Below are 184,823 nucleotides of genomic sequence, written 5' to 3' on the forward strand. Positions count from 1 at the left end.
CCCGGGCCTTGCCGACCAGGGAGAGGTTCAGCGGTTCCAGGTACTCCGGGAAGATGGTGACGACGTCGAGCCTCATGCGCCGTTCCCGCCCTCGGCACCCGCCGGCCCGGCGTCCCGGCTGCCGGCGATCTCGGCGCCCGCCTCGTCGAGCAGTCCGGGCGGCGGGTCGACCACGGCGCGCTGCTCCCCGAGGTCCACCTCCGGGACGAGCTCGGAGACGAAGGGGATCAGCACTTCACTGCCGTCGGGCCGCTCCACCACCAACAGGTCCTGGTACGGGAGATGGGAGATCTCGGTGATCCGGCCGACGGGGGTGCCGTCGGTGGTGACCACGTCGAGGTCCATCAGCTGGTGGTCGTAGTACTCGTCGGGGTCCGCCGGGACCTCCTCCGGGTCGACCTCGGCGATCAGCAGGGTGTTGCGGAGCGCCTCGGCGCCGGTGCGGTCCCGTACGCCCGCGAAGCGGAGCAGCAGCCGGCCGCTGTGCACCCGGCCGGTCTCGATGGTGAGCGGCCCGGCGGAGGCCGGTTCCGTGGCGAGGACGGCGCCGGGGGCGAGCCGGAGTTCCGGTTCGTCCGTGCGCACCTCGACGGTGACCTCGCCCTTGATGCCGTGGGCGCGGCCGATCCGCGCGACTACCAGCTGCACTGCGCCTCTCTTTTGCGGCGGGGCCACCGCGCTGCCGCGGTGGCCGCTCGCGCCGCCGTCTTCTCCGGTGGATGGCCGGGGGGCCGGACCGCGGTGCACGCGGCACGGTCCCGTCGCCTGGTCTCCGGCCCGCGCCGGTGCTGTGCGTGTCAGCGAACCTGGTCCACGTCGACGAGGTCGACGCGGATACCGCGGCCGCCGAGGGCGCCCACGACGGTCCGCAGGGCGCGGGCGGTACGGCCGTTCCGGCCGATGACCTTGCCGAGGTCCTCGGGATGCACCCGGACCTCCAGCACCCGGCCCCGGCGCAGATTGCGCGAGGCGACCTGCACGTCGTCGGGGTTGTCGACGATGCCCTTCACGAGGTGCTCGAGGGCCTCCTCGAGCATCATCAGGCCTCGGTGGACTCGGCCGACTTGGCGTCCGCCGGAGCGGCAGCCTCGTCCGCCTTCTTGTCGGACTTCTTGGCCTTCGGGGTGATCGCCTCACCCTTGGGCTCGTCACCGGCGTCCTTGGCGGCGGCCTCGAAGAGGGCGCGCTTGTCGGCCTTGGGCTCGGGGACCTGCATCGGCTCGGGGGCCGGGAGGCCCTTGAACTTCTGCCAGTCGCCGGTGACCCGGAGGATGGCCGCGACCGGCTCGGTCGGCTGCGCGCCGACGCTCAGCCAGTACTGGACGCGCTCGGAGTCGACCTCGATGCGGGAGGGGTTCTGCACCGGGTGGTACAGACCGATCTCCTCGATCGCCCGGCCGTCACGGCGGGTGCGGGAGTCGGCGACGATGATGCGGTAGTGAGGCGACCGGATCTTGCCCAGGCGCTTCAGCTTGATCTTGACTGCCACGGGAGTGGTGTCTCCTGCTCTATGACGTGTTTGAGCATCACGGCCTCCCACGTGGGGTTGCGGGATTCCGAGCGCTCGATGGACGCGTCAGCCGAGGGAGAGAGGGGTCCGGACCGGCTGCCGAGTACTCAACGGCCCATTCTGCCATATCGCGGAGGCGCCGCCGTACGCCCCCGGGCACACCCGCGCGCACCCCGGAGGCCGTCGGCCGGCGGGGCGGGAACGGTCAGGGACGGGGCGGGTACGGCGGCGTCAGGCCGCGGCGGCCGCCTCGGGGATTCTGAACGGCTTGCCGCAGCCGCCACAGACGATCGGGGCCTGGGCCAGCACGGACGGGACGACCCGGACGTTCCGCCCGCAGTCGCACACCGCCTTGACCCGGACTCCGCCCCCGGACGAGCCGTGCCGGGCCGCGGGACCGCGGAAACTGCGGCCGGCGTCCCCCGCCGTGGCGGCGGAGTGCGCCTTCAGCGCGCGGTTCAGCCGCTCGATGGTGGGCCGGTACCGCCGTTTCGCCTCGGGGCTGAGGACGACCAGCGAGAAGCCGCTGCTGGGATGCGGTTCCTCGGAGTGGTCGAGTCCGAGCTCCTCGGCCACCGCCAGGAATCTGCGGTTGTGGTAGCGGCCGGCCCGCGAGGTGTCGCGGATACCGCGGGCGGCGGCGATGCCGTGGACTGCTTCGTGGAGCAGTCGTTCGAAGGAGAGCTCCGCGCCACAGGCGGACGAGGACTCTCCGATGAGGGATTCGGGCGCGGCGAGATCCGGCAGCTCGGGGTGGTGCCGTTGAATGTCGGCCCACGCCTGCGCCAGCTCCGCGGCGAGAACAGGTGGTGTCGTGCTCACGTCGTGAACAACGAGCCGGGGTGCCCCGGTGTTCCGATACCGGGCATCCCAAATATTTTGCACGTACCAGTCAGTACAGCGCCGTTGCGGAGCGACGAGGGCGGGTGCCCCGATCTGCGGAGAAGTCGTGCGGCTCGCAACAACCCGGTACCAAACCTACCCATGCGTAACCCGGCACGCCGTCCGCTCCGTACGCGCCCTCCGGTAGCGGCTGCCCCCGGGCGGCGCCCTCAACGGTCCGCCGGGCCCAAGCGTCGCGCCACCGGTTCCGGCACGACCCCGTCCGCCGCCGGCCGGCCCCGGCGGCGCCCGCGAGCGTACCGGGGCGGCCGCCCGCCACGGTACCGGCCCCCGCCGGCCTCCGCTCCGCCACCCCGGCGCGGCCGCGATGCCGTGCGGTGCCGCGCCCGGAGCGGAAGCGCCCGTCCGTGCCATGGCGGACTCGATACGGCAGTGGCACTCTGAGAAAGGAATCGGTGGTCCCCGGAGACGCCGCGAACGGCCGGCAGCGGCGTGCGCCGGGAGAAGCCACGGCAGCATCGCCGCGCATCCCCGCGGCCCCATGGACACATGGCCCCATGGAACCGTGCAGCGGAGCGGAGCTCTCCAACGAGGGGACGAGTGCGGCTCGACCGGGGGCGGGCAACCACAGGACGGAACTCTCGGCGGATTGGGGCGCTTCGATGACACCCACGCTCGTACAGCGGCACCACCTCTCCCCCACTCCCGCGCCCGCGGGTGCGCGCCTCCGTGCGCGGGACTGGGCCGAGATCCAGGAACGGATGCTGGTGCCGCTCTACGAGGCCGTCCACCAGCGGCTGGAGACGGGGGCCGGGGACCGGGTGCTGGGCATGCGCTGCGGTTCCGGGCTGGCCCTGCTGATGGCGGCAGCCCGCGGAGCCGCCGTGACGGGCACCGACCCGGATCCGCACCGGCTCGCGCTGGCCCGTGAGCGGCTGGCGCCGGATTCGGCGGAGCACCCGCCGGACGGTGCGGCGCGCCTGTACGAGGGCGGGCCGGAGGCGATCGAGGAGGACGGGCGGCCGTTCACCCTGGTGACCGTCTTCGACCCGCAGTCCTGCGCCGACGAGGATCTGGGACCCGCCCTGTCCTCCGCGATCGCGCTCGCCGAGCGCGGCAGTCCGGTGGTGCTCACGGGCTGGGGGCCGCCCGAGCGCTGCGCGACCTCCTCCGTCCTGCGGGTGGCGACCCGGCTGGCCGGCCGCCCGCCCGCACTCGGCCCCGGCTACGGGGACGCCCCGGGCCGGCGGCGGTCGTACGGGCGCGACGCCCTGGAGGAGTCGGCGCACCGGGCCGGGCTGCGGCCGGACGGTTCGGGGCGCGTCTCCTGCCCCTTCGGCTACGCCGACCTGGACAGCGCCGTACGCGGACTCCTCTCCACCGGGCTGTTCGACGAGGCCGTGGCGGCCACGGACGGCGATCAGGTCGCGAAGGAGCTGGCGGAGGCCCTGCACGAGCACCGCCGGCCGGACGGAACGATCTGGATGCCGAACGTCTTCCGCTACCTCGTCGCGCGGATCTGAGGGGAGGGGCGCCCGCGCCCCGATCCCGGCGGCGCGGCGCCCGCGGGCCCGTCAGCGCATGAACTTCTTGAACTCGTCGGGCAGTTCGAAGTCCTGCTGCTCCTGGCTGCCCTGCGGCAGGCCCAGCGGGTTCGCCGCCTGCTGCTCGCGGCGCGCCGCGGCGGCCTGCTCCTCGGCCTTCCGCTTCATCGGGTTGCCGCTGCGGCGCTTGCCCTTGGCCTGCTTCTGCTGCTTCTTCTTCCGGCCGGCGCCGCCGCCCGTGCCCGGCATCCCGGGCATCCCCGGCATGCCGCCGCCCTGGGCCATCCGGGACATCATCTTCCGGGCCTCGAAGAACCGCTCCACCAGGTTCTTCACGGCGCTGACCTCGACGCCGGATCCCCTGGCGATACGGGCCCGGCGGGAGCCGTTGATGATGGTCGGGTCCTGGCGCTCGCCCGGCGTCATCGACTTGATGATCGCGGCGGTGCGGTCCACGTCCCGCTCGTCGAGGTTGTTGATCTGCTCGCGCATCTCGCCCATGCCCGGCAGCATGCCGAGCAGCTTGGAGATGGAGCCCATCTTCCGGACCTGCTCCATCTGGGACAGGAAGTCGTCGAGGGTGAACTCCTTGGGCCCCTTGGCCAGTTTGCCGGCCATCTTCTCGGCCTCGGCCTGGCTGAAGGTCTGCTCGGCCTTCTCGATCAGGCTGAGGACGTCGCCCATGCCGAGGATGCGGGACGCCATGCGGTCCGGGTGGAAGGCGTCGAAGTCGTCGAGCTTCTCGCCGTTGGAGGCGAACATGATCTGGCGGCCGGTGACATGCGCGATGGAGAGCGCCGCGCCGCCGCGCGCGTCTCCGTCGAGCTTGGAGAGCACCACGCCGTCGAAGCCCACACCGTCACGGAACGCCTCGGCGGTGTTCACCGCGTCCTGGCCGATCATCGCGTCGACGACGAAGAGGATCTCGTCCGGGGTGACGGCGTCGCGGATGTCGGCGGCCTGCCGCATCAGCTCCTCGTCGATGCCGAGGCGGCCGGCGGTGTCGACGATCACCACGTCGTGCAGCTTGGCCCTGGCGAACTCGACGGAGTCCCGGGCCACCTTCACCGGGTCGCCGACGCCGTTGCCCGGCTCCGGCGCGTAGACGGCGACGCCCGCGCGCTCGGCCACGACGGAGAGCTGGTTGACGGCGTTCGGGCGCTGGAGGTCACAGGCCACCAGCAGCGGGGTGTGCCCCTGGCCCTTCAGCCAGCGGCCGAGCTTGCCCGCGAGCGTGGTCTTGCCCGCGCCCTGCAGACCGGCGAGCATGATCACGGTGGGCGGGGTCTTGGCGAAACGCAGGCGGCGGGTCTCGCCGCCGAGGATGCCGACGAGCTCCTCGTTGACGATCTTGATGACCTGCTGGGCGGGGTTGAGGGCCTGCGAGACCTCCGCGCCCAGCGCCCGCTCCTTGACCTGCTTGATGAAGGCCCGTACCACGGGCAGCGCGACATCGGCCTCCAGCAGCGCGATGCGGATCTCGCGGGCGGTGACGTCGATGTCCGCCTCGGACAGGCGGCCCTTGCCCCGGAGGTTCTTGAACGTCGCTGCGAGGCGGTCGGAAAGAGTGTCGAACACGGCGGTCGCGAATCCTCGGATCGGTGGGGCGGGCAACTGACCCCCAGGGTATCCGCCCGTTCCCGCTGCGGTCTCCCCCGCTTTCAGTCCAGGGCGTTCTGCACGGCGCGGGCCACCTCCGCGGCCCGGCTCCCGGACAGCGGAGCGCCGTCCGTGCCGGTGAGGTAGAAGGCGTCGACCGCGTTGGATCCCAGGGTGCTGACGTGCGCGCTGCGCAGCCGCACCTTCGCGTCCTCCAGGGCCCGCCCGATGCGGTGCAGCAGGCCGGGGGCGTCCTGGGCGCGCACCTCCAGGACGGTCGCGTGCCGGGAGGCCGCCGGGGCCACCGTCACCCGGGGCGGCGGGGGCCGCACCCCGTGGCGCCGGGGGTGGGCGGCCTCGCGCTCGGCGAGGCGGGCGGCGATGCCGAGGGATCCGTCCAGGGCGCGCAGCAGGTCGGCGCGGAGCCGGGCCGCGTCCGGCAGGGAACCGTACTCGGCGGCCACCCGCCAGCTCAGCAGCAGGACGGGGCCGTCCGCGCCCGCACGGGCGCACTCCGCCGCCGGCTCCAGGAGCCGCAGGTCGGCGGAGCGCACCGTGAGCCGGTGCAGGGCCAGTACGCCCGCCGCCGCCGGCAGCAGGCCGGCGCGTTCGGGTACGGCGATGTGCAGTTCCACCCCGACGGGTTCCGGCTCACCGCCGGGGACGGCCGGGGCCCCCTCCGGTACACCGGGGCTCAGCGTGAGTACCGGGCCTCCGGCGCTCAGTGCTTCCGCGGCGAGCCGCCGCTGCACCGGCGTCGTCCCCGCGGACGTGCCCCCGTCGTCCCGGTGCCGGGGCGGTTCGCCCGCGAGGACGGCCGTCGCACGGCGGACGAGGTCGGCGACCAGCGACGCGCGCCACGCGCTCCACGCGGCCGGACCGGTGGCGAGGGCGTCGGCCTCGGTGAGGGCGTGCAGCAGGCCGAGCGTCTCCGGGCTGCCGACCGCGTCCGCGACCGCCTGGACGGTGGCCGGATCGTCGAGGTCGCGGCGGGTCGCCGTCTCGGCGAGCAGCAGATGGTGGCGGACCAGCGTGGCGACGGTCCCGGTGTCCGCCGTGCCGAAGCCGATCCTGGCGGCGACGTCCCGGGCGATGACCTCGCCGGTGACGGAGTGGTCGCCGGGCCAGCCCTTGCCGATGTCGTGCAGCAGGGCCGCGACCAGCAGCAGGTCCGGGCGGCCGACCCGGCGGCTGAGGGCGCCGGCCCGCACGGCCGTCTCGACGCAGTGCCGGTCGACGGTCCAGCGGTGCACCGCGTTGCGCTGCGGCCGGCAGCGGACCCGCTCCCAGTCGGGCAGCAGCCGCGTGATCAGGCCCTCGGCTTCCAGGGCCTCCCACACCCCCACGGTGGGCGGGCCGCCGCCGAGGAGGGTGACGAACTGCTCGCGGGCCTCGGCGGGCCAGGGCACGGGCAAGGGGCCGGCCGCGGCGGCCAGGCGCCGGACGGCGTGCGGTGAGAGGGGCAGCCCGGCCTGGGCCGCGGCGGCCGCCGCGCGCAGCGGCAGCACCGGGTCCTGCCGGGGGCGGGCGGCACGGGCGAGCACCGCCTCGCCGTCCTGTACGACGACGCCCTCGGCGAGCGGGGTGCGTTCGGCGGCGTCCCCGGACGTTCCGGGGGCGCGGCCGCGGCCCGGCCGGCCGCCGGGGAGCAGTCCGCGCAGCCGGCCGCGGGCCGAGCGGGCCCGCAGCACGCGGCCGACCTCCCGCCAGGTCACCTCGTCGGCGTAGGCCACGGTGCGCGCGGCCTCGTAGACCCGGCGGAGCAGGGCGTCCGCGTCCGCCAGCCCCAGGCCGGCGGCGACCTGGTCCTGCTCCTGGAGGGCGAGCCGGTCGGTGGCACGGCCGGTGGCCAGGTGCAGGGTGTCGCGGGTGTCGAGCAGCCGGGTCCGGGCCTCGGCCAGTCCCTCGCGCGGGGCGTCGGCCAGCCAGGAGGCGGCGACGGCGCGCAGCGCGGTCAGGTCGCGGAGGCCGCCGTGCGCCTCCTTCAGGTCGGGCTCCAGCAGGAACTGCAGTTCACCGTGGCGCCGGGTGCGTTCCTCGCCCAGGGCGCGCAGCTCGGGCAGGCGCTTCGGGGCCTGGTTGCGCCAGTCGGCGAGGACGGCCGTGCGGAGCGCGGTGGTGAGCGAGGGGTCCCCGGCGATGTGCCGGGCGTCCAGCAGTCCGAGCTGGACCCTGAGATCCCCGTGGGCGGTGGTGCGGGCCTGGGCGGGGGTGCGCACGGAGTGGTCGAGGGCGAGCCCGAGGTCCCAGACCGGGTACCAGATGCCGTCGGCGAGGGCTGCCACGGCTGCGGGGTCGGCCGTCTCGTCGTGCAGCAGCAGCAGGTCGAGGTCGCTGCGGGGAGAGAGCTCGCCCCGTCCGTAGCCGCCGACGGCCACCAGGGCGGCGCCGCGCCGGGGAACGCGACGCGGTGCGTGCGCTTGCCCGGTGGGCGGATCCGGGTCCGGGTCCGGGCCCGGGTCGGCCGGTCTGCTGCTCCGGCCGGTGGCGCCGGTGACGCCCGCGGTGAACAGCGCGGCCAGCCAGTCGTCGGTGAGCCGGGCCAGGGCTGTCCGGCGGCCGGGCCCGGCCGGTGCCTCCTGCCGGAGCAGCCGGGTGCGCGCCGCCGCGTAGCCGCCGGGTGGCGGGCCGCCCGCGTCCGCTGTGATGTCGACGCCGTCCGTCACCGGTTCCCCTTGCTGTCGTGCCCTGTGCGGGCCGGTCGTGCGGTGCCGGGTGCCGGGCGGGCCCGCGTCCGTCTCGCGGACCCGCCCGGGGCCTGGCCTAGAGCGCGTCCGGGCCACGCTCTCCGGTGCGCACCCGGACCGCGGTCTCGACGGGGACGCACCACACCTTGCCGTCGCCGATCTTGCCGGTGCGGGAGGCCTTGACGATGACGTCGATCAACTGTTCGGCGTCGCCGTCCTCGACCAGCACCTCGATCCGGACCTTGGGCACCAGGTCGACGGTGTACTCGGCACCGCGGTACACCTCGGTGTGGCCGCGCTGCCGGCCGTAGCCACTGGCCTCGGTGACCGTCAGGCCCTGGACGCCGAAGGCCTGGAGGGCCTCCTTGATCTCGTCCAGCCGGTGCGGCTTCACGACCGCCGTGATGAGCTTCATGCGTCCACCTTCTTGTTCCGCGGCGCCGCCGCGCCCGTCTCCGTGAGGCCCGGCACCGTACTACGGCCGGTGGGCGTGCCCCCCACGGTGCTGAAGTCGTAGCCCGTCTCGGCGTGGAACGCCTGGTCGAGCCCGGAGGTCTCGTCGTCCTCGCTCGCCCGGAAGCCGACCGTCATGTCGACGATCTTCGCCAGCAGCCAGGAGACGACGAAGGAGAAGGCCATGACCGAGAAGGCGCCGATGGCCTGCTTGCCGAGCTGGCTCATGCCGCCCACACCGTCGATGGCGAGGACGCCGACCAGCAGGGTGCCGATGACGCCGCCGACCAGGTGGACACCGACGACGTCGAGGGAGTCGTCGTAGCCCAGCTTGTACTTGAGGCTGACGGCCCACGAGCAGGCGGCACCGGCCACGACCCCGATGAGGATGGCGCCGAGCGCGTTGACGTGGGCGCCGGAGGGCGTGATGGCGACCAGGCCCGCGACCGCTCCGGAGGCGGCGCCCAGCGTGGTGAAGGCGCCGTGCCGGATCCGCTCGTAGGCGAGCCAGCCGAGCATCGCGGCACCGGTGGCGACCTGGGTGTTGAGGGCCATGGTGGCGGCGGTGCCGTTGGCGGCCAGGGCCGAGCCGGCGTTGAAGCCGAACCAGCCGAACCAGAGCAGGGCCGCGCCCAGCATCACCAGGGGCAGGTTGTGCGGCCGCATCGGGTCCTTCTTGAAGCCGATGCGCTTGCCCACCACCAGGACGGCGGCCAGGGCGCCGATGCCCGCGTTGATGTGGACGGCGGTTCCGCCGGCGAAGTCGATGACCTCCAGCTGGAACAGCCAGCCGTCGGCCTGCCACACCCAGTGCGCGACCGGGAAGTAGACCACGGTCACCCAGAGGGCGATGAACAGCGACCAGGCGCTGAACTTCACCCGGTCCGCGAGGGCACCGCTCATCAGGGCGGGGGTGAGCACGGCGAACATCAGCTGGAAGAGGGCGAAGGCGAAGACAGGGATGCCTTCGTCGCCGCCGGTGAGCGTCTCGGTGCTGATACCGGAGAGGCCGATGTGGTCGAGGTTGCCCAGCAGGCCGCTGCCGATGTCGTCACCGAAGGTGAGCGAGTAGCCGTACAGCACCCAGAGGACGCTGACGATGCCGAGCGAGACGAAGGACATCATGAGCATGTTGAGGGCGCTCTTGACCCGCACCATGCCCCCGTAGAAGAAAGCCAGGCCCGGTGTCATCAGCATCACGAGCGCGGCACTGATCAATACGAATGTGGTATCTGCGCCATTCAATGTCGATCTCCTAGAAGCGACGGCCCGTGCGGGATGGAACACGGGTGGGCCGGTTTTCGCCTAGAGATTGGCGCAGCGCCGTTTCCGCCGATGCCGCACGGTGTTTCGGCGCCGTGACGAAGGCCGTGCGCGTGTTACGCGCGGATGAACCGGGGGACGCCGCCGGGGGTGCGGGACGGGCTCGGGCGTCCGCCCCGGGGATGGCCGGAACCCGGCGGTCTGGCCCCCGGGGCGGGCCCGCCGCGGGGGTCAGACCGCCTGCGGAGCCCCGGCGGAATCGGGCAGTTCGACGGCCAGCCGGTCGGTGACCCGGAGGACTTCCGCCACGGAGCCGAATTCACGGGCGGCGTGGTCGACGGTCTTCCGGAGCCGGGTGTGCACGCGCTCGGAGCGGACCCGCCGGGCGACTCCCAGCGCCCGTTCGGCGAGCACCGCCGATTGTTCCGGCTCTCTTTTGAGCAGATGAACGGTGGCCATGCCAATCAGATTGAGCGCATAGGAGCGCCGGTGTTCTGTGTCCTGACCGAAAAGCTCCACGGCTCGCTCCATCAGGGGTTCGGCCAGTGAGGCGTAGGCCGGACTGCGGCCGGCCGCATAGGCCAGATCACGGTAGGAGTGGGCGTTCTCACCGTTCAGTTCGGCCTCGGAGAAGAAGCGGATCCAGTCCGGATCGCCGTCACCCGGGGCCGCCTCGGCGAAGGTCTCCTCGGCCATCCGCACGGCGCGTTTGCACTTGGCGGGGGCTCCCATGTTGGCGTAGGCGCGGGCCTCCATCGCATACAGCATGGCCTGGGTCCGCGCGGTGGAGCAGTCCCGGCTGCCGTACTGCGCGAGATGGACCAGTTCCAGCCCGTCGTCCGGCCGTCCCAGATGGATCATCTGCCGACCCATATTGGCGAGGATGTACGACCCCAGGGGCTTGTCGCCCGCCTCCTTGGCGGCGTGCAGCGCCAGCACGAAGTACTTCTGGGCGGTGGGCTGGAGACCGATGTCATAGCTCATCCAGCCCGCCAGTTCGGCGAGTTCGGCCGCGACACCGAACAGTCTGCGGGCGACGGGCGCCGGATGCGGTTCGTGCAGGAGATCGGTGACCTCGTGCAGCTGGCCGACGACCGCCTTGCGGCGCAGTCCGCCACCGCACTGCGCGTCCCACTGCCGGAACATCCTGGTCGCGGTCTCCAGCAGGTCCAGCTCCGGCCCGGACAGCCCGGCCGGGGCCCGTCCGGAGCGGTCCGCCACCGGCACCGCCGCCTCGGCCGGCCGGCCGGCCGGGGCGGGCACCAGCCAGCGCTGCAGCGGCTCGACGAGGGAGGGGCCCGCGGCCAGCGTCAGGGAGCTGCCGAGGAACCCCCGCCGGGCCAGCATGAGATCACTGCGGGAGAACTCGCTGATCAGCGCGGCCGTGCGGGGCCCGCTCCAGGGCAGGTCCACCACTGATTCCGACGGGGAGGGATGCGGGGTGCGCAGCCCCAGATCCTCGGCCGAGACCACGCAGCCGAAGCGCTCGGAGAACAGCTCGGAGAGGATGCGCGGAATGGGCTCGCGCGGCTGCTCCCCGTCCAGCCAACGGCGCACCCGGGAGGTGTCGGTGCTGATGTGGTGGGCGCCCAGCTGCCGGGCCCTTCGGTTCACCTGGCGGGCGAGTTCGCCCTTGGACCAGCCGCTGCGCAGGAACCACGACCCCAGTGGCTCATTGGGGCTCTTGCCGGCCCGCGTGTCGCTGCCACCGGTGTCCAACTGGAATGCCCCCGTTCTGCCGCTGCCGTGCGAGCGCCGGTCCCGGGAAGCCGCGCGGCCGGCTGTCACCGGCATACCCCAGTACCGACGGATTCAGACGGGATCGGACAGCTTTGGGCGGCTCCCGATCCTTCCGAAGCCGATTGAGCGATCAGAAGATCCCCCGACACGGCGAAAGCCGATGAAACCCGATGGAAGCCGGCCATACCAGCAACCTCCGCCCCATCCACCCGGTCCAGCCCCCGGAAGACCGTGCACACCGACAGTAATCCTACGATCACCTGTGTGACGAGCTGATGCCGGGAAACGCCACCATTCGCCACCCCTTCGAATGAACATCTGTCGCCACCTTCGCGATTCACTTGACAGCGGCAATTCGACAGGGAGGACGGGCAGCCGACCGGGGCCCGCACCTGGCCGGCCGCCACCCGCCGCACGTCACCGAGCCGTATACAGCGCCGACCGCCGCAGCAGACGGCCGTCGAGCGCCTCCTCTGCGTAACCCCTGATTCGAGCGACCCGTTGGAGAGGGCATGGGCTTCACGATCGGCGGCATCCGGGACCTGCGGCCGGGCGCACGGCGCCGCGGCCGCGCGCCGGAGTGCACGGTGGTGGCGGAGTACACCGGCCTCTACGGCTGGGACGTGGTCCCCGGGGCACGCGCCAGGACCGTCCCCGGCGACACCGGCGTCCACTGCTCCTGCGGTGCGCCACGCTGCGCGTCCCCGGGAGCGCACCCCCTCGGCCGCGCCCCGCTGGTACCGGCGGGCTCGACGCTCCGCGAGGTGGCCGGCGCCTGGGAGGGGATGGCCGGTGCGGCCGTACTGCTGCCGGTGGGCCGCTCGTTCGACGTCATCGAGGTCGCCGAGACGGCCGGCCGGCAGGCACTGCTCCGGATGGAGCGGATGGGGCTGCCGCTCGGTCCCGTCGCCGTCACCCCGCACGCCCGGGCCCAGTTCCTCGTGGCGCCGGGCGCCTCCGCCGAACTGCCCGATCTGCTCTACCGCATGGGGTGGGACGGTGCCCGGCTGGATTTGCGCTGCGTGCCCCCGGGGGGCCACATCACCGCGCCACCCTCCGATCTCGCGGGGCTCGGCCCCGTCCGCTGGCTGCGGCCACCGGAGCTCGACACGGCTGTCCGCCCGCCGCACGCCCGGCTCCTGCTGGGCATCCTCGCCTACGTCTGCCACCGCTCGGCCGTCCGCTGAGCCCCGCGGGGCCGGCCCCGGCCGGCGGAACGGGACCGGGCCGCCCTCCCGCCGGGGAGACGGCGCCTTCGCCGTACCCGGCCGGAGAGCGGCCCGTTGCGCCACCCGGGGGCTCGGTCAGTCCCCGATGAGCGCGTCGACGAAGGCCTCCGGCTCGAAGGGCGCCAGGTCGTCGGCCCCTTCCCCGAGGCCCACGAGCTTCACCGGCACTCCCAGCTCGCGCTGCACGGCGACGACGATGCCGCCCTTGGCGGTGCCGTCCAGCTTGGTCAGCACGATCCCCGTGATGTCCACGACCTCGGAGAAGACCCGCGCCTGCACCAGGCCGTTCTGGCCCGTCGTGGCGTCCAGGACCAGCAGCACCTCGTCCAGCGGTCCGTGCTTCTCCACGACCCGTTTGACCTTGCCCAGCTCGTCCATGAGCCCGGCCTTGGTGTGCAGCCGGCCGGCGGTGTCGATGAGGACCACGTCCGCCCCCTCGGCGATGCCCTCCTTGACCGCGTCGAAGGCGACGGACGCCGGGTCGCCGCTCTCGGGTCCGCGCACCGTGCGGGCACCGACCCGCTCGCCCCAGGTCTGCAGCTGGTCGGCGGCGGCGGCCCGGAAGGTGTCGGCCGCGCCGAGCACCACGCTGCGCCCGTCCGCCACCAGGACCCGTGCGAGCTTGCCCGTGGTGGTGGTCTTGCCGGTGCCGTTGACGCCGACGACCATCACGACGGCCGGGGTCTCCAGGCCGCCGTCGGTCTTCACGGACCGGTCGGCCTCCGTGCCGATCAGGGTGAGCAGTTCCTCGCGCAGCAGCGCACGCAGTTCCTCGGGGGTGCGGGTGCCGAGGACCTTCACCCGCTCCCGGAGCCGCTCCACGAGCTCCTGGGTGGGAGCGACGCCGACATCAGCGGTGAGCAGGGTGTCCTCGATCTCCTCCCAGGTGTCCTCGTCGAGGTGCTCCCGGGAGAGCAGGGTGAGCAGGCCCTTGCCCAGGGAGTTCTGCGAGCGGGAGAGCCGGGCGCGCAGCCGTACGAGCCGGCCGGCGGTCGGAGCCGGCACCTCGACGGGCGGGGCCTCCGGCACGGGAGCGGGCGCCGGGGCCTCGGCGACGGTGGCGCCGGCCCCCGGAAGCCCGACCTCTTCGATGGTCCGGCGCTCTTCGGCGGCGGGAGGCCCGGCCTCCTCACCGACACGCGGTTCGGCGGGCGGGGCCGTGATGGTCGGCGCACTCGGCGGCGGGGGAGGCAGCCGCTTCTTCCGGCGGCCGGTCACCACCAGACCGGTGATCGCGCCGATCGCGACCAGGGCGATGACTACAGCAAGGATGACGAATTCCATAACTCCCCCAGTATCGGCCACCGTCCCCTCTCCCGTCCCCGCCGGTCACCGCGCGTCGGCCGCACCCTCCCGGGCCCCGTGTGCGGAGCGCCGGGAGGGAACGCAGCGGAGACAGACCGTTCGAGACCCGTCAGCCCATCTCCTCCAGGGACTTGCCCCTGGTCTCGGGCACCCACTTGAGGACGAACGGAACCGACAGCACGGCGAACACCGTGTAGATCACGTACGCGCCGGAGAGGTTCCAGTCGGACAGGCTCGGGAAGCTCACGGTGATCAGCCAGTTGGCGATCCACTGGGCCGAGGCGGCGATACCGAGCGCCGCGGCACGGATCCGGTTGGGGAACATCTCGCCGAGCAGCACCCAGACCACCACGCCCCAGGACAGGGCGAAGAAGAGCACGAAGGAGTGGGCGGCGACGAGCGCCACCGTGCCCTGCGCGTCCGGCATGGAGATGTCCGCGCCGGTTCCCGTCTTGTGCGAGAACGCCCACGCCGCGAGGCCCAGGGAGAGCGCCATGCCGGCGGATCCCACGAGCAGCAGCGGCTTCCGGCCGAAGCGGTCGACGAAGACCATCGCGATCACCGTGCCGATGATGTTGATGATCGATGTGGTGAAGGAGTACAGGAACGAGCTGGTCGGGTCGATGCCCACGGACTGCCAGAGCGAGGCCGAGTAGTAGAAGATCACGTTGATGCCGACGAGCTGCTGGAAGACCGACAGCCCGATCCCGACCCAGACGATCGGCAGCAGCTTGAAGCGGCCGCCCAGCAGGTCCCTGAAAGTGGACTTGCGGTCGGTGCGCATCGCCTCGTCGATCTCGGAGATCCGCAGGTCGAGGTCGATGTCTGCGCCCTCCACCTCCCGCAGGACCTTTCTGGCCCGCTCCGTCCTGCCCATGGCGACGAGGAAGCGGGGGGACTCCGGGATCGCGAAGGTCAGCAGTCCGTAGAGAACAGCGGGGACGACTTCGGCACCGAGCATCCACTGCCAGGCTTCCAGGCCGGCCAGGCCGCCGCGCTGCTCACCGTCGGCGAAGGCGAGGATGCCGAAGTTCACGAGCTGCGAGGCGGCGATTCCGATGACGATCGCGGCCTGCTGGAAGGAGCCCAGCCGGCCCCGGTAGGCGGGCGGGGCGACCTCGGCGATATAGGCCGGGCCGATGACCGAGGCCATGCCGATGGCCACACCTCCGAGCACCCGCCAGAAGGCGAGGTCCCAGATCGTGAAGGGCAGAGCCGAGCCGATCGCGCTGGCCGTGAAGAACAGGGCGGCGGTCCGCATCACCCGGATCCGGCCGATGCGGTCCGCGATCCGGCCGGCGGCCGCGGCGCCGATGGCACAGCCGATCAGGGCGGCGGCGATCACCTGGGCCAGCAGTTCCGAGCCGACGCCGAACCGGTCGCGGATCGCCACGACCGTGCCGTTGATGACGGAGCTGTCGTAGCCGAAGAGGAAACCGCCCATCGCGGCGGAGGCCGTGATGAAGATGACATGGCCTATGTGTTCCGGGTGGGCTCTGCGGCCTTCGACGATCTGTGGGGTGGACACGTTCTCTCCTGAGCCCGGCGGCGACCCGGGCGTAGGGGGCGGGCCCTCCGGTGGCGCGACACCACGGAGGACAGCACTTGAAGGAAAAATGAACTCAGCCGAGACTATGTGTTCAAGTCCTGAAGTCAAATGGAGTGCCGTTCAGCGGCTTCCCCGCCCGCCCGGAGGCCATGCATGCGCCTCCCGGCCCGAGGACGGACCCGTCCGGCACCGGCCGGAGAGGCGTCAGCGCAGCCGCTGACTGATGACCTTGGAGACCCCGTCGCCCTGCATGGAGACGCCGTAGAGGGCGTCGGCGACCTCCATGGTCCGCTTCTGGTGGGTGATCACGATCAGCTGGGAGCTCTCCTGCAGCTCCTCCATGATCCGGATCAGCCGCTGCAGGTTGGTGTCGTCGAGCGCCGCCTCCACCTCGTCCATGACGTAGAACGGGCTGGGCCGTGCCTTGAAGATGGAGACCAGCATCGCCACGGCGGTCAGCGAGCGTTCACCTCCCGACAGCAGGGAGAGCCGCTTGACCTTCTTACCGGGTGGCCGCGCCTCGACGTCCACGCCGGTCGTCAGCATGTTCTCCGGGTCCGTGAGCAGCAGCCGGCCCTCTCCGCCCGGGAAGAGCCGGGAGAAGACCCCCTCGAACTCGCGGGCGGTGTCGCGGAAGGCCTCGGTGAACACCTGCTCGACTCGCTCATCGACTTCCTTCACGACCTGAAGGAGGTCCGCCCGGGTCTTCTTCAGGTCGTCGAGCTGCTCGGTGAGGAATTTATGCCGTTCCTCCAGCGCGGCGAACTCCTCGAGTGCGAGCGGATTCACCTTGCCGAGCTGCTGGTACGCCCGCTCCGCCGCCTTCAGCCGCTTCTCCTGGGCCGCCCGCGCATAGGGCACCGGACGGTTGCGCGGATCCTCCGGGTCCTCCGGGAGCGTCTCGCCCTCCGCTGGCGGCGAGGGCGGCACGAGCTGGTCCGGCCCGTACTCCGCGATCAGCACATCCGGCTCGACCCCGAGCTCGTCCAGCGACCGGGTCTCCAGCTGCTCGATCCGCAGCCGTTTCTCGGCGCCCAGCACCTCGCCGCGGTGCACGGAGTCGGTCAGCTTGTCCAGTTCGTTCTTGAGGTCCCGGCCCCGGTGGCGCTCGGCGGCCAGGTCCGCCTCACGGCCGGCCTTGGCCCGCTCGGCCGCGCCCCGCTCCTCCTCGGCCCGTACGAGCGACACCTCGACATGGGCCAGCAGTTGCCGCGCACCGTCCGCCACCGCGGCCGCGACCTCCGCCTCGCGCCGCAACCGGGCCCGCAGCCGCTCCGCCCGGGCCCGGGCCTCCCGCTCGGCGCGCGCCCCCCGGTCCAGCGCGTCGGCCCGCCCCGCGAGTCCCTTGACGCGCTCCTCATGGGTACGGACCTGGAGCCGGGCCTCCATCTCGGTCTGCCGGGCGTTCGCACCGTCGGCGGCCAGCCGGTCCCGGGCGGAGGTGTCCGGCTCCTCCTCGGCCCCGTCCGCGAGCGCGGCCTCCTCGGCGGTGAGCAGCCGCTCGGTGAGTTCCTCGGCCTCCCCGGTGGCGCGCCGCAGCGCGTCCTCGGCGCGTTCGACGGCCGCCGAGGCCCGCTCCGCCTCACCCGACGCGGCCCGGGCCTGACCCGCCAGCCGGCCCAGGGACTGCGCGACCGCGGACTTCTCCCGATCGGCGGCGCTCCGCCGGGCCGCCAGTTCCTCGACGAGGGCGGCGCAGGCGGTGCGCCGTTCTCCCGCCCGCCGCTGCTCCCCGGCCAGTTCCTCGCACCGCACGGCCAACTCGGTCAGTTCCGCCGCCGCCTCGTCGACCGACGCCTGCACCTCCAGCAGGCTCGGCGCGCCGGCCGAGCCGCCCTGGGCGAGATGGGTGCCGAGCAGATCTCCCTCGGCGGTGACCGCTGTCAGCCCCGGCTCCGCCGCGACCAGGTCCTCCGCGTCCTCCAGTGTGCCGACCACCACGACCCCGTGCAGCAGCCGGCGCACGGCGGGCAGCAGTGCGGGCGGCCCGCTCACGAGACCGGCGGCGTACCGCTGCCCGGCGGTGAGCGTCCCGTCCGCCGGAGGGTCGGGCTCGGCCCCGGCGCCGGCCGGCAGCAGGGCCGCGCGGCCGGCGTCCGTCTTGCGCAGCAGGCGCAGCGCGTCCGCCGCCGTCGACGGGCCGTCGACGGCCACGGCGTCGGCCGCGGCGCCCAGCGCCGCGGCCACCGGAATCTCGTAGCCGGGCTCGACGGTGAGGAGTTCGGCGGCGGGACCGAGCAGACCCGCCAGCCGATCGCCCGCGGCGAGCAGGGCCCCGGTGCCGTCCTTGCGGCGCAGCCCCATGGCGAGGGCCTCGTGCCGCGCCGCCGTCGCGGCCCGCTTCCGTTCGGCGGCGGTGACGGCCTCCCGAGCGCCGTTCAGCGCCGTCTCCGCGGCGGCCAGCTCGCGTTTCGCGGCTTCGTGGCGGCCGGCCAGCTCGGCGTCGTCCGCGTCGAGACCCTCCACCTCGGCGCGGAGCTGTTCGTACTCCTCCTGGGCGGCGGCGGCCCGCCGCAGGGCCTCGTCCCGGGACTCGGCCAGCCGCCCGATCTCCGCCTGGGCGGCAGCCGCCCGGCTCCGGGCCGCGTTGACCTGCCCGTGGAGCCGGGCCAGGCCCTCCCGCCGGTCGGCGATGGCGCGGGCCGCGTCCTTGAGCCGGCGCTCCTCGCGCGCCAGTTCGCGCTCCAGGTCGGCCCGGTGGGCGACGGTGTCCTCCAGCGCCCGCTCCGCGGCCTCCAGCGCGGCCTCCAACTCCGCCTCCTGCTCGCGGATCCGGGCCGCCTCCCGTTCCATGTCCTCCGGGTCCCGGCCGCGCCGCTCCTCCGCGGGGACGGCGGCGGCGCTCTTGACCCGGGCGTCGGCGAGGCTGACGGTGCCGCGCACCCGCTCGGCGAGCTGGGACAGCTCGTACCAGTTCTGCTGCGCCCGCTGCAGCCTGGGGGCCAGGCGCCGCACCTGGTCCTCCAGCGCGGCCTCGCGCCGCTGCGCCGCGCGCAGCTCGGCCTCGGCCGCGTCCTTGCGCTGTTTGAGAGCCGCCTCGTCGGCGACCTCGGCGCGCAGCGCCTCGCGCAGGGTGACCAGGTCGTCGGCGAGCAGGCGGAGCCGGGCGTCCCGCAGATCCGCCTGGATGACGGCGGCGCGCCGGGCCACGGCCGCCTGCCGGCCGAGGGGTTTGAGCTGCCGGCGCAACTCGTCGGTGAGGTCCTGGACCCGGGCGAGGTTGGCCTGCATCGCGTCCAGTTTCCGCAGCGCTTTCTCCTTGCGCTTGCGGTGCTTGAGAACTCCGGCCGCTTCCTCGATGAACGCCCGGCGGCCCATCGGATCGGCATGCAGAACGGAGTCCAACTGCCCCTGTCCGACGATCACATGCATTTCCCGGCCGATACCGGAGTCGGACAGCAATTCCTGGATGTCGAGCAGCCTGCAGGTGTCCCCGTTGATCTGGTATTCGCTGCCGCCGTTGCGGAACATGATCCGCGTGATCGTCACCTCGGCGTAGTCGATGGGAAGGGCGCCGTCGGCGTTGTCGATCGTGAGGGACACCTCGGCACGGCCCAGCGGGGGGCGGCCGGTGGTGCCGGCAAAGATCACGTCCTCCATCTTTCCGCCGCGCAGCGACTTCGCGCCCTGTTCTCCCATCACCCAGGACAGGGCGTCCACGACATTGGACTTTCCGGAGCCGTTCGGGCCCACCACACAGGTGATGCCCGGCTCGAAACGGAGTGTCGTGGCCGACGCGAAGGATTTGAACCCGCGCAGGGTCAGACTCTTGAGGTGCACGCCGCTGGACTCTACCTTCCGAGGGGCGTACGTCACCCGTTCCCGTACGCCCCGGTTCGCGGCCCCGGCGCGCTCCTTTCGGTTTCACCCGGGAGCGCTCCGGGCACACCAGGGAGAAGGAGAAGGGGCGGAAAAGAAGAAGGGACGCCGAAGCGTCCCTTGCAGATTCTCAGTGGTGTCCGGCCGCCGGACCGGCCGGAAGCCCGGCGTCAGGTGAGAGCGGGCTCCGCCTTGGATACGTCGAAGCTTTCGAGCAGCGAGTCACCGTGATGAGCGGCGGCGGACAGTGCGTCGTTCTCGGCCTGCATCCGTACGATCTCGGATTCCAGGTCCTGAACGCGCTGCTGCAGCCGTCGCATCTCGGCGATGAGTCGCGGGTCGGAACCGCCGACGTAACCGAGAAGCGCCTTTGCCATGATGGATGGTCCTCCACACTGAGTGACCGACCGATGCGGTGTGGGTCGTGAGCTAGTCGCACCCGCGTGGCCTGCCACCACCGTCATTCCCGGTGCTGAACAGGTGGGGTGCGCGGGGATTCAAGCGTCTCACCAAATGGTTTGACGGTCAACACGATCACACCCCGTATCGCCGGGCGTCCCGGGGGCGCGCCGTGCTGACATGCGGCGCTGCTCTCTCCGGACGGCCCGCGGGGGCGGAGATCATCCTTATGGCCGCAGCCTTGCATGGCGGCGCGTTCTTGGCAACCACCAGGTCACCGCAGTCTCTCACCGTGATCGCCGGGCCCCTTCCGGCAGCGGCCGCGCGGCGCGGGCCGGTGAGTCAGCGAATGTCGAAGTCCGCGTAACCACCCCGGAATGTGTCCCATATCTCGGTGACACCGTCCACCCGGCCGGGCGTGTCCCCGGCGCGCAGCCAGTCGAGCAGACGTTCGCAATGGTCTCTGGGGCCCTCGGCGACGACCTGTACCCGGCCGTCGCCGAGATTCGAGGCGAAACCGGTGAGGCGCCCGATCTCCAGGGCCCTGGCCCGGGTGAACCAGCGGAAACCGACACCCTGGACGCGGCCGCGGACCCACGCGGTGAGACGGACGTCTTCCTCCATGAACGCACGCTAACCCGGCCGATGCCGGGAGGGCACATCCCGTCCCCGCGCCATGGCGTACAGTCGCCGGTCAACGAAATCTCGCTCGTACGGGTGAGATGGGTGACGCGTACAGCGGAGGGGTGGGTCATGGTCCGCCAGCGACGCAGCGAGCGCGCGGCCCCGGAACCCGGTTCCGGCGCGGTGCCCGGGCCCGCGATCCGGCCGGGGCGGAGCCGGGCTCCGGTCCGGACAGGGCTGCTGGGGGTGTCGACGGCCGTCGCGCTCGGAGTGGTCTCCGTGACCTCCGGGCTCCTGCCCGGCGGGAGCACCTACGTGTTCCGGGGCGCGCAGGAGCCGGCCGGCCCGGTGCGGTCAGGGGCTCCCGCACATCCGGAACCGGAGAAGGCGGCTCCCGCGGACCCGCCGGGGCCGGGCCGGGAGACCGCCGGGCCGGGCTCCGGAGGCACACGGTCCCCCGCGGCCGGAGCCGCCCCCGATTCCGGCCGACCGCCGGGCGAGCCCTCGTCCCGCCGGCCGTCCGCGGCTCCGGCTGCCTCCCCGGGAGGCGGGACCGCCCCGCCCCGGACGGCCGGCGGCGCACCGGCCGAGGCGGACGTCCGGCGGGACGCCGACGCCGGGTCCGGCCCGGAGCGGGCGGCCGAGGCCAGGGTTCTCGCCCTGGTGAACCGGGAACGGCGGAAGGCCGGCTGCTCCCCCGTGGCCGCCGATCCCGTACTGGCCGATCTGGCCCGGGCGTTCAGCCGGGACATGGCCGAGCGGGACTTCTTCGCGAACACCGACCCGGACGGCGCCACTCCGTGGGACCGTGCCGGGAAGCTCGGGATCACCGGGCTGGGCGGCGAGAACATCGCCCGCGGGCAGACGACCGCGGAGGCCGTGATGGACGCCTGGATGGACACCCCCCGCCACCGGGCGAACATGCTCAACTGCGACTACCGGACTCTCGGCGTCGGCGCGCACTTCGGGGACGGCGGCCCCTGGTGGACCCAGGACTTCGGCTACTGACGGCTTCCGGCGCGGGCCGCGCCGCGGGCCGGCGGGCGCTGGCAGCGCGGGCAGTAGTAGCTGGACCGGTTCATCCAGGGGCGGCGGCGCATCGGGGTGCCGCAGCGGCGGCAGGGCTCGTCCTCGCGGCCGTAGGCGTCCAGGGAGCGGTGGAAGTAACCCGACTCGCCGTTCACGTTGACGTAGAGGCTGTCGAAGCTGGTGCCGCCTGCCGCGAGCGCCGCGTGCATGACGTCCCGCACGTGGCCGAGGAGTTCGGTGCTCCGGTAGCGGGTGAGGGTGTGTGTGGGGCGGTCGTAGTGCAGCCGCGCGCGCCACAGCGCCTCATCGGCGTAGATGTTGCCGACCCCGCTGATCAGGGTCTGGTCGAGCAGGGCCCGCTTGACGGTCGTCCGGCGGCGGCGGAGCGCGGCGTGGAAGGCCGCCTCGTCGAACGCAGGGTCGAGCGGGTCGCGCGCGATGTGGGCGATGGCGTCCGGCAGCCCTTCGGGGTCGCCGGGCACCCAGGGGTGCAGGGAGAGGCCGCCGAAGGTGCGCTGGTCGACGAAGCGCAGTTCGGTGCCGAGGGCGTCGGCGAAGCGGATGCGGACCCGCAGATGTGTCTCGTCCGGAGCCGCGGCGGGCTGGACGAGCAGCTGGCCGCTCATGCCGAGATGGCCGAGGAGCGAGGTACCGGCCGAGGGGGCGTCCGGGGCCTGGGCGGGCACGGCGTCCAGCGGCAGCCAGAGGTACTTGCCACGGCGGTACGCCGGCCCGAACCGGCTGCCCCGCAAGCGGGCGGCGAAGTCCTCCGCCCCGGGGATGTGGCGGCGCACGGCCCTCGGGTGGAGCACGTCGACGGCGGCCACGGTCCGGCCGCTCACCCAGCGTTCCAGGCCGCGCCGGACCACCTCGACCTCGGGCAGCTCGGGCACGGGTTCTCCTCCTCCGCGCACCGGCGGGGGCTCGATCGGCCCGGGCGGTGCGCGGTCTGCGGTCTGCGGGTTGCGGTCTGCGGAGGGTGCGGCGCCCGGTACCGGCGGGCACGGCGCGGGCCCACCGGCGCCTGCCGGTGGGCCCGTACCGTTCGCTTCCCGCGGCCGTCGCCGCGGGCGTGCGGGATGGTTCAGCGGGCGGCGCGCCCGGCGCCCTCCGCGGCACCGTCCGCCGGGGAGCCGCCGCCGTCGGGGGCGACGGCACCGCCGTCCGCCCCGGCGGCGGCACGGGCGCCCGCGACCTCGGACGCCGTGGCCGCCGCCGCGGTCTCGGCGGCCTCCGCGGCCTCGCTGATCGCCCGCCAGGCGGCCTCGGCCGCCTGCTGCTCCGCTTCCTTCTTGCTGCGGCCGGTGCCGGTGCCGTACGCGACACCACCGACGCGGGCAGCAGCCGTGAAGGTCTTCTCGTGGTCCGGTCCGGTCTCGCTGACCAGATACTCCGGGACGCCCAGGCCCTCGGTCGCCGTCAGTTCCTGAAGGCTGGTCTTCCAGTCCAGGCCGGCGCCCAGATTCGAGGACTTCTCGATCAGCGGATCGAAGAGCCGGTGCACCAGCTCCGCGGCCGCGTCGAGTCCCTGGTCGAGATAGACCGCGCCGATCACCGCTTCCAGGGTGTCGGCGAGGATGGATGCCTTGTCCCGCCCCCCGGTGCCCTCCTCACCCCGGCCGAGCCGGATGAACGAGCCCAGGTCGAGGCCGCGGCTGACCTCCGCCAGCGCGCGTGAGTTGACCACCGCGGCCCGGAGCTTGGCCAGCTGGCCCTCCGGCAGATCCGGGTGGATGCGGTACAGCGTGTCGGTGACCACCAGGCCGAGCACGGAGTCCCCGAGGAACTCCAGCCGCTCGTTGGTGGGCAGACCGCCGTTCTCGTACGCGAACGAGCGGTGCGTCAGCGCACGCACCAGAAGGGCGGACTCGAGCCGGTAGCCGAGCCGCCCTTCCAGCAGCGTGTGCGACGAGGCCGTGTCCGCCTGAGCCGATTCGCCCCCGCGTTTGCGGGGGGATGCGCCGGCGTCCGACATAGAGCCTCTCACCCGCCGATCAGACGTCGAGGACCTGACGACGGTTGTAGGTCCCGCAGCTGGGGCACGCGATGTGCTGCAGCTTGGGCTCATGGCAGCGCTCGCACGACACCAGGGTGGGGACCGCAGCCTTCCACTGCGACCGGCGGTGGCGCGTGTTGCTGCGCGACATCTTCCGCTTCGGAACAGCCACGGCTACTTCTCCTGCTTCTCGTCGGCGCCCGCTTCGGCGCCGTTCACGTTGTCCTTCCCGCCGCCCTTGACGGTGTCGGCGAGTCCCTGCAATGCCGCCCAACGGATGTCGACGGCGTCGTGGTGGTGGTCCGGGTCGTCCTCGAGCCGCGCTCCGCACTGGGGGCACAGACCGGGGCAGTCCTCCCGGCACACCGGCTGCAGCGGCAGTGCGAGCACCACCGCGTCCCGCAGCACGGGTTCGAGGTCGATCAGTCCGTCCTCGACGAAGAACGTCTCCTCCTCGGCGTCGTCCTCCGGCGCCGCCTCCTGGCGGATCCGGCTGTCGGCGTCGGGGTAGGAGAACATTTCCTGGAAATCCGTCTCGAGCTCGCGCTCGACCGGCTCCAGACACCTTACGCACTCCCCCGAGAGCGGCGCACGGGCGGTACCGGTGACCAGTACCCCCTCCATCACCGACTCCAGACGGAGATCGAGCTCCACCGTCGCCCCGGCGGGCACCCCGATCACCTCGATGCCGAGATCCGCGGGCGCTTCGACGGAGCGGGAGAGCCGCTGCATCGCACCGGGACGGCGGCCCAGCTCATGCGTGTCGAACACGAGCGGGTTGCGGTGGTCGGGGCGGGCGTTCAGGGCTTCCTGCTTTCCACGGTGGCGGTACGGGGCGGCCCGCCGCGGATGTGCGGGCAGCCGGGATCGCGGACGTACGCGACCGAACAGCCAGGATACTGGACGGCTCGCCGCAGACCCAATCGGCACCGGACGGGCCGGAGGGCGGCGGGCCGGGCGGGAAGGCCCGGCGGCGGGTCAGCGGCCCTGCTCGTACTGCCGCAGCCGGTCGAGGTCGATCATGCTGGTGTCGAAGAGGCTGGTCTCGTCGAGCGCGGTGGGGTCCTGCTGGGGAACGCCCTGCTGGTACTGCTGCCCGTAGTCCGGGGAGCCGCCGTAGCCCTGCTGCCCGCCGTACGGGGCTTGCGCGTACGGGTCCTGCTGCGGGTAGCCGTAGGCGTCGCCCGGGGCGGGCTGCTGCGGCTGCTCCTGCTGGTAACCACCCTGGTAGCCGTACGGATCCTGCTGGTATCCGGCGGCGGGGGCGTAGTAGTCGCCCTGTGCGGGGAGCGCCGGCCCCTGCGCGGGCCCGCCGGCGGGCTGCCCGTCCGGCTGGGGGCCGGCCAGGCCCGCCAGGTAGTCGGCGTCGCTGGTCCGCTGGTGGTCGACACCGTCCTGAGCGGCCATGTGGGCGCCCAGGTCGTCGATGGCCTGCCGGCCCTGCAGCTTCTGCCGGCCCCGGCCGACCGCTTCGAGGGTCTTGGCGAGAACGGCCTCGAAGGCGCCGAACTTGGCGTCGACATAGGCGTCGGCGCGGTCCCGCAGCGTGTCCGGGTCGGCGCTGCGCTCCGGGGCCTCCTCGTCCGCGTAGCCCTGCTCGTCGAGGCCCGGGCCGCGGCCGAGGAGCTTCTCACGGCCCCGGTCGACGGATCCCAGGGTCTTGGTGAGGACGACCTCGAAGTTCGCGAGCTTGCTGTCGACGTAGTCGTCGGCCTCGGCACGGATCTCCTCGGCCTCGCGGCGCGCCTCGCCGAGGATGCGGTCGGCCTCGCTCCGCGCCTGCTGGGCGATCTCGGTGCCGGAGACCAGCGACGCGCGCTCGGCGTGCGCGGACTCGATGACGCGCTCGGCCTCGCGCCGGGCCTCCTCGACCACCTGTTCGCGGCCGCCCAGTACCTCCTGCGCCCGGGCCAGGGAACCGGGGAGGGCCTCGCGGATCTCCTCCAGCAGGGCGAGCAGTTCGGTGCGGTTGACCACACAGGACGCCGACATGGGCATGGACCGGGCGCCTCTGACGGTGTCGACGACCTCGTCGAGCTTCTTCTGCACGTCCATGGATGCTCGCAACTCTCTGGACCGGGGCGGTTCGTGGACGGGACGACTGTACGTCCATCCGGCCGCCCGCCGACAGCGGCGCAGGCCGCCCGGCCCGTCAGCGCCGGCCCAGCCGCTCGGTGAGAGCCGTCAGCACGATGGGCGGCACCAGGTGCGAGACGTCGCCGCCCCAGGCCGCGACCTCCTTGACCAGGCTGGAGGAGAGGAAGCTGTAGGTGGGGTTGGTGGGGACGAAGAGCGTCTCGACCCCGGAGAGCCCGTGGTTCATCTGGGCCATCTGGAGTTCGTAGTCGAAGTCGCTGACCGCGCGCAGGCCCTTGACGATCGCGGGGATGTCGCGCTGCTTGCAGAAGTCGACGAGCAGGCCGTGGAAGGACTCCACCTCGACGTTGCCGTACTCGGCGGTGGTCCGGCGGAGCAGGTCCAGCCGCTCCTCGATGGTGAAGACGCCCTTCTTGGACTTATTGATCATCACGGCGACATGAACGACGTCGTACAGCTTGGACGCCCGGCCGATGATGTCGAGATGCCCGTTGGTGACGGGGTCGAAGGACCCCGGACAGACGGCACGGCGCAACACAGGTCCCTCACTCTCCGGTCCGGTCATGACTCGCACGCCGACGGCAGGTCCGCGGGTACGTCCGTGCGTGTCGGGGCGGCGCGACCGTACCAAAGGGTTCCCTCTCCGTAGCGGCGTGCCCGCAGCGCCGCGAACCCCTCCGGCCAGTCGAAATCCCCGCCCCTGGTGCTTCGTTCCACGGTGACCAGGGCTTCTTCGGCGAGCCACCCCCCGGCGCGGAGTGTGAGCAGGATCTCCCGGAGACCGTCGTCGGTGACGGCGTAGGGCGGGTCCAGGAAGAGCACGTCGTACGGCTGCCCCGGCGGCGGTCCGGCCGCGATCTGCTCCGCTCGGGCAGCGCGGATCTCGGCCCCCGGCAAGCCGACCGTGCGGGCGTTCTCCCGGATCGTGCGCGCGGCCCGCGGGTCGGACTCCACGAGCAGGACGTGGGCGGCGCCGCGGGAGAGTGCCTCCAGGCCGACGGCGCCGGAGCCGCCGTAGAGGTCGAGCACACGGAGCCCGTCGAGGCCGCCCAGCAGCGACTGCCAGGTGGAGAAGAGCCCTTCGCGCGCCCGGTCGGAGGTGGGGCGGGTGCCGGTGCCCGGCGGTACGGCCAGGCGGCGGCCGCCGGCTGCTCCGGCGATCACGCGGGTCATCGTGGGGCCCTTCGCGGTGGGCCGGGGCGGCGGCCACGGCCGGCCGCCGCCCCGGCGCGCTGGTTTGGTCCCACGATAGGGCGTCAGCCCCGCGGGGCCTCCTCCGCCTCCGGCGCGGCGGGCGCACCGGCGCCGACCAGGGCCGGGGAGGCGTACCGGGACCAGGACAGGCAGCCGTCGGGCGGGCAGTGGTCGGGGCGGCGCGGGTCGTGGCCCAGCTCGCGGAGCTTGGTCCGCACCGAGTCGGGGGTGCGGCCGAAGCGGGCGGCTATCCGGGCGATGGTCTCGCCGGCGTGGAAGCGCCGGGTGAGGTCCTCCTCGTGCCGGGGCACCCAGGGGGCACCGTGACCGGGGAAGAGTTCGCGCAGCACGTCGCGGTCGGGGATCGGTTCGGCCACGTCGGCGACGAGCGCCAGGGCGCGCAGTGCCCGGTTGAGCGCGATGCGCAGCGCCGGGACGTCGGTGAGGGGCAGGGTGAGCGCGCCGGAGGCGAGGAGCGTCTCCGGCGCGTCCTCCTGCCAGCCGGTGAGGGTAAGGGTCACGGTGGAGTCGTCGTCGCTGGCGAGCTCGATGCGGAAGGTCTTGTCACCGAGCGGCAGTTCGTTGAGATGCCGGAATGCCATGAATACAGCCCCCAGGGATCCAATCCGCCGATCCCCGTCGGGATCGGTCCGGACTGGGTCCATTCTCCCATCGGACACTGACAACGGGGCCCGGGGCGGCGGCCGTTCACCGGGGCCGCCGCACCTCCCCGGGGTTGTTCCGGCCGGCTCTCCCCGGGCTCGCCCGGGCCCCGCTCAGCCCTTGTCCAGGAACTGCTCGCGTTCGGCGTCCAGCAGGGCGTCGAGAGCGGTCCTGAGCTCCGGGTGGCGCTCCAGCTCCGGGTCGGCGGCGACGAGCGCGGAGGCCTCCTCCCGGGCCTGCGCGATGACGTCCTCGTCCTCGATGACGGCCAGCATCCGCAGACTGGACCGGACCCCCGACTGGGCCTGTCCCAGCACATCGCCCTCCCGGCGCTGCTCCAGGTCGATCCGGGAGAGTTCGAAGCCGTCGAGGGTGGCCGCGACCGCGCTCAGCCGGGCCCGGGCGGGGGCGGCCTCGGGCATCTCGGTGACCAGGAGGCAGAGGCCGGGGGCGCTGCCGCGGCCCACACGGCCGCGGAGCTGGTGCAGTTGGGAGACGCCGAACCGGTCCGCGTCCATGATGACCATCACCGTGGCGTTGGGGACGTTCACGCCGACCTCGACGACCGTGGTGGCCACCAGGACGTCCACCTCCCCCGCGGAGAAGCGGCGCATCACGTCGTCCTTCGCCTCGGGCGGCATCCGGCCGTGCAGGACCTCCACCCGCAGCCCGGCGAGCGGTCCGCTTCCGAGCTGTTCGGCGATGTCCAGGACGGCGAGCGGGGGGCGGCGCTCCGCGTCCTCCCCGGGGGCGGCCTCGCGCCGCGCGGCGGCGGGGCCGTCCTCCTCGTCCCCGATGCGGGGGCAGACCACGTACGCCTGGTGTCCCGCCTCCGCCTCCTCGCGCAGCCGCTCCCAGGCCCGGGCGAGGAAGTGCGGCTTCTCCCCGGCGGGGACGACGTGGCTGGCGATCGGGGACCGGCCCGCCGGCAGCTGGTCGAGGACCGAGGTCTCCAGATCGCCGAAGACGGTCATGGCGACGGTGCGGGGGATGGGCGTGGCCGTCATGACGAGCAGATGGGGGGGCTGCTTGCCCTTGGAGCGCAGGGCGTCGCGCTGTTCGACACCGAAGCGGTGCTGCTCGTCCACCACGACGAGCCCCAGATCGTGGAACTGCACCTTGTCCTCGATCAGGGCGTGGGTGCCGATGACGAGGCCGGCCTCGCCGGTGGCCAGGTCCAGCAGCGCGGCGCGGCGGGCGGCGGCGCCCATGGAGCCGGTGAGCAGGACGACCTTGGTGGCGTGCTCGGCCGCCCCGAGCATCCCGCCCTCCGCCAGCCCGCCCATCATCTCCGTGATGGAACGGTGGTGCTGCTGGGCCAGCACCTCGGTCGGTGCGAGCAGCGCGGCCTGCCCGCCGGTGTCGACGACGGCCAGCATGGCGCGCAGCGCCACCAGCGTCTTGCCCGAGCCCACCTCGCCCTGCAGCAGCCGGTGCATGGGGTGTTCGGCGGCCAGATCGGCGAAGATCTCCGCGGAGACCCGCAGCTGGCCCTCGGTGAGGGTGAACGGCAGCCGGGCGTCGAAGGCCGCCAGGAGGCCGTCCCGGCGGGGTACCCGGGGGGCGGCGGGCAGCTGGGACTCCGCGTGCCGGCGGCGGGCCAGCGCGGTCTGCAGCACGAAGGCCTCGTCCCACTTGAGGCGTTCCCGGGCGCGGGCGATGTCCGCCTTGGTGCCGGGCCGGTGCACCTGGCGGAAGGCGTCGGGGAGCGGTGCGAGGCCGCGCTCGCGGCGCAGATCCTCCGGCAGCGGATCGACGATCCGGTCCCAGCCGGTGGCCTCCAGGGAGTCGAGCAGGGTGCCGACGGACTGGGAGATCTTCCAGGACTCCATCTTGGCGCAGGCCGGGTAGAGCGGGATCAGCTCGTTGGCCCACGCCTCGGCGTCCCGCAGGTCGCTGTCCCGGTCCAGCAGCTGGTACGCCGGGTGGGCCAGCTGGCGGGCGCGGTTGAAGACGCCGACCTTGCCGGAGAACATGCCGCGCCGGCCGGGCACCAGCTCCCGCTGGTGGTGCCGGGCGGGCCGGCCGAAGAACACCAGCCGGAGCCGGCCGCTGCCGTCGGTGAGCGTGACCTCCAGGCGCACGCCCTTGCCCTTGTTGAACGTCAGCAGCCGGGCGTCGGCGACCTCGGCGACGACCGTGACGTGCTCGTCGAGCGGGAGGTCGGCGAGGCGCGTGAGCTCTCCCCGCTCGGCGTACCGGCGGGGGTAGTGGTGCAGCAGGTCGCCGACCGTGCGCAGGTCCAGCTGCTCGGCCAACACCTTCGCGGTGTTGCCGCCGAGCGTCTTCCTCAGGGGTTCGTCCAGGGCGGGCACGCCGTCCATTGCACACCATGGGTACGACAGACGGGGACAGCCGCAGCCGTCCTCCGCCGCGGACGGCCGGCCACCGGCGGCCGGAGCCGGAGCCGGAGCCGGAGCCGGAGCCGGGGCCGGGGGGTCACTCCACGCCGATGATCAGGGGTACGCGGGGCTGGCCGCCCCGGTGCACGACGGTGTCGACGGCCAGGTGCTCCCGGCGGACCCGGTCCTCCAGACGGCCGGCCAGCGCGTCGGGGGCCTCCGCGCCGAGCACCAGGGTGACCAGTTCGCCGCCCGCGGCCAGCATCCGTTCCAGGACGGCCTCCGCCGTCGCGGCGAGGTCCTGCCCGATCACGGCGACATCGCCGTCGATGAGTCCCAGCACGTCGCCGGCCTGGCAGACGCCGGCCATCGTCCAGGACCGGTGCTCGGCCACCGCGAGTTCGGCGTGCCGGGTGGCTCCGGCGGCGGAGGTCATCGCCACGACGTCCTCGTCGAAGCGGCGGTCCGGCCCGTGCACGGCGAGGGCCGCGATGCCCTGGACCGGCGAGCGGGTCGGGATGACGGCGACCCGTATCCCCTCCGCCCGCGCCTGCTCGGCGGCCGCGGCGGCCGTGTGCCGCAGGGCCGTGTCGTTGGGCAGGAGCACGACCTCGCGGGCGTGCGCCCGGCGGAGGGCCTCCACCAGTTCGCCGGCGGCGGGCGGCTCTCCGGGGCGCACGGTGACCACCGTCGCGCCCGCCTCGCGGCAGAGCTCCGCCAGCCCGTCGCCGGGGACCACCATGACGACGGCCCGCTGGGCGCGCGGCGGCTGCTCGGCGCGGTGGGCGTCCGATCCGAAGTGGGTGATGCGGATCCGGTACGGCCGCCCGGCCTCGATCCCGGCCTCGACGGCGGCTCCGGCGTCGTCGACGTGCACATGGACGTTCCACAGTCCGTCTCCGCCGACCACGACCAGGGAGTCGCCGAGCGGATCCAGCCGTGCCCGCAGGGTCTCCACGGCCCGGTCGCCGGCCTCCAGGAGGTACATGACCTCGAAGGCCGGCCCCTCACCGGTGCAAACGGCGGTCCGCGCGTCCGTCCCGGCACCGGTGTCGCCGGGGACCCCGGCAGCGCCGGGGGCGGGCCCCCGGACGGCAGGACCGCCGTCCGCCGCGCCTCCGGTGTACGGGCCGCCGGACGGGGCGCCCGTCCCCGGCTGCCCGGCCGGCGGGCCCGGGGCGCGGCCGGCCCGGTCCCGGCTTTCCGCACGGGAACTCCCGGGACTCTCACCCGTGACGGCCTCCATCAGGGCGCCGAGGACGGTCACCAGCCCGCAACCGCCCGCGTCCACCACACCGGCACGGCCCAGCACTTCCAACTGCCCCGGGGTCTCCTCCAGCGCCGCACGTGCCCCCTCGTAGGCCGCCCGCACCACCTCGGCCGCTCCTCCCCCGGCGCGCTCGGCGGCGTCCGCCGCGGCCGCGGCCACGGTCAGCATCGTTCCCTCGACGGGGTGGGCGACGGCCCGGTACGCCGCCTCGCCGGCCTGCCGCAGCGCCCGGCGCAGCCGTTCGCCGCCGGCCCGGCCGGCCGGCTCACGGCCCGCCTGCCCGGCGGCCTCCCCCGGCGCGGCAAGGACCTCGGCCAGTCCGCGCAGCATCTGGGACAGGATGGTGCCGGAGTTGCCGCGGGCGCCGATCAGCGCGCCGTGCGTCATGGCGCGCAGCGCGTCGGGCAGCGCCGGCACCGCACCGCCGGACCCGGGCCCGTCCTCGCCGGTGTCCTGACCGGCGTCCGGGGGCACGGCCGGGGAGGCGGCCATCTCCGCGTGGGCGGCGAAGACCGCCTCGACCGCCTGGGCCGCGGATTCGACGGTGAAGTACAGATTGGTGCCGGTGTCCCCGTCGGCGACCGGGTAGACGTTGATCGCGTCAATGCTCTCCCGGGCCCTCCCCAGCGCCTCCAGAGCCAGTTCGCACCAGGTGCGGACCATGGCGGCGTCAAGGGTGTCGGGCACCGATGTCCTCCTCAGAGCGGGGCGGGGAGCCGTCGGCAGCGTAGCCGCGGAACGGGCTCCGCCCGGGAGGGGGCCCGGGCGCCCGTGGTAGTTTCGTTGTACGGGAGCGGTCGTTGTATGCTGCTCCGGTTGCCCGACCCGAGTCGGGACATTCCCCCCGGCGGCACCGGTCATCGACTTCGATCCCCGGTAAGCCGGGAATTCACCGTACGTGCATCTGAAGTCTTTGGAGTGACCCGTGGCTGCCAACTGCGACGTCTGCGGCAAGGGGCCGGGCTTCGGCAACAACATTTCGCACTCGCACCGCCGCACTCGCCGTCGTTGGAACCCCAACATCCAGACGGTGCGCGCTGTGGTCGGTCGGACGCCGAAGCGGCTCAACGTCTGCACCTCGTGCATCAAGGCCGGCAAGGTCTCGCGCTGACGTTTCCGTCGTAGCGCAGCCCTTGGCCGGTTGCCGAAGCCGGTCCGCCTCCGGGACGGACCGGCTTTTCGCATGCCCGGGGGCTTCGGCGGGCCGATTCACCGGAAACGCCAGCCGTGGTCCACGGGGCCGATCCCCGACCCCAGCGGGAAGCCGGCGGCGATCGCCCCGGTGAGGTATCTCTTGGCCGCGGCGACGGCCGCGGGGACCTCCGCTCCCTTCGCCAGCTCCGCCGCGACGGCGGCGGCGAGGGTGCATCCGGTGCCGTGGGTGTGCCGGTTGTCGTGCCGGGCGGCGCGCAGCCGGTGCTCCTCGCGGCCGTCGGTGAGCAGGTCCACCGCCTCGCCCGGCAGATGCCCGCCCTTGATCAGCGCCCAGCGCGGTCCGAGGGCGAGCACCGCGTCGGCGGCCCGCCGCAGATCGTCCTCGCGCTCCACGCGGACTCCGGTGAGCTGTTCGACCTCGGGCAGGTTCGGCGTGGCGACGGTCGCGGCCGGCAGCAGCCGGGTCCGTACGGATTCCAGCGCCGACGCGGCGAGCAGCGGGTCGCCGTGCTTGGAGACCCCGACCGGATCCACGACCACCGGTGCCCCGGTGCCCGCGAGGAGTTCCGCGACGGCCTCCACGAGTTCGGCCGAGGAGAGCATGCCGGTCTTCACGGCGTGCACCCCGATGTCGTCCACCACGCTGCGGTACTGGGCCCGTACCGCCTCCACGGGCAGGTCCCAGGCACCTTGCACCCCGCGCGAGTTCTGCGCCGTGACGGCCGTCACCACGCTCATGCCGTGGGTGCCGAGGGCCAGCATGGTCTTGAGGTCGGCCTGGATGCCCGCGCCGCCGCCGGAGTCGGACCCGGCGACGGTGAGTACGAGCGGGGGCGTCTGCGGGGCCGGGCGCGGCCGCGGTGTTGTCTCCACGATCAGCGAATCTACCCGGCGTCCCCCTGCTCGCCGAAGTGGTCCCAGCCCGCCTTCTCCCACGGCGCCCCGTCCACGGTGACCCGGGGCAGCGCCGAGCGGCCCAGCACCTCGCCGATCACCCGCCAGCGGGCGGGCAGTTTGGTCTCCGGCGGGAAAACGGCGGCGATGGCGTGGTCCTCCCCGCCGCTCAGCACCCAGTGCAGCGGGTCGACGCCCACGGCCTGCCCGATGTCGGACATCTGCGAGGGGATGTCGACGGCACCGGAGCGCACGTCGATCCGGACCCCGCTGGCCTCCGCGATGTGCCCGAGGTCGGCGATGAGGCCGTCGCTGACGTCGGTCATGGCCGTGGCGCCGAGCGCGGCCGCCGCGGGACCGGCGTGGTACGGGGGTTCGGGCCGCCGGTGCGCCTCGACGAAGGCACGCGGTGAGCGGAAGCCGCGGGAGAGCACGGCGTGCCCGGCGGCGGACCAGCCCAGCCAGCCGGTGACGGCCACGACGTCGCCGGGCCGGGCGCCGGAGCGCAGCACCGGCTCGGTGGTGCGGAGGTCGCCCAGGGCCGTGATGGAGACGGTGATCGTCTCACCGCGCACCACATCGCCGCCGACGACGGCGGCCCCCGCCACCTGGCACTCGTCGCGCAGCCCGTCCATCAGTTCGGCCGGCCAGGTCGCCGGCAGCTCCGCGGGGACGACGAGGCCGAGCAGGAGCGCCGTGGGCACCGCGCCCATGGCGGCGATGTCGGCCATGTTCTGCGCCGCGGCCTTGCGGCCGACGTCGTAGGCCGTGGACCAGTCGCGGCGGAAATGCCGCCCCTCCAGCAGGATGTCCGTGCTGGCGACGACCCGCCCGTCCGGTGCCGCGACGACCGCCGCGTCGTCGCCGGGCCCCAGCCGCACGGCCGGGGTGGTGGTGAGCCGCGAGGTCAGCTCCCTGATGAGGCCGAACTCGCCCAACTCCCCCACGGTGCCCTTCATCCCTGTGCCCCTATCTCCGCCGGCGGGCGCGACGGCCCCGGCCCGGTGCTCGGTCTCCCGTGCCGACCGCGGCGTCGGCAGTGTCGTTCCCTGGTGAGTCCCCCGTGTTCCGCCGGGCGGCGAGGGGCGCCACAGACCGTGCGGGGTCTCCCCGCGCCGCCCGGCGGCGCGGTACCGTGGCGTCCCTTCTTCCCACATGATCCTCGTAGCCGCCCTGGAGGTTCCGTGGTACAGGCGTACATCCTGATCCAGACCGAGGTCGGCAAGGCCTCGTCGGTCGCCGAACTGGTCTCCAAACTTCCCGGAGTCATCCAGGCCGAGGACGTCACCGGTCCGTACGACGTCATCGTGCGCGCCCAGTCCGACACCGTCGACGAGCTGGGCCGCCTCGTGGTGGCCAAGGTGCAGCAGATCGACGGCATCACCCGCACCCTGACCTGTCCCGTCGTCCATTTCTGAGGCCCCGGGGCGCCCGGCATGCGCCCGGACCCGCTGGGTAGTCTCGATCGGGTGAACACCCTCCTCCGCCGTTTCCTCTGGCTGTCCGCCGTCATCTCCATGACCGCGGTGGGCTGTTCCACCGCCGACAGCGGCCGTCCGGTGCCCACTCCTTCGCCGCGGACGGCGAAGCTGTGCCGGGCCCTCTACCAGGAACTGCCGGAAAAGGTGGACGGACTGGAACGGAGCGACAGCGAGCCCCCCTCCGAGTTCGCCGCCGACTGGGGCGACCCCGCCGTGCAGTTGCGCTGCGGGGTGTCCCGCCCCGAGGTCCTCACACCGGGAACCGAGCATTACAACCCCACCGCCGAGGGGATGGAAGTGAACGGCGTGCTGTGGCTCGCCGAGAAACAGGAGAACGGTTACCGCTTCACCACCACGTTGCGCAAGGCCTACGTCGAGGTGACGGTTCCCCGGGAGTACCGGCCGGAGGTCAATCCGCTGACGGACCTCGCCGAGCCCATCGAGAAGACCGTTCCGGAGACGCTCTAGTGCCGTGAGAGTGCCGGTTCGCCGGGAGGCCCGGGGCCTCCGGTGCGCCGCGCCGCACGGCGGGGCACCCTCCGCGGACCGGACGTACCCGGGCGGTGCGGCAACGCGGCGGCTGGGGGTGCCGGCTTCCCGAAGGCCCCGGCGGGGGTGCCCCCCGTCCGAAGATCCCGGGGTGGTGCCGGACGTCGCGAGCCGGTGAACCTTCCCGGTCACAGCACTGGCGCTCCGCCGCGGCGCGCGGCTCAGCGCAGCCCGGTCGGCCGCCGCAGGGCGGCCTGGATCAGGCGGTCCACCAGCTCAGGATAGCTCACGCCGCTCTCCTGCCACATCCGCGGATACATGGAGATGGGGGTGAAGCCCGGCATGGTGTTGATCTCGTTGATCACGAACTCGCCGTTCTCCTGCAGGAAGAAGTCGGCCCGGACCAGGCCCTCGCAGGCCGCCGCGTCAAAGGCGAGGACGGCCAGCTCCCGCACCCGGGCGGTCTCCTCGGGGGTGAGCGGTGCGGGCACCACCCCGGCGGCCGAGTCGATGTACTTGGCCTCGAAGTCGTAGAAGTCGTGCGCGGTGACGGGCGGGATCTCGGCGGGCACGCTGGCGCGCGGGCCGTCCTCGAACTCCAGCACACCGCACTCGATCTCCCGGCCGCGGAGCAGCGACTCGACCAGGATCTTGGGGTCGTGCCGGCGGGCCTCGGCCACCGCCTCGTCCAGCTCCTCCGGGCCGCTCACACGGCTGATGCCCATCGAGGAGCCGGCTCGTGCGGGCTTGACGAAGACCGGCCAGCCGTGGTCGGCGGCGAATTCGATGATCTTCCGGCGTGCGGCGGCGCCGCGCTCCGCGCCGCTGCCCTGCTCCCACTCACGCGGCCGGACCACCGTGTACGGGCCGACCGGGAGGCCGAAGGAGGTGAAGACCCGCTTCATGTACTCCTTGTCCATGCCGACGGCGGACGCCAGCACCCCGGCGCCGACGTAGGGCACCCCGGAGAGCTCCAGCAGCCCCTGCAGGGTGCCGTCCTCACCGTACGGGCCGTGCAGCACGGGGAAGACGACGTCCACTTCGCCGAGCGACTTGGGCACCTGCCCGGGCTCGGTGTAGACGACCTCGCGTCCGGCCGGGTCCACCGGGAGCAGCACACCGCCCTCAGCGGACTCGGCGAGCTCATCGACACTCGGCAGGGTGCGGCCGCTGATCGCCATCCGCTCGGGGTCGTCCGCGGTCAGCGCCCAGCGGCCGTCCGTGGTGATGCCGATCGGCAGCACCTCGTACGCGCTCCGGTCGATGGCGCGCATCACGGCACCCGCGGTGACCACCGAGATGGCGTGCTCGGAGCTGCGGCCGCCGAACACGACGGCGACGCGCGGCTTCCGGCCGGCGGCGCGGGCCGGGACACGGGGGGAGGCGGGCACGGGGTTCTGGGTTGATGACTCGCTGCTCATATCGGCTTGAGACTACCCTGCGCACCCCGCGCCGCGGCAGCCACCGGTACCGCATCGGCGTGGACGGATTTCCGGGCCCCCGGATGGTCCGGACGTCAGGTGGTGCGGCGCGGACCGGGCATCCGTGTGCGGCGCGGACCGGGCATCCGCCGCGGGCTGAAGGGCGGTCAGTGGCGTTCCGCCTTGGCGCTGCGCGACATGAGGTCCTTGAGGGCCACCATCGGCGGCTTGCCGTCGTGGACGATCTCCACCACGGTCTCGGTCAGCGGCATGTCGACGCCGTGCCGCCGGGCCAGATCCAGCACGGACTCGCAGGACTTCACGCCCTCGGCGGTCTGCTTGGTGGCCGCGATGGTCTGTTCCAGCGTCATGCCGCGGCCCAGGTTGGTGCCGAAGGTGTGGTTGCGGGAGAGCGGCGAGGAGCACGTCGCGATGAGATCCCCCATACCGGCGAGCCCGGCGAAGGTGTGCGCGTCGGCCCCCATCGCGGCCCCGAGCCGGCTGGTCTCGGCCAGGCCGCGGGTCATCAGCGAGGCCTTGGTGTTGTCGCCCAGCCCCATGCCGTCCGCGATGCCCACGGCCAGCGCGATGACGTTCTTCACGGCGCCGCCCAGTTCACAGCCGACGACATCGGTGTTGGTGTACGGACGGAAGTACGGGGTGTGGCAGGCGGCCTGGAGCCGGCGGGCGACGGATTCATCGGCGCAGGCGACCACGGACGCGGCGGGCTGCCGGGCGGCGATCTCCAGGGCGAGGTTGGGCCCGGTGAGCACGGCGACGCGCTCCGCCGGAACACCGGCGACCTCCTCGATCACCTCGCTCATCCGCTTGGCCGTGCCGAGTTCCACGCCTTTCATCAGACTGACCAGTACGGTGTCGGACGGCAGCAGCGGCGCCCACCGGGCCAGATTGCCGCGCAGGGTCTGGGAGGGGACGGCCAGCACCGTGAACTCGGCGCCCCGGGCGGCCTCGGCGGGGTCCGTCGTGGCCCGCACGGTCGGTGGCAGCTCGACGCCGGGCAGATAGCCGGGGTTGGTCCGGCCGGAGTTGACGGCGTCGACGACCTCCGCGCGGCGGCCCCAGAGGGTCACCTCGCAGCCGGCGTCGCCGAGCACCATGGCGAAAGCGGTCCCCCATGATCCCGTTCCGTAGACCGCGCAGCGCGTCACGCGCCATCCCCCTGTCCGTGCCGTTCCTGCCGCCTCCCGCGCTGCTCTCCGCGGGCCCTGCTGTGATCGTAGAGCTGTTCCGGCGCGGGCTCGCCCCGCATCTCGGCGAGGAGTGCGGTGATCGAGGCCATGATGGTCTCGGTGGCGGCGCGCAGCACCTCGGCGGTCGGCTCCTGTCCGTAGTACGCGGAGAGGTCCACCGGCGGGCCCGCCTGGACCCGCAGCGTCTTGCGCGGGAAGAGCCGGACCTTTCCGGTCTTGGCGTACGGCGGCACGGCTTCGTTGGCACCCCACTGGGCCACCGGGATCACCGGTGCCTTGGTGAGCAGCGCGACACGTGCGGCACCGGTCTTGCCCTGCATCGGCCAGTGGTCGGGGTCACGGGTGAGGGTGCCCTCGGGGTAGAAGGCCACGCACTCCCCCCGGTTGACCGCGTCGACCGCGGCGCGGAAGGCGTTGGCGGCGTCGGTCGATTCGCGGTAGACCGGGATCTGGCCGGTGCCGCGCAGGATCATGCCGACGAACGGCACCCGGAAAAGCGGTGCCTTGGCGAGGAATCGCGGCACCCGTCCGGTGTTGTACTGGAAGTGCGCATAGGAGAGCGGGTCGAGGGCGGAATTGTGATTGATGGCGGTGATATATCCGCCGTCCGCCGGAAGGTGCTCCATTCCGTGCCAGTCCCGCTTGAAGAAGAGGAGCAGCGGCGGTTTCGCGATGGCCGCGGCCAAGCGGTACCAGAAGCCGATTCTGCGGCGGGACACTCGGACACCCTCCTCGTGGGACCTGTTCGGGCTGCGGGTGGGCAGCCGCACAAGTGTCGCCCCAGGGTCCCGCTCTGTCGAGCACACGGTATCCCCGGGCCCGGCCCCCGGTTCCGGTGGCGGGTGACAATACGGGGAACGGCGGGGCGGACGAGGGAGGTGGCACGGGCGTGGCCTGGTCGCTGGTGATACCGCTGAAGCCGCTGGCCGTGGCCAAGAGCAGGCTGGCCGACGCGGCGGGCGAGGAGCTGCGCCCGGGGCTGGCACTGGCCTTCGCGCAGGACACGGTCGCGGCCGCGGCGGGCACGCCGGGCGTCGGCGATGTGGTGGTCGTCACGGACGACCCGCTGGCCGGGGCGGAGCTGGCGGAACTGGGCGCCCGGGTGGTGCCGGACGTTCCGGGCGCCGGGCTGAACGCCGCGCTGGCGTACGGCGCGCGAGCCGCGCGGAACCGGCGACCGGGCGCCCCGGTGGCGGCGCTCAACGCCGACCTCCCCGCACTGCGCTCCGCGGAACTGGCGCGGGTCCTCTCGGCCGCCGCGGCTTTTCCGCGGGCATTCCTGGCGGATGCCGAGGGAGTGGGAACGACGTTTCTGTCGGCGTCTCCCGGAACGGAACTCGCCCCGGCTTTCGGCGGCTCCTCCCGGAATCGGCACCACCGGTCCGGGGCCGTGGAAATCGTCCTGCCCGGGATTGCCTCGGTCCGGCGGGACGTGGACACCGGAGAGGATCTGCGGGCGGCTCTGCGGCTCGGCGTCGGATTCCGTACGGCCGCTCTCGCCGGGAGCCGCTACGCTGCCGTCATGCAGGCCACCGCTTACACCTATGACGCCGCGACCCGCTGCGGAAGCGTACTGCTCGACGACGGCACGCCCGTGGAATTCGACGCGGCCGCCTTCGACGCCGGCGGGCTGCGGCTGCTGCGTCCGGGCCAGCGGGTGCGGATCGAACTGGCGGAGGACGACCCCGCGGCGGCGGACGGCCCCGGCGGGCGACCGCGGGTCTCCCTGGTGACCCTGCAGACGTTCTGAGGGTCCCGGCCGGTCCCGGACGTGCCGCGGGCCGGGCTCCCCGAGGAGCCCGGCCCAGCGTGGGGGTGGGACGGCTGCCGTGCGGCCCGCCTACTTCCTGCGGGCGGCCGTCTTCTTCGCGGCGGCGTTGCGGGCGGTGGCCTTGCGGGCCGGCGCCTTCTTGGCGGTGGTCTTCTTGGCCGGTGCCGTCTTGGACGACGCCTTCTTGGCGGTGGCCGACTTCTTCGCGGGGGCCTTCTTGGCCGCGGTGGTCTTGGCGGTGGCCGTCTTCTTCGCGGGCGCCGCCTTCTTGGCGGCGGTCTTGCGCGCGGTGGCGGTGGTCTTCTTCGCCGCCCCCTTCTTCGCGGCGGCCTTCTTCGCCGCGGCCTTGGTGGTGGCGCGGGCCGAAACCCCGCCCGTCAGGCTGCCCTTGGGCGCCTTCTTCACCGCCACCTCGCCTCCCTTGGGAAGCTTCTTGCTCCCGCTCACCAGGTCCTTGAAGCCCTGGCCGGCGCGGAAGCGGGGCACGGAGGTCTTCTTGACCCGGACCCGCTCACCGGTCTGCGGGTTGCGGGCGTACCGGGCCGGTCGGTCGACCTTTTCGAACGAGCCGAATCCGGTGACCGAGACCCGGTCTCCGGCGACCACCGCGCGGACGATCGCGTCCAGCACCGCATCCACGGCGTCGGCGGCGTTCTGCCGGCCACCGAGCTTGTCCGCGATCGCTTCTACGAGCTGCGCCTTGTTCACGTCTTCCCCTTCGGAGACATTGCCTGAACGAATCAGTTCGGGCGATTTCGCACGTTAGGCAGATATATACCGCAAATCAAAGACGAAACGGTCTAATCACCCTTGTGCCGCAATGGATCTCGACCGTTACGCAGGTGCGTCGGGGCGTAATCGGCTGTCGTCGAGGTCCTGCGTGAAGCGCTCCAGACGCCGGGCCGCGCCGGGGAGATCGTGTTTGGCGGCGGCCGTGATGGCAAGCAGCTTCCGGGAGAGCGCCAACCGCTCATCCTCCGGAACTTGGAGGGAGCGCACTCGCGCGTGCGCTTCCTTGAGGCGGCCCGCGACGAGCTCGTGAAGTGGGAGTTGAGGGTCGCGGTCCATGCACAGATTGTGCCATCTGCGGCGAGTTGTCGCCCCACCGGGCGTCAACCCTTTTCGGGAAGGAGCCTCGCACACGACGGCGCCCCCCGCCTGCGGGCGGGGGGCGCCGTGCTCCGTACGGCCGCCGGGGCCGCACCGGAGGAGTCCGAACAGAGCGGTCAGACCACGGTGGTGGTGGGTTTGAACACGGGCCGGGAGGTTTCGTAGGCGGCGATGTCCGCCTCGTTCTTCAGGGTGAGACTGATGTCGTCCAGCCCTTCCAGGAGCCGCCAGCGCGCGTTCTCGTCCAGGTCGAAGGAGGCGGTGAGGACGGTGCCGTCCGGGCGAGGGGCCCGGACTTCGCGGGCGACGAGGTCGACGGTGATCTCGGCGGCGGGGTCGGCCTCGGCCAGCTCCCACAGGGTGTCGACGGTCTCCTGCGGCAGGACGACGGTCAGCAGGCCGTTCTTGAGCGAGTTGCCGCGGAAGATGTCGGCGAACCGGGAGGAGATCACGGCTTTGAAACCGTAGTTCTGCAGGGCCCAGACGGCGTGTTCGCGGGAGGAGCCGGTGCCGAAGTCCGGGCCGGCGACGAGGACGCTCGCGCCCCGGTACTCCTCCTGGTTGAGCACGAAGGCGGGGTCCCTGCGCCAGGCCTCGAAGAGGCCGTCCTCGAAACCGTCGCGGGTGACCTTCTTCAGCCAGTGCGCCGGGATGATCTGGTCGGTGTCGACATTGCTGCGCCGCAGCGGCACGGCCCGGCCGGTGTGCGTGGTGAACGCTTCCATGGTGTCTCAGGCCTCCACGAGAGCCGGGATGTCGGACAGATCGGCCGGGGAGGCCAGATGCCCCAGGACCGCGGTGGCCGCGGCGATCTGCGGGGAGACCAGGTGGGTCCGCCCGCCCTTGCCCTGGCGCCCCTCGAAGTTGCGGTTGGAGGTGGACGCCGCCCGCTCACCGGGCTGGAGCTGGTCGGGGTTCATCCCCAGGCACATCGAACAGCCCGCGTGGCGCCACTCGGCGCCGGCGGTGGTGAAGACCCGGTCCAGCCCTTCCTCCACCGCCTGCAGGGCGACACGGACCGAGCCGGGGACGACCAGCATCCGCACTCCGTCGGCGACCCTGCGGCCCTGGAGGACCGCGGCGGCCGCGCGCAGGTCCTCGATCCGGCCGTTCGTGCACGAGCCGACGAAGACGGTGTCCACGTCCACCTCACGCAGGGGCTGCCCGGCGGTCAGGCCCATGTACTCCAGGGCTTTCTGCGCGGCGTGCCGCTCACTGGCGTCGGTGAAGGAGGCCGGGTCCGGTACCGAGGCCGACAGCGGAGCGCCCTGGCCGGGGTTGGTGCCCCAGGTGACGAACGGCGCCAGGGCGGAGGCGTCGATGACGACCTCGTGGTCGAAGACCGCGTCCTCGTCGGTGCGCAGGGTCTTCCAGTAGGAGACGGCCGCGTCCCAGTCCTCCCCCTGCGGGGCGTGGGGGCGGCCCTTGAGGTAGGCGAAGGTGGTGTCGTCCGGGGCGATCATGCCCGCGCGGGCACCGGCCTCGATCGACATGTTGCAGATCGTCATCCGGGCCTCCATCGACAGCTTCTCGATGGCCTCGCCCCGGTACTCGATCACATAGCCCTGGCCGCCACCGGTGCCGATCTTCGTGATCACGGCCAGGATGAGGTCCTTGGCCGTGACGTCCGCGGGCAGTTCGCCCTCGACGGTGACCGCCATGGTCCTGAACGGGGCCAGCGGCAGGGTCTGGGTGGCGAGGACGTGCTCGACCTGGCTGGTGCCGATGCCGAACGCCAGCGCCCCGAAGGCGCCGTGGGTGGAGGTGTGGCTGTCACCGCAGACCACCGTCATACCGGGCTGGGTCAGTCCCAGCTGCGGTCCCACCACGTGGACGACACCCTGCTCCACGTCGCCCAGCGGGTGCAGCCGCACCCCGAAGTCGGCGCAGTTCTTCCGCAGCGTCTCGAGCTGGACCCGCGAGACCGGGTCCGCGATCGGCTTGTCGATGTCGAGCGTGGGGGTGTTGTGGTCCTCGGTCGCGATGGTCAGGTCGAGGCGCCGCACCGGCCGGCCGTTCTTGCGCAGTCCGTCGAACGCCTGCGGGCTGGTCACCTCGTGCAGCAGGTGCAGATCGATGAAGAGAAGGTCGGGCTCGCCTTCCGCGCGCCGGACGACGTGGTCGTCCCAGACCTTCTCCGCGAGTGTCCGTCCCATCGCTTTCCCTCCGGCCGGCGGCTCTGCCGGCCCAACTCGGCTTGTCGTTCCGCCCCTGCGGTGATCCGCGGGGCGGGTGCGCGGACCCGTGCCACCGGGCGCTGTCCTGTCCGGAGCCGGGTGTCCGCCGGATGTCCAACCGCCGTTCCACCACGGGCCGCTCCTACAGATTGGCGGCTTCCGGGGAAAAGTGAACTTGCGTTTCATACTCTGAGACGCGAATATCGACGCATGGACAACTCTAGCGGCTCCAGCGGGGTCGGCGTTCTCGACAAGGCAGCTCTGGTTCTGAGCGCTCTGGAGTCCGGTCCGGCCACCCTCGCCGGGCTGGTCGCCGCGACCGGTCTCGCCCGCCCCACGGCCCACCGGCTGGCGGTGGCCCTGGAGCATCACCGGATCGTGGCGAGGGACATGCAGGGCCGGTTCATCCTCGGCCCGCGACTGGCCGAACTGGCCGCCGCGGCGGGCGAGGACCGGCTGCTGGCGACGGCCGGCCCCGTGCTCACGCATCTGCGGGACGTCACCGGGGAGAGCGCGCAGCTCTACCGGCGCCAGGGGGACATGCGCATCTGCGTCGCCGCGGCGGAACGGCTGTCCGGACTGCGGGACACCGTGCCGGTCGGCTCCACCCTGCCGATGAAGGCCGGCTCGGCGGCGCAGATCCTCATGGCCTGGGAGGAGCCGGAGCGGCTGCACCGCGGGCTGCAGGGCGCCCGGTTCACGGCCACCGCCCTCTCCGGGGTGCGGCGCCGGGGGTGGGCCCAGTCCATCGGCGAGCGCGAGCCGGGGGTGGCCTCCGTCTCCGCCCCGGTGCGCGGACCGTCGAACCGGGTGGTGGCGGCCGTATCGGTCTCCGGTCCGATCGAGCGGCTGACCCGCCACCCGGGACGGATGCACGCCCAGGCGGTCATCGACGCCGCGAGCCGGCTCACCGAGGCTCTGCGGCGCAACGGGGGCTGAACCCCGCCGGCGAGCGGGGAGGCCGGTACGGCGTCGGTGAGGGCCGTACCGGCGGGAGCCGGCGCCTCGCGGAGCCGCCGGGCGCGCGAGAAGGCCCCCCGCCGAAGCGGAGGGCCTTCTGCCGTACGTACCCCCGACCGGATTCGAACCGGCGCTACCGCCTTGAGAGGGCGGCGTGCTAGGCCGCTACACAACGGGGGCCTGCGGATGCTGCGTCCATCGCCGAGGCGTTCGCCGAGACGGGAGACACATGCGCATGACGCGCTGGGCTACCAGGACTCGAACCTAGACTAAATGAACCAGAATCACTCGTGCTGCCAATTACACCATAGCCCATGGTATAGACCAGTACCCCCGACCGGATTCGAACCGGCGCTACCGCCTTGAGAGGGCGGCGTGCTAGGCCGCTACACAACGGGGGCCCCAGCGATCCCGTGGCGCGCCCCCGCCAGAAATCACCTGGCGAGGTCGGCTGCGAGGATCTGTACCCCCGACCGGATTCGAACCGGCGCTACCGCCTTGAGAGGGCGGCGTGCTAGGCCGCTACACAACGGGGGCTAGTCACTGCACGCGCATGAGATGCGCAACTTGCACACAAGAGAGTTCTACGGGGATCTCCTGCTGGGCTACCAGGACTCGAACCTAGACTAAGTGAACCAGAATCACTCGTGCTGCCAATTACACCATAGCCCACCAAAACGCAACCCCTTGCCGGGGTTTTGTTCTGCCGCGCGGCCTCTCCGGTCCATCGGCCCGGGCGGGCTGCGCAGGAAGAACATTACCCGATCGTGGACAGCGCTCCAAAACGGGTATCTCCCGCCGCGCCGACCGCCGATGGGCCGCGACCGGTACGGCGCCGGGAGCGCACCGGGACGCCGCCCGGCCGCCGGGAGCCGCTCAGGAGGCGACGACACGCTCCAGCGCGGCAGTCAGCCGGCGCAGCGTCTCGTCGTGTCCCAGCAGCTCCATGGACTCGAAGAGCGGCGGTGACACCCGGCGGCCCGTGACGGCCACCCGCAGCGGCGTGAAGGCGTGCTTCGGCTTGATGCCGAGGCCGTCGACCAGCGCCGTGCGGAGCGCCGCCTGGATCGGCTCGGGGGTGAACTGCTTCAGGTCGCGGAGCACCTCGACGCTCGCCTCCAGCACCGGCCGCGCCTCGGGGGTGAGCACCTTGGCCGCGTCGGCCTCGTCCACCCGGAACTCGTCCGGGTCCACGAAGAGGAAGCCGAGCATCCCGGTGACCTCGCCCAGCACGACCATCCGCTCCTGGACGAGCGGCGCGGCGCGGGCCAGCAGTTCCAGCTGCTCGGCGGTCGGCTCCTCCTCCGGGAAGAGGAAGGGCAGCAGCCGGTCGGCGAACTCGTCGGCGCGGAGCGCGCGCAGATGCGTGGCGTTGATCGCTTCGCACTTCTTGAGGTCGAAGCGGGCCGGGTTGGCGTTGACGTCCCCGATGTCGAAGGCGGCGATCATCTCCTCCATGGAGAAGACGTCCCGGTCCTCGGCGAGCGACCAGCCCAGCAGCGAGAGGTAGTTGAGCAGTCCCTCGGGGAGGAAGCCGCGCTCGCGGTAGAGGTTGAGCGAGGACTGCGGGTCGCGCTTGGAGAGCTTCTTGTTGCCCTCCCCCATCACATACGGCAGATGCCCGAACCGCGGGACGGTGCCGTTGCCGACGCCGATGTCGGCCAGCGCCCGGTAGAGGGCGATCTGCCGCGGGGTGGAGGACAGGAGGTCCTCCCCGCGCAGCACGTGGGTGATCTCCATCAGCGCGTCGTCGACGGGGTTGACGAGCGTGTAGAGCGGGGCGCCGTTGGCCCGGACGATGCCGAAGTCCGGCACGTTCTCCGGGGTGAAGGTCAGCTCGCCGCGGACCAGGTCGGTGAAGGTGATCGGCTCGTCCGGCATCCGGAAGCGGAGCACCGGGGTGCGCTCCTCGGCCCGGTAGGCGGCGATCTCCTCCTGGCTGAGGGCACGGCACTTGCCGTCGTAGCCGGAGGGCCGGCCGGCGGCCCGGGCCTCGTTGCGGCGGGCGTCGAGCTCCTCGGTGGAGCAGTAGCACTTGTAGGCGTGGCCGGCCTCCTCCAGGCGGCGGGCGACATCGGCGTAGACGTCCATCCGCTGCGACTGCCGGTACGGGGCGTGCGGGCCGCCGGTCTCCGGGCCCTCGTCCCAGTCCAGGCCGAGCCAGCGCATCGCGTCCAGCAGCTGCTCGTAGGACTCCTCGGAGTCGCGGGCGGCGTCGGTGTCCTCGATGCGGAAGACCAGGGTGCCGCCGTGGTGCCGGGCGAAGGCCCAGTTGAAGAGGGCGGTGCGGACCAGGCCCACATGCGGGTTGCCGGTCGGCGAGGGGCAGAAACGGACGCGTACGGGGTACGGGAGGGGTGCGCTAGCCACGCTTGATCACCTTATTGGTGAGAGTGCCGATGCCTTCGATGGTGACGGCGACCTCGTCGCCGACGCTGAGGGGGCCGACCCCGGCCGGGGTGCCGGTGAGGACCACGTCGCCCGGGAGCAGGGTCATCGCCTCCGTGATGTGCGTGATGAGATCGGCGACGGACCGGACCATCTCGCCCGTGCGGCCCAGCTGGCGCTGCTCGCCGTTGACGGTGCACATGATGCCCAGGTCGGCGGGGTCGAGTTCGGTCTCCACCCAGGGGCCGAGGGGGCAGGAGCCGTCGAATCCCTTCGCCCGCGCCCACTGCTCCTCGGCGCGCTGGACGTCCCGGGCGGTGATGTCGTTGGCGCAGGTGTAGCCGAGGATGACGTCCTGGACCCGTTCCCGGGGAACCTCCCGGCACATCCGTCCGATGACCACGGCCAGTTCGGCCTCGTGGTGAACCTCCCCGGAGAAGGGGGGGTACGGGATGGGATCACCGGGGCCGGTCACGGAGGTCGAGGGCTTGAAGAAGGTGACCGGCACCCCGGGGACCCCGCCGCCCATCTCGGCGGCGTGCTCGGCGTAGTTGCGGCCGATCGCCACCACCTTGCTGGGGAGCACCGGGGGCAGCAGCCGCACCTGGGCCAGCGGCACCTTCCTCCCCGAACGCTCGAACTCGGCGAAGGGATGGCCCTTGATGATGTCGAGGACGGGGCCGTCCGGGTCGGACGGCTCCCCCTCCACGATGCCGAAGGCGACGTTGCCGTCGATGGAGAATCTGGCGATGCGCACGGGAAGCCGCTGCCCCTCACTCACTGGCCGGAGACTGACGCCCCAGGCTAACGCCCGCCCGGCGGCGGCGGGCTCACCGGAGAGACCGGGTCACGCGCGCGGTCGCGCCGGATCCCTCAGTCGTTCGGAGCGTCCACGAGGACGGTGCGGCGCGGGTTGGCGGTCCGGGCGGGGAGCTGGGACCGGGCGGCGCTCTCCGGCCGCGGCTCCTCGGTGACGGCGGGACGCGGTTCGTCGGCGTCCTCGAGGTGCGCCAGCGTGGTGCGTCGCGGGTTCGCTATGTTGCGGAACATCATGGTCGTCTTCACCGGTCGCTCTGTCCCTCGCACTTGTCGTTCCGGGCCTGGGTGTCAACAGGCAGGCTAGACGCGCGGTTCCCCTCTCCCGCGAAAACAAAGCCGGGAACGCCGTGTGATTTTCCTCACTTACACCGGAACAAGGGCGTCATATCGGACCGATGTCCGTCGATGACAAACCGGGACATCCATGGAGCGAAGCCCGCATTCCGCACCTCATCGGGGCTACCGGGACAGGGGCCGGTCTCGGGGGAATCGATGCGTATTGTCCGTTATCCACTCCATTGCTTTCCACGTCGGGTGACACTGCCCGCACATAGCGTCACCCGCCCGACGGAGCCCTTCTCCGCCCTTGTTGGAGATCCCTCTCTGTGCTGGAATCTCACGGACCGCCGCACCATCCAGCCGGCGCGCACACTGGCGCAGAGAAGCGCCGCGCGGCGGTGTCTCACCTGTCCGAACCACAACCGGGGGAGACGCGCCGGTCACTCACGACCACCATGGGGGCCCCGGTTCCCACGACTCGACACCGTTCCGCCGCTCACCCGGGGGAACGCCTGGTCCAGAGGTTGCGACGCTAGTGCAGGGACGTTTCAAGAGGGATAGCAGCGCTGCGGCGGACCCGGAGCTGCGTGGCGGGGCCGACCGCGGCCTCTCGTCCGAGCGCGCCCAGGGCCCCGGAGCCACACCCGGCGGCCAGGGTTCCGACCGGGGCGCCCCGACACAGGCGCAGGGCGGGGGCGACGGGTCCGGCACGCCGGATGTCGCCCACCCGAGCGCGGGCACACGACTCGCGCTGCGCAACTGGCGCATCAGCACCCGTCTGGTCTCCCTGCTGGCCCTGCCCGTGGTCGCGGCGACGACCCTGGGCGCGCTGCGGATCGACACCTCGATGGACGATCTCGACCAGCTGGAGAACATGCAGCTGCTGACCGAGATGACCAAGCAGGCCACCGAGCTGGCGTCCGCGCTCCAGGAGGAGCGCGACCACTCGGCCGGCCCGCTGGCGGCCGGGGACAAGAAGAACGACGACGTCGTCTACCCGCGGCAGCAGACCGACCGGGCCAAGCAGGCCTTCCGCGAGGCGACCCAGGAGATCGAGTCCTCGGACGACGACGCCCTGGTGGGCGTCAACTCCTCACTCGTCAACATCCTCAAGCAGCTGGAGCAGATCAAGCAGATCCGCTCCAACGCGTACGCGGACAGCGAGTACATCGCGCTGACCGTCTACCAGTACAACCAGCTCATCACTTCGCTGCTCTCCCTGTCGCAGGACATGGCGCAGGCGACGAGCAACACCGAGATGATCCGCGCCACCCGCGCGCTGGCCGCCTTCTCCTCCGCCAAGGAGTACGCGTCCATCCAGCGCGCGATGATCACGGCGGCCCTCGCCAACGAGCCCAAGCCGAAGCTCGTCGCGAGCGACCGGCTCTACGGTGAGAGCGCGCTGCTGAGCGAGGAGTCCACCCTCGCCCAGTTCAGCCAGATCTACGACGGCAAGCAGACCACCGAGGAACTCCTCCAGGCCCTGGAGGACGGCGGCAGCGCCAACATCATCCTCGCGGACAAGTACGCGGCCCGGATGCTCAAGCCGGACAGCCCGATCGCCAACGAGACCCGGTCGTACAAGGACTGGTACGACCAGGACACCGCCAAGATCGAAGAGATGTCCAAGATCGAGGCGACCCTGCTCTCCGAGATGGAGGACAAGGCGCGTCAGCTGCGGTCCGAGGCTCAGCGGGACGCCCTGATCAACGGTCTGGTCATCCTGCTGGTCCTCGGCGTCTCGCTGGTCGGCGCGTTCGTCGTGGCCCGCTCCATGGTCCGCTCGCTCCGCCGGCTGCAGGACACCGCCCAGGAGGTCTCGCAGAAGCGGCTGCCCGAGCTGGTCAAGCAGCTCTCCGAGGCCGACCCGCAGGACGTGGACACCTCCGTCGCCTCCGTCGGTGTGCACAGCAAGGACGAGATCGGCCGGGTGGCCGCGGCGTTCGACGACGTGCACCGCGAGGCGGTCCGCCTCGCCGCCGAGCAGGCGCTGCTGCGGGGCAACGTCAACGCGATGTTCACCAACCTCTCGCGCCGCAGCCAGGGCCTCATCCAGCGCCAGCTCTCGCTCATCTCCGAGCTGGAGAGCCGCGAGGCCGACCCCGACCAGCTGTCCTCGCTCTTCAAGCTGGACCACCTCGCGACCCGTATGCGCCGGAACGGCGAGAACCTCCTCGTCCTCGCGGGCGAGGAGCCGGGCCGCCGGTGGACCCGCCCCGTCCCGCTGGTCGACGTGCTCCGCGCCGCGGCCTCCGAGGTGGAGCAGTACGAGCGGATCGAACTGAGCTCCGTGCCCTCGACCGAGGTCGCGGGCCGGGTCGTCAACGACCTCGTACACCTCCTCGCCGAGCTGCTGGAGAACGCCACCTCGTTCTCCTCCCCGCAGACCAAGGTCAAGGTCACCGGTCACGCGCTGCCCGACGGCCGGGTGCTGGTCGAGATCCACGACACCGGTATCGGCCTCTCCCCCGAGGACCTCGCGGACATCAACGAGCGGCTGGCCAGCCCCCCGACCGTCGACGTCTCCGTCTCCCGCCGCATGGGCCTCTTCGTGGTCGGCCGCCTCTCCCAGCGGCACGGCATCCGCATCCAGCTCCGGCCCTCCGACTCGGGCGGCACCACCGCCCTCGTCATGCTGCCGGTCGACGTCGCCCAGAGCGGCCGCAAGACCCCCGGCGGCAAGCCGAACGCGGGCCCCGCCTCCCAGGGGCCCGGCGCCGGAGCCGGCGCCGGAGCCGGCGGTCCCCAGGGCAACCGGCTCGCCGGCATGGCGCCCCGCGGCCAGATGCCCGGCGGCGGCCGCCCCGCCCTTCCGGGGCGGGACGGTGCTCCGGCCGGCGCTCCCGGCGGACGTCCCGACAACGGCCCGCCGCCACAGCGCCCCCGGCAGGGCGGGGGCCCGGCCTACGGGGACCCCGCGCAGGGACAGGGCCGCGGCGGACCCGGCGGACCCAACGTGTTCGGGGCCCCGGCGCCGGGTGCCGGCGCCCCCGCGCGCCAGGCCGCTCCGGACGACCGCCCGCGCCGGCCCGCGCTCCCGCAGCAGGACAACGACCCCGGCGCCGCCCAGCCGCCCGTCGCGCCGCCCACCGGTGCGCCGCGGCAGGCACCGGGCCGCGGCCCCGCCCCCGCCGGGCAGGGTCCGCGGGCGCAGATTCCGCCGCGCGGTCCCGCCGGCGAGCTGCCGGGCGGACCCTCCAGCCCGCAGAACGAGCCGGGGACGGCCGAGCCCGCCGGGACGAGCTGGGGCGCGCGCAGGTCCTCCGGCGACGACTGGCCCGGGTCCCGGCCCGAGGCCGCACGCGGCCACGAGGACGCGGAGTCGACGGCGCAGTTCCCGCGCCCCGACTTCACCGGCCCGCCGCCCGGTGCGCAGCAGCAGCGGCCCCCGGCGCCGCAGCAATGGCAGGACACGGGCCAGTACCCGGCACCCCACGGCCAGGGCCGGCCCCCCGTCCGCAGCGACCGGGACCAGGGCGACACCGCGCAGTTCCCCCGCCCCGGGCACAACGCGCCGCAGCCCGGATCCCCGCAGCAGCCGCAGCGGGCCCCGCAGCAGCGGCGTGCGGAGCCGGAGGCGCTGCCCCCGGCCGCCGGGCCGGGTGACGGCCGGACGCCGCTCTTCGAGGCACTGGAGTCCGACTGGTTCCGCGGGATCCGCGGCGGGCAGCCGGGGCAGAACGGCGGGGAACCGCAGCCCCGCCAGGAACCGCAGCCCCGCCAGGAGCCGCAGCCCCGCCGCGAGCAGTCCGCTCCGGCCTCCCCCCCGCCGCCCCCACAGCGGCGGGAGCCGGCCCGCGCGGAGAACGCGGGCGGCAACGGCGCGGTATGGCGTTCGTCCCCGAACGACGAGCTGGGCCGGCAGGCCGAGCGCGTACGCCAGCCGGCCGCCGGCGGTCTCACCACCTCCGGGCTGCCGCGCCGGGTCCCGCGGGCGAACCTCGTGGCGGGCACGGCACAGCAGCCGGAGACGGTCCAGCCCGGCCCGCAGGTTTCCCGGGCACCCGCCGACGTGCGCGGGCGTCTCACCAACCTCCGCCGGGGTATCCAGCAGGGCCGCCAGGCCGGGCACAACCCCGGTCCCGGCGGGCACGGCATTGGTCCCACTTACCATCAGGAGCGTTAGTTGAGCCCGATGAGCCAGGCGGCGCAGAACCTGAACTGGTTGATCACCAATTTCGTGGACAACACCCCCGGGGTGTCCCACACCGTGGTGGTATCCGCCGACGGACTCCTCCTCGCGATGTCCGAAGGGTTCCCGCGCGACCGCGCCGACCAGCTGGCGGCCGTGGCCTCCGGCCTGACGTCGCTGACGGCCGGCGCCTCCCGCATCTTCGAGGGCGGCGCCGTCAACCAGACCGTGGTGGAGATGGAACGGGGGTTCCTCTTCATCATGTCCGTCTCCGACGGTTCCTCCCTGGCCGTCCTCGCCCACCCCGAGTGCGACATCGGCCTCGTGGGCTACGAGATGGCACTCCTGGTCGACCGCGCCGGAAACGTCCTCACCCCGGACCTCCGAGCGGAACTCCAGGGAAGTCTTCTCAACTGATCGCACGACCTAGGTACGACCAACCGACCGTCGGGCCGATCCCCCCTCGCACCACCGGCCTCCCCCCATCGGTCCCCGCCAGACGACAACCGTTGTCCAGCCCGGAGGAACCATGACACCGCCGCCCGCCTCGCCCGGCCCGTACGGCGCCGCACACCACGCGCCGTACGGGGACGACGGCGAACAGCCACTGGTGCGGCCGTACGCCATGACCGGTGGCCGGACCCGTCCGCGCTACCAGCTCGCCATCGAGGCGCTGGTCAGCACCACGGCCGACCCCTCCCAGCTGGGGACTCTGCTCCCCGAGCACGCGCGGATCTGCCACCTGTGCCGTGAGGTCAAATCGGTGGCCGAGATCTCGGCGCTCCTGGCCATACCCCTGGGGGTGGCCCGCATTCTGGTCGCCGACCTGGCCGAGGCCGGCATGGTGGCGATCCACCAGCCGGGCGGCAGCGGCGAGGCCGGCGGTACGCCGGATGTGACACTGCTCGAAAGGGTGCTCAGTGGACTTCGGAAGCTCTAGCGCCGCGCCGCGCGCCACCACCTCGGCGAAGATCGTGGTGGCGGGCGGCTTCGGCGTGGGCAAGACCACGTTCGTCGGCGCGGTGTCGGAGATCAATCCGCTGCGCACCGAGGCCGTGATGACCTCTGCCTCCGCGGGGATCGACGACCTCAGCCAGGTCCAGGACAAGACCACCACCACGGTGGCGATGGACTTCGGCCGTATCACCCTGGACCAGGACCTGATCCTGTACCTGTTCGGCACCCCCGGACAGGACCGCTTCTGGTTCATGTGGGACGACCTCGTCCGCGGCGCCATCGGCGCCGTCGTCCTCGTCGACACCCGCCGCCTCGCCGACTGCTTCCCCGCCGTCGACTACTTCGAGAACAGCGGCCTCCCCTTCGTCATCGCCCTCAACGGCTTCGACGGACACCAGCCCTACACCCCCGAGGAAGTCCGCGAAGCCCTCCAGATCGGCCCCGACGCACCCATCATCACCACCGACGCCCGCCACCGCGCCGACGCCAAGAGCGCCCTCATCACCCTCGTCGAACACGCCCTCATGGCCCGCCTGAAGTAGCTCTGCGCCATCAACTATCAGGACAGACAGGGAAGTTGGTAACGAGGCGGGCTGTGTCCTTTGACACGGCCCGCCTCCGTGTTCATAACGATTCCAAAGAGAATTACCCGGGCCGGTAAACCCGTTGCGTTCGAACAACTTCACAGCGCTCATAATTCGGATATACTTTGTCGACATTCGTCCTGAATGTCGCTTTTCCCGGCCGTTTCGAGACCGCGGAAAGCTCCTTCCCGGTGTTTGGAATGCGCACGCCTGACGTGCTGCAATTCCCTGAAACTCCTGCACAGGAGCTTGTCCAGGACAGACGGCACACCGCGAGGTGCCGGCGCCGAGAGGTTGTTGGTCGAGTGAGGCGAAGCAAGTCCGGCCCCGCGTCGCACGAGGCGTCGCGCGGCAACTTCACCCCGCCGTCGCGCACAGCGGCGCCACCGCCCGCGGAAGCGCCCGAACCGCCCCCGCCCTCCCGCGGCGGCCGGTTCTCCGTGCAGAACTGGCGGGTGCCCGCCAAGCTGAACGCGGTTCTGCTGATCCCCGTACTGGTCGGTCTGGTCCTGGGTGCGTTCCAGGTCAACGGCTCGATCGACACGCTGCAGGAGGCCAAGGAGGCCGAGCGCACCGCACGCCTCGTCCGGGCCGCCGCGACCTACGGTCATCTGCTGCTGGACGAACGCGACGTCACCGCAGCCCCGCTGCTCGCGGGTGACCGGGACAACAAGATCGTCACCGAGGCCCGCGCCGCCAGCGACGCGGCCCGCCAGGACTTCGAGGCCGCCGTCCAGGACATGCCCGACCGGCCGGGCCTCAACCGCCGGCTGGACGCCTACCGCGAGGTCGAGCCCCAGCTCGACAGCCTCCGTGAGAACGCCTACACCAGCAAGCTCCCGGGGGTGCAGACCGAGGAGAACTACGTCAGGGTCCAGCACGTCCTGATGGAGTTCGCCAACGAGCTCGGCCTGGGCACCGGCAACGTCACCAGCTACGGCCGCACGGTCTACGCGATCTCGCTGACCAAGGCCGCGCTCTCACTCGAGCGCTCCATCGGTATGCACCTGCTGGTCAAGCCGGGTCCCGACGCGGCGAGCCGCAGCGCCCAGCTCACCGCCTTCAGCTCGTACGCGTACCTGGAGAACATCGCCCTGGGCGAGTACGTGGGAGGCGGCACCCCGGAGGACCAGCAGCTCCTGGAGAGCGCGCTGCGGGACGCCCAGAAGAAGGGCAAGGAGAAGGTCGAGGAGGCCAAGCGGCAGGCGGACGCGGCCGGCGTCGTCTTCGTTCCGCCGCCCTCCTTCGACAAGATGGTCACCTCCATCGCGACCAACCGGAACGGCGACGAGCTCAAGGACTCCGGCATCACGCCGGAGACCTGGTTCGCCACCGCGACCGGCAAGTTCGACGCCTACCGCTCGGTGGAGAAGCAGCTTGTCGACGACGCGGTGACCGAGACCCGGAACATCTCCAGCGACGCCCAGCGGGAAGCGGTCATCACCGGCGCCCTGGTGGTCCTCGCCCTGCTGGCCGCCTTCATCCTGGCCGGTATGACCGCCCGCTCGATGAGCCGCTCCATGCAGCGACTGCGCACCGCCGCCTTCGACGTGGCCGAGCAGCGCCTGCCGAGCCTCGTCGACCAGCTCTCGCGGACCGACCCGGGCCGGGTCGACACCCGCGTCGAGCCCATCCCGATCACCAGCCGCGACGAGATCGGCGAGGTGGCCCGCGCGTTCGACCAGGTCCACCGCGAGGCGGTCCGGCTCGCCTCCGAGCAGGCCCTCCTCCGGGGCAACGTCAACGCGATCTTCACCAACCTCTCCCGCCGCAACCAGGGCCTCATCGAACGCCAGCTCACCCTGATCACCGACCTCGAGAACAACGAGGCGGACCCGGACCAGCTGGAGAACCTGTTCAAGATGGACCACCTCGCGACGCGTATGCGGCGCAACGGTGAGAACCTCCTGGTCCTCGCGGGCGAGGACCCCGGCCGCCGCTGGAACCAGCCGGTGCCGCTGGTCGACGTGCTCCGCGCCGCCGCCTCCGAGGTGGAGCAGTACGAGCGCATCGAGCTGAGCGGCGTCCCGGAGACCGAGATCCACGGCACCGCGGTCTCCGACCTCGTGCACCTCCTCGCCGAGCTGCTGGAGAACGCCACCTCGTTCTCCTCCCCGCAGACCAAGGTCCGGGTCACCGCGACCCGGCTCCCCGACGGCCGCATCATGGTCGAGATCCACGACAAGGGCATCGGCCTCACCGCCGAGGACTTCGCGGACATCAACCACAAGCTGGCCAACCCGCCCACCGTGGACGTGGCGGTGGCCCGGCGCATGGGTCTCTTCGTGGTCGGCCGCCTCGCGGACCGGCACGGCATCCGCGTCCAGCTCCGTCCCTCCGGGGAACAGGCCGGTACCACCTCACTGGTCATGCTGCCCGAGAACATCACCCACGGCGGTGGCGGCGATCCGGCCCCCGAGGACGACTTCACCGTCTCCCGGATCGTTCCGGAGCAGCCGCACTCCTACAACGGCGGCCAGGAGCACCAGCTCCCGATGCGGACGGCGGCCGAGCTCGGCTTCGACGAGTCCCGCTACGAGCGGGCACCCGACGACGCCCGGGAACTGGACCCCGTGGGCCGCTCGCGGATGCGCGAGGACCTCCGGGCCCAGCTGGAGGCCCAGGCCGCCGAGCAGCAGCCGGCGTACCAGGACGAGAGGGAGCCGCAGGGCTACCTGCAGGAGGAGGCCCCCCAGGAGCCGCAGGGCTACGAAGCGGAATATCCGCGGGCGGCCTATCCGGAGCAGAACTACGCCCCGCAGGACTACCAGAACTCGGGTTACCAGGACGCGGGTTACCAGCAGAACGGCTATCCTGATGCGGCCTACGGCGAAGCCGCCCCGGCTGACCAGCAGTCGTACTCGCCCTTCGGCACTCAGCCCGCCCAGCCCGCGCCGCCCGCGCAGAACCGGTGGACCGAGCCCTTCCGGCAGGAGGAGCGGTATGAACCGGATCACGGACCGGAATCGGAACCCTCCGGCGCTCCCGCTGACCGGCCGGAAAGCGTAGGCTTCGAACGTCCGGGCCCCTCCACGAGCGGCGCCCAGTCCCTGACCGGAGCGGGTCTCCCGCGCCGCGACAAGGTCTGGCAGCCGTCCGAGGAGCGGGAGCAGCAGCAGCCTCAGGAGACCTCCTCCACGGGCGACCCGGACTGGCGCTCGGCGAATGACGACCGCTGGCACCGGGCCGAGCGTCTCCGGGAGCCCAAGGCAGGCGGGGTGACCCCCTCCGGTCTCCCCCGCCGGGTACCCAAGGCCAACCTGGTCGAGGGCACCGCAGAACAGACCCCGCAGGGCGGCCCCTCGGTCTCCCGCGCCCCGGAGGACGTCCGCGGCAGGTTGAGCAACCTGCGGCGCGGCGTCCAGCGGGGACGTAACGCGGGAACGGACACAGGCCACCAGGGCTTCGGCCCCGGCGGCAGCAGCACCTACGATCAGGAGCGTTAGTGTGAGCCCGATGAGCCAGGCGGCGCAGAACCTGAACTGGTTGATCACCAACTTCGTGGACAACACCCCCGGGGTGTCCCACACCGTGGTGGTATCCGCCGACGGACTCCTCCTCGCGATGTCCGAAGGGTTCCCGCGCGACCGCGCCGACCAGCTGGCGGCCGTGGCCTCCGGCCTGACGTCGCTGACGGCCGGCGCCTCCCGCATCTTCGAGGGCGGCGCCGTCAACCAGACCGTGGTGGAGATGGAACGGGGGTTCCTCTTCATCATGTCCGTCTCCGACGGTTCCTCCCTGGCCGTCCTCGCCCACCCCGAGTGCGACATCGGCCTCGTGGGCTACGAGATGGCACTCCTGGTCGACCGCGCCGGAAACGTCCTCACCCCGGACCTCCGAGCGGAACTCCAGGGAAGTCTTCTCAACTGACCAAGACACCGTGCGTTTCGCGTCACCGCGCCATAAGGTGCGGTGACGCGAGACCTCGCAGCAACGGGGACCGGCAGAGCAGAGGCAGTTGGAGGAGGAAGACGTGGCAACGCCCCCGAGCGGGTACCCCTATGGCGGATATCAACCCCAGCCACAGGGCGAGCCCGGGCAGCGATACGACTACCCCTCCGTTCCCGGCCACCACCAGGAGCCGCCGCAGCAGCGCTCGCCCTACGAGCAGCAGCCGCAGCAGCAGCACCGGCAGGGCTCCCCCGCCGCCGGCAGCCGGAACCCCCTGGTCCGGCCGTATGCCATGACCGGTGGCCGGACCCGTCCGCGCTACCAGCTCGCCATCGAGGCGCTGGTGCACACCACGGCGTCCCCGGGCCAACTGCAGGGCCAGTTGCCGGAGCACCAGCGGATCTGCCATCTGTGCCGGGAGATCAAGTCGGTTGCCGAGGTCTCCGCGCTCCTCACCATTCCTCTCGGCGTCGCCCGAATCCTCGTCGCCGACTTGGCCGAGGCCGGGCTCGTCGCCATCCATCAGCCCGGCGGCGACGAGTCCGCCGGCGGCCAGCCAGACGTGACACTGCTCGAAAGGGTGCTCAGTGGACTTCGGAAGCTCTAGCGGCGCGGCACGCTCCACCACTTCCGCGAAGATTGTGGTGGCGGGCGGCTTCGGCGTGGGCAAGACCACGTTCGTCGGCGCGGTCTCGGAGATCAATCCGCTGCGCACCGAGGCCGTGATGACCTCTGCCTCCGCGGGGATCGACGACCTGACGCACGCGCCGGACAAGACCACGACGACCGTGGCGATGGACTTCGGCCGTATCACCCTGGACCAGGACCTGATCCTGTACCTGTTCGGCACCCCCGGACAGGACCGCTTCTGGTTCATGTGGGACGACCTCGTCCGCGGCGCCATCGGCGCCGTCGTCCTCGTCGACACCCGCCGCCTCGCCGACTGCTTCCCCGCCGTCGACTACTTCGAGAACAGCGGCCTCCCCTTCGTCATCGCCCTCAACGGCTTCGACGGACACCAGCCCTACACCCCCGAGGAAGTCCGCGAAGCCCTCCAGATCGGCCCCGACGCACCCATCATCACCACCGACGCCCGCCACCGCGGCGACGCCAAGAGCGCCCTCATCACCCTCGTCGAACACGCCCTCATGGCCCGCCTGCGCTGACTCCGGCCGCCGGCCGGGAGCACACGGCACGCCGCCGAGAGGTCCCCGTACCCCTTCAGGGGGGCGGGGACCTCTCGCGTCCGGTGGCGGGTCCCGGGTGCGGGGCGGACCGGGCCCGGTACGGCCGCGGGCCGGGCCGGGCCGGCGGAGCGGAGGGACACACACGGACGGCGGGCCCGGACCGGGAAAGATCCCGGTCCGGGCCCGCCGTGAACGCCGTGGGCCCGCTCGGTGGCGGTCGGCTGACCGGCCGCGCCGGCGCTCCGTCCCGGCCCGTCAGCCCTGCCAGCTGTGCGGTGCGCGGAAGCCGTGGCCGCGCTCCGGGCGGTGCCAGCGGGGAGCGCTGCGGTGCGGGCGGGCCGGGTGGTGGCGGCGCGGGCCGGGGTGGACCGGTGCGGTGGCCCGGGCGAGCAGGACGGCGGTGAGGGCGGCCAGCTCCTCGGGGCCGGCCTGGCCCTTCTCGACGCGCAGGAAGTCGGCTGCGTTCATCGGTGTTCTCTCCGTAACTGCCGTTACTGGGGCGGGTTGCCGTGCTTGCGGGAGGGCAGGTCGGCGTGCTTGGTCCGCAGCATGGCCAGGGACCGGATCAGCACCTCGCGGGTCTCGGCCGGGTCGATGACGTCGTCGACCAGGCCGCGCTCGGCGGCGTAGTAGGGGTGCATCAGCTCGGCCTTGTACTCCTTGACCATCGCGGCCCGCATGGCCTCGGGGTCCTCGGCGTCGGCGATCTGCTTGCGGAAGACGACGTTCGCGGCGCCCTCGGCACCCATCACGGCGATCTCGTTGGTGGGCCACGCGTAGGTCAGATCGGCTCCGATGGACTGGCTGTCCATCACGATGTACGCCCCGCCGTACGCCTTCCGCAGGATCACCGAGATCCGCGGAACGGTGGCATTGCAGTACGCGTAGAGCAGCTTGGCGCCGTGCCGGATGATGCCGCCGTGTTCCTGGGCGACGCCCGGGAGGAAGCCGGGCACGTCCAGCAGCGTGACCAGCGGGATGTTGAAGGCGTCGCACATCTGAACGAAGCGTGCGGCCTTCTCGCTGGCCTCGATGTCGAGCACGCCCGCGAGGGACTGCGGCTGGTTGGCGATGACGCCGACGACCTGGCCGTCGAGGCGGGCGAGCGCCACGATGACGTTGGTGGCCCAGCGCTCGTGCACCTCCAGCAGCTCGCCGTCGTCGACGAGTTCCTCGATGACCCTGCGCATGTCGTACGGGCGGTTGCCGTCGGCCGGGACCAGGTCGAGCAGGACCTCGCCGCGCCGGTCGGCCGGGTCGTCGGAGTGCGCCGCGGGCGGGTTCTCCCGGTTGTTCTGCGGCAGCAGCGACAGCAGATAGCGGACCTCGTGGAGACAGGTCTCCTCGTCGTCGTACGCGAAGTGGCACACCCCGGAGGTCTCGGCGTGCACATCGGCGCCGCCGAGTCCGTTCTGGCTGATCTCCTCACCGGTGACGGCGCGGACGACGTCCGGGCCGGTGATGAACATCTGCGAGGTCTCGCGGACCATGAAGACGAAGTCGGTGAGGGCGGGGCTGTAGGCCGCGCCGCCGGCGCAGGGGCCGAGCATCACCGAGATCTGCGGGATCACCCCGGAGGCCCGGGTGTTCCGCTGGAAGATGCCGCCGTAGCCGGCGAGGGCGCTGACGCCCTCCTGGATCCGGGCGCCGGCGCCGTCGTTGAGGGAGACCAGCGGCGCCCCCGCGGCGATGGCCATGTCCATGATCTTGTGAATCTTGGTGGCGTGGGCCTCGCCCAGCGCGCCGCCGAAGATGCGGAAGTCGTGGGCGTAGACGAAGACCGTCCGGCCCTCCACGGTGCCCCAGCCGGTGATGACACCGTCGGTGTACGGGCGCTTGGCCTCCAGGCCGAAGCCGGTGGCCCGGTGCCGGCGCAGCGGCTCCACCTCGCGGAAGGAGCCCTCGTCCAGGAGGAGGTCGATCCGCTCGCGGGCGGTCAGCTTGCCCTTGGCCTTCTGCGCCTCGGTGGCCCGGTCGCTCGGGCCGCGCCGGACCTGCTCGCGGATGGCACGCAACTCGGCCACCCGCCCACGGGCATCGCTCGCCTCGGGCGGCGTCTCGTCCAGAAGGGTCATGTATCGACCCTACGAAACGCGGCCCGGGAAACCGTGCGTAGATTCCGCACAGTCTCCGCCGCCAATTCCTGGCCGGCTTGGACAGAACCGGTCTTGTCACGCCGGCTCCCGACTACTGCCGCGACCCAGCGATGTGGAGTTCCCACAAAGAGACCTGCGCGGGACCGGCGGCGCCCGAGCGGCCGGGACCGGCCCCACGCAGTCCCCGCACCCGCCCCGGCCGGACTCCCCCGGCCGGGGCGCGGGTGTTCCGCCGCAGCGCTACAGCTCCTCCGCGGGCGCCACACCGGCCCGCAGCAGACCGTAGGTGTACGCGTCCTCCAGGGCCTGCCAGGAGGCCGCGATGACGTTGTCGGCGACGCCCACGGTGGACCACTCGCCCTCGCTGTCCTGGGTGGTGACCAGGACCCGGGTGGTGGACCCGGTGCCGTGCCTTCCCTCCAGGATCCGCACCTTGTAGTCGACGAGCTCCATCCCGGCCAGTTGCGGAAAGATCCGCTCCAGTCCCACCCGGAGCGCCCGGTCCAGGGCGTTGACCGGGCCGTTGCCCTCGGCGGTGGCGACGATCCGCTCCCCCTTGGCCCACAGCTTCACAGTGGCCTCGTTGGCGTGGGTGCCGTCCGGCCGGTCCTCGACGATGGCCCGCCAGGACTCGGTGCGGAAGTGGCGGCGGGCCCTGCCGTCGACCTCGGCCCGGAGCAGCAGCTCGAAGGAGGCGTCGGCCGCCTCGTAGGTGTAGCCCGCGAGTTCGCGCCCCTTGACGCGGTCCACGACCCGGGCGATCAGGTCCCGGTCGCCGCCGAGGTCGACGCCGAGCTCCTTGCCCTTGAGCTCGATGGAGGCGCGGCCGGCCATGTCGGAGACCAGCATCCGCATGGTGTTGCCGACCAGTTCGGGGTCGACGTGCTGGTAGAGGTCCGGATCCACCTTGATCGCCGAGGCGTGCAGCCCGGCCTTGTGCGCGAAGGCGGAGACCCCCACGTACGGCTGATGGGTGGAGGGGGTGAGGTTGACGACCTCCGCGATCGCGTGCGAGATGCGGGTCATCTCGGCCAGCGCCCCCGGGGGCAGCACCCGGCGGCCGTACTTGAGCTCCAGGGCCGCGACGACCGGGAAGAGGTTGGCGTTGCCGACCCGCTCGCCGTAGCCGTTGGCGGTGCACTGGACATGCGTGGCGCCCGCGTCCACGGCAGCCAGTGTGTTGGCCACCGCGCAGCCGGTGTCGTCCTGGGCGTGGATGCCCAGCCGCGCGCCGGTGTCGGCGAGGACGGTCGCCACGACGGCCTGGATCTGGGCGGGCAGCATCCCGCCATTGGTGTCGCAGAGGACGACCACATCGGCGCCGGCCTCGTGGGCCGTGCGGACGACCTGCTTGGCGTAGCCCGGGTTGGCGCGGTAGCCGTCGAAGAAGTGCTCGCAGTCGAGGAAGACCCTGCGGCCCTCGGCCCGCAGATGGGCCACGGTGTCCCGGATCATCGCCAGGTTCTCGTCGAGGCTGGTGCGCAGGGCCAGCTCGACGTGGCGGTCGTGGGACTTGGCCACCAGCGTGACCACCGGAGCGCCGGATTCCAGCAGCGCCCGGACCTGCGGGTCGTCCTCCGCCCGCACCCCCGCCTTGCGGGTGGCGCCGAACGCGACGAGCCGCGCGTGCCGGAAGTCGATCTCGGCGCGGGCGCGCTGGAAGAACTCCGTGTCCCGCGGGTTGGCGCCGGGCCAGCCGCCCTCGATGTACCCCACACCGAAGTCGTCCAGATGCCGCGCGATCTTCAGCTTGTCGGCGACGGTGAGATTGATGCCCTCGCGCTGCGCTCCGTCGCGCAGCGTGGTGTCGAAGACGTGGAAACTGTCGTCCCCCTGAGCGGGGCCGCTTGCGTCCGTCATGACTCTTCCGAACTCCTGTCGGGATCTCGGTCTACCTGGGACCCCCCTGCCCGGGGGCTGGGGGGAACCGGTTCCACCGTCCTCCGCTGATCCCCGCGCTCCGTGTACCGGCATGGGGTGGGCCGGAAAACGAAAAAACCTCTCGCGGGTGCGAGAGGTCTGCGCGCGGGTCCTGGGACACGGTGTCCGCTGCCGCGGTTCTGCTGCGGTTCAGCGGTCACTGGGGACCGGCGCGCCTGCTGCCAATAATCGTGGCGAACGAGAGCACGGGGGCAGTCTGGCACATCCGCGCCCCGGCGCTTCTTCCTGTCTCAGGATGCGGTCAGTTGTCCGGAAACCGCCGGTGGCACGGCATCCGTGCCACCGGCGGAGGGCCTGCGGTATCCCCTCGCGGGGGCCGGTGCCGGTCAGCAGATGCGGTGCATCCAGTGGTGGGGGTCGGGGGCGGCGCCGGTCTGGATGTCGAGGAGCGCCTTGCGGAGCTGGAGGGTCACCTCACCGGGTTCGCCGTCCCCGACGGTCCAGTTGCCGCGGGCCGACTTCACCGAACCGACCGGGGTGATGACGGCGGCGGTGCCGCAGGCGAACACCTCGGTGAGGGAGCCGTCGGCGTTGCCGCTCCGCCAGTCCTCCACGGAGATGCGCTCCTCGGCGACCTCGTATCCGAGGTCGGCGGCGATGCTCAGGAGGGACGCCCGGGTGATGCCGGGGAGCAGGGAGCCGGAGAGCTCGGGGGTGGTGATGCGCCGCTTGCCGTCCCGGCCGCCGTGGACGAAGTAGAGGTTCATGCCGCCCATCTCCTCGATCCAGCGGCGCTCGATGGCGTCCAGCCAGACGACCTGGTCGCAGCCCTGCTCGGCGGCCTGGGCCTGGGCGACGAGGGAGGCGGCGTAGTTGCCGCCGGCCTTGGCGGCACCGGTGCCGCCGGGGGCGGCCCGGACGTACTCCTCGGAGAGCCAGACGGAGACGGGCTTCACGCCGCCGGGGAAGTAGGCGCCGGCGGGCGAGGCGATGACCAGGAAGAGGTACTCGTTCGCCGGGCGGACCCCGAGGCCGACCTCGGTGGCGAACATGAACGGCCGGATGTAGAGGGACTGCTCGCCCGTGCCGGGGACCCACGCCCGGTCCTGGGTGATGAGGGCGTCGACGGCGGCGAGGAAGAGCTCGGTGGGGAGCTCCGGCATGGCGAGGCGGCGGGCGGAAGCGCGGAAGCGCTCGGCGTTGGCCTCGGGGCGGAAGGTGGCGACGGAGCCGTCGGGCTGCCGGTACGCCTTCAGCCCCTCGAAGATGGTCTGCGCGTAGTGCAGCGTCATATTGGCCGGGTCGAGGGACAGCGGCGCGTACGGGACGAGTTCGGCGTCGTGCCAGCCGCGGCCCTCCGTCCACTTGATCGTCACCATGTTGTCGGTGAAGTGGCGGCCGAAGCCGGGGGCGGCCAGGATCGCCTCCCGTTCCGCGGTGGGCAGCGGGTGCGCGGAGGGCTTGAGCTCGATCGTGGGCGTCGTCATGTCTGCTGTCCTTCACCGTGAGTCGTGGCGGACCGCGCACTCGCCACCGGCGTTTGCAGGACGTCCGAGTTTCTCGCGAAGCGGCCGCTTCACCCGATTATCGCCAAGGGGGCCGGGGAGAGGAAACCGGTCGTCCGGGACCGGCGGGCACCGCGGACCGGGATCGATGGTCGCACCCCTGCACCGCGCTTGTCAGCGGCCCCGCCGCCGCGGGACCACACCCGGCCGGCCGGCGGGCGCCGCCGGGGCGTGCCGCGGAAGCTCCCCGGCGCGCCCGCGGCCCCCCTTCCGGCGCGGGAACGGGCGCCGCGGACGGCGGAGTCGGGACCTCCCGGGCGGAAGGGGTCAGCCGGCGACCCGGCCGGCCAGGGCGTCGCCGATCTCGTCGGTGGTGCGGGACCGCCCGGGGCCACGGGCCGCGAGGTCCTCGGCCACGGCCGTCTCGATCCGGGCCGCCTCCGCGCCGTAGCCGAGGTGCTGCAGGAGCAGGGCGACGGAGAGGACGGTGGCCGTGGGGTCGGCCTTGCCCTGCCCGGCGATGTCGGGGGCCGAGCCGTGGACCGGCTCGAACATCGACGGGAACGCGCCGGTCGGGTTGATGTTGCCGGAGGCCGCCAGGCCGATGCCGCCGGTGACGGCCGCCGCGAGGTCGGTGAGGATGTCGCCGAACAGGTTGTCGGTGACGATCACGTCGAACCGCTCGGGCTGGGTGACGAAGAAGATCGTCGCCGCGTCGACATGCAGGTAGTCGGTGGTGACCTGCGGGTACTCCGCCCCGACGGCGTCGAAGACCCGCTTCCACAGATGGCCGGCGTGGACCAGCACGTTGTTCTTGTGGACGAGGGTGAGCTTCTTCCGCGGCCGGGCGGCGGCCCGCTCGAAGGCGTCGCGGACCACCCGCTCCACCCCGTACGCGGTGTTCAGGCTGACCTCGGTCGCCACCTCGGCCGGCGTGCCGGTGCGCAGGCTGCCGCCGTTGCCGGTGTAGGGGCCCTCGGTGCCCTCGCGGACGACGACGAAGTCGATGTCCGGGCGGCCGGCCAGGGGCGTGGCCGTGTTCGGGAAGAGCTTCGAGGGGCGGAGGTTGATGTGGTGGTCGAAGGCGAAGCGCAGCTTCAGCAGCAGCCCCCGCTCCAGTACGCCGGAGGGCACGGACGGGTCGCCGATGGCGCCGAGCAGGATGGCGTCGTGGCTCCTGAGCGCCTCCAGTTCGCCGTCCGGCAGCGTCTCGCCGGTGGCGTGCCAGCGCCGGGCGCCCAGGTCGTACTGACGGGACTCCAGCTTCACATCCTGGGGGAGCACCGCGGTCAGGACCTTCAGGCCCTGTGCCACGACCTCCCCGCCGATGCCGTCACCGGGGATCACTGCGAGATCGATGCTGCGAGACATGCCCGGCACCCTACTCCGCGTCCCAGCCCATGACATGGGGAGTCCACGATGCGGTCATCGTGTGGCGGGCGGACACGGGGTGCGGACCGTGTCCGTCAGTGGTCGTGGCCGGTGGCGCCACCGTTGTCCCGGCGGTCGAGGGCGCGCTGGAGGGCCGCGGCGGCCTCCTGCCGGGCGGTGCTGTCGGCGGTACGGGAAGCGGTGCGGCGGCGGGCTCGGGTCGCGGTCGCGTTCATGGGGGCACATCTCCAATGCGGGAGGGGAACGGAAGGCACGAAGGGGTGCGGGGAGCGCGGGGATCACCGGAGAGGGGCGGGGGGCAACGGCGTGCGGCAGGGATCGCCTGCGAGGCACGGCCCGCGTCCGCCGGTCGCTCGATCAGCGACAAGCTCGGCTTCCTACAACGCTAGGACAGCCGGGCCGCGCTGTCTCCACAATTACTCGGACTTCCTACTATCTGAGACGGCGAACTCCGCACCGCGACGGGCGGAAAGCCCTCGGCCGCCTTCCCCGGCCGGGCCCCGGCCGGTTCAGCCCGCGCCGGCGGCCGCCGCGCCGCTCCCCGTGCCCGCGGCCGGGGCCCGGGCGGCGATCCTCAGCTCTCTGCGCTCGGTGACGCCGTTCACGCTCACCGCCAGCACCACGGTGGCCGGGCGCAGCGCCGTGAACGTCCCGGTCACCGGGTCGTACGCGGCGGCGTGCCGCGGCCGGGCCCCGTCCGGGGATCCGATGCGCAGATTCGGGGAGCCGGTCCAGTCCGCGCTCACCGGGAAGCCCACCGGGACCTCCCGCGCCGCGCTCCCCTCCCCCTGCGTCACCGCGGCGGTGATCCGGGCCGTCTCCCCGGCGGGCAGCGCGGCCGGGCCGTCCAGGCGCAGGCCGTCGACGTGGGGACGGGTGCGGACGGAGATCCAGTCCGGTCCGCCCTCCCACGGCCGCTGCCGCGCCCGGGCCTGCTCCGCCTGCGTGACCCGGTCGACGCCCACGGTGGACCAGCCGCTGAACCCGCCCCGGCCGGGCGGAGCGGCGGGCGCCTTCCCGGAGTTGCCGTTCACGAGATACGGAACCCCGTCGACCCGGGAGGCGTGGAAGACACCGGCGTGGGCTCCGATGACGGCGGCCCCCTTGCCGCTGGTGCGGCGGAAGTCCGCCAGCCAGTGCTCCAGCAGGGCGGCCTCCTTGCGGTCGGCCAGCTCCGAGGCGCGCTGCGGGGTGGGGTCGCGCGGCGGTACGTGCTGGACGACGATCACGGAGCCGGTGCCCGGGTCGGCGGCCGCCCGTTCCAGCTCGGCGCGGAGGGCCCGCACCTGCGCGAGGCCGCCGCCGCGGACGGTCAGCCGGGAGGTGTCGAGGGTGATGAACCGGGTGCCCCGGTGGTCGAACACCCGGTGCCCGGGCCCGAACTCCTCCTCGAAGAGGTCGATGGAGCCGCCCATGACCTCGTGGTTGCCCGGCACATAGACCCAGGGCACCGCGCCGCCGAGCTCCTCCTCCAGGACCCGGCGGGCGAGGGCCAGATCCGGGGGCGAGCCCTCGTCCACCAAATCCCCGTTGACCAACAGCAGTCCGGGGCGGGACGCCCTGATCTCGCGGAGGGTGCGCCGGGTCTGCCGGACCAGCGGGCCGTCCGGTTCCCGGGCGGTGAACTGGGCGTCGGAGAGCACCGCGAACCGCCAGTCGCGGCGGCCGGTCTCCGCCGCGCCCGCGATGAGCCGATCCGGCACCGGCTCCGCCGCGGGGAGCTCGATGTCCGGCGGTACCCGGGCGGTCAGGCCGTCGATGACGATCTCCCCGGTGTACTGCTTCAGCGGGTCGGTCTCGGCCACGTAGAAGCGGCGCACCCGCAGCGGGTGGACGGTGCCCGGCGGCACCGCGAACTCCACCTCGCGCCAGCCGCTCCAGGTGATGAACGGTCCGCGGAGCACCAGGCTCGTGTCCTGCGCGTCGACCAGATGGAGCGAGGGCCAGGCCCCCTTGCCGTCCCCCTTGATCCACAGCCGGAAGGACTGCGGCTGCCCGGTGACGGGGATGCGCGCCGGCGGGTTGGCGTAGGCGGCACGGGTGGCGGTGGAGCGCGTGAAGTCGTAGCTCAGCCGCAGTCCGGTGCCCTCGCGCCCGCCGGGGTCGGGGGCGACCGATCCGGCGGCGCGGGCCTGGGAGAACGTCCAGTCGCCGGCGTCGTCGAAGCCCGCGATCCGCCGTTCCTCCAGGCCGACGGTGACCCCGATGACGGCCGTGCGGCCCCGCACCGTCGCCTCGATCCGGCCGGAACCGCCCCCCGCGCGGGCGGCCACGGTGAAGGAGCCGCGCCCGTCGGGGGTGACGGAGAACCGTGAACGGTCGTACTCCAGACGGACGTCGGCCGGTTCGACGGGGGCCTCGCTGCCGTGCGCGTCCAGGCCGGTGAGGCCGAAGGTGCCGGTCGCCGCGGAGTCCGCCAGACCGACCCGGGGGGTGGTGGGGACGATCCGCCGGAGGGGGCCGATCACCTCCAGCCCCACCGAGCCGCGCGCGCCGCCGAGCCGGGCCGACACCTCGGCGCGGCCGGGACGGCGGGCCGTGAACACCCCGTGCCCGTCGACCCGGCCCGCTCCGCCGGAGCGGACGTGCCAGTGCGGCCGGCCGGCCGCGGGTCCGTAGGTCTCGTCGTGGCCGGTGGCGCGCAGGGCGCGGGTGAGGCCGGGGAAGACGCGGTCCGGCCGGCCGCCGAGGACCGGGCCGGTGGTGGGCGCGGACTCCGGGGTGGTGGCCGTCTCCACCCGGAATCCGGTGGTCCGCCCGCTGCCGGCCGGCGCGGTGACGGCGAGACCGTTCGGCACCGGGCGTTCCGCGCCGTCCGAGGGGCTGTTCTCCACCCGCGGCCGGGCGGCCCCGGGTTGGCGCGCGAGCAGGGTGGAGGAGCCGCCGCCGTCGAGGTTGAGCGCGTTGTGGGCGCCCAGCTCCTTCATCATCAGGGCGAGTTCGGTGAGGGTGACACCGCCGCTGTCGGCCTGCCGGCCGTCCAGGGTGAGAACGTGGAGGGTGCTGCCGTCACGGGAGAAGCCGACGGCGGTGCGGGGGGCGGTGGCGTTGTTGGGCCTGCCCTCCCAGTTCTGCGGCTCGCCGTCGACCACCAGCAGGCCCCGGCTGCCGACGGCCGTGCGGGGGACCGGGCCGCCGTCCGTCCGGGGCGCGTACGCCACGTCGACGGGATCGCCGGGCCGCAGTGCGGCCAGGGCGTCCGCGCCGGCGTCCCGGCCCAGCAGGACGGTGGTGCCGTCCGGGACGGGACCGCTGCCGGGCCCGTCACCGGCCGAGCGGACCCGGCCGTCCACCAGGACCACCTCGGTGACCCGCTCCGCGCCGGGCACGGTGAGCGCCCGGTCGGCCCCGCCCCACTGCGGCGTGTAGAGGCCGATGCCGTCCTCCGGCACCCGGGCGGCGTTGTACGCCCCGAGGGCGCGGGAGCCGCCGGGGAGGGTGACCGTGCCGTCGAAGTACAGGCCGAGGATGCGGCCTGCGGCTCCCGGGCCGAACCCGGCCACCACGTGGTGGTCCGCGGTGCCGGAGTGGGTGAGCCGGCCCTCCCGGATGCCGGGGCCCAGCGGCGCCCCCGTCGCGTCGATGTCGAAGAAGTCCGCGTTGATCGCGGCGACGGTACGGCGGCCCGGGCCCGGGTCGTGCGCGGCGACCTGCTCGGAGACCGTGGCGCGCCGCGAGACCTCCCCCGGGGAGAGGTAGTCCACGCGGGCCCCTCCGGTGAGGTCGACGGTGAGCGCGTCGGCGCGCAGCCATTTCCCGGGCGTCAGCCGGTCGAACGAGGTCAGTTCGACCCCGGGTGCGACGGGCCGGGTGCTGCGGGCGGTCTCCACCGCCTCCACCGCCTCCGCGCCGGCCGCCTCACGGGCGCCGGCGGTGGCCGCCGCGCCACCGGACGGGCCGCGGGCGGGCGGCGGCGCGACCGGCCGGAGGACGCCTGCCGGGGACACGGGCCGGGGATCGGTGTCGGAAGCGGAAGCCGTGGTGGTGTCGGAAGCGGAAGCCGTGGTGGTGGCGGAAGCGGAAGCCGTGGCGGTGGCGGGCGGTACGCCGCCGAGGAGCAGCGCGGCGGTGGTGACGAGGACCGCGGCGGCACCCCGCCGCTCCCCCGGCCGGCGTCTGCGGCGGTGTCCCCCGGTGCGGAATGCGGCGAACGGCATGGATCCCCCTGCCCTGGACGGTCGTTCCCGGTTGTGGTGCCACGGAAGTGCGGTCGTTCGGTCACGCGGGGTGGTGCCGCTCTCCAGGCTGCCGCCGGAGGCGGCCGGTCCGCCAGACGCCGGATCGGGCGGATCGGCGAACAGCGGGTTGACGGATCCGCCGCGGACCGTGACCGGACGGCCGAGGGCCGCCGGGTGAGCCGGGCGGCGGGACAACCCCGTTCCAGCGCGCGGGAGTCCGGGCCGCGCGAAGCCGGACTCCGGCTGAGCCGCGGCCCTCCTCGGGAACGCCGGACCCGGCCCGCCGGTGATCCCGCCACCCGGCCACGGTCCGGGGCACGGCCGCGGGTCCGGGGGGAGCGGCGTCCGGGGCGCGGCCGCGGGCCCGGCTCGCGGTCAGGCTCCGTGATGTGGCCGCCGGAGGAGACCCGGGCAGTGGCCGCGCCGTCCGCGCCGGGGCCCCGCACACCCGGGCAGGGGATGTGCGGGGCCCCACGGCCGCTGCCGGGCGCTCAGCCCATGTGCGGGTACCGGTGGTCGACCGGCGGCACCAGGGTCTCCTTGATGGAGCGGGTCGAGGTCCAGCGCGTCAGGTTCTGCTTGGACCCGGCCTTGTCGTTGGTGCCGGAGGCCCGCCCGCCGCCGAAGGGCTGCTGGCCGACGACGGCACCGGTCGGCTTGTCGTTGATGTAGAAGTTGCCCGCCGCGAACCGCAGGGTCTCGCAGGCGGCGGCCGCCGCCGCGCGGTCCTGCGCGATCACGGCACCGGTCAGGCCGTACGGGGCGGCCGACTCCATCTGCTCCAGCATCGCCTCGTACTCCCCGTCCTCGTAGACGAAGACCCCGAGGATGGGGCCGAAGTACTCCTCGCGGAAGATCTCGTTCGAGGGATCGGTGGAGACCAGGACGGTCGGGCGGACGAAGTACCCCGTGCTGTCGTCGTACGTGCCGCCGGCCACGACCTCTATGGCCGGGTCCGCCTTCGCCCGCTCGATGGCCGCCTTGTTCTTGGCGAAGGCGCGCGCGTCGATGACGGCGGAGAGGAAATTCGACAGGTCCGCGGGGTGCCCCATGGGCAGGGCCTCCACCTCGGCCGTGAACTCCTCGCGCAGCCCGCCCTCCCACAGCGACCGCGGCACGTAGGCGCGGGAGGCGGCCGAGCACTTCTGCCCCTGGTACTCGAAGGCGCCGCGGATCATCGCGGTCCTCAGCACCGCCGGGTCGGCGGACGGGTGGGCGACGATGAAGTCCTTGCCGCCGGTCTCCCCGACCAGCCGCGGATAGGTCTTGTACCTCCCGATGTTCTCGCCGACCGTCTTCCACAGGTACTGGAAGGTCCTGGTGGAGCCGGTGAAGTGGATGCCCGCCAGGTCGGGGTGGGCCAGGGCCACCTCGGAGACGGCCAGGCCGTCGCCGGTGACGAGATTGATGACGCCCGGCGGCAGGCCGGCCTCCTCCAGCAGCCGCATCAGCAGCACGGCTGCGTGGGTCTGCGTCGGGGACGGCTTCCACACCACCACGTTGCCCATGAGGGCGGGGGCGGTGGGGAGGTTGCCCGCGATGGCGGTGAAGTTGAAGGGCGTGATCGCGTAGACGAAGCCCTCCAGCGGCCGGTGGTCGGTCCGGTTCCACACCCCGGGGGAGTTGGTCACGGGCTGCTCGGCCAGGATCTGGCGGGCGTAGTGCACATTGAAGCGCCAGAAGTCGATCAGCTCGCAGGGGGCGTCGATCTCCGCCTGCTGGACGGTCTTCGACTGGCCCAGCATCGTCGACGCGGCGATGGTCTCGCGCCAGGGGCCGGCCAGCAGCTCGGCGGCCCGGAGGAAGACCGCGGCCCGGTCGTCGAAGGGGAGGGAGCGCCAGGCGGGGGCGGCGGCCAGGGCGGCGTCCACCGCGTCGCGCGCGTCCTGGACGGTGGCGTGGGCGGCGGTGCCGAGCCGCGCCGCGTGGTCGTGCGGCTGGACGACGTCGAAGCGCTCGCCGCCGCCCATCCGCCGGACGCCGCCGATGGTCATCGGCAGGTCGGCCGGGTTGTCCGCCAGCTCCTTGAGTTTCGCCTCCAGCCGCGCGCGCTCGGGGCTGCCGGGTGCGTAGGTGTGCACCGGCTCGTTGACCGGCGCGGGGACCTGGGTCACAGCGTCCATGATGGCCGTTGTCTCCTTCGTTGCGGGATGTGCGGGAAGTGCGGGGTGTGCGGGGTGTGCGGGCGCGCCGGCCGGGGCCGGAGGCGGACGTCAGCCGCGGCCGGCCAGGGAACGCAGGAAGAAGGCCACGTTCGCCGGGCGTTCCGCCAGCCGGCGCATGAAGTAGCCGTACCAGTCGGTGCCGTAGGGGACGTAGACGCGCATCCGGTGCCCCTCGGCCGCCAGCCGCGCCTGCTCCGCCTCCCGGATGCCGTACAGCATCTGGAACTCGTACTCGCCGGGCTTGCGGCCGGCCCGGCGGGCCAGCTCCTGGCCGATGGCGACCATGCGCGGGTCGTGGGAGCCGATCATGGGGTATCCCTGCCCGGTCATGAGGATGCCCAGACAGCGGACGAACGCCCGGTCCACCTCGCGCCGCCGCTGGTGCGCCACGCTCGCGGGTTCCTTGTAGGCACCCTTCACCAGCCGTACCCGGGAGCCCTCGCCGGCCAGGGCACGGCAGTCGTCCTCGGTGCGGAAGAGGTACGACTGCAGCACGGCGCCGGTCTGCGGGAAGCGGACGCGCAGGTCGCGGAGGACCGCCAGGGTGGAGTCCGTGGTGGTGTGGTCCTCCATGTCCAGGGTGACGGTCGTCCCGGCCTCCGCCGCCGCCTCGACCACGGGGGTGACGTTCGCCAGGGCCAGGTCGTGGCCGCCGGGCAGCGCCTGGCCGAAGGCGGAGAGCTTCACGGACATCTCGGCCCGCTCCCCGAGGCCCAGCCCGGCCAGGGCCTCGCAGAGCACCAGATACGCGTCCCGGTTGCGCCGGGCCTCGGCCGGGTCGGTGATGTCCTCGCCGAGGTGGTCGAGGGTCACCTCCAGGCCGCGCCCGGTGAGGGAGCGGACGGCGCTCACCGCGTCGTCCAGCCGCTCCCCCGCGACGTAGCGGTCCACGACGGGGCGGGTGACCGGTGTGGAGGAGACGAGACGCCGGACGCGGGTACTGCGCGCGGCGGCGAGGAGCACGGGTCCCAGCACGGGGCACCTCCAAGGGGCGGGACGGCCGCCGGCGGGGGCTTCCGGCGGGCGGGGAGAACCTCCGTGCACCGTAAGGAACCGGCCGTCCGCCCGCCATCGACAGCTGTCACATCCCCGTGGTCGCGATCTCATACAAATGTATGAGAATGGAGGCCGGAACCGGGAAGGACGGCGGCATGCGCGGCGACTACCAACGGCTGGTGGACGAGATCTCGGCGGCGCTCGCGGCGCCCGCGACGCTGGAGGACCGCGACTTCCGCCTGATCGCCTTCGGCGTCCACGACGACGGGGAGAGCGGCGGGAACGGCGAGGGGGGCGAGGAGGGCGGCGCCGGTGCGGGCGCCCGCACCGGCGGCCCGGCGCTGGACCCGGTCCGCACCCGCTCGATCCTGCACCGCCGCTCCACCCCCGCGGTGCGGGCCTGGTTCGAGGCGTTCGGCATCGGCCGGGCGACGCGCCCGCTGCGCATCCCCCCGGACCCCTCGGCCGGGGTGCTCATCGGCCGGATCTGCCTCCCGGTACGCCACCGGGGTGTCGGGTACGGCTACGTGTGGCTGCTGGACGACGGCCATCTGGCGGATCTGGAAACCGGCGCCCGCGGCGGCCCGCCCGACCCCCGGATCGAGCGGGCCATGGAGACCGCCGCCCGGATCGGGGAACTGCTCGCCGCCGAGGCGCGGGCCGGAGCCGAACTCGGCGAGCTGCTGCAGGACCTCCTCACCGGCCCCGCCGTCGCCCGGGAGGCGGCACGCACGGAGCTCCGCGCCCGGCTGAGCGGTGCGGCGGACGGTCCGCTGGCGCTGGCCGCGGTCACGCCCTGGGCGCGGGACGTACGGGACGGGGAGGACGGGGGCCCGGTCCCGGCCCTGTCCGCGCTGCCGGGCGCGCTGGCCGTCTGCGCCGTACCGGACCAGGGCCTGGCCGTGCTCGTCCGGCCGCGCCCGGCGGACTCCCCCGAACCGGCGCTCGCCGCGGCGGAACGGCTGCTCCGCTCCCCCCGTGCGGCCGGCGCCGCGGCGGGCACGGGCGCGCCGCGGTACGGACTGGAGGACCTGGCCGGCGCCTGGCGGGAGGCGCTGGCCGCGGCCCGCGCGGCCCGCGCTGAGCCCCGGCTGGGCCCGGTCGCGCGCTGGGAGGCCATCGGCCCGTACCGGACCCTGACGGAGCTGCCCCCGGCCGCCCGGGCCGATCCGGCCGTCGCCCGGCTGCTCCGTCCCGAACACGCCGAACTCGCCCGGACCGCCGAGGTGTTCCTCGACTGCGCCGGGCAGGCGGGCCGCGCGGCGGCGGCCCTGGCGATCCACCGGCAGACGCTCTACTACCGGCTGTCGCGGGTGGCCGCGCTGACCGGGTTGGATCTCGCCGAGGGCGAGGACCGGCTGCTGCTGCACATGGCCCTCAAGCGCGCCCGGCTGTGACGGTTCCGCCGGACGGGCCGGGCCGGAACGGGGCGGTGCCGCCGGCGCCGAGCCGGGGCGCTGCCGCCCGGCTCGGCGCCCTGCCCTGTTCCCAGGGCCACGGCATGGGGAAGGCAAACCGGCACAAGAGGTACACCCAGGAAGTTCCGATGCACCCCGTGCCGCCGGATTCTCCCCGCTCCCACGCCTCCGGCCGTTGGCCCGAAGGAGTGACTGATGGTCTGCCGGGACGAGTTGTCCGAGCAGACGGTGGCCGTCCGCCCCGGCACGCCGTTCCCGCGGAGGAGGCCGTCGCGGCGCTCGGCACGGACGAGAAGCCGGGCTGGAGGAGCCGGGCTGGAGGAGCCGGAGGTCACGCGGCGGCGAGAGGTTCTCGGGCGAAAGGCTGCCGGAACGGGGTCAGGAGACTCGAGACCGGGGCTGCGGCCCCCGCCGGCACCCGGCTGCCGCGCGGACTCGAGTGGCGGCCGGTGGCACGTGGCGCGGCCGATCCGATCCTCACCGACGACACCTTCGCCTCGATCGTCAACGGCATCGAAGGGACGCGTCGCCTGCGGCAACGTCCGCACAGTGGTGTGGCTGCTGATCAGCACAGGGGGTGGCGGAGCTGGTCCGGTTCCCGCTGTCCGTCGCCTTCAACACCGCCCTGCCGCTGCCCCCGTCCCCCTGCGACCCCGGGCGGGCCGGCCCGGCACGCGTGGCCTCGACCGGGTGACGCCGGTGAAATGCGGCGGGCTCCCGGGCGGGTTAGCGTCGGACGGGAGGCCGGGGCTCGCCGGCGTTTCGGGCCCCGCGGGCCGCGCGCGTCCGTCCCCGGCGGGGACCCGGCCGCAGCGCCGCCGTACCGGCCGTTCCGGCCACGACCGCAGGGAGGCCGCACATGGCCGCACGGGTTGCCATCAACGGGCTCGGCCGCATCGGCCGGGCGACACTGAAGTCGGTACTGGCCGAGCCGGCCCTTGACGTGGTGGCCGTCAACGACATCGCGCCCGCCGACAACCTCGCCTACCTCCTCCGCCACGACACGGTCCACCGGCGGTTCGACGGGGACGTCACCGCCACGGACGCGGCGCTCTCCCTGGCCGGGCGCACCGTCCGGCTGCTGAACGAGAAGGACCCGGAGCGGCTCCCCTGGGGCGACCTGGACGTCGATCTGGTCTTCGAGTGCACCGGCCTCTTCCGTACCGGAGAGGACGTGCGCCGGCATCTCCGGGCCGGCGCTCGCCGGGCGATCCTCTCGGCCCCCGCCAAGGACGGGATGACCACAGTCGTCCACGGGGTGAACGACGAGGACGGCGCCGGAGCCGAGGTGCTGTCCTGCGCGAGCTGCACCACCAACTGCATCGCGCCCGTGATGGAGGTCCTCCAGCGCCGGATCGGGGTGCGCAAGGCGACCATGACCACGGCGCACGCCTATACCTCCAGCCAGAGCCTGGTCGACGGACCGGCGGGCAAGTGGCGGCGCGGACGGGCGGCGGCCGCCAACATCGTGCCGACCACCACCGGTGCCGCCCGGGCCGCCGCGCGAGCCCTCCCGTCCCTCCGGGACCGCTTCGACGGCGTCGCGCTCCGTGTTCCGGTGCCGGACGGATCGATCGCCGACATCGTCTGCGTGACCGCCCGGGACACCACCGTCGCCGAGGTCAACGGCATCTTCCGGCAGGAGGCCACGAGCGACCGCTACCGGGGCGTCCTCGGCGTCGTCGACGAGCCCCTGGTTTCCAGCGACATCGTGGCGGACCCGCGGGCGTCGGTCGTCGACCTCACCCTGACCACCGTCACCGACGGCGACCTGCTGAAGGTCATGGCCTGGTACGACAACGAGTGGGGCTACGCGCAGCAGATGGTGCGCCGGGCCCGGGCCATGGTGGGCGTGCCGGCCGCATCACCGCGATGAGCACCGCCGGTGACCGGGACGACGCCGCGGCCGGGAGCGCCGCCGGCGCGGGAGGCACCCGGTATGCGGCCGGGCCGCCGCCGGCGGTGCTCACCCTGACGATGAACCCCGCCGTCGATCTGTGCTGGGAAGTCGGCCACCTGTCGGACGTCGGCAAGAGCCGCGCCCGGGTCCGGTCCGTGACGGCCGGGGGCGGGGGGATCAACGTGGCCCGCGGTGTGGCCCGGCTCGGCGGACGGGCCACCGCCGTCCACACCGCCGGCGGGGAGGTGGGCCGCCGGCTGAACCGGCTGCTGGACCACGAGGGGATCGACCACGTCGCCGTGGGGATCGGCGGCGAGACCCGTGAGGCCCTGGTGGTCTTCGAGACCGGGGCGCGCCGCAGCCATCACCTGGTCCCGCCCGGACCGCGCCTCGACGGCGCCGAGGGGCGGCGCTGCCTGGAGGCGCTGGAGCGGGCCGCGGGCGACTGCCGGTATGTCGTGCTGAGCGGCAGTCTGCCCGGCGGTCTGCCCGCCGGCTTCTACGCGTCCGCCGCCCGCCGGGTCAAGGCCACCGGGGCCCGGGTGCTGCTGGACACCTCCGGGCCGGCGCTGTGCGAGGCGCTCGCGGAGGGCGTCTTCCTCCTCAGGTGCAACCGGTCGGAGGCCGCCGAGCTCACCGGGCGGACCGTCCGCGGTTTCGACGATGCCCGGGCTGTGAACAACCACCTGCTGGCCAGGGGAGCCGCCGAGATCGTCGTCACCACGCTCGGGGGACGGGGCGCGCTCTGCACCACCGGCCGGGGCCACACCGAGCTGCACGCGCCCCCGCTGCCCGGGGAACCGCTCAGCGACGCCGGGGCCGGGGACGGCATGGTGGCCGCGCTCACCGCCCGGCTGGCCGCCGGGGAGGACCCGGCCGACGCCTGCGCGCTCGGGGTGGCCGTCGCGGCCGCATCGGTGCTCACCCCCTGCGCCGAACCCTTCGACCGCCGGGTCGCCGAGTCCCTCCGTCCCGCGGTGGAGGTCAAGCGCTAGGGGACCGGCCGGGCCGGTGACACGGCCGGACACGCTCAGGCTCCGGCCTCCGGCGCCGCTCCCCGTACCGGTCGAGAACGCGGTAGGCCAGGAGTTTGACGGGGTCCAGCAGCAGGAACGCGGCGATGCCCCACCCCCAGGCGAGGGCGACGAGGCTCGGTCCAACGGGGGACATGAGGAACCCGGTGAAGGCGATGACGGTCGCGAGGACCTGGGTCCCCAGCACAGCGCCAATCAGGAGCCAGGACGGCCGGTGGGACCAGAACGGGCCGCGGGTGCGGACGAGGAAGACCATGAGGTGTCCGCTGACCGACAGCTTGAGGTACAGCAGTGTCCGCACGGTGGCGTCGGCGAGGCCAAGGGGGCCGTGCGCCACCCAGAGCAGCGCGAAGGAGGACGCGACGCCGAAGAGGCCCAGTGTGGCGGCGATCGTGAGGACCTCGGTGAGGTTCCAGCGCTCAGGCCGCGCGGAGGCCCGTACCCGGTCATAGGCGATGGAGAGGATGGCCGCGTCGTTGAGAACGGCCAGCAGCACCACCTGGACGGGCGTGACCGGGAAGAACGCGAAGACCAGGATGGTGAGGGTCACGAAGAGGACCACGCGGATGGTCTCGGTGATCCGGTAGACCGCGTAGTTCTTCATCCGCCGGAAGACCTCGCGGGACCGGTGGACCGCCTCCACGATCGTCGACAGGCCCGGGGCGAGGAAGACGATGTCGGCCGCCGCGCGCGCGGCATCGGTGGCGCCGGAGACCGCGATGCCCGCGTCCGCGCGGTGCAGGGCGGGAGCGTCGTTGACCCCGTCACCGGTCATGCCCACGATGTGACCGTGGTCCTGGAGGGCCTCGACGATGCGGTACTTGTCCTCCGGGACGACCTGTGCGAAGCCGTCGGCCTCCACCACGGTGCGGACGAGCTCTTCGCCCCGGAGGTCGTGAATCCGGCCGGCTTCGAGGACGCGGGTGCCCAGGCCCACCCGGCCGCTGATCTCACGGGCGATCTCCGCCCGGTCGCCGGTGACCATCTTGACCCCGACACCGAGCCGGGCGGCCTCCTCCAGCGTGGCGCGGGAGTCCGCACGCGGCGGATCCTGCAGGCCCATGACGCCGGTGACCCGCCACCCGCCGCCGTCCGACCGGGCGACGGCCAGCGCCCGGTGGCCCCGCTCGGCGAAGGACCGGGTCGCCTCCGCCACGCGGTCACCGGTCCGGCGATCGGCCCCGGCCAGTTCCAGGACGGCCTGCACCGCTCCCTTCGCGGCGGCGGTCTCCTCGCCCGAGGGGCCGCGTGCACGCGCCTGGGCGTACTTGCGGGCGGAGTCGAAGGGTGTGAAACCGGTGACCTGCCAGCCATCGAGGCGGCTGGCACCGGCCTTCTCCAGAACCGCCCGGTCGATCGGGTCCCCGCTGTCGCGCTCGGCGGTCAGCGCCGCGGCCAGGAGCACCTCGCCGTCGTCCGCTCCGTCCTCGATCACGACGATGCCGGCGACCTGAAGGTCGTTGCGGGTGATGGTGCCGGTCTTGTCGGCACACAGCACGTCCACCCCGGCCATCTCCTCGACGGCCGGGAGGCGGCTGACCACGGCCTCGTGCCGGGCGAGCTGGCGTGCTCCGACGGCCATGGTCACCGAGAGCACCGCGGGAAGGGCGACCGGGATGGAGGCGATGAGCACCACGAGCGCGAACTCCAGGGTGTCGGCCACCCCGGTCCCGCGCAGCAGGGAGACCACCACGATCACCGCGACCAGGGCGACGGCGAGCACGATGAGGTACTTGCCGATGGTGACGACCGCCCGCTGGAAGTGGCTCTCCGGCGCCGCCTCACCGGCGAGGCGGGCCGTCCGCCCGAACTCCGTCCCGCCGCCCGTGGCCAGCACGCGGATGACCGGCGCCCCCCGCGCAAGAGCCGAACCCGAGTACACCGCGTCGCCGGGCTCCTTGCCCACCGGCAGGGACTCCCCCGTCAGCGCCGACTCATCGGCCTCTCCGGTGCCGTCGACGACACGGCCGTCGGCGGGTACGACCTCGCCCCGCCCGGTCCGCACCAGATCGCCCGGCACCAGTTCCCCGGCGTCCACCGTCGTCCACGCCCCGTCCCGTCTGGCCTGCGCCTTCGTGGCCAGCCGCTGCTTCAGCGCGGCGATGGCGCTCTGCGCCTGGTGCTCCTCCCAGAAGCCCACCCCGCCATTGAGCAGCAGCAGCGCCAGGATGACGGCGAAATCCGTCCACCGGCCCGTGACCGCGGTCAGCAGCAGCGCGGTCTCGATCATCCACGGAATCGGGCCCCAGAAGTGCGACAGCAGTTCCCCGAGAACGCCGCGCTGCTCCTCCTCGATGGCGTTGGGCCCATAGCGTTCCCGCCGGTCCCGGGCCTCCTGCGAGGTCAGACCCTCCCCCGGGCCGCGGCTCTCGTCCACGCGCCGGTCCTCGTCGGTGCGCTGGTCCCGCACCCTCTGCCCGCCGTCTCCGTTCCCGGTCATCTCAGCGCACTGCCTCCCGGCCGTCGGTTCCCGCGCCGGCCGCGGCCGCGCGCCCGGGGCGAGAACCACATGGCCGGGGACGCGGCACGTGCGTACCGGGCACCGGGCACCGGGTCGGGCGCGGCAGCGGCCCCACGGGCACGGCGTCAACGGCACGCCCGCAGTGAGACCAGGACACCCCCGGCCCGGGGTGATCGCAAGCGGAGGGCCATCGGGGACCGAAACGGCAGGGCCCGGCCGCCCGCCGCAGCGAGGACCGGGCCCTGTGCCGCCCGGAGGACGAAAGTCCGTCAGTCCGCCAGATTGACGGCGCGCGCCGAGGTGGCGCCGATCTCCTCGGCGATCTCGGTCAGCACGGACTGCGGAACGTCGTCGTCCACCGTGAGGACGGCGAGCGCCTCACCGCCCTGGGCGGACCGCGAGACCTGCATACCGGCGATGTTCAGGCCGGCCTCGCCCAGGATGCGGCCGAGGGTGCCGACGACGCCGGGGCGGTCGGCGTACCGCAGGAAGAGCATGTGGTCGGCGAGCGCCACCTCGACATCGTGCTCACCGACCGCGACGATCTTCTGGAGGTGCTTGGGCCCCGCCAGGGTGCCGGAGACCGAGATCTCCTCGCCGTCGGTGAGGGTGCCGCGCACCGTGACCACATTGCGGTGGTCCGGGGACTCCGAGCCGGTGGTGAGCCGCACCTCGACACCGCGCTCCTGGGCGAACAGCGGGGCGTTGACGTAGGAGACCGTCTCGTCGACGACGTCCTCGAAGACACCCTTGACGGCGGAGAGTTCCAGCACCTTCACATCGTGCTGGGTGATCTCGCCGTACACCTCGACGTCGAGCCGGACGGCCACCTCGCCCGCCAGGGCGGTGAAGATCCGGCCCAGCCGCTCGGCCAGCGGCAGGCCCGGGCGGACGTCCTCGGCGATCACGCCGCCCTGGACGTTGACCGCGTCCGGGACCAGCTCGCCCGCGAGGGCCAGCCGCACCGAACGGGCCACCGAGATACCGGCCTTCTCCTGGGCCTCACCGGTGGAGGCGCCCAGGTGCGGGGTGGCGACGACATTGTCGAACTCGAAGAGCGGGGAGTCCGTGCAGGGCTCCTTGGCGAAGACGTCCAGGCCGGCGGCCGCGACCCGGCCCTCCTTGAGGGCGCTGGCCAGCGCGGCCTCGTCGACGATGCCGCCGCGGGCGGCGTTGACGATCCGCACCTCGGGCTTGACCTTGTGCAGCGCCTCGTCACCGATGAGCCCGAGCGTCTCGGGGGTCTTCGGCAGGTGGACGGTGATGAAGTCCGAGACCTCCAGCAGCTCGTCGAGCGTCAGCAGCTTGACGCCCATCTGCGCGGCGCGGGCCGGCTGGACGTAGGGGTCGTACGCGACGATCTTCATCCCGAAGGCCGACATCCGCTGGGCGACCAGCACGCCGATCCGGCCGAGGCCGACCACGCCGAGGGTCTTCTCGGAGAGCTCGACGCCGGTGTACTTGCTCCGCTTCCACTCGCCGTTCTTGAGGGCGGTGTTGGCCTGCGGGATGTTGCGCGCGGTGGCGACGATCAGGCCGCAGGCGAGTTCGGCGGCGGTGACGATGTTGGAGGTGGGGGCGTTGACGACCATGACGCCGGCCTTGGTGGCGGCGGACACGTCGACATTGTCCAGACCAACGCCCGCACGGGCGATGACCTTCAGTTTCCGCGCGGCGGCGATGGCCTCGGCGTCGACCTTGGTGGCGCTGCGGACGAGGATGGCGTCCACCTCGGCGATGGCGGGGATCAGCTCGCCGCGGTCGGCGCCGTTGCAGTGCCGGATCTCGAAGTCGGGTCCGAGGGCGTCGACCGTGGCCGGCGACAGCTCCTCAGCGATCAGTACGACAGGTTTCGGGCTCACGTGGTCCTCAGTCCTCACTAGTCCTTGACGGACGGCCGTCCCGGCGGCCGAAGGCGGTGAAGGGCAGCCGCGTGGAAGACGCACGACGCTGTGAGCCTGACGCGCTTGTTCTTGCAGTGTATCCGCGTGCGGGGATGCGCCCCGCGCCTCCACGAAAGATCCCCGGGAAGGAGTCTGCCTTCTCCGGAACGGTCGTGTGGCAGGTTTGGCGGCGTCCGTCCGGCGTATCGGGCCAGGAGGGCCGGACGGTTCCGGACGGGGTTCCGGACGGGACCGCGGTGACGGGCCCCGCCCGGAGCCGGTGCCGCCGGCGGGCGGGGCCACAGCTCGGGCCCGCCCGCCCGGAGGCACCGCGCCGGGACGGCGTCAGGCCTGCTCGTCGACCCAGCTCATCAGCTTGCGGAGCTCCTTGCCGGTGGTCTCCAGCTTGTGGCCGGCGTCGGCCTTCTTGTACTCGTTGTACTTCGGGAGACCGGAGTGGTACTCGTCCATCCACGTCTTGGCGAAGGTGCCGTCCTGGATCTCGGCCAGGACCTTCTTCATCTCGGCCTTGGTGTTGTCGTTGATGATGCGGGGGCCGGTGACGTAGTCCCCCCACTCGGCGGTCTCGGAGACCGACCAGCGCATCTTCTCCAGACCGCCCTCGTACATGAGGTCCACGATGAGCTTCAGCTCGTGCAGGCACTCGAAGTACGCGATCTCCGGCTGGTAGCCCGCCTCGACCAGGGTCTCGAAGCCCGCCTTGACCAGCGCGGAGGCGCCGCCGCAGAGGACGGCCTGCTCGCCGAAGAGGTCGGTCTCGGTCTCCTCGGTGAAGGTCGTCTTGATGACGCCGGCGCGGGTGCCGCCGATGCCCTTGGCGTAGGACAGGGCCAGCGCGAAGGCGTTGCCGGTGGCGTCCTGCTCGACGGCCGCGATGCACGGCACGCCGCGGCCCTCCTCGTACTGGCGGCGGACGAGGTGGCCGGGGCCCTTCGGGGCGACCATGCACACGTCGACACCGGCCGGGGGCTTGATGAAGCCGAAGCGGATGTTGAAACCGTGCCCGAAGAAGAGCGCGTCGCCGTCCTTGAGGTTGTCCTTGACGGACTCCTCGTAGACCTTGGACTGGATCGGGTCCGGGACCAGGATCATGATGACGTCGGCCTCGGCGGCGGCCTCCGCGGGGGTCACCACGCGCAGTCCCTGCTCCTCGGCCTTCGTCCGGGACTTCGAGCCCTCGGGAAGGCCGACGCGGACATCGACGCCCGAGTCGCGCAGCGACAGCGCGTGGGCGTGGCCCTGGCTGCCGTACCCCAGGACCGCGACCTTGCGGCCCTGGATGATGGAGAGGTCGGCGTCGTCGTCGTAGAACAGCTCGGCCACTTCGGGTATCTCCTTGATCGTCTTGCGTTCCCCCGCGCTCGCGGGGGAACCGCAGTGTGCGCCCCACCGTATGCCGGTGGGCGGCGGATGGTCGGGGGGTCTCGCTATGCGGATCGGTCCAGCGCGCGCAGCGACCGGTCGGTGATGGAGCGGGCGCCGCGGCCGATCGCGATGGTGCCGGACTGGACCAGTTCCTTGATGCCGTAGGGCTCCAGCATCTTGAGCATGGCCTCCAGCTTGTCACTGCTGCCGGTGGCCTCGATGGTGACCGCCTCCGGGGAGACGTCGACGGTCTTGGCGCGGAAGAGCTGGACGATCTCCACGATCTGGGAGCGGGTCTCGTTGTCGGCGCGGACCTTCACCAGAACGAGTTCCCGCTGAACGGCGGACCCGGGCTCCAGTTCGACGATCTTCAGCACATTGACGAGTTTGTTGAGCTGCTTGGTGACCTGCTCCAGCGGCAGCGACTCGACGTTCACCACGATGGTGATACGGGAGATGTCGGGGTGCTCGGTGACGCCGACGGCCAGGGAGTCGATGTTGAACCCGCGGCGGGAGAACAGCGCGGCGATCCGGGCCAGGATGCCGGGGGTGTTCTCCACCAGGACGGAGAGCGTGTGCTTGGTCATGGGGCTGGGTCTCTCTTCTTCTGTCGCGTCTCGCGTCCGGGGCTCAGTCGTCTTCGCTGTCGCCGAAGTCGGGGCGGACCCCGCGCGCCGCCATGACCTCGTCGTTCGAGGTGCCGGCCGCGACCATGGGCCAGACCATCGCGTCCTCGTGGACGATGAAGTCCACGACGACGGGGCGGTCGTTGATGGAGTTCGCCTTCTCGATGACCGCGTCGAGCTGCTCCGGGTCCTCGCAGCGCAGCCCGACACAGCCCATGGCCTCGGAGAGCTTCACGAAGTCGGGGACCCGGGTGCCCTGGGAGGCCGCCGGGCTCTCACCGGGCGGCACGGGACCGGAGTGCAGCACGGTGTTCGAGTAACGCTGGTTGTAGAAGAGGGTCTGCCACTGGCGGACCATCCCCAGGGCGCCGTTGTTGATGATCGCGACCTTGATCGGGATGTTGTTGAGCGCGCAGGTGGCCAGTTCCTGGTTGGTCATCTGGAAGCAGCCGTCGCCGTCGATCGCCCACACGGTGGCGTCGGGCCGCCCCGCCTTGGCTCCCATGGCGGCGGGGACGGCGTAGCCCATGGTTCCGGCGCCACCGGAGTTGAGCCAGGTGGACGGCCGCTCGTACTTGATGAAGTGGGACGCCCACATCTGGTGCTGGCCGACGCCCGCGGCGTAGACCGTGTTGTCGGGGGCGAGCTCGCCGATGCGCTGGATGACCTGCTGCGGCGAGAGGGTGCCGTCCTCGGGCAGGTCGTAGCCCAGCGGGTAGGTCTCGCGCCAGCGGTTGAGGCTGTCCCACCAGTCGCGGTAGTCGCCCTTGCGGCCCTCGTCGTGCTCGGCCTGGACCGCGACGACCAGGTCGGCGATGACCTCGCGGGCGTCACCGACGATCGGGACGTCCGCCGTCCGGTTCTTGCCGATCTCGGCCGGGTCGATGTCCGCGTGCACGACCTTGGCGAAGGGGGCGAAGGAGTCCAGCTTGCCGGTCACGCGGTCGTCGAAGCGGGCACCGAGGGCGACGATCAGGTCGGCCTTCTGCAGTGCGGTGACGGCGGTGACCGAGCCGTGCATGCCGGGCATGCCGACGTGGAGCGGGTGGCTGTCGGGGAACGAGCCGAGGGCCATCAGGGTGGTGGTGACCGGGGCGCCGGTGAGCTCGGCGAGCACCCGCAGCTCCGCGGTGGCCCGCGCCTTCATCACGCCGCCGCCGACGTACAGCACCGGGCGCCGGGCCTGGGTGATCAGCTTGGCCGCCTCCCGGATCTGCTTGGCGTGCGGCTTGGTGACGGGGCGGTAGCCGGGCAGGTCGACCGCCGGCGGCCAGGTGAAGGTGGTCCTGGCCTGCAGCGCGTCCTTGGCGATGTCGACCAGCACCGGGCCGGGCCGGCCGCTGGCCGCGATGTGGAACGCCTCGGCGATGGTGCGGGGGATCTCGGCGGCGTCGGTGACCAGGAAGTTGTGCTTGGTGATCGGCATGGTGATGCCGCAGATGTCCGCCTCCTGGAAGGCGTCCGTGCCGATCGCCCGGGAGGCGACCTGGCCGGTGATGGCGACCATGGGGACGGAGTCCATGTGGGCGTCCGCGATCGGCGTGACCAGGTTGGTCGCCCCCGGTCCGGAGGTGGCCATGCAGACTCCGACCTTGCCGGTGGCCTGTGCGTAGCCGGTGGCGGCGTGGCCGGCACCCTGCTCGTGGCGGACCAGCACATGACGGACCTTGGACGAATCCATCAGCGGGTCGTAGGCCGGCAGGATCGCACCGCCCGGAATGCCGAAGACGGTGTCGGCGCCGACTTCCTCAAGAGAGCGGATGAGGGACTGCGCGCCCGTGACGTCCCTCTCGACGGTGGCGGACCCGTGTCCGCCGCTACGGGCCCGTGGCTGAGGATGCGGGGGCCCGGATGCCTGCTCGGTCATCGGCATTCTCTTTCAGAGATGGTTCTGTGTGGGTTTGTGGTCACCAGTGCAACAAAAAACCCCCCGTGCCGTGAGGCAAGCGAGGGGAGCGCGCCGGTGTGTTCAGCAGGGCGTGAAAGGACCTGCTTCAGCCGACGCGCTGTCCAAGTACGAAAATTCGGGTGCGCATGGCTCCGACTTTCTCCCCGGCCCGGTAGGGGTGTCAAGCGGGTGGGACCGACGTCTCACTATTCGAGCGCAGCGCCGGACCGGGCAGGGCCGGTCCGGGAAGCGCCGCACCGGGCACCGTGCCACGGGCCGTCTCCCAGGTCTCACCGCCCAGGGCGTGCCGGGGCAGCGCCTCGCGGCCGTCCGGCACCAGGAGCGGTGGCGCGCTGCCGGCGAGCACGGCCTCCCGCAGGCCGCCCGCCTGCGGCACGGGGTAGCCGCCGCGACGGAGGGCCCGGCGCAGCCGGTGCTCGTCGAGCGGGCCGGAGAAGGCCATGCCCTGGCCGTGGGTGCAGCCCAGGGAACGCAGGGCCACCACCTGGTCGGGCCGGTCCACGCCGTCCGCAACGGTCTCCACCCCGAGGTCGGCGGCGATCCGCAGCAGCCCGGCGGTGATCTTGTGGACGCGGGCGGACTCCACCACGCTCTCGACCAGTCCGCGGTCGAGCCGGAGGATGTCCACCGGCAGCCGGCGCAGGGCGTCGATGGCCGCGTAACCGCTGCCGAAGGCGTCGAGAGCGATGCGCACACCGAGCCGGCGGAGTCCCGTGAGGCGGCGTTCCAGTTCGTCCAGCGGGGTCTTCGGGTCGCTTCCGGAGAGTTCCAGGACCAGCGCGCCCGAGGGCAGGCCGTGCCGGGCGAGAAGGGATTCCACGGTGCCCAGCGGCATGGTGCGGTCCATGAGACGGCGGGCGGACAGCCGGACGCACACCGGGACGGCGAATCCGTCGCGGTGCCGGGCGGCGGCCTGCTCCACCGCGTGCTCCAGCAGCCAGCGGCCCAGCTCGGCGCCGCGGTCGCCGCCCTTCCCGGCACCCGCCTCCGAGACCCGCAGGAACTCCGCGGGGGTGAAGAGGATGCCCTGGGCGGAGCGCCAGCGGGCCTGGGCGGCGAGGGCGGTGAGCCGGCCGCCGCCCAGCTCGACCACGGGCTGGTGGAGGAGGGCGAACTCGCCGTCGTCGAGCGCGGCGCGGAGCCGGCCGGCGAGTTCGGCCCGCCGGACCACCTCGGCCTGCATCTCCGGGGCGTACAGCTCGACCCGGTTCTTGCCGGCGGCCTTGGCGCGGTACATCGCGAGGTCGGCGTTGCGCATCAGCGCTCCGGGGGTGATCCCGGGATCGGCGAAGGCGACGCCGATGCTGGCGGCCACCCGCACCTCGGTTCCGGCGACCCGGTAGGGCTCGGAGAGGGCGACGCGGAGCCGGTCGGCGATCTCGTGGATGCGGAATTCGCAGTCGGCTCGGTCCCGGCAGCCGTCGCCGAGGATCAGTGCGGCGAACTCGTCACCGCCGAGCCGGGCGGCCGTGTCCCCGGCCCGCACGGACTCCCGGAGCCGGCGGGCGGCGTGGATGAGCAGTTCGTCCCCGGCCTGGTGGCCGATGGTGTCGTTGACCGCCTTGAATCCGTCGAGGTCGATGAAGAGGACGGCGGTGCCGGGATCGGTGCTGCGCCGGCCGCCGAGCGCGCGGCGGACCCGTTCGGTGAACAGGGCCCGGTTGGGGAGGTCGGTGAGCGGGTCGTGCTCGGCGCTGTGCCGCAACTGCGCCTGGAGACGGACGCGTTCGGTCACATCGCGGCTGTTGAAGATCAGCCCGTCCTCGTGGCGGTTGACGGTGGACTCGACGTTGAGCCAGGGACCGCCCACGGTCCGCGGCCCGCCGGCGCGGAAGCGGCACTCGATCCGGGTGGTGGGCTCGCTCTCCGGGGGCGCCGACAGCAGCCGGCCGACCTCCCGCATGACGCCGTCCGCGTCCTCGGGGTGGATCAGCGAGGAGAGCCGGGAGCCGACCAGTTCCTCCGGCTCGATGCCGTAGACGCCGGCGGCCGCGGGGCTGACGTAGCGCAGGGTGCCGCTGGGGGTGGCGATCATGATGACGTCGCTGGAGCCCTGCACCAGGGAGCGGAAGTGGCTCTCCTGGTAGGCCAGTTCCTGGGTGAGCGTGATGTTGTCCATCAGCATGATGCCCTGCCGCACGACGAGGGCGAGGACGACCGTGCAGGCCGTGAAGATCACGACCCGGTCGACGCGCCCGCCGTCGATGACGGTGTGCAGGATGCCCAGGGTGCAGACGGCCGCGGCGAGGTACGGCGTCAGAGCGGCCAGCGAACCGGCGATGGGCAGCCCGCCGGGGTACGGGACGGACCCGTCCCGCACGGCCGCGTGGGTCCGGCGCTCGCGCTCCTCCTCGGCCTTGTCCTGCCGGCCGACCCAGGGGGCATACGCGAGGAGCAGGGAACCGGCGAACCAGCCGGCGTCCAGCAACTGCCCGGAGCGGTACTCCTCGCGGAAGATGGGGGAGGTGAAGAGCGCGTCGCACAGCACCGTCAGCGCGAGGGCGGCGATGGCGGTGTTGATCGCGCTGCGGTTGGCGGAGGACCGCCGGAAGTGCAGCACCAGCACCATGCTCACCAGCGCGATGTCGAGCAGCGGGTAGGCGAGGGAGAGGGCGGTCTGCGCCACTCCCTCGCCCCGTCCGTCCGCCGTGTGCGCCAGCGCGAGGCTCCAGGAGAGCGTGAGCAGGGAGCCGCCGATGAGCCAGGCGTCCAGGCCCAGGCAGATCCAGCGCGCGCGGGTCACCGGCCGTTTGGCCAGGACCAGCAGGCCGATGATGGCGGGCGGCGCGAAGAGCAGGAAACAGAAGTCCGCGGCGGACGGCTCGGGCACCGGCCGGCGCAGCACCACCTCGTACCAGCCCCAGACGAAGTTCCCCGCTGCGGCCATCGAGGAGGAGAGCGCGAACAGCAGCCAGGCCGGGCGCTGGCAGGGGCGGACGCGGGCGTAGGCGAAGCAGGACACGGCGGCGGCGAGGGCCGCGGCACTGAGACCGAAGTCCCCCATGATCAGGGCGATGGTCCGGGAGCCCCAGCCGAGGGCCGCCCCCGCGGTGTACCCCGCACAGGCGGTGGCCAGCAGGAGCTGGGGGAGGAGGCTCCTCCGGAAGCCGGTGGCCGCGCGCCCCGGGACCACCGCCCCCTGGGCGCTCACCGGACCGCCCGCGGCGGTGCGGTGCGGCGTTGCCGTCTGCGCACGGGGGCCTGCGGTACCGGTCGCCGCCGGCGTCCGGTCCCCGCCTTCTCGCTCTTCCATCGGCCGCGCATCGCCGTCGCCCCCCTTGAGTCACGGTCCTTCGCCGTGCCGTCGTTCACTTCGCGGCACGGTCCCCGGTCGGGACGATACACCAGTCTCGTCACGCAGCGACATAGGTTACCTACGCAGCGTGACAGTTTGTCTCCTGTCAAGTACACTCCGCGCTCGAACAGAAGCACATCGTGTTCGGAAGGCGCCTCCCCCGGAGTTCGCCGGGCGGGCGCGGCTATCCCGCCTCCGCGACGACGTTCTCCAGCGGCTCGCCGGCGGCGAACCGCTCCAGCTGGTTCCGCAGCAGCCGCCGGGCACGGGGCAGGAAGGCGGACGTCGGTCCGCCGACGTGCGGGGTGATGAGCACCCCCGGAACCCGCCACAGGGGATGACCTGCGGGCAGCGGTTCGGGATCGGTGACGTCGAGGGCGGCGGACAGCCGGCCCGAGGCGGTCTCGGCCAGCAGCGCGCCGGTGTCGACGACCGGGCCCCGGCCGACGTTCACGAGCAGCGCGCCGTCCTTCATCCGGGCCAGGAAACCCGCGTCCGCCAGACCACGGGTCTCGTCGGTGAGCGGGGTGACGAGGACCACCACATCGGCCTCGGGGAGCAGTTCGGGCAGTTTCTCCATCGGATGCACGGGACCGCGCGTGGTGGTGCGGGCAGAGCGCGCGACGCGTGTCACCCGCGCACACTCAAAAGGCGTGAGCCGGTCCTCGACGGCGCTGCCGATGGACCCGTAGCCCACGATCAGCACGTGCTTGTCGGCGAGCGCCGGGCGGAAGCCGGTGCGCCACTCCCCCGCGTCCTGGGCGCGGACGAAGGAGGGGATGCCGCGGAGCGAGGCCAGGGTGAGCGTGAGGGCGAGTTCGGCCGTACTGGCCTCGTGCACCCCGCGGGCGTTGCACAGCAGGGTGCCGGGCGGCAGCCCGGGCAGGGCCGGCAGCACGTGGTCGGTGCCCGCGGTCAGGGTCTGGACGACGCGGAGGGAGGTCATCTCCTTCAGCGGCCGGACGCAGGTCTCCGGGCTCTTCATGTACGGGACCCCGTAGAAGACGCAGCGGGCGGGGTCTCCGGGAAAGCGGGCCCCGCCCTCCCAGTGGAGGTAGGTGAACGTCCCGGGGAGGCCGTCGATCTCGGCGGGCGGTACGGGCAGCCACACGTCGGAAGTCATGGCCAGGAGCCTAGGCGACGGCGCGGGGACGGCAGAGGTTACTGTGCTGCGGGGGCGGTCGGCCCCTGGCCACGGACACAGACCACGGCCCCTCCCCCGGCGGGGCGGGCCGTGCGGGGCCCAGGAGGGGTGCGGAACCAGGTGGAGCGCAGGACGATCGGCGCGGGGGCGCTCTCGGTGGGGTCCGTGGGGCTCGGCTGCATGCCGATGAGCTGGGGGTACACCAGCTCCCAGCAGAACGGGGAGAGTTCGCTGCGCGCCGCGCACGCCGCCCTGGACCGCGGCTGCACCGTCCTCGACACCGCCGACATGTACGGGCCCTTCACCAATGAGCTGCTGGTGGGGCGGGTGCTGAAGGAGCGGCGCGCGGACGCCTTCGTCTCCACCAAGTGCGGGCTGCTGGTGGGTGAGCAGCACGTCGTCGCCAACGGCCGCCCCGCGTACGTCAAGCGGGCGTGCGACGCCTCACTGCGGCGGCTGCAGACCGATGTGATCGACCTCTACCAACTGCACCGGGCGGATCCGGAGGTACCGGTCGAGGAAACCTGGGGGGCGATGGCCGAGCTGGTCTCCGCCGGCAAGGTCCGGGCGCTCGGGCTGTGCGCGGTGGGGGCGCGGGCCCCGCGGCGGCCGGAGTGGCGCGGGCAGCGGGGCCGCCGCCGGGAGCGCGGCGGCCCCGGCGTTCACGGGGTCCCGGCCGCGCCGGGTGCGACAGGGGCTCACGGGACGGCGGAGGCTCCCGGGATGCACGACGCGACGCTGCGGCAGTTGGAGCGGGTGCAGCAGGTCTTCCCGGTGAGCGCCGTCGAGGCCGAACTCTCGGTGTGGTCACGGGAGGCGCTGGCCGCGCTGCTGCCCTGGTGCGAGGCGCGGGGTGTCGGCTTCCTCGCGGCGATGCCGCTCGGCAACGGGTTCCTCACCGGCACCCTGACCCCCGGGGAGGGCTTCGAACCGGACGACGTACGGGCCCGGCACCCGCGGTTCACGGCGGAGATGATGGCCGCGAACCAGCCGATCGTGGCGGGACTGCGCCGGGTGGCCGCCCGGCACGGGGCCACCCCGGCCCAGGTGGCGCTGGCCTGGGTGCTGGCCCGCGGCCGCCATGTGGTGGCGCTGCCGGGCACCAAGCGGGAGCGCTGGGCGGTGGAGAACGCGGGGGCCTCCGGTCTCCTGCTGACCGAACGGGATCTGGCGGAGATAGCGGAGTTGCCGGCCGCGCAGGGGTCGTGGGAGGACTGACCGGCGGGGCCGTGGGGGACGGAGCGTCCGGCGCCGGGGCGTTACGGTCGGCACCGCGGCGTTATGGTCGGCACCGACGGGGAACCCCGGGGGGCGCCGGGGTGTTGAGGAGGTGTGCGGTGCGCCCGCCCGCCCCGGCCCCGCTGTACCGGATCCGACCGGAGAGGACCGCAAGCTGTGCGCCGACGCCCCGCTGTGACGACCGTTTCCGCCGCGCTGGCCGCGGCCGCGCTGGTGTTCACCGCCGGCTGCTCCTCCGGGGACGGCGGCTCCGGCGGCCGTACGGGCTCGCCGCCGGCCTCCCCGGGGGACCGGTCCGCCGGCCCCACCGCGTCCTCCTCCGCGGCGCCCGCGAAGGGTTCCGTGAAGGTGGTGGAGACCGTGGCGGAGGGCCTGGACACCCCGTGGGGCCTGGCCCCGCTGCCCGGCGGCGACCTGCTGGTCTCCTCCCGCGACACCGGCAAGATCCTCCGGATCGCGGCGGACGACGGGAAGAAGACCGAGATCGGCGCCGTCCCGGGAGTGTCCGCGGCGGGAGAGGGCGGGCTGCTCGGCATCGCCGTGCCGAAGGACGGGGAGATGGTGTACGCGTATCTCACCACCGCCTCGGACAACCGGATCGTGCGGATGCTCTACTCCCCGGATAAGCCGGAGGGACGTCAACTCGGCGCTCCGGACACGGTGTTCAAGGGCATCCCCAAGGGCGTGGTCCACAACGGCGGCCGGATCGCCTTCGGCCCGGACGGCATGCTCTGGGCGGGCACCGGGGAGAGCGGCGAGGAGGGCCTCGCGCAGGACAAGGACTCGCCCGGCGGCAAGATCCTGCGGATGACCCCCGACGGCGAGCCGGCGCGCGGCAATCCGGAGCCCGGATCGGCCGTGTACTCCTGGGGCCACCGCAATGTGCAGGGGCTGGCCTGGGACGCGGACGGCCGGCTGTGGGCCTCCGAGTTCGGGCAGCACACCTGGGACGAGCTGAACCTGATCGAGCCGGGGAGGAACTACGGCTGGCCCGAGGTGGAGGGCAAGGAGGGCGGGGAGCGCTTCACCCAGCCCGTCGAGCAGTGGCGGCCGGAGGAGGCCTCGCCGAGCGGGATCGCCGTGGCCAAGGGGTCGGTCTGGATGGCGAGCCTCCGCGGTGAGCGGCTCTGGCGGATCCCGCTGGACGGGACCCGCCCGGTGGCCGAGCCGCAGGACTTCCTGACCGGGGAGTACGGCCGGCTGCGGACCGTCGTCGCCACGGACGACGGTGACCTGTGGCTGGTGACCAGCGAGACCGACGGTCGCGGCTCCCCCGGGAAGGACGACGACCGGATCCTCCGGCTGAAGGTCTCCTGACGGTTCCCGGCCGTACCGCTCCGCCGCTCCCCGGACTCGCGGCACCGGGTCTCGGGCCGGGCCGGGGCCGGGCCGGGGCCGGGCGGCGGTGACGGCCGTACGGGCGGTAGATCGCGGACGGTGCGCGGCAGGGCTGGGTCGGTCCCTCCGGGGCAGGCTGCGGACGGAGACACTCCGAGCGGGACCGACGATGGGGAGGCGCTGATGTTCAACGCCCTCGAAGAACTCTTCACACCCGGCCGGGCGCACACCGAGGAGGAGCACAACCGCCTCGAACTGGTCGTCCAGGACACCGGGGACTCCGATCCCGGCCGGGGGCCGGTGGACCTTGCCTCCGGCCGGGTGCTGATCCGGCCGCCCCGGAGCGGTACGGCCTGAGCCACGCCCGCCCCCGTCGGCGGACGGGCTCCGGGCCGGGCTCCGCGAAGATCCGCATACGGTGCGCAAAGGCCGCCGCCTCGCCGCGCCCGGACACCCTCAGCTTCGAAGGGGCGCAGCGGATGGCGGCGGTGTCGGAACGCTGCCCGATCTTCGCCGGGTCCGGGGCCTCAGGACCCGCGGCCCGGCGGGCCCCCTCGGCGGGGTCCGCCGCCCGCGCCTAGGGCATCGTTCCGGGTGCCGCGGCCCGGGCGGCCGCGGAGGTCCTCCCGGCGGGCGCGGGAGCGGCCGTGTCGGCCGGGTGCCGCGGTCCGGGGATGGCGGGTGCCGGCGGGGTCTCGGGGGCGCCGGGCTCGCCGGGCTTCCCGGGCTCGTCCCCGCCGGGCCCGCCGGGGCGGTCCGGCCCGGCCGGACCGCCCGGCTCGTCCTCCGCGGGCTCCCCGCCGTCCGGCGCCTCGATGCTGATGCGGGGCAGGACGCGGTCCAGCCACCGCAGCAGCCACCAGTTGACGCCGCCGAGCAGATGCATGAGCGCCGGCACGAGCAGGGTGCGCAGGACGAAGGCGTCCAGGGCGACGGCCGCGGCGAGCCCGATGCCGAACATCGCGATGATCCGGTCGCCGGTGAGGACGAAGGCCCCGAAGACGGCGATCATGATGACGGCCGCGGAGTTGATCACCCGGCTGGTCTCGGCGAGGCCGACCCGGACCGAGCGGCGGTTGTCGCCGGTCCGCCGCCACTCCTCGTACATCCGGCTGACGAGGAAGACCTGGTAGTCCATGGAGAGTCCGAAGAGCACCGAGACCATGATCACCGGCAGGAAGGGCTCGATCGGCCCGCCGGCGCCGAGACCCAGCGGCTCGCTCCCCCAGCCCCACTGGAACACGGCGGTGACGATGCCCAGTGCGGAGGTGACGGCCATCACGTTCATCAGGGCCGCCTTCAGCGGTATGCCGATGCTGCGGAAGGCGAGGAGCAGCAGCAGGCTGCCGGAGGCGATGACGGTGCCGATGAAGAGCGGCAGCTTGGCCGTGATGACGGAGGCGAAGTCGTCGTAGCCGGCCGTGGGGCCGCCGACGTGGGTGCGCAGGCCGGTGCCCTCCTGCGCCTCGGGCAGGACGTCGCCGCGGAGCCGCTCGACGAGTTCGGAGGTGGCGGTGTCCTGCGGGGAGGTGTCGGGGACGACGGTGATGACGCCCGTGCCGCCGTCGCGGTCGGTGGTCGCGCCGGTGACGGCGGCGACGCCGTCGGTGGCCCGCAGTGCGCCGGGCAGCTTGTCGAAGGCGGCCCGGTCGGCCGGGCCGCCGATCTCGGAGACCAGGGTCAGCGGGCCGTTGGTGCCCGGGCCGAAACCGTCGGCGAGCAGGTCGTACGCCTGCCGGGTGGTGGAGCCCGCCGGGTGGTTGCCCTGGTCCGAGGTGCCGAGATGGAGTCCCAGCGCGGGCAGCGCCAGGACCGCCATGACGGCGACCGCCACGGCGCCGAGGATCCGCGGGTGCCGTTCGACGAAGGCGGACCAGCGGACGGCGAACCCGGTGCTCCGCTCCGGCTCGGGACCGTGCGCGGCGAGCCGGCGGCGCTCGCGGCGGCTCAGCGCACGGGGGCCGATCACCGTGAGCAGGGCGGGGAGCAGGGTGACCGAGGCGGCCACGGCCAGCAGGACGGTCAGCGACGCCGCGACCGCCACGCCGTTCAGGAAGTCCAGCCGTAGCACGAGCATGCCCAGCAGCGCGATGAAGACCGTGCCGCCCGCGAAGACGACCGCCCGCCCCGAGGTGGCCGTCGCGCGGACGGCGGCCTCGGTGACGGACAGCCCCTGCCGCAGGCCCCGGCGGTGCCGGGTGACGATGAACAGCGCGTAGTCGATGCCGACGCCCAGGCCGACCAGCATGCCCAGCATGGGGGCGAAGTCGGCGACCGGCATCAGATGGCCGAGGAGGCCGATGCCCAGATAGCCGGTGCCGACGCTGACGAGGGCGGTCGCCAGGGGCAGGGCCGTCGCGGCGAGCGAGCCGAAGGCCAGGAGGAGGACGACGGCGGCCACCACCAGCCCCGCGATCTCGGCGGTGTGGCCGAGGTTCTTGCCCGGCTGTCCGAGCGCGGAACCGCCCGCCTCGACCCGGAGGCCGTCGCCCTCGGCGGCCTGTGCGGTCTCCACCAGCTTGGCGGCCTGCGCCGTACCGGCGTCGCCGGGGGCGGCCTCGAAGCCGACGGTGGCGTAGGCGGTGCTGCCGTCGGCGCTGATCCGGCCGGTGCCGCCGGGTCCGTACGGGCCGGCGACCGAGGTGACCCCGGGGAGGTCCGCGATCTCGTCGAGGGTCCCGGTCATCCGGTCCTGGACGGCCTCCGCCCGTACGGTGCCGCGGTCGGTGTGCCAGACGACGGTGGCGCGGTCACCGCCCTGTCCCGGGAAGTTCTCCTCGATCAGGGCGGCGGCCCGCCCGGACTCGGTGCCCGGGACCTCGTAGTCGTCGGAGAAGGCGGCACCGGCCGCCGACGAGGCGACGGCCGTGCCGCCGAGGGCGAGAAGCCAGAGCAGGACGACGACGAGACGCCGGCGTATGCACCAGCGGGCCAGAGCGGCCATGGAAGGGAACTCCCTGGGTGCGAGGACAGCGCCTAGGGGGCGGTTACACCCCGAAAGCACCGGAAGTACGCATTCCACTATTGCGGCCCGGGGAGATCAACGGGGCTTCTGGTGCCGCACGTCACAGCACCGGACATGACCCGGCTCACAGCGCCGGTCCCGGGGCGGGGCCCGGGGACGGCCGTCCGGGGCCCCGCCCCGGGCTCCGGCAGGATCGGTGCCGGAGCCCGGGGCCGGACCGGGGCCGCCGCGGTGCGGAACCGCTCTCCCCGGGCTCTCCCCGGGCTCCCGCCGGGCTCCCGCCGGGCGGTACCGCTCAGCCGGAGACGCTCGGCCGCCCGTTCTCGATGTGGCCCATCAGCCGCCGGCGGAAACCGGGGACGGCCGGCGCGGTGACCTCCAGGTCGTACCACCCGTGGGCAGCGGCGGCCGAGTGCACCACGGTGCGGCGGCGGCCGGGCTTCACCGCGACCTCCCGGACCCGCCCGCGCCGGTCGTCCTCACCGGCGTAGCCCAGCGGGCGGACGGTGAACGTGATCGTCTCCTCCCCGGTGTTGATCAGCGTCAGACGGATCCGGCGGCCGTCCGCGCCGATCCGGGACTCGACCTCGGCACCGCCGGCCGCCGCCCCCGCGAACTCGCGGCGGAAGCCGTTCGGGCCGGTGACCGTGAACCGGTAGCGCTCGCCGGCCAGCGGCACGCTCCAGCGCTCCTCGCCCTTCACGTCCCGGTGCTGGGGAGCCGCGTACTCGCCCGCGTACGGGTAGAGCGCGAAGTGCGCGCTGGAGCGCCCGCTGTTCGACAGCAGCAGGCGGAAGACCCGGCCGTCGGCCCTCCCGTACGCGTCCGGCTGGTACGGCAGCGGACGGGCGGGCCGCCGCCCCGGCTCCTGCACCGGCATCTTCTGCTCCGCCGGCGGGGCCGGCCGCCAGCGGCCGGTGAACGGCGGGATCGGCCCCGGCTGCTCCACGCCGGGCTGCCGGCGCCCGCGCGTGAAGTCGAAGGCGGAGGTCAGGTCGCCGGTGACGGTGCGGCGCCACGGCGTGATGTTGGGTTCGGCGACGCCCGTCCACTGCTCCAGGAATCGGATCACCGAGGTGTGGTCGAAGACCTCGGAGCACACGTAGCCGCCCACGGACCACGGGGAGATCACCAGCATCGGGACCCGGATGCCGAGGCCGGTGGGCTTGCCCTGGTAGGTCTCGTCCGTGTTCCCCTCCGGCGGGACGGGCGGCGGGACGTGGTCGAAGAAGCCGTCGTTCTCGTCGTAGTTGATCAGTACGGCGGTGTGCCGCCACACCTCGGGGTGGGAGGCCAGGGCGTCGAGCACCTTGTACACGAGCGTGGCGCTGGCGACCGGCGAGGAGGCACCGGGGTGCTCGGAGTCCAGGGCGCTGGGCACCAGGTAGGACACCTTGGGCAGCCGGCCCGCCGCCACATCGGCGCGGAAGGTCTCGGCGAGGGTGCCGGTGGGCCGGCGGCGCAGCGCCCGTTCGAAGAGGCGCCGCTCCGCGGGGGTGAGGGCGGCGACACCCTCGTCGAGCGCGGCGAGCAGCCGCTCGCGCTCGGCGGTGTCCGTGGTGTCGCGGACCTTCGCGTAGAAGGCCTCCATGTAGGAGAAGTCGCCGGCCTTGGCGAGGGCCTTGCGGGCGATCGCCTTGAAGGAGGTGAAGAACTCCAGGTTGTTGTCGGTGAAGTTCTCCCACTCCTGGTAGGTCTGCCAGCTCACGCCGGCCTTTTCCAGCCGCTCCGCGTACGTCGTCCAGCCGTAGCCCGGGTGGGTGCCCTCGGCGTAGGCGTCGTTGCCGACGGCGCGCCGCCCGTCCGCCTCCGAGCCGGTCCACCCGCTGACGAGGTGGTTGCGGTTGGGACTGGTCGAGGTGTGGACCGAGGAGTGGTAGGCGTCGCAGATCGTGAACGTGTCCGCCAGTTCGTAGTGCAGCGGGATGTCACGGCGGTCGTAATAGGCCATGGTCGCCGCGGTCTTCGCGGTGACCCAGTTGTTCATCCAGCCGTTGTTCCAGGCCTTGGCGCCGCCGGACCAGCTGTGGTCGAGGTCGCCGATGTACTGGAGGTCCTTGCGCTGGGTCTCGGCCGCCTCCCGCACCGGGAACGGCAGGACCTCCCCGCGCAGCGGGTCGGGCTGCTCGAAGACGGATTTGCCCGAGGGCAGTTCCAGGGCGTTGCGGTCCCCGAAGCCCCGTACACCGCGCAGGGTTCCGAAGTAGTGGTCGAAGGACCGGTTCTCCTGCATCAGCACCACGACGTGCTTGATGGCGCGCATCCCCCCGGACGGGGGCTCCGCCGCCAGCGCCGTCTGCAGGGACGGCGGCAACAGCGATCCGGTTGCCGCGGCGCCGATCGCGCCACCGCCCACGGCCAGCAGCCGTCGCCTTGAGATGTCCGTGGCCATCTGAGCCTCCTGTGTCCGAAAGTCGTCGTCGGGAAGCTAATGAGGCTGCATGTCCGCAGGGGGGCGGGCCGCTGACATCACAGCGAACGTCCGGATTTCGACGGTCCCCCGCCGCTGTGCGGTTCACCGCGTCCCGTCCCGCCACGCCCGGCACCCGGCACCGTGAAGCGCCCGGACGCGCGCCGGGACGGGACACGAAACGGCCGGGGCCGGCTCCCGGGTGGGAGCCGGCCCCGGCCGTACGGGCCGTGCCGGGTCGGGTTGCGCCGGGCCGGGCCGGGTCGTGAGGGTCAGCCCTCGACGCCCAGCTTCTCCAGGATCAGTTCACGGACCCGCGCCGCGTCCGCCTGGCCCCGGGTGGCCTTCATGACCGCGCCGACCAGCGCGCCCGCCGCCGCGACCTTGCCGCCGCGGATCTTCTCCGCGATGGCCGCGTTGCCCGCGATGGCCTCGTCGACGGCCGCGCCGAGCGCGCCCTCGTCGGAGACGACCTTCAGGCCGCGCTTCTCGACGACCGTGTCCGGATCACCCTCGCCGGCCAGTACGCCCTCGATGACCTGGCGGGCCAGCTTGTCGTTGAGCGAGCCCTCCGCGACGAGCGCCGTGATCCGGGCGACCTGCTCCGGGGTGATCGGCAGCGCCGCCGGCTCGACGCCGTCCTCGTTGGCCCGGCGCGCCAGCTCGCCCATCCACCACTTGCGGGCCTGGTCGGCCGGGGCGCCCGCCTCGATCGTGGCCAGGATCGGGCCGATCGCGCCGGCGTTGAGCACCGACCGCATCTCGTGGTCGTTCAGACCCCACTCGGCCTTGAGCCGCTGCCGCCGCAGCCGCGGCAGCTCGGGCAGGCCGGCCCGCAGCTCCTCGATCCACTCCCTCGCCGGGGCGATCGGCACCAGGTCGGGCTCGGGGAAGTAGCGGTAGTCCTCCGCCTCCTCCTTCACCCGGCCGGGGGTCGTGGAGCCGTCGTCCTCGTGGAAGTGGCGGGTCTCCTGGACGATCGTGCCGCCGGCGGAGAGCACCGCGGCGTGCCGCTGGATCTCGAACCGGGCGGCACGCTCGACGCTGCGCAGCGAGTTGACGTTCTTCGTCTCGGAGCGGGTGCCGAAGGTCCCGGTGCCGTGCGGGCGCAGCGACAGGTTGACGTCGCAGCGCATCTGGCCCATCTCCATCCGGGCCTCGGAGACACCGAGGGCCCGGATCAGCTCGCGCAGCTCGGCGACGTACGCCTTGGCGACCTCGGGGGCCCGCGCGCCGGCGCCCTCGATCGGCTTGGTGACGATCTCGATCAGCGGGATACCGGCCCGGTTGTAGTCGAGGAGGGAGTGGACGGCTCCGTGGATGCGGCCGGTCGCACCGCCGACGTGGAGGGACTTGCCGGTGTCCTCCTCCATGTGGGCGCGCTCGATCTCCACCCGGAAGACCTCGCCGTCCTCCAGTTCGACGTCCAGATAGCCGTTGAAGGCGATCGGCTCGTCGTACTGGGAGGTCTGGAAGTTCTTCGGCATGTCCGGATAGAAGTAGTTCTTCCGGGCGAAGCGGCACCAGGGGGCGATCTCGCAGTGAAGCGCGAGGCCGATCCGGACGGCCGACTCGACACCCGTCGCGTTGACGACGGGCAGCGCGCCGGGCAGGCCGAGGCAGGTCGGGCAGGTCTGCGCGTTGGGCTCGGCGCCCAGGGCGGTGGAGCACCCGCAGAACATCTTGGTGGCGGTGCCGAGCTCGACATGGACCTCCAGGCCCATGACGGGGTCGTAGGACGCGAGGGCGTCCTCGTACGGCACCAGTTCAGTGACGGTCACGGACTCTTCCCTCTCAGCCCAGCAGGACGTCGTCGTCGCCCAGGCGGCGCAGCTCGCGGACGAGGACGGCCACACCGGTGACGATGGCGGCGGCGGAGACCACCGCGTCGGCCAGCATCAGCGTGTCGTTCTCGCTCCGGGCGGTCCTCACCTGCTTCAGCACGCTGACGGCGCCGAAGAGTGTGGTGCCGATGGACAGATAGGTGCCGGCCTTGGACTTCTTGAAGCCCTTGGCCTTGGCGAAACTGCTCATAGTGCGGGTGCCTCCTCCAGCAGCGGGTGCCCCCAGCGGGCGGTGAGCGCGGCCTCGACCGCGGCGCCGACCCGGTAGAGCCGGTCGTCGGCCATGGCGGGCGCGATGATCTGCAGCCCCACCGGGAGCCCGTCCTCCGGCGCCAGGCCGCAGGGCAGGGACATGGCGGCGTTGCCGGCCAGGTTCGTCGGGATGGTGCACAGGTCGGCGAGGTACATGGCCATCGGGTCGTCCGCCCGCTCGCCGATCGGGAAGGCGGTGGTCGGTGAGGTCGGCGAGACCAGCACGTCCACCTGCTCGAACGCCTTCTCGAAGTCCCGCGTGATGAGGGTGCGGACCTTCTGCGCGGAGCCGTAGTACGCGTCGTAGTAGCCGGAGCTGAGCGCGTAGGTGCCGAGCATGATGCGGCGCTTGACCTCGGCGCCGAAGCCCGCCTCGCGGGTCAGGGCGGTGACCTCCTCGGCGGAGCGGGTGCCGTCGTCGCCGACGCGCAGGCCGTAGCGCATCGCGTCGAAGCGGGCCAGGTTGGACGAGCACTCCGAGGGGGCGATCAGGTAGTACGCGGCGAGCGCCTTGTCGAAGGACGGGCAGGAGATCTCGGTGACCTCGGCGCCCAGCTCGCGCAGCAGCTCCACGGACTCGGTGAACCGCTGCATCACGCCGGCCTGGTAGCCCTCGCCGGCGAACTCCTTGACGACGCCGACCCGCAGGCCCTTCACCTCGGCGCTGCGGGCCGCCTCGACCACCGGCGGGACCGGCTTGTCGATGGAGGTCGAGTCGAACGGGTCGTGCCCGGCGATCACCTCGTGCAGCAGGGCCGCGTCCAGGACCGTGCGGGCGCAGGGGCCGCCCTGGTCGAGGGAGGAGGAGAAGGCCACCATGCCGTAGCGGGAGACGGCGCCGTAGGTCGGCTTGACCCCGACGGTGCCGGTCATGGCGGCGGGCTGGCGGATGGAGCCCCCGGTGTCCGTGCCGATCGCGAGCGGGGCCTCGTACGCGGCGAGGGCGGCCGCGGAGCCGCCGCCGGAGCCGCCGGGGATGCGGGTCAGGTCCCAGGGGTTGCCGGTGGGGCCGTAGGCGCTGTTCTCGGTGGAGGAGCCCATCGCGAACTCGTCCATGTTGGCCTTGCCGAGGATGACGACGTCCGCGTCCTTGAGACGCTTCACCAGCGTCGCGTCGTACGGCGGCAGCCAGCCCTCCAGGATCCGGGAGCCGACGGTGGTGGGGACGCCCTCGGTGGTGAAGATGTCCTTGAGTGCCAGCGGGACGCCGGCCAGCGGGCCGAGCGCCTCGCCGCGCCCCCGCTTCTCGTCGACGGCGCGGGCCTGGGCCAGCGCGCCCTCACGGTCGACGTGGAGGAAGGCGTTCACCTTCTCGTCGACGGCCTCGATCCGGGCCAGATGGGCCTCGGTCACCTCGACGGCGGTGAGGGTGCCGGAGGCGATGGCGGCCGCGGTCTGTGCCGCGGTCAGCCTGGTCGGGTCGGCCATGTCAGTCCTCCCCCAGGATCTGCGGCACCTTGAAACGCTGCTGCTCCTGCGCGGGGGCTCCGGAGAGCGCCTGCTCGGGGGTGAGTGACGGGCGGACCTCGTCGGCGCGCATGACGTTCGTCAGCGGCAGGGGGTGCGAGGTCGGCGGTACATCCTCGTCGGCCACATCGGAAACGCGGGCGACCGCGCCGATGATCACGTCGAGCTGTCCGGCGAAGTGGTCGAGCTCTTCGTCCTTCAGCTCAAGACGTGACAGCCGGGCGAGGTGGGCGACCTCCTCGCGCGTGATGCCAGGCATTCAGCGATCCTCAGGGGTTGGTGTGTGGGTTATCCGGCCAATCCTATGGCGGTCGGCGGGTCCGGGGCGAAACCCCTTGGCGCGGGCCGCCGTGCGGGGCCCGCGGTGCGGCCCCGGCAGGGCACGCGGGCCCTCGCCCCCGGGAGCCCGGACGGGCGCCGCAAGCCGGAACGGGCCACCGCCCTCCGGGGCGACGGGCGCGGGGAGGTGTGCCGCCGCCGGTGGTCCGGGACGGCGAAGCACCCGGCCCCGGCCGCGGGCACGGGGACGCGGCCCGGCGCCGGGGCCCGCGGTTCCCGGCGCCGCCGGGTCGGCGGCCCGTCCCTCAGGTGACCCGTTGCCCCGACGGCCGGTCGGCGCCCTCCGGTGGGGCGCTCCGGGTCGCGGAGCGGGGGCACTCCGTCCGTTCCGGAGTGGCGCCGGGAGCGGACGCCGCCGCCAGTTCGGGACGGACGGACTCCGGGCGGGCCGGGTCCGCCCGGCGGGAGTCGGAGCGCGCCGGGTCGGTACGGGCCGGATCGGGACGCGCCGGGTCCGGAAAGGCCGCGTCGGAGCCGGCCAGCGGCTCCGCGCGGGCCGGTTCCGCGCGGGCGGCCGGTTCCGCGCGGGCGGCCGGTTCCGCGCGGGCGGCCGGTTCCGCGCGGGCGGGCGGTTCCGCGCGGAGGGAGGACTCGGACCGCACCGGCAGCTCGGGGCGGACCGGCTCGGGACGGGCGGCCGGCTCGCCGCGGTGCCAGCCGCCCTCGCCCCGCAGCCGCAGCCAAGCCGTGGTCTCGTCCGGCGGCATCGCGGCGGCGACCAGCCACCCCTGGACGGCGTCGCAGCCGAGGTCCCGCAGCCGTTCCCACGTCTCGTCGTCCTCCACTCCCTCCGCGACGACGAGCAGCCCGAGGGAGTGGGCGAGGTCGACGGTGCAGCGGACGATCTCCGCGTCCTCGGTGTCGACGGCGAGCCGGGCGACGAAGGACCGGTCGATCTTGAGTTCGCTGACCGGCAGCCGGCGCAGGTGCACCAGTGAGGAGTAGCCGGTGCCGAAGTCGTCCAGGGACATCTTGACGCCGTGCCCGGTGAGTCCCGCGAGGGTGTCCGCCGCACGCTGCGGGTCCTCCAGCAGGACGTGCTCCGTGATCTCCAGCTGGAGCGCGGACGGGGGGACGCCGTGCCGGGCGAGCCGGGCGGCGACGGAGCCGGCGAAACCGGGGGTGTGCACGTCGCGCGGCGAGACGTTCACGGCGACCGGCACCATGAGGCCCTTCTCGCGCCAGGCGGCGACCTGGCGGAGGGCGGTCTCCAGGACGTACTCGGTCAGATGGGGCATCAGCCCGGAGGACTCGGCGATGGCGATGAACTCGTCGGGGCTGACCCGGCCGCGCTCCGGGTGCACCCAGCGCACCAGCGCCTCCAGGCCCCGCACCCGGCCGTCGAAGCCGACCTTCGGCTGGTAGTGCAGTTCGACGTCGCCCGCGTCCAGGGCGCGGCGCAGATCGCCGAGGAGGCCCAGCCGGTCGGGGGTGTTGCCGTCACGTTTTGCCTCGTAGACCTCGCAGCCGCTGCGGTCCCGCTTGGCCTGGTACATCGCCACGTCGGCGCGGCGCAGCAGGTCCTCGGCGTCCAGGGCGTGGTCGGGGAAGACGGCGACGCCGGCGCTGGCCTCCAGGACGAGGGTCAGCCCGTCGAGGTCGAGCGGCGAGCCGAGTTCCCCGACGAGCTGGCGGGCGGTGCGCTGGGCGCTGGTGGTGGAGTCGGCGACGGGCAGCAGGACGGCGAACTCGTCGCCGCCGAGGCGGGCGGCCTCGGCACCGGGCGGCAGGGCGAGCCTGAGCCGCTCGGCGATCTGCAGCAGCAGCCGGTCCCCCGCGAGGTGACCGAGGGTGTCGTTGACGGACCGGAACCGGTCGAGGTCGATCAGGACCAGCGCGGCACGGGCGCCGGCGCGCTCCGCGTCGTCCAGCGCGGACCAGGTGCGCTCCAGCAGCCACTGGCGGTTGGGCAGGCCGGTGAGCGGGTCGCGCAGCTGTTCCTCGGCGCGGGCGCGGGCGATCCACAGGGTGGAGTCGAGAGCGATCAGCGGCACGGAGAAGAGCGGCAGGAGGACGGGCATCTCAACGGCGACCACGCAGATCAGCGGGGCGATGCCGAGCAGGGCGACGCCGACGAGGGCCTGCCGGACGAGGGCCGTCCGGGCGGCACTGGGCAGGCCGCCGATGCGCGGGGCCGTGCAGTACCACAGCAGGACCCGGGTGACCAGGAGATAGCTCACGGCGGCCAGCAGGAGTTCGGGCAGGACGAGGACGTCCCACTCGGACGGTTTCCAGGGCCGCTCCACCGAGGGGAAGACCCCGAATCCGGCGAGCACCAGCGCGGCGGCCCCGATGCCGAGGATGTCGACGGAGCCGTGGAGCAGCCCCTGTCTCCAGCGCTGGTGCCGGGCGGCGCTGACCAGGACCACCACGGCGAGGCTGACCAGGACGGCCGGCACCCAGCCGTAGAGCAGCAGCACGGCGAGGGTGAGGGCGGCGCCGGAACCGGTGCCGCCCCACCAGCGGTCGCGGCCGAGCGCCACGAGATGGCCGACGATGATGCCGGTGAGAAGAGCCAGCGACCAGCCGGCGGCGCCGGAGGGGAAGAGCGCCCTCCCGCCCAGCAGCACCCGGCAGACGCCGGCGGCCAGCGCGCACGCGGCCACGGCGACCGTGGCCATCGGCAGCAGCGCGGGCGCGGTGACCCGGCGTCCCCCTGACGCCGCGTCAGCGCTGTCGGTCGGTTTCATTCCCGTCCTCTCACAGCCGGCGGTGCCCGTCCCGTCCGGGCCGGCCCGGGGTGGACCACGGCCGGGCGCCCGGTGGCACCGGGCCCGGTGCCGTCGCCTACGAGTTCCCACCGCACGGCCGCGCACGGCGGGCGCACACCCTCAACAGTAGGCTGCCCGGCCGCCGGACGGGCAGCGATCCGCAGGGGTTGCCCGAATGCGGACCAGGCACACCCAAGCGTCTGGTATGCGCCGAACGAGTGTCATGTGACGGCTACTCGGCGGACGTCTGTGCGACTTCACGAGCCTCCTCGGGACCTTGTTCGAGGAGAACGGCGAACCCCTCCTCGTCCAGCACGGGAACCTTGAGCTGGACCGCCTTGTCGTACTTGGAGCCGGGGTTGTCACCTACCACGACGAACGCCGTCTTCTTGGAAACGGAACCGGTGACCTTCGCCCCGCGGCTCTGCAACGCTTCTTTCGCGCCATCTCTGGTGTGCGTGGAGAGCGTGCCCGTGACGACAACGGTGAGTCCCTCCAGCGGACGGGGTCCCTCGTCCTGGCCGGATTCCTCCGCCATCCGCACCCCGGCGGCCCGCCACTTCTCCACGATCTCGCGGTGCCAGTCCTCGGCGAACCACTGCTTGAGCGACGCGGCTATGGTCGGCCCGACCCCCTCCACGGCCGCCAGCTCCTCCTCGTCCGCCTGGGCGATCCGGTCCAGCGAGCGAAACTCGCGGGCCAGCGCCTCGGCGGCGACGGGGCCCACATGGCGGATCGACAGGCCCGTGATGATCCGGGCCAGCGGACGCTCCTTGGCCGCGGCGATGTTCTCCAGCATGGCGAGGGTGTTCTTCTTCGGCTCGCCCTTCTGGTTGGCGAAGAAGGTGACGACCTTGGGCTCGCCGGTCTTCGGGTCCCGCTTGGGCAGCCCGGTGTCCGGGTCGAGGACGTGGGACGTGATGGGCAGCAGCTGCTCCACCGTCAGGTCGAAGAGGTCGCCCTCGTCGCGCAGCGGCGGCTCGGCCGGCTCCAGCGGCTGGGTGAGGGCGGTGGCCACCACATAGCCGAAGTTCTCGATGTCGAGCGCCTTACGGCCCGCCAGGTAGAACACGCGCTCGCGGAGCTGCGCGGGGCAGGCGCGGGCGTTGGGACAGCGGAGGTCGATGTCGCCCTCCTTCATGGGGCGCAGCGGCGTGCCGCAGTCGGGGCACTCGGCGGGCATCAGGAACTCCCGCTCGGTGCCGTCCCGCAGGTCCGTCACCGGGCCGAGGATCTCCGGGATGACGTCCCCGGCCTTGCGCAGCACCACCGTGTCCCCGATGAGCACGCCCTTGGCCTTGACCACCTCCTGGTTGTGCAGGGTGGCGAACTCGACCTCCGAGCCGGCGACGGTGACCGGCTCGACCACGGCGTACGGCGTGACCCGCCCCGTACGGCCGACACCGACCCGGATGTCCACCAGTGTGGTGTTCACCTCCTCGGGTGCGTACTTCCAGGCAATGGCCCAGCGCGGCGCGCGCGAGGTGGAGCCCAGCCGGCCCTGCAGGGGCACCTCGTCGACCTTGACGACGACGCCGTCGATCTCGTGCTCCACGGAGTGGCGGTTCTCGCCGTAGTACGCGATGAACTCGCGGACCCCGGCGAGGGAGTCCACCACCCTGGCGTGCGGGGTGGTGGGCAGGCCCCAGGCGCTCAGCAGGTCGTAGGCCTGCGACAGCCGGTCGATGGAGAAGCCCTCGCGGGCGCCGATGCCGTGCACCACCATGTGCAGCGGGCGGCTCGCGGTGATCTTCGGGTCCTTCTGGCGGAGCGAGCCGGCGGCGGCGTTCCGCGGGTTGGCGAACGGCGGCTTGCCGGCCTCCACCAGGCGGGCGTTGAGCTCGGTGAACCGCTCCATCGGGAAGAAGACCTCCCCGCGGATCTCCACCAGGGCGGGAACGTTCTCGCCGCTCAGCCGCTCGGGGACGTCCGCGATGGTGCGGACGTTGGGGGTGATGTCCTCGCCGGTGCGGCCGTCGCCGCGGGTGGCGGCCCGGGTGAGCCGGCCGTGCTCGTACGTGAGGTTGACCGCGAGGCCGTCGATCTTGAGCTCGCAGAGGAAGTGGTACTCCGTGCCGTCCAGCTCGCGGGCGATGCGGTCGCCCCAGGACTCCAGTTCCTCGTCGTCGAAGGCGTTGTCCAGGCTGAGCATCCGCTCGCGGTGCTCGACCTCGGTGAACTCCGTCTCGTACGCCCCGGCCACCTTCTGGGTGGGCGACTCGGGCGTGCGCAGCTCCGGGTACTCCTCCTCCAGCGCCTCCAGGGATCGCAGCAGCCGGTCGAACTCGGCGTCGCTGACGACCGGGGCGTCCTTCACGTAGTAGCGGAAGCGGTGCTCCTCGACCTCCTCCGCCAGCCGCTGATGCCGCTCCCGGGCCTCCGGGGGCACCGCCGATCCCGTCTCCGCGACCGCCTGCGCCGCCTGCTCCTCACCGGCCACCGTGCCGTCCTCCCGTCGCCGCCGTACGCCGCCCGCCCTGTGCGGTCGCCGTCTCCGTCCGCCGTGCCGTCATGCCGCCGTGCCGTGGTGCCGCCGGGCCGTCGTGCCGTCCATCCCCGTACCGCTCGGCCGTCGCCCGCACCCCGCCCCGGCCGTCACTCTGGGTTGTCCGCGAGCGACTGCGCCGCCCGGGCGCAGTGCGCCAGCGCCGAGCGCGCGTAGGCCGGTGAGGCACCGGCGAGACCGCACGACGGGGTGACCGCCACGGACGTGGCGAGACTCCCCGGCGACAGCCCCAGCCTGCGCCACAGCGTTCTGACACCCATGACACTAAGGGCGGGGTCTGACAACGCGGTGCCGGTGCCCGGCACGACTCCGGCGAAGAGCGCCGTCCCTCCCTCCACTGCTTCCCCGATCGCCTCCTCGTCACGCTCGGTGAGCAGGGAGAAGTCGAACGAGATTCCGGTCGCCCCCGCCCGCCGCAGCAGCGCGAACGGCACCTCGGGCGCGCAGGAGTGCACGATCACCGGCGCGCCACCGGCCGCCGCGAACACCTCGCGGAGCGCCCCCTCGACGACGCCCCGGTCCACGGCGTTGTAGGTGCGGTAACCGCTGGCCGACCGCACCCGGCCGCGCAGCACCGGGGTCAGCGACGGCTCGTCGAGTTGGAGGACGACCTCGGCGCCGGGCACCCGCCGCCGCACCTCCGCGAGATGGCCGCGCAGCCCCTCGGCGAGCGAGGCGGCCAGGTCGCGGCCGGCCCCGGCGTCGCTCAGCACCGCCTCGCCGCCGCGCAGTTCCAGTCCCGCCGCGAGCGTCCACGGGCCGACGGCCTGCACCTTCAGCGGCCCCTCGAACCCCTGGGTGAACTCCTCCAGCGCGTCGAGGTCCTCTCCCATCCAGGAGCGGGCGCGCCGGGTGTCGCGGCCCGGGCGGTCGCTCAGCCGCCAGCCGCTGGGCTCGACGTGCGCGTACAGCTCGGCCAGCAGCCCGATGGTGCGGCCCAGCATGTCGGCGCCCGGGCCGCGGGCGGGCAGCTCCGGCAGATGGGGGAACGCCTCCAGGGAACCCGTAACCGTCTTCGCCGCCTCGCGCGCGTCGCCGCCGGGCATGGACCCAACCCCGGTCGCGGCCGCCGTACCCCAGATGAACCTGCTCTTCTCGCTCACGCGGTGAAGCGTACGAGACGGGCCCTCGCGGGCCGGGGGAGCCCGGGGCGGGCGGCCCGGCCGCCGGCGCGGGCCGGGCGCTCGGTGACCGGGGCGCACCGGCCCGCACCCGCTGCTCCGCTCCCTGTGCCGGCACGGGAGGACGAGCCCTCCGGTGGTGGCCGGCGGAAAGCCGCGGCGCCGGAGCCGGTGCGGTCCTGGGAACTGTCCGGGAATCGGGCCGCTGCCCGGCCTGCGTGCCCCTCGCTCCTGTGCCGGTCTCCCGCCAGTACTCAGGAATCTCTCAGAACCTCCCGTGAACGTGACAGCCGGGCGCGCCAGTCTGTGCGGGTTCACCCGGCACGAGGCGTCCCCCCGGGACGGCACCGCGTGCTTCCCCCGAACGAAGCGGAGTGTTTCCGTATGGCTGTCACCACACCCCGGCTCCGGAGCAGGCCCGGTCCCGGTCCGCGGTCCGGCACGGCGAATCCGCGGTCCGGACGCCGCACCGTGGTCCGGTTGACCGGCCCGTGGGGCAACTTCCTGGAGGGGGCGGCGGCCGCTCTGTACGCGGTGGCGGCCATGGTGGCGGTGTCCGCGCTGGCGCTGACCCTGCTCGACGCGGGATCCGTCGGATCACTGTGGTCCTTGGCCTTGGCCGTGACAGCCATGGCTGTCGGCGGCTCGGTGAGCGTGCGTTCGGATGTCTCCACAGGCGCGGGCGCCGACGCGATGGGCGGTATGGCCGCGCTGTTCGGCGGCGGCGGTGGTGGCATGGGGCCTTCGGTGAGCGGTGCGGCCGGTGTCGTCCCGCTCGGAGTCACGCTGGCCGGCGCCGTCGTCCTGTGGACCGCGTTCTCCTGGCGGCTGCGGCACCGGCGGCAACTGCGGTTCACCGCCGGTGAGCTGGTCCTGCGGGCGGGAGGAACGGTGACCGCCGCGCTGCTCGCCCTCGTGATCGTGGCCGCCCTCGCCCGGGGATCGATCGACCTGCCCGCGTCGGCGACAACCTTGCTGACGGGGACCGGCGGAGGCGCGTCCGCCGGGGACACCGGTGCCGGGGGCGGTGGTCTCGGTGATCTCCTCGGTGGCGGGAGCGGTGGCCCGAGTGGTCTCCTGGGCGGAGCGGAACCGGCGATGACCTACCGCGTGAGCACGGGATCGGCCGGCATCGGGGCCTTGCTGTGGACGGCCGTCGTCATCGGCACAGGATGCCTGATCAGCCGCCGGGCGCGGCTGCCGCTGGGGGGGCCGCTGGACCGGCTGCGCACCGTCTGGGGCGGGAGCCTCTCAGCCCTCGTCCGCACGGCCCTCGTCCTCGCGGTCGTCCTCGCGGTCATCGGCGCGGTCGTCGGCGCGGTCGCCAGTGGCCGGGGCGGGTCGGCGGCGGGCGCCGCGCTGTTGCTCGCCCCGAACGCCCTGGCGGTGTTCCTCTCCCTCGGCGTCGGTTCCCCGTGGACGGCCGCAGTGCACCCGGTGCAGAGCGGTGGTGGCGGCAACCCCCTCGCCGAGGCTCTCCTGGGGGGCATGGGGGGTACGGGCGGCGGGCAGCCCGACCGTACCGAACATCTGAGGTCCCTGTCGGCGGGCGGATGGCCGCTGTGGTTCGCGGCCCTCGCCGTGACCGGCCTGATCCTGCTCGCCTGTGCCCACCGGGCCGCCCGGGCGGCGCACCGGGGCTCCGGCCCCTCGCTTCCGCCCTTCTCCCAGCGGGGGTTCTCCGGGCACCTCGGTATGGCCGGGCGGTTCGGGGCCGTCACCGCCGTCGTCCTGAGCACGGGCGCCTGGGTGGCGGGGGCGTCCGGGCACTTCGGCATCAGCGCGTTCGGCAGCGAGATGGGGGGAACGCAGGCCGGGTTGAGCGGCGGCGTGCTGCTGACGGTCGTGTTCGGGCTGCTCGCCGGCACTCTGGCCGGGTTCGCCGGAAGCCTTCTGGCCGCGGTGCGCGGCGACCGCGGGAAGCGGGAGGAAGTGACGGCCGGCCGTGGGTGACGGCGGAAACCCCTTAACGGCAGGGGGAGAGCGACAGGGGTGCGCCGTGACGGCAGGCTTTACACAGCCCAGACGGTCCGCTTTCGTACCCTGTCGGCAGGATCCGTGTTGTGCCGGCCACGCGGGCCGCGCGCCTTCCGCCCCGTCCCCGCGTCCGTCGGGCCGGGAGCGCGTTACCGGTCGTCTGGAGGCCCCGTTGACCCCTGCTGAGCACCCTGTCCGGTTCGGCGCCGGCGTCGGAAGCGCCCCCGGCGCGGCGGCCGCCACGGACGTGAACCTGCTGGTCGTGGAGGACGAGCCGACCGTGCGGGAACTGCTGTGCGCGGCGCTGCGGTACGCCGGTTTCACGGTCGCCGCGGCCGGGACGGGCCAGGAGGCCCTGGACCGTGCGCGGGAGGTGTCGCCGGATCTGGTCCTGCTCGACGTGATGCTCCCCGACCTGGACGGCTTCGAGGTGATCCGCCGGTTGCGCGAGGGGCACCGCCCGGCCGTGGCGCCCGGTAGCGGGCACGTCCCGGTCGTGTTCCTCACCGCCCGTGACGCGACCCGGGACAAGATCGAGGGCCTGGTGCTGGGCGGCGACGACTACGTGACCAAACCGTTCGACCTGCAGGAGCTGATCGCCCGTATCCGTGCCGTGCTGCGCCGCACCGGCGGCGACCCCACCGCCCTGCTGCGCGTGGCCGATCTGGAGCTCGACCCCGACGGTGTCCAGGCGGCCCGCGCGGGTGAGCCGCTGCGCCTGTCGCCCACCGAGTTCCGGCTGCTGCACTACCTGATGACCAACGCCGGGCGCACGGTCTCGAAGCCGCAGATCCTCCAGCGGGTGTGGGACTACGACTTCAGCGGCGACACCGGCATCGTCGACACCTACATCAGCTATCTGCGCCGCAAGATCGACAACGGCGGCCCGAAGCTCATCCACACCGTGCACGGCGTGGGCTATGTGCTGCGCGGGCCGAAGCCGTGACCGGATGCCGGCGTCGTCGCGTCCGTGCGCTGTGGGCACGGGCGTCCCTGCGCAGCCGTGTACTGGTGCCGGCCGTCGCCCTGCTGGCGGCCGGTTTCACGGCGTTCGCCCTGGTCACCGGAAACGCCCTGCGCGACTACATGGAGGACCGCGTCGACGCCCAGCTCCGCACCGCCGCAACGGTATTCGCCCTCGTGCCGCCCACCGTGGCCGAGCACGGAGCCGATCAGACGCCGTCGGCGAACCTCGCCGGCCTCGGCACGGACCTCCTCGGCAACCCCGTCATCACCTACGTCGCCGGGGACGGCACCATCGAGAGCAGCATCGACTCCCTCGCGGGGCACCGGGACGGGGACGCCCGGGGCCCGGCCCTCCCCCGGCTGGACACGGCCGCGGTAACCGCCCGCGGCGGCCGCCCGTTCACGGTGGGAAGCACGCAGGGCGGGACACGCTGGCGGGTGATCGCCGTGCCGCGGGCGGAGCGTGCCGCACTGCCGGGGACCGGGGTCGGGAAGCCGGCCGGCTCCGGCAGCGTGGTCGTGGCGACGTCGATGGACCAGGTGGACGGCACGGTGAGCCGAATGTGGCAGAACTACCGGACCACCGGCCTGGGTCTGCTCGCCGTCCTGGCCGTGGCCGGCTGGTTCGCTGTCCGGTCCGGACTGCGTCCGCTGTCCCGCGTGGAGCAGACCGCCGCCGAGATCGCGGGCGGTGACCTCTCCCGCCGGGTACCCGAACTGGCCGGCCCCAGGACGGAGCTGGGCCGCCTGGCGGCCGCGCTGAACGGCATGCTCGGCCAGCTGGAGACCGCGTTCGCCGCCCGCGCCGAGTCGGAGGCGCGGATGAGCCGTTTCGTCGCCGACGCCGGCCACGAGTTGCGCACCCCGCTCGCCGGCATCAAGGGCCTGACCGGCCTGCACCGCATGGGCGCGCTCACCGGACGCGAGGACATCGAGGCCACGATGTCCCGCATCGCCCGTGAGTCCGAGCGCCTGGCCCGGCTCATCGAGGACATGCTCCTGCTGGCCCGCCTCGACGAGAACGCGCTGCGGACCACGGGGAGCCCGGCCGGTACCCCCATGCCCGGAAGTCCTGCCGGTTCCCGCCCGCCCGGCATCCCGCCCGGCCTCGACCTCGCACCCGCCGACTTGCGCACCCTCGCCGCGGACGCCCTGCACGACGTACGCGCCCTGGACCCGGCCCGTGCCGTCACGCTCACCGGCCCGGGCGGCCACGGACCGCCCGCCCCCGCCCCGGCCCTCGCCGACGAGGCCCGGCTGCGCCAGGTCGTCACCAACCTGGTGGGCAACGCCGTCGCCCACACACCGCCCGGCACCTCTCTCCGGATCGGTGTCGGCACGGCCGGCGACCACGCCGTTCTGGAAGTCGCGGACGAGGGCCCGGGCCTCACCCCGGAAGAATGCGTCCACATCTTCGAGCGCTTCTACCGCGCCGACACCTCTCGCAACCGCGCCACCGGCGGCGCCGGCCTCGGCCTGTCCATCGTCCGTTCCCTGGTCACCGCCCACGCGGGACACGTCGAGGTCGACTCGGTCCCCGGCCGGGGCGCCACCTTCCGGGTCCTTCTCCCGCAACACAGCGACCGGCACGTGCCGTCGGGCACGACGGAATCCGGCGCTCCCCCGGGGACTGCCGCCCTCACCTGACCCGGACCTCTCATCGGGGCGGTCCCGGCGGTGTGCCATGACCTCCCCGTCGAGGGAAGCGAGGCCACGCCCGGCCGTACCGGACACCGCAGCGGCCCACTACGCCCACCGGGCCCGCGGCGCCGCCACGCCCTGAAGGGCAAGGTGGGGCCGGGCGTCAGGCCGCGAGCGCGGGGGCGTCCGACGAGGGCGGTCCGGCACCGGACTCCGCCCGGCCGCGCGGGCGTGCGGGCGTGCGGGCGTGCGGGCGTGCGGGCGTGCGGGCGTGTGGGTGTGCGGGCGCCGACGGCGGCGAAACACCTCGGCGCGGAACGCAGGGTGACGTGACGTCATCCCACCGCTGGGTCAGGCCGATCCGGGACCAGCGGAGAGCTGCTGCGCCGGCGCCCGGCGCTCAGTGGCCGGGGCGCACCGACAGGTCGGTGACCTCCGCGTCCCGGGGCAGGGTGAGCGCCGTGAGGACGGTGGTGGCGACCGACTCCGCCGCGATCCAGCGCCCCTGTTCGTACGTCTTCCCCTCGTGCTGGTGGACCTTCGCCTGCATGGGCGTGGCGGTGCGGCCCGGGTAGACGGAGGTGACGCGCACGCCGTTGCCGTGCTCCTCGGCGCGCAGGGAGTCGGCGAGCGCCTTCAGCCCGTGCTTGCTCGCCGCGTACGCGGACCAGTCCGGATTCGCGCGCAGCCCCGACCCCGAGTTGACGAAGACGACGTGACCGCGCGACAGCCGGAGCTGCGGCAGCAGCAGCCGGGTCAGCTCGGCGGGCGCGACGAGGTTGACGGCGAGCTGCCGGTTCCACGCCTTGGGGGTCAGCTCGCCGACCGTGCCGAGGTCCACCACCCCGGCGGAATGGACGATCGAGTCGAGCCGCTCCGGCACCTCCTGGTGGCTGAGCGCCCAGGACAGCTTCTCCGGTGCGGCGAGGTCACCGACGAGGGTCCGCGCCCCGGGGAACGCCCTCTCCAGTTCCCGGGCCCGTCCGGCGTCCCGCGCCAGCAGCCACAGCTCGTCCCCGCGCTCGTCCAGCCGCCGCGCGACGGCGGCCCCGATGCCCGATCCGGCCCCTGTGATCAGATGTGCAGTCATGGGCCCAGCTTGCCGCACGGGCGGCGGACGGCGGCGGACAGCCGCTCTCCGGCCGCCGGGGGCGCCGGGCCTTCACCGAGCAGCCGGGGCGCCGGTCCGCTGGGCCTGCGGGGAAGAAGGGACGCGGCCGGCTTGCTGTCACAGGACGAGAGCCGGGCGGGACAGCGGCTGGCTGGGCCCGCCCCACAACCCCACGGCCCGCAGCCCCACACCAAGGAGACACCGTGACCGCAGGACACCGCATCACGATCGAACAGGGCACCGAGCACGTCCGCGTCACGCACTCCGGGCAGGTGCTGGCCGAGAGCCGCCGCCCGTTGCTGCTCCGCGAGACCGGCTGCCCGGTCCGCTACTACCTCCCGCCGGAGGACGTCCGCACGGACCTCCTCACCCCGTCGGACACCAGCACGCACTGCCCCTTCAAGGGCGACGCCTCGTACTGGTCCCGCCCGGACGCCCCGGACCTGGTGTGGGCCTATCCGAACCCCAAGCCCGAAGTGGCGCGGATCAGGGACCACTTCTGCTTCTACGAGACCGAGGCCGTGACCGACCGCCCGGATTGCTGACCGTCAATGCGTGATGTCGTCGTGCTGGACGCGCCGGAGGCCGATTCCGGCGAGGTATCCGTAAAGGACATCGTGGCGGTACCGGAGCCCGGGCGAAGCACGCCGGACCGCGATAACCAGGTCGTCCGTGTCGGCGAAGGCACGATTGGCCACCGTGGTGCACCACAGCACGGACCAGAGGTCTCCACGAACTTGAAATCGGTTGCCCACGGCGGCAGTTCGTAGACGGTAAGCCGACTCCTGTTGGCAATGTAGCGGCGCATCCCGGCCGTGAAGGCGGGTGTTGCGATGGTCCCGGACCAGCACGACCGGCGCGCGCGTTTCAATCAGTCCGTGGGCATACGAGAAAGCTCCCCGTCATACGACCGTGTTTTCATCGGCGTTGCTTTCAACCAACCGCTCCCATCCCGCTCCCATACCTGGGCGGTGATGCTCGATCGTTTCCCCGCCCGATCCGAAGTGATTCCGGCCCTCCATCCAGTGGTGAATACCATCCTGTCGCCACTACGCCCCCGCACCGGCGCACTGAACCTCTACGACAAACCCAGAAGATCCGGTAGAACCATAAGTATTCCCAAGATGATCCACCCCGCTGCCACCCCGCGAAGCGTTCTGGAGGTGGCCGTACCACTCCACGGGATGAGACGAACGAAGAAGCTATGAAGCCGGTCCGCGCTCTCCCGACAATTCAGTACAAGAACGCAGCCGGCAACGAAGAAGAAGGTCGCGGTTACCCACATACCAATCACAAGAGATGCTCCATTTTTCCGCGACTCAACTGGGACCCCCACATGCTGAGGTTGAACTCGTGATGGCGGGCGGCTCGGCGATCAGACCGGTCTCGGTGAGGCAGCCGTCGATCAGGCAGGGCGATATCGGATCTTCTTCAGCTTGCGTTTCATGACACGGACGAGGTGGTCGAGGCCGGCGGCGACGAAGTTCTCCAGCGACCGCATGGCCAGGTAATCACCGGAAGAGTTCAATGAGTTCCACTACCAGACCCACTGTTCCGATCATGGCAATGCCCGCGCCCACCACTCGCAAGGTGCCAGGGGTGGCAGGTCCCACGAACACGACTCGCGAGAAGTAGCCAAAGAGACGATAGGTGATGTCTGCATAGTTCAGGACGATTATCAATCCATAGGTTACAAATAGAGCGAACAGGACAATGGAGAACACTGCTCCGCCTGTTGGCGAACCTGCAATGGACACTGCATCACTCACGTCGACACCTCGCTGCGCACACAAAGAGAATCGACCCCAGGGAGTCCTCTCGAATAGTTATGGCAGTCCGTCATCTCGCCCACGGTGTCTGCGACTATGACAGCCAGCCAGGATCCGAGACCACCGCCAGCTCCACGCTTGGCGTCTCGAACCATGCCGCGAAGCCCGGAAAAAGAGTCGGCATCTTAGAACGCCATCACAATCCCACCTGCCATGCAAATCATTCCTAGGGCAATGAAACCCACCCCCAGGAATCGCATCAGCAGCCGAGTCTCACGTTCACCACGGGGAGAGAACCCCAACATGACTCTGTTTTCATTTACCACCCTCACCCCCGACTTCTTCTCATGCACAAGATGCCGAATGCCAAGAATGACGAAGAGCCCTCCGATCCCAAAGAAGAGGGTAAATTCCCCTGCCGGGGAGAGTCCCTCCTTCGCTGAATAATTGAACTTCTCCCCGAATTGCCGCAACAATCGCACCGATTCAACCATTCCACGAGGTACGTGTAGGACTACCCGCCGGATACGTCAATCACGTACACGTCGCCTCCCGATTCAATTCCAACCCTCCACCAGTGAGACATTGGAATCACGCGAGCCTCCCTTAAATTCGAAGACCCGGATTACGTCCGAATCTGACAGGTAACGTGAGGCAGGAATTGATCTCGGGAATGGCTATAATGTGCGCCGGTCACCCGAAAGTCAGTTTGTAGGCGGCGAAGACTGAGACGCCGATTCCGATCGACCCAATAACACCCCCGAACAGTCTTACAAGGTTATGCGATGCCGTCCCGGAACCTCCAGGTGTAATCCTCTCGATGAAGTCGAAAAGTACAATGGCGCAATTTCTGTAATCGAAGGCGAGGGCCAACCCTATTGGAGCTGCCAGCAATCCCCAGATGAGACGAAATGTGTACCCGTCGGATTGTGAGGTTGCGGTTATTAGGGTGTTGATATCTGCCATTCGAGTGACTTCCTGTGGTGGCGGCTTGCGCTGCGGTGCCGGGAAGATGTTTGCAGGGTTTGTTCTGGAGGGGGTGGTTCGTACATCGTCGATTCATTCCAGGAGGCACTTCTTAACATGCCCTGATTCACCAATTGGGAAGAGTGAATAGGGGGTGGACTCCGGTAACTCCAACGCCTCCGTTCCCCTCGATTCCGAGACCCAACCCTCCGCCCACCATACCTGTATGGACTATGTCCCTTCTGTTGTTTCTGGTCCCGAAAGTGCCTCTGTGGCTGGCGAAAACACCGGGGCCGTATCCTACGGACCCGCCCAATCCGGCAGCCTCGCCTCTGATTTGCTGGAAGCTGTCGGCGTTGCTTTTCAGTATTCCAACTCCTAGGGAGATTCCGGCTCCTGGGCCTGACTGGTGCTCAAGAGTCCCGCTGAGTCGTAGGCGTGGGAGACCAGATAGGCCGTGCCCGACTGCAGGGTCCTCCCGCGTAGGAGGTGGAGGTGGCGGGCAGCCCCTTGCCCTTCGTCGCGGTGTCGTAGGTGTGGGAGGTGATCAGGGTCGTGCCCTCGCGGGTCTCGACCAGGCGGTTCAGGGCGTCAGCGTGATGTCCGGATCGTTGCCGTAGGCCTTGCGCTGGACATAGTCCAGCCACAGGGTGCCGTCGACCGGCCCGGACGGGTTGGTCAGGGCGTACTTCATCTGGTACTGCATCACCAGCGACCACGGTGCGGCGTTGTCGTCGCGCACATAGGTCTTGATGTCCCACAGCATGTCCTCGACGAAGAACGTCGGGAAGTACGTCTTGCCGGCGCAGTGGTAGTCGGAGGCTGTTCCGTCACAGCGCAGGTCCAGCGGGACGTCCGGATACGAGGTGGGTGAGGAGTCGATCGTCGGGCAGGCCGGCGGCGGGTTGTCGAGCGGGTTGTCCTCGCTCATCCGCTCCGCGCACCGGTTCACATGGCTGAACTCGACCTTCGCGGGCAGCTGCCCGTCGCCGGTCTGGGAGGACCAGCCGTACTGGATCTCGTCGATGTAGCCGCCGGAGACGTAGCTGCGGGCCTGGTCGGTGTTGGCGACGGAGCGGTAGTGGTTGTACTCCTTGTCGTAGAAGTAGATCGACTCCACTTCATTGCCGTCGACCACCCGGTCCACGTTCCAGCGCCAGGCCTGGGTGCAGGGCTCCGGGAACTGGCCGTGGCACGGCTCCCCCACGTCGTTGCCGACCACCGGCACCGTCCACACCGACCCGGTGCCCGTGCCGGTGCGCTCACTGCGCCCCCAGCCGAAGTAGTAGCGGGTGCCGTCCTGGTGGGAGACCACCCAGTACTCGTCATCCGCGCCGTGACCGCCGAACATGCGCTGCACCCGCCAGCCCGGATCGTCCTGGACGTGGTAAGAGCCGGTGCCGTCGTTGTCCTGGATGAGCTGAGAGCTCACCCCGCCGAGGTTGATCACGTAGACCGCGCCCGACGGCTCCAGCGTGCTGTTGGGTGAGTCCCAGCACAGATCACCGATCGTCGGCAGCCCGTCCTGGGTGCAGTTGCGGTATCGCCGCTCGATGAACCCCGTGTTGAGGTCCCAGCCCATCCCGGCCCAGGACGCCTGATTGTTGGAGGCCGAGGTCCGCCCGTCCACCGACTGCGAGTTGTAGTTCAGCGCCACCTGGGGTGCCGAACCCATCGGCGGCTCGGGCACGGCGACCGGGACCTGGTAGGTGAAGGCTCCGGAGCCCACCGACACATCCCAGGAGCCGGACTGGCCCAGCGGGGACGCCCGGTAGTCGCCGGTGTCCGAGGACGATCCCGAGGTCAGCGCGTATACCGTGCCGCCGGACGTCGCCGTCTCCGACACCGGCCTCGCGGCGCCCAGTTGCGGCGTCATCCCCCCGTCCGTGCCGGTGGCCGGATCCGCTTCGGCCTGCACCGTCGCCGTGATGAGCCCCTTCGCGGTGTCGTTGTCCGCCACCACGGATTCGCGGGTCGTGCAGCCCTCGGCCTCCGGGGTCGTCAGCGCGCACTCGGGCATGCGCACCAGCCGCAGCCGGGACGCGAAGTCACCGCCGTAGGCGTGACGGAACACCGAGTAGTCCAGAGAGATCTCCACCTGCCCCGGCTGGGCGACACCATCGGTACGGGTCAGGCGGACGCCGAGGCCGACACCGCCGCCGGGCGCCACGGCGGCGTGATCGAGCACCTCCACCCGGACCCGCTCCGGGGAGCGTTCCCCCGTACCGCCGCTGCCGGACTCCGTGCCGGACGGAGAGGCGGTCGCCGTGGGAGCCGGGGACGCGGAGGATGACGGGGGCGGGGTGGCGGCTTCTGCCGTTGCGGGCACTTCTGCCGATGCCGATGCCGATGCTGTGGGTGTCGTCTCGCCGGAAGGTGACGCAGCCGGTGATGCGGACTCCGGGGACGGCTCCGGTGCGGACGTGGCCGAGGCGGTCTCCCCCGTCACGTCTTGCAGCGGGCCCAGCTGGACCGCTGGGCCTCCCGGCGCGCCCTCCGCCACGGGCGCAACCGACACCAGCTCGGTTCCCTCGGCAGCCGCGGTTCCCGTCGCGGCCAGCGAGGAGGAGGACGCCTCCACCACCGTGCCCGGCTCTCCGGGCGCGGCGCCCGACAGATCGACGAGCACTTCCCCGGCCACCGGCCAGACCGGTTCGGGCAACGGCTTCTGAGTCCGCTCCGCCGCCTGCGCGGGCACCTGCCCGTGCGGCTGCGCCGGCACGTCCGGGGAGTCCACGCCCTGCGTCACGGCCACCGCTGACGGACTGAAGGTAACCGCCGACAGCAGCACCGCCAGCATCGCACCCGCCAGCGCCAGCGCCATGGAACGCGAACGACCGGATATCCGACCGGAGAACAAGAGCCACACCCTCCCCGGGCCACCGGATACCCGAACCTGACACGGGAAGACGAGAGAGCAGCCCCATCGGCCGCAGAAGAATCAGCCAGGTTGGCTCGATCTCGTCCGTGGCGGCGGCGACACTACGGTGATCACACCGGCGTGTACAGGCAGACAAGAGTGGACACAAGCGGCCGAACAGGCTTCACCCGCCCATCACATTCACGCAACGCCGACCACGTTCTCTCCACGACACCGCCAAAGAGCCGAAGTGAGCCACGCGCTTCCCGGCGGCCCCGGCACCCCGGCAACGGCGGCTTCGCGCCACTTGCCGGCACCGGTCTCCGGAGCGAGACCACGGCGGTGCCCCGCGGTGAAGCAAGCCGCCACACAAGCCCAAGGCGCCCGCGCGGACCGGCGACTTCACCGGGCCGTACGGATCCGGCCACGACGGCTGAACCCGTACGGCGATCGCTGCGGCCAGGCGAACGCCTGTCAGGCCGCGAGCGCGGGGCCTCGGGAGACGGCGGTCCGGCGCCGAGGATCAGCTCGAACCAGATGCTCTTGCCGACGGAGCCCAGGGCCGGCTCCTCCGCACAGCAGTCGCCCCACGCGTCGGCGAGCAGATCGAGGATCAGCAGCCCTCTCCCCCGCTCGGCGTCCGCCGCCACCGGCCCGACGGGCACCCGCGGCGCGGGGAACTCCGGGCACGGATCGGAGACGCTGACCCGGAGAATCGGCGCCGCCCAGCGCAGCAGCACGGCGGCGGGGCCCTTGGAATAGCGGACGGCGTTGGTCGTCAGCTCGGAGGTCAGCAGCTCGGCCCGGTCGGCGAGTTCGCCGAGGTGGTGCGCGGTCAGCACGGCCCGCAGCGTCGCCCGCGCGACTCCGGGGCCGCGGGGATCCCCGGAAAAGCGGAGGGCGTACTCCCACGGGCCGGCGAACGGAGTGGGCACCGGGTACGGGAGCGGGGGGACGGCCCCCGGGGTCTGCGGTGCTTGTACGGGGCGGGCTGACAAGGGGAGCTGAGATTCGGGGTTCACGGGCACCTCCTTGTGCGGTGGCATGAGTGACGGCCTGCGCTCGAACGCGGTGTGGTCGGGGTACGACGCGCGCCGCTCCATGAGGTCGGGGCGGCGCTGTACGGCCGTCGTCGGGTGTGGGTCGCTCCATGTCCCCTGGCAGCCCGGGTCGGGATTCGCCGTGGCCGCCTGCGGTGGCTCGCCGCCTGGCCTGGGCCCGTGGCCGACGGTGCGCTTCCGGTGGGCGGGGATGGGGAGTTGAGTGGCGCGCCTCACACCGTAGAGCACTATCGGCTCACTCATGAGCCAATGTCCACGAACGAGTGAATATGAACTTCTTTCACTGGTATGCCGTTTCGACGGCCTGCCACACTGCATCGCACTCACGGGAGAGGACACATGGCCGCACGAAACGCTCCAACCGGCCGCCAGCGCCGCTTGGCCACCGAACTCCGCCGCATGCGCGAGCAGGCAGGGATCTCCATTCAGGAAGCCGCCTCGATGCTGGGCGCGGACCGCACGATGATCTCCAACATCGAGGCCGGACGCACCACGGTCAGCGAGGACCGGGTCCGGCAGCTCGCATGCCACTACAAGTGCCCGAACGAGGCGCTGGTGGACGCCCTGGCCGACATGGCGGCGAGCCGGCGCACCAAGCACTGGTGGACGGAATACCGGGGCAAGCTGCCCGACGGACACCTGGACGTATCCGAGCTGGAGCACTACGCGACGCGCATCCGGACCGCGCAGACCGTGCACCTGCCGGGCCTGCTCCAGACGGAAGACCACGCCAGGGCCATCTTCGAACTCACCGTGCCGAAGCTTCCCCGCCTGGACGTCGAACTCCGGGTTGCGCATCGCATGGCTCGCCAGAATGTGCTCGTGGGGGACAACCCCATGCCGTACACGGGCCTCGTTCACGAGGCCGCTCTGCGGCTGGGGTTCGGAGGCCGAGCCGTCGCCCGAGCCCAGCTCCGACGACTGGCAGAGGCGGCGGAACAGCCCAACGTCACCTTGTTGGTCATCCCGTTCAGCGCCGGGGGCTTCCACGGAGCCGGGCAGTCGATCCTGTACGCGGAGGGCCCCGTGCCACAGTTGGACACCGTCCAGCTCGATACCGCCCTGGGAGCCAACTTCGTTGATGCGCCCACGCCGTTGGCGAACTATCGTTCTCTACTGGACCTCATGGAGCAGTCCGCGCTCTCTCCCGGCGACTCCCGGGAACTCATCCGCTCTCTGGCACACACGTTCCGAGGGGACTGACAGTGGACGCACTCGACTGGAAACGCTCGTCCTTCTGCGGCGGCGGCGGCAACAACTGTGTGGAGATAGCCATCTGCGACCAGGACCGCATGGCCGTCCGGGACAGCGTTCACCCGGCCCGGACCATCAGGGTGAGCCGCGCAGCGCTCACCACCTTCATCGCGGGAGTGAGGAACGGAAGGGTGAACCGCCCGCCGGTCTCCTCCGTCTGACGACCGCGCGCCCAGTGCAGTCAGCCCCGGCCCTCACCAGCCTCGCCGCCTGGCGGTCGGCAGAAAGAAACTCGCGCTCCGCGGCTCGCTACCCTCTGCCCTCCACCACAGTTCCGAGGCCAAGGCTGGCCAGGAGCCGCCAGACGTCGGTGGACGGGTCGCGCTTCAGTGGATCGCATCCGGCGGCGTGCCCGGTGCGCTCGGTCCACTCGGCGTACTTCTCCCCTCCCTTGGCGGGGATCGGCTGGATCTTCCCGATGCGGTCCGCGGAGCAGCGGCCGCTGGGGCACGCCTTCACCAGCTTCCTGGCGTTGCGAACAGCAGTGGTCTCGCGGCCGAGGAGGGCATTTCCCCGCTCGTCGTTGAGGCCCTTGCCCCGGTCACCGGACGCCTTGTCGTAGTCCTTGAAGCCCTTGGCGTCCCGGTGCCGGCGCAGTCTGTCCTTCACCTTCTCGTCGTGGCCGTGCTCCTGACTGGTCCAGTGCTGGAAGTGGAGCAGCAGCCACAATTCGAAGGACGGGTGCGACAGCGCCACTTGGACACCTCTGTCGGCGGCCAGTCGCATGGCGTCGGGGATCTTCCGGTCACGGTTGTCGTCCGCGTCCCGGTCGAAGAGCGCCCACTTCTCGTCCTCCGGGCCGGCTTCCTTCAGCGTCTGCTGGACCGTTTCCACGGGGTCCAGGCCGTTGCCGTGCCCCGGGTGGCAGTACTTCAACCGAAAGCTTTTGTCCCGGCCGTAGGTCTTGTTCAGCAGGCTGATGTAGTCCGGCTCGGTCCTGGAGCCCTCGCAGGCCACGTACACCACGCGGTTCGACTTGTCGCCGTACGAAGCGGGCGGACGGCGCAGCGCGTGAGACGCCCCACTCCGGTCCCGGCGACGTCTGTTGCGCTTGTCCTGTGCCCTGTCCCCCTTGCTCACGCTGTCGCCTTCAGCTCCTCCGCGAACCGGACCGCTTCCCTCGCAATCTCCCCGGCGGTCAGCCGGGGAATGCCACCGTAGTGGCCGTGGAGATAGCGGCGTTCCAGGTTGTCGTCCTTACGGGCCTTGCGCGCCGCAGTGAGCGGGTACAGCTCACTCTCCCCGATGGCGCTCTTGTGCGTGATCCAGACCTGATCGCGATCCAGCGGGCGCTCCACCACGGACGGCCCGAGCAGGGTCGCGTCGTGTGTGGTGAAGACGAGTTGGGCGTCGTGCGGATTGGCCTCGCGGTCCTGGAAGAGGCGGATCACCTCGGCCGCCAGCAGGGGGTGAAGGCTGGAGTCGAGTTCGTCGACGAGCATGACGCCGCCCCGGTCGAGGAAGTGCAGCAGCGGGCCGAGGAAGGCGAACCAGGCGTGGGTGCCGAGGGATTCCTGGTCCGCGAAGTCCATGGGCTGTTCCGAACCGTCCGCCGCCCGGTGCAGTAGTTGCAGTTCACCGGTCTCGGGATCGGTGGTGAGGCCCGTGATGCCCAGGTCCGCGACGGCCAGCATGCGCGCGATGCGTTCCCGCAGTCTCTTGTCGTCCCCAGCGGCTCCGGTGAGGAGTTCGCGAGTCCAGCGCGTGCGGGCGGAGAGGTCGTCTCCGGGAGCCAGCAGCCAGACGTTTTCGCTGAACCACCGGTGCACGGCGGCGAGCTGGGAATGGTTGAGGGTGGCACCGACGGTGAGGAACAGCGCGTTCGGCCGGGTGCTCTCGGCCAGTTCTTCCTTGCGGCCCTTGAGGCCCGTACCGGGGAATCTGAACTCGCCGCCCTCTTCCTCCGGTCGTCCGGCCTCGCGGTCGAACCACACCTGGCGGCGGCCGGAGGGGTAGGCGTGCAGCCACTCCGCCTCGACCCGTTCGTCCGACAGCTCAAAGCCGTAGGTGTAACGCACCCGCCTGCCGCGCGGGCCCAGCAGCAGCTCGACCTCGAAGAGACTCGTCTCCTCGCGCGCCTCCGGGTCGAGCGCGAAAGGTTCACGTGGGACCCGCTCCGGGTGTTTGCCCCAGTCGGCGAAGGATTCCCGTACCGCGCTGCGCATGAAGCGCAGGGCGCTGAGGGTGTTCGACTTACCCGAGGCATTCGCCCCGAAAATGCCGACCACGGGCAGCACTGAGACCGGCTTGCCATCCACCCGGGCACCGGTGTCGCGCTCCGTGCCCTCGTTGAACTCCGTGGCCACCAGCGACAGCTCTTGCTCGGTCCGGATCGAGCGGTGATTGGCCACCCTGAAGCTGAGCAGCACGGCCGACCTCCTCACAGGGCGGTGATTCCCCATGCCCGTCTTGGGATCTCCTCTGCGGGTTACCCGCACAGAACAACCTATGACGCCCCGTCCTCGCACGCCAGAATACTCATCGGGGCTCGCGGTTCATTCGGTGCCGACCGGCAGCGCGGCGAGCTCGCGGCCTCGCTTCGGTGTTACGGAGCGGTCGCCTCTCCGTGGTCCTCGTCGGGCAGCGGGCGGGTGAGCTGAGCCGTCAGTTCCGGGTCGGCGAGGATGCGCGCGGTCGCCCGCCACTCGACGACTACCCGGTGGACGTTGGCGTGGATGTCCGAATCCGCGGCGCCGTGCACAGCCTGGGTCAGCTCCCGCACAAACTGCTGCACCTCGTCGGCCGACAGATGACGGGTCCACGGAAGGGCTGAGGGCATCACCGGCAGGACTCCCCCCTCAGCCCCGGGCGGCCGCCGGCGTGCGGCGGCGCTCCGTCGTGGCGATGGTCGCCGAGCCGACGACCCGGGTGCCGTCGTAGAGGACGATCGCCTGGCCCGGGGCCACGCCGCGGACCGGCTCGGTGAACGTCACCCGGAGCATCGGGGCCCCCTCGGCGTCCTCGGCCGGCTCCGCCGTCACCGGGGTCTCCTCGCCGTGGGCGCGGAGCTGGGCCGTGTACGGGCCCGGGCCCGCCGGGGGCTCGCCGCACCAGCGCGGGCGGATCGCCGTCAGCGCGGTGACGTCGAGCGCCTCCTGCGGGCCGACCGTGACCGTGTTGTTCACCGGCGAGATGTCCAGCACATAGCGCGGCTTGCCGTCCGGGGCCGGCACGCCCAGGCGCAGGCCCTTGCGCTGGCCGATGGTGTAGCCGTAGGCGCCCTGGTGGCTGCCGAGCCGGTTGCCGTCCTCGTCGACGATGTCACCCTCGGCCGTCCCCAGGTGCTTGGCCAGGAAGCCCTGGGTGTCGCCGTCGGCGATGAAGCAGATGTCGTGGCTGTCGGGCTTCTTCGCGACGGCCAGACCGCGGCGCTCGGCCTCCGCCCGGATCTCGTCCTTGGTGGTGAGGGTGTCGCCCAGCGGGAACATGGCGTGGGCGAGCTGGCGCTCGTCGAGGACCCCGAGGACGTAGCTCTGGTCCTTGGCCTCGTCGGAGGCGCGGTGCAGTTCGCGGCCGCCGTCCTCGCGGGTGACGACGGTGGCGTAGTGGCCGGTGCAGACGGCGTCGAAGCCCAGGGCGAGGGCCTTGTCCAGCAGCGCCGCGAACTTGATCTTCTCGTTGCAGCGCAGGCAGGGGTTCGGGGTGCGCCCGGCGGCGTATTCGGCGACGAAGTCGTCGACCACGTCCTCGCGGAAGCGCTCGGCCAGGTCCCAGACGTAGAACGGGATGCCGATGACGTCGGCGGCCCGGCGCGCGTCGTGGCTGTCCTCGATGGTGCAGCAGCCCCTGGCCCCGGTGCGGAAGGACTTCGGGTTGGCCGACAGGGCGAGGTGGACGCCGGTGACGTCATGGCCCGCCTCGGCGGCGCGGGCGGCGGCGACGGCGGAGTCGACACCGCCGGACATGGCGGCCAGGACCCGCAGCCGGGTGCCGTCGCGGGGGGCGGTGGGTGCGCCGGGGAAATCGTTCATAGCCCTATCAGCGTACGGGCCCGGGGCCGCCCGTCCCAACGCGATACGGGACCGGACCCGGTGCGGCAGGGAAGCGCGGGTCCGGTGCGGTACGGCAGGGCGGGCCCGGCGCGGCCGGGGACCCGTCCCACGCGATACGGGTCCCCGGCCCGACGCCGTGCGCGAGCGCGGACCCGGCGCGGTACGGGACCCGGTACGGCGCGGTGCGGAACCCGGTACGGCGCGGTGCGGGACCCGGTACGGCGCGGTGCGGGACCCGGTACGGCGCGGTGCCGTCGTCGGCCGCCGGGGACCGGCGGGACCGCCGGCGCGGAGGGGCGAGCACGCGTACGGCGCCCACCGCACGCCACCGCGCACGGCTGGAAACGGCCGGAAACGACCGCCGCCGGAACAGGGCGCGGCGGCCACCCGTTGAGCACAGAACAACCCAGCGCACGAAGAAGCGAGTTCCCGAGCAACCCCGAGACCCCGGGCGCGGTCCGTGCCGCCGAGGGGCACCCAGCGAGCACAAGAGGTCGCGGATGGAAGCACAGCAGTCGCGCCGGTCCGAGCCGCCGCAGCAGCGCGAGCCCCGGCGTGAGGGCCGCGTGCCCGAGCCCCGCGGTGGGGAGCGCACGGCGGGGTCCCGCCGGGGCGTCAGCCGACGGGCCCTGCTCATCGGCGGAGCGGCCGTGGGTCTCGGCACGGCCGGGTATCTCGCCGCGGACGGCTCGCGCTGGTGGTACCGCGTCCCGGGCGTCGACCGGCCCCGGAAGGAGGGCGAGGTCGACCACCCGGGCGCCGAGTGGATACCGGCCTCGTCCGCGAACTGGCGGATGGCCGACCGGCCGTACGACTACACCATCGACCGGGTGGTGATCCACACCATCGAGGGCGACTACGCGGTGGGCCTGAAGGTCTTCCAGAACCCCGGGCACGGCGCCGCCGCGCACTACGTGGTGCGCACGGAGGACGGGCACGTGGCGCAGATGGTGCGCGAGTTGGACGTGGCCTACCACGCGGGCAACCGCGCCTACAACGAGCGCAGCATCGGCATCGAACACGAGGGCTTCGCGGGGCGCGCCGGCTCCATCACCGACGCCACCTACCGGGCCTCGGCGGAGCTGACCGCCGGCATCTGCGACCGGTACGGCCTGCCCCGGGACCGGGAGCACATCGTCGGCCATGTCGAGGTGCCCGGCACCGACCACACCGATCCCGGGCCGCACTGGGACTGGGACCGCTATCTGCGCTTCGTCCGGGCCGTGAAGCCGTCGCCCCGCCCGAGTGACGGAAAGAGCCCGGCCTGACGGGGGGCGCCGGGCCTGACGGGGACGTGACCGGGGCACCGCGGCGCGGGTGAGCGAGCCCACGGACGGCCGCGCCCGTCCGGGGAGGGGGCCGGCCCGGCGGCGCCCGTGTGCCGACCCGGCGGGGAGGGGTACCGAGCCGGTGAGCCCGGGGGCCGGCTGGGCAAGGCGGGCCCGCGTCCGTCTCCGGCACCCGCTCGGCGGGGCCGTGCGCCGGCACGGCGGGACCGGGGTGCCGGCACGGCGGGACCGGGGTGCCGGCACGGCGGGCCCACATGCAGGCTCGGTAGGGCGGGGTACCGGCTCGGCGGGCTTGAGTGCCGGCTCGGCGGGCTTGAGTGCCGGCTCGGCGGGCTTGAGTGCCGGCTCGGCGGGCTTGAGTGCCGGCTCGGCGGGCTTGGGTGCCGGCTCGGCAGGGCGGCCCCCACGCCCGTCTCCGGCACCGGCCCGGCAGGTCGGGGGCCGGCTCGGCGGGTCGGGCGGCTCGTCCCTCTCCGGCGCCGTTCCGCCACAGAGTCCGTCTCCACGGCGGCCTCCTTGACCGGCGTCCGGAATCAACCACTATGAGGCGGTGATTACCGAACCGCGGGGTGAGCCCGCTTACCACTGGCTCTTCGGGGACCAGCTCGGCCCGCACTTCCTCACCGGCGCCGGCACGGGAACCGGCGGCACCGGCGGCAGCCGCAGCCGCGCCGGCGGGAAGATCGTCATGATCGAGAGCCGGTCCGTCTTCCGCCGCCGCCGCTTCCACCGGGCCAAGGCCCATCTCGTCCTCTCCGCCATGCGCCACCGCGCCGCCGAACTCGGCGACCGCGTGCGCTACATCCGGGCCGGCAGCTACCGCGAGGGCCTGGCCCGGGCCACCGGCGGCGCGTCCGTGACGGTGCATCACCCGACCTCGCACGCCGCCCTGCGGTTCGTCCGCTCCCTGGAGCAGGTCACCGTCCTCCCGGCGCGCGGCTTCCTGGTCTCCGCCGGGCAGTTCGCCGACTGGACGGGCGCCGGCCCGGACGGTCCAGGGCCGGGCCGGGTCCGGATGGAGGACTTCTACCGCCGGGTGCGGCGCGAGCTCCGGCTGCTGATGGACGGGGACGAGCCCGCCGGGGGCCGCTGGAACCTCGACTCCGACAACCGGGAGCCCCCGCCCCGCCAGGATTCGTTGCCCGTCCCCCGCCCCTATCTCCCCCGCGAGGACGCCGTGGACGAGGAGGTCCGCCGCGACCTCGATCGCTGGGAGGCCGACGGCGAGGTCTCCTTCGCCGGCCGCGACGGACCGCGGCTCTTCCCGGCCACCCGCGCCGAGGCGCTGCGCGCGCTGCGGCGCTTCACGGAGAAGCGGCTCGGGAGCTTCGGGCCCTGGGAGGACGCCGTCCTGTCCGACGACTGGGCCATGAGCCACAGCCTGCTCTCCCCCGCGCTCAACCTGGGCCTGCTCGACCCGGCCGAGTGCGTGACGGCCGCCGAGGACGCGTACCGCGCCGGGAAGGTCCCGCTCAACTCCGCCGAGGGCTTCGTCCGGCAGATCGCCGGCTGGCGCGAGTACATGTGGCATCTGTACTGGAGCCTCGGCGACGAATACCGGCACAGCAACGCCCTGGGCCACCACCGGCCGCTGCCGGGCTGGTTCGCGGAGCTCGACGCCGGTGCCGTCACCGCCCGCTGCCTCGCCACCGCCCTCACCGGGGTGCGGGACCGCGCCTGGACCCACCACATCCCCCGGCTGATGATCCTGGGCAACTGGGCCCTGCAGCGGGGATGGGATCCCCTGGCCGTCACGGACTGGTTCCACCGCTCGTTCGCCGACGGCTACGACTGGGTGATGCTGCCGAACGTCATCGGCATGTCCCAGTACGCCGACGGTGGGCGCATCACCACCAAGCCCTATCTGTGCGGCGGTTCGTACATCAACCGGATGAGCGACCTCTGCGGGGACTGCGCCTACCGGCCCGACCGGCGGACGGGTGAGCGGGCCTGTCCCGTCACGGCCGGCTACTGGTATTTCCTGGAGCGGAACCGGCCGCTGCTGGAGGGCAATCCCCGGGTCGCCCGCTCGCTGCACGGGCTGGACCGCCTCACGGATCTGCCCGAGGTCGTACGGCAGGAGGAAGCACGCGGGGACGCGGCCCCGTAGCGCAGTGGGCCGGAGGCCGGGCCGGCCCGCGGCCCGGCAGGCAGAGAGCCGGCGGGACGGAGCCCAGGTGGGGCCGGGGCCGGGGCGGAACCAGCCACCCGGCCCCGCCCCCGGCCGCCGCGCCCGTGCCCCTATCCGGCCGCCCCGACGTACGACCGCAGGTGCCGGGCGGTCAACGTGTCCCCCTTCTCGACAAGTTCGGCCGGGGTGCCCTCGAAGACGATCCGGCCGCCGTCGTGGCCCGCGCCCGGGCCGAGGTCGATCAGCCAGTCGGCGTGGGCCATCACGGCCTGGTGGTGTTCGATGACGACGACCGTGTTGCCGTCGTCCACGAGCCGGTCGAGCAGCGCCAGCAGTTGGTCGACGTCGGCCAGGTGCAGCCCGGTCGTCGGCTCGTCCAGGACGTAGGTCGTGCCCTTCCCGGACATGTGGACGGCGAGTTTCAGCCGCTGCCGCTCGCCTCCGGAGAGGGTGTTGAGAGGCTGGCCGAGGCGCAGGTAGTCCAGGCCGACATCGACGAGCCGGCCGAGGACGGTGCCGGCCTGGCCGGTGGTGAAGAAGGCGCGCGCCTCGCCCACCGGCATCTCCAGCACCTCGCTGATGTTCTTGCCGCGCAGGGTGTAGGAGAGCACCTCGGGGGTGAACCGCTTGCCCTCGCACTTCTCGCAGACGGAGGCCACCCCGGCCATCATCGCGAGGTCGGTGTAGACGAGCCCGATGCCGTTGCAGCCCGGGCAGGCCCCCTCCGAGTTGGCGCTGAACAGCGCCGCCCGGACGCCGTTGGCCTTGGCGAAGGCCTTGCGGATCGGGTCGAGCAGCCCCGTGTACGTGGCCGGGTTGCTGCGGCGCGAGCCGCGGATCGGCGACTGGTCCGCGACGACGACGCCCTCCCGCCCCGGCAGCGCCCCGTGGATCAGTGAGCTCTTGCCCGAGCCGGCGACCCCGGTGACCACCGTCAGCACACCCAGCGGGATGTCCACGCTGACGTTCTTGAGGTTGTGCCGGTTGGCGTCCTTGATCGCCAGGTGCCCGCGCGGGGTGCGCACCGCCTCCCGCAGCCGGGCCCGGTGCTCCAGATACCGGCCGGTGAGCGTGGAGGAGGCACGCAGTCCGGCCACGTCGCCGCTGTAGCAGACCTCGCCGCCGGCCGTTCCGGCCCCGGGCCCGAGGTCGACGACGTGGTCGGCGATCGCGATGACCTCGGGCTTGTGTTCCACGACGAGGACCGTGTTGCCCTTGTCGCGCAGCCGCAGCAGCAGGTTGTTCATCCGCTGGATGTCGTGCGGGTGGAGTCCGGTGGTGGGCTCGTCGAAGACGTAGGTGACGTCGGTGAGGCTGGAGCCCAGGTGCCGGACCATCTTCACCCGCTGGGCCTCGCCGCCGGAGAGGCTTGCGGAGGTGCGGTCCAGGCTGAGATATCCCAGGCCGATCTCCACCAGGGAGTCCAGCAGTTGCCGCAGTCCGGCCAGCAGCGGGGCGACGGACGCGTCCTCGATGGTCCGCACGAACTCGGCGAGATCGCTGATCTGCATCGCCGAGCAGCCGGCGATGGTGCGTCCGCCGATCTTCGAGGACAGCGCGGCGGCGTTGAGCCGGGCGCCGCCGCAGTCGGGGCAGTCGGCGAAGACCACGGCGCGGTCGACGAAGGCCCGGATGTGGGACTGCATGGATTCCCGGTCCTTGGCGAGGAAGGTCCGGCGGATCCGGGGCACCAGCCCCTCGTAGGTGGCGTTGGTCGTGCCCACCTTGATCTTGGTGGTGGGCTTGTGCAGCAGGTCGTCCCACTCCTGCGGGGTGAACTCCCGCAGCGGCTTGGCGGGGTCGTAGAGGCCGGAGCCCGCCATGATCTGCTGGTACCAGGAGCCCACGGTGAACCCGGGGGCAGTGATCGCCCCCTCGTTCAGCGAGCGGTCCCGGTCCAGGATCCCGTCGATGTCGATCTCCGTGACCTGGCCGAGCCCCTCGCAGGCGGGGCACATGCCCTCGGCGCTGTTGAAGCTGAAGGCGGTCGAGGTGCCCACGTGCGGGGTGCCGAGACGGCTGAAGACGATCCGGAGCATCGTGTGGGCGTCGGTCGCGGTGCCCACGGTGGAGCGGGAGTTGGCGCCCATCCGCTCCTGGTCGACGACGATGGCGGCGCTGAGGTTGTGCAGGCCGTCGACGTCGGGGCGGCCCACGCTGGGCATGAACCCCTGGACGAAGGCCGAGTACGTCTCGTTGATCAGCCGCTGCGACTCCGCGGCGATGGTGCCGAAGACCAGGGAGGACTTCCCCGAGCCGGACACGCCGGTGAAGACGGTGAGGCGGCGCTTGGGGAGATCCAGGGAGACGTTCCCGAGGTTGTTCTCCCGGGCCCCGCGGACCTGGATGGTGTCGTGGCTGTCGGCGGAGTGCGGTGGCCTGGGTACTAAGGGGTCGGAATGCATCCGGCTCTTCCTTGCTGGAGTCTCGGCGGTGGTCGTCTCCGCGGCGCGGCCCCGGCGCCCGGTGCGGGCGGGGTCACGGGACGGCGTACCGGTCCGCCGGCGCACGGCCGACCGGGCCGGGGGAAACGCCGTACAGCGTACGCGGAGCGGCGGGCGGAGGGGACCGGTTTTCTCCCGGCCGCCCGGCCGCCCGGCCGCCCGGCCACAGCGCGGGGACGGGCTTCGCGGCAGGCCCTGCCGGCTCAGCCCGCCCGGCGGGTCCGTTCCACCGTCGGTCACCACCGGGCGGGTTCCGCGGACCGATCCGGCGGAGACGCCGCACAGGAGGAGACGCCGCACAGGAGGAGGCCCGGGGGACGCCCCACCGTGGGCGGCTGACCGCGACGGCAGTTATCACAGCACTGTTATATTAGCGCTGTGACATCTTCGGATCCCACAACGCTGCCCGACCCCTGGCACTCCCTGCACGAGCTGCTGGCAGCCATGGACGCCGAGATCGAGCAGGTCTACGCCGAGCGTGGCATCGAGGGGGTGCGGCCCCGGTTCGCCTATCCGCTGATCCGGCTCGCCCACACCGGACCACTGACCATCCGCGAGCTCGCGACGTCCCTGGGCCGCTCGCACTCCGCGGTGAGCCAGACCGTCGCCGCCCTGCGCAAGGAGGGCCTCGTCACCTCCGAGCCGGGGCCCGACGCCCGCACCCGGCGCATCGGCCTGACCGAGCGCGGCCGATCGCTGGTGCCCTTCCTGGAAGCGGAGTGGCGCGCCACCCACGCGACGGTCGCCGAGCTGGACAGCGAGATCCCGTACGCGATGACCGCCGTGGTCGAGGAGGTGCGGCGGGCCCTGGAACGCCGCCCGATGCGGCAGCGGATCCTCCACCACCTCGTCGAGCCACCGCGATGAGGCGGCGCGTCCGCGTCCGCGTCCGCTTCCTCGACACCCGCCCGCTGCGCGGCAATCAGCCGTTCCGCGACCTGTGGATCGGCACCTCCGCCTCCCAACTCGGCGGGCAGATGGCCAACGTGGCAGTGCTGGCCCAGGTCTGGGAGCTGACGGGCAGCCCCGTGGGCACCGGCGCCATCGGGCTCGCCACCGGCCTGCCGATGGTGCTGTTCGGGCTGCTCGGCGGCACGCTGGCCGACACCTTCGACCGCCGCGCGCTGGTGCGGGCCACCACCGCGGGCCAGCTGCTGGCCGCCGCGGGACTGTGCGCCCAGGCCCTGGCGGACAACCGCGACGTGCTGCTGCTGCTCGCCCTGGTGGCCGTGGGGACGAGCTGCGGCGCTCTCGGAGCTCCCGCCCGGCGCACCTTCCCGGTCCGGCTGCTGCCGGGCGACCAGGTCGCCGCCGGTCTCGCGCTGGCCAATGTCTCCTTCCAGGCGGCGATGCTGGCCGGTCCCGCGCTGGCCGGCCTGGTCATCGCCCGCTGGGACCTACCCGCCGCGTACGCGGCCCAGGCCGTGACCACGGCGGTCTCGATGCTCGCGGTGCTCCGCCTGCCCGCCATGCCGCCCGAAGGCGCCGACGCGGCAACCGGCAGGCGCCGGCCGGAGCGTGGCGGCTGGGGAATCGTCCTGCGCCGCCCGACGCTCTGGGGCTCGCTGGCCACCGACCTGTCCGCGACGCTGCTCGCCATGCCCGTCGCGCTCTTCCCGCTGGTCAACGAGGCCCGCTTCGGGGGAAGTCCACGGACCCTCGGCCTGTTCCTCTCGGCCGTCGCGGCCGGGGGGATCACGGCCGGTCTGCTCTCCGGCACGGTGACGGGCCGGCGCCGTGCCGGCCTGGTCCAGCTGTCCGCGGCCGGTGTCTGGGGCCTGGCGCTGGCCTGTTTCGGGCTGGCGGGGCCGCTGTGGGCGGCGCTCGGCTGCCTGGCCGTGGCGGGCGCTGCCGACACTGTGTCCGTCGTCACCCGCGGTGCCCTGATCCAGCGGGAGACCCCGGACGCCTGCCGGGGCCGGGTCTCCTCGGTGGAACACGTCATCGGTGTCGCGGGCCCCGAACTCGGCAACTTCCGCGGCGGCCTGCTGGCGTCGGCCACCTCCGCCTCCTTCTCCCTGGTCTTCGGCGGGCTCTCGGCCGTCCTGGCGATCGCCGCCGTGGCCGCGGCCAACGCGCCTCTGCGCGCCTACCGCACGCCGCCCGCTGCCGCGAGGCCGACCGCCCCTGAAGTCGCCGAGGCGCCGGCGGCCACCGGCGAGGTCCGCTGATCCGCCTCCCACCTGCCGCGTCCCGCCTCCCGCCCGGCGCCCGGCGCCCGGCGAGGCCTGCGTCGTTCCTCGCCGACGGCGTCCGGACCGCGCGCACCGCCCCGTGCCGGCTCAGCTCAGCCCGGCCCGGCGGGCCCGTTCCACCGCCGGGCCGATGGCCTTGGCCACCGCGTCCACATCGGCCTCGGTCGAGGTGTGCCCGAGCGAGAAGCGCAGCGTGCCGCGTGCCTGCTCCGGGCTCGCACCGGTGGCCAGGACGACATGGCTCGGCTGGGCGACCCCGGCCGTGCAGGCGGAGCCGGTGGAGCACTCGATGCCCTGGGCGTCGAGCAGCAGGAGGAGCGAGTCGCCCTCGCAGCCGGGGAAGGAGAAGTGCGCGTTGGCGGGGAGCCGCCCGGCCGGGTCGGGGTCGCCGCCGAGGATCGCGTCCGGCACCGCCTCCCGTACGGCCGCCACCAGCCTGTCGCGGAGCGCGCCGATCTCCCGCGCGAAGTCCGCGCGGTGCTCGGCGGCGTGGCGCCCGGCCGCGGCGAAGGCGGCCACCGCCGGGACGTCGAGGGTGCCGGAGCGCACCTGCCGCTCCTGCCCGCCGCCGTGCAGCAGTGGGACGGGGGCCAGATCGCGGCGGAGCAGCAGCGCGCCGATGCCGTACGGGCCGCCGATCTTGTGGCCGGAGACGGTGAGGGCGCTCAGTCCGGAGGCGGCGAAGTCCAGCTCGATCTGCCCGAACGCCTGCACGGCGTCGGAGTGGACGGGGATGCCGTACCCGGCGGCCACGGCGGCCAGTTCCGCGACCGGCATGACCGTGCCGATCTCGTTGTTGGCCCACATCACGGTCACCAGCGCCACATCGTCCGGGTTCCGTTCCACGGCCTCGCGCAGGGCCTCGGGGTGCACCCGCCCGGCGGAGTCCACCGGCAGGTACTCCACCCGGGCGCCCTCGTGCTCGGCGAGCCAGTCGACGGCGTCCAGGACGGCGTGGTGTTCGACGGGGCTGGCGAGGATCCGGGTGCGCTCCGGTGCGCCGTCCCGCCGGGCCCAGTAGAGGCCCTTCACCGCGAGATTGTCCGATTCCGTACCTCCCGAGGTGAACACCACCTCGCTGGGCCGCGCCCCGAGGGCCGCCGCGAGCGACTCGCGGGACTCCTCGACGGTGCGCCGGGCCCGCCGCCCGGCCGCGTGGAGGGAGGAGGCGTTGCCGGTGACGGCGAACTGGGCGGTCATCGCCGCCACCGCCTCGGGAAGCATGGGCGTCGTGGCGGCGTGATCGAGGTAGGCCATGATGCGCACGATTCTACGAGGAGCGGCGCGGGCGGAAGGCCGCCCCCGGCCTGTACCGCGCCCTCCGGTCAGTGGGCGGCCGCGCGGGACCGGTCCCGCGCGGCCGTGTGCCGTGTGCCGTGTGTCCGGTGGGCCCGCGGCCGGCCGGTGCCGGTGCACGGCGGTGCGCTTCCGTGGCGGGCCCACGGCGGGCGGGTCGCGGCCCGGCGCCCGGGCGCGGGGGCGGGGGCCCGGCTCCGGGGTCGCGCCGGCGCCACCCGTCAGCCGAGCTGCGCCCGGGCGAGCTGGCGGGACTGGGCGACGAGGCGGTCGCGGCTGTCCCAGACCTCGGCGTCCTCCTCCAGGAATCCGCCCGCGAGGTTGCGGGTGGTGATGGCGACGCGCAGCGGGCCCGGCGCCGGCCGGGAGCGGATGTGGGCGGTGAGTTCGACGGTGGGGACCCAGCCGGAGAGGCCCAGCTCGAAGGCGGTGGGCGGCAGGGCGTCGACGGCCAGCAGCAGGGAGAGCGGGTCGGCGTCGCGGCCGTCGGCGAGGCGGAACCAGGCGCGCATCTCGCCGTTGCCGGAGGGCTTGCCGCGGGCCCAGCCGGCGGTGGCCGGGTCCAGGCGGACGTCGAGCCGGCCGGCTATCTCGGTGGCGCCGAGCAGGGCGCCGACCTCGTCGTCCGCGTGCCGGGCGCCGAGGCACTCCTCGAACGGCGGCATGGCGGGGGGCTTGGCGGTGGTGCGGACGTCGTCGGGGAGGGCGTCGAGGTCCCCGTAGCCGGCGACCACGCGCAGCCGCTCGACCTCGGTGCCGTTCTCGTCGAGCTGGGTGAGGGACGCCTGACCGGTGGAGAGGGTGCGGCCGGTGCGCACCACCTCGGTGCGGATCCGCGCCGGGCCGGGGCGGGAGGCGGTGAGGTAGTGGGCGGTGACGGTGAAGGGGTCGGAGTGCGGCAGGGCCTCACCGAGGGCGCGGCCCGCCATGGCGAGGAGGTAGCCGCCGTTGACGGCGTGGATGATCGTCCAGCCGGACGACAGCTCCGCGTCATGCACGCCGGGCTCGCGCGGCGTCACCGCCGTGTCCCGGTCGAACTCGCTGTTCCCGATGGTTGCCTGTGCCATGGACTGTACGGTACACCGAAAATATTACTCGCCGGTAGACGCCGGGTAACCACCGGTACGGAAAGCCGGCGGGCAGCGCCGGGGGCGGTCCGTTCCGCGCCGCCCCGGCGGCGCGGAACGGACCGCGTTCCCGGCTGAGGGGCCGCTCCGTCCCGGGGACCGGTGCCGTGTCCGTGGACGAGAGCACCGGCCGGGGGCGAGCACACCGGCGAACCGGCCGGGGGGGGCGGACCGGCCGCCCCGCATCGTCCGGCGACGGGAAGCCCGGGGGACGGGCGAGCCGGGCCCCGGCGCCTCCCCGGCCCCGGCGCCGCTCCGGCCCCTACGCCTCCTCCGCCGCCGACGACCTGCGGTGCCAGGCCCGGGGCGCCCGCCAGCCGTAGCGGATCGCGCAGAGCCGCAGCAGGAAGGCGGCGAGCGCGGAGAGCGCGCTGGAGACCGGGTTGAGCGCCCCGAGGTGGATGAGCAGCGCGGCCAGCGAGGCACCGACGATGGCCGGGACGGCGTAGATCTCCCGGTCCCAGCGGAGCAGCGAGGGCACCTCGTTGGCCAGGACGTCCCGGACGACACCGCCGCCCGCGGCCGTCACCACGCCCAGCACGGCCGCGAAGGGCAGCCCGAGCCCGTACTCGTACGCCTTGGTGGTGCCGACGACGCAGAACAGCCCCAGCCCGGCCGCGTCGAAGACGGCCACCGCCCGGTTGATCCGCTCCACCTGCGGATGGAGGAAGACCACCAGCACGGCCGCGAGCAGCGGCGTGACCAGATAGCCGAGATCGGTGAAGGCCGCGGGCGGCACGGCGCCGATGATCAGGTCCCGGATCAGGCCGCCCCCCGTCGCCGTGGCCGTCGCGAGCACCGCGATGCCGAACACGTCGAAGTTCTTGCGCACGGCGAGCAGCGCGCCGGAGATCGCGAAGACGAAGATCCCGGCGATGTCCAGCGCGTGCAGCACGGAGGGGGTGAACAGATCGGTGAGCACCCGGCGATTCTGCCCGGTGCCGGCGCGGTCATGACCCGTGTGACGTGTTACGCGCCGCGTGCCGTGCCGCCCGCCGCCGGGCCGTCAGACGCTTTCGGCGGCCTTCTCCGGCTCCTCGGGCTTCCCGGATTCCTCGGACCCCTCGGGCTTCTCGGGCTTCTCCGCCGTCACCACTCCGGGCTCATGGACGGTGACCGCGCTGTTCATGCGGACCGTGCCGGCCGCGATCTCGGCGGCGTAGTGGCAGGCCACCTTGTGGCCGCCGCCCAGGTCCCGCAGCTCCGGGCGCTCGGTGTCGCAGAGGGTGTCCTGCTTCCACGGGCACCGGGTGTGGAAGCGGCAGCCGGCGGGCGGGGTCGCGGGCGAGGGCAGGTCGCCGGTGAGCAGGATGCGCTCGCGGCTGTCCTCGACCGCGGGGTCGGGGATCGGCACCGCCGACATCAGGGCCTTGGTGTACGGGTGCAGCGGCTCCGCGTACAGCCCGTCGCTGGGCGCCTCCTCCACCAGCGAGCCGAGGTACATCACCCCGATGACGTCCGAGATGTGCCGCACCACGGCCAGGTCATGGGCGATGACCACGTAGGTCAGCCCCATCGACTCCTGCAGCTCCTCCAGCAGGTTGATCACCTGGGCCTGGATGGAGACGTCCAGCGCGGACACCGGCTCGTCGCAGATGATCACGTCCGGTTCCAGCACCAGCGCCCGCGCGATGCCGATGCGCTGCCGCTGGCCGCCGGAGAACTCGTGGGGGTAGCGGGAGAGCGCGTTGGCGGGCAGGCCCACCTTGGCGAGGATCTCCTGGATGCGGGCGCGGCGCTCCTCGCGGTCGGCGCCGATGCCGTGCGCGGCCATGCCCTCGGAGAGGATCGACTCGATGTTCTGCCGCGGGTCGAGGCTGCCCAGCGGGTCCTGGAAGACCATCTGCACCCGGCGGCGGAACCTGCGCATCTCCTCCTCCGGGAGGTGCGCGAGGTCGGTGCCGTCGAGGACGACGTCACCGTCGGTGATGTCCACCAGCCGCAGGATGGCCCGGCCCAGGGTCGTCTTGCCGCAGCCCGACTCGCCCACCAGGCCGTAGGTCTGCCCGGCCTCGACGGAGAGCGAGACGCCGTCGACCGCGTAGACGTGGCCGACCGTGCGGTCGAAGACGATGCCCTTCTTCAGGGGGAAGTGGACCTTCACCCCGTCCAGCTTCAGCAGGCTCATGAGGTGGCCTCCGTCTTCTCGGTCGCGGCAGCCCCGGTGGCGGTGGCGTTCTTCTCGTCCCCGGCGGCACCGGGCTCGGCACCCGGTTCGGCGGTGTCACCGGCCTCCGGCACCGCTTCGTCCGGAAGGACGTGCGGGGCCTCGATCATGGCCGCGTCCCCCGCACCGGGCGCGTCGAGCACCGGGTTGACGCACCGCACCCGGTGCCCCGGCGTGCGCGGCTCCGTCAGCTCGGGAGTGCCCTGCAGGCACTCCAGGGTGTAGTGGTCGCAGCGCGGCGCGAAGGCGCAGCCGTCCGCCCAGGCGATGTTGTCGTTGATGGAGCCCCGGATGGGGTTCAGCGGCTCGCCGCGCGGTGCGTCGAGCCGGGGTATGGAGCCCAGCAGCCCGTTGGCGTACGGGTGGGTGGGGGCGTCGAACAGCTCGCGCCGTCCCGCCGACTCCACGACCTTGCCCGCGTAGAGCACGTTGACCTGGTCGCAGAGTCCGGCGACCACCCCGAGGTCGTGGGTGATCATCAGCAGGGCGGTGCCCTCCTGGTCCACCAGTTCCTTGAGGAGTTCGAGGATCTGCGCCTGGATGGTGACGTCCAGCGCGGTGGTCGGCTCGTCGGCGATCAGCAGCCGCGGCGCGCAGGCCACGGCCATGGCGATCAGCGCCCGCTGCCGCATACCGCCGGAGAGCTGGTGCGGGTACTCCTTGAGCCGCCGGTACGGGTCGGGAATGCCGACCCGGTCCAGCAGGGAGGCGGCCTCCTTGCGCGCGGCCTGCCCCTTGAGGCCCCGGTGCCGGGTCAGGATCTCCGTGACCTGGATGCCGATGGGGACCACGGGGTTCAGCGAGGAGAGCGGGTCCTGGAAGATCATCGCGAGCTGGGATCCGCGCATCTCGCGCATCTTCGCGTCACTCAGCCCGAAGAGATCGGTGCCGTCGAACCCGGCCCGCCCGCCGATCTCCACGCCGCGCCGGGGCAGCAGCCCCATCAGGGCGAGCGAGGTGACGCTCTTGCCGCAGCCGGACTCGCCGACGAGGCCCACGACCTCGCCCTCGCCGACGGAGAAGGACACACCCGACACGGCCCGCACATCGCGGCGTCCGCGCGCGGTGAAAGTGACGGTCAGTTCGTCCACGGAAAGCAACGGCATGTCATCAGCTCCGCAGTTTCGGGTCGAGGGCCTCGCGCATGGCCTCGCCGAGGAGGGTGAAGCCGAGGGCCGTGATGATGATGCCCACCGAGGGGTAGACCGCGAGCATCGGCGCCGAGTCGAAGAAGTCCTGCGCCTGGGAGAGCATGACGCCCCACTCCGGAACGGCCGCGTCCGGGTTGCCGAGGCCGAGGTAGGACAGGGCGGCTGCCTCGATGATGGCGGTGGCCAGGCTCAGCGTGGCCTGCACGATCACCGGGCTCAGCGAGTTGGGCACGATGTGGCCGAGCACGATCCGGCGCTTGCGCACCCCCAGCGCCCGGGAGGCGAGGACGTAGTCGGAGCCGCCCTGGGCGAGCATCGAACCGCGCAGAAGCCGGGCGAAGATGGGGATCTGCACCACACCGACCGCGATCATCACGGTGGTGAGGCTCTGCCCGAGAACGGCCGCGACGGAGACCGCCAGCAGCAGCGAGGGCAGCGCCAGCAGCATGTCGATGAAGCGCATGATGACGGAGTCGATCCGCCGCCCGGCGCGCCCGCCGAGCGTGGCCGCGGCCCCGGAGGCGACGCCGATCAGACAGCCGACGGTGAAGCCGAGAAGGGTGGCCACCACACCGACGAGCAGGGTCTGCCGGGCACCGACGAGCATCCGGGAGAACTCGTCCCGGGCGAGGTGGTCCAGCCCGAACCAGTTCTCGGCGCGCGGTCCGACGAAGACGGAGCGGGCCGGAATGACCTCGCCCCGCCACAGCTGGGCGGTCGGCGAGTACGGGGCGATCCACGGGCCGATCAGGGCTATCAGGATGAAGAGGGCGATGATGCCGGCGCCGATGATCGCCATCTTGCTGGAGCGCAGCCGGCGGAAGGCCTCATACCAGAGGCTGTGGCCGGTCGCGCTCTCGGTCTGTGCGGTGAGCTCCGCGAGCCGGTCGATCTTGTCGGTCTTGGTGCTCATCAGTGCACCCGCACTCTCGGGTCAATGAGGTTGTAGGCCAGGTCGACCAGAAGGTTGAGGATCACGTAGGTCAGCGCGATGAAGAGGATGAAGCCGACGAGCACCGGGTAGTCGCGACCCTCGATGGCGGTCCGCAGGAAGGAGCCGATGCCGCCGAAGGCGAAGACGGATTCGGTGAGCACCGCGCCCGACAGCAGGCTGCCGGTGAGCAGGCCGACGGCGGTGACCACCGGCAGCAGCGCGTTGCGCAGCACGTGCCGGCCGCGCACCACGTGCTGCTGGAGGCCCTTGGACTCGGCGGTGCGGACATAGTCCTCGCCGAGCACCTCCAGCACGCTGGCCCGGGTCATCCGGACGATGACGGCGAGCGGGATGGAGGCGAGGGCCAGCGCGGGCAGCACCAGATGCATGAGGGAGTCCCAGGCGGCGTCGAACTCACCGGTGAGGATGCCGTCCAGCACGTAGAAGCCCGTCACCTCGGTGGCGTTCAGCCCGGTGGATTGCCGGCCGTAGCTGGGGAACCAGCCGAGGTTGACGGCGAAGACGGCGCGCAGGAGGAAGGCCAGGAAGAAGACCGGGACGCAGATCCCGACGAGGGAGCCGGAGACCGCGGAGACGTCGAGCCAGCTGCCGCGGCGCTTGGCCGCGAAGTAGCCGAGCGGGATGCCGACCGCGACGGCGATGAGCATGGCGAAGAGGCCGAGTTCGACCGTGGCGGGGAACCGCCGGGCGAACTCGTCCCACACGGGCTGGCCGGTCTGGGTGGAGGTGCCCAGGTCCAGCTCTCCCAGCCGCTTGAGGAAGCGGCCGTACTGCACCCACACGGGCTGGTCGAGCCCGAGGGCGCGCTCGATCCGGATCTTGTCCGCTTCGGTGGCCCGTTCTCCGAGCAGGGCCGCCGCCGGTCCTCCGGGGAGCTTGTTCAGCCAGAGGAAGAGCAGGACGGACAGGCCTAGCAGTGTGGGTATGAGCTGCAGCAGTCTGCGTACTACGAGACGCAACACCCCGCGCTACCCCTTTCTGGTCATGGATCGCAACCACGTCCGCCCGGCCACCTGATGTGCCGTGGCCGGGCGGACCTGGACTTGCTCGGTTGTGTTACTTGAAGGAGACCTCGGCGAAGTTCTCCTGCGTCAGCGGGGAGACCTTCGGCGGGTTGACGTCCTTCGCGAAGGCGATGGACGGCGGGGACGAGGAGATCGGCAGACCGGGCAGGAAGTCCATGATGACCTCGTTGGCCTTCTTGTACAGCTCGGTGCGCTTCTCGGCGTCGGGCTCGGAGGAGGCGGCCTTCATGGCGTCGAAGACCTTGTCGTTCTTGAAGCCCCACTGCTTGTCGTAGCCGCCGAACCAGGTGCCGATGAAGTTGTAGCCGTCGTTGAAGTCACCGGTCCAGCCCATGAGGTACAGGCTGCACTTGCCGTTCTGGACGGAGTCCAAGTAGTCCGGGTTCCACTTCATGGCGCGCGGCTTGACCTTGATGCCGGCGTTCTCCAGGTCCGCCTTCATCAGCTCGAACATGTCGGCCGGGGCCGGCATGTACGGGCGGGTGACCTCGGTCGGGTAGCAGAAGTCCAGGGTCGGGTTCTTCGCGCCGGCGTCGGCGAGGAGCTGCTTGGACTTCTTGACGTCCTGCTCGTAGACCTTCACGTCGCCCGAGTAGCCGGCGACCGTGTCGGGCATGAACTGGCTGGCCTTGACGCCGCCTTCGGGGAGCTGCGTCTCGACGATGTTGTCCCGGTCGATCGCGTGGGCGATGGCCTGGCGGACTTCCTTCTTCTTCAGCAGCTTGTTGTTCTCCTGGTTGAAGCCCAGGTAGAAGATGTTGAAGACGTCGCGGGTCGGGACCTGGAAGCCGTCCTTCTCCAGCGTCTTCACATCGGCGGGGGCGACCAGGTCGTAGCCGTGGATGTCACCGGCCTGCAGCGCCTGGCGGCGGCCCTCCTCGGTGTCGAGGGTGCGGAACACCAGCTTCTCGACGCCGGCCTTCTTGCCCCAGTAGTCGTCGAAGCGCTCAAGGGTGATCTCCTTGTTGCCCTTGTTCCACTTCGCGATCTTGAAGGGGCCGGTGCCGGCGACCGTGCCGGCCTCCTGGCTGTACTTGGGGTAGGTGATCGCGTCACCCTCGCCCTTCGCCTCTTCCTTCTCGTAGGCGTCGATCGCCTTCGGGGAGTGGATGGCGAGCGCCTGGAGGGAGAAGCCGCCGGGGAGGTTGGCCGTGGCCTCCTTGACCTTGATGACCGGGGTCAGCTCGTCCTCGGCGGTGCAGGAGACGTAGTTCGCCTCGGGCGTCTCCTTGTCCTCGTTCTTCTTGAAGCCGCCCATGATGGTCTGCCAGTAGTAGGAGACCGCGCTGTTCTGGTACGTGCCCGACCAGTTGTACCAGTGGTCGTAGTTCTTGCAGACGGCCTCGGCGGTCAGCTTCTCGCCGTCGTGGAACTTCACGCCCTCGCGGAGCTTGAACGTCCACTCGGTGCCGTCCTCGCTGCCCTCCCAGGACTTGGCGAGGCCGCCGACGAGCTTGCTGCCGCCCGGCTCGTGCTCGATGAGGGCCTCGAAGGCCTGGCGGGTGACGCGGAACGTCTCGCCGTCACTGGCCAGGGCGGGGTCGAGGGAGCCGGGGTCACCCGCGGCACCGAAGATGAAGGTGTCACCCGCCTCTCCCTTGCCGCCGTTGTCCCGGTCACTGGCGCAGCTGGTCACGGCCAGCCCCATCGCCAAGGTGACCACAACCGCCCGAGCGGCTCTGGATTTTCCTATTCGCATGCTCCACCCCAGGGATGAACGGTATTGAGAGGCGCTGACCGCCCGAACACTACAGACGACCATCCCCGCGGTGAACAGTCCGCATAGCGGTGATACATACCTGAGACCCGGACAGCGCATATACCGGATATGCCCAGATCAGAGCCGGTTGACGCGATGCGCCCCGGGTGGTCTGGAGTGCTATCGCACGGGCATACGGCGTCCCGCGCAAGGGGGTTGAGCGGGTCTCAGCGCGGCGCGGCGCCCGGCAGCATGCCGTGCGGCGGCGGATAACCGTAGCCGGGGGCGGGACCGGCGCCCGGCACCACCCCGGCCCCGGGGCCGGCGGCGTAGCCCTCGCGGTCGAAGAAGGGCCGGGAGTTGGCGCGCATCCACAGGGCCACGGGGTCGTACTCGTCGGACAGCGCGACGGTCGACACCGGCAGCCCGTCGGGCACCGCGCCGATGGACTGGCCCATCATCCGGCGCACGGACTCCACGGCCTGCGGCCCGTTGTCGTACAGCTCCAGACCGATGGCCAGATACGGCACCCCGACCGAGGGCTGCACCCAGGCGCGGCGCAGCGCCCGTACGGCGGGCGTGTGATGGGCGTTCTGCGTGAGCAGGGCGTAGAACTGCGGGATCTCCACGGCCGGTTCGGTGATCCGCAACGGCCCGGCGGGCAGCCGGTCCAGCCCGGAGGCGACCCGTCGCAGATCGGCCCAGGGGATGCCGACGCCGCCGCCGGGCGCGTGCGGGTTGAGCCACAGGCCCCAGCGGTCGGGGAAGAGGGAGGCGGCGATCTCGCGGCCGCCGACCACCTCGTGCGCCCGGTTCCAGCCGCTGGCGGCCAGCTCCTGGGCGGAGGTCACACAGGGGGCGTAGCCGTAGCCGTCGACCTCCATGTTGCCGTACTGGGCGTCGGGCGTTCCCGGATGGCCGTGCCACAGCAGCATCCACACCTGCCCGTCGGCGAGGGCCCGCAGCAGCGCCTCGTAGGCGTCATACCGGCCGGGCGTCACCTGTGGCAGCAGCTGCTCGATCTGCTCCCTGTCCCCGCCCGCGCTCACCTGGTTCCGCCCCTTCGTCTTGCCTCTCGGCACCGCCGCGGTGCGCGTCGTTCGCGCCCCGCCGGGTCATCCAACCAGCTTACGGACCGGACACGGCAGCGCCCGCCGCCCCGTCCACCGTCCGGGTGTCGCACACCGGCCGTTCCCGGCCGCGCCGCGCCTGTGTTCGGCCCCGCGTCACCCGGCGGTGTGGAAGGGGCGGATCCGCGCCCGCATCCAGTCCGCGACCGGGTCCTGCGCGATGTCCAGCAGCACCATCTGCACGGGCCACGGCACCGGCACCGCGCCGAGTGCCCGGCCGAGCGCGTCGTGCACCCGGACGCGGTCCTCGGGTTCGCAGCGGGAGAGCTCGACGCCGACGAAGAGCGCCGGAGGGTCGCCCTCGACACTCGCGAGGGTGCGGCGGGCGGTGAGCACGACCCCCGTTGTGGTGAACTCCCCGGCGGCGGCGGCCAGGAAGTCGACCGGTTCGTCCTGCCAGTCCGGCTCGAAGAGCCGCACCCGCCCGCCCGACGGGACGCCGGGCCCGCTCTCGCCGCGGCCGGTGCGGCACAGCTCGGCCACGGCCGGCGGGGGCAGCGGCACTCCGACGGAGGATCCGCCCGGGTTGACGGCGATGCCCAGTTGCGGCGGCAGCCCGCGGGCGAACTCCCGTGCGGGCGCGACGGTGCAGGGCATGTGCGGGCCGGTGCCCCGGAGGAACTCCTCCTCCGAGCTGTAGACGGGGACGCAGGCGATGCCCGCCACGTCCAGGGTCGGCAGGTCCAGGTGAGGGCTGGACGGCCCGCCGCCGTTCGGCAGCGGCACCCAGACCCGGCTGCGGCCGAGGACCTCGATCAGCCGGGCGCCCGCCCCGGGGACCCCGAGCGAGGCGGCGAGCACCTCTTCCAGTTCGTTGCGGGGGAACCCGCCCGGCGCACCCCCGGACACCCCGGGCATCCCCGCCGGGGCCGGGGTGCGCTCGTGCTGCTCCGGGATGCTCGTGCCGTCGATGCTCATGCCGTTCCCACCACGTCTCGTCCGCGCCGCCCGGCGCCGCGGGGCCTGTCCCCCGGAGCCCGGCACGGCCGCAGCCGGCGCGGCCCGCGCGGACGCCGTCGCACACGGCCGCCGCCCACGGCGGCCGGCGTCGACAGGGATCCGGGTAGCAGAACCCTAGCGCCGGCCCACCGGGGTACGGCCAGGGGCCCGGCAGGGCGGATTACCGCGGATTTCCCGCCGCTTCACCGCACCTTCCGGGCTTCCCCGCGCCGAGGGCGGTACGACTGACCCTTCCGCGGTGCGGGCCCACGGGATCGCGCTCACGGCCGGAGCCCGCCGGGCCGGTCCCGTGCCCCTGCGGAATCCGCGGGACCGGACGGCCCGGGCCCGGGGTACGGGTCCGGGGTCCGGGGTCCGGGATCCGGGGTCCGGGTCAGCCGAAGCCGATGCTGTCCAGCGCGCTCGCGGAGGTGCGGTCGAGCAGCACCACCGAGACACAGCCCTCCGGCGCCCGGCCGGCCTCCGCCTCGGCGACCAGCCGCGCCACCGCCCGGCGGTGGCGGCCGAAGGCGTACCCGGAGACCCCCCGGCCGCGCGCCAACTGCCCGGCGAGGGCCGTCTCCGGGGAAACGTCCAGCAGCGCCAGATGCAGACCGCGGCCCCGCCGCCGGGCGTCACGCGCCAGCCAGCGGCGCACCCACGGCAGCGTCCCGCAGTCGTGGACGACGACGCTCCCGCCCGAGCGCAGCGCCCGGCGCAGCCCGGCGTAGTGCGCGGCGCGCACCAGGGGGCGGTAGAGGGCGTACGGCAGGGCGGCGGGCAGCCGGCGCTGCCAGCGGTCCCGGGCGTCCTGGGAGTCGACGCGGTGGACGGCGGCGCCGCGGGCGTCGAGGGCGGCGGTGGCCCGGGTGATCAGGGTGCTCTTGCCGCTGCCGGGCAGCCCCGAGACGACGAGGACGTCCCCGGGCGGGTAGCGCAGCGCGGAGGGCCGGCGACCGCGCAGATCGGTCTCGGCCGCGCCCCGGCCGGCGGCGGGCACGGGCGCGGCCGCCGCCCACTCCCCCGCCCCGTCCCCGGATACGGCGGAGGGCTCCGCTTCCGCGGCGGTCTCCGGACCCGTGCCCGGCACCGTGCCGCCCGGCACCGTGCCGCCCGGACTCGTGCCGCCCGGACTCGTGCTGCCCGGACCCGCCGCGGCCCGCGGCCCGACGGCGTACATCCCCTGGACCCGAACCTGCACCTGATCGTCCCCCCTCTGTGCTGTCACCCCGGACTGCCCGGCCACCCTGGCAAGAACGGTGCCGCGTTACAACGTCGATACCCGGTGCGCGATTCCGCGATGTGCTGATGAGACGGACCGTCCGGACCGGTTCTCCGGTTCCCTCCGGTCCGGTATTCCGATTCCCGTGCGATGATGACGGCGCCAACTGCATACCGCCGTTCGAATCCGCGCGGGAGAGTCCCCGGTCCGGCCGCCGCGCCGCCCCGGGGCGCCGAAGGAGCAAGTCCTCCCTTGAATCTCTCAGGCCCCGTACCGCGCGGACGAGGCAAATCTGGAAAGCGGGCCGTCCCTCCGGGGCGCCCCCACCCAAGGTGCAAGCCGCACCCCCGGTACGTACCGTACGTACGGTTGTGGCGAAGCTCTCAGGTTCCATGACAGATGGGGAGACTGTGTGGCCGACGCCGCGCAGAGTTCCGCCACCTTCGTCCGGGAGCCATCGCCATGACCGACGCCCCTCGCCGCACCCCGCTCGACGCGCTGCACCGCTCGCTCGGTGCCTCGATGACCGACTTCGCCGGCTGGGACATGCCGCTGCGCTACGGCAGCGAGCGGGACGAGCACACCGCCGTCCGCACCCGCGCCGGCCTCTTCGACCTCTCCCACATGGGTGAGATCACCGTGACCGGCCCGCAGGCCGCGGAGCTGCTGGACTACGCGCTGGTGGGCCACCTCTCCGCCGTCGCGCCCGGCCGCGCCCGCTACACGATGATCTGCGAGCCGGGCGGCGGCATCCTCGACGACCTGATCGTCTACCGCCTCGGCGCGGAGCGGTACCTGGTCGTCGCCAACGCCTCCAACGCCCAGGTGGTGCTGGACGCGCTGACGGAGCGCGCCGCCGGCTTCGACGCGGCCGTGGCCGACGACCGCGAGAACTACGCGCTGATCGCGGTGCAGGGCCCCGAGTCCCCCGGCATCCTCGGTTCGCTCACCGACGCGGACCTGGCCGGCCTGAAGTACTACGCCGGGCTGCCCGGCACCGTCGCCGGCGTCCCCGCCCTGATCGCCCGGACCGGCTACACGGGCGAGGACGGCTTCGAACTGTTCGTCGCCCCGGGCGACGCCGAGCCGCTGTGGCGGGCGCTGACGGAGGCCGGGAAGGACGCCGGACTGGTCCCCTGCGGCCTGTCCTGCCGGGACACCCTGCGCCTGGAGGCGGGCATGCCGCTCTACGGGCACGAGCTGAGCACCGCCCTCACCCCGTTCGACGCCGGGCTCGGCCGGGTGGTGAAGTTCGACAAGACCACCAACGGCGGGCGCTTCGTCGGCCGCGAGGCCCTGGAGGCCGCCGCGGCCCGTGCCGCGGAGGCCCCGCCGCGGAAGCTCGTCGGCCTGGTCGCCGAGGGCCGCCGGGTGCCGCGCGCCGGCTACCCGGTGGTGGCCGCGGACGGCGGCGGGACCATCGGCGAGGTCACCTCCGGCGCCCCGTCGCCGACCCTGGGCAGGCCGCTCGCCATGGCGTACGTCGACCCCGCGTACGCGGCCCCGGGCACCCCCGGTGTCGCCGTGGACATCCGCGGCCGCCACGAACCGTACGAGGTCGTGGCCCTGCCCTTCTACCAGCGGCAGCGCTGAGCCTCCCGTTTTCCGCCCTTCCTCCGCTCTCCGACGTTTCCCCCGCAATTCCCCGCCGTCCGTCCCACGTGTCAAGACCCGGCCACGAGCACGCCACCGAATCCAGGAGAATCAGGTCATGAGCAACCCCCAGCAGCTGCGCTACAGCAAGGAGCACGAGTGGCTGTCCGCCGCCGAGGAGGGCGTGTCCACCGTGGGCATCACCTCCCACGCGGCCGACGCGCTCGGTGACGTCGTCTACGTCCAGCTTCCGGAGGCCGGCGACACGGTCACCGCGGGCGAACCCTGCGGTGAGCTGGAGTCGACCAAGTCCGTCAGCGACCTGTACGCGCCGGTCTCCGGCGAGATCACCGAGGTCAACCAGGACGTCGTGGACGATCCCGCGCTGGTGAACTCCGCCCCCTACGAGGGCGGCTGGCTGTTCAAGGTGAAGATCGACGAGAGCGCGGGCGAGCCGGAGCTGCTCTCCGCGGACGAGTACGCGGCCTTCACCGGCAACTGACGCCCCTCCCTGCCACCGATCGGGAAGACCTGATGTCGCTTCTCAACGACTCCCTGCACGAAGTCGACCCGGACGTCGCCGCCGCCGTCGACGCCGAACTCGACCGCCAGCAGTCCACCCTGGAAATGATCGCCTCGGAGAACTTCGCGCCGGTCGCGGTGCTGGAGGCCCAGGGTTCGGTCCTGACCAACAAGTACGCCGAGGGCTACCCCGGCCGCCGCTACTACGGCGGCTGCGAGCACGTCGACGTCGTCGAGCGGCTGGCCGTCGAGCGGATCAAGGAGCTGTTCGGGGCCGAGGCCGCCAACGTCCAGCCGCACTCCGGCGCCCAGGCGAACGCCGCCGCGATGGCCGCCGTGCTCAGCCCCGGGGACACCATCCTGGGCCTGAACCTCGCGCACGGCGGGCACCTCACCCACGGCATGAAGATCAACTTCTCCGGCAAGCTCTACAAGGTGGCCGCCTACCACGTCGACGCCGAGACCGGCCGGGTCGACATGGACCAGGTCGAGCGGCTCGCCAAGGAGGAGCGGCCCAAGCTGATCATCGCGGGCTGGTCCGCCTATCCGCGGCAGCTCGACTTCGCGGCCTTCCGGCGGATCGCCGACGAGGTCGGCGCGTACCTCATGGTGGACATGGCGCACTTCGCCGGTCTGGTGGCCGCGGGCCTGCACCCCTCCCCGGTGCCGCACGCCCACATCGTCACCACCACCACCCACAAGACGCTGGGCGGTCCGCGCGGCGGCGTGATCCTCTCCACGGCCGAACTGGCCAAGAAGATCAACTCGGCGGTCTTCCCCGGCCAGCAGGGCGGCCCGCTGATGCACGTCATCGCGGGCAAGGCCGTGGCCTTCAAGGTCGCCGCGAGCGAGGAGTTCAAGGACCGCCAGCGGCGCACCCTGGCCGGCTCGAAGATCCTCGCGGAGCGGCTGATGGCCGAGGACGTCACCGCGACCGGCGTCTCCGTCCTCTCCGGCGGCACGGACGTCCACCTCGTCCTGGTGGACCTGCGCAACTCCGAGCTGGACGGGCAGCAGGCCGAGGACCGCCTCCACGAGGTCGGCATCACGGTCAACCGCAACGCCGTCCCGAACGACCCGCGCCCCCCGATGGTCACCTCCGGCCTGCGGATCGGCACCCCGGCACTGGCCACCCGCGGCTTCGGCGAGGACGACTTCCGCGAGGTCGCCGACATCATCGCCGAGGCGCTCAAGCCGAGCTACGACGCCGAGGCGCTGCGCGCCCGGGTCTCCGCCCTGACGGTGAAGCACCCGCTGTACCCCGGGCTCAAGTAGCCCGCGCGCTCCGCGGCCCGCCCGACCGGCGGGCCGCGGGGCGGCACGGGGCGGGAACGAGCGGCCCGGCATGCCCGGTTTCCGCCCCGTATATTGCCCTTGGCGGCATCTCATCCCTCGTGCCGCCTCGTGCGCCCCCCATCGCCCGCACCGCCGTCCGGCCCCCCATCCCGTGGACCGCCGGGCGGCCCGTTTCCCCGCCACCACGGGGACGATCCGGGAGTACCACCGTGGCCATCTCCGTCTTCGATCTCTTCTCGATCGGCATCGGACCGTCCAGTTCCCACACCGTGGGCCCGATGCGGGCCGCACGCATGTTCGTCAAGCGGCTGCAGCGGGAGGGCCTGCTGGGCGAGACGGCCTCGGTCCGCGCCGAACTGTTCGGTTCCCTCGGCGCCACCGGCCACGGCCACGGCACCCCCAAAGCCGTCCTGCTCGGCCTGGAGGGCCACGCGCCGCGCACCGTGGATGTGGAGCGGGCCGACGACGAGATCGCCCGCATCCGCTCCACGGGACGGCTGCGGCTCCTCGCCGCCGAGGCCGGCGGCGCCCACGAGATCGGCTTCGACGAGTCCTCCCAGCTCGTCCTGCACCGGCGCCGCTCACTTCCGTACCACGCCAACGGCATGACGCTCACGGCCGCGGACGCCGGGGGCCGGGCCCTGCTGGAGAAGACGTACTACTCCGTCGGCGGCGGCTTCGTCGTCGACGAGGACGCGGTGGGCGAGGACCGGATCAAGCCGGACGACACCGTGCTGAAGTACCCCTTCCGCACCGGCGACGAGCTGCTGCGCCTCTCGCGCGAGACGGGGCTGTCCATCGCGGCCCTCATGCTGGAGAACGAGAAGGCGTGGCGGACGGAGGAGGAGATCCGCGCGGGCCTGCTGGAGATCTGGCGGGTCATGCGCGCCTGCGTGGACCGCGGCCTGTCCCGGGAGGGCATCCTTCCCGGGGGCCTGAAGGTCCGCCGCCGCGCCGCCAACTCGGCCCGCCAGCTCCGCGCCGAGGGCGAGGCCCCGGCCCGCGCCATGGAGTGGATCACGCTTTACGCGATGGCGGTCAACGAGGAGAACGCCGCGGGCGGCCGCGTCGTCACCGCCCCGACCAACGGTGCGGCGGGCATCATCCCGGCCGTCCTGCACTACTACACGCGGTTCGTACCGGGCGCCGACGACGAGGGCGTCGTCCGCTTCCTGCTGGCCGCCGGGGCCATCGGCATGCTCTTCAAGGAGAACGCCTCGATCTCCGGCGCGGAGGTCGGCTGCCAGGGCGAGGTCGGCTCGGCCTGCTCGATGGCCGCGGGCGGCCTCGCCGAGGTCCTGGGCGGCAGCCCGGAGCAGGTCGAGAACGCCGCCGAGATCGGCATGGAACACAACCTCGGCCTGACCTGCGACCCGGTCGGCGGCCTGGTCCAGATCCCGTGCATCGAGCGGAACGGCATGGCCGCCGTGAAGGCGGTGACGGCGGCCCGCATGGCCCTGCGGGGCGACGGCCGCCACCACGTCTCCCTGGACAAGGTCATCAAGACCATGAAGGACACCGGCGCCGACATGAAGGTCAAGTACAAGGAGACCGCGCGGGGCGGCCTGGCGGTGAACGTCATCGAGTGCTGAGGAATCGGCCCCGACCGGCGCGCCCGACATCGGCGCCGCCAGTGCACCCCCTGCCTCCGGTCACAGTCCGGCGCCGAGGGGCCCGGCACACCCACACGTATCAAATCGACCCCCTAAGCAATGAACAGGGGTGCACTTTGATACATGAACCCCGCAGCAGGTCCGCGCTGCCAACGACGGCTGGCGACGCTCCCTCCCACCTTCACGACCGCCCAGGCACGCCAGGCATCGCTCTCGTCCCGCGACCTGGCGGCCTTGGTCACGGATGGAGATGTGGACGAGCTCACGCGCGGCGTCTATCGGCGGGCGGACGCACCGGAGACCGCTCACACGGACCTCCTGGGCGTTTGCAGACGGGCACCTCGCGCCGTCGTATGCGGAGAGTCCGCCCTGGCTCTCCATGAGCTGATCGACGACATCCCCAGTGCGGTGCACATCGCAGTCCCGCGCGGCTCGCGCCGTCCCGCCATCTCTTACCCCCCGACCGTGGTGGCGCAGTACTCGGCGAAGACCTTCGACCTTGGCATCGAACCCTTCGAGGCTGCTCCGGGAGAGGCGATCCCCACGTACGGTGCCGCCCGCAGTGTCGTCGACGCGATGCGGCATCGCGGCAGGATCGGCGAGAGCCTGGCCCTGTCCGCACTCGGTCGTTACCTGCGGCGCAATGGGCGGAGCGGAGTAGGCGAGCTCCAGCACATCGCCCGTGAACTGGACGCGCTCTCCGTGATCCGCCCCGCCGTAGAGGCGGTGCTCGCCTGATGGTCAATCCGACCCGCGACACCGCCGCAGGCCGCGTCTACAACGACCTCCGCAACCTGGCTCGCCGCAGCGGCCGTTCCACGGACGAGGTCATGGTCGAATACGTACGCGAACGCTTCCTCTACCGCCTGGCGACGTCTCCACTCGGCGGCAAGCACTTCGTCCTCAAGGGCGGTCTCCTGCTCGCCCAGTTCGGCGCCCGCCGGATGACCCGCGACATCGACATCCCCGGGCCGCGCGTTCCCCGGTGAGGAAACCGAGATCATCCGACGGATCGCCGCCATCGCTGCCACAGAGGTCGACGATGGCGTGGCATTCGACCCCACCACGCTCAAGACCGTGCCCATCCGCGAAGAGGACGAGTACCACGGTCTGCGGCTGTCCATTGACCCGGCTGGGCTGTCCGCCGGTTCTCTGAGGCGGCCGTAGCCCGGCCGTCGTGGGTCATTCCCCGTGGTAAAGGCGGTCCAGGCCGATCAGTTGGACGGTGGGGTCGTTCTCCGCCAGGTGACGGAGTTCCTCGGTGAAGCCGGTGCCGCTGAAGCAGTGGAGCCTCGTCGCCTCGCTGGCCGAACCACGTGCGGTCAGCAGGCCGCGGATGTGCCGGAGGCGTGCCAGGTGGCCAGCCCCCATCACGTCGCTCCACTTGGCCTCCCCGATGGCGAGCAGCGCCTCGCGACCGTCACCGTTCTCGCCGTGAACGGCGACATCGACCTCGTGGCTGGTTCTGGCGGCGGGGTCGTTGACCGTGCCGCCGGCCACTCGCGTCACATGACCGCCATGGGTCTCGGGCGCAGCGTGCCAACGGGCCCATTCCCGGCAGACCTGCTCGAAGTGCGGGCCGACGACCTTGCTGAGGAAGGTGGTCCGCGCGCGGCGCCACACGCCGGGCGCGCGCCCCGGGCGTTCCAAGTCGCCCCAGGCCGGACGCATGACCGCGTGGTAGAAGGTGACCAGCGGTTCGGCAATGCGGTACGCCGAGCGGTTGCGGCGGAAGGCATCCGCTTCGTGCGTGATCATGCCGACGTCCTGGAGCACGCTCAGCGGATGTGCGAGATCGGTGGCTTTGCGGCCCAGGTAGTCGGCGATACCGCCACGGGCGGCGTTGCCCGCGGCGATGGCGGCCAGTACGGAGTGGTACAGAGCGGTGTCGTGGAGTTCGGGCTCTTCGGCAAGAAGGTAGCGGGCCTCCCGGAAGAGCGGGCGCGCCGGGTTGAGCACGGCGCGGGAGACCCAGTCGTCGAAGTCGTCCGGCCCGGCGGGGGTGTCGCCCTGGGTGAACTCGCGGCGGTAGGCAGGTGTGCCGCCCACGACGGCGTTGGTCAGCAGCGCGGTACGCGGGTCGGTGATCTGCCAGAACTCGGCCGCGAGACGGAAATCCAGGGTGGGGACCCCGAGTTCGAGCCCCGCGCGGCCGCGCAGCGGAGCGTTTCCGGACAGCAGCCTTCCCATGAAGGACAGCGCCGAACCGCACAGCAACAGGCGTACAGGGGTGTTGGTGTGCTGGGCGGCGGGGTCCAGGGCCCGCTGGATGATGGAAGGCAGAGAAGGCGAAGCCTTGGCCAGGAAGGGGAACTCGTCGATCACCGCCACCGTCGGGCTGTCCGTTTCAGCGATGCGCAGGAGTTCGGTTACGGCCTCGTCCCAGTGGGCGAAGCGGAACGGGGTGGGCTGGCCGCGATAGCGGGCCAGCGCCTCGCCGAACTGACGCAGGGCGTCGGCCTCCGTGGTCTCCGTGGCGGTGTACATGAAGCCGCCGGTGGCACGGGTGACGGCATCGAGCAGGAAGGTCTTTCCCTGCCTTCGGCGGCCGGAGACCACACCGAGCGTGGCCCTCGGACCGGGCAGGGCTGCGAACCGCGTCAGCTCGGCCCACTCGAACTCGCGGTCGAACATCTCGGCAGGCTTGTCCATAGGGCCCCACATTGTATAGATGCAGTTATTATAACCGCTCTCATCAAAGAGGTCTGAGGTCCGCGCCGCAGGCACCGGACCCCAGCCCGCCGCCACCGGGAGAACACGAGTGGCGCGCTCCCGGCGGGCCCCTCGCGGCGCGGCTTCCGCACAGCGGGGTGCGTCAACACCCCCGGCAGCATTGCCCTTTGCCATCACCGACCGGCCCGTCATAGCGTCGAAGCCGCTCGAACGACGGTCCGACGGGGGATGAGGATGACCGAACACGTTCCGGTGACCACGGGGACGGAAGCGGACGCTGACGCGCGCAGGCGGCGGCGCGAGGGGAACACGCTGCTCGCGGCCATGCTGACCAATGGCCCGAACGAACTCATCGATTTCGTCCTGCCGTTGTGGGCCGGGGCGGCCATCGGGCTGAGCGCCACCGAGGTCGGCGTGCTGCTGGCCGTCGAGATGGTCTTGTCGATGCTCTTCCGACCGGTCGCCGGTGTGCTGGCCGACACCGTCGAACGCCGGTACGTGGCCGCGGCGGGAGCCGCGCTCTACGGCGTCTCGGCCGCCGGCTACGCGCTCGCGCAGAGTGCCCCCGTCGCCTACGCGGCCGCCGCCGTCGGCGGTGTGGGCGGCGCGCTGCTGTGGGTGAGCGTCCGGGCGATCGTCAGCGAACGGCTCGCGGAGGACTCCGCGGTCTTCCCCCGGCTGCTGTCCTCCCAGGAGACCGGCGCCTGGGTGGCGTTCATCGCCGGTCTGACGCTGATCGGCCTCATCGGCTACACCGGCGTCTTCCTCGCCTGCGCTGCGGCGTGCGCGGCCGCCGCGGTGCTGCTGCTGGTCTCGCCCCGGAGGCCCGGGCACCCGCGGACCGTCGTGGAAGGCACGGAAGGCACGGAAGGAGAAACAGCGGAGGGAACGGCCGCGGCCGGTCTCGGCGCCGTGGAACGCAGGCTGCGGCCCATGCTGCTCGCCGTGGTGCTGACGATGACGGCCGAGTCCGCCGTCTCCCTGCTGCTGCTCCTGCACCTGCAGCGCGGCTTCGGCCTGGAGATCGGCGAGATCGCGTATGTGTTCCTGCCCGGTGCCATCGCCATGAGCGTCGCCGCCGAACACCTGCACAGGTATGTGGTGCGGTTCGGCCGCTCGCGGGTGCTGATGGCCGCCTCGCTCTCCAGCGCGGCCTTCGCCGTCGGGCTGGCGTGGGCGCCGAACCCGTTCGTGATCGCGGGACTGTGGATCCTCAGCGGGCTGGCCTGGGCGGCCGTCATCCCGATCGGGCAGGCGGTGATCGCCGAGGCGTCGGGCGAACAGGCCGGCCGCGGGATGGGGGTGTACGAATCGGCGCGCCTGCTGGGGGCCCTGACCGGGGCGCTGGCGGCGGGTGCGCTCTACGACGGCGTCAACTGGACCGCCGCCTGCCTCGTCGCGGCGGTGCCCCTGCTGGCCGGGGCGGTGGTCGTGCCGCGCGCCGTGCGGAGGCTCGGGGTCGCCGACGTCCCACCCCCGGCGCCGGAGCGGCCGGGACGGCCGGAGAAGCCGCAGGCGTCGGTCGCGGCGGACGGTGCGTCCGGAGCGGAGAGCCGGGCGGAGGCGGGCACGAAGACGGCGGCGACGCAGCGGCGGCCCGGGCGGGAGGAGAAGGGGAAGCAGAAGACGCCCCGGCAGATCCGGCGTGAACTGGGCCTGCACGCCGCGCTGTTCGCGGGGGCCCAGCTCGTCCTGCTCGTCGTCGGCCTGTCCTGGCTGAGGGACCTGCTCACCGGGGACTTCGGCGAACTGCTGCTCAGCGGCGGCAGAGTGCAGGACTCGCCCGTCACCGGCCTGCTCTACGGCGCGGGCCGGCTGTGGACGTTCATCCTGATCGGGGACGCCCTCTGGCAGGGCGGCAGGCTTCTCGTCCTGACGATCCGCCGCCCCTCCCCGGAAAGCCCGTCCCGCTCCTCCAGCGACTGAGCCCGGCCAGGGGCGGGACCGTGGTCACCCGTTGCCGGCGGGCCCGCCCTGCTGCGCACGTTACCGCTGACGGCCGCCGGTTGACGGCGGTTTGGTTGTGGCCGTGCGGGCGCCGGGAACCGGCCGCACACGTCGAGCGGCCGTCCTCCGGCCGGGCCCCCGCCCCCGTGCCGCCCCGACGGGACCCGTCCGTCGCGGTGATCCGGGTGCGCTCCCGGCCCCGCCCGGCCGCCGTCCCGCTTCCGGCGGTACCCGCACCCGCCTGCGCCGGGCGCCCGCGCTGTAGAGTCAGCGCCTATGTCGAACCCCGATGATCTGCTGGTTGACATCGCCACCACCGTGGAGTCCGAGCAGAGCAATCAGATGTCACTCACCGTCGTCGTTCCCGGAGCCGTCATCACCGGACGCCTCGCCCCCGAGGGCGTGTGGCGCCAGCGGGTGGCCGAGGTGCTGGGAGGCTCGGACCGGCTGTCGCCGTTCTCGGCCATCTTCACCGCGGACGGCGACCGCAAGCGCAGCGAGCCGCCCACCCATCTGCATCTCCACGTGGCCCGGATCCTCCAGGGCAGCGTGGGCATTCCCGAGACCGGCGGGATGTACCGGATCGCCATCAAGGACGTGAGCGCCTGGACGGTCGGGGACTTCAGCTACTTCGAGCAGTAGGCCAGGAGGCCGTCCCGGCGTCCGCCGCCCCGCGTCACCGGCTCCGTACGCACGCCGGCGCGCCGCCCCGCGAGCGGCGCCCCGGCCCCGCACGGCCCGTGCCGGGGCGGCCTCCGGCGCTGTTTGTCCCACGCCCCCGTGCCCGGTGGCTCACAGCCCGGGCCCGGCACCGGCGAAGCCCTCGTCACCACACATACGACAGCCCCGGCAGCGGTTCTTCGCTGCCGGGGCTCGCCGTGTCCCCGGAAGGCACCTGACGCCGTTGGGGACGCCGGTGCCTTACGGGGACGTCACACGGAACGCCGTGCGGTGCCCGGTGTCAGGCCGCGCTGCGGCGGGCCGGACGCCGGCGGGCCGCGTCGCCGCCCGGCTGCCGGTCCGAGGAGGCCCGGCGGGAGCGGGAGGGACCGCCGCGCCGCCCGCGGCCCGAGGAGGCACCGCGCTCCTGGCGCTCCGACGCCGGTGTGGTGATGACGACGGGGACGCCCGAGGGCGCCTGCGCGCCGGTGATGCGGGTGAGCTCGGCATCGCCCGAGCGCACCTGCGTGGTCTGCGGGGTGATGCCCGCCAGGGTCATCAGCCGGGTCATCTCCCGGCGCTGGTTGGGCAGGACGAGGGTGACGACGCTGCCGGACTCACCGGCCCGCGCGGTGCGTCCGCCGCGGTGCAGGTAGTCCTTGTGGTCGGTCGGCGGGTCCACGTTGACGACCAGGTCGAGGTTGTCGACGTGGATGCCGCGCGCCGCGACATTGGTGGCGACGAGCACGGTGACGTGCCCGGTCTTGAACCGGCCGAGGGTCCGGGTGCGCTGCGGCTGCGACTTGCCGCCGTGCAGGGCGGCCGCCCTGACCCCGCTCTTCAGCAGGTGGTCGGTGAGCTTGTCCACGGCGTGCTTGGTGTCCAGGAACATGATCACCCGGCCGTCGCGGGCGGCGATCTCCGTCGTCGTCGCGTACTTGTCGGCACCGTGGACGTGCAGCAGGTGGTGCTCCATGGTGGTGACGGCGCCCTGGGACGGGTCGACCGAGTGCACCACCGGGTCGTTCAGGTAGCGGCGCACCAGCAGATCGACGTTGCGGTCGAGGGTGGCGGAGAACAGCATCCGCTGACCGCCGGGCACGACCTGGTCGAGCAGCGCGGTGACCTGCGGCATGAAGCCCATGTCGGCCATCTGGTCGGCCTCGTCCAGCACGGTGATGCCGACCTGGTCCAGCCGGCACTCACCGCGGTCGATCAGGTCCTTGAGCCGTCCCGGGGTCGCCACGACCACCTCGGTGCCGCCGCGGAGCGCGGACGCCTGGCGTCCGATCGACATCCCGCCGACCACGGTGGTGAGCCGCAGCGAGAGGGCCCGGGCGTACGGGGTCAGGGCGTCGGTGACCTGCTGGGCGAGCTCCCGGGTGGGGACGAGGACGAGCGCCAGCGGCCGGCGCGGCTCGGCGCGGCGGCCGACGGCGGCGGTCCGCGTGAGCAGGGCCAGGCCGAAGGCGAGGGTCTTGCCGGAGCCGGTGCGCCCGCGGCCCAGGACGTCGCGTCCGGCCAGGGAGTTCGGCAGGGTCGCGGCCTGGATGGGGAACGGCCGCACCATCCCGAGGCCGGTGAGCGTCTTCAGCACCCCGTCCGGGAGGCCGAGGGCGGCGAAGTCCTCGACGGGCGGGAGCGCCGGAGTGATGGTGACCGGCAGGGCGAACTCCCCCTGCGGGCCGGCGGAGCGGCGGCCGTAGCCGCCGGAACCGCCCGGACGGCCGCCGCCCGAACGGCGCCGGCCCTGGCCGCCGGAGCGTCCGCCGCCGTACGGGGCGGAGCCACCGCCGGTGCGCGGGCGGGAGTAGCGGTCCTGGCTGTGGGCTGTGCGGTTCATGCGAACCTCCTCGACGGGGCGCGTATCGAGGAAATCCCGCAAAGGGCGGTGAGCCGCACGGGGAATCGCAAGAACGAGCCACTGGCATACGGAATAACGGCCGGGCCGGGCATATTTCGGCCGACGCGCTGAATCAACCGGCGGAATCCGGCATGCAACGGCCGGATTGCCGGGAGGTGAAAGAAACGGGTGAACGGCGTACGGAACGGCGCACGGAACACCGCCGGCGCGCGCCGCGATGGAGCACCGTGGCGAGGCGCCGTACCGCGGCGGGGAACCCCGTGGATTCATCCGGTGACGCCGGCCGCCGTCGCGGGACGGCCACCGCCTCGCGGGGCGGTCCGGCCGCCGCGGCGGCCGGACCCCGTACGGCAGAACGAGCTGCGGCCCGCACCCGAAAGGTGCGGGCCGCAGCTCGTCGTCGTGCCGCGCCGGTGTCAGCGTCAGGCGGGAACGATGTTCTCCGCCTGCGGGCCCTTCTGGCCCTGCGTGACGTCGAAGCTCACCTTCTGGCCTTCCTGAAGCTCACGGAAGCCCTGGGCGTTGATGTTCGAGTAGTGGGCGAAGACGTCGGCGCCGCCGCCGTCCTGCTCAATGAAGCCGAAGCCCTTTTCCGAGTTGAACCACTTCACGGTGCCAGTAGCCATAATTTTTTCTCCATTCGGGGCAGTGCCCGGAGGTCCACACCGCGTGAGCCTCCGCGTCGCCGCAATGATTGCCCCGTCCGGAGAAAATTCTCCGGAAATACAAAAGTGCTCCCGGGCCGGAGCCGGCGGGGGCACTTGAAGTCTCTGGGAACCACAACTGCAACTGAGATCGACAGTAGCACGGATACGACCGCTGTGAAGCCCGGAGCAACAGCCGTCACACCGCCCCGAAAAACCCCCGCCCGCAATACCGGAAATCCTTCAGGCGCGGTGGGAGATTTCCTCCCCCGGTGGGATGGCCTCCGGGCGGGCGAACGGCCCCGGCGGACGCGGCCGCCCGGGCCGGAACACCCCCCGGACCTCCGCCGGGGCACCGCCGCACCGCCGGACCTCCGCCGGGCACCGCCGGGGCCGGCTGTCGGCGGAAGCGCTTAGGGTCGCGGCATGGGTTACGCAGACCTGCGCGAGCTCCGTACCGCGCTCAGCACCGCACAGGACATCGCCTTCGGCCTGGACCCCTCGGCGCCCTCCGCCCAGCAGGCGGAGGAGCTCGTCGACGCGCTGCGCCGGGCCCTGGCCTCCGCCACGGCCCTCGTCTCGGAGCACGGCGCCACCGGGTGCGCCCAGCACCCGCGCGGCGCGGTGGACCCGCTGTACGGCGACCCGGAGGATCCGCTGCCGCCCGGCTACGGCAAGTGCCTGCTCTGCAACGACCGCCGCCGCCGCGCCGGTACACAGCACCGCGGCCGCCGCTGAACGGCGCCCCGGGCGGCCCGCGTCACCCGGCCGCGCCCGCGCGGGTGCCGCCCCCGCCGCGCGGGTGCCGGTGCCGCCGGGCACCCGGGCACGCCGTCCCCTCCCGCCGGCTCTCGTGGCTCTCTCGTAGGCTGGACCGCCCGGGAGGAACCCCGGAGGGAGAAGAGAGCCTTGACCGAGATGGACACGGGGACGGAGACGGCGGGCGGCGCCGCCGTCCGCTCCCGCTTCGCCGCCCTGCTGGACGACGCGGCGCGGGGCGTGTTCCCGCCCGCGGACGGCTCGGTGACCGTCCTGCCGCAGCCGAACCCCCGGGACGCGGGCGTGCTGGCCCTCACCGCGCATGCCGTGATCTTCACCGACGAGGACCCGGAGTGGGTCCGGGAGCGGCTGGCGGCCGTGGAGAGCGACCCCCTCGCCGCGCCGCTCTCCGCGCCCTTCCTCGCCGAACTCATGGCCCGCACCGGCCGGCTGGTGAACAACGTCGACTTCATCACCGTCGCGGCGCCGCTGCCGGGTCCGCCGGAGCTCGCGCTGACGGAGATCGCCGACCGGGACCACCCCCGCGTGAGACGGGCCCTCGCCTACCGCGACGCCGTGCGGGTCTGGGCCGCCGACGGCGGGGTGCTCGTCCTCGGCCGGGGGGTCGCGGGCCGCTGGGAGGCGGCCGTCGAGGTGGACGGCACCGCCCGCCGCAAGGGCCTCGGCCGGGCCCTCGCCACCGCGGCCCGGCATCTCGTCCCGGGCGGCGCACCCGTCTGGGCACAGCAGGCGCCCGGTAACGCAGCGAGTGTGCGGGCCTTCCAGGCGGCCGGCTTCCGGCCGGTGGGAGCGGAGGCCCTGCTGGTGGCCCGCGGTCCGGCCGCTCCGGCCGCCCGGGCCTCCGCCGGCCGGGAATCCGGTCCGGCGCGGGTCTCCCTCCCGGCCCCGGCCCCGGCCGCCGGGTCCCGGAACGAGTGGCGCACTTCACCCTGATGCCCGGGCCGTCCTGAGGACTTCACTCCACTCCGCCGCGTTTGTCTCTTTGGACGCGGGTCACCCCGTCTGCCATAGTCGGCACAGCGATCCCTTGACCCGGGCCATCGCACCGAAGTGCCGTGAAGACACCCCCCTCGGCTCCACGGCGGCTCACATCCCGGCACAGCGCACCCGGACAGGCCTCGTGCCCGCCCCGTCGACCGCGGGGCGGCCGGGGCCTCTTCGCGTCCCCGGCCCGGCCCGGCCCGGTCAGCGCTCGGCGATCCGCATCTCGAACCAGGTGGTCTTGCCCAGCGGCCACAGGTCCACTCCCCAGCGGTCGGAGAGGGTGTCCACCAGGAACAGCCCCCGCCCGCTGACGTCCATCTCCCGTACCGGCATCAGGCAGGGCAGCCCCCGGGAGGGATCGCGCAATTCGACCCTGATCCGGCCTCGCCGGCAGTGCATCCGCAGCCCGAACGTCAGGGCGCCGGTGTGGCGTACGGCGTTGCCGACCAGTTCCGAGACGAGCAGCACCACGTTCTCCGCGCAGCGCGGGGAGAGTCCCCACTGCCACACCACGACGGAGTGAGCCAGCCGGCGGGCCTCCCCGGCCGACTCGGGCCGGGAGGGGAACACCACCTCGTCCGCCGTCGGATCGCCCAGGACCCGGAGGGTTTCCAGCGCCCGTTCCTCGCCGGAGGAGAGTGCCCGGCGCGCCGCCGCGGCAGTGCCGCCCGCATGCCGCGGCTGCTCCCCGTTCTCCAGGCCCGCCATGCCCACATGATTGGGGAACGGAGCGCGGTTACGGACTGGTAGCAGTGGATTGCACCGCGTTGGGGTCGCCGTCCCCGGCCGTCTACGCGAACCGGGTGACCGGACGCGGCTCCCGCCTACCGAACCCGCCGTACGGAACCCGCCGCGCCGCGTCCACCGCGCGGCGCCTCTGGACGAGGCCCGCCGCACGCGGCCGGGCGGAAACGGCGCGCCGGCGCGCCGGCCCGGGACGAACCGCCGCCGGGGCCGCCGGCCGCGGGCACCGACGGTCCCGGGAGCCCGGCGGCAGCGCGGGACGGACGGTCCGGGCGCCCGGCCGTGGAGAGCGCGGAGCCACCGCCTCCCCGCCCCAGCGGTGGCCGCGGCCGGGCCCGGCCCTCCCGGACCGGGCGACGCTCGTGTGTTCCGCCGCCCCGGGTCCCGGAGGCCGCCGCGGGCACCGGCACGGAGGGGTCAGGCGAACTTCGCCTTGCCCGGGCCGTCCTCCACGAAGCTGCGCATGCCGGTCTCGCGGTCCTCGGTGGCGAAGAGGCCGGCGAACCAGTTGCGTTCGATGGCCAGGCCGGTGTCCAGGTCCGTCTCCAGACCGGCGTCCACGGACTCCTTGGCGGCGCGCAGCGCGATGGCCGGGCCCTTGGCGAGCCGCGCCGCCCAGGCGTGCGCGGCCTCGTAGACCTCGGCGGCGGGGACGACCTTGTCGACCAGGCCGATGGCGAGCGCCTCCTCCGCCTTCACCTGGCGGCCGGTGAAGATCAGGTCCTTGGCCCGGGACGGGCCGACGAGCCGGGCCAGCCGCTGGGTGCCGCCCGCGCCCGGGATGAGCCCGAGCAGGATCTCGGGCTGGCCGAGCTTGGCGTTGTCGGCGGCGATCCGGATGTCGGCGCAGAGCGCCAGTTCGCAGCCGCCGCCCAGGGCGTACCCGGTGACGGCCGCGACGACCGGCTTGGGGATGCGGGCGATGGCGGTGAAGGAGTCCTGGAGCGCCTTGGAGCGCTTGACCATGGCCGCGTGGTCCATGACCCGCATCTCCTTGATGTCCGCGCCGGCCGCGAACACCTTCTCGCCGCCCCAGATCACGACGGCGCGCACGTCGTCGCGGTCGGTGAGCTCCCCGGCCAGCTCCCGCAGCCGGTCCTGGGTGGCGATGTCCAGGGCGTTCATGGGCGGGCGGTCCAGGCGGACGGTGGCGACGCCCTCGGCGACCTCAAGGTTCACAGTCATGCCCCGCAGGTTAGCGGCCGTTCACGGGGAAGGGCCCGGTGCGCTTGGTCACAGCGGGGCGGATCCGCCGTGTGACCGTGCACGCACCGGGCCCGGTGCCGCCGCGCCCTTGCGGTCCGCGGCCGCGGCCGGACGACCGCCGGCTACTGCGGGGCCTTCCACTCGTCCCAGTCCATGTTCCAGCCGTTGAGGCCGTTGTCCGGCTGGATCTGCTTGTCCTTGGAGTTCTTCACGATCACGACGTCGCCGAGGAGCGAGCGGTCGAAGAACCAGGCCGCGGGGGTGGACTTGACGCCGCCGCCGCGGGCGTCGAAGAGGCCGACGCAGCCGTGGCTGACGTTGGCCGAGCCGAACGTGCCCTGCCCGGCCCAGTAGTTGCCGTGGATGAAGGTGCCCGAGGTGGAGAGGCGCATCGCGTGGGAGACGTCCTCGATGTCGTACTCGCCGCCGAAGCCGACCGTGGCGCCGTCCATCCGCGTCATCTTGTGCTTCTCGCTGATCACCATCTGCCCGTTGTAGGTGGGCGTGGCGGGGGCGCCGGCCGTGATGGGCAGGGTTTTGATCACCTTGCCGTCCCGTTTGACCGTCATCTTCTTGGTCTTGACGTCGACGACGCTGACCTGGCTGCGGCCCACGGTGAACTTCACGGTCTTGGACTGCTCGCCGTAGACCCCCGGGCGGCCCTCGACACCGTCCAGGTTGAGCTTGAGCGTCACCTTCGTGCCCTTGGCCCAGTACTTTTCCGGCCGGAAGTCCAGCCGGTCGTTGCCGAACCAGTGGCTCTCGACGGGCACCGACGGGCTGGCCTCGACCTCGATGGCCCGCTCCACGGCGGCCGGGTCGGTGATGCCGCGGCTGAAGCGGATCGACACCGGCATCCCGACCCCGACCGTGGAGCCGTTCTCCGGTGTGAAGTAGCCGATGAAGGTGTTCTCCGGCACGAAGGTCGTGAACCTCGCGTGCCCGGCGGCCTCCCGGCCCTCGGAGTCCTCGGCCACCGCGTCGACGGTGTACTCGGTGGCGGAGCCCAGGTGGCCGGTCGGCTTCCAGACGCTGCCGTCCCCGCTCACCTTGCCGGCGACCTTGTTGCCCTTGTCGTCCTTGACCGTGACGGAGGTCAGCTTCCCCTTCTCCGCGGTCACCTTGAGCACGCCGTTGGTGACCACGTCGTCGGCGCCGTCCTTGGGCGTGATCTTCACGACGGCCCGTGACGGCTTGGTGTCCACCGAGCCGGGCTTGCCGTCCTGGCCGCCGTCCGCCTTCTTGTCCTCACCGCACGCACTGGCCCCCAGGACCAGCAGGCCGGCCGCCAGAACCCCCGCCATACGCCGCGTCGTCTTCACTGTTGTCTCCCCTCGCGCGGCCGCCCACCCCATGGACCGGGCCGCATCCCCCTGCGCGCGATGAGCCGGCGCGCATGCCGATCAGAAAACCACATGAAGGGCCGCCGCGGTCCGTTCCGCCGTGTCACGGATCCGTCCCAAAAGCCGAGATGACGCGGGTACGTGAGGGCTGCCCGCCGAGCGGGCAGACATGCACGGAAGGGCCACGGCGCCCGGGGCGCGGCAGGGACGCCGCGCGCACCCGCGCGCCGTGACCGCCAGCGCCCTCCCGGCAGCCGCGCCGCGACGGGAGGCATGCCGCGAGCCGCCGGAGGCCACCACGTGTCGAGCGCAGCCGAGGAGCGGGAGGAGCGCCGGCCCGGACGGGAGGAGGGCCCGGTGCCGCTGCCCGCCGTGAACGGACACCGGCCCGCCGGCGCGCCGCCCTCCGTGGCGCCACCGGTGTGGCCGGGCAGTCCCGCACCGCTGGGCGCGCGCTTCCACATCGGGCCGGGCGGGGTTCCGGGCACCAACTTCGCCCTCTGGGCGGGCGGTGCGGAGGCGGTGGACGTCTGCCTGTTCGACGACGGCGGGTCGGAGGCCCGGTATCCGCTGACCGAGCTGACCCATGGGATCTGGCACGGCTTCCTCCCCGGCGTGCGCCCAGGACAGCGGTACGGCTTCCGGGTACACGGCCGCTGGGACCCGTGGACGGGAGCCCGCTGGAATCCGGCCAAGCTGCTGCTCGACCCCTACGCCCGCGCGGTGGACGGGGAGTTCGCCGCTCCGCGCGGCGCCGCACCGGGCAGCGGCGGAGACGGCGGCGGAGACGGCCGGATGCCGGCCGCCGTCCACGGACACGTGCGCGACTGGCCGGAGCAGCACGTGGCGGACACCGTCCGCGACGACCGCGACTCCGCCCCGTACGTCCCCAAGGGCGTGGTGGTCGACGAGGCGCCCGGCGACGAATGGGCCGACGACCGCCGCCCGAAGACCCCCTGGGCCGATTCGGTCATCTACGAGCTGCACGTCCGCGGTTTCACCATGCGGCACCCCGGGGTGCCCGAACACCTGCGCGGCACCTACGCCGGGCTGGCCCACCCGGCGGCCGTCGGGCACCTGACCGAACTCGGGGTGACGGCCGTCGAACTGCTGCCCGTCCACCAGTTCGCCCACGAGGACCATCTGCTCCGCCGCGGCCTGCGCAACCACTGGGGCTACAACTCCGTCGGGTACTTCGCGCCGCACGCCGCGTACGCCGCCTCCGGCACCCGCGGTGAGCAGGTCGGCGAGTTCCGGCGGATGGTGCGCGCCCTGCACGCCGCCGGTATCGAGGTGATCCTCGACGTCGTCTACAACCACACCGCCGAGGGGGGCGAACTCGGCCCGACCCTCTCGCTGCGCGGCATCGACAACGCCGGCTACTACCGCCTCCAGCACGATCCGCGCCGCTACGCCGACTACACCGGCTGCGGCAACACCCTCCACGTCGTCCAGCCCCAGGTGCTCCGCCTGATCACCGACTCGCTGCGCTACTGGGTGACCGAGATGGGCGTGGACGGATTCCGCTTCGACCTCGCCGCCGCCCTCGCCCGCTCCATGCACGACGTCGACATGCTGTCGCCCTTCCTCGCCGTCATCGCCCAGGACCCGGTGCTGCGCCGCGTCAAGCTCATCGCCGAGCCGTGGGACGTCGGCGCGGGCGGCTACCAGGTCGGCGCGTTCCCGCCGCTGTGGACGGAGTGGAACGACCGCTACCGCGACACCGTGCGCGACTACTGGCGCGGCGCGCTGCCCGCCCTCCGCGACCTCGGCTACCGCCTCTCGGGCTCCAGCGACCTCTACGCCTGGGGCGGCCGCCGCCCGTACGCCTCCGTCAACTTCGTCACCGCGCACGACGGCTTCACCCTGCGCGACCTCGTCAGTTACGAGCGGAAGCACAACGAGGCCAACGGCGAGGACAACCGCGACGGCACCGACGACAACCGCTCCTGGAACTGCGGCACCGAGGGGGAGACCGGCGACCCCGCCGTCACGGCGCTCCGCCGCCGGCAGCTGCGCAATCTGATGACCACGCTGCTGCTCTCCACCGGGGTACCGATGCTGGTCGCCGGTGACGAGATGGGCCGGACCCAGGGGGGCAACAACAACGCCTACTGCCAGGACAACGAGACCGGCTGGGTCGACTGGTCGCTGCCCGGCGTCCCGGAGTGGCGGGAACTGCGCGCGCTGACCGCACGGTTGACGGCGCTGCGCCGCGCCCACCCCGTGCTGCGCCGCCGGGCCTTCTTCTCCGGGCGCCCGCAGGGGCCCGACGGGCTGCGCGACCTCGCCTGGTTCACCCCGGAGGGACGTGAGATGACCGAGACCGACTGGCACGCGCCGGCCGCCACCCTGGGGATGTACCTCTCCGGACGCGACATCCCCGGCCGGGACGAGCGCGGCGGCCCGGTGACGGACGACAGCTTCCTGGCCGTGCTGCACGCCGGCCACGAGCCCCTGCCGTTCACCCTGCCCGGTCCGCCCTGGGCGGAGCGGTACGAGCTGCTGGTGGACACCTCCCGCGAGGACCAGACCGGGCCGCCGGGCACCCGCCACCCGGCCGGTACGGCGGTGACGCTGCCGCCGCGCTCCGTCCGGCTGTTCAGGGTGCTCCACCGGCCCGGGGGCTGACGGGTCCGGCGCCCGCACCGCCGCCCGGGCGACCGGGTCGCCGCGGGCCCGCCCGAAGCTTTGGCCATGACCGAAAACGGGATGAGACCTGTCAGTGGCCCGCCGTAGTCTCCTCGGTGATGCCTCCTCCCACCGACTCCGCCGCAGCCCTCACCGCCCCCGCGGCCCCGGCCGCCCTGACGGAACCGCAGACTCCACAGGACGGCCCGGAGGCCGTGGAGCGCGCCGGCGAGCCGCCCGCCCCCCGCAGGTCCACCGTCCGCACCCTGCTGCGGCTGTGGCCGTACGTCCGCCCGGTGCGGGCGCGGCTGTTCACGGCCGCCGGGGTCGCCGTCACCGCCTCCTGCCTGGGGCTGGTCATCCCACTCGTCCTCAAGTGGATGGTGGACGGCCCGGTCGCCGCCGGGGATCCGGGCGGCGTCTGGCTCGGCGGCGGGCTGCTGTTCCTCCTGGGCATCACCGAGGCCGGGCTGTTCGGGCTGCGGCGCTGGCTGGTGGCCCGCCCGCTGGCCGGCGTCGAGGCGGCCATGCGTGCGAACCTCTACCGCCGCCTGCAGCGGCTGCCGGTCGCCTTCCACGACCGCTGGCCCTCCGGTCAGCTGCTGTCCCGCGCCACCACGGACCTGCAGCTGCTCCGCATGTTCCTGGCCTTTCCGCTGACCTTCCTGCTGGTCAACTCGGTGACCATCCTGGCCGGCTGCGCGATCCTGCTGAGCCAGGAGTGGACGCTCGGCCTGGTGCTGCTCGCCCCCGTCCTGCCGCTGGTGGTGCTGTGCTCGCTCTTCGAGGCCCGGTACTCCCTCGCCGCCCGCACCGCCCGCGACCAGGTCGGCGATCTGACGACCGTCGTCGAGGAGGGCGTGCTCGGCATCCGGGTCATCAAGGGCTTCGGACGGCATCGCAGCCAGGCCCGGGCCTTCCGCGAGCTGAGTGACAGGCTGCGCGGCACGGAGCTGTACAAGGCGCGGCTGCTCGCCGGGCTGCTCGCCGTCATCGTGACCCTGCCCGAACTGGCGCTCGGGGCGGCCCTGGTGCTGGGCACGGTGCAGGTGTCGGAGGGCACGCTGTCGGCGGGCACGCTGGTGGCCTTCCTGTCGACGGCCCTGGCGCTGCGCTGGCCGGTGGAGTCCATCGGCTTCCTGCTGGCGATGAGCCAGGACTCGGCGACGGCCACGGAACGCCACTTCGAGGTGGTGGACACCCCGCTCCCGGAGGACACCGCCGGCCCGGAAGGGGCGGCGGCGGTGTCGGCGGGCTCCGACGGCCGCCCCGGAGACGGGCCCGGGCCCGTCTCCAGCCCCGTTCCCGGCCCGGAGAAATCTCCGGCGTCCGCGGAGTCCGCGCCGTCCGGAGAGGCCCGTGCGGCGGAGACCCCGCCGGCCGCTCCCGGCGGCCCCGGGCCCGCCGTCCGCCAGGAGCCCGAGCAGCGCTCCCGGGCCGGCGCCCCGACCCCGGCGCCGTCCTCCGCACCCGCACGGGCATCGACCGCGACCGCGACCGCGACCGCGACCGCGGACGGACTCCGGTTCGAGAACGTCGAGTTCCGCTATCCCGACGCCCCGGCCGGCGCCCCCGCCACCCTCCGCGGCGTCGATCTGCACATCCGCCCCGGCGAGACCATGGCCCTCGTGGGGGCCACCGGCAGCGGCAAGACGACACTCACCGCCCTCGTTCCCCGCCTCTACGAGGTGACAGGTGGCCGGATCACCCTGGACGGCACCGACATCGCCCGGCTCCCGAGGACCCGGCTGCGGGAGCTGATCGCCGTCGCCTTCGAGGACCCGACCCTCTTCTCGGCGACCGTCGGCGAGAACGTCCTGATGGGCGCGGACGGCGCCGGGGAGGAGCAGCTGAACCGCGCCCTGGCGGTCGCACAGGCGGAGTTCGCGCACGCCCTCCCGCACGGGGTCCGCACCCAGGTCGGCGAGCAGGGGCTGAGCCTCTCCGGCGGCCAGCGGCAGCGGCTCGCGCTGGCCAGGGCCGTCGTCGGCGATCCCCGCTTCCTGGTCCTGGACGACCCGCTGTCCGCTCTCGACGTGCACACCGAGGCACTGGTCGAGGCGGCGCTGCGGCGCATCCTCTCCGGCACCACGGCACTGGTCGTCGCCCACCGCCCGTCGACAGTCCTGCTCGCCGACCGGGTCGCCCTGCTGTCCGGCGGGCGGATCACCGCCGTCGGCACCCACCGGGACCTGCTGCGCCGCGAACCGGAGTACCGCACCCTGATGTCCGGGGATCCGGCCGGCGGCCCGCCGGAGCACGCGCCCGGCAAGGGCTCTCCGCACGGGGGTGCGCACAGCGGTGCGCCCAGCAGTGCGCCCACCGGTGCTGTCCCGACCCACCGCGGCCCCGCCGGGGCGGATGGAGGTACCCACCGATGACCGCTCCGGCCTCCGAACGCACCGACGGCGATCCCGAAGGGGCCGGCGACGGCCGGTCCGCGACCGCCGCTCCCCCGGCCCCGGCCCCGGTCCCGGCCACCGGTGCCACCGCCGCCGGCGCCCCGGCCGCCGCGCCTCCGGGCTCCTCCGGAACGGCGGAGCCCGGCGCGCCCGGCACCACCCCCGCCGCCACCGCCGCCGCCCAGGTGGCCCCCGAAACCCCCGACTCGTTCGACCGCGACACGCTGCCCGCGCCCCCGGGTGCCGCGCGGGCGCTGCTCCGCTCGCTGCTGCGTCCCGGCCGCCGCCGGGTGGCCGTCGCGGCCGTCCTGCTGCTGCTCAAGGAGGCGGCGGTCCAGGCCGGCCCGCTGCTCGTCGCGTTCGCCATCGACCGAGCCGTGCCCGCCGTCCGCTCCGGCGACCACGGCCCGCTGACGGCCGTGGCGGTGGCCTATCTGCTCTGTTCCCTCCTCTCCGGCGGCCTCCAGTACGCCTATGTCCTGATCGCCGCCCGGATCAGCCAGGACGTGCTGCTCGATCTCCGCGGCCGGATCTTCCGGCACGCGCAGGCGCTGAGCCTCGACTTCCACGAGCGCTACACCTCCGGCCGCCTCATCTCCCGGGCCACCACGGATGTGGAGTCCCTGCGCGAGCTGCTGAACGAGGGGCTGGAGGAGCTGCTGAGCGTCGCCCTTTCGGTGGTCTACATCTCCGCGCTGCTGCTCTATCTGGACCTGGGCCTGGGCGCCGCCGCGGTGCTCTCCTTCGGCCCGCTGTATCTGCTGATCCGCCGCTTCCGGCGCCGTTCGGAGGTGGTGTACGGCAAGCGTTCGACGGCGATCGCGCGGGTCATCGTGAAGTTCGCGGAGACGATGAACGGGATCCGCCCCGTCCAGGCGTTCCGGCGCGAGGCCGCCAACGACCGGGAGTTCCATGGCTTCAACCACCGCCACGAGCGGGTCAACGGCGACGCGATCCTGGAGATGGCCCGCTATGTGGTCTCCTCGCGGCTGGTCGCCAACACGGTGGTGGCCGTGATCGTGCTCTGGGGCGCCCACCGGGTGGCGTCGGGCGGTCTGGCGCTCGGCGTGCTGGCCGCCGCCGTGCTCTATCTGCGGCGGCTCTACGATCCGATCGACCGGCTCGGCATGTTCCTCAACTCCTACCAGTCGGCGGCGGCTTCGCTGGAGAAGATCGCGGGTCTGCTGGCCCAGCGCCCCACCGTCCCGGAGCCGGCCGAGCCCCGGACGCTGCCGGCGCGGCCGGAGGGCCGGCCCGGCCGGGAGGTGGTCTTCGACGGGGTGCGCTTCGCGTACCGCACCGGAGGTGAGGTACTGCCGCGCTTCGACCTCACCCTGGCGGCGGGCAGCACGACCGCCGTGGTCGGCGCGACCGGGGCGGGCAAGTCCACGCTGGCCAAGCTGCTCGCCCGCTTCTACGACCCGACGGCCGGCCGCGTGCTGCTCGACGGTGTCGATCTGCGGGATCTGGGCGGGGCGGAGCTGCGGCGCGGGGTGGTGATGGTGACCCAGGAGGCGTTCCTCTTCTCCGGCACCGTGGCCGAGAACATCGCGATCGGCCGCCCCGACGCGAGCCGTGCGGAGGTGGAGCGGGCCGCGCGGGCCATCGGCGCCCATGAGTTCATCGCCGCGCTTCCGGAGGGCTACGACACGGACGTCCGCAAGCGCGGTGGCCGGATCTCGGCGGGCCAGCGGCAGCTGGTGGCCTTCGCCCGCGCACTGCTGGCCGACCCGGGGGTGCTGATCCTCGACGAGGCGACGTCCTCGCTGGACGTCCCCGGGGAGCGGGCCGTGCAGCGCGCCATGGAGACGGTGCTCCGGGGCCGTACGGCGGTGGTCATCGCGCACCGGCTGTCCACGGTGGAGATCGCGGACCGGGTGCTCGTGATGGCCGGCGGCCGGCTCGTGGAGGACGGCACCCCGGCCGAACTCATCGGCGCCGAGGGGCGGTTCGCGGAACTGCACCGGGCATGGCTGGAAAGCCTCGCCTGAGACCGGCCACCCGCACACCGACCGATTGTTTTCAGCCACAGCACCATACCCGGCCACCGAGCCGGTGCCGGCATCGCCGGCCGCTCCGCCGGCCCGCCCCGCCTGCCCGTTGTCCGTCTGCCGCCCGCTCGGCGCCTGTCCGTTGCCTGTCGGTTTCTCGTCGATTTCCCGCCGGTTTACCACCGCTTCCTTATGTTTCCGGCCAGGTCCCGTCCGCTTCCCATCGGGACTTGCCCCCACCCGACCGCCTGTCCGCTATCCGGCAGGCCCTTATTCGCTCACCGGACAGATTCCGGCCAAGTTGTTGACGCGACCCTGACATGAGGCCCCCGCGGCTGAGACGCTGTGACCGGCTGATCGGCCACCCCCCACACACCCCTCCCGGCAGTGCGCAGCGCCGCGCGCCGCCGTGCTCCACCGGCCCGGTCCACCCAGCCGTGCCGGAACTCCCGGCCGTACACCCACCCAGTGACGGCCGCAGTCGAAGGAGACCGTGTGAGACCGACCCCCCGTGCCGCACGCCGCAGATCCGCGGCCTGCGCCCTGATCACCACGGCGGCGATGCTCGCCGTCGGCGTCCAGACCTCCCCCGCCTCCGCAGCGCCGCGTCCCGACAAGGACGCCCTGCCCGTCTCCCTGTCCCCCGCCAAGCGGGCGGACCTGCTCAAGGACGCCGCGGCGGACGCGGCCAAGACCGCCGACACGCTGAAGCTCGGCGGCAAGGAGAAGCTGCGCGTCCGGGACGTCGTCCAGGACCGGGACGGCACCACCCACACCCGCTACGAGCGCACCTACGCCGGGCTGCCCGTCCTCGGCGGCGACCTCGTCGTCCACGAGAGCAAGAGCGGCAAGCACGAGGGCGTCACCAAGGCGACCAGCAAGCCCATCAAGGTCCCCACCACGCGCACCAAGGTCTCCGCGACCACCGCGAAGAAGAAGGCGCTGACCACGGCCAAGGACGAGGCCGGAGCCAAGGCCATCGCCACCGGGGCGCCCCGCAAGGTCATCTGGGCCGGCGGCAAGACCCCCGTCCTCGCCTGGGAGACCGTCACCGGCGGCCTCCAGGAGGACGGCACTCCCAACGAGTTCCACGTCGTCACCGACGCCACCACCGGCAAGGAGCTCCGCAGCTGGCAGGGCGTCCACCAGGGCACCGGCAACAGCCAGTACGCCGGCCAGGTCACCCTCGGCACCTCGCCCTCGTACACGCTGACCGACTCCGGGCGCGGCGACCACAAGACGTACGACATGAACAACGGCACGAGCGGCTCGGGGTCCCTCTTCACCGACGCCGATGACGTCTGGGGCGACGGCACGCCCGGCAACCGCCAGACCGCCGCCGTCGACGCCCACTACGGCGCCGCTCTGACCTGGGACTACTACAAGGAAGTCCACGGCCGCAGCGGCATCAGGGGCGACGGCGTCGGCGCGCGCACCCGCGTCCACTACGGCAACGCCTACGTCAACGCCTTCTGGCAGGACTCCTGCTTCTGCATGACCTACGGCGACGGCGACGGCAACGCCAAGCCGCTCACCTCGATCGACGTGGCCGCGCACGAGATGACCCACGGCGTCACCTCCGCCACCGCCAACCTCACCTACAGCGGCGAGTCCGGCGGCCTGAACGAGGCGACCTCCGACATCTTCGCCGCCGCCGTCGAGTTCCACGCCGGCAACACCACGGACGTCGCCGACTACCTCGTCGGCGAGAAGATCGACATCCGGGGCAACGGCACGCCGCTGCGCTACATGGACGAGCCCTCCAAGGACGGCAGCTCCAAGGACTACTGGTACTCCGGCATCGGCGGCGTCGACGTCCACTACTCCTCGGGTGTCGCCAACCACTTCTTCTACCTGCTGTCCGAGGGCAGCGGCGCCAAGACGATCAACGGCGTCCAGTACGACAGCCCCACGTACGACGGACTTCCGGTCACCGGCATCGGCATCGGCAACGCCGAGAAGATCTGGTTCAAGGCGCTGACCGAGTACATGACCTCCAGCACCAACTACGCCGGCGCCCGCACCGCGACCCTGCAGGCCGCGGCCGACCTCTTCGGCGCGGGCAGCGCGACCCACGAAGCGGTGGCCCACGCCTGGGCGGCCGTGAACGTCGGCGCCCGCCCCGGAGGCGGCGGCGGGACCGGTGACACCTACGACAACACCGCCGACGTCGCCATCCCGGACGCCGGCTCGGCCGTCACCTCGTCCATCACCATCAGCGACCAGAGCGGCAACGCGCCGTCCAACCTCCAGGTCGGCGTGGACATCGTCCACACCTACCGCGGCGACCTCGTCATCGACCTGATCGCACCGGACGGCACGTCCTACCGGCTGAAGGACTCCGGCTGGGACTCCGCCGACAACGTCAACGAGACCTACACCGTCAACGCCTCCTCGGAGAGCGCCAACGGCACCTGGAAGCTCAGCGTCCAGGACGTCTACAGCCAGGACACCGGCTACATCAACAGCTGGAGCCTGACCTTCTGACGGCTGTCCGGGACTGTCCGGGAGGAGCCGGGGGGGGGAGCGTGTCCGGCGGCGCGCCGCCCCTTCCCGGCCGCTTCCGGCCCTGCGGGCACCGGTGTGCCGGTGCGGTGTTCCGGCACCGCACCGGCCCCTCCGTGTTCGCCGGAGCCCGGAATCATCCGGCCGGGCCTGCCGCGCGCTACCGCATCAGCACACCCGCCTCCTCGCCCGTGACCTCCGCCGGCACGGCCATCAGCCCGAGCTCCGCCCCGCTCGCCAGCATCCGGTGCGCGGGCAGCACCCGCACGGTGAACCCGAAGGGCCCGGTCCGCTCCAGGGTCAGTTCGCCCTCGTACGGCCACCGCCCCTCCGCGTCCGCGGGACCGGCCGGTTCGAGCGGTACGACGCGCCCGCCGGTGATCCTGTCCTCGCCGTCCACCCGCCCGGCGACCGCCTGCACCTCCACGTCCTCCGGGAGGAGCCGGTCCAGCGCGACCCGCACCCGCACGGACAGCACCGAGCCCAGCTCCGCGCTGCCGCCGTTCCCGCCGCCCGTGGTGGCCTCCACGCGGCCGACGGCGACCCGCGGCCAGGCCGCCCGCACCTTCGCCTTCCACCCGGCCAGCTCCCGCGCGGCGCCCGGGCCGAGCCGCCGGTGGGCGAGGGCCGCCGGGGCGTAGAGCTCCCGGACGTAACGCTCGACCATGCGCCCCGCCAGCACCTTCGGCCCGAGGCCGGTCAGGGTGCGGCGGACCATCTCGATCCAGCGGTCCGGCAGCCCGTCCGGGCCCCGGTCGTGGAAGAGCGGGGCGACGCGCTGCTCCAGCAGCTCGTAGAGGGCGTGCGCCTCCAGATCGTCGCGCCGGTCCTCGCCGGTGGCGGGGTCGTCGGCGGTCGGGATGGCCCAGCCGAAGTCCGGCTCGTACCACTCGTCCCACCAGCCGTCCAGCACCGACAGATTGAGGCAGCCGTTGAGGGCGGCCTTCATCCCGGAGGTGCCGCAGGCCTCCAGCGGCCGGAGCGGGTTGTTCAGCCAGACGTCGCAGCCCGGGTAGAGCCGCTGCGCCATCGCCATGCCGTAGTCGGGGAGGAAGACGATCCGGTGCCGCACCCGCGGATCGTCGGCGAACCGGACCAGCTCCTGCACCAGCCGCTTCCCGCTGTCGTCCGCGGGGTGCGCCTTGCCGGCGACGACGATCTGCACCGGCCGCTCGGGGTGGAGCAGCAGCTCCGTCAGCCGTTCCCGGTCGCGGAGCATCAGGGTGAGCCGCTTGTACGAGGGCACGCGGCGGGCGAAGCCGATGGTGAGGACGTCCGGGTCCAGCACCCCGTCGATCCAGCCGAGTTCGGCCGCCGCCGCGCCGCGCTGCCGCCAGGAGGCGTACAGCCGTTCCCGTACCTCCGCGACCAGCCGCTCGCGGAGCGTGCGCCGCAGCGCCCACAGGGCGTCACCGGGCAGTGCCTGCACCCCGCCGCTCCCGGCGCCGGCCCGGAGGATCTCGGGAGCGGTCCAGGTCGGGCCGTGGACTCCGTTGGTGACGGAGGTGATGGGCACGTCGTCCGCGTCGAAACCGGGCCACAGTCCGGCGAACATCTCCCGGCTGACGCCGCCGTGCAGCCGGGAGACGCCGTTGGCGCGCTGCGCGAGCCGCAGGCCCATCACGGCCATGTTGAAGACGTTCGGCTCGCCTCCGGGGTGGGTTTCCCTGCCGAGTTCCAGGACGCGGCCGGGGTCCACGCCGGGCAGTGCTCCGTCGTCCCCGAAGTGGCGGGCGACGAGCTCCCGGTCGAAGCGGTCGATCCCGGCCGGCACGGGGGTGTGGGTGGTGAAGACCGTCCCGGCGCGCACGGCCTCCAGGGCGGCGTCGAAGCCGAGCCCGCCGTGCTCCTCCGCGCCCAGTTCCCGCAGCCGTTCGAGGCCGAGGAAGCCGGCGTGGCCCTCGTTGGTGTGGAAGACCTCGGGCTCCGGGTGCCCGGTGATCCGGCAGTACGCGCGGACGGCGCGGACCCCGCCGATGCCGAGCAGCATCTCCTGCAGCAGCCGGTGCTCGCTGCCGCCGCCGTAGAGCCGGTCGGTCACCCCGCGCTCGCGGGGTGCGTTCTCCTCGGTGTCGGAGTCGAGCAGCAGCAGCGGCACCCGGCCGACCCGGGCCTCCCAGACGGCGGCGTGCAGCGTGCGGCCGCCGGGCAGGGCGAGCGTCACCCGGCAGGGCCGGCCGCCGGGCTCGCGGAGCGGGCCGAGCGGCAGCTCGTCGGGGTCGAGCAGCGGGTACTGCTCCTGCTGCCAGCCGTCGCGGGAGAGCGTCTGCCGGAAGTAGCCGTGCCGGTAGAGGAGTCCGACCCCGATGAGCGGTACGCCCAGGTCGCTGGCGGTCTTGAGGTGGTCCCCGGCGAGGATGCCGAGCCCGCCGGAGTACTGCGGCAGGGCTCCGGTGATGCCGAACTCGGGCGAGAAGTAGGCGACGGCGGCGGGCAGCGCGCCGCCGTCCGCCCCGCCCGCGGCGGTCTGGTACCAGCGGGGGCCGGTGAGGTACTCCCGCAGCTCGCCCGCCGCGGCGTCGAGGCGGCGCAGGAAGGCGCCGTCGGAGGCGAGGCTCTCCAGCCGCGCGGCGGACACGCCGCCGAGCAGCCGTACGGGGTCGCCGCCCGCGGCGGGCCGGGCCCCGGGGTCGACGGCCTCGAACAGGTCACGGGTCTCAGGATGCCAGGACCAGCGCAGGTTCCGCGCCAGGTCGCTGAGGGGTCGTAGGGGTTCCGGAAGGACGGGACGCACGCTGAATCGACGAATGGCCTTCACAGGTCGACCGTAGCGGCGATCGCGGGTTCCCTTCGCGCACATGCACACGTTCCGTCCGGAACCCACCGGCCGGCGGCGCGGACGGCGGCCGGAGGTCCTCTGCCGTCCGGCTCCGTACCGCCGATGACCGGCCGCCGGCCGCGGCGGCCCGGTGTGGCGCACCTCGGCCCCGTGCGCTCCGGCTCTGCTCCACCCCGCACCGGACGGAACCGCCGGATCACCGCCCTGCTGCACGACGCGCGGTACCGCCCCGCGCTCGCGTGGCAGAACACCGCTCGCAACCAGCCGACGCATCCCAGCTTCTTCATCGGTGACGGGATGACGGCACCGCCCCGTCCCGAGGTCACTGCGCCCTAAACCGGTACGGACCCGTCAACGGAGGCACCATGCGGGGCCGGAGTGATCGATTCCGCCCCCGCGAACCTCTTGTCCGCAGCCCCGTCGCACGAGAAGCTGCAGGTCACCACAGGAGAGGTTCATCTTCAATGGCGCACATATCTGATCGACCGTCAGCCGACGGCTCACAGAACGACGTTCCCACCCCCCACACGCGGCGTCTCGTCAGCGGACGCCGTGTCACGACCGCGATCGCCGCCGTCACCTTCCTGCTGTCCCCCCTCACCTTCTCCGCCCACGCCGCCGACACGGCGGCACCGACGGGCCGCATCCTCGGCGCCGGCTCGCCGGGCGCCGTGAGCGGCAGCTACATCGTCAGCCTCAAGTCCGGCCAGGGCCTCACCGCGCGTTCCGACGCCGGCCGGGAACTGGCGCGGAAGTACGGCGCGACCATCCGCCACACCTACGGCAGCGCCCTCAACGGCTACGCCGTCAAGCTCTCCGAGGCCCAGGCGAAGCGGCTGGCGGCCGATCCCGCCGTCGCCTCGGTCTCCCAGGACGCCGCGGTGCGGATCAGCGCGGCCCAGCCGAATCCGCCCTCCTGGGGCCTGGACCGGATCGACCAGAGCGACCTCCCGCTGGACGACTCCTACACCCCGCCCGCCGGCGGCGGCTCGGGCGTGACGGCGTACGTCATCGACACCGGCGTCAGCACGGGCCACCAGGACTTCGGCGGCCGGGCGAGCAGCGGCTGGGACTTCGTCGACAACGACGCCGACGCCCAGGACGGCCACGGGCACGGCACCCACGTCGCCGGCACCATCGCCGGCACCGCGTACGGCGTGGCCAAGCAGGCCGACGTCGTCGGGGTACGGGTCCTGGACGACGAGGGCTCCGGCACCATCGCCCAGGTGATCGCTGGCATCGACTGGGTCGCCGAGAACGCGCAGAAGCCGGCCGTGGCCAACATGAGCCTCGGCGGCATCCTCAACGCGCAGCTGGACGAGGCGGTCCGGGGCGCCATCGCCTCGGGAGTGACGTTCACCGTCGCGGCCGGCAACAACAGCCTGCCGGCGCTGCTGTTCTCCCCCGCCCGGGTCACGGAGGCGATCACCGTCGGCGCGACCGACAAGACCGACGCCCGCGCGAGCTTCTCCAACTGGGGCCCGGGCGTGGACGTGTTCGCCCCGGGTGTGGACATCACGTCGGCCTGGCCCACCTCCGGCGATGCCACGAACACGATCTCCGGCACCTCGATGGCGGCCCCCCACGCCGCGGGCGCCGCGGCGCTCCACCTCGGCGACCACCCGGCCGACGCTCCGGCGGCGGTCGAGAAGGCGCTGACGGACGGCGCGGCCCAGGGCAAGATCAGCGGCGCGGGTCTCGGCTCGCCCAACCGTCTGCTCCAGGTCGGCGACTGACACACCGCCCGCCGGCCGCGTCACCGACGCTGCGTCAACCGGACAGCCGGCGACCGCCCGGGGAGCCGCGCTCCGGCGGGCCTTCGGCCCTCGGCCACGCCCCACCGGCCGAACCCTCCGGATCCCGCACCACCGGCCCCTCGGGGCACACCCGCACCAGCACAGGACCGGCCCGTGACCACGGCACACCGCCGCCGTCACGGGCCGGTCCAGTTTTTACCTTTCGGCCCCCGTACGGCAGGCCGTCGCCGTCATGTCCGGTGCCGGGCGGGGGCAGACTCCACGGATGAGCGGCGCCACGCTCCCCGCACCACCCGGCGCCGCCCACCGGCTCGCACAGTCACCCACATGAGTGAACGCGGACAGGAGCGCCCATGCCCGCAACCGGCCAGTCGTCCATGGAGCATATAGAAAGAACAAAAGCCCGCAGAGTGTCCCAGACCGCTACGCCTCCAGGTGATCCCATGATCGGACGCATCCCCGTGCTCGACATCCGCCCGCTCGTCGACTGCGGACGGCGTCCGGTCAAGGCGGTGGCCGGCGAGAGCTTCCAGGTCACCGCGACGGTCTTCCGGGAGGGCCATGACGCGGTCGCCGCCAACGTGGTCCTGCTGGACCCCTCCGGCCGTCCCGGTCCGTGGACCCCGATGCGCGAACTCGCCCCCGGCACCGACCGCTGGGGCGCCCGGGTCACCCCGGAATCCGAGGGCCCGTGGAGCTTCACGGTCGAGGCGTGGAGCGATCCGGTCACCACCTGGCGCCACCACGCCGAGATCAAGATCCCGGCCGGCATCGACACCGAACTCGTCCTCGCCGAAGGCGCGGCCCTCCACGAGAGGGCCGCCGTCGACGTCCCCAAGCGGGCCGGGCGGGAGGCCGTCCTGCGCGCCGTGGACGCCCTGCGCGACCGGGACCTCTCCCCCGCCGACCGGCTCGCCGCGGCCCTCGCCGAGGACGTCTCCGCGGCCCTCGCCCGCCATCCGCTGCGGGAACTCGTCAGCCAGTCGCGTCAGGTACCGCTGCGCGTGGAGCGCCGCCGCGCGCTCTACGGCTCCTGGTACGAGTTCTTCCCGCGCTCCGAGGGCGCCGTCACCGCGCCCGGCGAGCCGCCCGTCAGCGGCACCCTCCGGACAGCCGCCGAGCGGCTGCCCGCCATCGCCGCCATGGGCTTCGACGTGGTCTATCTGCCGCCCGTCCACCCCATCGGCAGCTCGTTCCGCAAGGGCCCGGACAACACCCTCACCGCCGGCCCCCACGACGTGGGCTCCCCCTGGGCGATCGGGTCCGCGGCGGGCGGCCACGACGCCATCCACCCCGACCTCGGCACCTTCGAGGACTTCGACCACTTCGTGGCCCGGGCCCGGGCACTGCGCATGGAGGTGGCGCTCGACTTCGCCCTGCAGTGCTCGCCGGATCACCCCTGGGTGCGCGAGCACCCGTCCTGGTTCCACCACCGGGCCGACGGCTCCACCGCCTTCGCCGAGAACCCGCCCAAGAAGTACCAGGACATCTACCCGGTCGCGTTCGACGCGGACATGACCGGCATCGTCCGCGAGACGCTGCGCATCCTGCGGCTGTGGATGGACCACGGGGTGCGGATCTTCCGGGTGGACAACCCGCACACCAAACCCGTGGTCTTCTGGGAGCGGGTCATCGCCGACATCAACCGCCGCGACCCGGACGTCATCTTCCTCGCCGAGGCGTTCACCCGCCCCGCGATGATGCACACCCTGGCCGCCGTCGGCTTCCAGCAGTCGTACACCTACTTCACCTGGCGCGAGACCAAGGAGGAGCTGACCCGCTACCTCACCGAACTCTCCGGCGACGCGGCCGCGTACATGCGGCCCAACTTCTTCGCCAACACGCCCGACATCCTCCCCGGACACCTCCAGGAGGGCGGCCGGCCCGCCTTCGAGGCACGGGCCGTGCTCGCCGCCACCCTCTCCCCGGCCTGGGGCATCTACTCCGGCTACGAGCTGTGCGAGAACACCCCGGCACGCCCCGGCAGCGAGGAGTACCTGCACTCGGAGAAGTACGAACTGCGGCCCCGCGACTGGGAATCGGCCGAGCGGGAGGGCCGGACCATCGCCCCGCTCATCACGGCGCTCAACCGGATCCGCCGCCGCCATCCGGCCCTCCAGCAACTGCGCGACCTGCGTTTCCACCACGCGGACAACGACGCGGTGATCGCCTACTCGAAACGTACTCACGGCGACAGCCCCGATGTCGTACTCACGGTCGTGAACCTCGACCCGCACCACACCCAGGAGGCCACGGTCTCGTTGCACATGCCGGAACTCGGCCTCGACTGGCACGAGTCCGTCCCGGTGCGCGACGAGCTCACCGGCGAGACCTACCACTGGGGCAGGGACAACTACGTGCGGCTGGACCCGGGTCACCGGCCGGCGCACGTGTTCACCCTGCGACCGTCCTCACCGATCGGAGGGTCACCCACATCATGATCGTCAACGAGCCCGTACCGGACACCTTCGAGGACACACCGGCGAAGGACCGCGACCCCGACTGGTTCAAGCGCGCCGTCTTCTACGAGGTGCTGGTCCGCTCCTTCCAGGACAGCAACGGCGACGGCGTCGGCGACCTCAAGGGCCTCACCGCCAAACTCGACTACCTCCAGTGGCTCGGCGTGGACTGCCTCTGGCTGCCGCCGTTCTTCCAGTCCCCGCTGCGGGACGGGGGCTACGACGTCTCCGACTACCTCGCCGTCCTCCCCGAGTTCGGGGACCTCGCCGACTTCGTCGAGTTCGTCGACGCCGCCCACCAGCGCGGCATGCGGGTCATCATCGACTTCGTCATGAACCACACCAGCGACCAGCACGAGTGGTTCCAGGAGTCCCGCCGCGACCCCGACGGCCCGTACGGCGACTACTACGTCTGGGCCGACGACGACAAGCAGTACCAGGACGCCCGGATCATCTTCGTCGACACCGAGGCCTCCAACTGGACCTTCGACCCGGTGCGCAAGCAGTACTACTGGCACCGCTTCTTCTCCCACCAGCCCGACCTCAACTTCGAGAACCCGGCCGTCCAGGAGGAGATCATCTCCGCCCTGCGGTTCTGGCTGGACCTCGGCATCGACGGCTTCCGGCTGGACGCCGTGCCGTACCTCTACGCCGAGGAGGGCACCAACTGCGAGAACCTGCCGCGGACCCACGACCTCCTCAAGCGGGTCCGGGCCGAGATCGACGCCCACTACCCCGACACCGTGCTGCTCGCCGAGGCCAACCAGTGGCCCGAGGACGTCGTCGACTACTTCGGTGACTTCGGGAAGGGCGGCGACGAGTGCCACATGGCGTTCCACTTCCCGGTGATGCCGCGCATCTTCATGGCGGTGCGCCGCGAGTCGCGCTACCCGGTCTCGGAAATCCTCGCCAAGACCCCGGCCATCCCCTCCGGCTGCCAGTGGGGCGTCTTCCTCCGCAACCACGACGAGCTGACCCTCGAAATGGTCACCGACGAGGAACGCGACTACATGTACGCGGAGTACGCCAAGGATCCGCGGATGCGCGCCAACATCGGCATCCGCCGCCGGCTGGCCCCGCTGCTCGACAACGACCGCAACCAGATCGAGCTGTTCACCGCCCTGCTGCTCTCCCTCCCCGGCTCGCCGATCCTCTACTACGGCGACGAGATCGGCATGGGCGACAACATCTGGCTCGGCGACCGGGACGCCGTCCGCACCCCCATGCAGTGGACCCCGGACCGCAACGCCGGCTTCTCCTCCTGCGACCCTGGCCGGCTCTCCCTGCCCACCATCATGGACCCGGTCTACGGCTACCAGGTGACCAACGTCGAGGCGGCCATGAGCAGCCCCTCCTCGCTGCTGCACTGGACCCGCCGCATGATCGAGATCCGCAAGCAGAACCCGGCCTTCGGCCTCGGCTCGTACACCGAACTCCCCTCCACCAACCCGGCGGTGCTCGCCTTCCTCCGGGAGACCCCGGGAACGGGCGGGGAGGACGACGACCTGGTGCTGTGCGTCAACAACTTCTCCCGCTTCGCCCAGCCCACCGAGCTGGACCTGCGGGCGTTCGCCGGGCGGCACCCGGTGGAGCTGATCGGCGGGGTGCGCTTCCCGGCCATCGGCGAACTGCCCTATCTGCTCACGCTCGCCGGCCACGGCTTCTACTGGTTCCGGCTCCGCCGGTCCGCGGCCGCGAGCGCCGCCGGCGCGCCGGCCGGCGGTGACGCCGCGGACGCACCGCCCGCCGGCGGCGTCCCGCACCCGCTCACCGGCGGCTGACCGCGGGCCGTCAGCGGCCGTCACAGCGCCACGGCGGGGCGGTTACAGCCGGATTCACCGGTTTTCACCGCCCCGCCCCGGGCAGGCTCTCCTCTACGCACCCAGTCCGCACAGCGCATAGGCCAATCGCCTTACCTGATCGGACGATCCTCACCCGACACGTCCCGCACCGCCGGACAGCATTTGCCGCAATCCGGGACACTTTGCGCATCTACGGTGTGCCCGGGGAAAGGACGCGACGCCATGTCGGAGGGCTCGATCCGCGCCAACCCGTACAGCACGGCCCGCACCACCGTCACCGCCCCGGACTCGCCGGCGGATCCGGCGGACCACTCGGGGGACACACCGGACCAGCGATCCGCGCCGGGGGGATACATCCCGGCGGAGACCGGCACCTCCGCCGGACCGCCCGGCCCCGGCCGGGCCCACACCACCACCCGGTCCCTGCTCCCCTCCCTCGTCCCCCTGCTCCGCGCGTGGCTGCCCCGGCAGCGCTGGTTCGCCGGCAAGGGCAACCCCATCACGGGCTTCTCCCTCGTCTCCGCCACCGAGATCCTGCCCTGCACCGCGGGCGGCGCCGCCCCCGGGCTGATCCACCTCCTCGTCCGCGCCCAGCAGCATCCCGGCACCGCCGACTGCTACCAGCTCCTCATCGGCATCCGCTCCACCCTCCCCCCGCACCTCGCGCACACCCTGATCGGCCGCCCCGCCGAGGGCCCCCTCCACGGCCGCACCGTCTACGAGGCCCTGGCCGACCCGCGCCTGGCCGGGCTGCTCCTGGAACGGCTGCGCGTCCCCGGCCGGCTCGGCGCGCTGCGCTTCACCCGCGCCCCCGGCACCGCCATCGCCTCCGGGCTCACCCCCCGGCTCATCACCGCCGAGCAGTCCAACTCCTCGGTCGTCTACGGCGACGCGTACATCCTCAAGGTCTTCCGCCGCATCGGCACCGGCGTCAACCCCGACCTGGAACTCCCGCTGGCCCTCGCCCGGGCCGGCTGTGACCGCGTGCCCCACCCCACCGCCTGGTTCGAGGCCGATCCGCACGTCGAAGCCGCCGCCGGCGCCGGGCTCGCCTCCGTCCCGGCGGACGACCCGGCCGGCGGCCCGCTCACCCTCGGCATCCTCCAGCCCTTCCTGCCCGGATCCGCCGACGGCTGGCAGCTCGCCCTCAACTCCCTCTCCGTGCACGCCGACTTCACCGGCGCCGCCCACGCCCTCGGCCGGGCCACCGCCGAGGTGCACACCGCCCTCGCCGAAGCCCTGCCGACCGCCGTCCTGCGCCGGCCGCAGATCGAGATCATCGCGGGCGGCATGGCCGAACGGCTGGAGGCCGCCGCGGCCGCCGTGCCCGCGCTGCGCCCCTACCGCGAGCCGCTGCGCGCCGCCTACGACGAACTCGCCGCCCTCGGCAACCGCGGCCGCACCTGGCATGCCCAGCGGATACACGGCGATCTCCACCTCGGGCAGGCCCTCCGCAGCGCGCACGACGGCCGCTGGTCCCTCATCGACTTCGAGGGCGAGCCGGCCCGGCCGATCTCCGAGCGCCGGAGGCTGCAGCCCGTCGCCCGTGACATCGCCGGGATGCTCCGCTCCTTCGACTACGCGGCCCGCACCCACCAGCCCGCGGCCGGCGGCGCGTCCGGCTGGTCCGGGCAGTGGTCGTGGCGGAACCGGGCGGCCTACTGCGGCGGCTACGCGGAGGCCGCCGGAGCCGATCCGCGCGACGAACCCGAACTCCTGCGCGCCTACGAGACCGACAAGGCCGTCTACGAAGTGCTGTACGAGGCGCGCCACCGCCCCGACTGGCTCCCGGTGCCGATGGCCGCGATCCGCCGCCTCGCCGGGGAGCCGGAGGATGGGGCGACACCGCCGGAGCCGGGTCCGGGTCGGGGTCCGGACCCTGGCCGGAGCCGGGAGCACCGGGGACGCGAGGGGGCCGGGGCGCAGGGGGGATCCGGCGTGCCGGGCGGGCCGGGCCCGGCCGCCGGGCCGTCCGCCGGGGCCCCGGTCCGGCCGCCCGGTTCCCGGCCGGCGGGCTCCAGGCCGCCCGGCACCTCCGTACCCGACCGGCGCGGCCCGTCCGCATGACCGCCGCCACGCGGGTTACCCGAGCCTCCCGGCTCCGGTGCGGGCCCGGCACCGCGTCACACCGCCCGGAACCCTCCCGCCCCGCCCCGGCGCGGCGAAACCGCGCGGCACCACCGGGCACCGCCTCGCACCACCGTCGCGCGGCACCGCCACCGCATTCCAACGCCCGTTTCCCCGCTCCTCCGAGGAGGACCCCGTCGTGACCGCTCGTCCGCCGTTCCCGTCCGGCCCCGCCGGAGACTCCCCCGAGCAGCCGGGGACCACCGGTGCAGGACCGGCCGCCGCTGCCGGGTCCGGGTCCGGGGACGCCTCTCCGTCTCCCCGCGCGGCGGGGACCCCCGGCACCGGTTCCGGCACCGGTTCCGGCACCGGTTCCGGCACCGGTTCCGGCAACTCTCCCGCTCAGGGGGGCGGTTCGTCCTCCCGCGCCCAACCCGCCCAGCGCACGGGGCGGCCCCGCGAGACCACGGCCGGTGGCGCGGCGCGCGGCTCCGCGCCGGCCGGCCGCCCCGCCACGGGCCCGTCCGGTGCCGGCAGCCGCGCCGGGAGCGCCGGTCCCGGCCGGGCAGCGGGCACGGAGACGACGGCCGGCGCTCCCCGGAGGGCCGACCCGGCCGGGGCCACCGGTCCGGCCGAAGCCACCGGGACCCCCGGCGCCCCGGAGTCTCCCGG

General features: G+C 72.8%; 142 protein-coding genes, 5 tRNA genes, 2 pseudogenes and 1 riboswitch (1 of these 150 cut by a window edge). Of the genes and pseudogenes, 52 read left to right on the forward strand and 97 right to left on the reverse strand.

Annotated elements, in window-relative coordinates; all coding sequences use genetic code 11:
• The 5 genes from trmD to KBZ10_RS07930 form a co-directional block, all read right to left on the reverse strand.
• Window positions 1–76: the beginning of a tRNA (guanosine(37)-N1)-methyltransferase TrmD gene (gene trmD / locus KBZ10_RS07910; RefSeq protein ID WP_210986798.1), read on the reverse strand. 740 nt of this gene lie to the left of the window's left edge; only the first 76 of its 816 coding nucleotides appear in the window; its start codon is at window positions 74–76; its stop codon lies beyond the left edge, outside the window.
• Window positions 73–648, reverse strand: a complete 576-nt coding sequence (gene rimM / locus KBZ10_RS07915; protein ID WP_210986799.1) for a ribosome maturation factor RimM — start codon at window positions 646–648, stop codon at window positions 73–75. Before rimM ends, trmD begins: the two co-directional genes overlap by 4 nt.
• A 149-nt stretch (window positions 649–797) precedes the next feature.
• Window positions 798–1,037 (reverse strand): RNA-binding protein, encoded by a 240-nt coding sequence (locus tag KBZ10_RS07920; protein ID WP_030544502.1) that lies wholly within the window; start codon window positions 1,035–1,037, stop codon window positions 798–800.
• Window positions 1,038–1,039: 2 nt separating this feature from the next.
• Entirely contained in the window at window positions 1,040–1,489 is a 450-nt protein-coding gene (gene rpsP / locus KBZ10_RS07925; protein ID WP_210986800.1) for a 30S ribosomal protein S16, read from the reverse strand.
• Window positions 1,490–1,741: 252 nt separating this feature from the next.
• Complete coding sequence (locus KBZ10_RS07930) at window positions 1,742–2,332, reverse strand: hypothetical protein (RefSeq protein WP_019709838.1); 591 nt, start codon at window positions 2,330–2,332, stop codon at window positions 1,742–1,744.
• Between the two features lie 683 nt (window positions 2,333–3,015).
• Here KBZ10_RS07930 and KBZ10_RS07935 point away from each other — a divergent pair.
• A complete protein-coding gene (locus KBZ10_RS07935) occupies window positions 3,016–3,876 on the forward strand; it encodes a methyltransferase domain-containing protein (protein ID WP_210986801.1) in 861 nt (286 codons plus the stop codon).
• Window positions 3,877–3,927: 51 nt separating this feature from the next.
• Here the strand turns inward: KBZ10_RS07935 and ffh are convergent, their stop codons facing one another.
• The 5 genes from ffh to KBZ10_RS07960 form a co-directional block, all read right to left on the reverse strand.
• Window positions 3,928–5,475 (reverse strand): signal recognition particle protein, encoded by a 1,548-nt coding sequence (gene ffh / locus KBZ10_RS07940; protein WP_210986802.1) that lies wholly within the window; start codon window positions 5,473–5,475, stop codon window positions 3,928–3,930.
• A gap of 83 nt (window positions 5,476–5,558) precedes the next feature.
• Complete coding sequence (locus KBZ10_RS07945; RefSeq protein ID WP_307847267.1) at window positions 5,559–8,162, reverse strand: [protein-PII] uridylyltransferase; 2,604 nt, start codon at window positions 8,160–8,162, stop codon at window positions 5,559–5,561.
• Window positions 8,163–8,259: 97 nt separating this feature from the next.
• Entirely contained in the window at window positions 8,260–8,598 is a 339-nt protein-coding gene (locus KBZ10_RS07950; protein WP_030544508.1) for a P-II family nitrogen regulator, read from the reverse strand.
• Complete coding sequence (locus KBZ10_RS07955; RefSeq protein WP_210986803.1) at window positions 8,595–9,881, reverse strand: ammonium transporter; 1,287 nt, start codon at window positions 9,879–9,881, stop codon at window positions 8,595–8,597. The genes KBZ10_RS07950 and KBZ10_RS07955 overlap by 4 nt, the downstream gene beginning before the upstream one ends.
• A 249-nt stretch (window positions 9,882–10,130) precedes the next feature.
• Window positions 10,131–11,618, reverse strand: a complete 1,488-nt coding sequence (locus tag KBZ10_RS07960) for a hypothetical protein (RefSeq protein WP_210986919.1) — start codon at window positions 11,616–11,618, stop codon at window positions 10,131–10,133.
• Window positions 11,619–12,151: 533 nt separating this feature from the next.
• Here KBZ10_RS07960 and KBZ10_RS07965 point away from each other — a divergent pair.
• Window positions 12,152–12,826: a bifunctional DNA primase/polymerase gene (locus tag KBZ10_RS07965; RefSeq protein WP_210986804.1), complete on the forward strand. Its 675-nt coding sequence runs from the start codon at window positions 12,152–12,154 to the stop codon at window positions 12,824–12,826.
• A gap of 117 nt (window positions 12,827–12,943) precedes the next feature.
• Here KBZ10_RS07965 and ftsY read toward each other — a convergent pair whose 3' ends face one another.
• From ftsY to KBZ10_RS07990, 5 genes are all read right to left on the reverse strand, one after another.
• Entirely contained in the window at window positions 12,944–14,152 is a 1,209-nt protein-coding gene (gene ftsY, locus KBZ10_RS07970; RefSeq protein WP_210986805.1) for a signal recognition particle-docking protein FtsY, read from the reverse strand.
• A 130-nt stretch (window positions 14,153–14,282) separates the two neighbouring features.
• A complete protein-coding gene (locus KBZ10_RS07975) occupies window positions 14,283–15,701 on the reverse strand; it encodes a sugar porter family MFS transporter (RefSeq protein ID WP_210986806.1) in 1,419 nt (472 codons plus the stop codon).
• A gap of 225 nt (window positions 15,702–15,926) precedes the next feature.
• On the reverse strand, window positions 15,927–19,502 hold the full coding sequence (smc, locus tag KBZ10_RS07980) for a chromosome segregation protein SMC (RefSeq protein ID WP_210986807.1): 3,576 nt from the start codon (window positions 19,500–19,502) through the stop codon (window positions 15,927–15,929).
• Between the two features lie 209 nt (window positions 19,503–19,711).
• Window positions 19,712–19,918, reverse strand: a complete 207-nt coding sequence (locus KBZ10_RS07985; RefSeq protein WP_019709848.1) for a hypothetical protein — start codon at window positions 19,916–19,918, stop codon at window positions 19,712–19,714.
• Window positions 19,919–20,282: 364 nt separating this feature from the next.
• On the reverse strand, window positions 20,283–20,564 hold the full coding sequence (locus KBZ10_RS07990; protein ID WP_210986808.1) for an acylphosphatase: 282 nt from the start codon (window positions 20,562–20,564) through the stop codon (window positions 20,283–20,285).
• Window positions 20,565–20,693: 129 nt separating this feature from the next.
• On the opposite strand from KBZ10_RS07990, the gene KBZ10_RS30485 reads away from it, so the two are divergent.
• The gene (locus tag KBZ10_RS30485; RefSeq protein ID WP_210986809.1) at window positions 20,694–21,572 is read left to right on the forward strand and encodes a CAP domain-containing protein; all 879 of its coding nucleotides are present in this window, start codon (window positions 20,694–20,696) and stop codon (window positions 21,570–21,572) included.
• Here KBZ10_RS30485 and mutM read toward each other — a convergent pair.
• From mutM to KBZ10_RS08045, 10 genes are all read right to left on the reverse strand, one after another.
• The gene (gene mutM, locus KBZ10_RS08000; RefSeq protein WP_210986810.1) at window positions 21,566–22,486 is read right to left on the reverse strand and encodes a bifunctional DNA-formamidopyrimidine glycosylase/DNA-(apurinic or apyrimidinic site) lyase; all 921 of its coding nucleotides are present in this window, start codon (window positions 22,484–22,486) and stop codon (window positions 21,566–21,568) included. The genes KBZ10_RS30485 and mutM overlap by 7 nt on opposite strands.
• 191 nt (window positions 22,487–22,677) lie before the next feature.
• Complete coding sequence (rnc, locus tag KBZ10_RS08005; protein ID WP_210986811.1) at window positions 22,678–23,568, reverse strand: ribonuclease III; 891 nt, start codon at window positions 23,566–23,568, stop codon at window positions 22,678–22,680.
• Between the two features lie 19 nt (window positions 23,569–23,587).
• Entirely contained in the window at window positions 23,588–23,761 is a 174-nt protein-coding gene (rpmF, locus tag KBZ10_RS08010) for a 50S ribosomal protein L32 (protein ID WP_039822111.1), read from the reverse strand.
• Window positions 23,762–23,763: 2 nt separating this feature from the next.
• Entirely contained in the window at window positions 23,764–24,393 is a 630-nt protein-coding gene (locus KBZ10_RS08015; RefSeq protein WP_247702027.1) for a DUF177 domain-containing protein, read from the reverse strand.
• Between the two features lie 174 nt (window positions 24,394–24,567).
• Window positions 24,568–25,644, reverse strand: a complete 1,077-nt coding sequence (locus tag KBZ10_RS08020; RefSeq protein WP_210986812.1) for a cell division initiation protein — start codon at window positions 25,642–25,644, stop codon at window positions 24,568–24,570.
• A 97-nt stretch (window positions 25,645–25,741) separates the two neighbouring features.
• Window positions 25,742–26,251, reverse strand: a complete 510-nt coding sequence (coaD, locus tag KBZ10_RS08025; protein ID WP_247701992.1) for a pantetheine-phosphate adenylyltransferase — start codon at window positions 26,249–26,251, stop codon at window positions 25,742–25,744.
• The gene (gene rsmD, locus KBZ10_RS08030) at window positions 26,248–27,048 is read right to left on the reverse strand and encodes a 16S rRNA (guanine(966)-N(2))-methyltransferase RsmD (protein ID WP_307847288.1); all 801 of its coding nucleotides are present in this window, start codon (window positions 27,046–27,048) and stop codon (window positions 26,248–26,250) included. The genes coaD and rsmD overlap by 4 nt, the downstream gene beginning before the upstream one ends.
• Window positions 26,943–27,482, reverse strand: coding sequence for a hypothetical protein (locus KBZ10_RS08035; RefSeq protein WP_210986815.1), 540 nt, complete (start codon window positions 27,480–27,482; stop codon window positions 26,943–26,945). Before KBZ10_RS08035 ends, rsmD begins: the two co-directional genes overlap by 106 nt.
• A 174-nt stretch (window positions 27,483–27,656) precedes the next feature.
• Complete coding sequence (gene recG, locus KBZ10_RS08040) at window positions 27,657–29,867, reverse strand: ATP-dependent DNA helicase RecG (RefSeq protein WP_210986816.1); 2,211 nt, start codon at window positions 29,865–29,867, stop codon at window positions 27,657–27,659.
• A 115-nt stretch (window positions 29,868–29,982) separates the two neighbouring features.
• Window positions 29,983–31,818: a DAK2 domain-containing protein gene (locus tag KBZ10_RS08045; RefSeq protein WP_210986921.1), complete on the reverse strand. Its 1,836-nt coding sequence runs from the start codon at window positions 31,816–31,818 to the stop codon at window positions 29,983–29,985.
• A gap of 262 nt (window positions 31,819–32,080) precedes the next feature.
• Between KBZ10_RS08045 and rpmB the strand changes: the two genes are divergently transcribed.
• Window positions 32,081–32,266, forward strand: coding sequence for a 50S ribosomal protein L28 (gene rpmB / locus KBZ10_RS08050; RefSeq protein ID WP_009714771.1), 186 nt, complete (start codon window positions 32,081–32,083; stop codon window positions 32,264–32,266).
• A 98-nt stretch (window positions 32,267–32,364) separates the two neighbouring features.
• Here the strand turns inward: rpmB and thiD are convergent, their stop codons facing one another.
• A complete protein-coding gene (gene thiD, locus KBZ10_RS08055; protein WP_210986817.1) occupies window positions 32,365–33,183 on the reverse strand; it encodes a bifunctional hydroxymethylpyrimidine kinase/phosphomethylpyrimidine kinase in 819 nt (272 codons plus the stop codon).
• 11 nt (window positions 33,184–33,194) lie between these two features.
• Entirely contained in the window at window positions 33,195–34,163 is a 969-nt protein-coding gene (locus KBZ10_RS08060) for a thiamine-phosphate kinase (RefSeq protein ID WP_210986818.1), read from the reverse strand.
• A 225-nt stretch (window positions 34,164–34,388) separates the two neighbouring features.
• Here KBZ10_RS08060 and KBZ10_RS08065 point away from each other — a divergent pair, with 225 nt between their 5' ends.
• Both KBZ10_RS08065 and KBZ10_RS08070 read left to right on the forward strand, forming a co-directional pair.
• Window positions 34,389–34,622 (forward strand): Lrp/AsnC family transcriptional regulator, encoded by a 234-nt coding sequence (locus tag KBZ10_RS08065; RefSeq protein WP_019709861.1) that lies wholly within the window; start codon window positions 34,389–34,391, stop codon window positions 34,620–34,622.
• Window positions 34,623–34,673: 51 nt separating this feature from the next.
• Window positions 34,674–35,153: a DUF3515 domain-containing protein gene (locus KBZ10_RS08070; RefSeq protein ID WP_307847271.1), complete on the forward strand. Its 480-nt coding sequence runs from the start codon at window positions 34,674–34,676 to the stop codon at window positions 35,151–35,153.
• A gap of 242 nt (window positions 35,154–35,395) precedes the next feature.
• Here the strand turns inward: KBZ10_RS08070 and KBZ10_RS08075 are convergent, their stop codons facing one another.
• The 3 genes from KBZ10_RS08075 to KBZ10_RS08085 form a co-directional block, all read right to left on the reverse strand.
• Window positions 35,396–36,595, reverse strand: a complete 1,200-nt coding sequence (locus KBZ10_RS08075; RefSeq protein ID WP_210986820.1) for a D-alanine--D-alanine ligase family protein — start codon at window positions 36,593–36,595, stop codon at window positions 35,396–35,398.
• Between the two features lie 167 nt (window positions 36,596–36,762).
• Window positions 36,763–37,764: an NAD(P)H-dependent glycerol-3-phosphate dehydrogenase gene (locus KBZ10_RS08080; RefSeq protein WP_210986821.1), complete on the reverse strand. Its 1,002-nt coding sequence runs from the start codon at window positions 37,762–37,764 to the stop codon at window positions 36,763–36,765.
• Window positions 37,761–38,525: a 1-acyl-sn-glycerol-3-phosphate acyltransferase gene (locus tag KBZ10_RS08085; protein ID WP_210986822.1), complete on the reverse strand. Its 765-nt coding sequence runs from the start codon at window positions 38,523–38,525 to the stop codon at window positions 37,761–37,763. The genes KBZ10_RS08080 and KBZ10_RS08085 overlap by 4 nt, the downstream gene beginning before the upstream one ends.
• A gap of 170 nt (window positions 38,526–38,695) precedes the next feature.
• On the opposite strand from KBZ10_RS08085, the pseudogene cofC reads away from it, so the two are divergent.
• Window positions 38,696–39,301 (forward strand): annotated as a pseudogene (cofC, locus tag KBZ10_RS08090) (2-phospho-L-lactate guanylyltransferase); the annotation flags it as partial.
• 345 nt (window positions 39,302–39,646) lie between these two features.
• On the opposite strand, the gene KBZ10_RS08095 reads toward cofC, so the two are convergent.
• From KBZ10_RS08095 to leuC, 4 genes are all read right to left on the reverse strand, one after another.
• A complete protein-coding gene (locus tag KBZ10_RS08095; RefSeq protein ID WP_210986823.1) occupies window positions 39,647–40,285 on the reverse strand; it encodes an HU family DNA-binding protein in 639 nt (212 codons plus the stop codon).
• A gap of 126 nt (window positions 40,286–40,411) precedes the next feature.
• Window positions 40,412–40,645 (reverse strand): hypothetical protein, encoded by a 234-nt coding sequence (locus KBZ10_RS08100; RefSeq protein WP_210986824.1) that lies wholly within the window; start codon window positions 40,643–40,645, stop codon window positions 40,412–40,414.
• 158 nt (window positions 40,646–40,803) lie between these two features.
• Complete coding sequence (gene leuD / locus KBZ10_RS08105) at window positions 40,804–41,412, reverse strand: 3-isopropylmalate dehydratase small subunit (protein WP_210986825.1); 609 nt, start codon at window positions 41,410–41,412, stop codon at window positions 40,804–40,806.
• 6 nt (window positions 41,413–41,418) lie between these two features.
• Window positions 41,419–42,843 (reverse strand): 3-isopropylmalate dehydratase large subunit, encoded by a 1,425-nt coding sequence (leuC, locus tag KBZ10_RS08110; protein ID WP_210986826.1) that lies wholly within the window; start codon window positions 42,841–42,843, stop codon window positions 41,419–41,421.
• Between the two features lie 231 nt (window positions 42,844–43,074).
• On the opposite strand from leuC, the gene ndgR reads away from it, so the two are divergent.
• A complete protein-coding gene (gene ndgR, locus KBZ10_RS08115) occupies window positions 43,075–43,803 on the forward strand; it encodes an IclR family transcriptional regulator NdgR (RefSeq protein WP_210986827.1) in 729 nt (242 codons plus the stop codon).
• 128 nt (window positions 43,804–43,931) lie between these two features.
• Here the strand turns inward: ndgR and KBZ10_RS08120 are convergent.
• From KBZ10_RS08120 to KBZ10_RS08155, 8 genes are all read right to left on the reverse strand, one after another.
• Window positions 43,932–44,004: transfer RNA gene (locus KBZ10_RS08120), tRNA-Glu, on the reverse strand.
• 63 nt (window positions 44,005–44,067) lie between these two features.
• Window positions 44,068–44,139, reverse strand: a tRNA-Gln gene (locus tag KBZ10_RS08125).
• A 13-nt stretch (window positions 44,140–44,152) separates the two neighbouring features.
• Window positions 44,153–44,225: transfer RNA gene (locus KBZ10_RS08130), tRNA-Glu, on the reverse strand.
• Between the two features lie 63 nt (window positions 44,226–44,288).
• Window positions 44,289–44,361 (reverse strand) — tRNA-Glu (locus KBZ10_RS08135).
• Between the two features lie 63 nt (window positions 44,362–44,424).
• Window positions 44,425–44,496: transfer RNA gene (locus KBZ10_RS08140), tRNA-Gln, on the reverse strand.
• Between the two features lie 204 nt (window positions 44,497–44,700).
• Complete coding sequence (gene gltX, locus KBZ10_RS08145; protein WP_210986828.1) at window positions 44,701–46,194, reverse strand: glutamate--tRNA ligase; 1,494 nt, start codon at window positions 46,192–46,194, stop codon at window positions 44,701–44,703.
• A complete protein-coding gene (locus KBZ10_RS08150; protein ID WP_210986829.1) occupies window positions 46,187–46,969 on the reverse strand; it encodes a fumarylacetoacetate hydrolase family protein in 783 nt (260 codons plus the stop codon). Before KBZ10_RS08150 ends, gltX begins: the two co-directional genes overlap by 8 nt.
• A gap of 116 nt (window positions 46,970–47,085) precedes the next feature.
• Window positions 47,086–47,277 carry a hypothetical protein gene (locus KBZ10_RS08155; RefSeq protein ID WP_210986830.1) on the reverse strand — a complete coding sequence of 64 codons (192 nt, stop codon included), beginning with the start codon at window positions 47,275–47,277 and terminating at the stop codon, window positions 47,086–47,088.
• A 568-nt stretch (window positions 47,278–47,845) separates the two neighbouring features.
• Between KBZ10_RS08155 and KBZ10_RS08160 the strand changes: the two genes are divergently transcribed.
• The 8 genes from KBZ10_RS08160 to KBZ10_RS08195 all read left to right on the forward strand — a co-directional run bounded on the left by KBZ10_RS08160 (window position 47,846) and on the right by KBZ10_RS08195 (window position 58,040).
• Complete coding sequence (locus tag KBZ10_RS08160) at window positions 47,846–51,436, forward strand: nitrate- and nitrite sensing domain-containing protein (RefSeq protein WP_210986831.1); 3,591 nt, start codon at window positions 47,846–47,848, stop codon at window positions 51,434–51,436.
• Window positions 51,437–51,445: 9 nt separating this feature from the next.
• Entirely contained in the window at window positions 51,446–51,859 is a 414-nt protein-coding gene (locus KBZ10_RS08165; RefSeq protein ID WP_030549494.1) for a roadblock/LC7 domain-containing protein, read from the forward strand.
• A 112-nt stretch (window positions 51,860–51,971) separates the two neighbouring features.
• Window positions 51,972–52,382, forward strand: a complete 411-nt coding sequence (locus KBZ10_RS08170; protein WP_210986832.1) for a DUF742 domain-containing protein — start codon at window positions 51,972–51,974, stop codon at window positions 52,380–52,382.
• Entirely contained in the window at window positions 52,363–52,941 is a 579-nt protein-coding gene (locus tag KBZ10_RS08175) for an ATP/GTP-binding protein (protein ID WP_210986833.1), read from the forward strand. Before KBZ10_RS08170 ends, KBZ10_RS08175 begins: the two co-directional genes overlap by 20 nt.
• A gap of 347 nt (window positions 52,942–53,288) precedes the next feature.
• A complete protein-coding gene (locus tag KBZ10_RS08180; RefSeq protein ID WP_210986834.1) occupies window positions 53,289–56,429 on the forward strand; it encodes a nitrate- and nitrite sensing domain-containing protein in 3,141 nt (1,046 codons plus the stop codon).
• Window positions 56,430–56,439: 10 nt separating this feature from the next.
• On the forward strand, window positions 56,440–56,853 hold the full coding sequence (locus KBZ10_RS08185; protein ID WP_030549494.1) for a roadblock/LC7 domain-containing protein: 414 nt from the start codon (window positions 56,440–56,442) through the stop codon (window positions 56,851–56,853).
• A 103-nt stretch (window positions 56,854–56,956) separates the two neighbouring features.
• The gene (locus tag KBZ10_RS08190) at window positions 56,957–57,481 is read left to right on the forward strand and encodes a DUF742 domain-containing protein (protein WP_210986835.1); all 525 of its coding nucleotides are present in this window, start codon (window positions 56,957–56,959) and stop codon (window positions 57,479–57,481) included.
• Window positions 57,462–58,040: an ATP/GTP-binding protein gene (locus KBZ10_RS08195; RefSeq protein ID WP_210986836.1), complete on the forward strand. Its 579-nt coding sequence runs from the start codon at window positions 57,462–57,464 to the stop codon at window positions 58,038–58,040. Before KBZ10_RS08190 ends, KBZ10_RS08195 begins: the two co-directional genes overlap by 20 nt.
• Before the next feature lie 276 nt (window positions 58,041–58,316).
• On the opposite strand, the gene KBZ10_RS08200 is transcribed toward KBZ10_RS08195, so the two are convergent.
• The 9 genes from KBZ10_RS08200 to KBZ10_RS08240 all read right to left on the reverse strand — a co-directional run bounded on the left by KBZ10_RS08200 (window position 58,317) and on the right by KBZ10_RS08240 (window position 72,253).
• Window positions 58,317–58,529 (reverse strand): acyl-CoA carboxylase epsilon subunit, encoded by a 213-nt coding sequence (locus KBZ10_RS08200; RefSeq protein WP_210986837.1) that lies wholly within the window; start codon window positions 58,527–58,529, stop codon window positions 58,317–58,319.
• Window positions 58,530–58,552: 23 nt separating this feature from the next.
• A complete protein-coding gene (locus KBZ10_RS08205; RefSeq protein ID WP_210986838.1) occupies window positions 58,553–60,136 on the reverse strand; it encodes an acyl-CoA carboxylase subunit beta in 1,584 nt (527 codons plus the stop codon).
• Between the two features lie 261 nt (window positions 60,137–60,397).
• Window positions 60,398–62,017: a citramalate synthase gene (gene cimA, locus KBZ10_RS08210; protein WP_210986839.1), complete on the reverse strand. Its 1,620-nt coding sequence runs from the start codon at window positions 62,015–62,017 to the stop codon at window positions 60,398–60,400.
• 407 nt (window positions 62,018–62,424) lie between these two features.
• Window positions 62,425–63,525: a branched-chain amino acid aminotransferase gene (locus KBZ10_RS08215; protein WP_210986840.1), complete on the reverse strand. Its 1,101-nt coding sequence runs from the start codon at window positions 63,523–63,525 to the stop codon at window positions 62,425–62,427.
• A gap of 345 nt (window positions 63,526–63,870) precedes the next feature.
• Window positions 63,871–64,914: a 3-isopropylmalate dehydrogenase gene (locus KBZ10_RS08220; RefSeq protein ID WP_210986841.1), complete on the reverse strand. Its 1,044-nt coding sequence runs from the start codon at window positions 64,912–64,914 to the stop codon at window positions 63,871–63,873.
• Window positions 64,915–65,009: 95 nt separating this feature from the next.
• Window positions 65,010–65,150 (reverse strand): hypothetical protein, encoded by a 141-nt coding sequence (locus tag KBZ10_RS08225; RefSeq protein ID WP_210986842.1) that lies wholly within the window; start codon window positions 65,148–65,150, stop codon window positions 65,010–65,012.
• 294 nt (window positions 65,151–65,444) lie between these two features.
• Entirely contained in the window at window positions 65,445–69,092 is a 3,648-nt protein-coding gene (locus tag KBZ10_RS08230) for a phosphodiester glycosidase family protein (protein ID WP_210986843.1), read from the reverse strand.
• A gap of 512 nt (window positions 69,093–69,604) precedes the next feature.
• Window positions 69,605–71,236, reverse strand: coding sequence for an L-glutamate gamma-semialdehyde dehydrogenase (gene pruA / locus KBZ10_RS08235; protein ID WP_210986844.1), 1,632 nt, complete (start codon window positions 71,234–71,236; stop codon window positions 69,605–69,607).
• 90 nt (window positions 71,237–71,326) lie between these two features.
• Complete coding sequence (locus KBZ10_RS08240) at window positions 71,327–72,253, reverse strand: proline dehydrogenase family protein (protein WP_210986845.1); 927 nt, start codon at window positions 72,251–72,253, stop codon at window positions 71,327–71,329.
• A 176-nt stretch (window positions 72,254–72,429) separates the two neighbouring features.
• On the opposite strand from KBZ10_RS08240, the gene KBZ10_RS08245 reads away from it, so the two are divergent.
• The 3 genes from KBZ10_RS08245 to KBZ10_RS08255 all read left to right on the forward strand — a co-directional run bounded on the left by KBZ10_RS08245 (window position 72,430) and on the right by KBZ10_RS08255 (window position 76,587).
• Window positions 72,430–73,671: a CdaR family transcriptional regulator gene (locus tag KBZ10_RS08245; protein WP_210986923.1), complete on the forward strand. Its 1,242-nt coding sequence runs from the start codon at window positions 72,430–72,432 to the stop codon at window positions 73,669–73,671.
• 880 nt (window positions 73,672–74,551) lie between these two features.
• Window positions 74,552–75,568, forward strand: a complete 1,017-nt coding sequence (gene gap, locus KBZ10_RS08250) for a type I glyceraldehyde-3-phosphate dehydrogenase (RefSeq protein ID WP_210986846.1) — start codon at window positions 74,552–74,554, stop codon at window positions 75,566–75,568.
• Window positions 75,565–76,587 carry a 1-phosphofructokinase family hexose kinase gene (locus KBZ10_RS08255; protein WP_210986847.1) on the forward strand — a complete coding sequence of 341 codons (1,023 nt, stop codon included), beginning with the start codon at window positions 75,565–75,567 and terminating at the stop codon, window positions 76,585–76,587. Before gap ends, KBZ10_RS08255 begins: the two co-directional genes overlap by 4 nt.
• On the opposite strand, the gene KBZ10_RS08260 is transcribed toward KBZ10_RS08255, so the two are convergent.
• From KBZ10_RS08260 to KBZ10_RS08290, 7 genes are all read right to left on the reverse strand, one after another.
• Window positions 76,577–79,066, reverse strand: coding sequence for a plasma-membrane proton-efflux P-type ATPase (locus KBZ10_RS08260; protein WP_210986848.1), 2,490 nt, complete (start codon window positions 79,064–79,066; stop codon window positions 76,577–76,579). The genes KBZ10_RS08255 and KBZ10_RS08260 overlap by 11 nt on opposite strands.
• 290 nt (window positions 79,067–79,356) lie before the next feature.
• A complete protein-coding gene (serA, locus tag KBZ10_RS08265; protein WP_210986849.1) occupies window positions 79,357–80,949 on the reverse strand; it encodes a phosphoglycerate dehydrogenase in 1,593 nt (530 codons plus the stop codon).
• Between the two features lie 366 nt (window positions 80,950–81,315).
• Window positions 81,316–82,314: a ketol-acid reductoisomerase gene (gene ilvC / locus KBZ10_RS08270; RefSeq protein ID WP_210986850.1), complete on the reverse strand. Its 999-nt coding sequence runs from the start codon at window positions 82,312–82,314 to the stop codon at window positions 81,316–81,318.
• A gap of 104 nt (window positions 82,315–82,418) precedes the next feature.
• Complete coding sequence (gene ilvN / locus KBZ10_RS08275; protein WP_030546553.1) at window positions 82,419–82,943, reverse strand: acetolactate synthase small subunit; 525 nt, start codon at window positions 82,941–82,943, stop codon at window positions 82,419–82,421.
• 43 nt (window positions 82,944–82,986) lie between these two features.
• Window positions 82,987–84,855: an acetolactate synthase large subunit gene (locus KBZ10_RS08280; protein ID WP_210986851.1), complete on the reverse strand. Its 1,869-nt coding sequence runs from the start codon at window positions 84,853–84,855 to the stop codon at window positions 82,987–82,989.
• A 196-nt stretch (window positions 84,856–85,051) separates the two neighbouring features.
• A complete protein-coding gene (locus KBZ10_RS08285) occupies window positions 85,052–88,042 on the reverse strand; it encodes an EAL domain-containing protein (RefSeq protein ID WP_307847275.1) in 2,991 nt (996 codons plus the stop codon).
• Between the two features lie 328 nt (window positions 88,043–88,370).
• Window positions 88,371–89,309, reverse strand: coding sequence for a 2-hydroxyacid dehydrogenase (locus tag KBZ10_RS08290; RefSeq protein ID WP_210986853.1), 939 nt, complete (start codon window positions 89,307–89,309; stop codon window positions 88,371–88,373).
• 141 nt (window positions 89,310–89,450) lie between these two features.
• On the opposite strand from KBZ10_RS08290, the gene KBZ10_RS08295 reads away from it, so the two are divergent.
• From KBZ10_RS08295 to KBZ10_RS08305, 3 genes are all read left to right on the forward strand, one after another.
• Window positions 89,451–90,548 (forward strand): aldo/keto reductase, encoded by a 1,098-nt coding sequence (locus tag KBZ10_RS08295; RefSeq protein WP_210986854.1) that lies wholly within the window; start codon window positions 89,451–89,453, stop codon window positions 90,546–90,548.
• Window positions 90,549–90,743: 195 nt separating this feature from the next.
• A complete protein-coding gene (locus KBZ10_RS08300; protein ID WP_307847276.1) occupies window positions 90,744–91,886 on the forward strand; it encodes a PQQ-dependent sugar dehydrogenase in 1,143 nt (380 codons plus the stop codon).
• Between the two features lie 204 nt (window positions 91,887–92,090).
• Window positions 92,091–92,264: a DUF6191 domain-containing protein gene (locus KBZ10_RS08305; protein ID WP_210986856.1), complete on the forward strand. Its 174-nt coding sequence runs from the start codon at window positions 92,091–92,093 to the stop codon at window positions 92,262–92,264.
• Between the two features lie 220 nt (window positions 92,265–92,484).
• Here the strand turns inward: KBZ10_RS08305 and KBZ10_RS08310 are convergent, their stop codons facing one another.
• The 9 genes from KBZ10_RS08310 to KBZ10_RS08350 form a co-directional block, all read right to left on the reverse strand.
• On the reverse strand, window positions 92,485–94,851 hold the full coding sequence (locus KBZ10_RS08310) for an MMPL family transporter (protein ID WP_210986857.1): 2,367 nt from the start codon (window positions 94,849–94,851) through the stop codon (window positions 92,485–92,487).
• A 316-nt stretch (window positions 94,852–95,167) separates the two neighbouring features.
• A complete protein-coding gene (locus tag KBZ10_RS08315) occupies window positions 95,168–97,264 on the reverse strand; it encodes a phosphocholine-specific phospholipase C (protein WP_210986858.1) in 2,097 nt (698 codons plus the stop codon).
• 290 nt (window positions 97,265–97,554) lie between these two features.
• Window positions 97,555–99,063 carry an Asp-tRNA(Asn)/Glu-tRNA(Gln) amidotransferase subunit GatB gene (gatB, locus tag KBZ10_RS08320; protein ID WP_210986859.1) on the reverse strand — a complete coding sequence of 503 codons (1,509 nt, stop codon included), beginning with the start codon at window positions 99,061–99,063 and terminating at the stop codon, window positions 97,555–97,557.
• A gap of 13 nt (window positions 99,064–99,076) precedes the next feature.
• Window positions 99,077–99,316 (reverse strand): hypothetical protein, encoded by a 240-nt coding sequence (locus KBZ10_RS08325; RefSeq protein ID WP_210986860.1) that lies wholly within the window; start codon window positions 99,314–99,316, stop codon window positions 99,077–99,079.
• A complete protein-coding gene (gene gatA, locus KBZ10_RS08330) occupies window positions 99,313–100,806 on the reverse strand; it encodes an Asp-tRNA(Asn)/Glu-tRNA(Gln) amidotransferase subunit GatA (protein WP_210986861.1) in 1,494 nt (497 codons plus the stop codon). The genes KBZ10_RS08325 and gatA overlap by 4 nt, the downstream gene beginning before the upstream one ends.
• 1 nt (window position 100,807) lies before the next feature.
• Window positions 100,808–101,104 carry an Asp-tRNA(Asn)/Glu-tRNA(Gln) amidotransferase subunit GatC gene (gene gatC / locus KBZ10_RS08335; RefSeq protein WP_019709903.1) on the reverse strand — a complete coding sequence of 99 codons (297 nt, stop codon included), beginning with the start codon at window positions 101,102–101,104 and terminating at the stop codon, window positions 100,808–100,810.
• A gap of 325 nt (window positions 101,105–101,429) precedes the next feature.
• Window positions 101,430–103,874, reverse strand: a complete 2,445-nt coding sequence (locus KBZ10_RS08340; RefSeq protein ID WP_282107787.1) for a bifunctional diguanylate cyclase/phosphodiesterase — start codon at window positions 103,872–103,874, stop codon at window positions 101,430–101,432.
• 253 nt (window positions 103,875–104,127) lie between these two features.
• Window positions 104,128–106,335, reverse strand: coding sequence for an NAD-dependent DNA ligase LigA (gene ligA / locus KBZ10_RS08345; protein ID WP_210986862.1), 2,208 nt, complete (start codon window positions 106,333–106,335; stop codon window positions 104,128–104,130).
• A 155-nt stretch (window positions 106,336–106,490) separates the two neighbouring features.
• Window positions 106,491–107,504 (reverse strand): methionine synthase, encoded by a 1,014-nt coding sequence (locus KBZ10_RS08350; protein WP_210986863.1) that lies wholly within the window; start codon window positions 107,502–107,504, stop codon window positions 106,491–106,493.
• A 489-nt stretch (window positions 107,505–107,993) separates the two neighbouring features.
• Here KBZ10_RS08350 and KBZ10_RS08355 point away from each other — a divergent pair, with 489 nt between their 5' ends.
• The 3 genes from KBZ10_RS08355 to KBZ10_RS08365 all read left to right on the forward strand — a co-directional run bounded on the left by KBZ10_RS08355 (window position 107,994) and on the right by KBZ10_RS08365 (window position 112,112).
• Window positions 107,994–109,475, forward strand: a complete 1,482-nt coding sequence (locus KBZ10_RS08355) for a streptophobe family protein (RefSeq protein WP_210986864.1) — start codon at window positions 107,994–107,996, stop codon at window positions 109,473–109,475.
• A 271-nt stretch (window positions 109,476–109,746) separates the two neighbouring features.
• Window positions 109,747–110,445: a response regulator transcription factor gene (locus KBZ10_RS08360; RefSeq protein WP_307847289.1), complete on the forward strand. Its 699-nt coding sequence runs from the start codon at window positions 109,747–109,749 to the stop codon at window positions 110,443–110,445.
• Between the two features lie 65 nt (window positions 110,446–110,510).
• Window positions 110,511–112,112 (forward strand): HAMP domain-containing sensor histidine kinase, encoded by a 1,602-nt coding sequence (locus KBZ10_RS08365; protein WP_307847277.1) that lies wholly within the window; start codon window positions 110,511–110,513, stop codon window positions 112,110–112,112.
• 394 nt (window positions 112,113–112,506) lie between these two features.
• Here the strand turns inward: KBZ10_RS08365 and KBZ10_RS08370 are convergent, their stop codons facing one another.
• A complete protein-coding gene (locus KBZ10_RS08370) occupies window positions 112,507–113,196 on the reverse strand; it encodes an SDR family oxidoreductase (RefSeq protein ID WP_210986867.1) in 690 nt (229 codons plus the stop codon).
• Between the two features lie 224 nt (window positions 113,197–113,420).
• On the opposite strand from KBZ10_RS08370, the gene KBZ10_RS08375 reads away from it, so the two are divergent.
• Window positions 113,421–113,762 carry a DUF427 domain-containing protein gene (locus KBZ10_RS08375; protein ID WP_210986868.1) on the forward strand — a complete coding sequence of 114 codons (342 nt, stop codon included), beginning with the start codon at window positions 113,421–113,423 and terminating at the stop codon, window positions 113,760–113,762.
• A 3-nt stretch (window positions 113,763–113,765) separates the two neighbouring features.
• Here KBZ10_RS08375 and KBZ10_RS08380 read toward each other — a convergent pair whose 3' ends face one another.
• The 6 genes from KBZ10_RS08380 to KBZ10_RS08405 form a co-directional block, all read right to left on the reverse strand.
• Complete coding sequence (locus KBZ10_RS08380; RefSeq protein ID WP_210986869.1) at window positions 113,766–113,972, reverse strand: hypothetical protein; 207 nt, start codon at window positions 113,970–113,972, stop codon at window positions 113,766–113,768.
• Window positions 113,973–114,622: 650 nt separating this feature from the next.
• Window positions 114,623–114,745: a hypothetical protein gene (locus KBZ10_RS29995; RefSeq protein WP_282107788.1), complete on the reverse strand. Its 123-nt coding sequence runs from the start codon at window positions 114,743–114,745 to the stop codon at window positions 114,623–114,625.
• Window positions 114,729–114,986 (reverse strand): hypothetical protein, encoded by a 258-nt coding sequence (locus KBZ10_RS08390; RefSeq protein ID WP_210986870.1) that lies wholly within the window; start codon window positions 114,984–114,986, stop codon window positions 114,729–114,731. Before KBZ10_RS08390 ends, KBZ10_RS29995 begins: the two co-directional genes overlap by 17 nt.
• Before the next feature lie 693 nt (window positions 114,987–115,679).
• Window positions 115,680–115,952: a hypothetical protein gene (locus tag KBZ10_RS08395; RefSeq protein WP_210986871.1), complete on the reverse strand. Its 273-nt coding sequence runs from the start codon at window positions 115,950–115,952 to the stop codon at window positions 115,680–115,682.
• Window positions 115,953–116,535: 583 nt separating this feature from the next.
• Window positions 116,536–118,776, reverse strand: coding sequence for a SpvB/TcaC N-terminal domain-containing protein (locus KBZ10_RS08400; protein ID WP_210986872.1), 2,241 nt, complete (start codon window positions 118,774–118,776; stop codon window positions 116,536–116,538).
• 167 nt (window positions 118,777–118,943) lie between these two features.
• Complete coding sequence (locus KBZ10_RS08405; protein ID WP_210986873.1) at window positions 118,944–119,654, reverse strand: ATP-binding protein; 711 nt, start codon at window positions 119,652–119,654, stop codon at window positions 118,944–118,946.
• 558 nt (window positions 119,655–120,212) lie between these two features.
• Here KBZ10_RS08405 and KBZ10_RS08410 point away from each other — a divergent pair.
• A complete protein-coding gene (locus KBZ10_RS08410; protein WP_210986874.1) occupies window positions 120,213–121,076 on the forward strand; it encodes a helix-turn-helix transcriptional regulator in 864 nt (287 codons plus the stop codon).
• 2 nt (window positions 121,077–121,078) lie between these two features.
• A complete protein-coding gene (locus KBZ10_RS08415; RefSeq protein WP_210986875.1) occupies window positions 121,079–121,288 on the forward strand; it encodes a DUF397 domain-containing protein in 210 nt (69 codons plus the stop codon).
• 88 nt (window positions 121,289–121,376) lie between these two features.
• Here KBZ10_RS08415 and KBZ10_RS08420 read toward each other — a convergent pair whose 3' ends face one another.
• The 4 genes from KBZ10_RS08420 to mnmA all read right to left on the reverse strand — a co-directional run bounded on the left by KBZ10_RS08420 (window position 121,377) and on the right by mnmA (window position 125,098).
• Complete coding sequence (locus tag KBZ10_RS08420) at window positions 121,377–122,207, reverse strand: RloB family protein (RefSeq protein ID WP_307847280.1); 831 nt, start codon at window positions 122,205–122,207, stop codon at window positions 121,377–121,379.
• Complete coding sequence (locus KBZ10_RS08425; protein ID WP_210986876.1) at window positions 122,204–123,496, reverse strand: ATP/GTP-binding protein; 1,293 nt, start codon at window positions 123,494–123,496, stop codon at window positions 122,204–122,206. Before KBZ10_RS08425 ends, KBZ10_RS08420 begins: the two co-directional genes overlap by 4 nt.
• 176 nt (window positions 123,497–123,672) lie before the next feature.
• A complete protein-coding gene (locus KBZ10_RS08430; RefSeq protein ID WP_210986877.1) occupies window positions 123,673–123,906 on the reverse strand; it encodes a DUF6247 family protein in 234 nt (77 codons plus the stop codon).
• 19 nt (window positions 123,907–123,925) lie between these two features.
• The gene (gene mnmA, locus KBZ10_RS08435; RefSeq protein ID WP_210986878.1) at window positions 123,926–125,098 is read right to left on the reverse strand and encodes a tRNA 2-thiouridine(34) synthase MnmA; all 1,173 of its coding nucleotides are present in this window, start codon (window positions 125,096–125,098) and stop codon (window positions 123,926–123,928) included.
• A 521-nt stretch (window positions 125,099–125,619) separates the two neighbouring features.
• Between mnmA and KBZ10_RS08440 the strand changes: the two genes are divergently transcribed.
• On the forward strand, window positions 125,620–126,387 hold the full coding sequence (locus KBZ10_RS08440; protein ID WP_210986879.1) for an N-acetylmuramoyl-L-alanine amidase: 768 nt from the start codon (window positions 125,620–125,622) through the stop codon (window positions 126,385–126,387).
• A gap of 571 nt (window positions 126,388–126,958) precedes the next feature.
• Window positions 126,959–128,518 carry a cryptochrome/photolyase family protein gene (locus KBZ10_RS08445; protein ID WP_307847282.1) on the forward strand — a complete coding sequence of 520 codons (1,560 nt, stop codon included), beginning with the start codon at window positions 126,959–126,961 and terminating at the stop codon, window positions 128,516–128,518.
• Between the two features lie 131 nt (window positions 128,519–128,649).
• Here the strand turns inward: KBZ10_RS08445 and KBZ10_RS08450 are convergent, their stop codons facing one another.
• Window positions 128,650–130,944 carry an excinuclease ABC subunit UvrA gene (locus KBZ10_RS08450; RefSeq protein WP_210986880.1) on the reverse strand — a complete coding sequence of 765 codons (2,295 nt, stop codon included), beginning with the start codon at window positions 130,942–130,944 and terminating at the stop codon, window positions 128,650–128,652.
• Between the two features lie 417 nt (window positions 130,945–131,361).
• On the opposite strand from KBZ10_RS08450, the gene KBZ10_RS08455 reads away from it, so the two are divergent.
• A complete protein-coding gene (locus KBZ10_RS08455) occupies window positions 131,362–131,850 on the forward strand; it encodes a MarR family transcriptional regulator (protein ID WP_307847283.1) in 489 nt (162 codons plus the stop codon).
• Entirely contained in the window at window positions 131,847–133,154 is a 1,308-nt protein-coding gene (locus tag KBZ10_RS08460) for an MFS transporter (RefSeq protein WP_210986881.1), read from the forward strand. The genes KBZ10_RS08455 and KBZ10_RS08460 overlap by 4 nt, the downstream gene beginning before the upstream one ends.
• 111 nt (window positions 133,155–133,265) lie before the next feature.
• Here the strand turns inward: KBZ10_RS08460 and KBZ10_RS08465 are convergent, their stop codons facing one another.
• The 11 genes from KBZ10_RS08465 to KBZ10_RS08515 all read right to left on the reverse strand — a co-directional run bounded on the left by KBZ10_RS08465 (window position 133,266) and on the right by KBZ10_RS08515 (window position 145,757).
• Complete coding sequence (locus KBZ10_RS08465; RefSeq protein WP_210986882.1) at window positions 133,266–134,435, reverse strand: cysteine desulfurase family protein; 1,170 nt, start codon at window positions 134,433–134,435, stop codon at window positions 133,266–133,268.
• 260 nt (window positions 134,436–134,695) lie between these two features.
• Entirely contained in the window at window positions 134,696–135,541 is an 846-nt protein-coding gene (locus KBZ10_RS08470) for a thioesterase family protein (protein ID WP_210986883.1), read from the reverse strand.
• Window positions 135,542–135,863: 322 nt separating this feature from the next.
• The gene (locus KBZ10_RS08475; RefSeq protein ID WP_210986884.1) at window positions 135,864–136,523 is read right to left on the reverse strand and encodes a trimeric intracellular cation channel family protein; all 660 of its coding nucleotides are present in this window, start codon (window positions 136,521–136,523) and stop codon (window positions 135,864–135,866) included.
• Window positions 136,524–136,607: 84 nt separating this feature from the next.
• On the reverse strand, window positions 136,608–137,729 hold the full coding sequence (locus KBZ10_RS08480; RefSeq protein WP_210986885.1) for an ABC transporter ATP-binding protein: 1,122 nt from the start codon (window positions 137,727–137,729) through the stop codon (window positions 136,608–136,610).
• The gene (locus KBZ10_RS08485; RefSeq protein ID WP_210986886.1) at window positions 137,726–138,874 is read right to left on the reverse strand and encodes an ABC transporter ATP-binding protein; all 1,149 of its coding nucleotides are present in this window, start codon (window positions 138,872–138,874) and stop codon (window positions 137,726–137,728) included. The genes KBZ10_RS08480 and KBZ10_RS08485 overlap by 4 nt, the downstream gene beginning before the upstream one ends.
• Before the next feature lie 4 nt (window positions 138,875–138,878).
• Complete coding sequence (locus KBZ10_RS08490; protein WP_210986887.1) at window positions 138,879–139,832, reverse strand: ABC transporter permease; 954 nt, start codon at window positions 139,830–139,832, stop codon at window positions 138,879–138,881.
• Window positions 139,832–140,836, reverse strand: a complete 1,005-nt coding sequence (locus KBZ10_RS08495) for an ABC transporter permease (RefSeq protein ID WP_210986888.1) — start codon at window positions 140,834–140,836, stop codon at window positions 139,832–139,834. The genes KBZ10_RS08490 and KBZ10_RS08495 overlap by 1 nt, the downstream gene beginning before the upstream one ends.
• 94 nt (window positions 140,837–140,930) lie before the next feature.
• Window positions 140,931–142,598, reverse strand: coding sequence for an ABC transporter substrate-binding protein (locus KBZ10_RS08500; RefSeq protein WP_210986889.1), 1,668 nt, complete (start codon window positions 142,596–142,598; stop codon window positions 140,931–140,933).
• A gap of 227 nt (window positions 142,599–142,825) precedes the next feature.
• On the reverse strand, window positions 142,826–143,647 hold the full coding sequence (locus tag KBZ10_RS08505; RefSeq protein ID WP_374223324.1) for an enhanced serine sensitivity protein SseB C-terminal domain-containing protein: 822 nt from the start codon (window positions 143,645–143,647) through the stop codon (window positions 142,826–142,828).
• 177 nt (window positions 143,648–143,824) lie between these two features.
• On the reverse strand, window positions 143,825–144,586 hold the full coding sequence (locus tag KBZ10_RS08510) for an enhanced serine sensitivity protein SseB (protein ID WP_210986927.1): 762 nt from the start codon (window positions 144,584–144,586) through the stop codon (window positions 143,825–143,827).
• A 475-nt stretch (window positions 144,587–145,061) separates the two neighbouring features.
• Window positions 145,062–145,757, reverse strand: a complete 696-nt coding sequence (locus KBZ10_RS08515) for an ATP-binding protein (protein WP_210986890.1) — start codon at window positions 145,755–145,757, stop codon at window positions 145,062–145,064.
• Window positions 145,758–146,070: 313 nt separating this feature from the next.
• Window positions 146,071–146,175: riboswitch (glycine riboswitch) on the forward strand.
• A gap of 176 nt (window positions 146,176–146,351) precedes the next feature.
• On the opposite strand from KBZ10_RS08515, the gene gcvT reads away from it, so the two are divergent.
• The 7 genes and pseudogenes from gcvT (at window position 146,352) to KBZ10_RS29225 (ending at window position 151,902) form a co-directional block, all read left to right on the forward strand.
• A complete protein-coding gene (gene gcvT, locus KBZ10_RS08520; protein ID WP_210986891.1) occupies window positions 146,352–147,482 on the forward strand; it encodes a glycine cleavage system aminomethyltransferase GcvT in 1,131 nt (376 codons plus the stop codon).
• A gap of 118 nt (window positions 147,483–147,600) precedes the next feature.
• Window positions 147,601–147,984, forward strand: a complete 384-nt coding sequence (gene gcvH / locus KBZ10_RS08525) for a glycine cleavage system protein GcvH (RefSeq protein ID WP_210986892.1) — start codon at window positions 147,601–147,603, stop codon at window positions 147,982–147,984.
• Between the two features lie 32 nt (window positions 147,985–148,016).
• Window positions 148,017–149,279 carry a serine hydroxymethyltransferase gene (gene glyA / locus KBZ10_RS08530; protein WP_210986893.1) on the forward strand — a complete coding sequence of 421 codons (1,263 nt, stop codon included), beginning with the start codon at window positions 148,017–148,019 and terminating at the stop codon, window positions 149,277–149,279.
• A 230-nt stretch (window positions 149,280–149,509) separates the two neighbouring features.
• Entirely contained in the window at window positions 149,510–150,892 is a 1,383-nt protein-coding gene (locus KBZ10_RS08535; RefSeq protein WP_210986894.1) for an L-serine ammonia-lyase, read from the forward strand.
• 144 nt (window positions 150,893–151,036) lie between these two features.
• A pseudogene (locus KBZ10_RS30490) lies at window positions 151,037–151,186 on the forward strand (type IV toxin-antitoxin system AbiEi family antitoxin domain-containing protein); the annotation flags it as partial.
• 192 nt (window positions 151,187–151,378) lie between these two features.
• Entirely contained in the window at window positions 151,379–151,651 is a 273-nt protein-coding gene (locus KBZ10_RS29220; RefSeq protein WP_247701996.1) for a hypothetical protein, read from the forward strand.
• Complete coding sequence (locus KBZ10_RS29225; RefSeq protein WP_247701997.1) at window positions 151,651–151,902, forward strand: nucleotidyl transferase AbiEii/AbiGii toxin family protein; 252 nt, start codon at window positions 151,651–151,653, stop codon at window positions 151,900–151,902. The genes KBZ10_RS29220 and KBZ10_RS29225 overlap by 1 nt, the downstream gene beginning before the upstream one ends.
• A 193-nt stretch (window positions 151,903–152,095) precedes the next feature.
• Here KBZ10_RS29225 and KBZ10_RS08550 read toward each other — a convergent pair whose 3' ends face one another.
• Window positions 152,096–153,565: an ATP-binding protein gene (locus KBZ10_RS08550; RefSeq protein WP_210986896.1), complete on the reverse strand. Its 1,470-nt coding sequence runs from the start codon at window positions 153,563–153,565 to the stop codon at window positions 152,096–152,098.
• A gap of 255 nt (window positions 153,566–153,820) precedes the next feature.
• On the opposite strand from KBZ10_RS08550, the gene KBZ10_RS08555 reads away from it, so the two are divergent.
• Entirely contained in the window at window positions 153,821–155,512 is a 1,692-nt protein-coding gene (locus KBZ10_RS08555) for an MFS transporter (RefSeq protein WP_210986897.1), read from the forward strand.
• A gap of 297 nt (window positions 155,513–155,809) precedes the next feature.
• Entirely contained in the window at window positions 155,810–156,175 is a 366-nt protein-coding gene (locus tag KBZ10_RS08560; RefSeq protein ID WP_210986898.1) for a hypothetical protein, read from the forward strand.
• Between the two features lie 319 nt (window positions 156,176–156,494).
• Here the strand turns inward: KBZ10_RS08560 and KBZ10_RS08565 are convergent, their stop codons facing one another.
• Window positions 156,495–158,036: a DEAD/DEAH box helicase gene (locus tag KBZ10_RS08565; RefSeq protein ID WP_210986899.1), complete on the reverse strand. Its 1,542-nt coding sequence runs from the start codon at window positions 158,034–158,036 to the stop codon at window positions 156,495–156,497.
• Between the two features lie 443 nt (window positions 158,037–158,479).
• Window positions 158,480–158,683 (reverse strand): cold-shock protein, encoded by a 204-nt coding sequence (locus KBZ10_RS08570; protein WP_210986900.1) that lies wholly within the window; start codon window positions 158,681–158,683, stop codon window positions 158,480–158,482.
• Window positions 158,684–159,127: 444 nt separating this feature from the next.
• Between KBZ10_RS08570 and KBZ10_RS08575 the strand changes: the two genes are divergently transcribed.
• Entirely contained in the window at window positions 159,128–159,439 is a 312-nt protein-coding gene (locus KBZ10_RS08575; protein ID WP_210986901.1) for a hypothetical protein, read from the forward strand.
• A 180-nt stretch (window positions 159,440–159,619) separates the two neighbouring features.
• Window positions 159,620–160,414, forward strand: coding sequence for a GNAT family N-acetyltransferase (locus KBZ10_RS08580; RefSeq protein ID WP_247702051.1), 795 nt, complete (start codon window positions 159,620–159,622; stop codon window positions 160,412–160,414).
• 252 nt (window positions 160,415–160,666) lie between these two features.
• On the opposite strand, the gene KBZ10_RS08585 is transcribed toward KBZ10_RS08580, so the two are convergent.
• The 3 genes from KBZ10_RS08585 to KBZ10_RS08595 form a co-directional block, all read right to left on the reverse strand.
• Window positions 160,667–161,173 (reverse strand): ATP-binding protein, encoded by a 507-nt coding sequence (locus tag KBZ10_RS08585; RefSeq protein ID WP_210986902.1) that lies wholly within the window; start codon window positions 161,171–161,173, stop codon window positions 160,667–160,669.
• A 453-nt stretch (window positions 161,174–161,626) separates the two neighbouring features.
• A complete protein-coding gene (locus tag KBZ10_RS08590) occupies window positions 161,627–162,394 on the reverse strand; it encodes an enoyl-CoA hydratase/isomerase family protein (RefSeq protein ID WP_210986903.1) in 768 nt (255 codons plus the stop codon).
• Window positions 162,395–162,537: 143 nt separating this feature from the next.
• Window positions 162,538–163,719 (reverse strand): Ig-like domain-containing protein, encoded by a 1,182-nt coding sequence (locus KBZ10_RS08595; RefSeq protein ID WP_210986928.1) that lies wholly within the window; start codon window positions 163,717–163,719, stop codon window positions 162,538–162,540.
• A gap of 396 nt (window positions 163,720–164,115) precedes the next feature.
• On the opposite strand from KBZ10_RS08595, the gene glgX reads away from it, so the two are divergent.
• The 4 genes from glgX (at window position 164,116) to KBZ10_RS08615 (ending at window position 173,269) form a co-directional block, all read left to right on the forward strand.
• Window positions 164,116–166,389, forward strand: coding sequence for a glycogen debranching protein GlgX (gene glgX, locus KBZ10_RS08600; protein ID WP_374223325.1), 2,274 nt, complete (start codon window positions 164,116–164,118; stop codon window positions 166,387–166,389).
• A 119-nt stretch (window positions 166,390–166,508) separates the two neighbouring features.
• Complete coding sequence (locus tag KBZ10_RS08605) at window positions 166,509–168,770, forward strand: ABC transporter ATP-binding protein (RefSeq protein WP_210986905.1); 2,262 nt, start codon at window positions 166,509–166,511, stop codon at window positions 168,768–168,770.
• A complete protein-coding gene (locus tag KBZ10_RS08610; RefSeq protein ID WP_247701998.1) occupies window positions 168,767–170,782 on the forward strand; it encodes an ABC transporter ATP-binding protein in 2,016 nt (671 codons plus the stop codon). The genes KBZ10_RS08605 and KBZ10_RS08610 overlap by 4 nt, the downstream gene beginning before the upstream one ends.
• A 495-nt stretch (window positions 170,783–171,277) precedes the next feature.
• Entirely contained in the window at window positions 171,278–173,269 is a 1,992-nt protein-coding gene (locus KBZ10_RS08615) for a M4 family metallopeptidase (RefSeq protein WP_210986906.1), read from the forward strand.
• Window positions 173,270–173,447: 178 nt separating this feature from the next.
• On the opposite strand, the gene glgP is transcribed toward KBZ10_RS08615, so the two are convergent.
• Complete coding sequence (gene glgP / locus KBZ10_RS08620) at window positions 173,448–176,045, reverse strand: alpha-glucan family phosphorylase (protein ID WP_210986907.1); 2,598 nt, start codon at window positions 176,043–176,045, stop codon at window positions 173,448–173,450.
• Window positions 176,046–176,168: 123 nt separating this feature from the next.
• On the opposite strand from glgP, the gene KBZ10_RS29230 reads away from it, so the two are divergent.
• From KBZ10_RS29230 to KBZ10_RS08640, 5 genes are all read left to right on the forward strand, one after another.
• Complete coding sequence (locus KBZ10_RS29230; RefSeq protein WP_374223323.1) at window positions 176,169–176,402, forward strand: hypothetical protein; 234 nt, start codon at window positions 176,169–176,171, stop codon at window positions 176,400–176,402.
• 128 nt (window positions 176,403–176,530) lie between these two features.
• On the forward strand, window positions 176,531–177,802 hold the full coding sequence (locus KBZ10_RS08625) for a S8 family peptidase (protein WP_210986908.1): 1,272 nt from the start codon (window positions 176,531–176,533) through the stop codon (window positions 177,800–177,802).
• 464 nt (window positions 177,803–178,266) lie between these two features.
• Window positions 178,267–180,264, forward strand: a complete 1,998-nt coding sequence (locus tag KBZ10_RS08630) for an alpha-1,4-glucan--maltose-1-phosphate maltosyltransferase (protein WP_210986909.1) — start codon at window positions 178,267–178,269, stop codon at window positions 180,262–180,264.
• Window positions 180,261–182,063, forward strand: a complete 1,803-nt coding sequence (gene treS, locus KBZ10_RS08635; protein WP_247701999.1) for a maltose alpha-D-glucosyltransferase — start codon at window positions 180,261–180,263, stop codon at window positions 182,061–182,063. The genes KBZ10_RS08630 and treS overlap by 4 nt, the downstream gene beginning before the upstream one ends.
• Window positions 182,064–182,306: 243 nt before the next feature.
• On the forward strand, window positions 182,307–184,151 hold the full coding sequence (locus tag KBZ10_RS08640; RefSeq protein WP_210986910.1) for a maltokinase: 1,845 nt from the start codon (window positions 182,307–182,309) through the stop codon (window positions 184,149–184,151).
• The last annotated feature ends 672 nt before the right edge of the window (window positions 184,152–184,823 follow it).

Source organism: Streptomyces sp. F63 (assembly GCF_018070345.1).
Lineage (GTDB): Bacteria > Actinomycetota > Actinomycetes > Streptomycetales > Streptomycetaceae > Streptomyces.

Excerpts from the sequence above, each read along its gene's own strand:
- KBZ10_RS07920 (WP_030544502.1), bottom strand. The coding sequence starts at position 1,037 with ATGCTCGAGGAGGCCCTCGAGCACCTCGTGAAGGGCATCGTCGACAAC.
- KBZ10_RS07935 (WP_210986801.1), top strand. The coding sequence starts at position 3,016 with ATGACACCCACGCTCGTACAGCGGCACCACCTCTCCCCCACTCCCGCG.
- KBZ10_RS07950 (WP_030544508.1), bottom strand. The coding sequence starts at position 8,598 with ATGAAGCTCATCACGGCGGTCGTGAAGCCGCACCGGCTGGACGAGATC.
- KBZ10_RS07965 (WP_210986804.1), top strand. The coding sequence starts at position 12,152 with ATGGGCTTCACGATCGGCGGCATCCGGGACCTGCGGCCGGGCGCACGG.
- ftsY (WP_210986805.1), bottom strand. The coding sequence starts at position 14,152 with ATGGAATTCGTCATCCTTGCTGTAGTCATCGCCCTGGTCGCGATCGGC.
- KBZ10_RS07985 (WP_019709848.1), bottom strand. The coding sequence starts at position 19,918 with ATGGCAAAGGCGCTTCTCGGTTACGTCGGCGGTTCCGACCCGCGACTC.
- KBZ10_RS07990 (WP_210986808.1), bottom strand. The coding sequence starts at position 20,564 with ATGGAGGAAGACGTCCGTCTCACCGCGTGGGTCCGCGGCCGCGTCCAG.
- KBZ10_RS30485 (WP_210986809.1), top strand. The coding sequence starts at position 20,694 with ATGGTCCGCCAGCGACGCAGCGAGCGCGCGGCCCCGGAACCCGGTTCC.
- rnc (WP_210986811.1), bottom strand. The coding sequence starts at position 23,568 with ATGTCGGACGCCGGCGCATCCCCCCGCAAACGCGGGGGCGAATCGGCT.
- KBZ10_RS08020 (WP_210986812.1), bottom strand. The coding sequence starts at position 25,644 with ATGGACGTGCAGAAGAAGCTCGACGAGGTCGTCGACACCGTCAGAGGC.
- coaD (WP_247701992.1), bottom strand. The coding sequence starts at position 26,251 with ATGACCGGACCGGAGAGTGAGGGACCTGTGTTGCGCCGTGCCGTCTGT.
- KBZ10_RS08035 (WP_210986815.1), bottom strand. The coding sequence starts at position 27,482 with ATGGCATTCCGGCATCTCAACGAACTGCCGCTCGGTGACAAGACCTTC.
- recG (WP_210986816.1), bottom strand. The coding sequence starts at position 29,867 with ATGGACGGCGTGCCCGCCCTGGACGAACCCCTGAGGAAGACGCTCGGC.
- KBZ10_RS08045 (WP_210986921.1), bottom strand. The coding sequence starts at position 31,818 with ATGGTCCGCACCTGGTGCGAACTGGCTCTGGAGGCGCTGGGGAGGGCC.
- KBZ10_RS08060 (WP_210986818.1), bottom strand. The coding sequence starts at position 34,163 with ATGAAGGGCACCGTGGGGGAGTTGGGCGAGTTCGGCCTCATCAGGGAG.
- KBZ10_RS08075 (WP_210986820.1), bottom strand. The coding sequence starts at position 36,595 with ATGAGCAGCGAGTCATCAACCCAGAACCCCGTGCCCGCCTCCCCCCGT.
- KBZ10_RS08100 (WP_210986824.1), bottom strand. The coding sequence starts at position 40,645 with ATGGACCGCGACCCTCAACTCCCACTTCACGAGCTCGTCGCGGGCCGC.
- leuD (WP_210986825.1), bottom strand. The coding sequence starts at position 41,412 with ATGGAAGCGTTCACCACGCACACCGGCCGGGCCGTGCCGCTGCGGCGC.
- leuC (WP_210986826.1), bottom strand. The coding sequence starts at position 42,843 with ATGGGACGGACACTCGCGGAGAAGGTCTGGGACGACCACGTCGTCCGG.
- ndgR (WP_210986827.1), top strand. The coding sequence starts at position 43,075 with ATGGACAACTCTAGCGGCTCCAGCGGGGTCGGCGTTCTCGACAAGGCA.
- KBZ10_RS08165 (WP_030549494.1), top strand. The coding sequence starts at position 51,446 with ATGAGCCAGGCGGCGCAGAACCTGAACTGGTTGATCACCAATTTCGTG.
- KBZ10_RS08170 (WP_210986832.1), top strand. The coding sequence starts at position 51,972 with ATGACACCGCCGCCCGCCTCGCCCGGCCCGTACGGCGCCGCACACCAC.
- KBZ10_RS08185 (WP_030549494.1), top strand. The coding sequence starts at position 56,440 with ATGAGCCAGGCGGCGCAGAACCTGAACTGGTTGATCACCAACTTCGTG.
- KBZ10_RS08200 (WP_210986837.1), bottom strand. The coding sequence starts at position 58,529 with ATGAACGCAGCCGACTTCCTGCGCGTCGAGAAGGGCCAGGCCGGCCCC.
- KBZ10_RS08205 (WP_210986838.1), bottom strand. The coding sequence starts at position 60,136 with ATGACCCTTCTGGACGAGACGCCGCCCGAGGCGAGCGATGCCCGTGGG.
- cimA (WP_210986839.1), bottom strand. The coding sequence starts at position 62,017 with ATGACGGACGCAAGCGGCCCCGCTCAGGGGGACGACAGTTTCCACGTC.
- KBZ10_RS08215 (WP_210986840.1), bottom strand. The coding sequence starts at position 63,525 with ATGACGACGCCCACGATCGAGCTCAAGCCCTCCGCGCACCCGCTGCCC.
- KBZ10_RS08220 (WP_210986841.1), bottom strand. The coding sequence starts at position 64,914 with ATGTCTCGCAGCATCGATCTCGCAGTGATCCCCGGTGACGGCATCGGC.
- KBZ10_RS08225 (WP_210986842.1), bottom strand. The coding sequence starts at position 65,150 with ATGAACGCGACCGCGACCCGAGCCCGCCGCCGCACCGCTTCCCGTACC.
- KBZ10_RS08230 (WP_210986843.1), bottom strand. The coding sequence starts at position 69,092 with ATGCCGTTCGCCGCATTCCGCACCGGGGGACACCGCCGCAGACGCCGG.
- pruA (WP_210986844.1), bottom strand. The coding sequence starts at position 71,236 with ATGGACGCTGTGACCCAGGTCCCCGCGCCGGTCAACGAGCCGGTGCAC.
- KBZ10_RS08245 (WP_210986923.1), top strand. The coding sequence starts at position 72,430 with ATGCGCGGCGACTACCAACGGCTGGTGGACGAGATCTCGGCGGCGCTC.
- gap (WP_210986846.1), top strand. The coding sequence starts at position 74,552 with ATGGCCGCACGGGTTGCCATCAACGGGCTCGGCCGCATCGGCCGGGCG.
- KBZ10_RS08255 (WP_210986847.1), top strand. The coding sequence starts at position 75,565 with ATGAGCACCGCCGGTGACCGGGACGACGCCGCGGCCGGGAGCGCCGCC.
- KBZ10_RS08260 (WP_210986848.1), bottom strand. The coding sequence starts at position 79,066 with ATGACCGGGAACGGAGACGGCGGGCAGAGGGTGCGGGACCAGCGCACC.
- ilvN (WP_030546553.1), bottom strand. The coding sequence starts at position 82,943 with ATGACCAAGCACACGCTCTCCGTCCTGGTGGAGAACACCCCCGGCATC.
- KBZ10_RS08280 (WP_210986851.1), bottom strand. The coding sequence starts at position 84,855 with ATGCCGATGACCGAGCAGGCATCCGGGCCCCCGCATCCTCAGCCACGG.
- KBZ10_RS08290 (WP_210986853.1), bottom strand. The coding sequence starts at position 89,309 with ATGACTTCCGACGTGTGGCTGCCCGTACCGCCCGCCGAGATCGACGGC.
- KBZ10_RS08305 (WP_210986856.1), top strand. The coding sequence starts at position 92,091 with ATGTTCAACGCCCTCGAAGAACTCTTCACACCCGGCCGGGCGCACACC.
- KBZ10_RS08310 (WP_210986857.1), bottom strand. The coding sequence starts at position 94,851 with ATGGCCGCTCTGGCCCGCTGGTGCATACGCCGGCGTCTCGTCGTCGTC.
- KBZ10_RS08315 (WP_210986858.1), bottom strand. The coding sequence starts at position 97,264 with ATGGCCACGGACATCTCAAGGCGACGGCTGCTGGCCGTGGGCGGTGGC.
- KBZ10_RS08325 (WP_210986860.1), bottom strand. The coding sequence starts at position 99,316 with ATGAGCAGTTTCGCCAAGGCCAAGGGCTTCAAGAAGTCCAAGGCCGGC.
- gatA (WP_210986861.1), bottom strand. The coding sequence starts at position 100,806 with ATGGCCGACCCGACCAGGCTGACCGCGGCACAGACCGCGGCCGCCATC.
- gatC (WP_019709903.1), bottom strand. The coding sequence starts at position 101,104 with ATGCCTGGCATCACGCGCGAGGAGGTCGCCCACCTCGCCCGGCTGTCA.
- KBZ10_RS08340 (WP_282107787.1), bottom strand. The coding sequence starts at position 103,874 with ATGAAACCGACCGACAGCGCTGACGCGGCGTCAGGGGGACGCCGGGTC.
- KBZ10_RS08370 (WP_210986867.1), bottom strand. The coding sequence starts at position 113,196 with ATGACTGCACATCTGATCACAGGGGCCGGATCGGGCATCGGGGCCGCC.
- KBZ10_RS08395 (WP_210986871.1), bottom strand. The coding sequence starts at position 115,952 with ATGGCAGATATCAACACCCTAATAACCGCAACCTCACAATCCGACGGG.
- KBZ10_RS08400 (WP_210986872.1), bottom strand. The coding sequence starts at position 118,776 with ATGGCGCTGGCGCTGGCGGGTGCGATGCTGGCGGTGCTGCTGTCGGCG.
- KBZ10_RS08410 (WP_210986874.1), top strand. The coding sequence starts at position 120,213 with ATGGCCGCACGAAACGCTCCAACCGGCCGCCAGCGCCGCTTGGCCACC.
- KBZ10_RS08430 (WP_210986877.1), bottom strand. The coding sequence starts at position 123,906 with ATGCCCTCAGCCCTTCCGTGGACCCGTCATCTGTCGGCCGACGAGGTG.
- mnmA (WP_210986878.1), bottom strand. The coding sequence starts at position 125,098 with ATGAACGATTTCCCCGGCGCACCCACCGCCCCCCGCGACGGCACCCGG.
- KBZ10_RS08440 (WP_210986879.1), top strand. The coding sequence starts at position 125,620 with ATGGAAGCACAGCAGTCGCGCCGGTCCGAGCCGCCGCAGCAGCGCGAG.
- KBZ10_RS08450 (WP_210986880.1), bottom strand. The coding sequence starts at position 130,944 with ATGCATTCCGACCCCTTAGTACCCAGGCCACCGCACTCCGCCGACAGC.
- KBZ10_RS08460 (WP_210986881.1), top strand. The coding sequence starts at position 131,847 with ATGAGGCGGCGCGTCCGCGTCCGCGTCCGCTTCCTCGACACCCGCCCG.
- KBZ10_RS08465 (WP_210986882.1), bottom strand. The coding sequence starts at position 134,435 with ATGGCCTACCTCGATCACGCCGCCACGACGCCCATGCTTCCCGAGGCG.
- KBZ10_RS08470 (WP_210986883.1), bottom strand. The coding sequence starts at position 135,541 with ATGGCACAGGCAACCATCGGGAACAGCGAGTTCGACCGGGACACGGCG.
- KBZ10_RS08480 (WP_210986885.1), bottom strand. The coding sequence starts at position 137,729 with ATGAGCCTGCTGAAGCTGGACGGGGTGAAGGTCCACTTCCCCCTGAAG.
- KBZ10_RS08485 (WP_210986886.1), bottom strand. The coding sequence starts at position 138,874 with ATGCCGTTGCTTTCCGTGGACGAACTGACCGTCACTTTCACCGCGCGC.
- KBZ10_RS08490 (WP_210986887.1), bottom strand. The coding sequence starts at position 139,832 with ATGAGCACCAAGACCGACAAGATCGACCGGCTCGCGGAGCTCACCGCA.
- KBZ10_RS08500 (WP_210986889.1), bottom strand. The coding sequence starts at position 142,598 with ATGCGAATAGGAAAATCCAGAGCCGCTCGGGCGGTTGTGGTCACCTTG.
- KBZ10_RS08510 (WP_210986927.1), bottom strand. The coding sequence starts at position 144,586 with ATGCCCGGGGTGTCCGGGGGTGCGCCGGGCGGGTTCCCCCGCAACGAA.
- gcvT (WP_210986891.1), top strand. The coding sequence starts at position 146,352 with ATGACCGACGCCCCTCGCCGCACCCCGCTCGACGCGCTGCACCGCTCG.
- gcvH (WP_210986892.1), top strand. The coding sequence starts at position 147,601 with ATGAGCAACCCCCAGCAGCTGCGCTACAGCAAGGAGCACGAGTGGCTG.
- glyA (WP_210986893.1), top strand. The coding sequence starts at position 148,017 with ATGTCGCTTCTCAACGACTCCCTGCACGAAGTCGACCCGGACGTCGCC.
- KBZ10_RS29225 (WP_247701997.1), top strand. The coding sequence starts at position 151,651 with ATGGTCAATCCGACCCGCGACACCGCCGCAGGCCGCGTCTACAACGAC.
- KBZ10_RS08550 (WP_210986896.1), bottom strand. The coding sequence starts at position 153,565 with ATGGACAAGCCTGCCGAGATGTTCGACCGCGAGTTCGAGTGGGCCGAG.
- KBZ10_RS08555 (WP_210986897.1), top strand. The coding sequence starts at position 153,821 with ATGACCGAACACGTTCCGGTGACCACGGGGACGGAAGCGGACGCTGAC.
- KBZ10_RS08560 (WP_210986898.1), top strand. The coding sequence starts at position 155,810 with ATGTCGAACCCCGATGATCTGCTGGTTGACATCGCCACCACCGTGGAG.
- KBZ10_RS08565 (WP_210986899.1), bottom strand. The coding sequence starts at position 158,036 with ATGAACCGCACAGCCCACAGCCAGGACCGCTACTCCCGCCCGCGCACC.
- KBZ10_RS08570 (WP_210986900.1), bottom strand. The coding sequence starts at position 158,683 with ATGGCTACTGGCACCGTGAAGTGGTTCAACTCGGAAAAGGGCTTCGGC.
- KBZ10_RS08575 (WP_210986901.1), top strand. The coding sequence starts at position 159,128 with ATGGGTTACGCAGACCTGCGCGAGCTCCGTACCGCGCTCAGCACCGCA.
- KBZ10_RS08580 (WP_247702051.1), top strand. The coding sequence starts at position 159,620 with ATGGACACGGGGACGGAGACGGCGGGCGGCGCCGCCGTCCGCTCCCGC.
- KBZ10_RS08585 (WP_210986902.1), bottom strand. The coding sequence starts at position 161,173 with ATGGCGGGCCTGGAGAACGGGGAGCAGCCGCGGCATGCGGGCGGCACT.
- KBZ10_RS08590 (WP_210986903.1), bottom strand. The coding sequence starts at position 162,394 with ATGACTGTGAACCTTGAGGTCGCCGAGGGCGTCGCCACCGTCCGCCTG.
- KBZ10_RS08595 (WP_210986928.1), bottom strand. The coding sequence starts at position 163,719 with ATGGCGGGGGTTCTGGCGGCCGGCCTGCTGGTCCTGGGGGCCAGTGCG.
- KBZ10_RS08605 (WP_210986905.1), top strand. The coding sequence starts at position 166,509 with ATGCCTCCTCCCACCGACTCCGCCGCAGCCCTCACCGCCCCCGCGGCC.
- KBZ10_RS08610 (WP_247701998.1), top strand. The coding sequence starts at position 168,767 with ATGACCGCTCCGGCCTCCGAACGCACCGACGGCGATCCCGAAGGGGCC.
- KBZ10_RS29230 (WP_374223323.1), top strand. The coding sequence starts at position 176,169 with ATGACCGGCCGCCGGCCGCGGCGGCCCGGTGTGGCGCACCTCGGCCCC.
- KBZ10_RS08625 (WP_210986908.1), top strand. The coding sequence starts at position 176,531 with ATGGCGCACATATCTGATCGACCGTCAGCCGACGGCTCACAGAACGAC.
- KBZ10_RS08630 (WP_210986909.1), top strand. The coding sequence starts at position 178,267 with ATGATCGGACGCATCCCCGTGCTCGACATCCGCCCGCTCGTCGACTGC.
- treS (WP_247701999.1), top strand. The coding sequence starts at position 180,261 with ATGATCGTCAACGAGCCCGTACCGGACACCTTCGAGGACACACCGGCG.
- KBZ10_RS08640 (WP_210986910.1), top strand. The coding sequence starts at position 182,307 with ATGTCGGAGGGCTCGATCCGCGCCAACCCGTACAGCACGGCCCGCACC.